This window comes from Desulfurispirillum indicum S5 (genome assembly GCF_000177635.2).
GTDB classification, from domain to species: Bacteria; Chrysiogenota; Chrysiogenetes; order Chrysiogenales; family Chrysiogenaceae; genus Desulfurispirillum; species Desulfurispirillum indicum.
The window spans coordinates 565,013-795,698 of the sequence record NC_014836.1; the positions used below are offsets into that span (position 1 = coordinate 565,013).

General features: G+C 56.3%; 226 protein-coding genes, 5 tRNA genes and 2 pseudogenes (2 of these 233 cut by a window edge). 133 read left to right on the forward strand and 100 right to left on the reverse strand.

Annotated features, from left to right (window positions below; translation table 11 throughout):
• From SELIN_RS02670 to gltA, 7 genes are all read left to right on the forward strand, one after another.
• Positions 1-99 carry the end of a GGDEF domain-containing protein gene (locus tag SELIN_RS02670; protein WP_013505163.1) on the forward strand. Its footprint begins 2,028 nt before the window's first position, so the window shows 99 of its 2,127 coding nt (coding positions 2,029-2,127); its start codon lies beyond the left edge, outside the window; it ends in the stop codon at positions 97-99.
• Between the two features lie 112 nt (positions 100-211).
• Positions 212-1,543: a trigger factor gene (gene tig, locus SELIN_RS02675; protein WP_013505164.1), complete on the forward strand. Its 1,332-nt coding sequence runs from the start codon at positions 212-214 to the stop codon at positions 1,541-1,543.
• 11 nt (positions 1,544-1,554) lie between these two features.
• A complete protein-coding gene (gene clpP, locus SELIN_RS02680; protein WP_013505165.1) occupies positions 1,555-2,145 on the forward strand; it encodes an ATP-dependent Clp endopeptidase proteolytic subunit ClpP in 591 nt (196 codons plus the stop codon).
• Positions 2,145-3,434 carry an ATP-dependent Clp protease ATP-binding subunit ClpX gene (gene clpX, locus SELIN_RS02685; protein ID WP_013505166.1) on the forward strand — a complete coding sequence of 430 codons (1,290 nt, stop codon included), beginning with the start codon at positions 2,145-2,147 and terminating at the stop codon, positions 3,432-3,434. The genes clpP and clpX overlap by 1 nt, the downstream gene beginning before the upstream one ends.
• A 261-nt stretch (positions 3,435-3,695) precedes the next feature.
• Entirely contained in the window at positions 3,696-4,025 is a 330-nt protein-coding gene (locus SELIN_RS02690; RefSeq protein ID WP_013505167.1) for a hypothetical protein, read from the forward strand.
• A gap of 24 nt (positions 4,026-4,049) precedes the next feature.
• Positions 4,050-4,886 carry a sulfide/dihydroorotate dehydrogenase-like FAD/NAD-binding protein gene (locus SELIN_RS02695; RefSeq protein WP_013505168.1) on the forward strand — a complete coding sequence of 279 codons (837 nt, stop codon included), beginning with the start codon at positions 4,050-4,052 and terminating at the stop codon, positions 4,884-4,886.
• On the forward strand, positions 4,887-6,323 hold the full coding sequence (gene gltA / locus SELIN_RS02700) for an NADPH-dependent glutamate synthase (RefSeq protein WP_013505169.1): 1,437 nt from the start codon (positions 4,887-4,889) through the stop codon (positions 6,321-6,323).
• 179 nt (positions 6,324-6,502) lie between these two features.
• Here gltA and SELIN_RS02705 read toward each other — a convergent pair whose 3' ends face one another.
• The 7 genes from SELIN_RS02705 to SELIN_RS02740 all read right to left on the reverse strand — a co-directional run bounded on the left by SELIN_RS02705 (position 6,503) and on the right by SELIN_RS02740 (position 13,855).
• The gene (locus SELIN_RS02705) at positions 6,503-7,378 is read right to left on the reverse strand and encodes a FapA family protein (RefSeq protein ID WP_013505170.1); all 876 of its coding nucleotides are present in this window, start codon (positions 7,376-7,378) and stop codon (positions 6,503-6,505) included.
• Entirely contained in the window at positions 7,365-8,771 is a 1,407-nt protein-coding gene (locus SELIN_RS02710) for a flagellar assembly protein A (protein WP_013505171.1), read from the reverse strand. Before SELIN_RS02710 ends, SELIN_RS02705 begins: the two co-directional genes overlap by 14 nt.
• Positions 8,772-8,876: 105 nt before the next feature.
• Positions 8,877-9,656 (reverse strand): DUF116 domain-containing protein, encoded by a 780-nt coding sequence (locus tag SELIN_RS02715; protein WP_013505172.1) that lies wholly within the window; start codon positions 9,654-9,656, stop codon positions 8,877-8,879.
• A gap of 757 nt (positions 9,657-10,413) precedes the next feature.
• Complete coding sequence (gene fmt / locus SELIN_RS02725) at positions 10,414-11,352, reverse strand: methionyl-tRNA formyltransferase (RefSeq protein WP_013505174.1); 939 nt, start codon at positions 11,350-11,352, stop codon at positions 10,414-10,416.
• Positions 11,349-11,864 carry a peptide deformylase gene (gene def, locus SELIN_RS02730; protein ID WP_013505175.1) on the reverse strand — a complete coding sequence of 172 codons (516 nt, stop codon included), beginning with the start codon at positions 11,862-11,864 and terminating at the stop codon, positions 11,349-11,351. The genes fmt and def overlap by 4 nt, the downstream gene beginning before the upstream one ends.
• 9 nt (positions 11,865-11,873) lie before the next feature.
• The gene (locus SELIN_RS02735; protein ID WP_013505176.1) at positions 11,874-12,848 is read right to left on the reverse strand and encodes a glycosyltransferase family 9 protein; all 975 of its coding nucleotides are present in this window, start codon (positions 12,846-12,848) and stop codon (positions 11,874-11,876) included.
• The gene (locus tag SELIN_RS02740) at positions 12,845-13,855 is read right to left on the reverse strand and encodes a glycosyltransferase family 9 protein (RefSeq protein ID WP_013505177.1); all 1,011 of its coding nucleotides are present in this window, start codon (positions 13,853-13,855) and stop codon (positions 12,845-12,847) included. Before SELIN_RS02740 ends, SELIN_RS02735 begins: the two co-directional genes overlap by 4 nt.
• 107 nt (positions 13,856-13,962) lie before the next feature.
• Between SELIN_RS02740 and SELIN_RS02745 the strand changes: the two genes are divergently transcribed.
• From SELIN_RS02745 to SELIN_RS13725, 9 genes are all read left to right on the forward strand, one after another.
• Entirely contained in the window at positions 13,963-14,973 is a 1,011-nt protein-coding gene (locus SELIN_RS02745; protein ID WP_156788009.1) for a hypothetical protein, read from the forward strand.
• 3 nt (positions 14,974-14,976) lie between these two features.
• Positions 14,977-15,996, forward strand: coding sequence for an ATP-binding cassette domain-containing protein (locus SELIN_RS02750; protein WP_013505179.1), 1,020 nt, complete (start codon positions 14,977-14,979; stop codon positions 15,994-15,996).
• Positions 15,993-16,775: a glutamate racemase gene (murI, locus tag SELIN_RS02755; protein WP_013505180.1), complete on the forward strand. Its 783-nt coding sequence runs from the start codon at positions 15,993-15,995 to the stop codon at positions 16,773-16,775. The genes SELIN_RS02750 and murI overlap by 4 nt, the downstream gene beginning before the upstream one ends.
• Positions 16,776-16,828: 53 nt before the next feature.
• Positions 16,829-17,563, forward strand: coding sequence for a ribonuclease PH (gene rph / locus SELIN_RS02760; RefSeq protein ID WP_013505181.1), 735 nt, complete (start codon positions 16,829-16,831; stop codon positions 17,561-17,563).
• 4 nt (positions 17,564-17,567) lie between these two features.
• Positions 17,568-18,161: an RdgB/HAM1 family non-canonical purine NTP pyrophosphatase gene (gene rdgB, locus SELIN_RS02765; RefSeq protein ID WP_013505182.1), complete on the forward strand. Its 594-nt coding sequence runs from the start codon at positions 17,568-17,570 to the stop codon at positions 18,159-18,161.
• Between the two features lie 9 nt (positions 18,162-18,170).
• Positions 18,171-18,644, forward strand: coding sequence for a DUF2628 domain-containing protein (locus SELIN_RS13720; protein ID WP_013505183.1), 474 nt, complete (start codon positions 18,171-18,173; stop codon positions 18,642-18,644).
• A gap of 188 nt (positions 18,645-18,832) precedes the next feature.
• On the forward strand, positions 18,833-19,855 hold the full coding sequence (gene mreB, locus SELIN_RS02775) for a rod shape-determining protein (RefSeq protein ID WP_013505184.1): 1,023 nt from the start codon (positions 18,833-18,835) through the stop codon (positions 19,853-19,855).
• 64 nt (positions 19,856-19,919) lie between these two features.
• Positions 19,920-20,363, forward strand: coding sequence for an RrF2 family transcriptional regulator (locus SELIN_RS02780; protein WP_013505185.1), 444 nt, complete (start codon positions 19,920-19,922; stop codon positions 20,361-20,363).
• Positions 20,360-21,613 (forward strand): RsmB/NOP family class I SAM-dependent RNA methyltransferase, encoded by a 1,254-nt coding sequence (locus tag SELIN_RS13725; protein WP_013505186.1) that lies wholly within the window; start codon positions 20,360-20,362, stop codon positions 21,611-21,613. Before SELIN_RS02780 ends, SELIN_RS13725 begins: the two co-directional genes overlap by 4 nt.
• Positions 21,614-21,659: 46 nt before the next feature.
• On the opposite strand, the gene SELIN_RS13730 is transcribed toward SELIN_RS13725, so the two are convergent.
• From SELIN_RS13730 to SELIN_RS02855, 14 genes are all read right to left on the reverse strand, one after another.
• On the reverse strand, positions 21,660-22,325 hold the full coding sequence (locus SELIN_RS13730) for a helix-turn-helix domain-containing protein (RefSeq protein ID WP_013505187.1): 666 nt from the start codon (positions 22,323-22,325) through the stop codon (positions 21,660-21,662).
• Positions 22,326-22,620: 295 nt separating this feature from the next.
• Positions 22,621-24,873, reverse strand: a complete 2,253-nt coding sequence (locus SELIN_RS02795; protein ID WP_013505188.1) for an LPS-assembly protein LptD — start codon at positions 24,871-24,873, stop codon at positions 22,621-22,623.
• Position 24,874: 1 nt separating this feature from the next.
• Positions 24,875-26,116 carry a bifunctional folylpolyglutamate synthase/dihydrofolate synthase gene (locus SELIN_RS13735; RefSeq protein WP_013505189.1) on the reverse strand — a complete coding sequence of 414 codons (1,242 nt, stop codon included), beginning with the start codon at positions 26,114-26,116 and terminating at the stop codon, positions 24,875-24,877.
• Positions 26,106-27,431, reverse strand: coding sequence for a tRNA (N6-isopentenyl adenosine(37)-C2)-methylthiotransferase MiaB (gene miaB / locus SELIN_RS02805; RefSeq protein ID WP_013505190.1), 1,326 nt, complete (start codon positions 27,429-27,431; stop codon positions 26,106-26,108). Before miaB ends, SELIN_RS13735 begins: the two co-directional genes overlap by 11 nt.
• A 263-nt stretch (positions 27,432-27,694) precedes the next feature.
• Positions 27,695-28,309 carry an L-threonylcarbamoyladenylate synthase gene (locus tag SELIN_RS02810; protein WP_013505191.1) on the reverse strand — a complete coding sequence of 205 codons (615 nt, stop codon included), beginning with the start codon at positions 28,307-28,309 and terminating at the stop codon, positions 27,695-27,697.
• Positions 28,306-28,809: a 5-(carboxyamino)imidazole ribonucleotide mutase gene (gene purE / locus SELIN_RS02815; protein ID WP_013505192.1), complete on the reverse strand. Its 504-nt coding sequence runs from the start codon at positions 28,807-28,809 to the stop codon at positions 28,306-28,308. Before purE ends, SELIN_RS02810 begins: the two co-directional genes overlap by 4 nt.
• A gap of 23 nt (positions 28,810-28,832) precedes the next feature.
• Complete coding sequence (locus SELIN_RS02820; protein WP_013505193.1) at positions 28,833-29,591, reverse strand: methylenetetrahydrofolate reductase; 759 nt, start codon at positions 29,589-29,591, stop codon at positions 28,833-28,835.
• 487 nt (positions 29,592-30,078) lie between these two features.
• Positions 30,079-30,870: a TatD family hydrolase gene (locus SELIN_RS02825; protein ID WP_013505194.1), complete on the reverse strand. Its 792-nt coding sequence runs from the start codon at positions 30,868-30,870 to the stop codon at positions 30,079-30,081.
• Positions 30,870-32,759, reverse strand: a complete 1,890-nt coding sequence (metG, locus tag SELIN_RS02830) for a methionine--tRNA ligase (RefSeq protein WP_013505195.1) — start codon at positions 32,757-32,759, stop codon at positions 30,870-30,872. Before metG ends, SELIN_RS02825 begins: the two co-directional genes overlap by 1 nt.
• Before the next feature lie 41 nt (positions 32,760-32,800).
• Positions 32,801-34,111, reverse strand: coding sequence for a PSP1 domain-containing protein (locus SELIN_RS14460; protein ID WP_264180148.1), 1,311 nt, complete (start codon positions 34,109-34,111; stop codon positions 32,801-32,803).
• Positions 34,063-34,989: a hypothetical protein gene (locus SELIN_RS15315; protein WP_013505197.1), complete on the reverse strand. Its 927-nt coding sequence runs from the start codon at positions 34,987-34,989 to the stop codon at positions 34,063-34,065. The genes SELIN_RS14460 and SELIN_RS15315 overlap by 49 nt, the downstream gene beginning before the upstream one ends.
• Positions 34,982-35,608, reverse strand: coding sequence for a dTMP kinase (gene tmk, locus SELIN_RS02845; RefSeq protein ID WP_013505198.1), 627 nt, complete (start codon positions 35,606-35,608; stop codon positions 34,982-34,984). The genes SELIN_RS15315 and tmk overlap by 8 nt, the downstream gene beginning before the upstream one ends.
• Positions 35,609-35,610: 2 nt before the next feature.
• The gene (locus SELIN_RS13740) at positions 35,611-36,534 is read right to left on the reverse strand and encodes a WbuC family cupin fold metalloprotein (RefSeq protein ID WP_013505199.1); all 924 of its coding nucleotides are present in this window, start codon (positions 36,532-36,534) and stop codon (positions 35,611-35,613) included.
• Between the two features lie 183 nt (positions 36,535-36,717).
• On the reverse strand, positions 36,718-37,062 hold the full coding sequence (locus SELIN_RS02855) for a hypothetical protein (protein WP_013505200.1): 345 nt from the start codon (positions 37,060-37,062) through the stop codon (positions 36,718-36,720).
• Positions 37,063-37,219: 157 nt separating this feature from the next.
• Here SELIN_RS02855 and SELIN_RS02860 point away from each other — a divergent pair, with 157 nt between their 5' ends.
• Complete coding sequence (locus SELIN_RS02860; RefSeq protein WP_013505201.1) at positions 37,220-37,792, forward strand: HD domain-containing protein; 573 nt, start codon at positions 37,220-37,222, stop codon at positions 37,790-37,792.
• 75 nt (positions 37,793-37,867) lie between these two features.
• Here SELIN_RS02860 and SELIN_RS13745 read toward each other — a convergent pair whose 3' ends face one another.
• The 19 genes from SELIN_RS13745 to rpmF all read right to left on the reverse strand — a co-directional run bounded on the left by SELIN_RS13745 (position 37,868) and on the right by rpmF (position 56,189).
• Complete coding sequence (locus SELIN_RS13745; RefSeq protein WP_013505202.1) at positions 37,868-38,251, reverse strand: cupredoxin domain-containing protein; 384 nt, start codon at positions 38,249-38,251, stop codon at positions 37,868-37,870.
• 18 nt (positions 38,252-38,269) lie between these two features.
• A complete protein-coding gene (locus tag SELIN_RS02870; protein WP_013505203.1) occupies positions 38,270-40,231 on the reverse strand; it encodes a cupredoxin domain-containing protein in 1,962 nt (653 codons plus the stop codon).
• A gap of 73 nt (positions 40,232-40,304) precedes the next feature.
• Positions 40,305-41,327, reverse strand: coding sequence for a cytochrome-c peroxidase (locus SELIN_RS02875; protein ID WP_013505204.1), 1,023 nt, complete (start codon positions 41,325-41,327; stop codon positions 40,305-40,307).
• A gap of 25 nt (positions 41,328-41,352) precedes the next feature.
• Complete coding sequence (locus tag SELIN_RS02880; protein ID WP_013505205.1) at positions 41,353-41,757, reverse strand: cupredoxin domain-containing protein; 405 nt, start codon at positions 41,755-41,757, stop codon at positions 41,353-41,355.
• A gap of 375 nt (positions 41,758-42,132) precedes the next feature.
• Positions 42,133-42,807 (reverse strand): ABC transporter ATP-binding protein, encoded by a 675-nt coding sequence (locus tag SELIN_RS02885; RefSeq protein ID WP_013505206.1) that lies wholly within the window; start codon positions 42,805-42,807, stop codon positions 42,133-42,135.
• A 15-nt stretch (positions 42,808-42,822) separates the two neighbouring features.
• Entirely contained in the window at positions 42,823-44,022 is a 1,200-nt protein-coding gene (locus tag SELIN_RS02890; RefSeq protein WP_013505207.1) for an ABC transporter permease, read from the reverse strand.
• A 1-nt stretch (position 44,023) separates the two neighbouring features.
• Positions 44,024-44,455: a DUF4418 family protein gene (locus SELIN_RS02895; protein WP_013505208.1), complete on the reverse strand. Its 432-nt coding sequence runs from the start codon at positions 44,453-44,455 to the stop codon at positions 44,024-44,026.
• 16 nt (positions 44,456-44,471) lie between these two features.
• Positions 44,472-45,527 (reverse strand): YncE family protein, encoded by a 1,056-nt coding sequence (locus SELIN_RS02900; RefSeq protein ID WP_013505209.1) that lies wholly within the window; start codon positions 45,525-45,527, stop codon positions 44,472-44,474.
• A gap of 4 nt (positions 45,528-45,531) precedes the next feature.
• Positions 45,532-45,942: a cupredoxin domain-containing protein gene (locus SELIN_RS02905; RefSeq protein ID WP_013505210.1), complete on the reverse strand. Its 411-nt coding sequence runs from the start codon at positions 45,940-45,942 to the stop codon at positions 45,532-45,534.
• A gap of 132 nt (positions 45,943-46,074) precedes the next feature.
• Positions 46,075-46,941 (reverse strand): glucosaminidase domain-containing protein, encoded by an 867-nt coding sequence (locus SELIN_RS02910; protein ID WP_013505211.1) that lies wholly within the window; start codon positions 46,939-46,941, stop codon positions 46,075-46,077.
• A 186-nt stretch (positions 46,942-47,127) separates the two neighbouring features.
• Positions 47,128-49,692 carry an alpha-glucan family phosphorylase gene (gene glgP / locus SELIN_RS02915; protein WP_013505212.1) on the reverse strand — a complete coding sequence of 855 codons (2,565 nt, stop codon included), beginning with the start codon at positions 49,690-49,692 and terminating at the stop codon, positions 47,128-47,130.
• Positions 49,689-50,432 carry a ribonuclease III gene (gene rnc, locus SELIN_RS02920; RefSeq protein ID WP_013505213.1) on the reverse strand — a complete coding sequence of 248 codons (744 nt, stop codon included), beginning with the start codon at positions 50,430-50,432 and terminating at the stop codon, positions 49,689-49,691. The genes glgP and rnc overlap by 4 nt, the downstream gene beginning before the upstream one ends.
• Positions 50,432-51,682: a beta-ketoacyl-ACP synthase II gene (fabF, locus tag SELIN_RS02925; RefSeq protein WP_013505214.1), complete on the reverse strand. Its 1,251-nt coding sequence runs from the start codon at positions 51,680-51,682 to the stop codon at positions 50,432-50,434. The genes rnc and fabF overlap by 1 nt, the downstream gene beginning before the upstream one ends.
• A 159-nt stretch (positions 51,683-51,841) precedes the next feature.
• Positions 51,842-52,072, reverse strand: a complete 231-nt coding sequence (gene acpP / locus SELIN_RS02930; protein ID WP_013505215.1) for an acyl carrier protein — start codon at positions 52,070-52,072, stop codon at positions 51,842-51,844.
• Between the two features lie 181 nt (positions 52,073-52,253).
• Positions 52,254-52,997 (reverse strand): 3-oxoacyl-[acyl-carrier-protein] reductase, encoded by a 744-nt coding sequence (fabG, locus tag SELIN_RS02935; RefSeq protein ID WP_013505216.1) that lies wholly within the window; start codon positions 52,995-52,997, stop codon positions 52,254-52,256.
• Positions 52,981-53,943, reverse strand: coding sequence for an ACP S-malonyltransferase (gene fabD, locus SELIN_RS02940; protein ID WP_013505217.1), 963 nt, complete (start codon positions 53,941-53,943; stop codon positions 52,981-52,983). Before fabD ends, fabG begins: the two co-directional genes overlap by 17 nt.
• Positions 53,944-53,954: 11 nt before the next feature.
• Positions 53,955-54,935, reverse strand: coding sequence for a beta-ketoacyl-ACP synthase III (locus SELIN_RS02945; protein WP_041725887.1), 981 nt, complete (start codon positions 54,933-54,935; stop codon positions 53,955-53,957).
• Position 54,936: 1 nt separating this feature from the next.
• Positions 54,937-55,977: a phosphate acyltransferase PlsX gene (plsX, locus tag SELIN_RS02950; protein ID WP_013505219.1), complete on the reverse strand. Its 1,041-nt coding sequence runs from the start codon at positions 55,975-55,977 to the stop codon at positions 54,937-54,939.
• A 32-nt stretch (positions 55,978-56,009) separates the two neighbouring features.
• Complete coding sequence (gene rpmF / locus SELIN_RS14465) at positions 56,010-56,189, reverse strand: 50S ribosomal protein L32 (protein WP_013505220.1); 180 nt, start codon at positions 56,187-56,189, stop codon at positions 56,010-56,012.
• Between the two features lie 285 nt (positions 56,190-56,474).
• Here rpmF and SELIN_RS02955 point away from each other — a divergent pair, with 285 nt between their 5' ends.
• The 40 genes from SELIN_RS02955 (at position 56,475) to SELIN_RS13755 (ending at position 94,930) form a co-directional block, all read left to right on the forward strand.
• A complete protein-coding gene (locus tag SELIN_RS02955; protein ID WP_013505221.1) occupies positions 56,475-57,755 on the forward strand; it encodes a histidine kinase dimerization/phospho-acceptor domain-containing protein in 1,281 nt (426 codons plus the stop codon).
• Positions 57,752-59,080: a sigma-54-dependent transcriptional regulator gene (locus tag SELIN_RS02960; RefSeq protein ID WP_013505222.1), complete on the forward strand. Its 1,329-nt coding sequence runs from the start codon at positions 57,752-57,754 to the stop codon at positions 59,078-59,080. Before SELIN_RS02955 ends, SELIN_RS02960 begins: the two co-directional genes overlap by 4 nt.
• Positions 59,077-60,336 (forward strand): MFS transporter, encoded by a 1,260-nt coding sequence (locus SELIN_RS02965; RefSeq protein WP_013505223.1) that lies wholly within the window; start codon positions 59,077-59,079, stop codon positions 60,334-60,336. Before SELIN_RS02960 ends, SELIN_RS02965 begins: the two co-directional genes overlap by 4 nt.
• Positions 60,337-60,382: 46 nt before the next feature.
• Positions 60,383-60,904 (forward strand): KdsC family phosphatase, encoded by a 522-nt coding sequence (locus SELIN_RS02970; RefSeq protein WP_013505224.1) that lies wholly within the window; start codon positions 60,383-60,385, stop codon positions 60,902-60,904.
• Complete coding sequence (lptC, locus tag SELIN_RS02975; protein WP_013505225.1) at positions 60,901-61,434, forward strand: LPS export ABC transporter periplasmic protein LptC; 534 nt, start codon at positions 60,901-60,903, stop codon at positions 61,432-61,434. The genes SELIN_RS02970 and lptC overlap by 4 nt, the downstream gene beginning before the upstream one ends.
• Positions 61,431-61,904: an LptA/OstA family protein gene (locus SELIN_RS02980; protein WP_013505226.1), complete on the forward strand. Its 474-nt coding sequence runs from the start codon at positions 61,431-61,433 to the stop codon at positions 61,902-61,904. Before lptC ends, SELIN_RS02980 begins: the two co-directional genes overlap by 4 nt.
• Positions 61,888-62,631 carry an LPS export ABC transporter ATP-binding protein gene (lptB, locus tag SELIN_RS02985; protein WP_013505227.1) on the forward strand — a complete coding sequence of 248 codons (744 nt, stop codon included), beginning with the start codon at positions 61,888-61,890 and terminating at the stop codon, positions 62,629-62,631. The genes SELIN_RS02980 and lptB overlap by 17 nt, the downstream gene beginning before the upstream one ends.
• A 4-nt stretch (positions 62,632-62,635) precedes the next feature.
• The gene (rpoN, locus tag SELIN_RS02990) at positions 62,636-64,039 is read left to right on the forward strand and encodes an RNA polymerase factor sigma-54 (protein WP_013505228.1); all 1,404 of its coding nucleotides are present in this window, start codon (positions 62,636-62,638) and stop codon (positions 64,037-64,039) included.
• A 57-nt stretch (positions 64,040-64,096) separates the two neighbouring features.
• A complete protein-coding gene (gene hpf, locus SELIN_RS02995; RefSeq protein WP_013505229.1) occupies positions 64,097-64,657 on the forward strand; it encodes a ribosome hibernation-promoting factor, HPF/YfiA family in 561 nt (186 codons plus the stop codon).
• Between the two features lie 2 nt (positions 64,658-64,659).
• Positions 64,660-65,124 (forward strand): PTS sugar transporter subunit IIA, encoded by a 465-nt coding sequence (locus tag SELIN_RS13750; protein WP_013505230.1) that lies wholly within the window; start codon positions 64,660-64,662, stop codon positions 65,122-65,124.
• A 151-nt stretch (positions 65,125-65,275) separates the two neighbouring features.
• Positions 65,276-65,530 (forward strand): hypothetical protein, encoded by a 255-nt coding sequence (locus SELIN_RS03005; protein WP_013505231.1) that lies wholly within the window; start codon positions 65,276-65,278, stop codon positions 65,528-65,530.
• Positions 65,527-68,820 (forward strand): SpoIIE family protein phosphatase, encoded by a 3,294-nt coding sequence (locus SELIN_RS03010; RefSeq protein WP_013505232.1) that lies wholly within the window; start codon positions 65,527-65,529, stop codon positions 68,818-68,820. The genes SELIN_RS03005 and SELIN_RS03010 overlap by 4 nt, the downstream gene beginning before the upstream one ends.
• A gap of 42 nt (positions 68,821-68,862) precedes the next feature.
• Positions 68,863-69,216 (forward strand): STAS domain-containing protein, encoded by a 354-nt coding sequence (locus tag SELIN_RS03015; protein ID WP_013505233.1) that lies wholly within the window; start codon positions 68,863-68,865, stop codon positions 69,214-69,216.
• Positions 69,213-69,635 (forward strand): ATP-binding protein, encoded by a 423-nt coding sequence (locus SELIN_RS03020; RefSeq protein ID WP_013505234.1) that lies wholly within the window; start codon positions 69,213-69,215, stop codon positions 69,633-69,635. Before SELIN_RS03015 ends, SELIN_RS03020 begins: the two co-directional genes overlap by 4 nt.
• 69 nt (positions 69,636-69,704) lie before the next feature.
• Positions 69,705-70,670, forward strand: coding sequence for a class II fructose-bisphosphate aldolase (locus SELIN_RS03025; protein WP_013505235.1), 966 nt, complete (start codon positions 69,705-69,707; stop codon positions 70,668-70,670).
• Positions 70,671-70,764: 94 nt separating this feature from the next.
• Positions 70,765-71,094 carry a thioredoxin gene (trxA, locus tag SELIN_RS03030; RefSeq protein ID WP_013505236.1) on the forward strand — a complete coding sequence of 110 codons (330 nt, stop codon included), beginning with the start codon at positions 70,765-70,767 and terminating at the stop codon, positions 71,092-71,094.
• A 6-nt stretch (positions 71,095-71,100) separates the two neighbouring features.
• On the forward strand, positions 71,101-71,625 hold the full coding sequence (locus SELIN_RS03035) for a hypothetical protein (protein ID WP_013505237.1): 525 nt from the start codon (positions 71,101-71,103) through the stop codon (positions 71,623-71,625).
• A complete protein-coding gene (locus SELIN_RS03040) occupies positions 71,622-72,389 on the forward strand; it encodes a prepilin peptidase (protein ID WP_013505238.1) in 768 nt (255 codons plus the stop codon). The genes SELIN_RS03035 and SELIN_RS03040 overlap by 4 nt, the downstream gene beginning before the upstream one ends.
• A 3-nt stretch (positions 72,390-72,392) precedes the next feature.
• A complete protein-coding gene (locus tag SELIN_RS03045; protein ID WP_013505239.1) occupies positions 72,393-73,187 on the forward strand; it encodes a hypothetical protein in 795 nt (264 codons plus the stop codon).
• Positions 73,184-73,723 (forward strand): hypothetical protein, encoded by a 540-nt coding sequence (locus SELIN_RS03050; protein ID WP_013505240.1) that lies wholly within the window; start codon positions 73,184-73,186, stop codon positions 73,721-73,723. Before SELIN_RS03045 ends, SELIN_RS03050 begins: the two co-directional genes overlap by 4 nt.
• Positions 73,724-73,761: 38 nt before the next feature.
• Positions 73,762-74,526: a hypothetical protein gene (locus tag SELIN_RS03055; RefSeq protein ID WP_156788010.1), complete on the forward strand. Its 765-nt coding sequence runs from the start codon at positions 73,762-73,764 to the stop codon at positions 74,524-74,526.
• Positions 74,527-74,762: 236 nt separating this feature from the next.
• Entirely contained in the window at positions 74,763-75,122 is a 360-nt protein-coding gene (locus SELIN_RS03060) for an NADH-quinone oxidoreductase subunit A (protein ID WP_013505242.1), read from the forward strand.
• The gene (locus SELIN_RS03065) at positions 75,113-75,739 is read left to right on the forward strand and encodes an NADH-quinone oxidoreductase subunit B (RefSeq protein WP_013505243.1); all 627 of its coding nucleotides are present in this window, start codon (positions 75,113-75,115) and stop codon (positions 75,737-75,739) included. Before SELIN_RS03060 ends, SELIN_RS03065 begins: the two co-directional genes overlap by 10 nt.
• A gap of 1 nt (position 75,740) precedes the next feature.
• On the forward strand, positions 75,741-76,352 hold the full coding sequence (locus SELIN_RS03070) for an NADH-quinone oxidoreductase subunit C (RefSeq protein WP_013505244.1): 612 nt from the start codon (positions 75,741-75,743) through the stop codon (positions 76,350-76,352).
• Entirely contained in the window at positions 76,349-77,503 is a 1,155-nt protein-coding gene (locus SELIN_RS03075; protein WP_013505245.1) for an NADH-quinone oxidoreductase subunit D, read from the forward strand. The genes SELIN_RS03070 and SELIN_RS03075 overlap by 4 nt, the downstream gene beginning before the upstream one ends.
• 10 nt (positions 77,504-77,513) lie before the next feature.
• Complete coding sequence (nuoH, locus tag SELIN_RS03080) at positions 77,514-78,551, forward strand: NADH-quinone oxidoreductase subunit NuoH (protein WP_013505246.1); 1,038 nt, start codon at positions 77,514-77,516, stop codon at positions 78,549-78,551.
• A 6-nt stretch (positions 78,552-78,557) separates the two neighbouring features.
• A complete protein-coding gene (locus SELIN_RS03085; protein WP_013505247.1) occupies positions 78,558-79,088 on the forward strand; it encodes an NADH-quinone oxidoreductase subunit I in 531 nt (176 codons plus the stop codon).
• A 4-nt stretch (positions 79,089-79,092) separates the two neighbouring features.
• Positions 79,093-79,611, forward strand: a complete 519-nt coding sequence (locus SELIN_RS03090; RefSeq protein ID WP_013505248.1) for an NADH-quinone oxidoreductase subunit J family protein — start codon at positions 79,093-79,095, stop codon at positions 79,609-79,611.
• On the forward strand, positions 79,608-79,919 hold the full coding sequence (gene nuoK / locus SELIN_RS03095; protein WP_041726422.1) for an NADH-quinone oxidoreductase subunit NuoK: 312 nt from the start codon (positions 79,608-79,610) through the stop codon (positions 79,917-79,919). The genes SELIN_RS03090 and nuoK overlap by 4 nt, the downstream gene beginning before the upstream one ends.
• A gap of 7 nt (positions 79,920-79,926) precedes the next feature.
• The gene (nuoL, locus tag SELIN_RS03100) at positions 79,927-81,810 is read left to right on the forward strand and encodes an NADH-quinone oxidoreductase subunit L (protein ID WP_013505250.1); all 1,884 of its coding nucleotides are present in this window, start codon (positions 79,927-79,929) and stop codon (positions 81,808-81,810) included.
• 14 nt (positions 81,811-81,824) lie between these two features.
• The gene (locus tag SELIN_RS03105) at positions 81,825-83,333 is read left to right on the forward strand and encodes a complex I subunit 4 family protein (RefSeq protein WP_013505251.1); all 1,509 of its coding nucleotides are present in this window, start codon (positions 81,825-81,827) and stop codon (positions 83,331-83,333) included.
• A 13-nt stretch (positions 83,334-83,346) separates the two neighbouring features.
• Complete coding sequence (locus SELIN_RS03110) at positions 83,347-84,843, forward strand: NADH-quinone oxidoreductase subunit N (protein ID WP_013505252.1); 1,497 nt, start codon at positions 83,347-83,349, stop codon at positions 84,841-84,843.
• Positions 84,844-85,171: 328 nt separating this feature from the next.
• A complete protein-coding gene (locus SELIN_RS15060) occupies positions 85,172-85,447 on the forward strand; it encodes a hypothetical protein (RefSeq protein WP_156788011.1) in 276 nt (91 codons plus the stop codon).
• 7 nt (positions 85,448-85,454) lie between these two features.
• Positions 85,455-86,810 carry a methyl-accepting chemotaxis protein gene (locus SELIN_RS03115; protein ID WP_013505254.1) on the forward strand — a complete coding sequence of 452 codons (1,356 nt, stop codon included), beginning with the start codon at positions 85,455-85,457 and terminating at the stop codon, positions 86,808-86,810.
• Complete coding sequence (locus tag SELIN_RS03120; protein WP_013505255.1) at positions 86,791-87,774, forward strand: chemotaxis protein CheV; 984 nt, start codon at positions 86,791-86,793, stop codon at positions 87,772-87,774. Before SELIN_RS03115 ends, SELIN_RS03120 begins: the two co-directional genes overlap by 20 nt.
• A gap of 26 nt (positions 87,775-87,800) precedes the next feature.
• Entirely contained in the window at positions 87,801-88,142 is a 342-nt protein-coding gene (locus tag SELIN_RS03125; protein WP_013505256.1) for a hypothetical protein, read from the forward strand.
• 2 nt (positions 88,143-88,144) lie between these two features.
• Complete coding sequence (locus SELIN_RS03130; protein WP_013505257.1) at positions 88,145-89,008, forward strand: HDOD domain-containing protein; 864 nt, start codon at positions 88,145-88,147, stop codon at positions 89,006-89,008.
• A 4-nt stretch (positions 89,009-89,012) separates the two neighbouring features.
• Positions 89,013-91,607 carry a response regulator gene (locus SELIN_RS03135; RefSeq protein ID WP_013505258.1) on the forward strand — a complete coding sequence of 865 codons (2,595 nt, stop codon included), beginning with the start codon at positions 89,013-89,015 and terminating at the stop codon, positions 91,605-91,607.
• Between the two features lie 92 nt (positions 91,608-91,699).
• Positions 91,700-92,413, forward strand: coding sequence for a response regulator transcription factor (locus SELIN_RS03140; protein WP_013505259.1), 714 nt, complete (start codon positions 91,700-91,702; stop codon positions 92,411-92,413).
• 78 nt (positions 92,414-92,491) lie between these two features.
• Positions 92,492-94,930 carry a PAS domain S-box protein gene (locus SELIN_RS13755; RefSeq protein WP_013505260.1) on the forward strand — a complete coding sequence of 813 codons (2,439 nt, stop codon included), beginning with the start codon at positions 92,492-92,494 and terminating at the stop codon, positions 94,928-94,930.
• 36 nt (positions 94,931-94,966) lie between these two features.
• Here the strand turns inward: SELIN_RS13755 and SELIN_RS03150 are convergent, their stop codons facing one another.
• Both SELIN_RS03150 and SELIN_RS03155 read right to left on the reverse strand, forming a co-directional pair.
• A complete protein-coding gene (locus SELIN_RS03150; RefSeq protein ID WP_013505261.1) occupies positions 94,967-96,091 on the reverse strand; it encodes a saccharopine dehydrogenase NADP-binding domain-containing protein in 1,125 nt (374 codons plus the stop codon).
• Positions 96,092-96,120: 29 nt separating this feature from the next.
• Positions 96,121-96,312: a DUF6485 family protein gene (locus tag SELIN_RS03155; protein ID WP_013505262.1), complete on the reverse strand. Its 192-nt coding sequence runs from the start codon at positions 96,310-96,312 to the stop codon at positions 96,121-96,123.
• A 226-nt stretch (positions 96,313-96,538) separates the two neighbouring features.
• On the opposite strand from SELIN_RS03155, the gene SELIN_RS03160 reads away from it, so the two are divergent.
• Positions 96,539-97,477 carry a tetratricopeptide repeat protein gene (locus SELIN_RS03160; RefSeq protein WP_041725893.1) on the forward strand — a complete coding sequence of 313 codons (939 nt, stop codon included), beginning with the start codon at positions 96,539-96,541 and terminating at the stop codon, positions 97,475-97,477.
• A gap of 37 nt (positions 97,478-97,514) precedes the next feature.
• Positions 97,515-98,111 carry a class I SAM-dependent methyltransferase gene (locus tag SELIN_RS03165; RefSeq protein WP_013505264.1) on the forward strand — a complete coding sequence of 199 codons (597 nt, stop codon included), beginning with the start codon at positions 97,515-97,517 and terminating at the stop codon, positions 98,109-98,111.
• Between the two features lie 44 nt (positions 98,112-98,155).
• Here the strand turns inward: SELIN_RS03165 and SELIN_RS03170 are convergent, their stop codons facing one another.
• Together SELIN_RS03170 and SELIN_RS03175 are read right to left on the reverse strand one after the other, a co-directional pair.
• A complete protein-coding gene (locus SELIN_RS03170) occupies positions 98,156-100,126 on the reverse strand; it encodes a methyl-accepting chemotaxis protein (protein WP_013505265.1) in 1,971 nt (656 codons plus the stop codon).
• A gap of 305 nt (positions 100,127-100,431) precedes the next feature.
• A complete protein-coding gene (locus tag SELIN_RS03175; protein WP_013505266.1) occupies positions 100,432-102,792 on the reverse strand; it encodes a response regulator in 2,361 nt (786 codons plus the stop codon).
• Between the two features lie 203 nt (positions 102,793-102,995).
• Between SELIN_RS03175 and SELIN_RS03180 the strand changes: the two genes are divergently transcribed.
• Positions 102,996-104,243: a lytic murein transglycosylase gene (locus SELIN_RS03180; protein WP_013505267.1), complete on the forward strand. Its 1,248-nt coding sequence runs from the start codon at positions 102,996-102,998 to the stop codon at positions 104,241-104,243.
• A gap of 92 nt (positions 104,244-104,335) precedes the next feature.
• On the opposite strand, the gene SELIN_RS03185 is transcribed toward SELIN_RS03180, so the two are convergent.
• Genes SELIN_RS03185 through SELIN_RS03210 form a run of 6 tightly spaced genes read right to left on the reverse strand, consistent with a single transcriptional unit; the run spans position 104,336 to position 108,556 of the window.
• Positions 104,336-105,544 (reverse strand): pyridoxal phosphate-dependent aminotransferase, encoded by a 1,209-nt coding sequence (locus SELIN_RS03185; protein WP_013505268.1) that lies wholly within the window; start codon positions 105,542-105,544, stop codon positions 104,336-104,338.
• 11 nt (positions 105,545-105,555) lie between these two features.
• Entirely contained in the window at positions 105,556-106,047 is a 492-nt protein-coding gene (gene coaD / locus SELIN_RS03190) for a pantetheine-phosphate adenylyltransferase (RefSeq protein WP_013505269.1), read from the reverse strand.
• 8 nt (positions 106,048-106,055) lie between these two features.
• Entirely contained in the window at positions 106,056-106,604 is a 549-nt protein-coding gene (gene rsmD / locus SELIN_RS03195; RefSeq protein WP_013505270.1) for a 16S rRNA (guanine(966)-N(2))-methyltransferase RsmD, read from the reverse strand.
• 1 nt (position 106,605) lies between these two features.
• The gene (locus tag SELIN_RS03200) at positions 106,606-107,184 is read right to left on the reverse strand and encodes a Maf family protein (RefSeq protein WP_013505271.1); all 579 of its coding nucleotides are present in this window, start codon (positions 107,182-107,184) and stop codon (positions 106,606-106,608) included.
• Entirely contained in the window at positions 107,181-107,543 is a 363-nt protein-coding gene (locus tag SELIN_RS13760) for an STAS domain-containing protein (RefSeq protein ID WP_013505272.1), read from the reverse strand. The genes SELIN_RS03200 and SELIN_RS13760 overlap by 4 nt, the downstream gene beginning before the upstream one ends.
• A gap of 32 nt (positions 107,544-107,575) precedes the next feature.
• Positions 107,576-108,556, reverse strand: a complete 981-nt coding sequence (locus SELIN_RS03210; RefSeq protein WP_013505273.1) for a polyprenyl synthetase family protein — start codon at positions 108,554-108,556, stop codon at positions 107,576-107,578.
• A gap of 215 nt (positions 108,557-108,771) precedes the next feature.
• Between SELIN_RS03210 and SELIN_RS03215 the strand changes: the two genes are divergently transcribed.
• Positions 108,772-108,975 (forward strand): DUF1858 domain-containing protein, encoded by a 204-nt coding sequence (locus tag SELIN_RS03215; RefSeq protein WP_013505274.1) that lies wholly within the window; start codon positions 108,772-108,774, stop codon positions 108,973-108,975.
• Between the two features lie 9 nt (positions 108,976-108,984).
• A tRNA-Arg gene (locus SELIN_RS03220) sits at positions 108,985-109,060 on the forward strand.
• A gap of 77 nt (positions 109,061-109,137) precedes the next feature.
• On the opposite strand, the gene zupT is transcribed toward SELIN_RS03220, so the two are convergent.
• The 6 genes from zupT to SELIN_RS03250 form a co-directional block, all read right to left on the reverse strand.
• On the reverse strand, positions 109,138-109,974 hold the full coding sequence (gene zupT, locus SELIN_RS03225; protein WP_013505275.1) for a zinc transporter ZupT: 837 nt from the start codon (positions 109,972-109,974) through the stop codon (positions 109,138-109,140).
• A gap of 24 nt (positions 109,975-109,998) precedes the next feature.
• The gene (locus tag SELIN_RS03230; protein WP_049871079.1) at positions 109,999-112,149 is read right to left on the reverse strand and encodes a Tex family protein; all 2,151 of its coding nucleotides are present in this window, start codon (positions 112,147-112,149) and stop codon (positions 109,999-110,001) included.
• Between the two features lie 46 nt (positions 112,150-112,195).
• Positions 112,196-112,378, reverse strand: coding sequence for a hypothetical protein (locus tag SELIN_RS03235; RefSeq protein WP_013505277.1), 183 nt, complete (start codon positions 112,376-112,378; stop codon positions 112,196-112,198).
• A gap of 9 nt (positions 112,379-112,387) precedes the next feature.
• Entirely contained in the window at positions 112,388-112,849 is a 462-nt protein-coding gene (gene bcp / locus SELIN_RS03240; protein WP_013505278.1) for a thioredoxin-dependent thiol peroxidase, read from the reverse strand.
• Positions 112,850-113,008: 159 nt separating this feature from the next.
• Positions 113,009-113,977: an AEC family transporter gene (locus tag SELIN_RS03245; RefSeq protein WP_013505279.1), complete on the reverse strand. Its 969-nt coding sequence runs from the start codon at positions 113,975-113,977 to the stop codon at positions 113,009-113,011.
• Complete coding sequence (locus SELIN_RS03250; RefSeq protein ID WP_041725896.1) at positions 113,977-115,149, reverse strand: hypothetical protein; 1,173 nt, start codon at positions 115,147-115,149, stop codon at positions 113,977-113,979. The genes SELIN_RS03245 and SELIN_RS03250 overlap by 1 nt, the downstream gene beginning before the upstream one ends.
• A 15-nt stretch (positions 115,150-115,164) precedes the next feature.
• Between SELIN_RS03250 and SELIN_RS03255 the strand changes: the two genes are divergently transcribed.
• The 10 genes from SELIN_RS03255 to ciaB all read left to right on the forward strand — a co-directional run bounded on the left by SELIN_RS03255 (position 115,165) and on the right by ciaB (position 125,468).
• Positions 115,165-115,911, forward strand: coding sequence for a TatD family hydrolase (locus SELIN_RS03255; RefSeq protein ID WP_198007114.1), 747 nt, complete (start codon positions 115,165-115,167; stop codon positions 115,909-115,911).
• 186 nt (positions 115,912-116,097) lie between these two features.
• Positions 116,098-116,865 carry a tRNA threonylcarbamoyladenosine dehydratase gene (locus SELIN_RS03260; protein WP_013505281.1) on the forward strand — a complete coding sequence of 256 codons (768 nt, stop codon included), beginning with the start codon at positions 116,098-116,100 and terminating at the stop codon, positions 116,863-116,865.
• A complete protein-coding gene (gene lnt, locus SELIN_RS03265; protein WP_013505282.1) occupies positions 116,865-118,379 on the forward strand; it encodes an apolipoprotein N-acyltransferase in 1,515 nt (504 codons plus the stop codon). The genes SELIN_RS03260 and lnt overlap by 1 nt, the downstream gene beginning before the upstream one ends.
• A 180-nt stretch (positions 118,380-118,559) precedes the next feature.
• Positions 118,560-119,906 (forward strand): MFS transporter, encoded by a 1,347-nt coding sequence (locus SELIN_RS03270; RefSeq protein WP_013505283.1) that lies wholly within the window; start codon positions 118,560-118,562, stop codon positions 119,904-119,906.
• 100 nt (positions 119,907-120,006) lie between these two features.
• The gene (gene rpsF, locus SELIN_RS13765) at positions 120,007-120,444 is read left to right on the forward strand and encodes a 30S ribosomal protein S6 (protein WP_013505284.1); all 438 of its coding nucleotides are present in this window, start codon (positions 120,007-120,009) and stop codon (positions 120,442-120,444) included.
• Between the two features lie 2 nt (positions 120,445-120,446).
• Positions 120,447-120,905 (forward strand): single-stranded DNA-binding protein, encoded by a 459-nt coding sequence (locus SELIN_RS03285; RefSeq protein ID WP_013505285.1) that lies wholly within the window; start codon positions 120,447-120,449, stop codon positions 120,903-120,905.
• Positions 120,906-120,930: 25 nt separating this feature from the next.
• Positions 120,931-121,302, forward strand: coding sequence for a 30S ribosomal protein S18 (rpsR, locus tag SELIN_RS15495; RefSeq protein WP_013505286.1), 372 nt, complete (start codon positions 120,931-120,933; stop codon positions 121,300-121,302).
• 69 nt (positions 121,303-121,371) lie between these two features.
• Entirely contained in the window at positions 121,372-122,733 is a 1,362-nt protein-coding gene (gene murC / locus SELIN_RS03295; protein ID WP_013505287.1) for a UDP-N-acetylmuramate--L-alanine ligase, read from the forward strand.
• 10 nt (positions 122,734-122,743) lie between these two features.
• Positions 122,744-123,622, forward strand: coding sequence for a UDP-N-acetylmuramate dehydrogenase (gene murB / locus SELIN_RS03300; protein ID WP_013505288.1), 879 nt, complete (start codon positions 122,744-122,746; stop codon positions 123,620-123,622).
• The gene (gene ciaB, locus SELIN_RS03305) at positions 123,603-125,468 is read left to right on the forward strand and encodes an invasion protein CiaB (RefSeq protein WP_013505289.1); all 1,866 of its coding nucleotides are present in this window, start codon (positions 123,603-123,605) and stop codon (positions 125,466-125,468) included. Before murB ends, ciaB begins: the two co-directional genes overlap by 20 nt.
• 25 nt (positions 125,469-125,493) lie before the next feature.
• Here the strand turns inward: ciaB and SELIN_RS03310 are convergent, their stop codons facing one another.
• Complete coding sequence (locus SELIN_RS03310; protein ID WP_013505290.1) at positions 125,494-126,366, reverse strand: LabA-like NYN domain-containing protein; 873 nt, start codon at positions 126,364-126,366, stop codon at positions 125,494-125,496.
• Between the two features lie 487 nt (positions 126,367-126,853).
• On the opposite strand from SELIN_RS03310, the gene SELIN_RS03315 reads away from it, so the two are divergent.
• The 8 genes from SELIN_RS03315 to SELIN_RS03350 all read left to right on the forward strand — a co-directional run bounded on the left by SELIN_RS03315 (position 126,854) and on the right by SELIN_RS03350 (position 133,993).
• Positions 126,854-126,929: transfer RNA gene (locus tag SELIN_RS03315), tRNA-Ala, on the forward strand.
• 727 nt (positions 126,930-127,656) lie between these two features.
• Positions 127,657-127,836: a helix-turn-helix domain-containing protein gene (locus tag SELIN_RS03320; protein WP_343122652.1), complete on the forward strand. Its 180-nt coding sequence runs from the start codon at positions 127,657-127,659 to the stop codon at positions 127,834-127,836.
• 657 nt (positions 127,837-128,493) lie between these two features.
• Complete coding sequence (locus SELIN_RS03330; protein ID WP_013505293.1) at positions 128,494-129,897, forward strand: AAA family ATPase; 1,404 nt, start codon at positions 128,494-128,496, stop codon at positions 129,895-129,897.
• Positions 129,894-130,424, forward strand: coding sequence for a hypothetical protein (locus SELIN_RS03335; RefSeq protein WP_013505294.1), 531 nt, complete (start codon positions 129,894-129,896; stop codon positions 130,422-130,424). Before SELIN_RS03330 ends, SELIN_RS03335 begins: the two co-directional genes overlap by 4 nt.
• Positions 130,421-131,107, forward strand: coding sequence for an RNA ligase family protein (locus SELIN_RS03340; protein ID WP_013505295.1), 687 nt, complete (start codon positions 130,421-130,423; stop codon positions 131,105-131,107). The genes SELIN_RS03335 and SELIN_RS03340 overlap by 4 nt, the downstream gene beginning before the upstream one ends.
• Positions 131,094-131,402, forward strand: coding sequence for a hypothetical protein (locus SELIN_RS15205; protein ID WP_198007115.1), 309 nt, complete (start codon positions 131,094-131,096; stop codon positions 131,400-131,402). Before SELIN_RS03340 ends, SELIN_RS15205 begins: the two co-directional genes overlap by 14 nt.
• On the forward strand, positions 131,395-131,595 hold the full coding sequence (locus SELIN_RS15065; protein ID WP_198007116.1) for a hypothetical protein: 201 nt from the start codon (positions 131,395-131,397) through the stop codon (positions 131,593-131,595). The genes SELIN_RS15205 and SELIN_RS15065 overlap by 8 nt, the downstream gene beginning before the upstream one ends.
• Positions 131,576-133,993: a TOTE conflict system archaeo-eukaryotic primase domain-containing protein gene (locus tag SELIN_RS03350; RefSeq protein WP_041725898.1), complete on the forward strand. Its 2,418-nt coding sequence runs from the start codon at positions 131,576-131,578 to the stop codon at positions 133,991-133,993. The genes SELIN_RS15065 and SELIN_RS03350 overlap by 20 nt, the downstream gene beginning before the upstream one ends.
• A gap of 429 nt (positions 133,994-134,422) precedes the next feature.
• On the opposite strand, the gene SELIN_RS03355 is transcribed toward SELIN_RS03350, so the two are convergent.
• Positions 134,423-135,337: a hypothetical protein gene (locus tag SELIN_RS03355; RefSeq protein ID WP_013505297.1), complete on the reverse strand. Its 915-nt coding sequence runs from the start codon at positions 135,335-135,337 to the stop codon at positions 134,423-134,425.
• A gap of 61 nt (positions 135,338-135,398) precedes the next feature.
• Between SELIN_RS03355 and SELIN_RS14470 the strand changes: the two genes are divergently transcribed.
• A protein-coding gene (locus tag SELIN_RS14470) for an IS5 family transposase (RefSeq protein ID WP_156788070.1) occupies positions 135,399-136,236 on the forward strand; the annotation gives its coding sequence in 2 pieces (ribosomal slippage) (positions 135,399-135,803 and positions 135,805-136,236; 837 coding nt in all).
• On the opposite strand, the gene SELIN_RS03370 is transcribed toward SELIN_RS14470, so the two are convergent.
• Positions 136,227-136,526, reverse strand: a complete 300-nt coding sequence (locus SELIN_RS03370; RefSeq protein ID WP_041725901.1) for a hypothetical protein — start codon at positions 136,524-136,526, stop codon at positions 136,227-136,229. The genes SELIN_RS14470 and SELIN_RS03370 overlap by 10 nt on opposite strands.
• Before the next feature lie 361 nt (positions 136,527-136,887).
• Here SELIN_RS03370 and SELIN_RS15070 point away from each other — a divergent pair, with 361 nt between their 5' ends.
• The 4 genes from SELIN_RS15070 to SELIN_RS03390 all read left to right on the forward strand — a co-directional run bounded on the left by SELIN_RS15070 (position 136,888) and on the right by SELIN_RS03390 (position 139,005).
• Positions 136,888-137,130: a hypothetical protein gene (locus tag SELIN_RS15070; RefSeq protein WP_156788013.1), complete on the forward strand. Its 243-nt coding sequence runs from the start codon at positions 136,888-136,890 to the stop codon at positions 137,128-137,130.
• 62 nt (positions 137,131-137,192) lie between these two features.
• Entirely contained in the window at positions 137,193-137,546 is a 354-nt protein-coding gene (locus tag SELIN_RS03380) for a DUF1801 domain-containing protein (protein WP_013505300.1), read from the forward strand.
• Between the two features lie 20 nt (positions 137,547-137,566).
• The gene (locus tag SELIN_RS03385) at positions 137,567-138,526 is read left to right on the forward strand and encodes an acyltransferase (protein ID WP_198007117.1); all 960 of its coding nucleotides are present in this window, start codon (positions 137,567-137,569) and stop codon (positions 138,524-138,526) included.
• Positions 138,527-138,528: 2 nt separating this feature from the next.
• The gene (locus SELIN_RS03390) at positions 138,529-139,005 is read left to right on the forward strand and encodes a pyridoxamine 5'-phosphate oxidase family protein (protein WP_013505302.1); all 477 of its coding nucleotides are present in this window, start codon (positions 138,529-138,531) and stop codon (positions 139,003-139,005) included.
• A gap of 821 nt (positions 139,006-139,826) precedes the next feature.
• Here SELIN_RS03390 and SELIN_RS03395 read toward each other — a convergent pair.
• The 3 genes from SELIN_RS03395 to SELIN_RS03405 are packed head-to-tail and all read right to left on the reverse strand — an operon-like array spanning position 139,827 to position 144,125.
• Positions 139,827-140,579 (reverse strand): 3'-5' exonuclease, encoded by a 753-nt coding sequence (locus SELIN_RS03395; protein WP_013505303.1) that lies wholly within the window; start codon positions 140,577-140,579, stop codon positions 139,827-139,829.
• Between the two features lie 10 nt (positions 140,580-140,589).
• A complete protein-coding gene (locus SELIN_RS03400; RefSeq protein ID WP_013505304.1) occupies positions 140,590-142,470 on the reverse strand; it encodes a DUF294 nucleotidyltransferase-like domain-containing protein in 1,881 nt (626 codons plus the stop codon).
• A 23-nt stretch (positions 142,471-142,493) separates the two neighbouring features.
• A complete protein-coding gene (locus tag SELIN_RS03405) occupies positions 142,494-144,125 on the reverse strand; it encodes a BCCT family transporter (RefSeq protein WP_013505305.1) in 1,632 nt (543 codons plus the stop codon).
• 192 nt (positions 144,126-144,317) lie between these two features.
• On the opposite strand from SELIN_RS03405, the gene SELIN_RS03415 reads away from it, so the two are divergent.
• Entirely contained in the window at positions 144,318-145,016 is a 699-nt protein-coding gene (locus tag SELIN_RS03415) for a hypothetical protein (protein ID WP_156788014.1), read from the forward strand.
• A gap of 346 nt (positions 145,017-145,362) precedes the next feature.
• Here SELIN_RS03415 and SELIN_RS03420 read toward each other — a convergent pair whose 3' ends face one another.
• From SELIN_RS03420 to SELIN_RS03435, 4 genes are all read right to left on the reverse strand, one after another.
• Positions 145,363-146,040, reverse strand: coding sequence for a hypothetical protein (locus SELIN_RS03420; RefSeq protein WP_013505307.1), 678 nt, complete (start codon positions 146,038-146,040; stop codon positions 145,363-145,365).
• Positions 146,041-146,303: 263 nt separating this feature from the next.
• Positions 146,304-146,897 carry a hypothetical protein gene (locus SELIN_RS03425; protein WP_013505308.1) on the reverse strand — a complete coding sequence of 198 codons (594 nt, stop codon included), beginning with the start codon at positions 146,895-146,897 and terminating at the stop codon, positions 146,304-146,306.
• 452 nt (positions 146,898-147,349) lie between these two features.
• Positions 147,350-148,081 (reverse strand): LuxR C-terminal-related transcriptional regulator, encoded by a 732-nt coding sequence (locus tag SELIN_RS13770; protein WP_013505309.1) that lies wholly within the window; start codon positions 148,079-148,081, stop codon positions 147,350-147,352.
• Between the two features lie 122 nt (positions 148,082-148,203).
• Positions 148,204-149,178, reverse strand: a complete 975-nt coding sequence (locus tag SELIN_RS03435) for a hypothetical protein (protein WP_013505310.1) — start codon at positions 149,176-149,178, stop codon at positions 148,204-148,206.
• On the opposite strand from SELIN_RS03435, the gene SELIN_RS03440 reads away from it, so the two are divergent.
• The gene (locus SELIN_RS03440; protein ID WP_156788015.1) at positions 149,168-149,818 is read left to right on the forward strand and encodes a hypothetical protein; all 651 of its coding nucleotides are present in this window, start codon (positions 149,168-149,170) and stop codon (positions 149,816-149,818) included. The genes SELIN_RS03435 and SELIN_RS03440 overlap by 11 nt on opposite strands.
• A gap of 499 nt (positions 149,819-150,317) precedes the next feature.
• Here SELIN_RS03440 and SELIN_RS03450 read toward each other — a convergent pair whose 3' ends face one another.
• Entirely contained in the window at positions 150,318-150,908 is a 591-nt protein-coding gene (locus SELIN_RS03450; RefSeq protein ID WP_013505311.1) for an indolepyruvate oxidoreductase subunit beta, read from the reverse strand.
• A gap of 7 nt (positions 150,909-150,915) precedes the next feature.
• Positions 150,916-152,691 (reverse strand): indolepyruvate ferredoxin oxidoreductase subunit alpha, encoded by a 1,776-nt coding sequence (iorA, locus tag SELIN_RS03455; protein WP_013505312.1) that lies wholly within the window; start codon positions 152,689-152,691, stop codon positions 150,916-150,918.
• Between the two features lie 264 nt (positions 152,692-152,955).
• Between iorA and SELIN_RS03460 the strand changes: the two genes are divergently transcribed.
• The 3 genes from SELIN_RS03460 (at position 152,956) to ung (ending at position 155,052) form a co-directional block, all read left to right on the forward strand.
• On the forward strand, positions 152,956-153,435 hold the full coding sequence (locus tag SELIN_RS03460; RefSeq protein ID WP_013505313.1) for a peroxiredoxin family protein: 480 nt from the start codon (positions 152,956-152,958) through the stop codon (positions 153,433-153,435).
• 71 nt (positions 153,436-153,506) lie between these two features.
• Positions 153,507-154,280 carry an alpha/beta fold hydrolase gene (locus tag SELIN_RS03465; RefSeq protein ID WP_013505314.1) on the forward strand — a complete coding sequence of 258 codons (774 nt, stop codon included), beginning with the start codon at positions 153,507-153,509 and terminating at the stop codon, positions 154,278-154,280.
• Between the two features lie 70 nt (positions 154,281-154,350).
• A complete protein-coding gene (ung, locus tag SELIN_RS03470; RefSeq protein ID WP_013505315.1) occupies positions 154,351-155,052 on the forward strand; it encodes a uracil-DNA glycosylase in 702 nt (233 codons plus the stop codon).
• Between the two features lie 64 nt (positions 155,053-155,116).
• Here ung and SELIN_RS03475 read toward each other — a convergent pair whose 3' ends face one another.
• A complete protein-coding gene (locus SELIN_RS03475; RefSeq protein WP_013505316.1) occupies positions 155,117-155,692 on the reverse strand; it encodes an IMPACT family protein in 576 nt (191 codons plus the stop codon).
• A gap of 203 nt (positions 155,693-155,895) precedes the next feature.
• Between SELIN_RS03475 and SELIN_RS03480 the strand changes: the two genes are divergently transcribed.
• Entirely contained in the window at positions 155,896-156,996 is a 1,101-nt protein-coding gene (locus SELIN_RS03480) for a Fic family protein (protein WP_013505317.1), read from the forward strand.
• Positions 156,997-157,165: 169 nt separating this feature from the next.
• Positions 157,166-157,438: pseudogene (locus SELIN_RS15210) on the forward strand (GxxExxY protein); the annotation flags it as partial.
• A 193-nt stretch (positions 157,439-157,631) separates the two neighbouring features.
• On the opposite strand, the gene SELIN_RS03490 reads toward SELIN_RS15210, so the two are convergent.
• The 4 genes from SELIN_RS03490 to SELIN_RS03505 all read right to left on the reverse strand — a co-directional run bounded on the left by SELIN_RS03490 (position 157,632) and on the right by SELIN_RS03505 (position 161,139).
• Positions 157,632-158,543 carry a VOC family protein gene (locus tag SELIN_RS03490; protein ID WP_041726458.1) on the reverse strand — a complete coding sequence of 304 codons (912 nt, stop codon included), beginning with the start codon at positions 158,541-158,543 and terminating at the stop codon, positions 157,632-157,634.
• Positions 158,544-158,588: 45 nt separating this feature from the next.
• A complete protein-coding gene (locus SELIN_RS03495; protein WP_013505320.1) occupies positions 158,589-159,032 on the reverse strand; it encodes an N-acetyltransferase in 444 nt (147 codons plus the stop codon).
• Between the two features lie 28 nt (positions 159,033-159,060).
• Complete coding sequence (yjjJ, locus tag SELIN_RS03500; RefSeq protein WP_013505321.1) at positions 159,061-160,443, reverse strand: type II toxin-antitoxin system HipA family toxin YjjJ; 1,383 nt, start codon at positions 160,441-160,443, stop codon at positions 159,061-159,063.
• Between the two features lie 390 nt (positions 160,444-160,833).
• Positions 160,834-161,139, reverse strand: coding sequence for a helix-turn-helix domain-containing protein (locus SELIN_RS03505; RefSeq protein WP_013505322.1), 306 nt, complete (start codon positions 161,137-161,139; stop codon positions 160,834-160,836).
• A gap of 256 nt (positions 161,140-161,395) precedes the next feature.
• On the opposite strand from SELIN_RS03505, the gene nifH reads away from it, so the two are divergent.
• Genes nifH through nifK form a run of 3 tightly spaced genes read left to right on the forward strand, consistent with a single transcriptional unit; the run spans position 161,396 to position 164,987 of the window.
• Positions 161,396-162,274 carry a nitrogenase iron protein gene (gene nifH, locus SELIN_RS03510; protein WP_013505323.1) on the forward strand — a complete coding sequence of 293 codons (879 nt, stop codon included), beginning with the start codon at positions 161,396-161,398 and terminating at the stop codon, positions 162,272-162,274.
• A 10-nt stretch (positions 162,275-162,284) separates the two neighbouring features.
• Entirely contained in the window at positions 162,285-163,730 is a 1,446-nt protein-coding gene (gene nifD / locus SELIN_RS03515; protein ID WP_013505324.1) for a nitrogenase molybdenum-iron protein alpha chain, read from the forward strand.
• Positions 163,731-163,790: 60 nt separating this feature from the next.
• Positions 163,791-164,987, forward strand: coding sequence for a nitrogenase molybdenum-iron protein subunit beta (nifK, locus tag SELIN_RS03520; RefSeq protein ID WP_041726462.1), 1,197 nt, complete (start codon positions 163,791-163,793; stop codon positions 164,985-164,987).
• Between the two features lie 56 nt (positions 164,988-165,043).
• Here nifK and SELIN_RS03525 read toward each other — a convergent pair whose 3' ends face one another.
• Together SELIN_RS03525 and SELIN_RS03530 are read right to left on the reverse strand one after the other, a co-directional pair.
• Complete coding sequence (locus tag SELIN_RS03525) at positions 165,044-165,889, reverse strand: IS3 family transposase (RefSeq protein WP_041725906.1); 846 nt, start codon at positions 165,887-165,889, stop codon at positions 165,044-165,046.
• Entirely contained in the window at positions 165,886-166,203 is a 318-nt protein-coding gene (locus SELIN_RS03530) for a transposase (RefSeq protein ID WP_198007093.1), read from the reverse strand. Before SELIN_RS03530 ends, SELIN_RS03525 begins: the two co-directional genes overlap by 4 nt.
• Positions 166,204-166,301: 98 nt before the next feature.
• On the opposite strand from SELIN_RS03530, the pseudogene SELIN_RS03535 reads away from it, so the two are divergent.
• Both SELIN_RS03535 and nifT read left to right on the forward strand, forming a co-directional pair.
• Positions 166,302-166,622: pseudogene (locus SELIN_RS03535) on the forward strand (nitrogenase component 1); the annotation flags it as partial.
• Between the two features lie 551 nt (positions 166,623-167,173).
• Positions 167,174-167,374, forward strand: coding sequence for a putative nitrogen fixation protein NifT (nifT, locus tag SELIN_RS03540; protein ID WP_013505326.1), 201 nt, complete (start codon positions 167,174-167,176; stop codon positions 167,372-167,374).
• A 67-nt stretch (positions 167,375-167,441) separates the two neighbouring features.
• Here the strand turns inward: nifT and ilvC are convergent, their stop codons facing one another.
• From ilvC to SELIN_RS15215, 7 genes are all read right to left on the reverse strand, one after another.
• Complete coding sequence (ilvC, locus tag SELIN_RS03545) at positions 167,442-168,464, reverse strand: ketol-acid reductoisomerase (protein WP_013505327.1); 1,023 nt, start codon at positions 168,462-168,464, stop codon at positions 167,442-167,444.
• 195 nt (positions 168,465-168,659) lie between these two features.
• Positions 168,660-168,747 (reverse strand) — tRNA-Leu (locus SELIN_RS03550).
• A gap of 41 nt (positions 168,748-168,788) precedes the next feature.
• Positions 168,789-168,862: transfer RNA gene (locus SELIN_RS03555), tRNA-Cys, on the reverse strand.
• A gap of 10 nt (positions 168,863-168,872) precedes the next feature.
• Positions 168,873-168,948 (reverse strand) — tRNA-Gly (locus SELIN_RS03560).
• Positions 168,949-169,027: 79 nt separating this feature from the next.
• Complete coding sequence (gene nadB, locus SELIN_RS03565) at positions 169,028-170,542, reverse strand: L-aspartate oxidase (protein ID WP_013505328.1); 1,515 nt, start codon at positions 170,540-170,542, stop codon at positions 169,028-169,030.
• Positions 170,543-170,709: 167 nt separating this feature from the next.
• Entirely contained in the window at positions 170,710-170,895 is a 186-nt protein-coding gene (locus SELIN_RS03570; protein WP_013505329.1) for a hypothetical protein, read from the reverse strand.
• A gap of 24 nt (positions 170,896-170,919) precedes the next feature.
• Positions 170,920-171,315, reverse strand: coding sequence for a desulfoferrodoxin family protein (locus SELIN_RS15215; protein WP_013505330.1), 396 nt, complete (start codon positions 171,313-171,315; stop codon positions 170,920-170,922).
• A 210-nt stretch (positions 171,316-171,525) separates the two neighbouring features.
• On the opposite strand from SELIN_RS15215, the gene alr reads away from it, so the two are divergent.
• The 4 genes from alr (at position 171,526) to SELIN_RS03595 (ending at position 175,763) form a co-directional block, all read left to right on the forward strand.
• The gene (gene alr / locus SELIN_RS15220) at positions 171,526-172,602 is read left to right on the forward strand and encodes an alanine racemase (protein ID WP_013505331.1); all 1,077 of its coding nucleotides are present in this window, start codon (positions 171,526-171,528) and stop codon (positions 172,600-172,602) included.
• Between the two features lie 3 nt (positions 172,603-172,605).
• Positions 172,606-173,376, forward strand: a complete 771-nt coding sequence (locus SELIN_RS03585) for an MlaE family ABC transporter permease (RefSeq protein WP_013505332.1) — start codon at positions 172,606-172,608, stop codon at positions 173,374-173,376.
• 81 nt (positions 173,377-173,457) lie between these two features.
• Positions 173,458-174,195 (forward strand): ABC transporter ATP-binding protein, encoded by a 738-nt coding sequence (locus SELIN_RS03590; protein ID WP_013505333.1) that lies wholly within the window; start codon positions 173,458-173,460, stop codon positions 174,193-174,195.
• A complete protein-coding gene (locus SELIN_RS03595) occupies positions 174,192-175,763 on the forward strand; it encodes an MlaD family protein (protein ID WP_013505334.1) in 1,572 nt (523 codons plus the stop codon). Before SELIN_RS03590 ends, SELIN_RS03595 begins: the two co-directional genes overlap by 4 nt.
• Before the next feature lie 971 nt (positions 175,764-176,734).
• On the opposite strand, the gene SELIN_RS03600 is transcribed toward SELIN_RS03595, so the two are convergent.
• Genes SELIN_RS03600 through SELIN_RS03610 form a run of 3 tightly spaced genes read right to left on the reverse strand, consistent with a single transcriptional unit; the run spans position 176,735 to position 181,024 of the window.
• Positions 176,735-177,931: an efflux RND transporter periplasmic adaptor subunit gene (locus SELIN_RS03600; RefSeq protein WP_013505335.1), complete on the reverse strand. Its 1,197-nt coding sequence runs from the start codon at positions 177,929-177,931 to the stop codon at positions 176,735-176,737.
• Between the two features lie 10 nt (positions 177,932-177,941).
• Positions 177,942-180,302 (reverse strand): ABC transporter permease, encoded by a 2,361-nt coding sequence (locus SELIN_RS03605; protein ID WP_013505336.1) that lies wholly within the window; start codon positions 180,300-180,302, stop codon positions 177,942-177,944.
• Positions 180,299-181,024, reverse strand: coding sequence for an ABC transporter ATP-binding protein (locus SELIN_RS03610; protein WP_013505337.1), 726 nt, complete (start codon positions 181,022-181,024; stop codon positions 180,299-180,301). The genes SELIN_RS03605 and SELIN_RS03610 overlap by 4 nt, the downstream gene beginning before the upstream one ends.
• A 319-nt stretch (positions 181,025-181,343) precedes the next feature.
• Between SELIN_RS03610 and SELIN_RS03615 the strand changes: the two genes are divergently transcribed.
• A complete protein-coding gene (locus SELIN_RS03615) occupies positions 181,344-181,652 on the forward strand; it encodes a hypothetical protein (RefSeq protein ID WP_013505338.1) in 309 nt (102 codons plus the stop codon).
• Here the strand turns inward: SELIN_RS03615 and SELIN_RS03620 are convergent.
• Positions 181,649-182,128 (reverse strand): methylated-DNA--[protein]-cysteine S-methyltransferase, encoded by a 480-nt coding sequence (locus SELIN_RS03620; protein ID WP_013505339.1) that lies wholly within the window; start codon positions 182,126-182,128, stop codon positions 181,649-181,651. The two genes, SELIN_RS03615 and SELIN_RS03620, sit on opposite strands and share 4 nt — an antisense overlap.
• On the reverse strand, positions 182,112-183,353 hold the full coding sequence (locus SELIN_RS03625; RefSeq protein WP_013505340.1) for an MFS transporter: 1,242 nt from the start codon (positions 183,351-183,353) through the stop codon (positions 182,112-182,114). Before SELIN_RS03625 ends, SELIN_RS03620 begins: the two co-directional genes overlap by 17 nt.
• 152 nt (positions 183,354-183,505) lie before the next feature.
• Between SELIN_RS03625 and SELIN_RS03630 the strand changes: the two genes are divergently transcribed.
• Positions 183,506-186,199 carry a PAS domain S-box protein gene (locus SELIN_RS03630; RefSeq protein WP_013505341.1) on the forward strand — a complete coding sequence of 898 codons (2,694 nt, stop codon included), beginning with the start codon at positions 183,506-183,508 and terminating at the stop codon, positions 186,197-186,199.
• On the opposite strand, the gene SELIN_RS03635 is transcribed toward SELIN_RS03630, so the two are convergent.
• From SELIN_RS03635 to SELIN_RS03665, 7 genes are all read right to left on the reverse strand, one after another.
• On the reverse strand, positions 186,152-187,144 hold the full coding sequence (locus SELIN_RS03635; protein ID WP_013505342.1) for a radical SAM protein: 993 nt from the start codon (positions 187,142-187,144) through the stop codon (positions 186,152-186,154). The genes SELIN_RS03630 and SELIN_RS03635 overlap by 48 nt on opposite strands.
• 21 nt (positions 187,145-187,165) lie before the next feature.
• Positions 187,166-187,906: a serine O-acetyltransferase gene (cysE, locus tag SELIN_RS03640; RefSeq protein WP_013505343.1), complete on the reverse strand. Its 741-nt coding sequence runs from the start codon at positions 187,904-187,906 to the stop codon at positions 187,166-187,168.
• 47 nt (positions 187,907-187,953) lie between these two features.
• Positions 187,954-188,919 (reverse strand): iron-sulfur cluster assembly scaffold protein NifU, encoded by a 966-nt coding sequence (locus SELIN_RS03645; protein WP_013505344.1) that lies wholly within the window; start codon positions 188,917-188,919, stop codon positions 187,954-187,956.
• Positions 188,920-188,956: 37 nt separating this feature from the next.
• On the reverse strand, positions 188,957-190,156 hold the full coding sequence (locus tag SELIN_RS03650; protein WP_013505345.1) for a NifS family cysteine desulfurase: 1,200 nt from the start codon (positions 190,154-190,156) through the stop codon (positions 188,957-188,959).
• A gap of 194 nt (positions 190,157-190,350) precedes the next feature.
• Entirely contained in the window at positions 190,351-191,259 is a 909-nt protein-coding gene (locus SELIN_RS03655; protein WP_013505346.1) for a Gfo/Idh/MocA family protein, read from the reverse strand.
• Positions 191,246-192,352 (reverse strand): DegT/DnrJ/EryC1/StrS family aminotransferase, encoded by a 1,107-nt coding sequence (locus SELIN_RS03660; RefSeq protein WP_013505347.1) that lies wholly within the window; start codon positions 192,350-192,352, stop codon positions 191,246-191,248. Before SELIN_RS03660 ends, SELIN_RS03655 begins: the two co-directional genes overlap by 14 nt.
• Before the next feature lie 79 nt (positions 192,353-192,431).
• Positions 192,432-193,781 carry a UDP-glucose dehydrogenase family protein gene (locus SELIN_RS03665; protein WP_013505348.1) on the reverse strand — a complete coding sequence of 450 codons (1,350 nt, stop codon included), beginning with the start codon at positions 193,779-193,781 and terminating at the stop codon, positions 192,432-192,434.
• 175 nt (positions 193,782-193,956) lie between these two features.
• Here SELIN_RS03665 and glmU point away from each other — a divergent pair, with 175 nt between their 5' ends.
• From glmU to argB, 25 genes are all read left to right on the forward strand, one after another.
• Positions 193,957-195,345 carry a bifunctional UDP-N-acetylglucosamine diphosphorylase/glucosamine-1-phosphate N-acetyltransferase GlmU gene (gene glmU / locus SELIN_RS03670; RefSeq protein WP_013505349.1) on the forward strand — a complete coding sequence of 463 codons (1,389 nt, stop codon included), beginning with the start codon at positions 193,957-193,959 and terminating at the stop codon, positions 195,343-195,345.
• Positions 195,346-195,373: 28 nt separating this feature from the next.
• The gene (locus tag SELIN_RS03675; protein WP_013505350.1) at positions 195,374-196,240 is read left to right on the forward strand and encodes a pilus assembly FimT family protein; all 867 of its coding nucleotides are present in this window, start codon (positions 195,374-195,376) and stop codon (positions 196,238-196,240) included.
• A complete protein-coding gene (locus SELIN_RS03680) occupies positions 196,241-196,489 on the forward strand; it encodes a hypothetical protein (RefSeq protein ID WP_013505351.1) in 249 nt (82 codons plus the stop codon).
• A gap of 60 nt (positions 196,490-196,549) precedes the next feature.
• Positions 196,550-199,201, forward strand: coding sequence for an alanine--tRNA ligase (gene alaS, locus SELIN_RS03685; RefSeq protein WP_041725910.1), 2,652 nt, complete (start codon positions 196,550-196,552; stop codon positions 199,199-199,201).
• A gap of 106 nt (positions 199,202-199,307) precedes the next feature.
• The gene (gene pheA / locus SELIN_RS03690; RefSeq protein WP_013505353.1) at positions 199,308-200,402 is read left to right on the forward strand and encodes a prephenate dehydratase; all 1,095 of its coding nucleotides are present in this window, start codon (positions 199,308-199,310) and stop codon (positions 200,400-200,402) included.
• Entirely contained in the window at positions 200,402-201,511 is a 1,110-nt protein-coding gene (hisC, locus tag SELIN_RS03695) for a histidinol-phosphate transaminase (protein WP_013505354.1), read from the forward strand. Before pheA ends, hisC begins: the two co-directional genes overlap by 1 nt.
• Positions 201,512-202,396 (forward strand): prephenate dehydrogenase, encoded by an 885-nt coding sequence (locus SELIN_RS03700; protein ID WP_013505355.1) that lies wholly within the window; start codon positions 201,512-201,514, stop codon positions 202,394-202,396.
• Entirely contained in the window at positions 202,389-203,663 is a 1,275-nt protein-coding gene (aroA, locus tag SELIN_RS03705; RefSeq protein ID WP_041725911.1) for a 3-phosphoshikimate 1-carboxyvinyltransferase, read from the forward strand. The genes SELIN_RS03700 and aroA overlap by 8 nt, the downstream gene beginning before the upstream one ends.
• Positions 203,660-204,361 (forward strand): (d)CMP kinase, encoded by a 702-nt coding sequence (gene cmk, locus SELIN_RS03710; protein ID WP_013505357.1) that lies wholly within the window; start codon positions 203,660-203,662, stop codon positions 204,359-204,361. The genes aroA and cmk overlap by 4 nt, the downstream gene beginning before the upstream one ends.
• A 2-nt stretch (positions 204,362-204,363) precedes the next feature.
• Positions 204,364-205,233 (forward strand): 4-hydroxy-3-methylbut-2-enyl diphosphate reductase, encoded by an 870-nt coding sequence (locus tag SELIN_RS03715; RefSeq protein WP_013505358.1) that lies wholly within the window; start codon positions 204,364-204,366, stop codon positions 205,231-205,233.
• 62 nt (positions 205,234-205,295) lie between these two features.
• Positions 205,296-206,930, forward strand: coding sequence for a 30S ribosomal protein S1 (locus SELIN_RS03720; protein ID WP_013505359.1), 1,635 nt, complete (start codon positions 205,296-205,298; stop codon positions 206,928-206,930).
• Positions 206,931-207,095: 165 nt separating this feature from the next.
• On the forward strand, positions 207,096-209,870 hold the full coding sequence (gene fliD / locus SELIN_RS03725) for a flagellar filament capping protein FliD (protein ID WP_013505360.1): 2,775 nt from the start codon (positions 207,096-207,098) through the stop codon (positions 209,868-209,870).
• A 78-nt stretch (positions 209,871-209,948) separates the two neighbouring features.
• On the forward strand, positions 209,949-210,419 hold the full coding sequence (fliS, locus tag SELIN_RS03730) for a flagellar export chaperone FliS (RefSeq protein WP_013505361.1): 471 nt from the start codon (positions 209,949-209,951) through the stop codon (positions 210,417-210,419).
• A gap of 28 nt (positions 210,420-210,447) precedes the next feature.
• Complete coding sequence (locus SELIN_RS03735; protein WP_013505362.1) at positions 210,448-210,744, forward strand: hypothetical protein; 297 nt, start codon at positions 210,448-210,450, stop codon at positions 210,742-210,744.
• A 25-nt stretch (positions 210,745-210,769) separates the two neighbouring features.
• Positions 210,770-210,955, forward strand: coding sequence for a YjfB family protein (locus SELIN_RS03740; protein ID WP_013505363.1), 186 nt, complete (start codon positions 210,770-210,772; stop codon positions 210,953-210,955).
• A gap of 172 nt (positions 210,956-211,127) precedes the next feature.
• Positions 211,128-212,771 (forward strand): SpoIIE family protein phosphatase, encoded by a 1,644-nt coding sequence (locus tag SELIN_RS03745; RefSeq protein ID WP_013505364.1) that lies wholly within the window; start codon positions 211,128-211,130, stop codon positions 212,769-212,771.
• 19 nt (positions 212,772-212,790) lie between these two features.
• Positions 212,791-213,117, forward strand: coding sequence for an STAS domain-containing protein (locus SELIN_RS03750; protein ID WP_013505365.1), 327 nt, complete (start codon positions 212,791-212,793; stop codon positions 213,115-213,117).
• 91 nt (positions 213,118-213,208) lie between these two features.
• A complete protein-coding gene (locus SELIN_RS03755) occupies positions 213,209-214,645 on the forward strand; it encodes a HEAT repeat domain-containing protein (protein WP_013505366.1) in 1,437 nt (478 codons plus the stop codon).
• Positions 214,642-215,484: a CheR family methyltransferase gene (locus SELIN_RS03760; protein ID WP_013505367.1), complete on the forward strand. Its 843-nt coding sequence runs from the start codon at positions 214,642-214,644 to the stop codon at positions 215,482-215,484. Before SELIN_RS03755 ends, SELIN_RS03760 begins: the two co-directional genes overlap by 4 nt.
• Before the next feature lie 43 nt (positions 215,485-215,527).
• Entirely contained in the window at positions 215,528-215,854 is a 327-nt protein-coding gene (locus tag SELIN_RS03765) for a hypothetical protein (RefSeq protein ID WP_013505368.1), read from the forward strand.
• 17 nt (positions 215,855-215,871) lie between these two features.
• Positions 215,872-216,654 (forward strand): PilZ domain-containing protein, encoded by a 783-nt coding sequence (locus tag SELIN_RS03770; RefSeq protein ID WP_013505369.1) that lies wholly within the window; start codon positions 215,872-215,874, stop codon positions 216,652-216,654.
• Positions 216,654-217,136: a nucleotide exchange factor GrpE gene (locus SELIN_RS03775; RefSeq protein ID WP_013505370.1), complete on the forward strand. Its 483-nt coding sequence runs from the start codon at positions 216,654-216,656 to the stop codon at positions 217,134-217,136. The genes SELIN_RS03770 and SELIN_RS03775 overlap by 1 nt, the downstream gene beginning before the upstream one ends.
• Positions 217,137-217,142: 6 nt before the next feature.
• The gene (locus SELIN_RS13780) at positions 217,143-218,237 is read left to right on the forward strand and encodes a hypothetical protein (RefSeq protein WP_013505371.1); all 1,095 of its coding nucleotides are present in this window, start codon (positions 217,143-217,145) and stop codon (positions 218,235-218,237) included.
• Between the two features lie 28 nt (positions 218,238-218,265).
• Positions 218,266-219,369 carry a redox-regulated ATPase YchF gene (gene ychF, locus SELIN_RS03785; RefSeq protein WP_013505372.1) on the forward strand — a complete coding sequence of 368 codons (1,104 nt, stop codon included), beginning with the start codon at positions 218,266-218,268 and terminating at the stop codon, positions 219,367-219,369.
• Positions 219,370-219,659: 290 nt separating this feature from the next.
• On the forward strand, positions 219,660-220,553 hold the full coding sequence (argB, locus tag SELIN_RS03790; protein WP_041726478.1) for an acetylglutamate kinase: 894 nt from the start codon (positions 219,660-219,662) through the stop codon (positions 220,551-220,553).
• Positions 220,554-220,717: 164 nt separating this feature from the next.
• Here the strand turns inward: argB and gyrB are convergent, their stop codons facing one another.
• A complete protein-coding gene (gene gyrB / locus SELIN_RS03795; RefSeq protein WP_013505374.1) occupies positions 220,718-223,117 on the reverse strand; it encodes a DNA topoisomerase (ATP-hydrolyzing) subunit B in 2,400 nt (799 codons plus the stop codon).
• Positions 223,118-223,350: 233 nt separating this feature from the next.
• On the opposite strand from gyrB, the gene groES reads away from it, so the two are divergent.
• The 5 genes from groES to SELIN_RS03820 all read left to right on the forward strand — a co-directional run bounded on the left by groES (position 223,351) and on the right by SELIN_RS03820 (position 227,615).
• Positions 223,351-223,641 (forward strand): co-chaperone GroES, encoded by a 291-nt coding sequence (groES, locus tag SELIN_RS03800; RefSeq protein WP_013505375.1) that lies wholly within the window; start codon positions 223,351-223,353, stop codon positions 223,639-223,641.
• A 50-nt stretch (positions 223,642-223,691) separates the two neighbouring features.
• Positions 223,692-225,341, forward strand: coding sequence for a chaperonin GroEL (gene groL / locus SELIN_RS03805; protein WP_013505376.1), 1,650 nt, complete (start codon positions 223,692-223,694; stop codon positions 225,339-225,341).
• A 152-nt stretch (positions 225,342-225,493) separates the two neighbouring features.
• Positions 225,494-226,186 (forward strand): DUF1538 domain-containing protein, encoded by a 693-nt coding sequence (locus SELIN_RS03810; protein WP_013505377.1) that lies wholly within the window; start codon positions 225,494-225,496, stop codon positions 226,184-226,186.
• Positions 226,183-226,917, forward strand: coding sequence for a DUF1538 domain-containing protein (locus SELIN_RS03815; protein WP_013505378.1), 735 nt, complete (start codon positions 226,183-226,185; stop codon positions 226,915-226,917). The genes SELIN_RS03810 and SELIN_RS03815 overlap by 4 nt, the downstream gene beginning before the upstream one ends.
• Positions 226,914-227,615: a P-II family nitrogen regulator gene (locus SELIN_RS03820; protein WP_013505379.1), complete on the forward strand. Its 702-nt coding sequence runs from the start codon at positions 226,914-226,916 to the stop codon at positions 227,613-227,615. Before SELIN_RS03815 ends, SELIN_RS03820 begins: the two co-directional genes overlap by 4 nt.
• A gap of 20 nt (positions 227,616-227,635) precedes the next feature.
• On the opposite strand, the gene SELIN_RS03825 is transcribed toward SELIN_RS03820, so the two are convergent.
• The 5 genes from SELIN_RS03825 to SELIN_RS03845 all read right to left on the reverse strand — a co-directional run.
• Entirely contained in the window at positions 227,636-227,971 is a 336-nt protein-coding gene (locus SELIN_RS03825; RefSeq protein ID WP_013505380.1) for an ArsR/SmtB family transcription factor, read from the reverse strand.
• 375 nt (positions 227,972-228,346) lie between these two features.
• Entirely contained in the window at positions 228,347-229,213 is an 867-nt protein-coding gene (locus tag SELIN_RS03830) for a 4Fe-4S binding protein (protein WP_013505381.1), read from the reverse strand.
• A gap of 3 nt (positions 229,214-229,216) precedes the next feature.
• On the reverse strand, positions 229,217-229,981 hold the full coding sequence (locus tag SELIN_RS03835) for a 4Fe-4S dicluster domain-containing protein (RefSeq protein WP_013505382.1): 765 nt from the start codon (positions 229,979-229,981) through the stop codon (positions 229,217-229,219).
• Positions 229,981-230,253, reverse strand: coding sequence for a chaperone NapD (locus SELIN_RS03840; protein WP_013505383.1), 273 nt, complete (start codon positions 230,251-230,253; stop codon positions 229,981-229,983). Before SELIN_RS03840 ends, SELIN_RS03835 begins: the two co-directional genes overlap by 1 nt.
• A 52-nt stretch (positions 230,254-230,305) precedes the next feature.
• Positions 230,306-230,686: the 3' end of a molybdopterin oxidoreductase family protein gene (locus SELIN_RS03845; RefSeq protein ID WP_013505384.1), read on the reverse strand. 2,001 nt of this gene lie beyond the right edge of the window; 381 of the gene's 2,382 nt are visible here — the last part of the coding sequence; its start codon lies off the right edge, out of view — the gene reads right to left on this strand; it ends in the stop codon at positions 230,306-230,308.

Consider the following 230,686-nt stretch of genomic DNA (forward strand, 5'->3'; position numbering starts at 1 on the left):
GATTTTGCGATGACCACGGTGAAGGGTCAGGGCGGCGCTGGTGTGCGCTACTATCGCGAGGTGGCCGGACAGCGCGAGCGCGAAAAGGGTGCGGGCTGATCCTGCCTGTGGCTGGAGAGCGTTTTTTGCTGGGAATTTTCGAAAAACTTCTGTAATATCAATCGTTTGTTGATAAAAATCGTCCAATAGAGGCTTGTCAAAAGAGGTGCAAATGAAAGTCGAACTGAAGAACCTGGAGAAATCTGCGAAGGAAGTGACGGTAACCATTCCCGGTAAGGTGATGGACGATGCCCTGGAGAGCGAAATCAAGAAAATAGCCAAAAAGGCCAAGATCAGGGGCTTTCGTCCTGGGAAAGCGCCTTTGGCGGTTGTTCGTCAGGAATATGGTGCCAATGCCTACAACCTGGCCTCTGAGCGCGTTATTCAGGATGCGGTGACTTCCTCGCTGCAGTCGGAGGACATCAGCTATGTCTCCCGGCCGGAGGTAACGGATCTGCAGCGCAACGAAGACAATGACCTGGTTCTGAAATACACCGTGGATACGTTCCCGGAAGTGACCCCCGAAATCTACAAGGGTTTTGAGCTTGAGCGCGAGCGCTACGAGGTGACCGACAAGGATGTGGAAGAGGCAATCGGCCGCATTCTGGAGCAAAGGGCTGAGTTCAGCGCGGTACAGCGCGAAGCCCGCACTGGTGACGAGGTGGTGATCGATTTCAAAGGCAAAATCGACGGTGAGTACTTTGAAGGTGGCACGGCGGAGCGATTCAAACTGGTGCTTGGCTCCGGACAGTTTATTCCCGGTTTCGAACCTCAGCTGGAAGGCATGACCATTGGCCAGGAGAAGGTTATCGATGTGAGCTTCCCCGACGACTACCACGCGGAAAGCCTTAAGGGCAAAGCAGCTCAGTTTGAGGTGACCCTCCACGAGGTCAACGAGAAGGTGACCCCGGTTCTGACTGATGAGCTCGCCAAGGAGGTCTCCCGTGATCGCGAGGTGGCTGGCGCCGACGAATTCCGCCAGCTGATCCGCAAGGATATCGAGGAGTACATGGATTCCGAAAGCAAGCGCAAGTTCCGTGAGCAGATTGCTCAGAAACTTATGGACAGCAACGCCTTCGATGTGCCCGAATCCATGATTCAGGATCAGGCCCGTCGCATTGCCGGCAATATTCTGATGCAGTATGTGCAGTCGATTCCTGACGAGCAGACCTTCCGTCAGCAGATGGAGCGTCTGGCCCCTGCCTATAGCGATATGGCGGAAAAGCAGGTGCGCACCAGTGTGCTGCTCCATGCCGTCGCCAAGCTGGAAAGCATTGATGCCTCTGAAGAGGACATGGAGAAGGCCATCGCCGAGGAGGCCACTCGCGCCCAGGCTTCGGTGGAGGATACCAGAAAGCGCCTCAATGCCCAGGCACTGGAGAGCATCAAGGCGAATATCATTGAAGACAAAGTGGTGGATTTTATCGGCGCCAACTCCAGTGTAACCGAGAAGACGGTTACCAAGGAGGACCTGGAGCGTCAACGTGAAGAAGTGAACGCATAAGAGGTTGAAATATGCCATTGGTACCTATAGTCGTCGAACAGACAGCTCGCGGAGAGCGATCCTATGATATCTACTCGCGGCTGCTCAAGGATCGCATCGTTTTCCTGGGTACCCAGATCGATGATCAGATATCCAATGTGATCATCGCCCAGCTGCTTTTTCTGGAAGCGGAAGACCCGGAAAAGGACATTTTCCTTTATATCAACAGCCCCGGCGGTGTGGTAACCGCCGGCATGGCTATCTATGACACCATGCAGTATATCCGGCCCAAGGTCTCCACCATCTGTGTGGGGCAGGCTGCCAGTATGGGCGCGGTGCTGCTGGCTGCCGGTGAGAAGGGCAAGCGCTTTGCGCTGCCCCACTCCCGCATCATGATTCACCAGCCTTTGGGTGGTGCCCAGGGGCAGGCCACCGATATCGAAATCCAGGCCCGCGAGATCCTGCGCATCAAGGAGATGCTCAACGATATCCTGGTTCGTCACACGGGAGCCGATCTGGAAAAAATCCAACGGGATACCGACCGGGATTTCTTCATGACCGGCGAGCAGGCCCGCGCCTATGGTATTATTGACGAGGTTATCCAGAGCAGGAGTGCAGAGTAATGGCAAGGAAGAAAACTTCCGACAGCAGTGGCCCCCAGTGCTCATTCTGCGGGAAGAACTATGACGAAGTGGATCGCCTCATCGAGGGCCGCTTCGGCGTGTATATCTGCAATGAGTGCGTGTATCTGTGCAATGATGCTATTGAAACCGAACATGCCCATGGTGCCGATGAGGCTCCACAGGATGTGGAAGAGTATATGGGCTCCCTGCCTCGCCCTTCGGAAATCAAGGAGTCCCTTGATGAGTATGTGATCGGGCAGGAGCGCAGTAAGAAAATTCTCAGCGTGGCGGTTTATAACCACTATAAGCGCATTTACTCCCTGCTGGACAGCCGCGGGGCGGAAGGCGAAGATGTGGAGATCAGCAAGTCCAATATACTGCTTATCGGGCCGACGGGCAGTGGAAAGACCCTGCTGGCCCAGACCCTGGCGCGGGTGCTCAATGTGCCCTTCGCCATCGCCGATGCCACCACGCTGACCGAGGCGGGCTATGTGGGCGAGGATGTGGAGAATATTCTGCTGAAACTGCTGCAGAGCTGTGACTTTGATGTGGAACGCGCCCAGCGCGGGATTATCTATATCGATGAAATCGACAAGATCTCCCGCAAGAGCGAGAACGTCTCCATTACCCGCGACGTCTCGGGTGAGGGTGTGCAGCAGGCACTGCTGAAAATCGTCGAGGGCACGGTGGCCAATGTTCCTCCCAAGGGTGGTCGCAAACACCCCAACCAGGAGTTCATTCAGATTGACACCACCAATATCCTCTTTATCTGTGGTGGAGCTTTTGAAGGGCTTGACGGTATTGTCGGACGGCGACTGGGCAAGAAGATGCTCGGCTTTGGACAGGAGCTCAGCGAGAACCGCAAACTCCAGAAGGATGAGCTGCTGGCCAAAGTTCACCCTGAGGACATTATCCGTTACGGGTTGATTCCTGAGCTGGTGGGACGTCTGCCGGTTATCGCTGCCCTGGAGGAGCTCAACGAGGCGGCCCTGATCCAGATTCTGCAGGAACCGAAGAATGCCCTTGTCAAGCAGTACGCCCATATGCTGGCCATGGACAGCACAGAGCTTGTCTTTACGCCGGAGGCCTGTACGGAAGTGGCTCGCGAGGCACTGAAACGCAAGACGGGTGCCAGAGGGCTGCGCAGCATCATGGAGCAGGTCATGCTGGACATCATGTACGATATTCCCGATCAGAAGGGCGATCGCAAACGCTGTATTATTGACGCGGAAGTCGTGCAGGGAACCAAGAAGCCCGTGGTGGAAGTGCTCAAGAAGAATTCCGCCTGAATATGATCAATGCTTTGCAGCGGCGAACCACTGGTTCGCCGCTTTTTTTTGGCCCATATGTCAAAAAAAACAGCTCAGCAGTCCGGATTTCCCCGCAGGCGGCAGGTGGGATTTTCCTGGCTCGGGTTTATTTATAACATTATTTGAAAACCGGATTGCATTGTATACAATTTCCTTGACCTTCCCGGCCCTTATCCCTTATAGTGGCTTGTGATAAGAGTTTTGTGAAACCAAACAAAAACGGAAAAGGGTGTTCGAATCATGAAAAAACAAAGTGTCCGAGTATTTGGAAACAACTACGTTCAGGTGGTTGAAGATAATCAGCCCGCCAAAGGCGAAGGCCGTTTTGTCGTGGAGGATCTGGTCAAGGGTGCTGTGCTGGCCCGTTTTGATGACTATAACAGCGCTCAGAAAATGTACATGACCAAGAGCCAGGAATACATCCAGTCCAGCCTTGATGACTCCTGTACCATCAAGGGCATGACAGTAGGTGATCTTATCCAGAGCCTGGAAGCTCTGCCCCGCGAGGCAACGGTCGAGTTCTCTGTCAGCTACGACCACAGCCAGAACAAGCTCACAGTCTGTAACTGAAGCAAATCATTTAAGGAGAATAGAATGCCAAAGCTCTACGAAATAGTGGAAAAGCAAGACCTTGTTCCCGGCATGGCCTTGTTCCACGTATACGCCCCCATGGCCGCGAAAAACATGAAGCCTGGCCAGTTCATCATCCTGCGGGTGAGCGCCAACGGTGAGCGCATTCCCATTTCCATTTCCGGATGGGATGCTGAAAAAGGCACGGTGCGCATTATTATCATGGCCGCCGGACGCACTTCCACCGAAGCTGTTGCCCTGAAGCAAGGTGACTGTTTCCAGGATGTGGTTGGCCCCCTGGGTGAAGAGACCCATGTGGAAAAACTCAAAGGTACTGCCGTGGTTATCGGTGGTGGTTACGGAACCGGAGCGGTTATGCCTCCCGCCCGCGCCATGAAGGCCATGGGCAACCGCGTGGTTGGTATTATCGGTGCGCGCAGCAAGGATCTGGTCCTGCTGGAAAAGGAAATGCGAGAAGTGTGCGACGAAGTGATTGTGTGCACCAATGACGGCTCCCAGGGCGTCAAAGGCTTTGTCACGGACGGCCTCGCCGGGCTGATGGAAAAAGAGGATGTGCAGTGGGTGCTGGCTGTTGGCCCTGTGCCCATGATGCAGGCGGTCGGAAACATGACCAAGCCCAAGAAGGTCAAAACCTTTGTCTCCCTGAATGCCATCATGGTTGACGGCACCGGTATGTGCGGTGCCTGCCGTGTGACCGTTGGCGGGAAAACCAAGTTTGCCTGTTTCCATGGTCCCGATTTCGATGCCCATGAGGTGAACTTCGAAGAGCTCATGCTGCGTCAGAAGATGTTTGTCACACAGGAAAAAATCGCAATGGAAAAACTCCAAGAGGTGAAATAGATGGCTGAACTGACCCCCAAAGAGCGCATGGCAATTGAACGTCACCCCATGCCCGAGCAGCGCCCAGAAGATCGTGTGAAAAACTTTGACGAAGTACCCCTTGGGTTTGCCCAGGAAGTGGCCATGCGCGAAGCGGCCCGCTGCCTCGACTGCAAGTCTCCCCAGTGCGTGGAAGGTTGCCCTGTCAGCATCGATATCCCCGGATTCCTCAAGCTCATCGAAAAAGGTGACTTCAAGGGATCGGTCAAGAAGATACGTGAAACCAACTTCCTGCCAGCTATCTGCGGTCGCGTCTGTCCGCAGGATCAGCAGTGTGAGCTGGTCTGTATTGTTGGAAAGCGTGGCAAACCCGTGGCTATCGGCTCCCTGGAGCGCTGGATTTCCGACTACGAACGTGAGAATAAAATCCGTGAAATTCCCGAAGTGGCCGCAGCCACCGGCAAGAAGATCGCCGTTGTTGGCAGCGGTCCCGCTGGTATGACTGCAGCCTACGAAATCCGTAAGCGTGGACATGATGTTACGGTATTCGAGGCTTTCCACCGCGGTGGTGGTGTTCTGGTCTATGGGATTCCCCGCTTCCGTCTGCCCCTCTCCGTTATCGATGAGGATCTGAACTTCCTCGAGAAGATGGGCGTGAAGTTCATTTACAACACCATTGTTGGCAAGTCCATGTCACTTGATGACCTGCTCGGTTCCGAGTGGGGCTTTGATGCCGTATTCGTGGGAACGGGCGCAGGTCTGCCAAAAATGACCGGCGTTCCCGGCGAGAACCTCAATGGCGTTTACTCTGCCAACGAATACCTGACCCGCGTCTACCTGATGGGCGCCGGTAACTTCCCCGATAACGTCACGCCCCTGTACCAGGGCAAAAAGGTTGGTATCATCGGTGCCGGGAACACGGCAATGGACGCGGCGCGAACTGCCAAGCGTCTGGGTGCTGATGTTACCCTGTACTACCGTCGTTCCGAGGAAGAGGCACCTGCCCGTACAGAGGAGCTGCACCACGCCAAGGAAGAGTTTATCAACTTTAAGTTCCTCTCCAACCCGGTGGAGTTCATTGGTGATGACAACTTCTTCATCAAGCAGATCAAGTGCGATGTAATGAAGCTGGGTGAGCCCGATGACTCTGGCCGTCGCAAGCCCGAGGCTACCGGCGAATCCTTTATTGATGACTGTGATACTGCTATCATGGCTCTTGGCTGTGATGTGAACCCCATCATTCCCACCAGCACTCCGGAAATCGAAGTGAACAAGTGGGGTGTCGTGGTTGCTGATCCCGAGACGGGAGCCACCTCCAAGAAGGCAGTATTTGCCGGCGGAGACCTGATTACCGGTGGATCTACGGTTATCAACGCCATGGGTCAGGCCAAGCGCGCTGCTGCGGCACTGCATGACTTCGTCATGGAACAGGGCAACGCATTCGGTTACTGGAAGTAATTCCCTGTAAATGACAAGAGCCCCCTCTCCTGTGGAGAGGGGGCTCTTTTTTTGTTCTCCGTTTGCATGTGCTTCACGGTTTCAATGCGTAGCGATAACGGGCGTGAGATATGGTCTTTCTGAATCTTTGTGGACGTTGTATAAGGCCAGGTTTTTCCGTTTTCAGCAGGATGTGAGATCTATTCGCGTATCTTCTTGAACTGGACCTTCTCATCTTCCAGGGTGAACTCGACACTGTGCAGGGGCTCCTCCACTCGCATGACTGAATCCTTGATGCGGATGGTCACGCCGGGGTGAACGGGGCCGCGTACCAGGATGCGCGGCCTGGTGGCGACTTCAGTGATCTTGTTTTCCAGTATCTGCAGCTGGGTTGCTATTTTCTTTTTCTCTTCGTTAAGCTCGATGTATTTCTTGTAGGCACCGAGCAGTTTCATCTTGGTTTCATCGGGCAGCATATTCACTTTTTTGCCGAGCTTGGCAACCTTGGTGACCGGTGGCACCAGCTTGGCCATCAGGGGCTGGATCTTGGCGGCTTTCATCTCGTTGAGTTCCTTGAGAAGTACCAGCTTCTCCAGGGAATATTCCTGCAGCGAGATCATGGTGCGCATGCCGTCGGGGCTGCCAAGGCTGGAAAATTCCATTTTTTCGCAGGCTACCAGGCAGCAGCCATAGACTTCTCCATAGATAATTGCCGGACCATGGCAGCTGACATGGCTGTAGGGCATGACTTCCTTCATGACCTTCAGTTCGCCAGCCACAAAGACCTGGGAGTGGACATCAATAAATCCATTCACCACCAGGGGAGCGTCCAGCCGGACACTTTTATGGTGGCGCTCCACGACGTCCACATTGTAGACCCCGCCCCGTTTTTCAAACTCGGAGATCTGACCATCGTCTATAAAGACCTTGACGTTGCGCAGCTCACGGTTGCGGATTGTCTCGATGATGGCATCGTCGATGATATATCCCTTTGAAAGCAGCAGCACGCGGTCTTTATAGATGTTCCGGGCGACCCGGGTGCCGGTTTTCAGTGATCTGATGTCAACTATCCGCACTGATACGTCCCTCCACTATGCTGTAGGTATCCATGTCAAAGCGAAACGAACAGCGGGCCATTTGTTCGTACAACTGTTTCTCAATGCCGTACATATCCAGGATGGTGTACTTGTCGACCTTGGAGAGAATATAGATGACACCATCTGTTTTGGATATGAGCTCCTGAAAGACGGATTTGAATCGGTTGATCACATTGAGATTATGGATAAGTTGCTTGGCTTTTTCCAGGTGTTCCGCGCTGAGTCCTTCAGGAATTTTTCGCTGCTCAAGGATTTCACTGACATTTACCCCGGCATTGGCCAGGTAGAGCTTACTCATCTCCACGGAAAATTTCAGGCTGGAATATTCGCTGCGCAGGTGGTTGATGACTTCCAGCGCGTTGGGGTCGTAGCCGATGGACAGATTGCAGGGTGTGGCCATGGAGGAGTTGACATCAACGATGGACAGCTCCTGATAGGCAAAGATACGGCTGGAGGCAACCTTGTCTATGATGACATGGGGCGCGACGACAACGGAGCGATTGACGGATTTGATGGCGATGTGCTTGGCGGAAAAGGCTGTGGCATTTTCCAGGAACTCCAGCTGAGCGGTTTTGCGGGCGTGAATTTTCCCGTAGCAGCCGCTCTGGACAATGATGGTTTCGCCCTTGACCAGAGCATCTTTTTCCACAAAACCTTCAATGACGACGTCGCCAGTGGCTTCCACCTCGAAGCCGGACTTGACGCTGCCCGAAATGGTCACCGAGCCATTGAAGCGAATATTCCCGGTGGAGTAGTCCACATCGGTTTTAATGATCAGGATTTCACTGACGTGCACTTCCTTGCCCTGCAGCAGGACAACGCCTTTCTTGGCGGCGCGGTAGACGACCTTGTCGCCCATGTCATCGACGATGACTCCTTCACCGGCGTTGACGGTGGTGACGTTCTCTCCGTCCTTGGCGGGCACGGGTTCACCGAAAATGTCGAATCCGGCTTCACCCCTGGAGGCCTTGATCAGCTCCAGGATTTCATCCCCTTCATCCACTTCCTTGACCAGATCACGCTCTTTGAAGTTGATCTTGCCCGTTTTTTCGTCAACGGTTCCGGGGTTTTCCTCGAAGTTGATAATGTAATTTATAAAGGAGTTCTTGCCGTGTTTGGGGGGGATGCCTTTGGCGAGCAGGAGTTCAGCAGGAAAAGCGTTGCTGTTGCCACTTTGTGCCTCGTCAAGCAGATCAACCAGGTCGTGGGTCAGGTCGATGACATAGGGCTCGGCGATTTCGGCAGCCATATAGGCATCTTCCCAGACGCTGATAGCAAGATCACGGGGAGCCCTGGCGATGAGGTAAGCTTCCAGCTTATCATCGGTGACTTCCACCGCTACGCTTTGATTGACCGCGACCCGTTTGAACATTGCGAACCTCGCAAGATTTCCGCTCTTTCACCCTTCCGTGCTGCTATGCACAGAATGGAGTAACTGGCGAGAGTATGACACTTACTTACCTTTTCGGCTACAACTTTACAAGTCTTGAACGAAACTTTTTGTCACATACTCGGGTTTTATGAGTTCACGTATGGTTTCTTCCACTTTTGCGGCATCCACGGAGGTGTCCACGCAGGGGCCGTGACGCAGCTCGTTGAAGATTCCCACCACCGGCAAGGGAAAGGTATCGGAGAGGCCACTGTAGAGATCGCGGCTGCAGGCTACGGCGATGATAACGCGGGGGCGCAGTTCCTGGATGATCCGGCGGGCCAGGGTTCCACCGGTGGCGGCCTGAACATGGACGCCGTATTTCCGGGAGAGTTCGACAAACTTGTGAATGCTGCAGCGGCCGCAGAGTGCGCAGCGGCTGATATCCGTGGTGACCCGGTAATCGCAGTCGCGCATTTGCAGACAGTGGGGCAACAGTACCAGCATCCGCTGTGGTTCGAAGCTCCCGGCGTGCTTGCGCAACACGTATTTGTTGTTGTACTGCACCAGCTCCTGGATAAGCAGATCCCGCTCAATGCGCAGCCGCTCGCCAAAGAAGAGGATCAGCGGGAAGAATACCCGGATGCAGTAGCGGTTGGCAATCTGGAAGAGGAATGTCCGAAAGCCGCTTTTGAGGCAGAGGTAAAAGACTATGGGCAAGGCGGCCATGGCTGCGGCCAGCAGGGAGGGCATGGCCCATACGGCGGCGGCTTTCATGCTGACCGGGGCAAAGCGCATGGCTGCGTAGCCGGTGGCGAAGGAAAAGAGCAGCAGGAGCGCTGTCAGCAGGAAGAAGAGTATCTTGAAGTAGGGTTTCTGAGAGCTCAACTTTCGCACCTCCGAAATGGCAGGTTTTTGGCGCCGACCCTGATGCCATGCAGTAATGGTGAAAATGGTTCTACACAGACGATATCTCTTGACATTGCCCTCACCCTGTTTATGAGTTTCTTTTGCCACTTTTGACTCGCCAAAAGTGGCTGGGAAGCGACTCCCAGTGCTGTTCTTATCAGCCGTTCGCTCGCCTGGAACTGGGGACCGCAAACAACCGCCGTCGTGGCGTCAAACCTGCGGGTCCATAGCGTTCCAGTCTTCGCGTTCTGGCTGGGCCAGCACACGGGGGAGAGGCAGAAACAGTCCGTTCCCCCCTGAGCCCGTCCGGTGAGTGCGACGCCTGGCTGGCAAGACCCGAACGGGACACCTGCAGGAAGCAGGTGGTCCGGCAGCACTGCAAGGAGGCAGGGGTCAGGCAACGCAAAGAGGCCCAGGTGCAAGGCGCGGGCAAAGCGAGGAGGGAGGCGTACTCCCTGTACGTCGCAGTGACGAGCGATGCCCGGCAACGCCGCAGATGGGGCTCTTTGAGCAGCCTGCTGCCGGATCTCCAGAACAGGCGAGCCAACGATCCGGAAAAACGGGCGTTCGGGGGGCGCGTTTTTGTGTCCTTTTTGAGCGGACAAAAAGGACAATATCCGTAAACGAAACGAGGAATACTCGATGAGTCAAGCAAACACAATTAATATGGTTTTTCGTGTGGTAAATATCTGGATAATAGTGCCTTAACCCAAGTCGACAAGGTGCGAAACTTCAGTTAGAGGAAAGTGTTGCCAACCTGTACTCCATAGCCATTGGCAAAGGCATGGGCGTCAATGACGCGTTTGCCCTGGGGCTGAACTTTTTTCAGCCGCAGGGCGCCCTGCCTGCAGGCAATTTCTATGCCCTGCAGATCAATGGACAGCACCTGGCCTGGAGCGCCACTGCCCTGGGTTGGTTCAGCCTCCAGTATCTTGACATCCTTGTCCCGCCAGCGGCAGCGACAGCCCGGCCATGGGGTAAAAGCGCGGATGCGTCGTTCAAGCGTGACAGCATCTTCATGCCAGGTGAGGATTCCCTCTTCTCTGCGCAGTTTCGGGGCGTAGGTGTGCTGGGAATGATCCTGGGGGGTGAACTGCGCTGTTCCCTGGAAAACTGCCGCGAGGGCTTCCAGGATGGCCTCAGCGCCCAGAGGGGCCAGGTGGTCATGGAGTTGGGCGGCGTTCATGGCGTCTATGGGGGTCGCTTTTTTCAGAACCATGTCACCGGTATCCAGCCCGGCGTCCATGCGGATGATGGTGATACCGGTTTCGGGGCAGCCTTCCAGGATGGCGCGTTGAATCGGCGCGGCTCCCCGGAAATGGGGCAGCAGGGAGGCGTGGATGTTGTAGCAGCCGAATGGTGGGATATCCAGGAATTCCTGGGGCAGGATCTGGCCGTAGGCGACGACCACAATGGCGTCCAGGTTTAAATCCGCTATTTGCGCAAGGAACTGGGGGTTTTTGCGAACCCTTGCCGGAGTCAGTACGGGAATGCCCAGCTGGAGTGCCTTTGTCTTTACCGCTGACGGGGTCAGTTGCAGTGTGCGCCCGGCGGGCCGATCTGGCTGAGTGATGACAATGGGTATTTCGTAGACGCTTGCCAAGGCTTCAAGTGCGGGGACACTGAATTCCGGGGTGCCCATGAAACCGACGCGCTTTGCCGATGGGGTATTCACTGGTACGAACCTTCCTTCATGGCTTTGCGGATTTTGCGCCTGATCAGATCGCGTTCTGAAGAACCCAGGTGTTCAATGAAGAGTTTGCCGTTGAGATGATCCATTTCGTGCTGGGCGATGATGGCGGTAAACCCGTCAAGGATCGCGGTCTGCTCCTGGCCCTGCAGGTCGTTGAACTGCACCTGTATGCGCTCGTAACGCTTTATTTCACCGTAATAGCCGGGAACGGAGAGGCAGCCTTCCTCGAAGGTGGTCAGGCCTTCGCCCGAGAGAATTTGCGGATTGATGAGCACCAGGGGCTGCGCTTCCTCCTCTTTGCCGCTGGCGGGATCCAGCACGCATATCCGGCGCAGGATGCCGATTTGTGGAGCGGCCAGGCCGACGCCGTTGGCATTGTACATGGTGTCAAACATGTCGCTGACCAGCTGCTGCAGGGCACTGTCAAATTGCGTGACTGGCTGGGATATCTTTTTCAGTAGGGGGTCTGGGTACGTGAGTATGGGATGGATCATGGTATTGCCTCACACGCCGAAGGCTTGCAGTTGCTCGATGATATCTTCGGGGTAAATATGGTTGGTACAGCTGTTATCGGCTGGGCAGTGGGCCAGGCTGCATGGAGCGCACCTGATGGTGCTTTCGATGCAGGTTGCGCGGTGGTGAACCGGGCCCTGCAGGGCGAGGGAGGTTGACCCGTAGAGGGCGCTGACGCGGGCTCCGACCATATCCGCCACATACATGGCATCGGACTGCACGCCGGTGTAGATCCCGGCCACCATGGTCATGCCCGCAAGGGACTCCAGGGAGGTGTTGCCACACAGGGATATGCCCATGCCGGATGTTTCAATGATGGTGGTGGCTTTGGCAGCGTCTTCAGCGCTGCCGACCAGCACTGGAGTTCTGCCGCGGCTGGTCAGCCACTGACACAGCTCAATGAAGAACTTTACGGGCCACTGCTGGGATGGCAGTGTTCCCTGCACCGAGAGAATGACCGGGTTTTGCAGCTGCCGGGCAAACATTTCGCCGCGGGTGACTTCGTCGGAGCCGGGAAGGATGCTCGGGGCGATGGAGAAGCTGTGGATGCCGGTGGCATTTTTCAGCAGATGGTGGTAGCGATACTCCTGGGAAGGGTTGCTGGCAGGGAAGGAGACCACATTGCTGTACTTTTTCTGGATGTTTTCGGGCAGGTCGCCGAAGCCCCAGTTGTCCTGTTTACGTACCCAGCGCCCAAGAGAGGCGCTTTCGCGGTTTCCCTGCAGATCAACGACGCGGTCGAAGTGATGGCGGCGCAACTTCCAGTAATTTTTCATTTTCTGAGAGGGTTTCAGGGGAATGACATCATCGGCAATGCCGAGAGAGCTGACAAAGCTGGCGTGATCTTCCCGCGCGGCCAGCGCGATGGTGCCATTCATGCGATCTGTATCCCGAACGCCTTTGAGGGCCAGGGACGACTTGGTAATGCCGGCAATGGTATCTGGCAGAATAAAAAGTGTTTTCATTGCATCACCCGCTCACAGGTCCAGTATACTTCGTCAGTGTCCACCAGATCCATGCAGTAGTGTCCTGGCTTGTCGCAGGTGTCGCTGTTGCACGGGGTGCAGAGAATTCCTTCCGCCTGCATCAGGGCCGCCTTGGGGGAGATAGGGCCCCAGAGCTGGGAGTCCGAGGGGCCGAACACGGTAACCAGGGGGATATGCATGCTGTCTGCCAGGTGAATCGGTGCCGCTTCTCCGCCCAGTACTATCTTTGCGCCGGCAACCAGGCCGATCAGGGTGGTTATATCGGTTTGGGCCACCAGGTTGGTGTGGGGAATATCTCCCAGGGCGCGGGTGATGCTTTGGCCGATGTACTCGTCCTTGGCTGCGCCTGTGAGCACGATGTGCAGCTGATGGTTTGCACGGAGCCCTTTGGCTACATCCGCCATTCGCTCGGCGGGCCAGCATTTCAGTGGTTCATCGGCAGGGCCGGTGCAGATCAGCGCGTAGTGACCGAAATGTTCCCGTAGTACGCGTGAGGCTGCCCGCAAAGAGCGCGCAGGGGGTTCCCAGGGTTCAGCGGTTCGAGCTGATGTCTTGATGAGTCCAAGATCCTGGAGCAGGCTTACGAAGTAGGAGCTGCGATGGTTGGTGGTGTTATGCAGGCACAGGGTCGACTTTTTGTGCAGGGCGGAGCGTTTCCAGTTTTTCCCCTCGGAGCCCATCAGGCAGGCGATGCGGGCATGGCGTGCGATGGACAGGTGATCGGGATTTTCCTCCAGGAGAAGTGCTGTGCTGTACTTCTGGGGTGCCAGGCGCAGGCCGAGTTCTTCGGCACTGCTGCTTGAGTCCTTGCGAAACGGCAGCAATTTATCTATATAAGGGGTGTCCATGTAGAGAGGTGCGGTGCTGGCGTCCGCAACCAGGTCAATGGGTATGTCTGGGTGATTTTCCCGCAGGGATCTGATCGCTTTGAATGCCATGATGGCGTAGTTTATCCGACTTGGAAGGAATACCAGTAGCTTTTCCATACATCCTGTTTCTTTCAGAGGAGTTCATGGCAAAAAAAGGCCTTGCCAAAATAAAACAGCCTTGGCAAACCATGGGGCTGTTCAGTTTACTTCTGTGTGCGGCCTTTATGCCGACAGCGGCAATGCTGCTGGCGCAAAAAACCCCGCACCTTGCGCCTGTTGGTATATCATGGGGCTGGGTGCTGCTGGTGCCCATGATCTGCCTGCCGATTTCCATTGGCCTTGGCGCCGCGATAGTTTACCTGAGTAAAAACCAGTCCGTTATACTGATATTTACCCTTTTATGCAATTTCTTTATTCCGGCGCACAGCATCATACTTTCGCTGTTGATGCTCTCTGTTGCCATTCAGGTGTATGTCGTCACCAAGGTTTTCCACGATCCGGCGGCGCGTATTCGGGAGTTGTTTTTGCTGGGAGTGTCGCCGCAGCGGCAGTTCGTGCACTCTGTGCTGCCTCGGGTTCTGAAGAACCTGCACTGGATGTACCTGTGTTCACTGGCTCTGTGTCTCTACTGTGCCATGAACTGGAACCTTGACCCGTCCATCAACGCAGGGAAAGTAGTCTTTGCGATGATTATCCCATTTGCCTTCTTCGTAATGGGTTCCTGGCAGGTTTCGCACCTGAGGGATCCCTACAGTTCCTCCGCGCCTGCCACGCTTTTTCTCCTGGTGCTGGTGCTTGGGACTCTGGCGAATCAGGGGTATGCGCTGGTGGACCAGTGGCCGCTGGCTGAAATTCAGTGGGTTTCGAGGGCAATGCTGTTGCTGTTTGCCCCACTGGCAGCTCTGGGAGCCTTGATGGCTGACGCGGGGACAACGGCGCGTAAAACCCTGCTGGCTCTGGGTGTTATGGTGGTGGGAGTAGGGGATTTCAGCCTTTACGGTTCTTCTTTGCTGGTGGTTTCCGATGTCCTGTCGGTTCGGCAGGTCTGTGTGGCGCTGGTGGCGGCGGTGACCATGTCCGCTTTCTGGTCGGGGTCGTGGAAGACGGCATTGGCTGCCATGATCCTCTACGGCGCCATTATTCTCTCCTTCGATCCGGTGGGGAAATATTTCGCCATACCCCTGCTTTTTCTGGTATCATGGCTGAAGCCTCAATTCAGTTTTGGTGGAATATAGGTCATGCTCCATCTTAAAGGAATCGTCATAGACGGTGCCCAGAATGAATGCGACTTTACCTTCAGGAAAGGTCTTTTCTACAGCCTTTTGGGTGATGATGACTCTGGTGCACCAGAGTTATTTCGAACCATTGCCGGTCTGCAGGCTCCTGCTTCCGGGAGAATAGTCTTTGGTGGCCGCGATATCACCGGATTCCACCCCTCAAAACGCGGGATGATCACCATTACTTCCGAGCCGATCTTTGATATGGAACAGACGGTTATGGAAAACATCATGCTCTTTCGTTCGGCAGAACGCCGGATTGCCCTGGAAGCCGCAGATCTGATGGGCCTTGGCAACTATGTTCATCGTTCCTGCAGGAAGCTCGATCTGGGAGTACTGCAACGGGTGAGCATGGCACGGGCACTGACCCGCAAACCCCAGGTTCTCTTGCTGGAAAACCCTGTGGATCGTCTGGGTTTTGCGGAGGGGCTGTACTGTCTGCAGGTTCTCAAGGAGGCCCTGACTCCACTGGGGAGTCTGATTCTTCACTTTACCGGCTGCTCCCGTGCGGCCATGGAAGGCAGCGACGAGCTGATTGTCGTCGACGATGCCGATTTTGTGGAGGCCGGAGCTCCCGAAGCGCTGTACTACCATCCCCGCACTCGCCTTGGTGCCGAGCGCACGGGCGAGGTGAACTATATCAGCGCTGTCGGTGTTGAGCAGAATCATCTGCAGCTGCCCTACGGCTATCCCATCAGCTATCCGCCAACTCGGTGTCGCGTTCAGGAGAAGCGCCCCTATACGATCATGTTCCGCCCTGAAGCCCCCACCCTCAGTACCCATAACGCGCCTGGCTGCCTGGCTATACCGGTTCAGGTGAAGCAGTGCTCCTTCCGGCGCACGGCCTTTCGGGTTGAGCTGATGGGGCAGCTGGGTGAAGAGTTTGTGGTCAACTCCTTTGAGCCCCTGGATATTCACCAGGAGCTCATGCTGAATATTCCCACAGCCCGCATGCACCTCATGGGGGCCATGGACTCGTGAAAACCATCGGCATATTTGATTCCGGTGTGGGTGGAATCACCGTACTCAAAGCCATCCGCCGCGCCCTCCCCACCTTTGATATTCTCTACCTGGGTGATACGGCACGGGTTCCCTATGGGACGAAGTCGCGGGAGACCGTTTTGCGCTACTCTCTGCAGGTAGGTGACTTCCTTTACCGTAAGGGAATCGATTTACTGGTGATTGCCTGTAATACGGCTACGGCCTATGGGCTCCATGAAATACGTGCACGCTACGACATTCCCGTGATTGGCGTGATTGAACCGGGTGCCCAGGCGACGGTTGCCCTGAGTCGCAGTGGTCGCATCGCAGTGATTGGTACCAGTGCTACGGTGCAGAGCGGTCAGTACCGCTCGACTATCCAGCACTATCTTCCCGATGCCGATGTCCGTGAGATCGCCTGCCCCATGCTGGTGCCCCTGGTGGAGGAAAACTGGTGTGGCACTGATGTGGCTCACCTGATTCTGCAGCGCTATCTTGGCCAGCTGCGTGGCCAGGTGGATACCCTGGTGCTGGGATGTACCCACTACCCCATGCTGAAGGAAGATATCGCCCGCGTGCTGCCGGGGGTTACCCAGGTGGACTCGGCGGAAGAGACCGCGCGGACCATTGTCGGCCTGACTGGAGTACCTGCCCCGGGAACGCTGGGAACGCTGGGGACGACAACCTACTATATGACCGATACTTCACAGCGTTTTGCGGAAATTGCCAGCAGTTTTCTGGGTGAGTCCGTGGGGAGCATTGAGCACATCGATCTCTGATGACCTGCTGAAATCTCGGCTGCACGGTGAAATGTTATTTTGAAAGGATATACATGCGAACTCAGAGGGCTCCCCACGAGCTGCGACCGATCACGATCACGAGAAATTACACCAAATACGCCGAAGGCAGCGTGCTGATTGCCATGGGCGAGACCATCGTGCTGTGCAACGCCACGGTTCAGAAGACGGTTCCCCGCTTTCTGATCGGCAAGGACAGCGGCTGGGTAACGGCTGAGTACTCCATGCTGCCCCGCGCCACCGATGTGCGTAATCGCCGGGAATCCCAGCAGGGGCGGCCCTCCGGGCGCACCATGGAAATTCAGCGCCTGATTGGGCGTTCGCTGCGCAGCATCATCGATCTGCACGCCATGAGCGGCTACACTATTACCATTGACTGTGACGTGCTGCAGGCTGACGGGGGAACCCGCTGCGCTTCCGTGAACGGAGCCTTTATTGCTCTGGCTGACGCCGTGGATTCGATGCTCGCGGCGGGCATGATCGGTGAGTCCCCTCTTCGCAGCACGGTGGCAGCTATCAGTGTCGGCATATTCAACAACTGGCCGCTTGCCGATCTGGATTATCTGGAAGACAGCCAGGCCATGGTGGATATGAACGTGGTGGCGACGGGAAAAGGGGAGTTTGTGGAGATTCAGGGGACCGGCGAGAGTCGTCCCTTCTCCCGCAAAGATCACGATATTCTGCTGGAACTGGCGCTGGATGGTATCGGACAGATCAGCGCCCTGCAGTTCGAACAGTTGAGTGCCCAAATCAGACAGCACCTGGAGTAGCACTATGAAGATCATCCTGGCATCAAAGAATCGCAAAAAACTGATAGAACTCCGTGAGATCCTGCGAGATATCGGGGTTGAGGTGTACTCTCCCGAAGAGCTTGAAATCAACATCCCCGATGTGGAGGAGGATGGCAGTACTTTTGTGGAAAACGCCCTGAAAAAAGCGCGCTCAGCGCACCTCTACTCCGGGCTTCCGGCCATTGCCGATGACAGCGGTATCTGCGTGGATGCTCTCGGTGGAGCTCCCGGCGTCTACTCGGCCCGTTATGCCGGCGATCACTGTGACGATGATGACAATAACCGTAAACTCCTGGACGCGCTGAGCGAGGTGGAGGATCGGCGTGGGCGCTTTGCATGCGCTATCGCCTATGTGGATGACCAGCAGAGCCACACTGTGGAAGGCTTCTGCGAGGGCGTTGTCTTGCGGGCACCCCGGGGCGAAGGTGGTTTCGGCTATGACCCCCTCTTCCAGCCCACGGGTTTTGAGGAGAGCTTCGGCAGCCTTCCCAAGGAAGTGAAGAATCGTATTTCCCATCGTTACAAAGCTATAGTGGCGTTGAAGCAATTTCTGCAGACTGTGCAGCAACCTGTCTGAGGAGGAGAAGTGTTACGGAACGCCAGTAAAACGGAACTTCAGGAGCTGATCGGGCAGCACTGCCAGAAGCCTGAGAAGGTGCCGCTCTTCATGGGAGCCCTTGAAAAGATGCTGGTCAATGGACAGTTGATTTTCAAACCGACCTGGAGCTGGTGGGCTTTCTTTTTCAGTTGGGCCTATTTCCTCTACCGCAAGCTGTACCTGTGGGCGGCGGTGTTTTTTCTTGTCAATGTGATTACCGGCATGGTCGGTCTGAATCTGCTGGTGATGGTTGCGGCGGGGATCAGCGCCAAGTACCTTTATTTAAAGAAATTCACCGATGATCTGCAGGTGGCCGGCTTTGGCAGCCAGACCTTTGTCGAGGTGAAGTCCAACATGCGCCAGCTTGGCGGCTACCATAACTGGGTGGTGGTGCTGATTCTCCTGCTTGCGGGCATTGCCCTGTTGAGCGCGCTGATGGCTTTGCTGGCAGGAGGAATGTAGTGAAACTGCCGCAGCGCGCTCTTCTGTAGAGGTTCTGTTCAGGTTTTCGCCGTCCACCAGTTTTGGGGAGACTGTGGCTTTTTTGCTCTGGAGCGGACTTCATGGCCGCTGCGAAGGTTCTTTCCTGTTGACGCATTGCCTCAAATGTGCAAAAAATCAGGAACACACTACTTCAAAAGGGTCTTGCCATGCTCAGGCTTTTCAAGAGGTTTTTCTCCAAAGACATTGCCATGGATCTCGGAACGGCCAATTCGCTCATTTTCTGCCGTGGAAAAGGTATTGTACTGAATGAGCCAAGTGTCGTTGCCATTGATCGTTACACGGGAGAAGTCATCGCCTGGGGCATGGAGGCCAAGCGCATGCTCGGCCGTACCAATAAGGAAATTGAAGTCATCCGGCCCTTGAAGGATGGGGTTATTGCCAACTTCGATGTCACCAACAAGATGATGCGCAAGATGCTGGAGGCAGCCTATAATCGCGCCCACCTGGTGCACCCGCGCATGATCATCTGTGTGCCTGCTGGCATTACTTCCGTCGAGAAACGGGCGGTTATTGATGCTGCCGAACAGTCTGGAGCCCGTGAGTGCTTTCTCATTGAAGAGCCTATGGCCGCGGCTATCGGTGCAGGACTTCCCATATCCGAACCCACGGGCAGCATGATTGTGGATATTGGTGGAGGCACCACCGAGGTGGCAGTGATCAGCCTTGGCGGCATTGCCTACTCTGAAAGCATGCGGGTGGCCGGCGATGAGATCAACGAGGCCATTATCCGGTATCTGCGCCTGGAGCATAACCTGCTGGTGGGTGAAAACCTTGCCGAGCAGGTGAAAATCGCCATCGGGAGTGCCTATCCCCTGGAGCAGGAGCTCACCTATACCGTCAAAGGACGCAGCGTGGAGACGGGCATACCCGCTTCCAAGGAGATCAGCAGTCAGGAAATTCGCGAAGCCATTCGCGAACCGGTGGATGTCATCATGAAGACCGTCTTCCGCGCTCTGGAGAAGACGAGCCCCGAACTTATCTCCGACGTGGCCGATTATGGGATCGTTATCACCGGTGGCGGCGCGCTGTTGCGTAACCTCAATGTCTATGTGGAAAAGGTTACCGGCGTCAATGTCATCATCGCCGATGATCCACTGACCAGCGTGGTGCGGGGCACCGGCTGGGCCCTTGAGGATATGGCGACCTATCGGGATGTCTTTGTGAACTGACTCCCGGCGCTCTCTGTCCTGTCTGTCCGAATTCCCACTTTCCGGCGCACGCCACGGAGGTTCTGTGTCTACTTTCATTCGCAAGGAAACCGACTACGCCCTGCGTATTGCCGTCTACCTGGCCAATAAGCAGGAACGTGTCAAGGTTTCGGAAATATGTCAGAAGCTGAATCTCACCAAGCCCGTCGTGATCAAAGTCATTCAGATGCTGAAGCGTCACGGCTTGGTCGCGTCAAAAACCGGGAAATATGGGGGACTGAGCCTTGCCCACCCACCGGAAGAGATCAGCGTGTACGATGTCCTGGTCTCCATGAGTGCTGACCACAGCATCAACACCTGCCTGGAGGACGCCTCGTTCTGTCAGCTGCAGCCCATCTGCCGCATATCGCGGTTTTTCTGTGATATTCAGCGGGATTTCAATGCGCGCCTGAAATCCGTGAAGCTGGCGGGGCTGACTTTCGATGATGAGCAGCTTGAGGCGTTGCAGCGGGTGAAGGCATTATCGTGAGTGCCGCTTCCGCCAAGGTCTATCTGCGAGAAACGGCCGGAATACTGACCGCCTTTTTCTCCGCTCAGCCTTTTTCCATCAAAGCCGTACTGGGAAAACTTCCGCCTGAACAGCGGGGAAACTTCAGGGAGATGGTGAGTGGCGCTTTTCGTCAGCTCCTTTTACTTGAATCCATCCTGAAGGCTTCCTGTGACCGTCCGTTGCGGGAGCTGGAGCCATTTGTCAAAGCTCTCCTGGTGCTTTCAGTGTACCGTATCTACTTTCTGCAGGACCCTGATTATACGGTGGTGGACGAAGCGAACGGGCTTTGTGCTCACGATGGGCAGAAAAGTTTTGTCAATGGCGTGCTGCGCAATGTGACGCGCTACCGCAAGCCCCTTGAGCATTTCATCTATCACGGTAAAGATACGGATCGTCACCTCAGCGAACGCTTCAGCGTGCCCCGGTGGATCGTTGAAGAGCTGCGCGTTTCCCGTGGGGACTATGCATCCATTCTGGAGGGCCTGAATCAACCCCAGAAAACCTTTGTGCGCAATGGCCGATATCTGCGACGCGCTGCCACTGTTCAGGATGATCTGCGTCAGGGAGCGGCGGTGATATCGCCGGGCGGTTTTCTGTCGGTGCTGCACCTGGGGGTGGGGTCCGGGCACGATGTCCTCGACATGGGGTGCGCGCCTGGGGCAAAGTTCTTTCTGTTGCAGGAGCTAGATCCTCGCTCACTGACCGGGTGCGATATTTCTGTGAAAAGACTTGGGACAATGTATGCCGAGGCGGAGCGCCTTGGTTTGCCGAGGCCCCATCTGATCTGCGGTGACGGTATGAGTCCGCCTTTTGCGGACGAGAGTTTTGATCGCCTCTATCTGGATGTTCCCTGCACCGCCAGTGGCACCTTCACCAAGCATCCGGAGGGAAAGTTTCTGCGGACACCCCAGGGACTGGAGGAGCTGCTGGTGACTCAGCGGGCGCTGCTGGCCCGGACTTTTCACCTGCTCAGACCCGGTGGGGTCCTGTGCTATGCCACCTGCTCCGTATTCGACCGGGAAAACGATGGTGTGGTTGCCTGGTTCTGTGCCCAGGAGTCACGGGCACGTGTTCTGCGCCCATCAGTCGGCCTCGAGGATGTTGACGCCAGTTGCCGTCACCTGCTGGCAGACTCCCTGGAGATCACCCCCCATGGCTTTTTTCTGAATCCCGCTGCCCATGGTCTGGATGGCTTTTATTTCAGCTTCATTGAGCGGCAGCAACCATAAAAAAAGCCGCTCCGGAGAGCGGCTTTTTGTGAAGTTGATGTCTCTGTCAGGAGAGCTTCTGCATTTTCCAGAGAATCTGGAACAGGCTCAGGCTCTGATCTTCTTCCAGATTATTGGGCAGCATGATGGATTGCCCGCTCAGATCCATGGATGCCAGCAGGACAATGCCTTTGTTGCTGTAGATCCTGCCCAGGAAAATATCTTCATTCATGACGGCCAGCAGCGGCGTGCCATCGGGAACCGGCAGTGAAGAGATGCGGTTGAGCAGTACCAGGTCGCCCCGGTTAAGCAGTGGCAGCATGCTTTCGTCGTTTACCTTGACCCAGACCGCCGTTTCCTTGGGGTTGGGTATGGAGGAGACAAGCACCTGGGATACGGGCAGGTAGTCAACGGCGGAGCGCTCCTCAAAGATGGAACCGCTGACCTGGTTGACGCCTTCGAACACAGGGAGATTGATAAGGTCAAGCCGCTCTTCCGCAGGGATATCCTTCTTTTCGACAGGCAGTTGTGGGTCAAAGAGCGCGGCGATGTTAACCTCAAGGGCACTGGCCAGTCGCTCCAGGATGATCAGATTGAGTTTGCGCTTTCCGGTCTCGATCTGGCGCACATAGGAGCCCTCGATTCCGACCGCTTCTCCGAGCTTCTCGGAAGACAAGCGTTTACTTTTGCGTATAATGCGTATTTTCCTGCCGATGATCTCAGAAATATTCATGGAAGTCCGCACCACTTTCTTCGTATTTTCTCCAGCGGCTACTGCTGGCGGTATGTTACAGAAAAATCTCTTGTTCCACTATTCGCTATGTATCACGAAGCGCTCGGGACTCTTCTGAGTGTCACACGCAATTGTTACTTCTATATCACAAAGCGGGGTAATACCCAAGGATAATTAGTTCTCTCAAAAAAAAATATTACGTAACATGACGCTGAGCCCCAATAAGGGATGGTGTTGCGGTATAGAGTGGCGGTCGTGGGTTGAAACAATATGGCGGCGGTGTGACAGGTTGCGCTCAGGTGCGCAGGCCGAAGCCGAAATAGATGCTGCTGTCCACCTCATCGCCACGGGTATAGTCTTCGCTGTAGCGTATGACCCAGTAGAAGCAGTCGTTTTCGTACAGGGCGCTCAGGCTTCCACGGGCCGGATCCAGTTTGCGGATGGAGTCCTGAAAGTGCTCTTCCTGGGCCGTGTACTCGTACTCTGCACTGAGCGTCCAACGGGGAATCGCTGTGAGGGTCAGGGCGAGGGTATTGTAATCAAATCCGGGCTCGTTTCTGGCAGCATTGCGATAGCGAGTATACTGGTGGTCCGTGGAGAGGGTCAGGGCATCCGCAATGGTGTAGCCAAGACGCAGCCGCTGACGCAGGGCCTCATCTTCATGGGGGTCGTAGAGAACCTGCCAGGTGGTATGGAATCCTCCGAAGCCCAGGCTGGTATCGCTGACCATGTCGCCGCTGCGCTTTTCCACAGAGTTGGTGGGTGCGAAGGCCTGGGAGAGGCTGTGGGTCATGGTGGCGCGCCCGTAACGCAGGGTGTTGACCAGGCGGGGTACAAAGAGCACGGTGGTCTGTGTGTCGTCATAGAGGCGATAGCCCAGGGGCTGGGCGCTGAAAAATGGGAGCAGGTCGCGATCGGAACCCGTTCGGCCAGATTCACCCACAGAGTCAAAGTCTGCTTCCAGGCGTATGGAGTGGCGCAGCTGTCCAAAGGTGGCGGCGGGCTCCACGGTGTTGAAGCGGGCCTGGGCAAAGGGCAGGAGGTAGGCGAACCCGTCTTCATCCTGGCGGTACCAGGGGGCATTGGTTTTCTGCTCATCCAGGGAGAAAAAGGCTGTGGGGAGTCCATCCTGCTCCATCTCCCGTATCGCATCGGCCCGGATGCCGATGCGGGCTTCCATGGCCCAGTACTGACTGTGAACGGGCTTGGCCACAAAGGCGCTGAGGTTGGCGTACTGCATGGAGCGTACGCGCTCCTGGCTGCCCGTATAGACGTAGCGGGAGCGATAGCGGTCGAAGTAATCGTAGCTGCGTACACCGGAGTCAGCGGCAATCAGGTCGTAGTCGCGGGTGATCTGATCCTTCTCCACCTGTCCCGTGCGCAGATTGCCACCCAGTTGCCACTGGTCGCCGATACGTCCCAGGACCAGCGAGATTTCGGGTTCCCTGGCGACGGAGACTTCGCCCATGCGATTTCCCGGCAAGCGGCGGTACTGCTGCTTCTGATCCACCAGGATGGTTGTGGCCAGCCGTGGCGTCTCGTGGGTCAGGGCAATATGGCTCCAGTAGCGGTGATTGTCGAAGAGATGAAACTCTCCGTCGATGGCCTGTTCGTCTTTCAGGTAATCCTTGACAAAGTCCATATCGGAAACGCGGTCGTACTGGAGGTTGAATTTCCAGTGGTCAGTCTGTATCCCGTAGGTGGCGTAGGTTCGGAAACGATCGGGATCGTCCACGGTGGTGTTGTTTTCGCTGATGCGCCGGTGGGAGAAGAAAGCATCGCCATGGGCAGAGTCGCGGTAACGGTATTCTCCCCCGTAGAGCAGTCCAGTGCGCGTATGCACGTTGGCAAAGACGGAGATATCGGACTGGTCATCCAGGGTGTGGTAGTAGGTGTTGTGAATGCCCAGCCCCGTGGTGTTGCCGCTGCTGAAGGATGGCACGAGAAAGCCGGACTGTCGCTGATTCTTGACGGGGTAAATCATATAGGGGACGTAGAGCAGAGGAACGCCCGAGAGGCTGAAGGTGACTCCCCGGGCCTGCAGATACTCCTCACTGGTAACGGTGGCGCTGCGCATGCGGAATGCCCATGAAATGGCATCACCACGGCAGGCGCTGTAGACACTGTCCTGCACCTCGTAAGTGGCAGGCCCGGTTTTCCGCAGCTCCCGGCTGGTCAGGGTATGTCGCTCGCTGAAGAAGAGCACTGAGCAGCTGGCACTGCCAGTGAACTCGCGGGTGTCCAGGGTTATCTCGTCGGCTTCGAGAACCTGTTCACCTGCGCCCTCCAGGAGTTCAGACACCTCTTTGCTTCGCACGACGACATTCCCCCGGAGCAGGGCCGTGTGGTTTGCCTGATTGAGGAAGATCTCATCCGCCTGGATATGGTAGAGCGGCGAAATCATTTCCACAGATCCCCAGGCGTGCATATCGCCAGTGGCCTCGTTGTAGTTCATGGAGTCGGCATGCAGGGTGATGGTCTGCTGCGTGGCCCAGAGCGGAGTACTCCAGAGAAGGACGACCACCAGGCAGAATTGCCAGTGTCGCACCTCAGCACTCCCAGGCCATATGAGGTTCAAGCAGGGGCAGGATTTCGCCCAGCAGGTAGATGGATCCGGTGATAACCAGGGAGTAATGTTTCCCTTCGGCCAGGATGTTGTCCACCATGGAGATACCCTTCATGGGGCCCTGGACAACCATGACGCGGCTGTGGTCCAGGTGGGACACCAGGGAGAAGAGCTCCTGGAAGGTCTTGCGGCCGCGATGGTGCTTCAGGGGGAAGAGCACGATGATGTCAAAGGACTCCCAGAAGGCTTTGGTGATGGGGTCCAGCTCGCGGTCTGCCAGCAGGGTGGTGATCAGCACGGTTTTGTGTCCGCCACGGCGGGCGTGTTCCAGAATATGGGAACCCATCTTTTCCAGGGCCGGGGGGTTGTGGGCGCTGTCCATGAGGGCCGGATTGCCCCGGTAGCAGAAGGGCTGCATGCGGCCGAAAACCCGGGTACGGGCCACTTCCTCCAGCAGGTTTGTATCGGTGATGTCCATGGCGGCCAGAAAGGCCGCAGCCAGGCGAAAGTTCTCCTCGAAATAGGGGTAGCTGAGGGCAGCACCCACAGTTTCGGGCAGCTGCCAGGCGGATGCATCCACCAGCTGTGATTTCGTATCAGTGGCCTTCTGCCTGGCCAGCTCTCCCCAGGCCGCGCTGGCATCGGTTACCAGTAGGGTCTTCTCCTTGAGAATGGCCAGCTTCTCTTTGGCAATAGTCTCGATGTCTTTTCCCAGAATGGCCACATGCTCCAGGGCGATGGTGGTGACGATGGAGGCGAAGTTGGGGTGCACGTTGGTGGAGTCCAGGCGACCGCCCAGTCCCACTTCAATGACGGCGATATCGCACTGGTGGCGGGCGTAGTAGCGGGCACCCACCACCGTCATCATCTCGAAGAAGGTCAGGTGAACCTGGTTGTTCTCGCAGGCCTCGAAGGTCTCCTCCAGCAGCTGGCGCAGCTCTTCGTCCTCGATGGGCCTGCCGCCAATGCTGATGCGTTCATTGAGGCGCACAACATGGGGCGAGCTGAAGAGGCCGGTTTTATAGCCTGCCAGCTGCAGGCCGCGATGGATGTAGGCAGACGTGGTTCCCTTGCCGTTGCTGCCCGCCACCAGGATGCTGCGGTACTGGTGGTGGGGATTGCCGAAGAGGGCCATGGCGCGGGTGGTGTTTTCCAGGCCCAGTTTCACGTGGCCTTCGGTGCGCTTGAGCAGCTGCTCCAGATAGTGATTCATGTCAGTGGGCATGGGCAAGCACCTCGCCGTACAGGGTAAACTCACGGGTTTCGTTGATATGGACATCCACCAGCCTGCCGATCAGCTCCGCACCACCAGCAAAGTGAACAATGGTATTGAAGTCGGTGCGCCCTGCCAGCATGGCGGGATTATTTTTTGAAGCGCCCTCCACCAGCACCCCCAGGGTGGTGCCCAGGTAGGTCTGCTGCAGGCGGTGGGAGATGGACTGCTGGGCGGCAAAGAGGCGGTTGAGGCGCTCGTTCATCACCTCAAAGGGCACCTGATCAGCCATGGTGGCGGCTTTGGTCTCGGGTCGCACCGAGTAGTTAAAGCCGAAAATCTGCTTGTACTCCACCTGCTCCAGGATATCCATGGTCTGCAGGAAATCCTCCTCGGTCTCGCCGGGAAAGCCCACCAGGAAGTCGGAAGACAGAGCCACGCCGGGAATCCGCTCCTTGAGCCGGGCGATCTTTGCCAGGTACTCCTCGCGGGTATAGCCCCGGTTCATCAGCTTCAGGATGCGGTTGGAGCCAGCCTGGATGGGCAGGTGGAGGTATTTGCACACCCGGGGCAGGGCCATGGCTTCCATCATGGCTTCGCTGAAATCCTTGGGGTGGGAGGTGACAAAACGGATGCGCTGCAATTCGGGGATATCGTGCACCAGGTGCAGGAGCTGTGGAAAGTCCACCAGCGCCCCTGCCTTGTCCTGCCAGCGATAAGAGTTCACATTCTGCCCCAGCAGGGTGACTTCCCGTACGCCATCGTCCACCAGCTGACGGATTTCCGCCAGGATGGAAGGCGCCGAGCGGGAGCGCTCCCGCCCTCGGGTATAGGGCACGATGCAGTAGGAACAGTAGTTATCGCAGCCGTTCATGATAGTCACGAAAGCCTTCATGGCATCTTCGCGCTGGCTGGGCATATCGTACTCGCTCTCGAAAAACTCATCTTCCACCCGGCAGGTGCGTTTGCCCTGCTGCGCCTCGGCGATAAAGTCCATGAGACCGGAGATATTGTTCACGCCGAAGACGATATCGATCAGGGGATTTTTGCGCAGAATACCCTCGCGCTGTACCTGGGGAATGCAGCCGCACAGGGCGATCCTGAAGCCGGGGTGGCGCTCCTTCTGACCGCGCAGGCGCCCGATGTCGGAGAAGACCTTCTGCTCCGCCTTCTCACGCACACTGCAAGTATTGAAAATTGCCAGATCGGCCTCTTTCACATCGCTGACCATCTCGTAGCCGTGGGCCACGAGAATGCCGCGAATGCGCTCGGAGTCGCCGGAGTTCATCTGGCAGCCGTAGGTTTTGATAAAAGCGCGCTGGGTCATGTATTCCTCGTCAGTGCATGTAAAGAAGAGAAGAGTCTCTCACGCCAAGTCCGCAAAGGCACCAAGAAAGGCATGCGGCAAAACAAAGACAATCTTCTCTCGCAAAGCCGCAGAGAACGCCAAGAAGATGGTCAGCCAAATCAAGTCTTCTTGTATTTCCCCTGCGTCCTTCTCTGTCGTTGTTCACCGTGAAGAGTTCCTTCTCCTCCTTGGCGAACTTTGCGTCTTGAGTAAGCGCAGCGAACGGGCGTGAGAAATGCCCTTTATTTTTTTATGAACACGGCACGCAACTGTGCCTCAGGTATTACCCCTTCCCGGTACACCCGCAGCTCCCCGTCGTCCCAGCCAATGACCGTGGAAGGCACACTGCTGGTGCTGGGGTCGTCCATGATGATGGCGTCGGGCTGCAGGTGCAGGCACGCTTCGGCGCTCATGGCCGGGGCTTCGCCGCTGCGGTTGGCGCTGGTGGCGATCATGGGGCCGGCGTAGTCAATGACGGTTTTCAGCAGACGGTGGGAGGTAATGCGTGCCGCCACCCGGCCTTTGCCGTCCAGTACACCGCTGGGGAAGGGAACTCTGGCAGTCAGGGCCACGGTCAGTGGTCCGGGCCAGAAATGCTCCAGCAGAACCTCCAGTTCCGCCGGAATCTCCAGGTAGCGCTCCACCTGCTGGCGGTGGGCAAACAAAACCGGTAAGGGAGCACCCTGGGGGCGCCCCTTGACCTGGAAGACTTCGTCGGCAACTTTCTGGCTGGTGGCCAGCCCACCAAGGCCATAGAGGGTTTCGGTGGGAAAGCACAGCAGGCTTTCGGCCTTGACGGTCTTGACGATGTGCAGCAGCTGGCTGAAAACCAGGAATTCCGTGTGGACGGTGCTCACACGTTCCACTCCTGCTCAATGCGCCTGGACTTCTCGATGACCTTGTCGGCCATGTCCTTTTTAAAGGCATCCAGCTTGGCAGCGACTTCAGGATCGAAGGTGCCGATAATCATGGCTACGTAAATGCCGGCATTTTTGGCGCCAGCCTTGCCGATGGCCATGGATGCCACGGGTACGCCACCGGGCATCTGCACGGTGGAGAGCAGGGCGTCCAGGCCGCCCAGGGAGGTGGCGTCAATGGGCACACCCACAACGGGCAGGGTGGTCTTGGCGCTGACGACTCCCGCCAGGTGGGCTGCGGCACCAGCACCCACGATGATAGCCTTCAGGCCGCGCTCGCGGGCGGTTCTGGCCCACTCAATGGTGCGCTCGGGGGTGCGGTGGGCAGAGCTGACAATAACTTCCGCCTTCAGGCCAAATTCCCGCAGCGTGGTAACCGCCTCTTTCATAATCTCCATGTCATTGTCGGAACCCATGATAACGCCGATCGTATGTTGCATCGCTTCTTCTCCTGGTTGTGATGTCAGCGGGGGAAAATCCCCTGCAGGTAGCTGTTCAGATTGGTTTTGATGGGCATGAAGTATATATGAAATCCGTCGGTGGCGTGAACAAAATCCAGCGCCTGCCGTGCGAATTCCAGGTTCCAGTTCATAGTGGGTTCAAAGCTGCGGGGGAAGACCGCCGCGTTGCGCGTCTCCCAGTAGTGCTGGGAGCGCTCCGCCAGCACCGGGCTCACCCCCCAGTAGACCTGCTCCCCCTCCAGCAGCTCGCCGTACAGCTCCATCAGGCGCATGTCGAAGAAGGGCTGGGTAAAGAACCCATCAGCCCCCACGTCCAGCTTGTGCTGCACATCCTCCATCTCTTCGCGAAAGCTCTGGCGGTAAGGGTCAATGGCCGCGTATACCCGGATATGGGGCGCTTCGCGCTTGAACTTGCGGATGATATCCACACTGGTGGAGGGGTAGATGGTGCGGGCGTGGTTCTGGGGAATATCCCCCGCGATAACCAGCACCTCCTCAATACGGTGCTCCACCAGGTACTCCACCATGGGCAGCGGCTTGCGGGGGTGGATATCGATGGCGCGGATATGGGCGATGGCGTCCAGCCCATGGCCGCGCACCAGGCGGCATCCCTGCCAGCTGCGCATGTCAAAGCGCAGGATATCGGGAATGTTGACCGCCGTGACGACGGGAAACTGCTCCAGAACAGCCAGCTCCTCCTGCAGGGATTCATCGCTGCGGGGAACCAGTTCGACGGCTATGCGGGTGGGGAGGGTGGTCATGTAATATCCTTTCACGGTATTCAGCGCAAAATAGCTGAGTTTCACACAAAGCCCACAAAGGCCCAAAGAAAGACAATGTCTCTCGCCCGTTCGCTGCGCTCACTCAAGCCGCGAAGGGCGCGAAGAAAGAGCAAAAGAGCGAAGCCATCGTGCCACCGCTTCCTGCAGGTGTCCCGTGTGGGTCTTGCCAGCCAGGCGTCGCACTCACCGGACGGGCTCAGGGGGGAACGGCCTGCTTCTGTCTCTCCCCCGTGTGCTGGCCCAGCCAGGACGCGCAGACTGGAACGCTATGGACCCGCAGGGTTGCCGCCACGAGGGCGGCAACCGCAAACCAAAAGCCACGGAGGGCGGTTGTTTGCGGTCCCCAGTTCCAGGCAAGCGAACGGCTGAAAAGGACAGCACTGGGGGTCGCTTTTGCGCCACTTTTGGCGAGTCAAAAGTGGCAGGAAGTGCAGGAGAGCAGAACCACTCAAGCAATTGGATACGGTTATTGAAAGTTACTTCGTTTTTCAAAACGAAACAATCCCTCCGCATTCCCCCATATCTGCTGCGCCAGCTCTTCCACTTCCACTCCCCGCAGGCGGGCCACGGCTTCGTAGACGTGCAGTACCAGAGCACTTTCATTCTCTTTGCCGCGCTGGGGAACGGGGGCCAGGTAGGGGGCGTCGGTTTCACACAGCAGACGATCGGCGGGCAGGAAGCGGGCCACTTCGTGCATGGCGGTGGCTTTGGGGAAGCTCACGATTCCGGGCAGGGAGATAAGGTATCCCATATCCAGGTAGGTGGCGGCTTCCTGGCAGGTGCCGGTGAAGCAGTGGATGACGCCGCGGCAGGAGTACTGGCGCAGGATGGCGGCGGTATCTTCGAAGGCGTCGCGGCTGTGGACCATGACGGGCAGGTCGTGCTGCTGTGCCAGCTGCAGGTGGTGGTGGAAGGATTCCTGCTGGTCCTTGATAAAGTCACGGGTCCAGTAGTAGTCGAGTCCGGTTTCGCCGATGGCAACGGTTCTGGGGTACCGTACCAGTTCGCTGAAGCTTTGCAGGCTTCGCTCAACGGCCTTGGCGTCCTGGCTTTCCGAGGGGTGGATGCCTACGCTCATGAAGACTTCAGGATAGGTTTCGCAGAGGTTGCGGTTGGTGAAGTTATCTTCGTCGTCGGTGCCCACGGTAATGATGCGGCCCACTCCATTGGAGCGGGCGCGCTTGATTCGTTCATCCACACTGGCTCCGTAGGCGTAGTCCTTGAGGGCCAGGTGGGTATGGATGTCCACCAGTTGCATCAGCGGATTTCCGTGCCGGGGGCCACCTCGTCGCTGAGGAAGGGGATTTCGTGGCGGTTGGCGCGGTTCTTGGCGGCCAGAATCATGCCATCGGATTCAATACCCATGATTTTGGCGGGCTTGAGATTGGCTACCACGGGTACGGTTCTGCCCGGCAGATCTTCGGGTTTATAGGACTGGGCGATGCCGCTGACGATGGTGCGGGGGGTGCCTTCACCCAGGTCCACGGAAAGCAGCAGCAGTTTGCTGGACTTGGGCACCTTTTCGCAGGTGAGCACTTTGCCGGCCCGTATGGAGACGCTGAGGAACTGGTCGAACTCGATGCGCTCCGACTCGGCTGGAGTCTGGGAGGCGGGGGACTCTTCCTGTACCACGGGCACTTCTTCCACCCGGCTGAACAGGGCGGGCATCTGCTCCATATGGCAGCCGCTGGCGGCAAAGCTGAAGCTGAAGTCGCCGTCCAGGGTACAGCCCAGCGCCTGCAGAATTTTACGGGACGAGGAGGGCATAAAGGGATAGACGGCGTTGGCGATGACGCGCAGGCCTTCGGCGGTGGTGGCCAGGGAGGTCTGCAGCTCGGTGGTTTTGCCGGCCTTGTGCAGGGCCCAGGGCTCGGTTTCCACTATGTACTTGTTGAGGCTGCCTACGATTTCCCAGATTTTCATGAGAGCGCGGTTGAAGGCCATGACCTCCATATCGGCACGGTAGCCCTCCATGCGCTCGCCTGTGGCCTGAATCAGCGCCTGTTCGCGTTCCTGCAGGGGGCCGGAGGCGGGGGTCAGGCCATCGAAGTAGCGGAACATCATGCCGGAGGTGCGGCTGAGCAGGTTGCCCAGGTCGTTGGCCAGGTCGCTGTTGATGCGTCCCACCAGGGCCTGCATGCTGAAGTCACCGTCCAGGCCAAAGGGCACTTCCCGCAGCAGGAAGTAGCGGATGGGATCCACGCCGAATTTCTCCACGAGGATGTTGGGATCCACGGCGTTCATGAGGGACTTGCTCATCTTCTTGCCTTCCACGGTCCACCAGCCATGGGCGAAGACCTGCCTTGGCAGCTCAATGCCGGCGGCCATGAGAAAGGTGGGCCAATAGACCGTGTGGAAACGCAGGATATCCTTGCCGACGACGTGGGCGGAAGCGGGCCAGTAGCGTTGCCACTTTTCCTCATCACTGCCGTAGCCGATGGCGGTCATATAGTTGGAGAGGGCGTCGAACCAGACGTAGATCACGTGCTCGGGATCATCGGGGACTTTGATGCCCCAGTCGAAGGTGGTGCGGGAGATGGACAGGTCGCGCAGGCCGCTTTCGATAAAGCGGATGATCTCGTTGCGTCGGCTTTCGGGCTGGATAAAGCCGGGGTTGGTTTTTATGTGTTCCAGCAAGGGTTCAGCGTATTTGCTCATGCGGAAGAAGTAGGATTTCTCCTTGAGCTTGTCCACACTGCGCCCGCAGTCGGGGCAGTTGATGGCTTCTCCCACCTGGGTCTCGGTCCAGAAGGATTCACAGGGAGTGCAGTACCAGCCTTCGTATTCGCCCAGGTAAATGTCACCCTGCTCCCGCAGCTGGCGGAAGAGCTTGTGTACTCCCATTTCGTGGCGCTTCTCCGTGGTGCGGATAAAGTCGTCGTGGGAGATATCCAGGGTGGTCCACAGTTCCTGGAAACGCTTCACCACGCGATTGGCCAGCTCAATGGGGGTCTCGCCGTTCTTGCGGGCGGCCTGCTCTATCTTCATGCCGTGTTCGTCAGTGCCGGTAAGGAACATAACGTCGCGTCCCATGAGGCGCTGAAACCGGGCTGCCACGTCGCAGGCCACGGTGGTATAGGCATGGCCTATGTGGGGGACGTCATTAACATAATAGATTGGCGTGGTGACATAGTAGGTCTGGGACATGCTGAACCTCATTGTAATAGTAGTCGTCTCAGTTCGCGAGTCTACTTCTGGTCGGAGTTTCCGCCTTTACTGTGATCGTGAACTGTCCCACTGCGACGCTCTTTCCACTGGGGAGCGGCGCGGGAGATGGAGAAGTTCTGGTTCCTGCCGGAGTCGGCTCCACCGGTAGCCGCAGTGGGGGACTTTTTCTCCCGCTGCTCGGTGCGTTCGCCACCTTTATTCTCACGGCGATCCTTGCTGCGGCGGCTGCTTTTGCCAGAACGCCTTTTGCGACTGCGCGGAGCAGAGGGCTCCTGCCCGGGCTGCTGCTCCTGGGGCTGCGAGCGGGCGATTTTTGGCGAGGCCTGATCTTCGGTTATACCCAGGCTGGCCATCTTTTCGCGGTGCAGCGAAGCCAGTTCAGCCAGAGAGTCCCCTTCATCGGCGGGAGGTGCTTTTTCAATGGCCGGTGCCTTCTTGTGTTCACACATGCAGGCACTCTTGCCGTCATGGCAGCGGGAACAGCCTGCGCCGGACTTGGGGATTTTCCCGGTCAGGTCGATCTCCTCGTACTTACCATCATGGGTGTAGACGAGGATGGTACGCTTGAGGGGGTTGAGCTTTTTGACGGTTCCCCGGATGCGACCATCATCGTATTCGGAGTCGATGGTGGGCATGCCTTCCAGGGCCTGTTCGTACTGGGAGTGCTCATAAACCAGACAGCACATGAGGCGGCCGCACAGGCCGGATATCTTGGAAGGACTGAGGTTGAGGTTTTGCTCTTTGGCCATGCGGATGGAAACAGGGGCAAAGTCGCGCAGGAAGGTGCTGCAGCAGCAGGTGCGTCCACAGGGGGCAAAGCCGCCCAGCAATTTGGTTTCATCGCGTACGCCGATCTGACGCATTTCAATGCGGGTCTTGAATTCCTGGGCCAGATCCTTGACCAGTTCACGGAAATCCACTCGTCCGTCGGAGGTGAAGTAGAAAGTGATCTTGGTGGCGTCGAAGAGGTATTCCACCCGCACCAGCTTCATGGGAAGTTTGTGTTTTTTGATGCGGTGAAGGGCGGTTTCAAAGGCGTACTTCTCCATCTCCAGGTTGGCCTTGTGCATGGCCACATCCTCTTCGGTGGCCCGTCGCACGACCCGGCGGTAGACGCGACCCTTGTCGCGGTCCGTGATGTAGGGAGGATGGACAACCGTGGCGATACCAACGCCTTTTTCCAGGGAGACGATAATGTAGTCGTTGGCCGCCAGCTCCAGTGATTCATTGTGAAGGAATTCATAGAGTTTTCCGGCGGTGCGGAATTTGACGCTGACGACCTTTATGCGATCCGGCAGCGCCGCTTGCTCAGCAAGCTCAGCATCTGAAATTTCGGGCTTGAGTGCGTCGTCGAAAGGATCCGGCGAATCTTCGCGATATCCTGAAGAGTTTCTATTATACGGTAAGGGCTGCATGGGAGTATTTTATACACCTTGTCATATTTTCCGGTTTCCACAAAAACCAGGGCGTCGCGAAAGTACACGTGAAACACACGCAGAATTCGCTGCCACTGGTCGGCATTGTCCATGAGATACTGCATACTGCTTTCATCAAGGGTTCCCGCGAGGATGCCCCGTGCCAGAGCCACTGCCTGAACGATGAACTGCAGGTCGTCGCGGCTGGTACAGCTGGTGTCCGCAACTTTAAGGAGCAACTGTATTTCATTTTCCGAAAATTGTAAATCCATTAGATGACGCCGGTACTCTTCCAGAATCAGTGGCTGGAAGTGGATATACGCCAACCGGGAACGCACCGTGGGCAGGAAGAAGGAGGGGACATCGGAAAGCAGGAAGAGGATGCTGCCTTCCGGGGGCTCTTCAAGGGTTTTGAGCAGGGCGTTCTCCTGTACCCGGTTGACGGCGTCGCTGGAGGTCATTTTCTCCGCCTGCTCGATAATCAGCGCCTTGTAGCGGAAATTGCCATCCACGGAGGTGGACTCCAGAAAGTCGCTGCCTTCGCGAATATCATCAATGGTAATCTGCCCCTTTTCCGGCTCAATGTGTCGGATTGCCATGTACTCACGCAAACAACAGTAGCACTGGCCGCACGGCTGCACGCCCCGGGGATCAAGGCAGTTGAGGCCCTTGACAAAATAGGTGGCGAAATCCAGTGCCAGGGGGGCGCCGCTGCCCACCAGGTAGCCGTGGTGGGGTCGCTGGCGGCCCATTTCACGCTGATAGAGGTCCAGATAGGGCGGTGTATCAGCCATCCAGCAATCCGCCTTCGTGCAGTGCTGCTACTATGGATCCATGGACCTGCTCAGGATTGCGGGAGCCATCAATCAGCCGACAGTGCGCATCGTGGGAGGCCACTTCCCGGAAGCCGGCAACTACCCGACGGTGAAAGTCCTCCGAAAGGGCATCGAAGCTGTTGTTATTCTCCAGGCGCTGCTGAACACGATTTTGCCCAGCCTCCGCCTCCACGTCCAGTACCAGCTGCATATGGGGAGCCAGGCCACAGGTGGCAATGGCATTGAGCTGGCCAATCAGCTCCCGGTCCAGACCCCGCCCGTACCCCTGATATACCAGGGTGGAAAGAGTGAAGCGATCGCAGAGCACCCAGATGCCCTTCTCCAGTAAAGGCATAATGCGCTCCTCAACATGCTGGGCGCGGGCTGCGGCAAACAACAGCAGCTCTGCCCGGGGAACCAGGTTATGGCGGGAATCGAAAATCAGATTGCGGATAGCCTCGGCACCAGGTGTGCCACCGGGCTCGCGGGTGCAGTGGTGCAGAATATCGCGGTCATCCAGATAGCGGGAGAGCAGGGAGAGCTGGGTGGTTTTCCCGGCTCCGTCCGGCCCTTCAAAGCTGATAAAGCGTCCGTTCATGGTTATGCGCCCTGTGTGTCCCTGGCAAAGTCGCATTTGCGCAGGCCAAGGAGAGTTGTCAGTTCGTGAAAGCTGGTGCGGAATCCATTATTGATTCCACCGGCAGCGGGGAATATTTCCGGGTGGCTCTTCAGGGAGATGTCGGCGTATATCGGAAGTGCTCCCAGGAGAGCAAAGGGGCTGACAGAACCGGCCAGAAATCCGGTGGCTGCCAGCGTGCGCTCCGGCGAGGCCATGGTGAAGCGATGTCCGAAGTGCTGGCGAACTTTGCCCATGTCGATTCTGCGGTCACCGGGGAGTACGACGATAATGCACTGTGCTGTGTCGTCGCTGAGGACAATACTCTTGGCGATCTGGCTCACGTTGACATTCAGAGCGGCGGCTGCCTCTTCAGCGGTTCTGGTGGGTGTCTTGTGGTCGTAGTAGCGCTCCATCATTCCGTGGTTCAGCAGGTGTGAGAGCACCTGTTCCCGGGAATTGGCCAGGATGATTCGCTGCAGAAAGGCTTTTGCCCCTTCCCTGTCGGAGTGTTCGGGGGCCCAGGGGGCTTCAGTGAAGCGCTGAGGTTTGCCGTAGTGGGACTCATAGAGGATACTGGATGGCTCCAGAGCCAGGACGCTGTGGAAAGTGCCAGAGGGAATTTCCGCGCCCCGGCAGTGCAGATCGCTTCCCAGAATACTGATATCATCAATGGTATTATCTGGCGTGAAGGTTGCCACCAGGAATTTTCCCTGCACGCACAACAGCATCTTGTCGGTGCCGTGGCTGGCAAAGGGGCGAATATAGCCATCGGGTTCGAGGGCATGCAGAAGGCGACGGATGGTTCCATCGGTGGAGCTGTGGAACTCATCAATATGCTGTTTGCGGGGGTTTTCCCTGGCGCGTTGGGCCAGGGAGTGAAAGAGGCTGCAATCCAAACGCTTCATGATATATTTCCTTTGACCTGTCAGAAACAGGATATTCAGCGGCACAATACTGCAAAAGTACTTTTTACCATAAAACGTGACATGAAAAAAGCAGCAGCTGTTTCCTGTTCTGCAGGAAACAGCTGCTGCTTTACCGCCGGGGCGGATCAAAAGTCACAAGCGGTGAAGTTTTTGGGGCAATTCCTAGAGGGAGAAGATCTCCTCCAGTTTCAGTCGCTTCCATTGGGATTTGGAGAGATTCGGTATAATTATCTCCATGGCTTCCACGGGTTCGGCATCTGTCCACTGGTCAAGTTGCGCGGGGTACCCCATGTAGCCGGCAAGGTGCATGAGTATTTCGTCGAGAAAATGGTAGGTGTCTCCCAGGAGTTTGATCATCTTGGCGTGCTGCTCCCTGAGGTGGGTTTCGCCCCGGGTGATCTGAAAGAGGTATTCTTCGTCGCAGACACCGGAAAGGTAGTGTATGACATCTTCGGCGCAGGCCTGACGCAGCAGGTATACCGCCCTGGATTTGTCTACAATGGTCATCGCTTTCCTCCAGCCAGAGTAGTCGGCAGTCTTTCCTGACTGCCGTCAGGGCTGGATGCAAGGGTCGGGCCAAGAGAGCGTCTTTCTGATTACAGGCGCTTATGCTAGAGTGCTGTGGCATCGACAGGAAAAATCTTCACCCCAGGCAGGGAAAAACATGCATTCAGATATACGTCCTCAGCTCAGAAAACACTACCAAAATGAGCCTTTAAAGCTTCGTCAGCATGTGGAGCGGGTGGTGGCGCTTGCCCTGGAACTGGCGTGTGTTCACAGTGTTGATCTGGTAGATGTGGAGACAGCTGCCCTGGGGCACGACCTCTTCCGCTCCCGCTCCGCAGAATTCTACCGGCAAAAGGCGCGGGAGTACGGCTTGAGCCGCCCGGACTATGAAGAGTTCCCATTGATGTACCACGGACCTCTTGCTGCAGCCTATATGCGCGAAACCTTTGAGTATCACCACTGGCCTGTTCTACAGGCTGTTGCCGAGCACACCAATCTCAGTGGTCAGTCTGCCCTGAACCCCATTGCTCAGATTCTTTTTCTGGCAGACAAGCTGGAACCAGGCAAGGGTAAACCCTATCAGGATGAACTTACGGCTCTGGCGCGGCAGAGTCTTCCCGTGGCCGTTTACCAGCTGTGCGGCCTGATGGCCGACTATATGGCAGGTCAGGGGAGCTTCGCAGTGCCTCACGACTTGCTGGAGGCGCGCCAGGTGCTGGCTGCTCCATAAAAAAAGCCCCTGAACCAGGGCTTTCGCACAGATTCAGGGGAAACAGGAGATCGCTATAATGGCTTGTGGCTTGGGCTATTCTACGACCAGTGTCCCTCGCAGTCTCGTATGGAGAGGGCTGCAGATGACACTGCACACAAAACCGAATTCCCCCTTGCGCTCAGGGGTGAATTCAATGGTCTTCATTTTGCCTGGCTGAATAACGCCCGCGTCAATACCCAGCTCTCCGATGATGAGTCCGTGGGTGACGTCTTCGCTGATCAGGCGCAGGCGAACCGGCTCTCCCTGCTTGACGACGATGCGGCTTGGGGAGTAGCCACCGTTTTCCACGGTGCGAATAATCAGGTCGATGGTGTGGGGTGGCTGGCCGATATTTTTGGCCAGGGTTACGCCGATGGGGATGCCGATAACCATCAGGGCTATGGCCGCTGCTGCCAGAATCTCTCGGTACGATTTCATGATTCCTCCCTTTGATGCTTACAGGAACAGCCAGAGAAACAGGCCGGTCACGATGGTCAAAAAAGCGGTTACCGGCAGCAGGAGGCGTATTTTCTGTCCGGCTTCCAGGGGATACTTGGCCAGCAGCCTGGCGCCGGTGTTATTGGAGAAATACAGACCGACCAGCAGGATCAGGGCCTGGATATAGGGGTAGAAGCTGGTGCCAACGGGCTTCCACTCCAGGTCACGTGTGCCGAAGAGATTCCAGCCCCAGCCAAAGGGGTCAGAAATCACGTGCAGGATATAAATCCCGTTGATAAAGAGGAAAGAGACGCTGAAGGCCATCCAGCATGCCAGGCCCAGGGGTACCAGCACGTAGGAGAGGGTGATAAACAGATCGGAGAAGGCAATGCCGCCCGCCTCGTCTTTGACTTCAGCCTTTTTGCTCTCTTCTTTGGGCCCCACAATCAGACCTTTGGTGATGATTGCCAGCTGTCGCACGGGATAGAAGATATTGGTGAACGAGGACAGGCGCTTCTGGGCCATCCCGTGACCTATCCAGACGCTCAGGGCAAAGAGCACCGGGACGATTACCAGGTTGAGGGCCAGGAATCCGCTGGCAAAATAGGCAAAGCCGGGCATGCTCAGGTTGGCCCAGGACTTGACCGCGCCCCAGGAGCTCTGGAAAATCACCGAATAGGCCAGGGCGCAGGAGAGCATGATAAAGGCCTTGTAGGCTTCATCGATGCTTTTGCCCTTGCTGACCAGCAGGTCCTGACCGAACTTCTGCCATACCAGACGCACGTTGTTCTGGGAACAGGTCTTGAAGCATTCGGTACATATGCCGCAATAGGCATTGCGATCCATGTTCCAGGGCACTTCCAGCCAGGGGCAGCCGTAGCCCTTTTCTGTGCCCACGATGCACTCCTTCTGCTTGTGGTTGCGGCATACGTCCTTGTCGGCTACCCGCACGCCCAGAGGGGCAACCAGGGAGTAGAGGCCGATAAATCCGCTGACGGGGCAAAGGTAGCGACAGAAAATGCGCTTGCCATACATCAGCGAGAAGACGATGGCCAGGCCGATAAACAGGGAGAGCACCACGGCGGTGACAAAGGGCCGGGTGAGAATAATGCCGCTGAACATGGCCACCAGCAGGAACGACCAGTTCTGCAGCCAGATATTCTTGAAGCGCTTGGGCCACTTGTTGGCCAGGGTCAGGGGACGCTCTTTCCCCTTATCCACAAAGGCGCGGTGGTCCATCCACTCGCCGGGAGCTGGCAGGGGGCACATGGTGCACCACAGGCGGCCTCCCAGGGGTAGCAGCAGGAGAATCAGAGCAGCCCACCACACGATCCACACGAAGATCAGGGAGAAGTTGGCGTTGCCCACCTTGGTTCCCGCAAATCCCGCGTAGAGAATGATGGTGAAGAAGAAGACATTGACGGCCATCAGTACGTACTGCAGCCAGCGCTGTTTCAGCAGGGTGGCTACCCAGCGGTAGCGGCTGGAAAGGTCGATATACGTGGCAGACTCATCCTGTCCACCGAGAATGCGATCGCGTTTGCGGTACACATAGAAGAGGCTGCCCAGGGCCACCAGGACGCCCAGGATCAGGAAAAAAGGCGTTTTGGCGTTGGGCTCAACGATGAGGGTACCCACCATGAAGGGATGCATGGGCCCGCAGACCACATTACAGCGGAAGGTGAAGTTCCCGGCCTTGTCGGCCACAAATTCCAGGGTGTTTACCTGGCGATCCTGGGGCATATCCTGGACGCTGATATCATATCCGTCTATATAGAGCCCGTGGGTGACATCTTCCGAGATGAGGGTGATGCGAACCCGGTCTCCCTGTTGTACCCGGAGAATACTGGGCTTGTATTCAAACTGACTGGCATGGACATCTATTTCCACCAGTCTTTCAGCCTGTGCCATGGTTGGAGTGGCAACCCAAAAGCCCAGAAGAAAAAGAGCCGCAAGCAGGCAGGTTGTGAAGTACTTCATGTTTTTCCCTTCATGTGTGCAGATAGGAAAAGCCGCCCCCGTGAGGGGGCGACTTCCCGGGAGAGTGGGAGATCTATGGCAGTTGTGGCTTGGCAACCAGGGGCAGCTCGCCGGTCAGAGCTTCCAGGAAGGCAACCAGCTGTGCTTTTTCCTTATCGCTGAGGTTCAGAGGACGAACCAGGGGGCTGGTGTTGGGGTGCCCATCGCCGCCGCGGTTCTTGAATTCCACGACATCACGCAGGGTGCGCAGACTGCCGTTGTGCATAAAGGGAGCCGTGTGGCCGATACCACGCAGATGGGTGGTCTTGTACTTGCCGTCATCTTCAGGGTTTCCGGTGAAGCCGGCGCGGCCGGGGTTGTCATTGAGGACGCCCACATTGTGGAAGTTATTATCGGAGAGGCTGGGGCCGTTATGGCAGCTGATGCAGCTGGCTTTGCCGGCAAAGAGCTTCATGCCTTCCTGGGCATCCTTTGACATGGCGTTGCTGTTGCCCTTGAGGTACTGGTCAAAGGGCGTGTTGTCGATGACAATGGTACGTTCAAAGGTGGCGATGGCCTTGCCAATATTTGTCGGGTTGATGCTGTCAGGGCCGAAAATTTCTTCGAATTTCTGCACATAAGCTGGAACTGCATTGAGTTTCTGTACAAGCTCATCCAGGGAGAGGTTCATTTCGCCGGGATCCTGAATGGGGCCAAGGGCCTGATCTTCCAGGGTCTTCATGCGGCCATCCAGGAACTGCAGGCTGTGGTAGCCACTGTTGATGATAGTGGGAGAGTTGCGGTGTCCCTGATGCCCCTGGAAGCCCAGGAAGGTGCGGCGTCCGTCGCTCCAGCCCTTTTCCGGTTCGTGACAGCTGGCGCAGCTGAGCGTGTTGTCTCCGGACAGGCGTGTGTCAAAGTAGAGCATCTTGCCCAGTTCGATTTTCTCGGGAGTCATGGGGTTGTCAGCCGGAACGGGCATGGGGCCCAGGTTGGAAAAGACTTCCTTGGGATCAAGGGCCTGCTGGGATGAGCCACTGCAGGCGGCGATGATGAGCGATGTGCCCACGATTGCCAGTGTGCCGAAAATAATACCTTTGCTCTTCTTCTCTTTCACGTTCTCCTCCTTCATGTAACGAGAGTTATTCAACAATCATGGTCATTTTGATCCATGGATGCAGCGTGCACAGGGGCTCGTAGGTACCTGGTTTGTCGGTGACGGTCCAGAGACGTCGTACGGTCTGGCCACCATAGACAAGAATTTCTGAAAGTTCCGCTTCAGAGGAGAGGAAGTTGTGCTCTCCGTCTTCGTCCGTGTTTCGAATGACGAAGAGGGCTTTCTCGCCGGCGTTGAGGGTGATGGTGTTGGGGAGAATTGTCTCCGGTGTGAATTCCAGCTCCACAACGCGGGCGCCTTCAGCTCCGGGAGGAACGGGTTCATCTTTAATGTAGTCTGGAGTAGCGTATTCTGAACTTTTGTCGCTGCCGCAGGCCATGATTGTGAACGCGAGTGCAACCCCCGCCGCCAATAGCAAAAACCGTTTCATTTTTCCACCGCCTTAACTAAATGATAATAGGAATCGTTATCTTGTGCTTTTTTTGCCAAGCTATCGCCGCGAGGGCAAACCTTTTTTTACAAGAACATAATTTAATCATGTGGGGATATTGCCATATTTATTGGATAAGAAAATGATGTGGGAAGGAATATGATGCTGTTTGATTTATGCAATCGGGCTGCTCCTGAGGTGCAGGAGCAGCCCGATTGCCTGGAGGGTCTCGCAGGCTGCAGACCTTTGCCGGTGGCCTTGCCCGCTGGATGTTTGCGCAGGATTGTGCAGGGAGTGCGCCTCACTTCAGGTTTTGCGCGCGCCTTGCACGCGTTTCGTGGTTGCCAGCCCGATTCGAGATGTTCCAGCAAGCTGTCAGCGTGCGCGCAATTGGCCGTTATCCAGATAATAACGATGTCTGGCCCAGCTGGCCCACACATCGTGGTGAGTGACCATCACCACCGCTTTACCCTGCTGGGATTGTTCCTGCAGAAGTTCCATGACCCTTTGGGCCCAGTGGGGGTCAAGGTCGTTGGTGGGTTCATCGGCGATCAGCAGTGCCGAGTCGGTAATAAGAGCTCTGGCTATGGCAATGCGACGGCGCTGGCCGACGCTGAGCTGGTAGGGCAGAAAGTGCATCCGCTCTCCGAGTCCAAGGGTGTCGAGCATGGCCATGGACCTGCGGCGCTCCTCGCCAGTGGGTGATGCGCCACGGCGCAGTCTCAGGGCAAAGAGCAGATTTTCCAGTGCACTGAGCGCTGGCAGGAGGTTTGCCTCCTGAAAGATGAAGCCGATACAGCGGGATCGCAGTGTGGTCAATTGCGCATCATCAAGGGAGGTCATATCCTGCCCTGACAGGTGTATTTCACCACTGGTGGGCCGCAGCAGCCCACCCATCATGTAGAGCAGGGTGCTCTTGCCTGTGCCCGATGGGCCCTCAATGGTCAGAAAGTCCCCTGGCTGAACTTCCATGGTGACGCCATCCACCGGGCGCACATGCTCTTCACCCTGATACTCTTTCACCACATTGTGTAATTTGCAAAGTGACATAGGGTCTCCTCGTGTTCAGCGCAGGTCACTGCGGGCGATAGCTTCCTGGGGGTCGAGGCGGGCGCTGCTCCAGGCGGGATAGAGGGCACAGGCAACACCGAGCGCTGTGGCAATGGCCAGGCCAGCGGCGCCACTGGTGAGAATCACGTGCCAGGTCAGATTCCAGGGAGGAACGATCAGTGTAGTTTTCAGCCATTCCAGTGCCCTGATGGCCACCAGTACACCCGAGACAGCTCCAATTGCCCAACCGGCCACCACTACCAGCAGTACCTCCCAGAGAACCATGGCAAAGGTATCCAGGCGCTGGCCACCCAGGGCGCGCATGACGCCGATTTCGCGCTTGCGTTCACGGGCCAGGGCCAGGAAGCGCCCCAGGAGCGCCAGGCCAGCCATAAGCACCAGGGCAACCCACAGCCACAGGAATATCTGTCCCATGGCCCGAGCCTGATTGCGCATCTCCGAGACCAGTTCACCGGAGGTCACTGCCCGAATGTTGAGCCCGAGTTCGCTGATAGTTTCGACGACCATGGATGGCGGGAGTCCGGGATCTGCCTGAATAAGTACTACGGATATGAGCTCATCGGGCTGCTGCTCATGCCACAGGCTTGTGAAGGCTGGGCTTTCAGCAGCCAGCCGGCGAGCGGTGGCGATGTTCATGAAAACGGTCTCATCCATGCCGGTACCCGTGGGCTCCAGCTGCCCGGCCACCTCGAATATGCCATCAAGAATGATGGCCCGGTTGCCGAAAAAAGGGCGCACGACGCCACCGATGACGATTTCGTGGTCAGCCAGCTCGGCCAGTTCCCTGCCCTGCAACCATGGCGCGATGACGAAATCCGTCTCTGGATCATAGCCAATGAGGCGACGTGCCTCGCGCAGATCACAGCAGCTTTCGTCCAGCGACTGGGTGAAAAACTGGGGGGTCGCCTGACGCACTCCCGGCAGACTGGCGAGAGTGTCCAGGATGTCCCTGTCCATGTACATATTGACGGGCTCAGCCGTAAAAAGTGCCTGGTGTGGATTGACCCCGACAGCTCGGGGCAGCACGATAATATCGGCGCCCATGCGCTGTGAAGAGAGATCCACGCTCTGTTGCAGCAGGCTGAAGACCATGTGGGCGACGGTAAAGGTGGCAATGGCCACACCGACGATGATGATGGTTATCAGCGACTGGGAAAATCGCCGCGTCACATTTCGCCAGGCCAGGAGCAGCATATCAGATGCTCCGACGGCAGCGATACCACAGCAGCAGACCCGTGGCGATGGTCAGCGCGCCCTCTGCTACCAACCACTTCTGAGTGTCACGGCAGGGCATGCTGTGGTGCATGCAGACGCCGATAATGGACGATTGGGGAACCAGGATGATGGCAATGCCGATGGCGCTGACGATAAGGCCCAGCGCGGCCACCAGTTTTGTCGTTTTACGGTACAGGATAATCAACAGACCGGTTACCATCAGCAGAGCGCCCAGCAGCATCTCTGCTTTGGCGGCATAAGCACAGCGCATGGGGCGCAGGGCTCCGCTCTTCATCTCCACCAGATCTGTGCAGACGGGTATCAGGACTTCTGGAGTGAGAATAACCAACAGGCCCAGAATCAGTGGAACGAAAACAAGGATGCGCGTCAAAATGCTGCCTTGTGGTTGCATGGAGTTTCCTCTCTTTTTACGGGGTATGGTACGCAAGTCCTACGGGTCCGCCCTGAACCTCTATGGTATGGCGAACGGCGCGCAGCTCTATGTCGAAAACCTGCACGTTTTCGGAGTCCATGTTGGATACGGCTACCAGGGTGGATGAGCCGACGGGAACCACCGCAAAGGGGTACTTGCCGGTAGGCATGCGGATCACTTCCTGGTAGGTTTCCAGGTCAAAGGAAATCAGCTCCTCCTTGTCGTGCAGGACAACGTGGAGGTATGGATCGGCGACACTCATATAGGCCGCCATTTCCCCTGTCGGGATGGTACCGGTGTTGGTTCCCTGGTTGAGGTCGTGGATATAGATTTCGTCGGCATTATCCTCACTGCCGTGTCCGCCGCTGAAGAGCAGGTTGCGGGACGGGTGCAGGGCCATGCCAGCGGATTTTGGCACGGCAGCGAAACGCTGGACGATTTCGCCATCAGCGGGATTAATCACAACCAGCAGCGCGTCGTCGTGGTTGAGCACGGCCAGGTGTCCGTTCTGCAGAAGCTCAATATTATAGGGTGCTTTTCCGGTTACCAGGTGACCGACGGCCTGGTGGGTCTGGGTGTCCACAACGGTGATGCCGTCGCCGCGGGTATTGGAAACATAAGCTTTTCCGGAGCTCTCATCCACGGTTACCATGGCCGGCACTCGACCGACGGGCAGGGTTGCGAGAATTTCCAGGGTGTCCAGGTCCAGAAACCACAGTTCATGGGCCAGAGCGCAGACGACCAGCAGCTGATTGTGTGTGCGGTCAATGGCCAGACCATAGGGTTTGCTGCCCACCCGTTGCTCTGAAACAACTTTCGCTGTGGTGAGGTCGATGACGGAGACCTTGTCCTCGTGCATGGCGGTGACATACAGGCGTTGCTCGGCTACCACCTGTCTGGTCTCAAGGGGAGGCCATGAAATTTCCTCACCGGAAGACGGTGACGGTTTCTGTTCACAGCCACTGATGAGCAGGGTGGCTGCCAGAAGCATCAGTATGAGCAGGAGAGCCGTGAAGCGTCTGTCCTGCATTTGTGCTTTGGACTGAAACATCGGGTTATTCGACCGTGAACTTCATCTTGATCCAGGGGTGGATCGTGCACATGGCATCATAGACGCCGGGTGTTTCAGGGGCGGTCCACAGTCGTCGTACCGTCTGTCCACCGTACACCATGATTTCTGGAATGGCGGCACCAGCTGAGAGGAAATTGTGCTCGCCCTCTTCGTCAATATTGGTGATGACGAAGAGGATCTTTTCCCCACTTTGCACTGTGACATGGTCAGGCTCAATATCCTGGGGGGTGAAGATCAGTTCGACAACGCGGGCATCCTCGGCTCCCGGTGGTACGGGTTCATCTTTGATAAAAGCGGGTTCCTGGGTCTGTGTTGAAGAGGTGTTGCTGTCGCTGCATGCGACGAGAGTGAAAAGTAAGGCTGCGCTCAGCAGTACGGTAATGATCCTTCCCATGTGATCCTCCTAGTGAGTGATAATGATAGTTATTGTCACTAGCTCCTCGAGGTTGCAAGGGAAAAATTTCACTTTCAGAGGTTATCCTGCTGGATGCCTGCGTAAAAACAATGGTATCAAGCCGTGGGGAGCTTAGTCGCCATTTTCCATGGCGAGCACGACGTCTTCATCTAGCAAAAGAGTGCAGTCATCATAGGGAAGAAGGTCATTGAAGCGGATGATGCTGTTCAGGCGCTTGCCGTATTCCGCGCCCAGCTGGGAATAGCGGTGCAGGTAGCGGGTCAGCTCCAGAGGGTCCTTGGTTGTGGTTCGCGCTTCGCGGAATTCGCGGTAGGCGCGATTGGTATTCAGGTTGTGGTAGTAGGCGCGCACGGAATCCTTGAGGGTTTCGAAGATGCGCACTTCGTAGGTGGCCCCTGCGGGTCGATCTGCGGGAACAATGCCGGTGCCGGGAACATAGGTCCAGTGGCCAAAAATGTTATTGGCTTCCAGGGCGAAGCGACTGGTTCCCCAGGCCGATTCAATGGCAGCCTGGGCAAAGACGAGGCTGGGAGGGATGATATCGGCTCGCTTGAGCAGACGTTCAATGCCATCTTCCGGGCTGAGTTGGAACTGTTCATAAAGCTCGTCGTCGACATTCCCCGCCAGGATTTCCTCCCGCAGCTCGAGGATATCGTAGTTGACCTTGAGGATGATGGGGAAGAGCATCTTGAAGAACGCGTCCTTTTTCTCCTGGATGACGTCCATGTCCTGCAGCTCTGGAGGAACGTCTCTGATGGCTACGGGGGGAACGATGCACTGATTCAGGTCGACCACTGCCAGCAGTGTTGAAAAGTCGACGATTTCCAGGGCCAGCGGGAGAGTTTCCTCTTCCAGAAGGCTCTCTTCCTGAAGGCGTTCACATGGTTGATGCGTGATGATGAAACCTGCGAGCAGGGTAACAAAGAGTATGGTGATGGCGGCTACGCTGAGCCAGGTAGCGCGTGATTCCGGTTTCATTCGCGGGGGCTCCTGTGGGGATGTAAGCTGGGCATGACAATGTCATGGCATTTTGCATTCTGTGTGCTCGTGCTTCAATATAGACGCTCTTCCGTCGAAAGACAAGGGCGGGGAGGGGCGTCATGGCAGAAGATCGGGCGGGAGCCGGATGGCCCATCAGCGCCTGGATCCAGGCGCTGATGGGTATTACCACCAGATCAGGGGTGTGATATCCAGGCGTCGGATATCCAGCGGCGAGTTATTGATGACGCGCAGTGTGCAGGCGAAGCGTCCGCTGTTGGGGCAGGGCAGCATGCCATGGAAGCGATAGAGGTTGCCATCTATGTGTTCGACACTGTTGAGCACCTGCGTCTGCCCCTGCTGGATGCTGCGACCGGTGTGCTCCATCCTGCCGTAGTAGGCTTCGACAATGACATCCTGGGGAGTCAGATTGCCCAGGTTGACTTCGGCCACCACCGGTGCCAGTTCTCCAACTCCCAGTTCAGTGCCCTGGCCGATGGTGACGCTGCGCACAGAGACGCTGCTCCAGTGAGCTCTGACACGGCTGTTCCATGTGGCCACGTGGCGGGCGTGGGCAAAATTTTCAAACTCAAACTGATTCCAGTTAATACTGGCGTTCAGGTAATATCTGGTGGTGTAGTTTTCCACCATGTTATTGGTGTTGAATACCGGCAACAGATTGACCATGGCCTCTTTGACCATCTGGAGCCACTTGCGCGGGATACCATCGGCGGAGCGGGTGTAGAAGGCTGGCAGCACTTCGTTTTCCAGCAGTGAATAGATGGAATTGCTTTCCACCTCGTCCTGAAAACTCAGGTCGTCGTAGGTTTCGCGTCCGCCGATACTCCAGCCCAGCTCCGGGTCGTACCCCTCTTCCCACCATCCATCGAGAATACTCATGTTGAGTCCGGCGTTGGGTGTCACCTTCATGCCCGAGGTGCCACAGGCTTCAAGGGGGCGACGGGGATTATTGAGCCACAGGTCAACACCCTGAACCAGCTTGCGGCCAAGGCTGATATCATAGTCTTCCAGAAAGACGATTTTATGGCGGAATTCCGGCAGTCCGACGGTGTGGATTATCTCCTTGATGATGCGCTTGCCGCCCTCGTCGCGGGGGTGGGCCTTGCCGGCAAAGATAAACTGCACTGGCCGGCTTTCGTCAGCCAGTATGCTGCGCAGCCGATCCAGGTCATTGAAGAGCAGGTTGCCACGCTTGTAGGTGGCGAAGCGGCGGGCAAAACCGATAGTCAGGGCTTTAGGGTCGAGCACCTCATCGGCCAGGGCCATTTCGCTTTTTGAGGCACCGCGGCGCTGCAGGGATTCCTTGAGTCGCTTGCGCACAAAGGTTATCAGGCGACGGCGCAGCCCCTCCCTGGCGTGCCACAGTTCAGGATCCGGAATGCTGCGGACTTTTTTCCAGATTTCCTTGTCATAGGGGTCATCCACCCAGCGTTCGCCCAAGTAGCGCTCCAGCAGGTCTTTCATATCGCGGGAGAGCCAGGAGAGCACGTGTACACCGTTGGTGATGTGTTCTATGGGGGTTTCCTGTTCGGGCACGGTGGGCCAGATGTTTTTCCACATCTGGCGTGAGACGCTGCCGTGCAGCTGACTGACGCCGTTTTTGAAGCCGGCCATGCGGATGGCTATCACAGTCATGCAGAACAGTTCGCTCTTGTTGTCGGGGTTCTCCCGTCCAAGCCCCAGGAAGCTTTCTGCGTCTATGCCGAGCTCCTTGATGTATTTCCCAAGATACTTCATGACCTGCTCGGCAGTGAAGCGATCATTGCCGGCTGGAACCGGTGTGTGGGTGGTGAAGATATTGGTGGCATATACGGCTTCAAAAGCGGCGTCAAAGCCAAGGCTCTGTTCGTGCATCAGGTAGCGGATGCGTTCCAGGGGCATGAAGCCGCTGTGGCCTTCGTTCATATGGCAGACGGTGGGATTGATGCCTATGGATTTCAGGGCACGAATACCCCCGATGCCCAGCAGGACTTCCTGCTTAAGACGCATCTCTTCGTCGCCACCATAGAGCTGTTTGGTGATCTCACGCCCTTCCGGGGCGTTTTCATCCAGGCAGGCATCCAGGAGGTAGAGGGTGATGCGGCCGACGGCGACCTGCCAGATCTGAAAAAAGACGCGTCCAAAGGGATAGTCGATGTAGGGTTTGATGGGGGACCCGCTTTTGTCGCGTACCAGGCTGATGGGCATGTTGTGAAAGTCATTTTCCGGATAGCGCTCGTGCTGCCATCCGTCGGCGTTGAGGGATTGCCGGAAATAGCCGTGGCGATAGAGCAGCCCCACTCCCACCAGGGGGATCCCCAGTTCACTGGCTGACTTCAGGTGGTCGCCGGAGAGGATGCCCAGGCCGCCAGAGTAAATGGGCAGGGATTCATGGATGCCATACTCCAGGGAGAAGTAGGCGATGGTAAAATTCTGCCAGTCCCGCGACAGGCGTGAGTACCAGGTCTCCAGGGTCATATAGTGCTGGAATTCGCGGTAGACGCTGTTCATGTGGTTGAGGAAACCCTCATCCTCGGCCAGTTCTTCCAGCCGCTCCCAGCTCAGGGCGCCAATGAGGCGGATGGGGTTGTGCTCAATGGAGGGGTTGTTCCAGAGATCCTGATCTATGCGGTAGAAGAGCTCTATGGCATCGGTCTGCCAGCTCCACCACATGTTCTGGGATATTTCCTGCAAGGGTTTGAGGGGTTCAGGCAGTTTTGGCACAACGGTGTAATAAGAAAAGTTTTTCATCCCGTAACCTCATCCCGCTTTTTTTCGAGTTCTGCCCGCAGCTTTTCCATGGCAGCTCGGGCTGCCTTCTGCTCGGCACTTTTTTTTGAAGTTCCTTCACCATGGCCGTAAACCTGGTCGTGCAAATAGAGGCTGACCGCAAAGTGTTTCTGGTGGTCGGGGCCCCACTCCCGTTCTACCCGGTATTCCGGTGCCAGTGACAGCGAGCCCTGGCTGAGTTCCTGCAACTCGGTTTTGTAGTCGCGGTGGCGATTACTGAAGACGGTTGACTCAATCTCCTCTGACATGAGTTCCAGTATGATGTTGCGAGCGGCATTAAGACCGCCGTCCAGGTAAATCGCCGCAACAACAGCCTCCATGGCATCAGCGAGAATGCTGGCCTTGTTCCGTCCGCCGGTGTTCTCTTCTCCTTTGCCGATGAAGAGATAGCGCCCCAGCTGAATCTTTTCACGGGCAACGCGGGAGAGGGTCTTTTCGTTGACGATAAAGGAGCGGATCTTGCTGAGCTTTCCTTCGCTTTGGGCGGGGAAGCTCTCAAGCAGATAGTGGCTGATAATAAGGCCGAGAACCGAGTCGCCCAGGAATTCCAGGCGCTCGTTGTTCTCGGCCGATTTTCGATTGCTATGAAAGAAGGAGCGGTGGGTGAGGGCGGTATGCAGCAATTCCTTGCGCATAAAAACATAACCCAGCCGTTCCTCCAGGGGGGCGATACGTTCCTGGCTGCAGCAGTGGTCGTTCATCAGCCTGTGTATTTGGCAAAGAGCAGTGAGGCGTTGGTACCACCAAAACCAAAGGAGTTGCTGATGGTGCAGTTTACTTCACCCCGCACCGCCTGGTGAGGGATGTAGTCGAGGTCGCACTCGTCGCCGGGATTATCACAGTTGATAGTAGGAGGCATGATGCCGGTTTCCAGAACCTTGCAGCATACGACGGCTTCAAAGCCCCCGGCTGCTCCAAGCATGTGCCCCACCATGGATTTGGTTGAGCTGACTTTCAGCTTTGAGGCGTAGGTGCCAAAGGTGCTCTTGATGGCCTTGGTTTCGTTGAGGTCATTGTAAAAGGTGCTGGTGCCGTGGGCGTTGATGTAATCGACCTGCTCGGGCTTCATGCCGGCATCGTCGAGTACCATCTGCATGCAGCGTGCTGCGCCTTCGCCTTCTGGGGCCGGGCTGGTCATATGGTAGGCGTCACAGGTCATGCCATAGCCGAGCACTTCAGCGTAAATCCGTGCTCCACGTGCCTTGGCGCGCTCCAGTTCCTCGAGTACGAGGACACCGGCCCCTTCGGCCATGACAAAGCCGTCGCGATCGCGGTCAAAGGGGCGGGAGGCTTTCTGGGGCTCATCGTTGCGGGTTGACAGCGCTGTCATGGAAGCAAAGCCGCCAATGCCCAGGGAGGTGATTGCGGCTTCTGTGCCACCGGCAAACATCAGGTCAGCGTCACCACGCTGAATGATTTTAAAGGCGTCGCCGATGGAATGAGTTCCGGTGGCGCATGCCGTCACGTTACAGGCGTTGGGGCCTTTGGCGTTCAGGAGAATGGCCGCCTGTCCCGATGCCAGGTTGACGATGACCATGGGGATAAAAAAGGGCGTCAGGCGTTTGTAGCCCTTCTCCAGGGCGGTCGTGTGCCATTTCTCAATGGCGGGAAGACCTCCCATGCCTGAGCCGATGATGACGCCGCAGCGTACGGCGTCGGCCTCGGCAAGAGGATAGGTGATGCCGGCGTCTTTGGCTGCTTCAGCCGCTGAGGTCATGGCAAAATGAATAAAACGATCCATTTTCTTCTGGTCTTTTTTAGAGACAATGGCCTCGTCGATCTCGTAGTCTTTCACTTCACCGGCAATGCGTGCGGGAAATTCGCTGGCATCGAAGTGAGTGATGGGAGCGATACCGGATTTTCCGGCGATCAGCGACTCCCAGGACTGTGCAACGGTGTTCCCTACAGGGCTGACAGCTCCAAGTCCGGTGACAACAACTCTTCTTTTCATGTGCCTCTTCCTGTTCATTCTCTTGCGAGAGTCGGTTTTTCAGAGACTGCCCGTACAGAGTACCTGGAAGTTACGCAGAGAACGGGATCAGCTCCGTCAATTCCGCGTACTCCGCTTCAGCAGTGAAAAATGCTCACCGCAGGCGGTGAGCATTCAAGATCAGCCGTTGTTTTCGATGTAGCTGATGGCGTCCTGTACGGTGACAATTTTTTCGGCTTCGTCATCGGGAATCTCAAGGCCGAACTCTTCTTCCAGGGCCATGATCAGTTCCACGGTATCCAGGCTGTCGGCGCCCAGGTCATCAATGAAAGAGCTCTCGTTGTTTACCGTGTCGATTCCTACACCAAGTTGCTCTGCTACAATTTCTTTCACTTTTTGCTCAATGGACATAAAGACTCCTTTTGCATTGAAAACTCAATATCTGTCTGGTTTATTGTTCATCACCCAACTTCTCCCCTGCTTTAGGGGAAAGTTGATAGTGGTGTCAAGTAAAAAACCGCGAGTGGTTTGTCACCGGTGCAGGGGGGCTTCCGGGGGGAGTTGCGTCCCGATCTGCCTCGCTGACGGGGTGTTACATGTACATGCCGCCGTTGACGGCAATCACCTGTCCCGTGACATAGTCAGCCAGACCGGAGGCCAGGAAGACGACGGCTCCTGCGACATCCTCGGGTTTTCCAAAACTTCCCAGCGGGATGTGGCTGAGCATGGTCTGGCGGATGTCATCCTTGAGCTCGGCAGTCATATCCGATTCGATAAACCCGGGAGTGACGGCATTGACCAGGATATTCTTCCCGGAAAGTTCCTTGGCGATGGACTTGGTCATGCCGATGATGCCGGCCTTGCTGGCGACATAGTTGGCCTGGCCCGCATTGCCCATTTGCCCGACCACGCTGGAAATATTGATAATGCGGCCGCTGCTTTTTTTCATCATGGGGCGGGTAACCGCCTTGCACATCAGGAAGGTACTCTTGAGGTTGGTGTTGATGACGGCGTCAAAGTCCTCTTCCTTCATGCGCATGAGCAGACCGTCTTTGGTGATGCCAGCGTTGTTGACGAGGATGTCGATGGTGCCGAGCTCACGGATGGTTCTTTCCACCAGGGCGGCACACTCCTGAGCATCGGAGACATTGGCGCGGATCGCGATGGCACGACGTCCCAAGGCTTCGATTTCAGAGACGACTTCACGGGCCGGGCCCTCGCTGGAAGCGTAGTTCACTGCGATGTCAGCGCCATTTTTCGCCAGTTCCAGGGCAATGGCGCGGCCGATACCACGGGATGCTCCGGTGACAAGCGCCACTTTATTGTGCAGCAGCATAGAAGGCCTCCTCGATTTTCTTCAGATCCTCACAGGACTCCAGGTTGAGGATACGCGCTTCTTTGTTGATCTTGCGCATGATGCCCGAGAGCACCTTGCCGGAGCCCAGCTCCACAAAGGAGTGAATGCCGTCTCCCAGCAGAATTTCCATGCTCTCGTACCAGCGTACGGTGCCGGTCACCTGACGGGTAAGAGAGGTGGGGATATCCTCGGCGCGGTACATGTAGGCAGCATCCACGTTATTGATGATGGTGTACTGCAGGTCGTTGAAGGTAATGGACTCCATGTCCTTTTGCAGGCGGTCCTGGGCGGGCTGCATCAGGGAGCAGTGGAACGGAGCGCTGACGGGCAGCATGACCGCTTTCTTTGCTCCCATTTCCTTGCAGTAGGTGCACGCCAGCTCAACGGCCGAGGTATCGCCGGCGATGACGATCTGGCTTGGGAGGTTGTAATTCGCCACCATAACCACTTCCTGCTCCTTCTGGGCCGCGCGGCGACAGGCTTCGCGGATGGAGTCGATGTCCAGGTTCATAATGGCTGCCATGGCGCCCTTGCCCACGGGAACCGCTTCCTGCATGTATTTGCCGCGCAGGTGAACCAGCTTTACCGCGTCGGCAAAGTCGATACCTCCAGCGCAGCACAGGGCAGAGTATTCGCCCAGGGAGTGTCCGGCAGCGGTTTTCGGGGTCATTCCCAGTTCCCGGGTCAGGACCTGGTGCGCGATGACGCTGGTCACCAGCAGCGCGGGCTGGGTGATGCTGGTCAGGCGCAGCTCTTCTTCGGGACCGTTAAAGCAGATATTCATGAGGTCGAAGCCCAGTACATCGCCGGCCTGCTCGAAAAGGTGGCGGGCATAGTGGTACTGCTGGCAAAGATCCTTGCCCATTCCGACCACCTGTGAGCCCTGGCCGGGATAGAGAAAGGCAATATTTTTTTCCTGTAGCATGAGTGCTCCTCTTAAATGGTGACGATGGCGCTGCCCCATGTGAGCCCACCGCCGAAGGCAGTCAGGGCAATGGTGTCACCGGTTTGAATTTTTCCCTGCTCAAGGGCTTCAGCCCAGGCAATGGGAATGGTTGCCGCAGAATTGTTGCCGTAACGATCCACCGTCACCATCACGCGGTCCATGGAGAGTCCGAAGCGTTTGGCAACAGCTTCGATAATACGTATATTGGCCTGGTGCGGAATGACCAGGGAGATGTCCTTTTCATTGACGCCACTTGCTTCCAGCGCTTCCTGCAGGACGTCCGACATGTTTTTGACGGCGACTTTGAAGAGTTCGTTGCCGCGCATCTGAATAAAGCCGACGTCTCCGCCGCGGGAGCGCTCGGCGAAGGGGGTGTCCGAGTTGACGCGGGGCGTCATGAGCATGTCGCCGTAATTGCCATCGGAGTGAAGGATACAGCTTTGTACGCCGGGCTCCTGCGAGGGAACCAGTACGGCTGCGCCGGCACCATCACTGAAGAGTATGCAGGTGCCGCGGTCGGTCCAGTCTGTTATGGAGGAGAGGGTTTCGGCTCCAATCACCAGTACGCGCTGGTAGCCAGCGGCACGTATCATGGAGTCGGCAACTTTCATGGCGTAGATGAAACCGGTGCAGGCGGCCTGCAGGTCAAAGGCGGCAGCCCTGGTGGCCCCAAGCTTCCGCTGGACTTCGCAGGCGGTACTGGGCATGCAGAAGTGGTCGGGGGTAATGGTGGCCAGGATGATCAGATCGATATCTTCCGGTCTCAGCCCCGCATTATTCAGTGCTTTCCTGGCAGCTTCGCAAGCCAGATCGGAGGTCTTTTCGCCGGGTTCGGCCACATGGCGCTGGTGAATCCCGGTGCGCGTCCGTATCCATTCGTCATTGGTGTCCACCATGGCTTCCAGGTCCTGGTTACTCAGCACCCTGGACGGGACATGGTAGGCAATGGAGGCAACTTTACTGTAGAGCACCTTACACCTGTCCATTGTTCTCGATATGGTTGAGTTGAGCGAATGTTTTGGTGATGTCGTCGTATATGTGCTGGTTGACTCCGCGCTCAACGTAGATTCTGGCGGCGCGGAAGGCGTTTTTCAGTGCCTGGGGGCTGGAGCTGCCGTGACTGATGAAGACGGCTCCGTTAACGCCCAGAAGTGGTGCTCCACCGTACTCGGTGTAGTCGAGGCGTTTTTTCAGGCGCTTGAGGGCTTTGACGGAGAGCACCGCTCCCAGCTTGTTGAACCAGCCACGCCCCAATTCTTCCTTGAGCATGGTGGAGATCATGTAGGCGAGGCTTTCGCTGACCTTGAGGGCGATATTTCCGGTGAAACCATCGCAGGCGATGACATCCACAACGCCCTTGTAGACTTCCTTGCCCTCCACATTGCCCCTGAAGTCAATCAGGCTGCACTCGTTGAGCAGGCGGAAAGTCTGGCGGGTGATATCATTGCCCTTGCTGTCTTCTTCGCCGATGCTGAGAATACCCACCGTAGGGGCGGGTTTGTTGAGGACGTAGCGGGCATAGGAGTTGCCCATGAGGGCAAACTGCAGAATGTGTTCCGGACGGCAATCCACATTGGCGCCCACGTCAAGCATGATACTGGTACCGGAAAGGGTCGGCAGAAAGGTGGCGATGGCGGCTTTGGCGACACCGGGCATGGTTTTGAGGTAGAGCAGGGAACCACCCATCACGGCGCCGGTATTGCCGGCACTGATGAAGGCGTCCGCCTCTCCCTTTTTAACCAGTTCCAGTCCCACGCGGATGCTGGAGTCCTTTTTGCGCCGCAGGGCGATCCCCGGCGCTTCCTCCATGGTGATGTACTCACTGGCATGCACGATGCGCAGCCGCTCGCGGGGACAGTCAGGGTATCGCTGCAGCTCCTGCGCAATCACCTGTTCCGGTCCGACCAGACAGATTTCGATGTCCTGATACTCTTCCAGGGCCAGAACGGCGCCTTCAATGGGGTTCTGGGGGGCAAAGTCACCCCCCATGACGTCAATGACTATCCTATGCAACGACGACTCCAAGTGGAAAGGATGGATTGATCCTAGAGATCAACTTCAACCACTTGCTTTTCGTTGTAACTGCCGCAGGAAAGGCAGACCCGGTGGGGGCGCTTGGGTTCGCTGCAGTTAGAGCAAGTTACAGTCTGTACGGGGCTCAGAGCCTGGTGAGCGCGACGGCTCCCTCTTCTGGAACGGCTCGTTTTCTTCTTGGGCACTGCCATGGCAATACTTCTCCTTTGATGTACACGTATTTCGGTGTAAATGGTTGACAAGGTTACGCGTGTTTCCCTTCTTGTCAGGGAAAAACCGAGCGAATATATAGATACCCGCAATGCTTGTCAAGGGTTCGCTTTTCGTCCGCGCTCTTCTCGCAGGAAAAGAAGTGGAGTCGACGGCCCCCTGCATTGCTTTCTTGTGGGAAAACGGTGTATAAGGTGCCCTGTTTGTAATGGGCACAAATTCGTATACTACGTTAATATGAACGAAAATAAAACCGGTTTTTATTTATGTCATTCTTCATGAAGCATATTCCCCAGAAACTCAAAGCACTCCTGCTGGTTGCGGTCTGTCTGAACGCGGTCATTATTGTGCTGAGTCTTTATTCGGCCCACCGCACCATGGAAGCCTACCGGGCCAACCTCATGGAGTTCGGGCGGGCGGTTATCCACGCCTTTGAGAGTGGAAACCGTGTCCTGATGATGTTTTCTCCCATGCATGCCGGACAGGTGGAGGTCCTTCTGCAGGAGATCTCTCAGCAGGAGGCGGTTGCGAATGTGGTCATCTACGCTGGTGACGGTTCGCCACTGGTCTCCCTGAAGCCCGTTGATCACCAGTGGCTGGTGACGGACTTTGAGGGTGAGTTCGTGGTGGAGGCGGCAGACTTTTACTTTATCTACCGGAAGCTGCGTCTGACCGATGGTGGCCGCATTATGGGTGTCTGGAACCGCTTCCATCGCGAAGAAATGTTCCGCAAAGGCCTCTACATCATGCTGAGCATCGACAAAACCCCTATCAATGCCTTGCGCAACAAACACTACTTCGATGTTTCCCTGGTGATTTTTGTGCAGGTGTTGCTGGTGGTTATCTATGGCTTCCTGGTAAAGCTGATCAATATCCACGTGCAGCGGGAGGCGAAGCTCAAGCGCATGGAGCAGGAGGCGGAACTGGGGCGCTTCTCCAGCGTGCTGGCCCATGAGATCAAGAACCCCCTCAGCTCCATGGCCGGGCTGATCGGCTTTGCCCTGAAAAAGGAAAATGATCCCCATATCCGCGATATTCTGCAGCGCTCTCTGGACGAAACCAATCGCCTGAACACCATTGCCAATGATTTTCTGGCTTACGGTAAGGATATTCCCCTGGAAAAAGCTCCGGTGCAGTTGGGTGAACTGTGGCAGAAGGCGGCGGATCTGCTGGAGCATGAGATTACCCACAAGGAGATCGACCTGCGCATTACGGGGAGTGATTTTTCCATCCTGGCCGATCGTGAAAAACTGCTGCAGGCTTTTGTGAACTTCCTGCTGAACGCGGTGGAAGCCTCTCCCCATGGGCAGCCGGTGGAAATTCTCCTGGACAGCGCTGTTCGCAGTGTTCAGGTGAAAAATGCCGTTGAATCGTCGCTGCAGTGCCATGCCGATGACCTCTTCCGCCCCTTTTTCACCACCAAAACCAAGGGTTCCGGGCTGGGGCTGTCCATCAGCCGCAAGATTCTGGAGCTGCATGGTTTTCAGTGCCGCATTTTCGCCACGAACCCCTTTACAGTACATATCGACTTCCAGGTGAGCCCGTGAAAAAACAAAAGCGTATTCTGATTGTCGACGACGAAGCGAATCATCGTTTCATGCTGAAGGTCAATCTTTCGGACCATGGTTATGAGGATATCCTGGAGGCTGGCCATGGCCAGGAGGCCCTTGATCTGCTGCAGGAGTACAGCGCGGATCTGATCCTGCTGGATATGAAGATGGCGGTCATGGATGGTCTGACCTTTCTGGCGCAGCTGCGCAAGCGCGGCCTGCAGACACCAGTGATTGTCATCACCGCTTTTTCCACCGTCAAAGGCGCTGTAGAGGCCATGAAGCTGGGCGCCACAGACTTTCTGTCCAAGCCGGTGGATGTGGACGAGCTGAAGAAGCATATCGACGCGGCTCTGCAGCGTGATCCCAGCATGGTGGCTGCTCCAGTGAAGAAGAGCACCTATCACTTCCCCGGGGTCTACAGTGACAAGGGCCTGGGTGCGGTGATTGATCTGCTGGAAATGGTGGCTCCCACGGACGCGTCGGTGCTGATTCTGGGGGAGTCGGGCACCGGCAAGGAACTGGTGGCCCGCTCCATACACGACAATTCACCCCGTGCCGGGGCGCCTTTCATGGCGGTGAACTGTGCTGCCCTCAGTGAGAATCTGGTGGAGAGTGAGCTCTTCGGCCATGAGAAGGGTTCTTTTACCGGTGCCACTGGCCAGCAGAAGGGACGCTTTGAGGCGGCCCACGGCGGAACCCTCTTCCTCGACGAGGTTGGCGAACTGACGCCCGGGGCGCAGTCAAAACTGCTGCGGGCTATTCAGGAAAAAGTTATAGAGCGGGTCGGCTCCACCAGACCCATTCCCGTGGATGTGCGCATCCTGGCCGCCACCAACCGCAATCTGCAGGATATGGTGCACAGCGGGGATTTCCGGGAAGATCTCTACTTCCGCCTCAATGTCTTTCCGGTGGAGCTGCCTCCTCTGCGGGAGCGGCGCGAGGAGATTCCTCTGCTGGTCAAACACTTCCTGGCAAGTCACGCCAAACGTTTCAACAAGCTTATCAGTGGCTGTTCGGAAGGCTTCCTGAAGAAGATGCAGGCCTATGATTTTCCCGGCAATGTGCGTGAGCTGGAGAATCTGGTGGAACGGGCCATTATCCTGTGTCGTGGAGCGGTTCTGGAGGCAGAGCACCTTCCACCCATGACGGCCAGGCCAGGTGCTGCCACCGGCAACGGCAGCAGTATGAAAGACCAGCAGAAGCGCATGATCCAGGAAGCACTGGAAAAAGCTGACGGCAATAAGTCGGAAGCGGCGCGCGCCCTGGGCATTGCCCGCCGCACCCTGCACTACAAGATCAAAGAGTACGGGCTGGAGTGAGCACCCCGGCATCAGCTCACCTTTCCCGCACATCCGCCCATGGGGTTGATCATCCATCAAGCCACAGGAAGAACCTCGTGCATGGGTTCTGTATTTCCCTTGCCACCACCATTGCCGAGCCTTCCACCGTCCTGCCCCTGATCGTTCACCACTTCAGCTCAAGCCATATCCTGGTGGGACTCTTCGCTTCCCTTCTGCGGGGAGGCGCCGTTGTGGTGCAGATGTTCGCCGCGTTCTATTCCCAGAGTCTGCCGCGGGTGATGCCCTATCAGCGCATCGTTTATCTGGTTCGCTTTCTGAGCTGGTTCGGTATCGGTCTGGCCTTGTATATCTTCGGGGACGACTGGCCAGTGGCCAGTTTATGGGCGCTTGGCATCGGGCTTTTTCTCTTTTCCTTCTCCGCAGGGTTTGGCTCCATCTACTACCGCGAAATTCTCGGCAAGATCTTCAGCCACCGCTTTCTGGGGAAGACCATGGCCCAGCGCCAGTTTCTGGCCGCCTTTGGCGCGGTGCTCAGCGGTGCGGTGGCGGGCTGGGTGCTGCAGCACTTTGAGCCTCCGGCCAGCTATGCCTGGCTCTTCATGGTCAGCTCCGGTTTTCTGGTGGTGGCCTACCTCGTCTTCCTCACGGTTGATGAGCCGGTAAAGCGGAACGTGGCAGCCAGGGAAGACTCCTTTGGGCTCTTCCTGCGCCACTGCGCCGAGATATTGCGCGATGATCGCGCCCTGCGTCAGCAGATTGTGGTCATCACCCTTTCCTACTCCTACCTCCTGGCCATGCCCTTTATCATCCTGCAGGCCAACCAGACCATAGCGCTGAGTGGCTGGCTGATCGGCGGTTATGTTTCGGTGCAGATGATGGGAGCCATGGCGGGAAATGTGGTGTGGGGGCAACTGGCCTCCCGGGGACGCAACCGGGCGGTGGTGACCCTGTCCTTCAGCGTGATGATCGCCGCATTTTTGCTGGTGTGGAAGAGTCAGAGCGCCCTCAGTTACGGTTTCGTCTTTTTTCTGCTGGGAGCCGGAATGGATGGCATGCGGTTGGTGGCGAACAATCTGATTATTATCATTGCTCCGGAAGCCAAACGTCCGGTATATATCGCGCTGCAGTTCAATATCACGTCCCTTGGGCTGTTTTTTGCCATCCCCGGTGGACTGATCCTGAGCAATTTTGGCTATGACGTGCTATATTTATGCACGCTTGGAGCGCTTCTGACAGGGCTGCTGTGCGCGCGGCGCCTGCAGGATCACCGCTGACGCGGATGTCGGCGCTCATGCGAAACACAGTTACCTGGAGAAATATATGCGACTGCAGGAAAAAGTTCAGCGGATCAAGGTCGTGATTTTTGACGTGGATGGCGTGCTGTCCGACGGCAAAATTACCTATGATGTCCATGGGGTTGAGTACAAGAGCTTCAACGTCCGCGATGGCCATCGTATCAAGCTCCTGCAGCGGGCGGGCTACCGCACCGGTATTATCACCGGTCGCCAGAGTCCCATTGTCGGGCATCGCGCCCGGGAGCTGGAGATGACCATGGTGTACCAGGGCGCCATCGATAAGCTGGTGGTGTACGAGGAGCTGAAGAGCACCCACGGGCTGTGCGATGAGCAGATTGCCTACATGGGCGATGATATTATTGATATTCCCGTGCTGCGGCGGGTGGGCCTGTCGGCCTGTGTTCCCGAGGCGCCGGACGAAGTGCGCCGCGAGGTGGACATGATTACCAGGAATCGCGGTGGGGATGGCGCTGCTGCCGAATTTATCGAATTCATCCTGCGGGAGGCGGGCCACTGGCCGGGGCTGATGGAGCGCTATCAGCGATGAGGAAAGTCGCCTATGCCGTGAGCCTGCTCCTGTTTGCCTACCTGGCCTACACCTTTTATCAGTATGGTCGGGCGGTGCCGCAGATGGCCGAGGTGACTGGCAGGGCCGGTCTGGTCAGTACCAATGTGACCATCGACCGTCTGGATCCCGAGTCAGGAAAGCTTCTCTACTCCCTGAAGGCACAGCGCGCTGTCCACGGGCTGCAGGAAATTGCGCTGGAGGAGCTTGAGATGGCTTTTTTTGACTCCCAGCTCCAGGAGGTGCGAGCCCTCCAGGGCATCTACCGGCAGGGCGAAGAACTGGTACTGCTGCCCCGTGATTTTACGGCGACCACCGTTGATGGTTTTGTATTGCGGGGAAAAGATGCTATATATACGGTGCAGGAGCAAAGGCTTGTCTCCGAGAACCCTTTTGTCCTGACGGGCCAGGAGGGTTTCGAGCTTTCGGGAGATCGCATTGAGGTCTGGCGGGAGCCGGCCAGGATGCGTGCTGATGGCAATATCCGCGGAAAATGGAGTTTCGACCCATGAAATACACGATTTTGGCAGTTGTGGTAGCGCTTTGCTGGAATTTTGCCATGGCACAGTCCAACGGGGTCGTTTACACCATCGAGAGTAACCATCTGGAGATCAATGCCCATATCGGTGAGAGTCGCTTCTGGGGGAGTGTCGTCTTTGAGTCCCCCAGTTATGTTCTGCACGCCGATTCCCTGGTTGTGAGCGCCGTGCAAAACGCCGCTGGTCGACAGGAACTCCAGCGCCTGCACGCCTGGGATAACGTGGAGCTGTACTATGGGGACAAGCGGGGGTTTTCCGATACCCTCTACTACTACCACGATCGACAAACCATTGTGCTGGAAGGCAACGCGCGCCTGATTGACAGTCGCAGCTCCCTTGCCGCTCCCCGTATAACCATACACGAGCCGACTGGCGAGGCCTTTGTGGAAGGCGATGAAAGCGAGCGGGTGAAAGTGATATTTGAAGATGACCGTGCAGACTGATACCCGAGTTCTGGAAGCCCGCGGCCTGGTAAAACGCTACGGTAAACGTACCGTGGTGGACCAGGTGGATTTCCACGTCAACCAGGCTGAGGTGGTTGCCTTGCTGGGCCCCAATGGTGCCGGCAAGACGACCACCTTCTATATGACCGTTGGCCTGGTTCCGGCCGACGCCGGGTCGATATTCTTTGAAGGTCAGGATATTTCACCCCTGCCGGTGTACCGGCGCGGCCATCTGGGGCTGGCCTACCTGCCCCAGGAGCCCAGTGTCTTTCGCAAGCTCTCGGTGGAGGATAATATCTGGGCCCTGCTGGAGCTGCGTCGCGATATCAGCCTCTCCCGCAAACGCGAGATTCTGGAAGACCTGCTGCAGGAATTTCACATTACCCACATCCGCAAATCCATGGGTTACGTCCTCAGTGGCGGAGAGCGCCGCCGGGTGGAAATTGCCCGCGCTCTGGCCCAGAATCCGAAAATGGTCCTGCTGGATGAACCCTTTGCCGGCATTGATCCCATCGCGGTGGAGGAAATCCGTACCATTATCCGGCAGCTGCAGCAACGTGGAATTGCCACTCTGATCACTGACCACAATGTGCGCGAAACCCTGGGCACCTGTGATCGCGCCTATATTCTCTCCGACGGCAGGATTCTTGCGCAGGGCGATCCCACCACGATCACCAGTTCTCCCGCTGTGCGCCAGGCCTACCTGGGCGAAAACTACCGGGGCTGATGGTATGCGCACAGGGATGAGCCTGGGGCAGACCCAGACACTTCAGCAATCACTGGTGATGACACCGGCCCTGCAGCAGGCCATCAAACTGCTGCAGCTCTCACGCCTGGAGCTGGAGGAGCAGATTGAAACCGAGCTGCTGGAAAACCCGGTGCTGGAAGCCGAGCCCGCTGGCAGCACTGATGAATGGGACGAGGTGCCGGCCCAGGTCTCCGAAGGGGAAAAGGAGATCAATGATTTTGAGAACTACCTGAACAGTTACGGAGAGAATTTCTCTGAAGGGGCCTCCTATGAGATCCCCGATGATGAGTATGAAACACCCATAAAAAATCGCGAGTCATTCACGGCCATGCTGCTGGGGCAGCTGGGGCTGATGAAGATCGGTGAAGAGCAGCGTGGCGCCGCGTATATTCTGGTCAACAACCTGGATGAGGATGGCTATCTGCGGGTGCCCCTTGAAGAACTGGCCAGTGAACACTATCCCGTTGCACTCCTGGAGGAGGTGCTCGTCGAGGTGGTGCAGAATCTTGAACCCCTGGGAGTTGGCAGTCGTTCCATCAAGGAGTTTCTGCTGGTGCAGCTGGAGAACATGAGCCACCGGGAGCTGACCGCCCCCTACGATGTTGTACGGGGTATTATCGAGAAGTTCCTTGAGGAGATGGATAAAAAGGGCCTGAAGAAGATTACCCGCGTCCTGAAGTGCACGGAAGAAGAGGCCCTGGAGGCCATTGCCCTGATTCGTGACATGGAGCCGGTGCCAGCCCAGGGCTACGTGGATGACGAGAACAGTACGGTGATTCCCGATGTCTATTATGTCAAGGACAAGGATGGGCAGTTTCTGGTGCTCACCAATGACGACGGGCTGCCCCGCCTCAACGTGAACCACAGCTACATTCAGCTGGCAAAGTCAGCTCCCGACAAGGAGAGCTATGCTTATATAGAACGCAAGTATCAGGCGGCAAAGTGGTTTATCAAGAGCATTGAGCAGCGTCAGAAGACCATACTGCGGGTTGCCCAGAGTATTCTCAAATTCCAGGGCGAATTTTTTCACCGCGGGCCCATGTATCTCAAGGGCCTGAATCTGCGTGAAGTGGCCGATGATATCGGCGTGCACGAGTCCACCGTCAGTCGGGTCACTACCAGTAAATATGCCCATACCCCCTATGGAATTTATGAGTTGAAGTTCTTCTTCGGCAGCGGTATAAAGGGTGGTTCTCTCTCTGTCGATGTGTTGAAACACCGGCTGAGGGAGATTATCGAAGGGGAAAATCCGCAAAAGCCCTTGAGTGATGAAAAGCTTGTGAGTATGCTGGCGGCTGAGGGCTTTGATGTGGCCCGGCGTACCGTTGCCAAGTATCGGGCCGACCTGGGGATTCCCACGGCGTCCGCCCGCAAGAACAAGCTCTAGTCTGCGGTCTTGACCTGTTCCAGAAATTTACTATCCCGCATAGAATCGGAGGATCCCATGAACATTCAGATTACCGGCAAACAAATCGACCTGACAGAGCCCCTGAAGCAATACGCTGAGGAAAAAATCGGCAAACTCAGCCGTTATTTCGACACGGTTATGGATGCCCACATTGTCTTTTCGGTGAACAAGCACCGCCAGAAGGTGGAAGTGAATCTGCTGGTTAACGGTATCAATATCAGCGCCGAGAGCACCACCCAGGATATGTACGCTTCCATTGACACGGTAACCGACAAGATCGAACGCCAGGTCAAGCGCTACAAGAACAAGATTAAAAGCCATAAGCCACGCCAGCAGGCCAAGGACATGGTTGTCAATATGAATGTCTTCGCCGCCGAGAGCTTTGAGGAGCGTGAAGAGCAGGCTGGCGGCAGCGAGCCGAAAGTCATCAAGAGCAGCAGCTTCAAGGTCAAGCCCATGAGCGTTGACGAGGCAGTTATGCAGATGAACCTTATCAGCAATGAGTTTCTGGTATTCCGTAATGCCGACAGCGACCAGATCAACGTGATCTACCAGCGCAAGGACGGCAACTACGGTCTGGTTCAGCCTGAAGCCTGACGGTGAGCCACATCCCTTTTCTGCAGCAGGAGCACATCTGCACTGCTGTTGATGCGACCACCAGGGATGAGCTGCTGCGTGTGGCAGCTCAGAAGATAAACAGCGTCTGTGCCGATCTTTCCGCCCAGACGCTTTTCCAGGCCCTCTGGGAGCGCGAGGAGCTGGGCAGCACTGCCCTTGGCTCCCAGGTGGCCATTCCTCACTGCAAGATTGAGGGGCTTGACCAGATCCGTCTCTTCGTTTTCACCAGTGCCCGGGGAATCGACTTTGGCTCTCCCGATGGGCAACCCACGTCCCTTTTTTTTGTCATCCTCAGTCCTCCCCAGCGTGTCAGCGAGCACCTGCAGGTGCTCGCCCGTATTGCTCGTCTGACCAGAAGCGATGGCTTTGTCTCCGACGCCCTGGCTGCCTCAGATCCCGTCAGAATTCTGCAGTGCATCGAACAGTATTGGGAGCGTCTGGGCTGAACGACTCGCCTGGTTTTGTGGTCTGCCTGGAACGAAGGTGTTGACCACAGCTCCAATGTAAACTATTCTAAACTGCGTTTTATTCTGAAGGTTTCGTACACAAGCCCTGTCTTGTCACCTCTCTGTGTCACCTGACTGACGGAGAAAAATCATGAAGCATCAGCGTTTCAGTCCCCTGGCAGAGGCCTGGATTCTCTTTTTCCTGCTGGGCGTGCTGATGATCAACTATCCCTTTACCCATATTTTCAACAAGCTCACTCTGGTGCTGGGCGTTCCCATGATGGTGCTGTACTTTCTGCTGGGATGGCCGCTGTCCATCGCGGTGATTTATTTTTTCACCCGCAGCCTCAACCATGGAGACGCAGAGTCAGCTGACCATGAAGACCGCGATCAGGGGGAGTCATGATCTCTGTGTACCTGGTCGGCCTGATCTCCCTGCTCTACTTCCTCTTCCTCTTCGCGGTGGCTTACTATGCCGATAAAATGCGTGACGCCTCCCGCAGCATTATTTCCAATGCCTATATCTACTCACTCTCCCTCGCCGTCTACCTGACATCCTGGACTTTTTACGGCAGCGTCGGGCGTGCGGCCACCACGGGGCTGGATTTTCTGCCCATCTACCTGGGGCCGACCCTGATCGCATTCAGCTGGTGGTTTCTGCTGCGTAAGATGGTGCGCATCAGCAAGGAGCAGAATATTGTCAGCATTGCGGACTTCATCTCCAGCCGCTATGGCAAGTCGGCCACCCTGGGGGCGGTGGTCACGATCTTTGCGGTGATAGGCGTCATGCCCTACATTGCCCTGCAGCTGAAAGCCGTGGCCAATACCTTTGAATTCCTGACCTTGTCTGCCAGCGCCGTCGAACAGGGGGTGCGTCGTCCCATCCAGGGCCTGCCGACCTACATGGATTCGGCATTGGTGGCGGCCCTGCTGCTGGCCGTGTTCAGCATGCTCTTCGGAGCCAGACGCCTGGATGCCACCGAGCGCCACGAAGGTTTGGTGGCCGCCATTGCCGTGGAGTCCATCGTCAAGCTGGTGTCCTTCCTGGTTATCGGTATCTTTGTGACCTACGGGATGTTCGGCGGCTTTGGTGATATTTTCAGCCGCTTTCTGGAAACCTTTCCGGAACGCAGCCACCTGCTTCTGCTCAATACGGAGCAGACGCCGTACGTAACGTGGTTTACCCTCACCTTTGTCTCCATGATGGCGGTGATGTTCCTGCCCCGCCAGTTCCACGCCATGGTTATCGAAAACTCCGACGAAAAACATATCAGAACGGCCATGTGGTGCTTTCCTGCCTACATGTTCCTCATCAACATCTTTGTCATCCCCATTGCCCTGGGTGGCCTGCTTCTGCAAGGGGGGGACACGGCCAATGCGGACTTTTTCGTCCTGCTGATACCCCTGCAGGAGGGCCACCCCTGGCTGGCCATGCTGGTGTTCATCGGTGGCTTTTCAGCCGCGGCCGGTATGGTCATGGTGGCGTCAGTTGCCCTTGCCACCATGATCCTGAACCATCTGCTCATGCCCCTGATCCTGCGTTTCAGAATAGACACCGCGGACATGTCCGGTCTCCTGCTGCACATGAAGCGCCTGGGAATCGCGGTGGTGGTTCTGCTGGGCTACTTCTACTACAAGGTAATCGGTGAGACCTATGCCCTGGTGAATATCGGTCTGATCTCTTTTCTTGCGGTCACCCAGTTCGCGCCGGCAGTGATCGGAGGGCTTTTCTGGAAGCGGGGGAACCATCTGGGCGCGATGGTGGGCCTGGTTCTCGGGTTTGTTGTTTGGGCCTATACCCTGCTTATTCCCTCTTTTATCCGCTCGGGCTGGATGACGAGCACGCTGCTGGAAGAGGGCCCCTGGGGTCTCTCCTTTTTGCGTCCGCTGGAGCTCTTTGGGCTGAGTGGCTTTGATATGTGGTCGCACGCGCTTTTCTGGACCATGTTCTTCAATCTCGGAGCCTATCTGGCCCTCTCCCTGCTGACCAGCGCGTCGTCAGATGAAGAAGAACAGGCAGAGCGCTTTGTGGATGTCTTTGAGGGCAATGATCCTGCGCTGGTGACCCGTGAGCGCATCAGTCAGGCTCCCAGTGTCCATGAGTTTCGCGATCTGATGGCCAAGTTTATCGGCGAACGTCAGGCCCATGTGGCCCTGAACCAGTATATGAAAGAGAAGAGCCTCGCCTTGGACGAGAAACACCTGCCGGAATACGAGGTCATTGGCCTGAAGCAGTTTACGGAAAAGACCCTGGCCGGCTCTGTCGGAGCAGCGCCGGCCCGCATTATTCTGGAAAATTACCTGAGTGCCAAGGGGAGCCGTATGGAGCGGGTTTTTGATCTGTTCGGTTCGGTGACTATCAGCCGCACCACCAGTCGCGAGCAGCTCAGTGTCCTCTATGAGGTGGCGCGGGAGGTATCCAGCGGCGATGACCTCTCCAGTATACTGGATAATGTCCTTGAGCTGCTGCAGGGGCAGTTCCGCTTTGACCTGTGCGTTATCCGTATGCTGGATGAAGACAAGCAGGCGCTGGTGGTGCAGAGTCAGGTAGGGATGAGCTCGGAACACCTGGGAAAATCCGAGCGCAATCTTAGCCTGGAAACCTATATTGGCACGGCTTTCATCACTAATGCGCCAGTGGTGGTCAACGACGCCGATACGGCAGACAAGGCCATCGCCGCTCAGCTGGCCCGCGATGAAGGCATACAGTCCTTCGCCCATGTGCCCGTGACCATGGAGGGCGAACCAGTGGGGGTTCTCTCGGCCTTTTCCCGGACATCAAAGGGGATTTTCACCAAGGAGTTCATGGAGCTCTTCCAGAATATCGCCGGCCAGATCGGGGTGGCATGGCGCAATGCCCGCCAGACGCGCAAACTTATTGAAGTCAGTGAGCAGCAGCGCGAGCTGCAGATTGCCCGGGCAATTCAGGTGGGTCTGCTGCCCGCCGAAGTGCCCGATCTCCCAGGCGTATCCCTGGCGGGAATCTGCATTCCGGCCCACCAGGTGGGGGGAGACTACTATGACTTTCTCCTGCGCGAAGAGCTGCTGGATCTTGTGGTGGCCGATGTTTCCGGTCACAACATTGGTGCCGCCCTGGTGATGACACAGGCGCGCACCTTCATCCAGTCCCGCGCCAGGGATAACCGCCATCCGTCGGAACTACTGGCTGAGCTCAATCGCTTTCTCTACGGCGATCTGCTGAAGGCGGAGCTCTTTATCACCATGTTCTATGTGCAGTATGATTCGGCCTCGCACCGCGTCACCTATGCCAGTGCCGGTCACAATCCACCCCTGCTGTGGCGTGCAGAGACCGGGCAGTGTGAACGCCTGGATGCCGATGGCCTCATTCTGGGTATCGAGCCGGAAGTTTCTTTTGAAGAAGAAGAGACCTTCCTGCATCCGGGGGATGTGCTGCTGCTGTACACCGACGGCATTACCGAAGCGGAGAATCGTCAGCGGAGCTTCTTTGGCGAGGAGCGGCTGCAGGTGCTTCTGCAGGAGTACCACCATCTGAGCGCACAGCAGATCATCGATGCCCTGCTGGATCAGGTCAGGCTTTTCACCGGGAGTTTTCACTTCCGGGATGATATTTCCATGGTAGTTCTGAAGCGGGAGGCAGTATCGGGACGGGTGAAAGAAAAGCGTCCCGTGTTGGTGGCGGGTAATGGGAAGCAGGGCTCAGGAGCTGGTGCGTGAAGAACCGATAAGGTACCGATGCGAGAAGATAGAGGAGGGTCAATGGGATTCACGGTGGAAGAACAGGATGGCATTATCGTGGTTTGTGTTGAGGGTGAACGCCTGGATGCCCATAACAGCGTAGAGCTCAAGGAGTACCTGCAGAAGTTGCAGGAAAAAGGGCCACAGCGGGTCGTCGTCGATCTTGGCCGTGTGCAGTTTATGGATTCGTCGGGCATTGGCGCTCTGGTTGCCGGATTCAAGGGATTGCGCGCTGCCGGTGGAGACCTGCGACTGTGCTGCATTGCCTCACCGGTGGAGGCAATTTTTCAGCTCACCAGATTATATCGCGTTTTCCCGATTTATGGCGGTCGCCGTGAAGCCCTGGAGAGTTTTCGTGACAAGGAAACCACATGAAGGAAAAAATTGAACTGGATATCAGTGTCCCCAATCAGACCCGCTATCTGAGCCTGATTGGCAGGATCGGCGAGGAGATCGCCCGCACCCTGGAACACTATGAGGGCGATCGGGATGAGCTGGCCTACCATATCAACCTGGTGCTGACCGAAGCCACGACGAACGCTATCCGCCATGGCAATGAGGGGAATCCTGACAAGGATGTGCATATCACCATTACTATTGCGGAAGATCTTCTGTATATCAGGGTCTATGACCATGGCCAGGGTTTTGATATCAGCACGTTGCCCGAACCGGATTTTGATTTTCTGGAAGACCATGGGCGCGGAATTTTTGTGATCCGTTCGCTGATGGATCGGGTCAGCTATCTGCCCAGCAATGGTGGTTATGTACTGGAGATGACCAAGCGGCTCCTGTGATCGTCTCTTGTCTTTTCGGGCGCTTTTGAGTACATCTATAGCTATATCTCTGTGGCGAGGAGGCCCTTTATGGCTGTTTCTTTTAAAGATCTCGGACTCTGTAACACCCGCGACATGTTTGCGGGGGCGATGGCGGGAAAGTACGCTATTCCGGCTTATAACTTTAATAATATGGAGCAGTTGCAGGCGATAATCAGTGGTTGCGCCCAGTCGCGCTCACCCGTGATCCTGCAGGTGTCCAAGGGAGCGCGCAATTACGCCAATGGAACTTTGCTGCGGTATATGGCCATGGGAGCCGTTGAGCTGGCTCACCAGACCGCACCGATACCCATTGCCCTGCACCTGGATCATGGAGATTCCTTTGAGCTGTGCAAGGACTGCGTGGACAGCGGATTTTCCAGTGTCATGATTGATGGCTCCCACCTGAGCTTTCAGGAGAACATGGCGCTGACAAAAAAAGTGGTGGAGTATGCCCATCAGTTCGACGTGAGTGTTGAAGGGGAGCTTGGGGTGCTGGCAGGCATAGAAGACGAGGTTTCCTCGGAGGTGAGCCATTACACTGATCCCGAAGAGGTTGAAGAGTTTGTGCGATTTACCGGAGTCGACTCCCTGGCCATATCCATCGGAACCAGCCATGGAGCTTTCAAGTTTGCCCCCGGTAAGCCGGTGCCCCCCTTGCGTTTTGATATTCTGGAGGAGATAGAGCGGCGTCTGCCCGGCTTTCCCATTGTGCTGCACGGTGCCAGCTCGGTGGTTCCCGAGTATGTGGATATGATCAACGCCTATGGTGGTGATATCAAAGGTGCCCTGGGTGTGCCCGAAGAGCAGCTGCGCCGTGCGGCATCCTCCGCGGTGTGCAAGATCAATATTGACTCTGATGGTCGACTGGCCTTCACCGCGGCCATTCGCAAGGCACTGGCGGAAAATCCCGCCGAGTTTGACCCCAGGAAGTACCTGAGCCCTGCCCGTGACCTGCTGGTGGAGCTGATCAAGCATAAAAACCGCGAAGTTCTGGGCTCGGCTGAGCGTATATAGAATCTTGACAACAGTACCCTTTTCTGGGAGCATGCTCCCAGAACATGACTAATCCGTCATAAATCCTGAAAATACTCATAAAAGGCGGTGTACTATGGCAGCAGAAAGCGTTCTGAATTTTACTGACGCAAGTTTCGATAGTGATGTTTTGCAATCCTCCACTCCGGTTCTGGTAGACTACTGGGCCAGCTGGTGCGCACCCTGTCGCATGCTTTCCCCCACCATTGATGCTCTGGCAGAAGAGTTTGTGGGCAAGGCCAAGGTGGGCAAGGTGAATGTGGATGAAAATCCCCAGACCAGCCAGAAGTTCGGCGTGCGCAGCATCCCCACCATCATGATCTTCAAGGGTGGCCAGGTGGTTGATCAGGCTGTGGGTGTACAGTCCAAAGAGGCCCTTAAAGCGCTCCTGACAAAACACCTGTAAGATGAAATGAAACAGCCGGAAGCCAGTCAGGCTTCCGGCTTTCTTTTTACCATGAAGTCACCTCCTCCCCCACCGGTTATACCTCGCTGGTCCCTGAAGAATCTCTTCGTCATGGGTTGTGTCGCCCTGTCATTTTATATCCTCTATTCCGCGGCTTTTCGCTCCCTTGGGCAAACGCACAGCGTACCCCCGGATCTGACGCTTCATACCCCCGATGGGCAGCCCATCGAACTGATTCACAATCTGGGAGAACCCTTTTTCCTCTATATCGGCCCAGTGGACCGACAGACATACCTGAAGTGCCTGGAAAGCACATCGCCCTACAGAACCTACCTCATCCCCGTCAATATCCACCAGCTTCCCCGGGTACTGGGCTCTCTGGAGGGCCTGGAAAGCAGTCCCCGTTGCGTGCTCGCGCTGGTGAGCGCTGAGCAGCTGCGCAGCCATAGTCGCCGGCTCGGGATTTCACGCTATCCCGCCGTGCTGGAAGTGGGCGGAGATTTTTCCATTCTGAGCAGGATAGAGCCATGATGTCGGTGCTCCTGCCAGCGGCGCTGGCATTTGTGCTGGGCGCCTGTCTGGGGAGCTTTGTGGCAGCCTGCTCCTATCGCATGCCGCGGGATATCAGTATCGTGTTTCCCGCTTCCCACTGCCCTCGCTGCCAGGAGCACATTGCCTGGTTTGCCAATGTGCCGGTGCTGGGCTATGTGTTCTGTCGGGGGCGCTGCCTGCACTGCCATGGCTCCATCAGCCCTCTCTATCCTCTACTGGAAGCCTCCCTGGGGTTGCTGTTTGCCGCAGTCACGTTTCACTTCCTGCCGGACATTCCCCAGGTGATCTGGTACCTGAGCCTGGTATTCTTTCTCTTCGCCTGTGGTGTCATTGATGCGGTCAGTGCCAGCCAGTTTGGTGGGGGTGAAGGTATTATTCCCGACTTTTTCAGCGTTGGCGGGCTGGTGGCAGGGCTGGCACTGGCCATATGGTTTGGGCACTTTGCCGCCTCACTGGCCGGGGCGCTGGCGGGCGGCGGCATCCTGCTGGCAGTGTACCTGTACTACCGGTACGTGCGCCAGATAGAGGCGCTGGGCCTTGGTGATGTGAAAATGCTGGCCATGATCGGCGCCTTTGTCGGGGTGACCGGTGTCCTCTATACCCTGTTTCTGGCGTCGCTGACCGGTTTGGCGGCTGCAGTGTTCTTTATGATCTATCACCGGAGTTTCAGCCTGCAGATGAAAATACCCTTCGGGCCTTTTCTGGCCCTGGGAGCGCTGCTGGTTGTTTTTGTGCGGGGGTGAAACATGTGGTTTTCCAGGGATGCCAACGCGGTGGGTTTTCTGGATCAGCGTCAACTGACACTGTCCGCGAGATCTTTGCCGCAGCGGGGTTTTCGCTATTCCACGGCGCTGCAGGATGACTCAGAAAAGCAGCCTGAGCGTGGCTTTATGGGGCCTGCCCGCCGCTGTCGCCTCTTTCTCTCCCCGGATGAGGTTGAGGTGGTGCTGCTGGATCTTCCGCAACTACCAAAGGACAAGGCCCGCCTGGCGATCGGGTCGATGCTGGAGCAGAAGACAAGGCGCAGCCGGGATGAACTGGTCTGGGATTGCACCTGTCTCACTCCGGGACGCCAGTCACAGACCATGAGCTACAGTGTCTGTTATGGCAACCGGGCCCGGGTGTTCGAAAGGTGCCAGGGAGTGACGGCCACTTCTGGCTGGCAGGTGGCGGAAGTTTCCACCTTCCTCCATGTGGCGCTCAAGGCGACAGAGCGCGAGACTGCTCCAGTCGGGCACCGTGTTGGATATGTCCTGTGCGGGCCGTCAACCTGCACTATCGCTCTGGGTGTGGGAAGTCACCTGCTGTGCAAGCGGACCATACCCCGCCACCAGTATGAGCACCCGGAACTCTGGCGAACCTTCCACGCTTTTGCCGCTCAGCATCCACTTGCGACCATGCCACGGAGTGTGTATGGCTGGGATAGTGAGCAGGTGCTGGACTTGTGGGGGGACCGTGAAGAGCCGATATTGGTGCAGCCCTTTGCCGTGCGCCGCGGGGTACCGGGTGATGGCCCGTTTCCGTGGGCGGTGAAGCCATGAAGAAGCCGCAATGGGCCTACGGTGTGAACCTGGTGGCGGCTCGTTCGCGGAAAGCGCGCTCCCGTCCCTGGGCCCTGGTGTCAGGCGCTCTGGTGCTGCTGGGTTTGCTGCTGGGTGATCCCCTTTGGGAGAGGTGGCACTTGCAGCGGCAGCTGAATGCTATTGATGCTTCACCGTTGCCGGTATCTGCCATGGCCCGTGAAGAACTTCCAGCCGTCTTCTCCGGCGATGCAACACTGGTGGAAGGCCAGGAGTTGTTTGCGACGGGGATGGTCATGGGTGTCGCCGGGCTGCAGTGGCTGCTGGAAACCTTTGTGGGGCAGATGGAGGGCGTGGCAGTGCGTGAAATTGTTCAGTCGGAGCCATCGCTCCTGCGGGTGCAGGTGCAGGCGGAGGATATGCGGAGCCTGACGGAGTACCTCTCTGTTCTGGGAGAGCGGCGTGGAGTTCTGGGAGTTGACATGGTTTCGGTGCAGCAAAGGGGAGGTGTCACCCTGGCGTCCGTGCATGTGGAGCTTGGGGGGGAAGTGCGGTGAAGGGGGTGTTTTCCGGGTCACGCCGTGAGAGATTCCTGGTGGTGGTGACCCTGTTCATGGTGTTGATGACATTGCTTTGGAGCGTGCGCCAGGCGATCCTTGCCGAGAATCGGCGTCTGGCGGATGAGATCGCACGCGTCCGTGCGGCGCTTGAGCATGCGTCCGAGTTGTCTGCATCGACGTCTCCCTCTGCTGTGGCCGCATCGGAGGTTTTTGGGGGGAGTTTTGTGCGCGATCTCCTGCCCTGGTACCTGGAAAATCATCATATTCAGGTGCTGCAGTTGCACGGTAGCCCTGCCGTATCGGGATCTGGCGGCGCAGCGCGGGTAAGTGGCTATGGTCTGACCTTGCGGGGCAAATCCCACAGCCTCAGCGACTTTTTTGAGTTTCTGCAGGAGTTGCCGGGAATCCTGGCGCTGGATCAGGTGCGCTTGCTGGGTACTGATGGTGGGGAGTTTGAACTCTCTTTACGGCTGTACGTGGCGGAAGATGTGTACCGCCGCTGGCAGTCTCCTGCTCTGGTGTCAGGGTCAAAAGCTCATCCTGTGGAGGAGAGTGCGGGAGCAGGGTCGGTGACTTTGGCTGAAGCTGAGGCGGTGACGACAGCTGTTTCCCTTGAGGGGGCGCTCCTGCGTGGGGGGCGGTGGTGCGTAATTCTGCAGGATAAGTGTTTTGAAGTTGGTGAAGCGCTTCCAGGGCGACACTGGTCTGTGGAGGAAATTTCTCCAAACGGTGTTACGCTGACTGCTCTTCACGGAAATGTGCGTGAACGTCAACTTCGTATACTTTTTAACCAGGAGTAATGGCGCCAAAGCGTGTGTCGGGACATGTGAAGAAAGTCTCAAATCCTCTGTGTGCCTTTCAGTGCGCCATTTTTGCTCTTTGTCGCCCAGAATTTCCTTTGGTGGATTATTGACAAAAAAGCACTTCTGCGGTGGAAATTGTATACGATTATATGCTATAAAAGGCTGTTTGAGTTCTATGTTGCCCCGAAGTACAGATTAAACACGTGTGAAGCGTGTATTCGGAAGGAGTTGCCATGGTTATTGACGGGTACGGTCCCTTGCTGGGCATCATCGCCATCGGTGTGATCTTGCCAACGGCTCTTGTGACGCTGGCGTGGCTGCTGGGTCCCAAATTCGGGACGCGGTTGAAGTACACGACCTATGAGTGCGGCATGGAGCCCACCAGTGAGGCAAAAAGCCGTTATCACATCGGCTACTATCTCTATGCCTTGCTCTTTTTTGTCTTCGAGATCGAAATGATCTACATCTTTCCCTGGGCTGTCGCATTCCACGACCTGGGACTGCTGGCGTTGATTGAGATGTTCATCTTCGTCGCCATCCTGGTTATTGCGCTGGCCTATGCCTGGAGAAAAGGAGGATTGCAGTGGACGTAGTCAGCCCAGTGCGTAAACCCTATGAAATCGACATGCTGGACAAGTACGCTGACGACGGCAGCCAGGGGGTGATCATCACCACGCTGGAAAAGGTCTACAACTGGGGGCGCTCAAACTCCCTGTGGCCCCTCTCCTACGCGACGGCCTGCTGTGGTATTGAAATGATATCGTCTTCCTGTCCCCAGCACGATATCGCCCGCTTCGGTTCCGAGGTCTTCCGGGCCAGCCCCCGCCAGGCTGACCTGATGATTCTGGCCGGTACCATTACCAAGAAGATGATGCCCCAGGTTGTGACCCTGTGGGAGCAGATCGCTGAGCCCAAGTACGCCATTGCCATGGGCAACTGTGTGATTACCGGGGGGATATTCAAGTACTCCCCGTCCGTTGTTGCCAATGTTCCCGATTACATTCCCATCGACGTCTTTATTCCCGGCTGCGCACCGCGCCCCGAAGCCCTCTTCAACGGCATTATCACGTTGCAGCACCAGATCCGTCGCCAGAAGATGCTCAAACGCAAGGAGTATCTTGGCAAGCAGCCCAAGCGGCTTAAGGACGGTTCGCTGAATCCCAACTACGTTGAGGGGAAACACTACCCCATTATCCTGGGAGAGAGTTGATATGGCTGAAGAAACACCCAAACCGAAATTTACTCCCGAGCAGATTGAAGAGATGAAAAAAGCTGCCGCTGCCAAGAAAGCCGCTGCTGCCGCCAAGGCTGCCGAAGGCGCTGAAGGCGCAGCCGAAGAAGTCGCCGCGCCCGCTGCTCCCCCTGAGCCGCCCGCCTGGCTGGCAGAAATCATCAAGGATGTCAGCGGCGTGACCTATAAAGGTACCGACTCTAACCAGTGGGACATCGTTGCCGTGGAGAGCGCCCAGGTGGTTGCCCTGTGTCGCAGGCTCAAGGAAGCTGGTCTTGACTACCTCACCTGCCTCAGCGGCGTGGAGTACTCCGATCGTTTCGGCACGGTGCTGCACATGTACAGCACTACCGATAAGCGGCAGCTTTGCGTTCAGTACGCTACCGCCGACAAGAGCGAGCCTGTTACTCTGCCTTCCGTCTCGGCCATCTGGTCCACCGCTGAGTGGCACGAGCGTGAATCCTTTGACCTGCTGGGGATCCGCTACGAGGGACACCCCGATCTGCGGCGCATTCTCCTGCCCTCCGACACCCAGGGTTACCCCCTGCGCAAGGATTTTGTACCCTCAAACGACGGGAGTTTGAAGATATGACAACAACACCCCAAAGCACCCTGGCACCCGCCCTGTTCAAACACGATTACGAAAGTGATCTGATGACCCTGGCCATGGGACCGCACCACCCATCCACCCACGGCGTACTGCAGATTATGCTGAAGCTTGATGGTGAGGTCGTGGTGGAAGCAGAGCCGGTTATCGGCTTCCTGCACCGCTCCATGGAGCGCATGGGCCAGGAACGTCCCTGGATCCAATATACGGCTGCCCTCAACCGGGTAGACTATCTGGCCACGATCCACAGCGAGGTTCCCTACTGCGTGGCCGCCGAGCGTATCGCCGGACTCGAAGTCCCCGAGCGCGCCCAGTGGCTGCGTGTTCTGATGATGGAGCTCAACCGCATCCACTCCCACCTGCTGTGGGTGGGAACCTTCCTGCTGGATATGGGCGCCACTACCATCGTCATGTACTCCCTGCGTGAACGTGAACTCATTCTGGATATCATGGAAGAGGTCACGGGCATGCGCATGATGAACAACTACACCCGCATCGGTGGTGTTCGTTACGACATGACCCCCAACTCCATTGAAAAGACCCGGGAATTCATCAAGAGCTTCCCTCAGGCCCTCAGCGATATGGAAGCCATTATTACCGGCAACCCCATTGTGCGGGGCCGTCTGATCGGCAAAGGCCTTCTCACAAAACAGCAGGCCATCGACTTTGGCGCCATGGGCCCCATATCCCGTGCCTCCGGCGTGGATTTTGACCTGCGCCGTGATCGCCCCGATTTCGTCTACGACAAGCTGGACTTCAAGGTTCCCGTCTTCCAGGAGGGCGACAACTTTGCCCGTTACATGGTGCGCATGGAGGAGATGAAAGAGTCCCTCAGGATGGTTGAGCAGTGCCTGGATATGATGCCCGAGGGCCCGGTCAAGGTGGAAAAACCGAAAATCGGCCCCATGTGGAAAGCCCCCGCCGGCGAGGCCTATGCGGAAGTGGAGTCTGCCCGCGGCATCCTGGGAACCTACGTGGTTTCCGATGGCAGCGGCAACCCCATGCGTACCAAGTTGCGCGGAGCTTCCTTCAGCAACCTGCACGCCTTTGCCCAGACCCTGGTGGGCATCAACATTTCCGAAGTGGTAATTTTGCTTGGAACCTACGACGTAGTCCTCCCAGAGATCGACAGATAGAGGTGCCCTGATGTTCTTTTCCTTTACACAGGCCTGGCCACTGTGGGCTCAGCAGATTTTTTACGCCGTTGTGCCTGCTGTGCTGGTGGTGGCGGTGGCTCTGACTTCCGTTATCCTGCTTGTCTGGTATGAGCGCCGCTGGCTTGGCTTTCTCCAGCACCGCTATGGTCCCAACCGCGTTGGACCCTTCGGCCTGCTGCAGCTCATCGCCGATTCCATAAAGATGCTGACCAAAGAAGACATCATGAATCGTGGTGTCCACAAGGCTCTGTTTACCATTGCTCCCATTATTGCCATGAGTGCTGCCATCATTGCCTGGGCGGTTATTCCTTTCGGGGAGAACCAGGTGATCAGCAATATGGACATGGGGATTTTCTTCCTCTTCGCCGTTGCTGGCCTGGGAACCTTTGCCACCATTATTGCCGGCTATGCCAGCGACAACAAGTGGAGTACCCTGGGCGCCATGCGCGGTGTGGGGCAGGCGATCAGCTATGAAATTCCCCTACTCTTCTCCATCGTGCCCATCTTCCTCATGGCAGGTTCCTTCAACCTGCAGGAAATTGTGCTGCAGCAGCAGGGTGGCTGGTACTTCTGGCATCAGCCTCTGGCCTTTATCCTCTTTTACATATGCATGACCGCTGAGGTGAACCGCACGCCCTTTGACCTGCCCGAGTCGGAAAGTGAGCTGGTCTCCGGCTTTAACACCGAGTACTCCGGCTTCAAGTTCGGCGGCTTCTTCATGGCGGAGTACATCGCATCCCTGACCATGTGCGCCCTGCTGACCCTGCTGTTCTTCGGCGGCTGGTACCTGCCCTTCGCCAACATCCCCGCCATTGCGTCACTGCATACGGGCATGAGCGGCTACTTCATCAACCCCATTGTCTTCCTGGCCAAAACCTACTTCTTCTTCGGTGTCACCGTCTGGGTACGGGCTACCCTGCCCCGGGTCACCATCGGCATGCTGCTGAGCCTGGCCTGGAAGGGTCTGATTCCCCTGACCATCCTGAACATCTTTGTGACAGGCATTGTCCTGTACCTTGTGAGGTAATGCGCTATGGCTCATGATGAACACTCCACTGCCACTCCAGCCAGCGAACCAAGCGTGGCTGTGAAGACAATTGAAGCGGTTGCAGCCGGGGCAAAGGCCATCAGCATCGGCATGAAGACCGTTCTCAAATATGCTGGCGGTCCCCGCCCCACCCGGGAATATCCCGAAGTGGTGCGACCACTGCCCGAGCGCTCCCGCGGCCGCCTGTACTTCATTGAAGAAAAGTGCATCGCCTGCAATATGTGCGTCAAGGCGTGCCCTATCGATGTCATTCAACTGGAATTCCATCGCGAGGACCGCGAAGTGGATGGCAAGGTCAAGAAGGTACCCGTCATCGACAAGTACACCGTGGATATCGGCGAGTGCATCTCCTGCGGCCTGTGCGCCGAGCACTGCCCCACCGATGCGGTATTCCAGTCTCAGGAGTACGAGACGGCGTACTACTATAAGGAACTCTTTGTCATGAACAAAGATGAACTGGCCATGACGTTTCCTGAGTACATCGAGAAAAAATCACGGGAACTGAAAGGAAAGTAGGATTATGGCAGAATTTGTATACCATCTCGTGTTCTACATGCTGGTTGTGACGATCCTGGCCAGTGGTCTTGCCATGATTTTCACCCGCAATATCGTCGCCAGCGTTACCTGTCTGGTGGGCACCTTCCTGGGTGTGGCCGGCATCTTCTTCCTGCTCAATGCCGAGTTTATCGGCGTTGTCCAGATCATGGTCTATGCGGGCGGTCTTTCCCTGCTGATCATCTTCGCCATCATGCTGACCGACCCCCGCGACCATGAGGTTGACCGTCCCAAATCCGGCAATGTGATGCTGGCGGCGGCGGTAAGCGGTATTCTCTTCATCATGATGGTCATTGCCATCAGCACGGCCCAGTGGAGCTTCTCCGACGCCGAGCCTCTGACGACGCAGCCAGCGGTCTACATCGGCATCCAGTACTTCACCAACTACATAGTACCCTTCTACCTGGCGGCCATTCTCCTCTCCATGGCCCTGACCGGTGCCATTGTTCTGGCGAAGAAGGAAGGGGAGGATGAAAAATGCTGAGTATAACCCTGAACCACTTTCTCTTTCTGGCATCGGCAGTCTTCTGCCTGGGGATTTTCGGCATTATTGCCAGCCGCAATGCCATTAAAGTGCTCCTGAGTATTGAAGTCATGCTGGCAGGCGTTACCATGGCCTTTATCGCCATATCCAAGTACGTCACTCCCGATACCCTTGAGGGTCAGATCATCACCATCTTCATCCTGACGGTGGCTGCGGCGGAAGCGGCAGTGGGTCTGGCTATCCTTCTGGTCGTGTACCGCAACTACAAGACGGTTGACATGTCCAAATTCAACGTGCTGAAGTGGTGAGGTAACTATGATTGAATTTGCCATATCAAACGCGTGGCTTATCGGTATCATGCCCATCCTGGCGGGCTGTGTGGCCCTGCTGGTGGTCAAGCCGTGGCCGAAGCTGGCCCACACTGTGGTGATTGTGCCTTCGGCCATTGGCTGGTATCTGGCGACGCTGATTCTCATCGGGGCCTTCATGGGCTACGATCTGTCATCCTCCCAGTGGAGCTACCGACTGCTCACCACCGGGGACTTTGACCTGAATTTCGGCATCCGGGTGGATAACCTGACGGCCCTGATGCTCTTTATCGTCATGACCGTCAGCACCCTGGTGCAGCTGTTTTCCACCAAGTATGTGGAAGGCGATGGCGGCTACTCCCGTTTCTTCGCCTTCCTGGGCCTGTTCACTTCGTCCATGCTGGGGCTGATCCTGGTGGACAACCTGCTTGGCCTGTTCATCTTCTGGGAGCTGGTGGGTGTCTCTTCCTTCCTGCTGATCGGACACTGGTATCAGAAGCCTTCGGCGGCGGCAGCGGCCAAGAAGGCCTTCATCACCAACCGGGTGGGCGACTTCGGTTTCCTCATCGGTATCATGATTATCTTCGCCACTACCGGAACCCTGGAGTTCTCAGGGCTGCGTGAAGCCATTGTGGCCGGTGATCTCTCCGGCTGGATTCTGACCGCTGCCGGTATCGGTATCTTCTTTGGTGCCATTGGCAAATCTGCCCAGTGGCCCCTGCATGTGTGGTTGCCCGATGCCATGGAAGGCCCCACTCCCGTTTCGGCCCTGATCCACGCCGCCACCATGGTTGCCGCTGGTGTCTACATGGTGGGCAAGATCTACTTCCTCTTTGAAGCTTCTGCCACGACCCTGCAGTTCATTGCCTGGATCGGTGCGGTAACCGCCTTCCTGGCGGCCTGCATTGCGGTGGTACAGTATGACATCAAAAAGGCCCTGGCCTACTCCACTGTATCCCAGCTGGGCTTCATGATGTTCGCCCTGGGCATGGGCCCTATCGGCTACGCGGCCGGTCTGTTCCACCTCATGACCCACGCCTTCTTCAAGGGCATGATGTTCCTGGACAGTGGTTCCGTCATTCACGGCTGTCACCACGAACAGGATATGCGCCGCATGGGCGGCCTGCGCAAGAGCATGCCCTTCACGGCAGGCATCATGCTGCTGGGCTGTCTGGCCATTGCGGGCGTTCCTCCCTTCAGCGGCTTCTTCAGTAAGGATGAAGTGCTGGCGGCTGCAGCGGCCATGAACCCGATGATCTTTATCCTGGGTGCTGTGACGGCTGGTCTGACCGCCTTCTACATGTTCCGCATGTACTTTATGACTTTCCACGGCGAGTACCGCGGCCATGCTCACCCCCACGAGTCTCCCTGGCAGATGACCGTGCCCCTGGGTATTCTTGGCTTCTTCACCGTCACTGCTGGCTGGCTGGCCCTACCCCACTTCTGGGGAGGACCCAATTATATTGCCGAATTCCTCGTCTACACGCCGGTGACCGATGCCAGCACCTACCTGAAGCTCAACGTGGGCGTCATGGTACTGGCCACCCTCATCAGCCTTGGCAGCATCACCCTGGCCTACCTCATGTACTCCAAGGGAACCATCTGCCCCGAGAAGATGAAGCAGCGCTTCAGCTACCTGCACAAACTGCTGACCTACAAGTTCTTCTACGATGAAGTATATAACGCCATGTGCAAGCACGTGGTGGTAGGCGCGGCGAACGTGAGCTGGTGGTTTGACCGCGTGGTTATCGATGGAATCGTCAACAGCATCGGTTCTGGCACCTACAGCGGTGGCAACACCCTGCGTCGCCTGCAGTGGGGCAGTGCCCAGTCCTACCTGTCTGTCCTGGTCATCGCTGTCGCCATTATCGCAGCGCTGCTGTTTATTTAGGGGAGGAGTAATATATGTTTGTGAATCCAACCGAACTCAATACCCTGTCAATCACGGCATTGATGCTCATTCCTCTGATTGGTGTGCTCATCATTGCCCTGCAGGGCAAGTCGGAGAACACGAAGGCTCCCCACTTTATTGCGGCAGCAACCACCTTTACGGTATTCGTGCTCTCCCTCGTTATGGCTTTTGCCTACTGGCCCCATGCCGGTGGTGAAAACCAGTACCTGTTCCGCGATACCTGGAACTGGATCCCTTTCCTGAACACCAGCTATGACGTGGCGGTGGATGGGCTGTCCATGCCCATGGTGGTTCTGACCACGTTCCTGCTGTTCATCTGTGCTCTGGCATCGTGGAATATCGGTGACAAGCGGCCCAAGCTCTACTTCGCCCTCTTCCTGTTCCTGGAGACGGCTCTCATCGGGGTATTCACCTCCGTTGACATGCTGCTGTTCTTCATTTTCTGGGAGCTGGAGCTGATCCCCATGTACTTCCTGATCGGAATCTGGGGTGGCGCGCGCCGTGAGTATGCCTCCACCAAATTCATTCTCTACACCGTACTGGCTTCCGCGGGCATGTTTATCTCCCTGCTGGCCATCTACTTCTTTGTTGGAGCCTACAGCTTCGACTACGTGACTGTTTCCCAGAGTGGAATCCTGCGTGAACTGAGCATGTTTGTACAGGTACTCCTGTTTGCCGGTTTCTTCCTGTGCTTCGCCGTCAAGCTGCCGGTGGTGCCCCTGCACACCTGGTTGCCCGACGCTCACGTGGAAGCGCCCACTCCCGTTTCGGTTCTGCTGGCGGGTGTGCTGCTGAAGATGGGTGCCTACGGCCTGTTCCGCTTTAACTTCGGCCTCTTCCCCGAGGCAACCCAGTACCTGGCCACCACTCTGGCGGTGCTTGGTGTCATCAATATTGTGTATGGCGCCATGCTGGCCCTGGCCCAGACGGATATGAAGAAGGTTATCGCCTACAGTTCCGTTTCCCACATGGGCTTTATCCTCCTCGGTCTGGCCAGTCTCAACCACATGGCCTTTAACGGCGGTATTCTGCAGATGTTTGCCCACGGCACCATCACAGCCATGATGTTCCTCATGGTGGGCGTGGTTTACGACCGCACCCACACCCGAGACATCGCCAAACTGGGCGGCCTGGCGCAGCAGATGCCCATGGCTTCGGCCCTGTTCCTGATCACCTCTTTTGCCGCCGTGGGTGTGCCAGGCTTCAATGGCTTTATCGCTGAAGTTCTCACCTATGTGGGCGCCTTCCAGGCCTTCCCCGTGCTGACCATCATCGCCTGTCTGGGTGTGGTTCTGTCAGCAGCCTATATGCTGTGGCTGCAGGAGCGGGTCTTCTTTGGACCCCGCAAGGCAGTGTGGAATGGGCTCAGGGATATGAACGGTCTGGAGAAATTCAATATGTTCGCCTGTCTGTTTGTCGTCATGCTTACCGGTATCCTGCCATTCCTTATACTGGATATTATCAACCCGGCGACAGTTCAGCTCCTCGGGCTGTTAGGTTAGGAAGGGGGAAAACATGACGCACCAAGCGGATCTCATTATGATATTTCCCGAACTGCTGGTCATAGCAGCCATATTCATCGCCACGGTCGCTGACCTGTTCATCCGCAAGGAGAACAAACATGCGGTCGGCTACATGTGCATACTGGGCCTGATAGCGGCCCTGGCAGTTCTGATCGGCATCAAGGATTACGCAACCACGTTTACCTACTCGGGCATGTTTGAGCACACGGGCTACTCCTGGTGGTTCCGGGTCATGATGCTCTGTGGCGGTATTCTGACTCTCATGATGTCCTTTGTCTATGCGCGCGAGCGGCAGACCAAAGAGGGCGAATTCTACTACCTGATTGCCATTGCCACCCTGGGTGGCATGGTGCTGGCGGGTGCCGGAAACATGGTGACCGTGTTCCTGGGCCTGGAACTGCTGAGCATTACCTCTTACGTGCTGGTAGGCATGCAGCGGGAGAAGGCTTTCGCCGCCGAGGCTTCCTTTAAATACATGCTCTATGGAGCAGTCTCCTCAGCGGTCATGCTCTTCGGCTTTGCCATCATCTTCGGCCTGACCGGAACGCTCAATCTGGCGGAAGCTGGCGCGGTGCTTGGACAGGTGCTGCAGGGTGAGTCGAGCCCCGCTGCCACCATGGCCATGATCATGGTTCTGGGTGGTCTGGGCTACAAGCTGGCCGTAGTGCCTTTCCACCAGTGGTGTCCCGATGTGTACCAGGGCGCCTCATATCCCGTAACCGCATTTTTGTCCGTGGTTTCCAAGATTGCGGGCTTTGCCATCATCATCCGTCTCATTGACTATGTATTCATGGGCAATGGCCTGGATGCCCTGGCAGGACAATGGGCGGTGGCTTTTGCGGTCATCGCGGCTGCCAGTATGATTCTCGGGAACATGGCGGCGCTGGCGCAGACCAATGTCAAGCGCCTGCTGGCCTATTCCAGTATCTCCCACGCCGGTTATGTGCTGGTGGGCATCGTGGCCTTCATGGCCGTCAATGACACACCAGCCAATATCGCCTTCCTGGATGGCGCCACCTCTGCGGTGTTTTACCTCTTTGGCTATCTGTTCATGAATATTGGCGCTTTCGCTGGTCTGATGCACTTCAGCCGCATGGCGGGCAGTGCCGAGATCAGCGATATTGCCGGCCTGGCCAAACGCAGCCCGGCTGTGGCCTTTGTCACCGCCTCCTGCTTTGTAAGTCTGGCGGGCCTGCCGCCCTTCATTGGCTTCCTGGGGAAATTCTACCTCTTTGGGGCGGCGGTGCAGAGCGGGTATATCTGGCTGGCCCTGCTGGGTCTGCTCATGAGCATTGTCTCCCTGTTCTATTACGCCAAGGTTATCAAGGCACTGTACTTTGACGAGCAGACCGTGGAACTGAAGGAGACATCTCCTTCCGGTGCTGGCGTTACCAGTGCGCTGGGCTTCAGCTTTGCCGGTATCCTGTTGACCATGTTCCTGGCAGAGCCCATTATCAATGTCATCCGTTGGTCAATGGAGCGCCTCTAGGCATCTGTTCCCCTGATATTCCATGCTTCACAGCTCCCGGATACCCATGAGGGTTTCCGGGAGTTTTCTTTTTCCCGACAGTGAAATTCCCTTTGTGGTATTATTCACAAGAGTGAGCTGCGAAGGAGTGCGTCTGTCAGGGGATTTCTTCCTTGTGTGCTGCAATTGATGCAATTCAGAACAGGATCAGGAAACATCCTTTGCAATGTTTCATATGGAGTGTTATAGATGATATGTGACAAATGCTACGGAAATGGGAGGATATATGGGCTGGTTGCGGGGAATATCAATATCAAAACGACTGTACCTTGGATTCGGAGGGCTGTTTGTGTTTCTGATGCTGGCAGTGCTGCTCACCGCCCGCATCCAGACGCTGCAGATGAGCCATGCGGCTGAACAGCGCGAGCTGAATTCCCACTTCCAGGGCATCATGAACCAGATTGAAGCGCAGCGACAACTCTCGATTGTTCTCAGCGAAGCCGTGGCGGCAATGCCCCTGGCCCAGGAGATGTTTGTGCGGGAGGATCGTGAGGGCCTGGCAGAGCTTTTTTCAGTCGGTGAAGGAGCGTTCTGGTGTAGATGTCGCTCTGTATACCGTACGTGACGCAAAGGTGGAAACCTTTGCGTCCACTTTCCGCGATGCCGGTTCATTCTTCAGTGAGGAACAGGCCCGTCAGATTGCACGCAACGACCAGCAGGTGATGCTGCAAGGTGAGCTTGACGGGGTGCCGGTAAGCGTGCTGGGCCGGGCGGTTACCGATTTCTCCGGCAATCCCCTGGGTGTGCTGGAAATCGCGATGGATCGCAGTATCTATGAATCCTATATCGCCGGGTTTCGTGCGGCGCTTATCTCTATCAGCGTGATTGCGGTTATCGTTGGCACACTGGTAGCCTATGTCATCTCCCAGTCGGTGCTTACGGCGCTCAATCAAGTGCGCAGCGTGACGGAGAACCTGGCAGTGGGCGATGGAGACCTGACGGTGCGGCTGCCTGAACAGGGCTCCGATGAGCTGGCCTGCCTGAGCAATAATATCAATGTGTTCCTGGCGAAAACAGAAGGGATCATCACCAATGTCAGGGCTTCCACGGAAGGCGTTGCTTCATCCAGCGAGCAGCTCAGCAGTTCATCCAACGAGATGTCTGTGGGCATGAACATGCAGGCCCAGGCGATCACACAGATATCCACAGCGGTCAGCGAAATGGCTGAGACCGTCAATGTGGTTGCCCGCAATATGTCAGAGGTGCTGGGGAGCTCGCAGAATGCGCTGCAGGTTGCCCGGGCTGGTGGCGATACGGTAGGTCAGTCGGTGCAGGAGATGACTACCATTGCCAGCGAAGTGGATCGCACGGCACACTCTGCCCGCGAACTGGAAGAGAAGAGTCGCCGGGTGGAAGAGGTCATTCAGGTGATCAATGATATCGCCGATCAGACCAACCTGCTGGCTCTCAACGCCGCCATTGAGGCGGCCCGTGCCGGCGATGCCGGCAGAGGATTTGCCGTGGTGGCTGACGAGGTGCGCAAGCTGGCCGAGCGCAGCACCCAGTCGACAGGTGAAATCATCGGTATCGTCAAGACAATTCAGACCGGGGTGAACACGGTGACAAACGCCCTGGCCAAGGTGAACGAGAAGGTTCAGAACGGCGCACAGCTCTCGGAACAGACCAGTGGGGCTTTCGCCAGTATTCTGCGGGAGATGGACGCCCTGATGCACCTGATTGAAGATAATGTGGCCGCTATTGAGGAGATGTCCAAGACCACCGACCATATCAATGATGATATTCAGTCCATTTCGTCGGCTTCGGAAGAGACCGCCAAAGCTTCGGAGGAGGTTTCCTTTGCAGCAGGTGACCTGGCGCGGCTGGCAGCTGAGGTGCGGCAGCATATCAGCGCCTTCAGGACAGGCTCTTCTTCCGAGGAGGCAAACGATATCAAAAGGATAGCGCTCTATGACAACTCACGCAAGTAAACAGGAAATTCTGCTGGAGAGCGGAACGAACGAGCTTGAAATCATAGAGTTTCAGCTGCGGCGGCAGTTGCCCGATGGCAGTGAAAAGATAAGTTACTTTGGCATCAATGTCGCCAAGGTGCGGGAGATCATCAAGGTTCCCGAGACCACTGACTATCCCAATGCCCACCCCAGCGTCGTTGGTATTTTCAACCTGCGTGAGCGACTGATCCCCCTGCTGGATATCGCCCACTGGCTGAAGATTCCCGTCGCGTCTGATCTCAGTGAGAAACGGGTCATCGTGACCGAGTTCAACAAACAGTTCAGCAGCTTTCTGGTGGATGGAGTGACGCGGATATACCGGATTTCCTGGGGAAACGTAGAGTCGCCAAGCCAGTTCCTGGAGAGCCGCGACACCGATTGTGTGGTTGCTGTTATCCGTATGGAGGAGCGACTCATCATGATTCTGGATTTTGAAAAGATCTTTGCTGACATCAATCCGGCGCAGAGTATGGAGAGTTATGATATCTCCCTGGATCAGAAGGTGCTCCAGAGTGAGCAGATGGTCCAGCGTCGTGGTGACAAAACCGTACTGGCGGTGGATGACTCCGCCTTTATCCGAAAGCTGATCGAAAAAACCCTGATCACTGCAGGTTACCGGGTTATCAGCGCCAACGATGGCGCCGAAGCCTATGACATGCTGATGGAGTTTGAACAGATCGCCCACTCGGAAGGTGGGAACATTGGGGATCATGTCAGTCTGATTATCAGCGATGTGGAGATGCCGCGCATGGACGGTATGCATCTGGTAAAACGATTGCGTGAAAGAGAAATATATGTAAAACTACCAGTCATCATGTTCTCGTCAATTATGAGCGAGGAAAACCGTCGCAAGGCTCTGCTGGTAGGGGCCGATGACACGGTGACCAAACCGGAAATCGGTACACTGGTAGAGATGGTCGACAGGTATATTTTTGGCCCGTAAACCGCGGGCGAAAAGGAACACAGACGGTGCCGGTAATACGAACCAAGTATCTTGAAGTGGGAATGGTGGTCTCCGCCGATGTCTTTGATCAGAGCGGGCGGTTGCTGTTTTCGGCTGATACAGAGATTACCGAAAAGCATATCAAGGTTCTGAAGACCTGGGGGGTAACAGAAGTTGCCGTGTACGGCAGTGATCCCGACTCCGCCGATGAGCTCCTGGAGCATATAGACCCCGCCCGAATCGAGGCTGCGCGCAAACGTGTCGCGCAGCTTTTCCGCTATGCATCTTCCAGCGATGACCCCTGCACCGCTGAGCTGAAGCGCCTGGCGCAGCAGCGCATCCTCATGCGCGCTTCAGCGGGGGTGTGATCATGCAGATACAAAGCGCGGACGAACTTATCAGCGCCATGGGGCAGCTGCCATCGCTGCCCGAAATTGTCCACCGCCTGAATCGCTCCCTACAGGATCCGCGCTCCAACTTCAACGACTTCGCGAATATTATTGCTGAGGACAGCGCCCTTTCAGCCCACTTGCTGAAAGTGGCCAACAGTGCTCTCTACCAGTTTCCTGAGAAGATTGATACCATTTCGCGGGCGGTAACCCTCATCGGCACCAAACAGTTGCGTGAGCTGGTTATCGCCTCCAGCGTTACGCACCTCTTCAACGGGCTTCCCAATGACCTGGTGGATATGGAGCAGTTCTGGCGCCACAGTATTGGCTGTGGCATCGCGGCCAAAGTCATTGCGGGCTACTGTCGCCTCGGCAACACCGAGCGCTACTATCTGCTGGGCCTGCTGCACGATATTGGACGTCTGGTGCTCTACGGAGGCTACTCTGCGCTGGCGATCGAGGCTTTCCGGATAGGTGCAGAGGAGTCTCTGCCCCTCTACCAGGCGGAAGCGCGGGTGCTCGGCTTTGACCATTCCGCTATCAGTGCCGCCTTGCTGAAAAGCTGGAAACTGCCTGTCTCCATGCGTGATCCCGTCGCCCATCATCATGATCCCTCCCAGGCCCGCTACCACATGGAGGACGCCTATATCGTGCATCTTGCGGATGCCATTGCCCACGCCATGGAGCTCGGGCGAACCGGTGAGGCCTGTGTTCCGCCCCTTGACGCCAGCCTGTCGCAGAATCTGAATCTTGGTGTGGCCAAGCTGGAGCCAATTCTGCAGCAGGTTGATCGTGAATACGAGGATGCGGTGAGCATCTTCCTCCTCTCCTCAGCTGGCGGGTGAGCCTATGGCTACGAACATGCAGGCGCTGCAGGAACGGGTTGAGCTGCTGGAAGAGAATCTTCGCTGGTACGCCCACTCCCTGGGCATTCTCGCTTCCATGGGCGATATTCACACCAACACACGCGACCAGGCGAATCTCGATCAGATTCTGCGGCGGAGTCTCGAATACCTCAATCAGGTTTTTCACTTTACCCAGATGGGTTTCCTGCTGGTCAATGAAGATGACTCAAGCTTTGATCTGGTGCTCAGTCATCCGGCTTCGCGGAGCGCGGAGATTCAGCGGGCACTGGATATTATAATCGAAAATGGTGAATTTGCCTGGGCCATCAACCAGAATCGTCCCGTGGTCGTTGGGGAGAGTGACACTGCTGACAGCGCGCAGATTCTGCACGTGCTCACCACCCGCAATCGCGTTCGAGGTATGTTTTATGGCTTGCGACAGGGCTCCATGCATCGCACTTCGGTGGCTACCATGGAGCTGCTCTCCATAATTCTGACGAGTACCGCTTACGCCCTGGAGAGCGCTGAGCTGTACCGGCTGCTCTCCCAGGATAACGAAAGGCTTCAGAAACTGGTGGAAAAGCGCACGGCTGAGCTTGAACGTGCCAGGGATCAGGCCGAGGGAGCCAACCGTGCCAAAAGCCAGTTTCTGGCGAACATGAGCCATGAACTACGCACTCCTCTCAGCGGTATTATCGGCATGGTTGATCTCCTGCTGGATACCCGCCTTGACAACGAGCAGCAGGAGTACGCCAGGCTTGCTTCTGACTCGGCCCATGCCCTGCTGGCTCTTATCAACGATATCCTCGACTTTTCCAAAATAGAAGCCGGCAAACTGGAAATCGAAGAGGCCGAATTCTCCCTGGGCTCACTCACTGAAGGCGTGACCGAACTCTTTGCCCTGGCAGCCCAGAAAAAGGGCATTGTCCTGACTTCTTATGTGGATCCACAGCTTCCCGCCTATGTGCGAGGCGATGCTCTGCGCCTGCGTCAGGTGCTGGCCAATCTGCTCTCAAATGCGCTGAAATTTACGGAAAAGGGCAGTGTGCAGCTGCAGGTGAAGATTCTCGGTGATGGTGGCCAGGCGCCCCTGATTCGTTTCGAGGTCTGTGATACGGGTATTGGGGTTGATGCTGAGGTTGCCGAGCGACTTTTTCAGTCGTTTACGCAGGCCGATTCTTCCACCACACGCAAATATGGTGGCACCGGACTGGGGCTTGCCATCTGCCGCAACCTCGTTGAGTTGATGGGGGGGGAAATTGGTATTGAAAGTCGCCTTGGACAGGGGTCAACCTTCTGGTTTACGCTGCCTCTGCTGCCTGCCCTCAATCATGCTGAGCCGCAGTGGGCGTTGCCGGAGCGGCCTTTCCGCGTCCTGGTGATTGAGAAGAATGCCCAGTATCAGAACGTGCTGGGCGAGTACCTCAGGGCCTGGAAGATGGAATGCACCATCACTGCCACCCGCCAGCAGGCGCTGCAATCCCTTATCACCACGGGAAAGAGTCAACGGCCTTTTCACGTCGTTATTCTGAGCGCGCAGCTTGCCGGTGATGGTGCATGGATCTCGCAGATGCTCGCTTTGCACCGCCAGTGCCGTCTGGTGCTCCTGACGCCCTTTGGTGGCAGCAATGGCCTGCCTATGGGCCTTGACCCGAATATGGACACCTGCATCCTCTCCCATCCGATATCCTCCATAAAGCTGTGGCGTGCGTTGACCAGCAGTGTTCAGTCTGAGCCTGTGAGCGCCGTTTGCCCTGTGGTTCCTGAGGGGAAAGCTGTTACACAAGGTGACAGAGAACCTGGGGTCCGGGATGTTCTGCCGGTGCTCCTGGTGGAGGACAACCGGGTGAATCAGCTGGCAGTCCGAATGCAGCTGGAGAAGATGGGCTTTGAGGTGCACCTGGCGGCCCATGGCCGCGAGGCCCTGGAGAAACTCGAAAAAAACACCTATGCCCTTGTTCTTATGGACTGCCAGATGCCAGTGATGGATGGCTATGAGGCTACGCGGGCTATTCGGGCCAAAGAGTGCGGTACGGACAACCACCTGCCCATCATCGCTCTCACTGCCAATGCCATGGAGCAGGATCGGGAGAAATGCCTTGCTGCCGGCATGGATGGTCATCTTACCAAGCCGGTGCGCCCTGAGCTGCTGCAACCGGTCCTTGAACAGTTCGCCATAGCAGCGCGCCTGACTCCCCAGTATCAGCAGAATATCATGGATATGGATATGGTGATGAAGCGCCTTGGCGGTGATCGCGAAATGTTCGCGATCATTGCCCAGACCTTTATTGAAGAGTATCCTTACGTGCTGCAGGCTATTGCTCAGGCTGTCGCCGACAAGGAGAGCTTTGCGCTGCAGCAGCAGGCGCACCTCATGAAGGGGATGTTGGCAAACTTCTCTGCGCCGGTGGCCATTGAACTGTGTAATACCCTGGAGCGGGCCGCCCAGGGGCAGGCAGGGTGGCAGGATATCGAGCTGCTTTATATTCGCCTGGAAAGGGAGCTGACTCAGCTGTCAAAAGTCCTTGAGGCTACCGGAAAATGGGATCGCGCTGCCGGAGGGATCCCTGCGAAGTCGCAAGAGCCGGGCAGACAGTGAAAAAGCCGCACTGTCCCATGGAAAATGATGGCAACATATTGCGACAACATGTTATAAAATAAAAACCTTTGATGCAGGGGAGTGGCGCCGATATGGACGAAAAACTCAAAGAACTTGTGGTCCTTTATGTGGAGGACGAAGTTATTATAAAGAAGATCCTTGAGCGCTCACTGGCCCACAAGGTCAAGCAACTGTATATGGCTGGTGACGGACGTGAGGGACTGGAGTTATTCCGTCGGCATCGTCCGGATATTGTCGTGACGGATATCAATATGCCAGTGATGAACGGCCTGGAAATGATACGGCAGATCCGGGCCATTGACCCTGATGTTCCGATTATTGCCGCCACGGCTTTCAGCGAGGAGGACTACTTCTCTGAAGTGGTGGACATGGATGTGAATGCCTTTCTCATCAAGCCGGTGAATGTCTCTGATCTCCTGGAGAAGATCAGCGAGGTGCTGGCAGCTCCCGGGACTGAGGCGGAATCTGACCAGATGCTCGTCATCGGCCCCGATGACGAAGAGGAGTATGTCTTTCCGCTGATCTATCAGTTTCTGCGCAAGAAAGGTCATCTGGCCAAAAATATAACCAGCAGAAAACTGCTGCACTCCGAGGAACTCCTGGAGGAAGCGTTTCGCATTGTGCGTCAGCTGCAGGATGACGGGGAGATCCTTTTTCTGAACAGCGACCATTTGCCGGTGCTGGACACTCAGACCACCATAGCCCCGTGTAATCGCTCCATTGAAGGCACAGAGGCGTACCTGCGGGCTCAGTGTCAAAGCAAGACATCCGATTCTCCCTTGTGAAACTCCTCCTGCCGGAGGCAGGAGGCCGAATCCGTGATTGCGGAAGCGCCATAATCCACCCCCAAGGAACTGGTATTCATGAGCAAGATGATCATACTCGCCGTCGATGACTCAAAAACCATCCTGGCCCTGATGAAGCAGATGACCAAGAATATGGAGAACTGCCAGCTTGAAGGGTTCGTCAATTCCCGTGATGCCCTTGAATGGTGCCAGGACCAGCACATCGACCTGCTCATCGTCGACTACATGATGCCGGATCTTGATGGCATTACCTTCCTGCGTGAGTTTAAAAGCAACTCCCGTCATCGTCATGTTCCGGTACTCATGATCACCGCCAGCGAGGATCTGGACATTCGACACCGCTCCCTGGAGCATGGCGCCAATGATTTTCTCACGAAACCTCTGGATATGCTTGAGTTTACCACCAGGGTTCGCAATATGCTTTCGCTGCGTCGTTACCAGAAGGCCCTTGAGGAGAATATCAAACTCCTGCGACAAAGCGAGGAAAGGTGGCAGTTTGCCCTGGAGGGCAGTGGGGATGGCGTTTGGGACTGGGACACCCAAACGGACGCCATGTTCCTCTCAAAAAACCTGAAGGCCATGCTGGGCTACGCGGATCACGAACTCTCCAGCAACTACACTAGTTTTATGGATTTGCTGCATCCCGATGACCTGCCGTTGATCCAGTGGGAGGTACAGCTCCACCTCCAGGGCAAGACCCCGACCTTTGTCGTGGAAAAACGCATGCGCTGCAAGGATGGTAGTTACAAGTGGGTGCTGACCCGGGGGAAGATCATCGAATGGGCCACTGACGGCAAACCCTTGCGCGCGGTGGGAACCATGAGTGACATCAGCGAACGCAAGGATATGGAGAACTACCTGAAGGACTCCTCCGATCGCATGCGCAAGATTCTTGATGCGGTGGATGCGCTTATCGTCGTCACCCAGATGGAAGGTGATGAACAGATTCTCTTTGTCAATCACCACGCCCGAAAACTGTACGGTGACATTGAGGGACAGCCCTGGAGCTGTTTCAATCGGGATACAGCCCCGGCTCAACAGGCGCTGGTTGACCGACATGGGAACCCCAGTGGTGAAGTGGTCGCCTGGGAAGAATACGATGCGTCACTGGGGCGCTGGTTCCTGCGCCATGACCAGGGAATCCGCTGGGTTGATGGCAGTGTCGTGCGCATGCAGGTAGCCACCGATATCACGGAGCGTCACCAGATCATGGAAACGCTCCAGAAGAATGAAAAAAAGTACCGCGAACTTTTTGATAACATGAAAAGCGGCGTGGCCATCTACGATGTAGAAAGTGGCGGTGATGTCTTTGTCTTCAAAGATGTGAACAAGTCGGCAGAGAGCATTCTGTGTGCCCGCAAAGAGGATCTGATCGGTCGTAATCTGACCAAAGCACTGCCCGGTGTGGAGGATTTCGGTTTACTGACAGTGTTGCAGGACGTGTACCGCTCAGGCTCCCCACAGTACTTTCCCCCCGCGCACTATCATGATGACTCGCGGCAGGGGTACTTTGAGAACTTTGTCTATCGCCTGCCTTCCGGAGAAGTGGTCGCCATATTCGACGATGTCACCGAGGAAAAGCTGGCGGAGCAGGAGCTGCGCCTGGCTGCCAAGGTTTTTGAGAGCAGCATGGACGCCATTGTCATTACCGATCGCAATAACGCCATTGTCTCCGTGAACCAGGCTTTTACCACGATCACCGGCTACAGTCGTGAAGAAGTGATTGGCCACAACCCCAACCTTCTGAGCTCCGGCCGTCAGGATGAGGAATTTTACCACCAGATGTGGCAGTCACTGCTGCATCTGGGTCAGTGGAAGGGTGAGATATGGAACCGTCGGAAAAACGGTGAAATCTATCCCCAGTGGGTGAGTATAAGCACCGCCACGGATGCGGACAACGCCATTACCCATTATATTGCCATCTTCTCCGACATCAGCGAGCGTAAAGCCGCTGAAGAACGCATTCAGTACCTGGCCTGGCACGATCCGCTCACCGGTCTGCCCAATCGGGCCCTGCTGCAGGATCGTCTGGAGAGAGCCCTGGTGCTGGCTTGCCGTAATGAACACCAGCTGGCCGTACTTTTTGTGGATCTCGACCGTTTTAAAATCATCAATGATACCCTCGGGCACCATATGGGTGATCTGCTGCTGCAGGAGGTGGCAAAGCGTCTGTGTGCCTGCGTGCGACAGAGTGATACTGTCAGCCGCCAGGGGGGAGACGAGTTTGTGATACTCCTGCTGGATATCACGGGAGCCGATGCCGCTGCGATGGTGGCCAGCAAGATCGTGGAGGCCATCGCACGCCCCTTTACCATTGACGGGCACTGCCTGCACACGAGCCCCAGTGTCGGTATCAGCCTCTACCCCCATCATGGCAGGGACAAGGCATCTCTGTTGAAAAAAGCCGATGGTGCCATGTACAAGGCCAAGGACATGGGGCGCAATAATTTCCAGTTCGCCGATGATGACGAGAGTGAAGGCGAACAGCAGGAGTAACTGCAGTCCGCTGGATCTCGCCACCAGAGCCCGCCGCTAGAGTCGGTGTGCGGGTTCCTCGCCATGCCACTGCAGGCCGGGAATACTTCGCCAGATATCACTGCCTGTCACACCCGCTCCGGTGGTGAATCCTCCGGGAATCTCCTTTTCCAGCATATGCTTCACCACCGCCAGGCTGCCGTACACCGTCAGATCATAGCCTGCCAGCGCGGAAGACGGGGTATGGGTCATCCGTCCCTGTACCCCTTTGCCGGTGGTGTTTTCCAGCCGTATCCAAAAGGTGCTGCGTGCGCCTTCGTGGAAATGCACTGCGTATTGATGGCGGGCAGCCCTTTGCAGTAACCACTCGAGAATTTTCGGACGCAGCAGTGGCTGTACCAGGTTCAGGCACTTCATAGCCATGAGCTCCCAGCGGTGGACGGCCAGGTATGCCTCAACGTTTGGGATGCCGTGGCTGTGCGCTGCGCAGATGACGTCGCCCCAGGGAAAGATGACGCCCAGGGCTGGCCCATGGCGGAAGATGGGGCGTTGCAGGAGGCGCGAGGCCCAGGGTACCTGGCAAAGGTGTGAATCCTGGCGCAGGACAGGTCGGTTGCGCAGGCTTTCCAGGGCGGTAGCCACCGAGCCTGGCCCGACCATGATACCGTGCTTCATTCCCAGCAGCGCCCGCAGGATGCTCCCCAGCAGGGAGGCTTCGGGGTGGTCGCTGTACTGGATGGCGACGGTGAGTCTGCTGGCATCGGGAAGTCCGGGCAGCAGCATCCGGGTCATGCAGTCTGTGGGAAGAACAGCCAGCCCTGCTGCGCCCACCAGGGCCACTTGGGAGCTCTGTGCCTGCTGATGAAGTGCCTGAAGTGCTTCCAGCCCCTGAAGTTCTCCGCCAATATCCACATAGTGCGTTTTGCTGCGCACGCAGAGTTGGCCAAGGTGGGGAGCCGTATGGCTGAATGGGCCGGCGCAGTTCAGCACCAGGTCAATATCGGCCAGGGAGTGCGGCGCTTTTTCATCACCAAGGTCAAAGGCGCGCCAGGGAAGTTCCAGGTTGCGGGAGAGTGTCTGCACTGCCTTGGGGTTGCGGCCAGCCAGAATCGGCCGCAACCCGGCTGTGACTGCCTGGGCGGCGATGAGTCTGCCGGTAAAGCCGGTGGCGCCATAGATCATCCAGGTTCTTGCGGCGCCATGATTCTGGCTCAGAGCAGGCCCTTGTCTCTGGCGAGATTGGCAATGGAGCGATCATAGGTTCGCTCTGCAGCCGGGGAGAAAAAGCAGGCGGTCACCTGATTCTTTCCACGGTGGTAGGCGACGCACTCACAGCACCGACCGTGGCGTGGGCAGCCGGGATACGAGCAGGCACAATCCTTCGTGTTGGGTTTGCAGTCCATTTTTCACCTCCAGAGAAAAACTGTACCAATTTTTTTCGCGAAAGGCAGTAGATCATTTCGCCGCAGGGGAAGTATGGTAAGGTAACTGCGTTGTGGGGAGAATTACCCGCTGCTGGTGCGAAGGCGTGGGTTTGTGGTAGCATAGTGATCTTCATTTGCGTAAAGGGGATGGCCAGTGAGCAGGTTCGCGTCGTTTGCCTTGATTGCCAGTTTACTGTTGTGTTGCGTGCTTCCGGCTTCCGGGCAGCAGCCCGGGGAGCAGGTACTCCTGCTGGAGGAGCTTCCGCAGCTGCCGGATGTGGGCATATCAGTGCCGGAAAATGACTTTCTGGTAGCTCTGAAGTGGTATAGTCGTGGTGACTATGAGGCCGCCTGGCGCACCCTTGAACCCCTGGCCCAGGAAGGCGATGCCCGCAGTCAGTGGCTGCTGGCCACTCTGTATCAGCATGGCCTTGGGCTGGCTCCCAGTGCTCAGGATGCTGCCATATGGTATGAGCGGGCAGCTCAGCAGGGCGTTGCTGAAGCCCAGGAAGCCCTTGCCTTCCTCTATGCCACCGGATCCGGGTTGTCCCGCAATATTCCCCGGGCGTTTGAATGGTATGAGAAGGCGGCTCGCCAGGGAAACCCTCAGGCGCAGTTCGCCCTGGCTTTCCTGCTTGCCGCAACCCTGGAGAGCGACGATGTCAGCGAGGAGGTACACAGCTGGTATCGCCAAGCGGCTGAGCAGGGCCACCTCCTGGCCCAGTACAATCTGGCTACTTTGTATATCAATGAACCGCAGTGGCGTAATGAAACTGAGGCAGCCCGCTGGTATGAATCGGCTGCCCGCCAGGGCTACTGCCGTGCCCAGTATAACCTGGCACTGCTCTACAGTCAGGGGCTGGGGATCGAGCGGAGCGAAGAACGGGCCCTGTACTGGTATGAGCGGGCAGCTCAGCAGGGAGAGCCCGCCGCGATGAATAATCTTGGTGCCATATATGCCAATGGATTCTATGGTGTGGAGAAAGATCTGGTGAAGGCCTATGTCTACTTCCACCGCGCAGCCGCAGCAGCCCATGAGCGGGCAAGGATAAATCGCAATGCCCTGCTGGAACAGCTGGAGAGTGAGGCCCTGCTGGATGCGCAGAGAATTCTGCAGCAGCACGACCATGTCAGCTGCCGTTAATCCGTGCCCTTTATGTGGTGATGGTGCAGGGAAAGCGATGGTCTTTCAGACCCGCAAGGGACGAGCCTACTGGCGCTGCTTCCGCTGTGCGCTTATCTTCATGGACTCCGAACATCTGCCGGATCGCCAGACCGAACGCGGTGTCTATGAGAAGCATCAGAACCATCTGGGGCACGCCGGATATGTGAATTTTCTGCGCCGCATTCTCGATCCAGCCCTGGTGTACCTGCATCCCGGTATGCGCGGACTGGATTATGGCTGCGGTCCGGGTCCGACCCTTTCGCAGCTCCTGGAGTTCCACGGTATCAGCTGTGAGAATTATGACCCGCTCTTTTTCCCCAGCTGTCCTGCCGGCCCCTTCGACTTTATCTTTGCCACGGAGTGCTTTGAGCACTTTCACCGGCCCATGGAACAGTTGCAGCATCTGAGTTTATTGCTCAAGCCGGGAGGCTGGCTGTTTGTCATGACGCAGCTGTGGGATGAGTCCATCAATTTCACCGACTGGTACTACAAGTGTGACCCTACCCACGTCAGTTTCTATCATCGTCAGACCATAACCTACCTGTGTCGCGAGTATGGCCTGAGGCTGATCGAAGAACAGCAGCAGCGGGTGCTGCTGCTGCGCAAAAGGTAGCGAAGCAAAAAAGCCCCCTGAGCAGCTCAGGGGGCTTGGTGTCTTCAGGTGTAAGGGGTCAGCGCCCGTGATTGCGAAGCGTTGTCATCGGAAACGCGGAAGGCGGAGATGGTCTGTTGCACGTCGGACGCCAGGCGTGCCAGATCGGAAGAAGCCCGTGAAACTTCATCGGAAGCCCGCGCCGTTTGCTCCGACGCCACGGAAACACTCTGGATATCGTCGCTGATATGTTCCGAAGTGCGGGACATCTCTTCCATGGCGGTAACATTCTGGCTGATGTACTCCTGCAGCCCTTCGATGCCCTGCAGGATTTTGCTGAAGGCGTCCGAGGTGCGGCTGGAAAGCTCAGAGCCGTGCTGCACTCTGCGGTTGACTCCTTCCATGGCTTTGGTGACACCCTGGACGCCTTCCTGAATGCTGCCGACGATCTGGATAATTTCCCGGGTGGAGTCTGTGCTGCGTTCGGCCAGTTTGCGGACTTCGTCGGCCACGACGGCGAACCCTCTTCCGGCGTCACCGGCTCTGGCTGCCTCAATGGCGGCGTTGAGAGCCAGCAGGTTGGTCTGGTCGGCGATATCGTTGATGGCCTGAATGATTTCCTCGACGCGGCGGCTCTTCTCTTCCAGAGATTGGGCCATTTCCGTGGCCTGCTCGACCTCACCGGCAATGCTTTCCATCTCCCGCCGCGATTCAGATACCACCGCTCCGCCCTGTTGAGCAGCTTCATGGGAATTCTGAGAATACTGCTGCACTTCATTGATGGCCTGGGTAACGCTGCGGGCTGTCTCGTTCATCTCCCGGATAGCTGAGGCAATCTGGGAAACGCTCTCAGACTGGTTGACCATGCTGTGGGACATTTGTGTCGAAGCGCTGCTGAGTTCTTCGCTGGCGGAAGCAACCCCTTCAGAAGAGGCCCGTACATTGGCAATCGTATCGTGGAGCTTGGCGACAAATATATTGAACCAGTGGGCAACCTGACCGATTTCATCGCGTCCGCGCACTTCCAGGCGCGCGGTGAGGTCGCCATCTCCCTGGGCGATGTCCTGCAGGGCTTCCGCCGCGCGGACCAGTGGACGACTGATGGAGTGGGCGATGACGTAGATGACGATGGCGATGAACAGGAGCATGATAACCACTACGGCGATGATGGTGTTGAGTATGGCGTAGGAGGTTTCCATGAAATGACTGGAGGGGATGGAGACCGCAAAGCTCCAGCCAGGTGATGATGGCACCGGGGAGTAGATCAGGGTGCGCTCTATGCCATCGGGCTCCTGGTATGTCCCTCTGCCGGGATTCTGTCGCAGCATTCCGGCGGCAGCCTGCTCCAGGTTGCGAAAGCCCTTTTCTCCGGCGCTGTTTACCTTCAGGGCCAGGCGATATTCCGCATTCGGGTGGGCAAAGACCTGGCCGGTACCATCCACCAGCCACCCCTGGTTATGGGGAGCGATGGTGATATTGTCGGCAATGCGCGAAAGGGTCTGGGTATTGATGGAGGCAAAGATCAGCCCGGTCACATCACCTTCATAGTTGGTGACAGCGTGGGCTACGGCCACGATGACGTTGCCGGTGCTGCGGGCCAGAAAAGGGTTGGTCAGCAGGCGATCCTCAATGCGATCTCTGATGATGCGGGTGTAGTAGAAGCGGTCAGAGAGGTCGGTGACCGTTCCATTGTGATAGTAGCCCATGCCGTCTTTGTCCGTATAGAGCAGAACTTCGTATTCACTGCTCAGGGAGCGTCCGTAGTACTGCAGAAAGCTGGCGATTTCATCGGTGTTCCCTTCACGGAAGACTGGCATGCGCGCCAGGCTGCCAATCAGATTATGGTGCCCGTCAAGCCATTTGCCGATCTCCTGGGCTTTTGAGCTCACTACCTCGTGGGTCAGCTCCTGTTCAAGGGGCACAACCCTGCTGGTAACCTGGTAGACAACGACGACGGCCATGAGAATACACAGCGCAGCAATAGCAACACCAAACTGAATCATCATTTTGGCGGTCAGCTTCATTGACCGGAACATAACAACCTCGCACTATTTGTATCAATATTCTTGTGGTTCGGGAGAGGAAACCGCAATGGGCATGCTACCCATTTGACCTGGAAAAAAATCACCTTTTTGGTGGATGGTGCAAAGTGGGAGTTGTACAACAAAAAACCTGAAGTGGAATGCAGATTCAAGGGAGAAAGTATCGTTAAGTAGTTGTGTGAATGTGCGTTACATCACTTGAGACATTCATGTGACATGGGCGTCAGGTTGATAGTAGTTCCTTGTTGTACAGAAAGTGGCTTGAGGGGAAATGTTACAAGATGCCGCAGCGGGCGGCTTTACTCGGGGAGCGTTCTGGCGATAAGGACGACACTGATGTCGTCGGGAATGATCCCGTTATCAAATCTTGCCAATGCTCTGGAAAAGTCGGCCATGATGTCTTCCAGATGGTGATGCCTGGCGAAGGAATCGTGGAGATTCTCTGTGGTGTAGCCGGTGCTTTCACAGAGGGCATCGGAGTAGAGCAGGATGCTGTATTCCGAGGGCAGCTTCAGGGAGCTGCTGCGCAGTGGCAGACTGTGCCTGGTGAATGGGGGGTTGTTCCCACGGGCCGTCGTAATGGTCTGGCTGGCGCTGTCCTTGACCAGGATGGGGTACATGCCGCAACTGATGTACTCCAGGGTGTTTTCAGCCTGATCCAGGCAGGCGAAGGTAAAGGAGATAAGCTCTTCTTTGACCATGTACTGGCAGATATGACGGGTGTAGGCGTGGGCAACCTCAGTGAAGTGAAAGGTGTTAGTGGCGAGGGCACTCTGCAGCAGGGTATGCAGATGGGAAGCTGAGAGAAGCGAGGTGACCGAAGCGCTCAGTCCTTTGCCCATGCTGTCTATGATATAGAAGAAAGTGCGCTGGTCGTTGATGCGGTAGATGCCGTAGATATCGCCGCTGAGTATCTCCTGTGGCTGATAGTGAACCTGGCAGTGGATGCCGCTGAGCAGGGCGGAATCATTATGAATGATGAGCTGTTCCTTGGCAAAGGCATCGCGCTGTTGCTGCTCATCGTGATCACGTTTGGCCTTCAGGGCAAAAAACTCCTTTTCGCGCTGACGCTGCTCCTGCTCAATCTTGTGCTGGAGCTCGTGGCGGGTGCGAATGTGCTGGGCGTAATATTCCAGGTGTCTGCGCAGTTGCTGAACCTCCAGGGGCTTTTTGACAAAACGGTTGATGCCGGCGTCAATGGCCTCAAGGATAAGGTCGCGATCAGAGTAGGCGGTGAGCAGGATGATGGGAGTGTTGGTGTCTTCCCTTCGGATCTGGTGAGCCATCTCCAGGCCAGTCATGCGGGGCATCTGGATGTCGCTGATAATGATGTCGGGCTTGTGCTGATGGTAGGTGTTGAGCCCTTCAAGGCCATTCGTGGCCACAAAGACGGTTCTGGTCATGGGCAGGCGGTTCAGAATGCGGCGGTACAGCTCCAGGGAGCCTTCATCATCGTCCACCAGCAGCAGGCGGATATCGCCCTTATGGGTATCTTCGTGGCTGAGGGGCCTGAGATCATCAAGACTCAGGTTGCTGACGGGTGCCATGCCTGTGAGCAGAGTGGCCTTGCGCCCGCTGTGTGAATAGTAGATGCCGTCACAGTAATCCTTGACGCAGTAGATGCCTCGACCGCGGTAAGTGTGGCTGCTCAGGCTGCGGGCCCGGCCCGTATAGGGTTGGTAGTCAAAGCCGCTGCCCGAATCCTCCACCTGGATCATCAGGAGATTCTGGGTGGCAAAGACCTCTACCGAGACGCTGATGGTGCCCGTGGCCTGCAGGCCCTGGGTGTGCAGGAAAGATTCGTAATCCTCCTGGCGGATCAGCTCCTCTTTGCGATCGCTGCCGATGCCGAGAATGCCATGCTCAAAGGCATTGAACAATACCTCATGGAATGCAAAGGCGGCCTGATCAATTTTTTCCCGGGGCAGCTGGAGTTCCTCCAGGGTTTGCTGCAGCTGATCTTCCATTGTGCTCAGGTCTTCAAGGGTGAACTGTTTTTGGGTGAGGTGCAGGCAGTGTTGCGCTGCTTCATGGCTCAGGAAGTTCATGGCAATGCAGGAGAGCTTACTGGTATCGCCTGGCAGCTCCGGTGAGCTCAGCAGTTCAAAGACGTGGCGGGGGAGGTGGATGCGGTGGAAGTTCCGGGCAACAATCTCCAGCGCGTCATCGGCATTGCACAGGATAATGCTTTCCACCTCCTGGAGGGGGCAGACCTGGACTCGGAAGAGCGCCTCCGGGTTGGTAAAGTCCTCCTGCTGGTCCATGGACCAGAAAATCTGCTGGGAGCGGTTGCTCAGGAGTATGCGGTGGCTGCTGAAGTTGGCCAGGACAATATTGCTGTCCTTTTCGTTGATGAGGAAAAAAATGCCCTGATGACCGCTGTGCAATTCATCCATGCAGCGATAGCGCAGCGAAGTGAGGAAACCGGTCAGGGTGAAACGCCTGTCGGTGGAATGCCACTGCTCAAAAGAATTGCTGACCATGTGCATGAGCCCGGGGTCGCTGAGCAGGCAGCCGAAGGTGAAGGAGTCTCCTTTGGCGATAAAGATGTCCTCAGTGCCTTCGCGGGAATAGCTGTCCACGATATAGGTGCCGTGGAAAGCGCAGAGGCTCTCCTGTTGGGGCGGGATATCTGAAAGCACAGAGGTGAAAGAATACATGGCGGCCCCGGAAATGTTTCCTGGTTGATGATTTTCAGGGCGAATCATGCCATGTATTGTTTTTTTTCGCAATGATTCTTGATTTTTTCTCATTTTCAGTGATATCACCATCAGTATGCTATTATGCGGGTTTAGCGCGAAAAGCGGAGCCCGTGTTCCCGGATTTCGTCAACGCCATGTACCCGTGAAAGAGGTTCGGTGCCATGACTCTGCAAAGGTCTTTTTCGTTGTTGCTTGCAGGCATTCTGCTTCTGGTTCATCAGCCCGTTCAGGCCAGCACGGCCCAGGACTTTGATGCCTGTCTCTCCCATCTGCGTACCAAGGCACTGGACGCTGGTCATGCCCATGACACCCTGAATCAGGTGCTCTCTTCCGTCACGTTCAACCAGCGCATCGTGGAGCTGGATCGCTCCCAGGCCGAATTTACCGAAACCTTTCTGCAGTATCTGGACCGCCGGGTGAGCGTGGATCGGGTGGAGAAGGGGAGACAGCTTCTGAGAGAGCACCGGGTACTCCTGCAGCGTATTGCCGATGAGTATGGAGTGCGTCCCGAGTATATCATAGCCTTCTGGGGTATGGAGACCAACTTCGGTACCTATTTCGGCAAAACGCCGGTCTTTGATGCCGTGGTTACTCTGGCCTGTGATGGGCGGCGTGGTGAATTCTTCACCAATCAGTTTTTCAGCGCCCTGCGTATCCTGGAAGAAGGGCATATCGACATGGAACAGATGAAGGGCTCCTGGGCAGGTGCCATGGGGCACACCCAGTTTATGCCCTCCACCTTTCTCTCCTACGCGGTGGACTATGATGGCAATGGCAGGAAAGACCTCTGGAACAGTCTGCCCGACGCCTTTGCCTCGGCGGCCAATTATCTCAGTGCCATGGGGTGGCAGGATGGACGTCGTTGGGGTCGCGAGGTGATTCTGCCCCGTGGTTTTGATTATTCACAGGCCGATATCGAACGCTCACAGCCCCTGTTGCACTGGCGCAAGCTGGGAGTGCGCCAGGTGGATGGCCGCCTGGTGCCCGATCTGGATTTTTCCGCTACCATAGTTCTGCCCCAGGGGCATCGCGGACCGGCCTTTATCGTGTACGATAACTTTCATCTTATCATGCGCTGGAATCGCTCGCTTCACTATGCCCTGGCTGTGGGGTACATGGCAGACCGCGTGGCCGGCATGGGGCAATTGCACGCCAAACGACCGGCAGACAGCAATGAAGGTCGCCTCAGTCGGGGCGAAGTGCTGGAACTGCAGCAACGCCTGGCAGCCCTCGGACTCTATGACGCAGAGGCCACTGGACGCATTGGAGCTCAGACTCGCAATGCCGTTCGCCAGTTTCAGCAGATGGTGAAGGTGCCCGCCGATGCCTATCCGACTCATGCTCTGCTGGAGCAGCTGCGTCAGCGCCAGCAGGACGTGACGGTGGAGCTGAGCAGGGTTGATCCCTGACAGGCTGCTGAAAAAACCTTTCTGCGCCCAATAAAAAAAGTCCCGCCCATTCGGGCGGGACTTTTTTATTTCTTTCTGAAGGAGGCGGGATCTTACTGCAGGTCGCGCACAGCCTTTTCGATGCGATCCAGACCTTCCATGATGGCAGGCATGCCCATGGCATAGCTCAGGCGCATAAAGCCCTCTGCGCCAAAGGCGATACCAGGGACAACGGCCACCAGGGCTTCGCTGATCAGATACTCGGCAAAATCAGAGGAGTCCTTGATGAGCATTCCCTGCTTGGACGTCTTGCCAAAGAGGGCGCTGATGTTGGGGAAGCAGTAGAAGGCCCCCTGGGGACGCAGACAGCTGATGCCGGGGATAGCGTTGAAGCGGTCAACGATATACTTGCGGCGCTCGTCGAAGGCGCTTACCAGAGGCTTGATCAGCTCCTGTGGTCCCATGAGGGCGGCAATGGCGCCATCCTGGGCAAAGCTGGTGGGGTTGGTGGTGGACTGGGACTGAATATTGGCAATGGCCTTGATCAGTGTTTCGTTGGCGGCAGCATAGCCTATGCGCCAGCCAGTCATGGCCCACTCTTTGGACAGTCCGTTAACGACAATGGTGCGCTGACGGATCTCATCGCCCAGGCTGGCAATGGAGTAGGACTCAAAGCCATCATAGACGAGTTTTTCGTATATTTCGTCGCTGATGCACAGGATATCGTGCTTCACAATGACATCTGCCAGCGCCTTGAGGGCGTCCTTGCTGTAGCCGGAGCCGGTGGGGTTGCTGGGTGAGTTGATGACAACGGCTTTGGTTTTTGGCGTAATAGCCTTTTCCAGCTGGGCTGGGGTCATGCAGAAGTTATCGGCTTCCTCGGTTTCCACGATAACGGGAGTCGCTCCGCAGATCAGGGCCATGTCCGGGTAGCTGACCCAGTAGGGAGCCGGGATAATAATCTCATCACCAGGGTTGAGCAGCGCCATGTAAATGTTGAACAGGGTGTGTTTGGCGCCGACGTTGACGGTGATATTGCTGCGGGTGTAGGTCAGGTTATTGTCACGCTTGAACTTGTGGATGATGGCGTCTTTGAGCTCCACCATGCCGTCAGCGGGGGTGTACTTGGTGTTTCCGGATACCAGCGCCTTGATGGCGGCGTACTTGATGTGGTCAGGGGTGTCGAAATCGGGTTCCCCTGCGCCGAAGCCGATAACGTTGTGTCCGTCGGCCTTCATCTGCTTCGCCTTGGTGCTGATGGCGATGGTTGGAGATTCCTTGATGGCCTTGACGCGTTCGGAAAGTCGGGACTGGATGTCCATGGTGAAGCCTCCTATACGGGTGGTCTTGTGAAAAAAGTATCTATATCGTCGAATACAGCTTCGGGGACGAACTTTCTGTAGTCGCCCCGCATTTGTCCGATTTCCCGGACGATGTTTGATGAGAGGAATATATACTCCTGTCTGGGCATAAGGAAAAGGGTTTCTACTTCCGGCGAGAGCTGTCGATTCATAAGCGCAAGCTGAAGCTCGTATTCAAAATCACTTATGGCTCGCAGTCCTCTGATAACATGCTTTATTTCTTTTTTCGCCAGATAATCGATGAGAAGGTTGGAAAAGCCTTCCACCTTCACATTGGGAAGGTGTGAAGTGCTTTTTTCGATCATGGCAATACGCTCCTCAAAGGGGATGAGGGGGCGTTTGCGGTCGTTACGGGCCACGGCCACCGTGAGGGTTTTGAATATATCGGCCCCACGCTCAATGATGTCCAGATGTCCGTTGGTGATGGGATCAAAGGTTCCCGGATATACTGCTGCCTGACGCATGATAGTCCTTATGTGTGCTGAAGTCGGATAAAGAAGCTCAGGGCATTCTTTCCATAGGCGCGTTGGTCGTGAAGTTCAAAGCCGCTGGCCGCGGCCACAGGTTCTCTGCTGCGATGTTCAAGTACCAGAAGTCCATCGGTTGCCAGGACGCTGCTGTTGGCCACTTTTTCCATGACCTCGCCATAATAGTGTGTCTGGTCAAAGGGTGGGTCGACAAAAATCACATCAAAGCTTTGGGGTGATCGTGCCAGGTATGCCAGAGCGTCACCACGCTGCACGGTTACCTGCTCCTGCAGGCGACAGTGCTGGATGTTCTGCTCGACACAGCGCAGGGCCAGGGGGGATTTTTCCACAATCACGACACTGGCGCCCCGGCTGGCGGCTTCCAGCCCAACGGCCCCGCTGCCGCCGAAGAGGTCAAGAAAACGTTTTCCCTGGAGGTTCTGCCCCAGCAGGTTGAAGAGGTTCTCCCGTACCGCGTCGGCCGTCGGCCGTACGGCGTCGCCCTTTGGCGCGCTCAGGCGCATTCCCCTGCGCGTTCCACTGATAATACGCACGTTACGCTTCTGCCTTTCCCTCAAAAAAACCCTGGGCTGCCATCATCTGATAAAGATGTGACCGGCTCAAACCAACCACATTATCATAACACCCATCAATGCTTTCCACAAGAACAGCGCCGCTGCCCTGGATGCCATAGCCGCCAGCCTTGTCCAGGCCATCGGCAGAGGCGACATAGTTATCCACCATCGCGGTGGTGAGCTTGCGAAAGCGCACGCTGGTGCAGACGGCGTGGAGAAATATCTGGTTCAGGGGAGCGTTGAGCAGGGCAATGCCTCCGTAGACCCTGTGCGCCCGCCCAGAGAGCATCTGCAGCATCTGGCGGTTTTCTTCGCGGTCGCGGGGCTTGCCCAGGATAATGTCGTCAATGGTGACGATCGTATCAGCAGCGATAATCCACTGATCTGCCGGAAGCACAACCGCCCGGGCTTTCATTTCGCCGAGGCGGGTGACCAGCTGCATGGGATCAGATTCATCCAGGCATTCATCCACATGGGGTGGTCTGATGACAAAGGGAATTCCGAAGGTGCGCAGCAGCTCCGAACGACGCGGCGAGGCTGATGCGAGAACCAGACTCAAGGCATCTCCCGCAGAGCTTCGAGGGCCTCACCCCTTGAGGGGAAAATCTTGAAGACCTTGTCAAGGCGCACCATTTTAAAGAGATCCAGCAAGGCCGTGCTGAGCTGGGCACAGGCAAGCTGCCCCTTGACATTCTGCTGGTGGCGGTGGGCCAGGATGATCTCCTTGATGCCGGAGCTGTCGATGAACACGACCTTTTCAAAGGAGAGCAAGAGCTTCCTGGGGTTGTGTTCGCGGTACACTTCTTTAAGGAAATCATTAAAGGCCATGTTGGATCGCGGGTTGTTGAGATCTTCGCCGATGGTGACGACGACCACGTCGTCAATGGTCTCAACACTGTGCTGGTTTGGGCTGCTCACGGGCCACTCTCCTGTATGAAAAAGGTTAACGTTTATAATTGACGGTTGATGACGTAGTCGGCAACCACATGGAGGCAGTCGCGATAGATTCCTGCCGGGAGAACTTCCGCAGCTTTGCGGGCCTTGTCGAGGAACGAGTAGGCCACATCCATGGAGTGGCGTCGTATGTCGTACGTGTCCATCAGGCCGATCACAAAGGAGAGATCCTCCGCAGTGGGAATCATCTGTTGCTCAATCAGCTTCTCCAGGCGGTCCTTCTCCTCTTCTGATGCCAGGTCGCGCAACTTGATGACGGGAATGGTCATCTTGCCTTCCTTGAGGTCGGTGCCTATGGTCTTGCCAAGCGTACTCGCATCTCCCATATAGTCAAGGATGTCATCGATGAGCTGAAAGGCCATGCCGATATTGTAGCCGAAGTCCCACAGGGCGTCGGCCATCTCTTCGCTGAGATCGGGAGCCGTATAACCTCCGCACTTGGCGCAGGCGGCGATCAGGATCGCCGTCTTGTGTTCGATGATCTGGAAGTAATCCTCCAGGGTGACGGAAAAGTCAAAGGACTTGACCAGCTGGAAAACTTCCCCTTCACTCATGAGAGTGGTGACGTCGGAAAGGGTCTTCTGCACACGGGGATCGCCATCAGCGACCAGCACCTGGAATGCCTTGGAGTAGAGGTAGTCCCCCACCAGGATAACCATTTCGTTGCCGAACTTGAAGTTGGCAGAGTCCCGCCCTCTGCGCACGCAGGCTTCATCAATGACGTCGTCGTGCAGCAGGGTGGCCGTATGGATATACTCAATGATGCCGCCGATTTTGATGGCGCGCCTTTCATCTCCGCCACAGAGCTTGGAGGTCAGGAGAACCAGCAGCGGACGTATGCGCTTGCCTCCGCTTTGGAAGATATATTCCCCCACTTCTTGGACCCGGCGTACCCGGCTGGTGAGATTGGACTGAATTTCCTGTTCGATCTCTGCAACCTGAGGTTTCAGCAGGGCGTACACATCGGCAATGTTCATGGAAGTGTTCTCCTGTAGAATAAAAAAAATCACAGTATAGTACAGGATTTCAAAAACTTGTGTCAATTATTCCCTGATTTGGCCCGTAAGTTACAAAAGCCGCACAAGGAAAGCCACGGAAAAAACCCGTTGACACCAAACAAGGCGCGCACTATCATGGGCTCCGTTTTGCGACCTTACTCAACGTTATCCGAAACTTCATGGGAGATACCCTTATGAGCGAAGCCAAAATCAGCAAGGAAATGAGTATTATAGATATCGTACAGCAGTACCCCCAGACCGTTGAGGTCTTCGCCAGCTTTGGCCTTGGGTGCCTGGGCTGCGCCGCTGCCCGTTTCGAAACCCTGGCTCAGGGTGCCGGAGCACATGGCATTGATGTGGACGAGTTGCTGGAAGCGCTGAACAACGCCGTAGACTAAGTCACCTACGCCCCTGTAGCTCAATGGATAGAGTAGCTGGCTTCGAACCAGTTGGTTGCGTGTTCGAATCGCGCCGGGGGCGCCATAATGAAAGACATAAAACGCCGGTGATCATTGATCGCCGGCGTTTTTTCGTTGAGATTCCATTCGCCGCAAAGGCTCTCACCAGGTTTCAAACATGACCAGACTCAGGGCCATGACGAACATGCCCCCCATCAGGCCGATGATGGCCGAATGGGCGGTGCCGTACAGACGCGCGGTGGGCAGGAGCTCGTCGAAGGAAATGTAGATCATGATGCCCGCCACCATGGCGAAGACAATTCCCAGGGTCGCCTCGGACAGAAAGGGCGCCAGCAGGGCGAAGCCGATAATGGCGCCCACAGGCTCGGCCAGCCCTGAGCCCGTAGCGTACCAGAAGGCTTTCTTGCGGCTTCCCGTGCTGTGGTAGATGGGGAGCGCCACGGCAACCCCTTCGGGGATATTGTGGATAGCGATGGCAATGGCAATGGGGATGGCGATGGATGGGTCCACCATGGCGACCGTGAAGGTGGCAAAACCCTCGGGGAAGTTGTGGATGGCCACGGCCAGGGCCGTGAAAACGCCGGTACGTTTCAGGGCACGGGCTTTCTGGGCTCGCACCTCCTCTTCGCCGCCGATGAATTCCGACTCCTTCTTGAGCTCATGGGGGTTGACATCCTTGGGGATGAAGCTGTCGATGGCGGCGCTGAGAGCTATGCCGGCAAACAGGGCCGCCGTGGCCAGGGCGTAGCCGTAGTCGGCGCTGTAGTGCTCGGTAAAAGCTTCTATGGCTTCAGGAAAGATCTCCACAAAGGAGACGTAGATCATGACGCCGGCGGAAAAGCCCAGCCCCAGGGAGAGTCCGACGGTGCTCGTCGTACGTACGAACAGGGCAATCACCCCGCCGACGGAGGTGGCGAGACCGGCCAGCAGGGTCAGGGAAAAGGCGAAGATGAAATGGGGATGGGTGAGGAATTCCATCTTGTGCTCCAGAGTACCAGGAAATCAGGGGCGCGTCTTCATGCTCAGGCTCAGGCGTCCCCGGCTTTTGTCAATACTGAGCACGCGTACACGCACGCGGTTTCCTACAGATACCACTTCGTGGGGGTTCTTGACAAATGTATCAGCCAGTTCGCTGATGTGAACCAGGCCATCGTTCTTCAGTCCGATATCCACAAAGGCGCCGAAATCCACCACATTGCGCACGACTCCCTCAAAGACCTGCCCCGCTTCAATCTCCTCCAGATTGAGTTTGGAGCTGCGCAGGATGGGTTTTTCCATCTCGCTGCGCGGGTCGCGCCCCGGTTTGGTGATGTCACCGACAATATCCCTGAGGGTGGGAATGCCGCACTCCAGCTCGCGGGCAACCTTTTCCAGGGAGCCCCCCACCACGCTGCCCAGTTTGAGCTGGGCCGTCTGAAAGGTCAGGTTGAACCGCTCCAGCAGCTTGCTGGCAATGGGGTAGGATTCGGGGTGCACTCCGGTGTTGTCCAGGAAGTTCTCCGATTCGGGAATGCGGATAAAACCGGCGCACTGCACAAAGGTCTGGGGGCCAAGGCGCGGCACATCCAGCAGCTGCTGACGGCTGCGGAACTGACCGATCTGACGGCGGTACTCCACGATGTTCCTGGCGACGGTGGCATTGACGCCGGAAACAAAGCGCAGCAGTGAAGCGCTGGCGGTATTGAGGTTGACGCCCACATAGTTCACGGCGCTTTCCACCACCTCCTGCAGCTTGGTCGCCAGGAAGCCCTGGTTCAGGTCGTGCTGGTACTGGCCGACGCCGATGCTCTGGGGGTCGATCTTTACCAGCTCCGCCAGAGGGTCCAGCACGCGGCGGGCGATGGAGACAGCTCCGCGTACTGTGGCGTCGTAATCGGGGAATTCCTCCTGGGCGACCGCGCTGACGCTGTACACGCTGGCGCCGGCTTCGTTGACAATCAGGTATTTGACAGCGGGAAACAGTTCGCTGATGAAATCGCTGATGAACTCTTCGGTCTCGGCAGAAGCCGTGCCGTTGCCGATGGCGATAAGCTCCACGTTATGCTTCTGCACCATGGCTGCCAGGGTTTTGCGGGCGCCGCTGACATCGCTTCTGGGGGGAACGGGGTAGACCGTGTCGTGGCACAGCAGGTCGCCGTTGCCGTTGAGGACGACCACTTTGCAGCCAGTGCGAAATGCCGGATCGATGCCCATGATGGCACCCACCTTGACCGGTGGAGAGAGCAGCAGATTCTTCAGGTTCTCACCAAAGACCTTGATGGCGTGCTCATGGGCCTGCTGGGTCTTTTCTGAGCGCAGTTCGGTTTCCAGGGAGGGGATGATCAGCCGCTTCAGGGCGTCGTGCAGCGCCAGGTCTGTCATGGTGGTGCTGGCTTCGGGATAGCGGCGCTGCCACATGGCCAGTATGGATTTGCCCAGGGCGTCCAGGTCGCAGCTGAGCTTGATGCGGATGCAGTCTTCGGCTTCGGCGCGATTCATGGCCAGGATGCGGTGGGGGGGGATGTCCCGCAGGCGTTCCGAGTATTCGTAGTACATGGTGTAGGCCGAGTTTTCGTCGGCGAGACGGCGCTTCTTGCACTCCAGCGTGCCGCTGTTCCACAGCTCCCGCCGCACGAACTTGCGAACGGCGGCCTCCTCGGCGATCATCTCGGCGATGATATCCAGGGCGCCGGCCAGCACGGATTCGGTGTCGGGAACTTCCAGTTCTGCATTGACAAAGCCCTGCAGGAAAGTCTGGTCGGTGTTCTGGCCGTTGAGGATAGCCATGGCGACGGGCTCAAGTCCGCGTTCACGGGCAGCCATGGCCCGTGTGCGGCGTTTGGGGCGATAGGGCAGATAGATGTCTTCCAGGTCAACCAGACGCTGGCAGCCTTCAATGGAAGCTCGCAGCTCCGGGGTCAGCTTTCCCTGGGAGTCAATGGATTCGAGAACCTCCTGGCGGCGTTGCCTGAGGTTTTCGGCGTAGGTGTACTGTTCGATGACCTGCCGCACGCCATCCTCTTCCAGCTCCCCGGTCATTTCCTTGCGGTAGCGGGTGATAAAGGGGACCGTGCTGCCCTCCTGGTGCAGCTTGATGCAGTTTTCCACCTGGAAAGGCTTGATGTTCAGTGCCTGGGCGATCGTCTGGATGGTACTGGTGTCGAGAGTAGCCAAGATTGTTTCTCCGGAAAGGGGTTGGGGGAAAGCGGACACAAGGAGATTACCTCTGCTTGCGGTCTTTTTCTTTTATGGCGTCAAGAGCCTTGTTGGCCGGATGGTTGGGATCGGCGAAGCGGATCTTCCCGAAGAGTACGCAGCCCGGATATCCTGGCTGACAGGGCTTTGCCGGCCGGATGGCGCACTGATCATTCTGGTTGTGGGGGCAGGACCAGCCGGCGGACATGGCAGCTCCTCAATGGCCCAGAGCCCGCAGCAGCTCAGCCGCGTGCTCTTTGGGTTTTACCTTGGGGAAGACGTGCTCTATGGTGCCCTGTTCGTCGAGAATGAAGGTCATGCGGAATATTCCCATATACGTGCGGCCGTACATGGACTTTTCGCCCCAGGCACCGAAGGCTTCGGCCAGCCTGTGTTCCGTGTCGGCCAGGAGGGGGAATGGCAGGGACTGTTTTTCGCGAAAATTGCGGTGGCTTCTGGTCGAGTCGGGGCTGACTCCAAAGAGCAGCGCTCCCGTTGCCGAGATGGCGGACCAGTTGTCGCGGATACCGCAGGCCTGGGTGGTGCAGCCGGGGGTGCTGTCCTTGGGGTAGAAATAGAGAACCACCTTCTGACCCAGCAGGTCACCCAGGCAGATTTCACGGTCATCCTGATCCTTGACACATATATCCAGTGGAGCTTTGTCGCCGACGTTGAGCATGGGGCCTCCTGGTCTGAGCAGGGTATTGGCAGGCGCGCTGGCGTCTGCCGATGCGCATTCTTACCACTGCGGTCAGGGTTTTGCAATCGGTGAAGCACAGGAGGCAGCGGGGATGGGCGCCGGCAGATCGTCGCGGCGAGTTCCCCTTTCAGCAGGCTGTCAGCTCAGGCCAGTCAGGCTGAGCCCGAAAACCCCCAGGCTGATGGTCAGAGTGCCAAGAACAGTGGTCAGGGCAATGATGTTGGCTGCCAGGGACGCATTGCCCCCCATGGAGCGGGCCATGACGTAACTGGCGGCTGCGGTGGGGCAGGCAAAGATAAGAAAGAGCACCCCCAGGGTCATGCCACTGTAGCCCAGCAGCCAGGCACCAAAAAGCATGGGGGCGGGCAGGATGATCAGCTTGTAGGCGGTGGCCATCAGGGCGGTGCCCGAGGTGGCGCGCAGTACCTTCAGGTCGAGGGCGGCTCCAACGCAGAGCAGTGCCAGGGGCAGGGTCATGGAGGCCAGGGAATCGGCGGTTTTCATGACCACGCCGGGCAGGGAGAGTTGCCACAGGGACGCGGGTATGGCCAGCGTGACGGCAATGATCAGGGGGTTGCGCAGCATGTCCCGAAGCATGAAGAGCCAGCGTGTTCCCGTGGTTTCACGCCACATGTTCAGGGCGATGACCGAGAGCATATTATACTGCACCACCAGGGCGGCCATCAGAATGGAAGTCAGGGCCATGCCCGGTTCTCCGTATTGATTGCCAGCCAGGGCCAGGGCCAGAATTCCCAGGTTGCCGCGAAAGGCTCCCTGGACGAAGACACCGCGATCGGCGGCAGACGGGAGCCTTCTGGCATGCCACAGCAGCCAGAGAAAACCCAGGAGGGTCACCAGGATCGCGTATGCCAGCAGGCCCGGCACAAAGACCATGGTCAGGTCGGTGCGCAGCAGGCTCAGGAAGACCAGCAGGGGCAGGGTGACTTTGAATACCAGCCCCGAGGCAGTCTGGTTGAATTCATCGGTTATCAGGTTTGTGCGGCGCAGGAGGAGGCCCAGGAAGACCAGCAGGAAAACCGGTGCGGTTATCTGCTGCGTGAAAAGGAGGGTTTCAAGCAGTCCTGCGGAAGGCGATGGTGCCGCCATCAGAATTTCTTGTCATAGCGGGCCAGGATGCCGATTCCGTCGTGATCCGTGTCGGGGGAGTAGTCCACCTGGAGGGTCAGGCGTCCTGCCAGCAGCGATGGGATGGAGAGACCGGCAGAAGCGCCGAGAATGGTGCCGCTGCCATTGGTGGTGCCATCGCCGGAGCTGTTGCTGATGGAAGCGGCAGTTACCTCCCAGAAACCCACGATAAAAGAGTTGTCGAAGCGCATCAGGTTCTGGGAGTAGAAGAGACTGCCCAGATAGTAGCTCTTGGCGGCGATTTCATCGTGAAACCAGCCGGGAATGCGGGGGTAGTGTTCCTGGTGGGAGATGTCGCCGCCCAGACGGAATTTGTTGTCGCGGTCGAGCCCGCTGCTCAGGCCCATCATGAAGCGGTAGCCCAGAGTATAGCGGGGGTAGTTATTGTATCCGCGCATCAGGAGCGTATACTTGCCGAAACTTTTCCCCGGTGCTCCGTAGCCTCCGGCTGCTCCCCAGGTCTTGTTTTCGGAGCGTTGCCCCTGCTCGATCTCGAGGAGAGCCACATGGGAAGTTTTGGGCTGGTAGTGCATGTTCTCGGTCAGTCTCCCTGCAATCAGGCGGCCGCGCAGGTGGTAGGTACTGCCATCAGCTGGTGCCAGGAAACCATCGCCAACGGCGTCTTCGTCTTCGGGGTCGGGTGCTTCCCCGGTGGTGCCGCCATAGCTGGCTGAGGTCAGGCCGAAGGCCAGCTCGCCACGGATGTGGGGGGCGAAGTGCATCCCGCGTCCCAGCTCCACATGGCTGAGCTGGCGGGTATACTGCTCTTCGCGGACTTTATTGCCATCGCTGTACTCCACCATGTCCTGTTTGGTAAGATGGGATGAGAGCGTCAGGATGGTGTAGGGGGAGTAGGGGACGTATCCCCGATCAGTGAGGCGGATGATGAGCTCGTCGGGGTTGAGGTGCAGGGAGAAGCCATCCCCTGATCCCAGAACATCATCATTGTCGTAGCTGATGTGTCCAGTGAACTGTGAGTCGCCGTCCCCCTGGGGGATATAGCCGCCGAGGGAGCCGTGGAAGCCGATATTGGGGTTGTCAGGATCGTAGGTTGACACCGAGGCGCTGTGGGCGGGAATGCTCAGGGCGCAGGTGATGAGAGATCCGGTAAAAAGCAGAACGATTCTGTGCATAGGAGCATACTCCCTGTGAATGCGAATGTCCGTTATCATAACCACATAGCCAGTGAGTTGCAATGCTATTTTGTGGACTCCCACGTGCATCTTCCGCGCTGTCACGGGGTAGATGCAGCCTACCGTGATCACCCCTGTCTGGTGCCGGCGGTGGAGGGGGAAGACAATCGCTTCCTGATTCAGCGCTATGGGCGCGCGTCCATAGCCCTTGGCTATCATCCCCGCATGGCCTGTCATGCCATTGACTGGGAATCCATGGCTGATCTGCTTGGGAGTGGCGGATTTGCCGCCATTGGCGAATGTGGACTGGATAAGCGTCTTGGCAATCTGCCCCGCCAGATGGAAGTCTTTGAGCGTCAGATTTGCCTTGCCCGTGACTTTGATCTGCCTCTGATTATTCACTGCGTCGGCCACCAGGATGTGCTGCTGGCGCTCCATCGTCACTACCGTTTCCGGGGGGTGCTGCATGCCTTTCACTGGCGTCACCTGCCGCCCCCTCTGTTGACGGGCGATCTGTTTTTTGGCTATTGTTGCAGGCTGCCACTGACCGCCAGGGCACAGACGCTCTTTGCCTCCCTGCCTCTGGATCGCATCCTGGTGGAAACCGATGGCGACGAACACACGGGGGCGCGCTGGTCGGACCTGATCGAAGCCTATGGGCGCCTGGCCAGGATGAAAGGCCTGCCCCTGCCTGAAGCTGCGCGCCAGATCAGCGACAACTACCACAGGCTGCTTGCCGCAGAAGCAGGTTTTCTGCGATGAACGCTGTAGCAGGCTGCTGAAAAACCCTCATCTGCGGCGTTGCTCGCCGTCGCTCGTCACTGCAACGTACGGGGAGTACGCTTCATTCGGCGCTCCGCGAGCGCCTTGCATCTGAGCATTTTTCCATTGCCGGCGTATTTTGAGGTACTTCAGCAAGCTGTTAGAATATTTCCGGAGGAGTTTTCCGTGTCCGTATCCCCGACGAATGACCGTGCCAGTGCCCTTTTTTCCCGCAGTCAGATACTGATCGGCAGTGATTGTCAGAAGCGTTTGCAGCAAAGCTCCATGGTGGTATTCGGCCTGGGTGGAGTGGGGTCATTTGTAACGGAAGCCCTGGCTCGTTCCGGAGTGGGGCGATTGACCATTGTGGATTTTGACGATGTGGCCGAGAGCAACATTAACCGCCAAATTTACGCCCTGCGCTCCACCCTGGGGCAGCCCAAGGCGGTGGTGGCGCAGCAACGCATTGGCGACATTAACCCTGATTGTGAAGTACGAGCGGTGACAGCCTTCCACCGTGGGGATATTCTTTCTGTAGATGGAGTTGCCGATGCAGATGTCGTTCTCGACTGCATTGATTCCTTTTCGCCAAAACTGTACCTGATACGCTCTTTGCTGGAGCAGCAAAAAACCTTTCTCAGCAGCATGGGCGCCGCTGGAAAGCTTGACCCTGCAATGGTGAGACTGGGGACCATGGCGCAGACCAGCATTTGCCCCATGGCCCGGCGTCTGCGGAAGTTTCTGCGAAAAAATCAGTGCTCTCTCCATTTTCCAGTGGTATACTCCGTCGAGAATCCCTGTTACGCTATGCCCCTGGTGGCAGCACCCACCGGCATTGGCCGTGAACGGGTGCAGCAGGGCAGTATGGTCTTTGTCCCTGCGGTATTTGGAATGCATATGGCCAGTTGGGCCTGCCGGCAGATTATTCACAACCAAAATCAGCAGAGTGTGTAATGTCTTACGTATTCGCCATTCTCTCGGCTCTTCTCACCATAGCAGCCTTTGAACCCCTGGGATATCACTGGCTCGCCTGGATCGCCCTGATCCCCCTTCTGGTAGCCATTCAGATTGCCAAACGCCCGTTTGTGACAGGCTTTTTGTGGGGAGTGGTTTTCTTTACCGCCTCCCTGCACTGGATACCCCATATATTCAATACCTACGCGCTTTCCAATCACCTGTTCGGCGTTCCTGCCATGTTGCTGCTCAGTGCCTACCTGGCGATCTTTCCGGCAATCTTTGCCTGGGGAATACGACAGATTGTGACATCAAATCACCACTCCCTGTGGACGGCTGTGCAGGTGGCCAGTCTCTTTGTGGCGCTGGAATTTCTGCGTGGCACTCTGTTCACGGGTTTTCCCTGGAATCTCCTGGGTTACTCGGTGCTGAATTTTGACTACATTTCCCAGGTGCTGCGAGTGGTGGGGGTCTATGGCCTTGGTTTTATCGTGGTCTTCATAAACTATACCCTCTATGTGCTTCTGGTGAAGTCGTTTCGTCCCAATATGACCTACCTTTTCCTCGGTTGCGGCGCGCTTCTCGGTGTGACGGTTTTTTACAGCGCCTGGGTTATTGGTGTGGAGGAGACCTTTGAATATGACAGTATCCCGGTGCGCGTGGTTCAGGGGAATATCGACCAGTTTCAGAAGTGGGATGATGAGTATGCAGAAGCCAATCTTGAGCGCCATATCAGCCTCTCGCGTCACGAGGATTTTTCATCAGGCCTGCTTGTCTGGCCGGAGTCTGCGCTTCCCTTTTTCTTTAACTCTGACCATCCGGGCAAGCAGCGGGTTACGCGACTGGTGCGTGAACTGCAGAGCACGCTCATCACCGGCGCCCTCTTCTACGAAAGCAAAGAAGATGGAACCATGAGCTACTATAACAGTGCTGCTGTGCTGGACGCGGAAGGACAGTTGGTCGATCGTTATGATAAGATTCACCTGGTCCCTTTTGGCGAGTACACGCCCTTCAAGGAGACGCTGCTGCCCTTTGTGGAGAAGTTCGTCATGGGTGAAGATTACTCGTCGGGAACCCAGTGGCGCGCCCTGCAGACCCCCCATGGTCGGGCGGGAACGTTTATCTGCTTTGAGTCCATTTTTCCCGAGCTGGTGGCGCGAGTCACCCGTGAAGCCGATTTTCTGGTGAATATCACCAATGATGCCTGGTTTGGCGAAACCTGGGCTCCTTATCAGCACCTGGCTATGGCCAGGGCCCGAGCTATCGAGAATGGAAAGTTCCTCATCCGCAACTCCAATTCCGGTATTACGGCGGTCTATGATCAGTTCGGGCGGGTTGTGGAGCACATTCCTCTGCAGAGTTCAGGAGCGTTCAGTGTGGATGTGGATATCATTCCCCGCATAACCCTTTTTAACCGTTATCCCTATCTCTTTCCTGTTTTCGCCCTGTTGGTGACGGTTTTTGGTGCCATGGATTCCTGGCGCGGACGGCGGCGCAAGAAGCTGAGCCTCTGACAGGCTGTTGAAAGCCCCTCTCTGAGGTGCTGGGGGAGTATGTTTCACTCCTGTGCAGACGCCTTGTTCCGGGGTTTTCACTGAGCCCTTTCTTTCTTGTGGGTGCCACGCCTTGTCGCGTCTCACTTCAATTTCTGGTGTTTTCAGTCGCCGTCAGTCTGCCTGGAGAGTATATACATCATGATCCTTGATGAACAGCTGGTGCGCCAGCGCATAATGCCTTTGATGAGTGTGGTGATTTTTTTCGCCGTTCTGAACGGGGTGACCTTTAACATAGCAATCCCCGACATTGCCGCCGAATTCTCCGTTTCTCCCTCCACGGTCAGCTGGGTTATCACTGCCTATGTGGTGATCTTTGCCTTCGGCTCGGTGGTCTACGCCCGGCTGGTTGATCAATTTTCCCTGCGATCCATTATCACGTTCGGCCTGATTGTTTTCTGTGCGGGCTCCTTGCTGGGTTTTTTTGCTTCATCCTTTCCGCTGCTGATACTTGCGCGTATTATTCAGGCAGTCGGAGCCTCGGGGATACCAGCCCTTGGCATGCTGCTGGCGACCCTCTATTTCCCCTCCCACCTTCGAGGTGCCATGCTGGGGGTCATCGCTTCGACCGTTGCCTTTGCTTCCGGCGTTGGTCCGGTTCTGGGTGGCTTTGTGGCAGGGCAGTTCCACTGGCACTTCCTCTTCCTGATACCATTGGTGCTGCTGCCGGTGATTCCCCTGCTTTACGTGTCCTTGCCCCTGGATGAATCCCATGTGCGAAAACCCTTTGATTTCATGGGTGCGTTGCTGCTGGGCGCTTTTGTGGGGGCATTGCTGGTGGCGCTGACCCAGGCGTCATGGCCCGCCCTGCTGCTTGCCGCGCCTTTGCTGGCAGCAGCGGTGTGGCATATGCGCCGCGTCGAGTATCCCTTCATCGCTCCACAGCTTTTTACCATTGCCAGGTACAGAGGCGGTGTGATCGCGGCCTTGCTGGTGATGGCGACGGTTTTTGGCATGCTCTTCGCCGTTCCTATTATGGTGCGACAGGTATATGACCTCTCTACCATGGCCATAGGCGTGTTCATGTTTCCTGCGGCCATGAGCGCGGCCGTGGCGGGATGGCTGTCTGGCAGGGCGGCCGGTCGCATCGGCTCAAACCGGGTGGTGCGGGTGGGATACCTGTTCCTGATCGTGGGGTACCTGTGCCTGGGTGCTTCTGCCGGCCTGGGTGTGGTGTTGAGCGCCCTGTGTCTCATTGCGGGCCACTGCGGTTTTTCCATCGTGCACTCCTCCCTGGCGGGCAGTATCTCCGGCGTGCTGCCACGGGAGCTCACCGCAGTGGGAATGGGTTTCTTTAATCTGATCTTTTTTATTTCCGGTGCCTTTGGCACGGCGGCAACCGGTATCATGCTCAATATTCTGCATCCTGAGCGTGCCAGCGCCTACATGATAACTTTTGGCGGATTTTTCCTGCTGGCGCTGCTCTCCCTGGTGCTCTTTGCCCGCACCTTTCCCTTCTCCGAAGGGGCGACGGCAAAAAGCAGTTGACAGCAGGGGTCGAAGCGTATAAGTATGTTGGGTTTTGAAGAAATGACCTCGCTGGCTACGCAAAAATAGCCGGCAATTCCATGAGGAGGAATGTGCATTCATGAAGAAGTACGAACTTATGTTCATCCTGAAGCCCGAGCTTGATGAACAGCAGCTTGCCGATTACATCGCCCGTGTTGACGGCATTATCGCCCGTTACGAAGGAACCATCGACAAGTTTGAAAACTGGGGCAAGAAGAAGCTTGCCTATGAAATCGACAACAAATCATTTGGTTTCTACTACCTCTACCACCTCAGCTGCGCTTCTGCTCTGATTGACGAGCTGGAGCGGAACTTCAAGATAAGCGACGAAATGATGCGCTTTATCTCTCTGCGTCTGGACAAGAAGGCTCTCGAAGCGCTGAGCAAAGCCGAGCAGTCCAAGGCCGCCGCCGCCCAGGCCCAGACAGCCCAGTATGCGGCTTCCGTAAGTGCCGAGGAACCAGAATCAGAAGATGCAGAAGCGCCCGCTGCTGCCCAGGAAGAAAGTGAGGCCTAGTCATGTCCTCATTTAATAAGGTCATTCTGGTTGGCAATCTGACCCGGGATCCCGAACTGCGATTCATCCCCTCCGGCGCTGCTGTGGCAACGCTCGGACTGGCCGTGAACAATCCGCGGGCGGATAACGAGACCTTATTTGTCGATGTGACGGTATGGAATAAAGTAGCAGAAAACTGCTCCAAGTTTTTGTCCAAAGGTTCGCCAGTCCTGGTGGAAGGTCGTCTGATCTACCGCACCTGGGATGACAAGAACACCGGACAGAAGCGTGGAAAACATGAAATTGTGGCTGAAACCGTGCAGTTTCTGCGTGGTGGAAGCGGCGGTGGCCGTGGTGAGGGTGGAAGCTCTCAGCAGGATGGCTACAGCGATTTTGACCAGAGCTATGAGCCCCCATCCCAGGGCAAGGGCCGCCAGGCCATGCCACCTGTGGATATGCCCGATGACGATATTCCCTTTTGATTATCTGTAGCAAGGAGATACGACTATGACTGAAAATACCACTGCCACTGAAAATACCAATGCTTCCCAGGAGCAGCAACCCCGTTCACGTGCCCAGTACAGCAACCGCCCCGGTGGTGGAACCGGCCGACCTGCTGGCGGTGCCGGTGGACCCCGCCGCTCTTTCCAGGGTGGTCGCCGTCGCTTTGGCCGCAAGAAGGTCTGTGCTTTCTGTGCCGAGAAGGTCGACTACATCGACTACAAAGATGTCAAGCGCCTGCGCACCTTCATTACCGAGCGCAGCAAAATCAAACCCCGCCGCATGACCGGCACCTGTGCCAAGCACCAGCGTTCGCTGGCCACAGCTATCAAACGTTCCAGAATGATGGCGCTGCTGCCGTTCACTGCCCTGCGTTAAGCGTTGCGGGAATAGCATTTTCAGGCGGGTAGTTTCTACTCGCCTTTTTCTATTTACGGGGAGTGTTTTGTGTTTCGGAAAAAAAACAAAATCCATTTTGTCGGTATTGGTGGCATAGGAATGAGTGGCATCGCCGAGGTGCTCCTGAACCTGGACTACCACGTCAGTGGTTCCGATATCCGGCAAAGTGCCACCACGGCCCGCCTGGAGTCTCTGGGCGCCAGAATATACTATGGACACGCCCACTCCAATATCACCGACGCCCATGTGGTGGTGACGTCCAGCGCGGTGAGCAAGGAAAATCCGGAAGTTGCAGAAGCCCGTCGCAAGCGCATACCAGTTATCAGCCGTGCCGAGATGCTGGCAGAGCTGATGCGCATGAAGCATGGCGTCCTGATAGCCGGTGCCCATGGAAAAACCACCACCACCAGCCTGGTGGCGACGGTTCTCACCGATGCGGGACTCGACCCCACAGTGGTCATTGGTGGTCGTCTCAATAAAATCAAAAGTAACGCCAAGCTGGGCCAGGGTGACCTGATTGTCGCGGAAGCCGACGAGAGCGATGGCTCATTCATGCACTTGCCTCCTGTGCTTTCGGTGGTAACCAATATCGACAAGGAGCACATGGATCACTATGGTTCCATGGAAAACCTGAAAAACACCTTTCTGAAGTTCATCAACAAGACCCCATTTTTTGGTGTCAGCTTTGTCTGCCTGGACGATGAGCACATCCAGGACATTCTGCCGCGCATCGAACGCAGCCACGTCACCTATGGCCTGAACACCAATGCCGATATTTTTGCCCACCATATCCGTCGCACGAACGGGTGCCAGCGCTTCGATGTCAACTATAACGGTCGAGAGCTGGGCGAATTCCGCCTGTGCCTGCCGGGCGTTCACAATGTGGTCAACAGTCTGCCGGTCATTGGCATTGCCCTGGAATTCGAGGTTCCCGTCGATACCATCCGCCATTCCCTGGAGCACTTTGCCGGAGTACACCGCCGTTTTGAAATTACCGGTCATATGAATGGTTTTGCCGTGGTCGATGATTATGGTCATCACCCCACGGAGATCATGGCCGTGCTCAAAGCCGCCCGTGAGTGGTACAGTGGCAAGGTGATCGCCATTTTCCAGCCCCACCGTTACAGCCGGGTGCGGGAGCTCTATGAGGACTTCACGAAGTCCTTCTATGACGCTGATGAAGTGATTGTGGCCGATATCTATCCGGCTGGTGAAGCCCCCATTCCCGGCCTGAACTCCCAGAAGATCGCCCAGGAGATCAAGGCCCGTGGTCACAAGCAGGTCACCCATATGGCCGGCTTTGACGAAATTGTCGCCTACCTGAAGGCGCAGCACTGCGAAGACGGCGCCATCATCACCCTGGGTGCCGGCAACGTCAATACCATCTGCTCCTTGCTTGTCACGCCCTGAGGAACCGGTCGTGCGGGTATTGCGCAACAGCTCCAGTGCTCCCTGCAGCTCGCTGCGGGCCGGGGGCGTGGTGCCGCTGCTCTACCTTCCCCAGACCATGGAGGAGTGTGTGCAGATCCTGCAGCGGCATCCCTCCATCCCCGTGCTTGGGCGGGGCAGCAATACCGTCCTTTCCGCGCGCAATCCGGTGCCAGCGCTCCTGGTGGCCAGCCAGCTTGACCACATCAGCATCAGCGATGAAACCCTTGTAGCCAAGACCGGTACCATGCTGGCACGCCTTGCGACCCTGGCCGTACGTCAGGGCTATGGCGGGTTTGCACCACTGGCCGGTATTCCCGGCACCATCGGCGGTGCACTGGTGATGAATGCGGGCTGCTATGGCGTGCATATCAGCGATCGCCTGCTGTGGGTGGAAATCTGGCGGGACGGCGAGATCGTCTGCCTGCAGCGTCATCAGATGGAGTTCGGCTACCGCTGCAGCTCCTTTGATCCGGCCAGGGAAGTGATTCTGCGCGCCGCCTTCGACATCTCCCTGCGCGTCGATGAGAGCCAGCAGCTTCGCCAGTGTCTGGAGCGCAAGAAAGCCTCACAACCCACCAGCCTCCCCTCCCTTGGCTCCGTATTTCGCAACCCCTCTGCTTCGGTGTCCAGCTGGCAGCTCCTGGAAAAGTGCGAGTTGAAGGGCATGCGGCTCGGCAGTATGCAGATCAGTGAAAAACACGCCAACTTTATCGTCAACCTCGAGCGCGGCAGCGCCTGGCCCGATGACTATGTCGTCCTGGCCCGTATGGCGGCCAACCGCGTATATCAGCGCACCGGGATACTTCTTGAGCCCGAATTCCGCTACCTCAGCAAGGAAGGGTACTTCTATGGAAAAGAAATTCTTTGACGACCTGCAGAAGCTCTACGACCTCTCCCACCAGCAGTACGTGAAACGGGCCAGCTGGTACCGGGTGCTGGACGGCGAGTTTCCGGCCCGTCGACAGCAGATAGACGCTTTTCTCACCTCCATTGACCTGGAACCAACCCGTGAGCACCGTCTGGCAATCCTCACCCGCCTGATCCACCTGCGCACCGATGCACTGGTGCAGGCCCTGAAGCAGGCCGGACACGATCAGCCCCACATCAACCGGGCGAAGGCCGAAGCCTATGCCTGGAGCGCCCGCCTTCACCAGGACGACCACCGGGCTCTGCTGGAACATGTGGACGAGCAGAAGCTGCTGACGCCCTACTACCGGGCTTTTCTGCACGGTGTGCATCGCACCGGCCTGGAGTTCAGCCACTGGCATCCCCAGTGGACGCGCCATATCATCGAAACCGTCAACCCCAGCCTTGAAGAGGAACACGGCTCGGAGGCCGTCCTGTGGCTGCGGGAGCAGGGACTGCTGGACCCGGGACATGACGGGGAAGAGGCCGACCGCTGCTACTCTGCGCTGGTGAAACAGGGACAGCGGTGGCACAGCCTCGCCTATGCCGAAGTGTTTCCCACCCAGATACAGCGCATTGTGGCCAGTCTGCACCAGTTTATGGATGAACTGGCCCGCAACACTGATGGGGTTTTCGGCCTGGAGCTTGTGCACCGGCATTATCTTCAGGCGCTGGTGGATGCTTTCAGCGAGCGGGATACCGCACAGCTGGTCCGCCGCTGGGCCCATGTGGATCGCTGCTGGATGGCCGACAGCGGCCCGCTGCAGATCGGTCATCCCCTGGAATACTACGAGGATCACTACCGCAAGGCCGTGGCGCCGGAGTGGGATCTGCGTATGATCAATCCCGCCCTGCAGGAAGAAAATCATCGCCAGCAACAGGTGCAGGCGATGTTTGACCAGCTGAGCCAGCAACTGCAGGCCCATGGGCACCCAGCCATCAGGGCCAGCCAGGAAAACCTGCGCCGCACCCGGCTCTTTCTCGGCCGCCCCCTGCTCTACTATGGCTCCGACCTGGAAGGGCTCTTTTCGGCCCAGGTGGTTCCCAACGACGAGGTAATCAGTGCCAGCTGCGGAAAAAAAATATTCGCCTTTGCCGATATGGTGCTGGAGGCCCAGCGCAGCCGACCCTTTATGAAGATCCACCGCCTGGTTTACGGTGATGATTTTGAACAGCGCTTCCGCCACTACCTCTTCTGTCAGCCCGGTCAGTGGCACCAGGTGTACGACGCCCTGACTGTCGGCCACGAGTATGGCCATGTGCTCTGGATGGATGCCGAGACGGAAACCGCCATGAACCGCACGGGCAACTTCAAGAATATTGAGGAGTTCAAGGCCACCGCAGGGGGGCTGGTGACCCTCTTCGAGCAACAGGCTGACGATACGCAGCTGATCGCCCGCGCCGTCGATGACACCATCCGGCGCAGTGTCGGGCTGATTGCCTGGATGGAAAGCGATGAAGTACTGCCCTACTACGTGGAGGGCCTGCTGCACCTGCACGGCCTCTTTGCGAGCGGAATCCTGAGCTTTCAGGGCCAGCAGCTGCGCATCTGCACCGAGAGTGCCACCATTGGCACCCTTGTCAGCTGGTATCAGGACATCTACCGGCGCCTGGCACGGCACTACCTCGCAAAGCAGGACGCCATGGAGTTCCTGCAGGAATACGTCTGCCGGGAAGAAAAACGCCTGCTTCCCAGGCAGGAGCAGGCGCGCCGTTTCGTGGAATATTACTGGAAGCTGTACCAGGAATCAGGCTGCGTCGTGGACGATGAGGATCACCCCGATCGCTGGCGCGCACTGAGCCAGTAGCGAAGGAGGCACGCGTCGGCAGGCCCTATGAGCGACCCACCAGGGTGATGTTGCGCGCCTCGGGATTATCGCCGTTGGCTGCTTTGACCAGTTCAAATTCGAAAATCAGATTACGATCAGGCAGGTGACGCGGATTGATGTCGGAAGCCAGGTTCGAATCGCGGAAGTAGGCCGTGCGGTAGGGCGAGTCCTCGCGGCGGGAGTCGGTGATCCACAACCCGGAGCTGACCTTCTGCAGAAATCGCATGAAACCGAAGTTCTGGCTGTCATCGTGGTGGTAGCAGAAGCCTCGCACCCGCGAGCCAAGTTCTCCCCACTGATTGCTGCGGCGATCCACCGAGTCGATGGGCAGCAGGTTCGGAATCAGGTAGCCGGACATGAACATGTCGGACTCTTTTTTCAGATCCGATGAAATATTCTGGAACGCCATGGTCTCGACACGGCAGCCCTTGTTCTGCAGCGCCCGCACCACCTGCACAAAGTCGCCATCACCCGTGACCAACAGGACGCGGTCGAGGTTTTCCGACTGCAGCAGCGCGTCCACCGCCATGTCCAGATCGGCGTTGGCCTTGCCAAAACGGTTGCCGCTCTCATCCACATACCACTTCACCGGTTTTTCAATAACCTTGTAGCCGAAATCCCGCAAAATAGCGTAGAAGTTGGTCATTTTGTATTTGTAGGGGGCATCCTTGGAGGCGCGATCCACATCAAAACTGACATAGGCGTTCAGGCGTACCAGCTCAGCGCCATCGCGGCAGGCAAACTCCCGCAGCACTTCGTAGCGCATGCCGTAACCGCCATTGCGCACCAGGTTGGCCACATCAACATAGACACCCACCTTCGCGTTGGACTTGGAGAGCCCCGGGGGAATGTCGGAAGAAAAGCTCATCATTGCCATTATCTGTCCTTTCGGTGAAGTACATCTGAAGTTTCACTTCTTGTTATATTGACTTAAGACATTGTTGTCCTGATGTTTACCGCGCGGAAACTGTATTGCATTTTGCATGTTTGATTCATCTGGTATTCCACCACTTCCTGTGAGTGTCCCGTTCGGGTCTTGCCAGCCAGGCGTCGCACTCACCGGACGGCTGAGAAGGACAGCACTGGGGGCCGCTTCCCAGCCATTTTTTGCGGGAAAAAAGTGGCAAAGAAAAAACGAGAAAAAGGGCTTTGTGCTTCAAACAACGCAGTTTATGCAGAACCAAATGTCCCCTTCCTGCATGGCATCGGAATCCATACCGACACTCAGCTGTTTCGGGGGTACGAAACTTGAGTACATGAGTTATAGAAGCAGCCGTGCAGGAAAAGCAAGCAAAGAAAAACAGAAAAGCGCCGCATAATTCCTTGACAATCCCCTGTGCAGCCTGTATAGATACAAACCGTTTGGGGCTATGGCGCAGCTGGGAGCGCGCTTGAATGGCATTCAAGAGGTCGGGGGTTCGATCCCCCCTAGCTCCACCATTAAAAAGATAAATCCCGTGCACTAACAGTATCTGGCTAGCGCACGGGTTTTCTTTTTCTGCGTGTTGTTGTCGATTTACGCCGCTTCCAGGGCATCGACTCTGCCCTGATCACCTCACCTTTTCAGGGAACACTCGCACCCCGCTTCTCTTTCGCCTGTATACCAAGACGCACGATGCGCCGACTGAACGCATATAGTGCGGGCCGAAAGACAGAGAAGTCATAGATAGCAAAGCGTAAAATTCTCCGTATCCTTACCCCATTCCCGGGACCTTGTCCAGACTCCTGCATTTTTCCTGCAACCACTGTTTGGCGATCTCATCGGTAAACGGGTTGATGCTCTTTATGATTCCATCAAACAGCTCATTGATGTCCATGGTCGGCTCGACTGTTTGTCCGATTTTCGTTGATAATTCTGATAGCCTCCCTGATTACTTATCGGGTGGTTTCAAGATGTGTTGGTTCAGGTCGCATTACAAATTGGGTATTCTTTGCAGATTATTCGGCCAAAATGGCACATGGCCTTTAGTGTCGATTGAATAGGGTAAATTCAGCCAAAATCGTCAAAGAGCGTTTGACTTCGCACGACTAACTTATATAGTAAGGAGGTTTTGCAGTTTTGGGGTGCGTCCAGCACTCTCCCGTTTCGCCTCTGGTAGACGTGACGGCAAACCAAAACGCCCGTGGAGTTTTAAGCATAGACGAGATGGAAGATCGCTGGTAGTCGATAACTGAGATCTGCAAGTATCTTAGGGTAAGTAATGTCAATGTGTACAAGTGGATCGACACGCATGGCATTCCTGCGCACCGCATGGGACGCTTCTGGAAGTTCAAGAAAAGCCATGTGGATGCCTGGGTCGAATCTGGTGGCGCGGCGGAACCTGGACTGGGAACGGAAAAACCATGAGCTACAACGAACAGGAGGCCTGTTTCTATCTGATTGAGCCTGTATTGCGGGAAAAGGATACAACAGCCACCAGTGGCTCAAGATGGAGACCCCCGCTCCGGTGGAGCCGACTGGTCTGAAAGGCCGCCGACGTAAGGGGGCAGACCGCACCGACTATCTACTCTGCGTGCAGGCGGGCGATATGCCGAAAGCTTTGCCAATGGGCGTGCTCGAAGCAAAAAAGGAGACGGAATATCTCCTTATGGGCATGCAGCAGGCCAAGGGTATGCCGATTGCCAGCGCTTCGGGGTGAATATGTGTCCACCATATCAACAGCTTGCTGAAATACCTCAAAAGACGCAGGCAATTGAAAAATGCTCAGGTGCAAGGCGCTCGCGGAGCAAGGAATGAAGCGTACTCCCCGTACGTTGCAGTGACGCGCGACGGCGAGCAACACCGCAGATGAGGGTTTTTCAGCAGCCTGCTAAACTCCGCAGCAGATTATCGGCAGCATCGAACAGCAGGGACGGGTCGTCACGGAATCGCTGGCTAGGCTGGCAAAGCTGTTGGCTGCAGAGTGAGCTGGAGACGAAAGTACTTTGGGTTAATAACGTTTGCGGTAACCGCATATGCCGGACACTGTGGACGGCACGGCAATAAAGACAGGAGAGAGGAAATATGTTGAAAGAATTACGAATTCAAAACTTCAAAGGCTGGAAGGATACCGGCACCATTCGTATGGCTCCCATCTCCCTGTTTTTTGGTGCTAACAGCTCTGGCAAATCCAGTATTGGCCAGTTCCTGATGATGCTGAAGCAGACCGTGGAGTCACCGGACAGAAAGGCGGTTTTCTATCCGGGTGGCAAAAACTCGGCAGTTCAGCTTGGATCTTATCAGGAGATGGTTTTTCGCCGCGATCCGGAAAATAAGATCATCTTTGACTATCGGTGGTCGTTGCCGGATATACTGAAGTTCAAAGACCCGGTGACCGGTCAAACCTTTTCTGGCGATAATCTCGCTTTTCATGGCAAAGTTGGTTTAGGGGATAAGGACCAGCACACCCTTGTGCTTGATCAACTGAAATACGAGTTGCTTGAGGAAGAGGAATCCCGACTGTCCATCGGCATGGAGCGAAAATCGGACACCAAGTCCGAGTATAAAGTCGATGCGACCAATTACCCGTTGAAACGCAAGCAGGGGCGTGCATGGTCACCCGGCGCACCGGTCCGGTTTTACGGTTTTCCTGATGAGGTGGTTGCCTATCACCAGAATGCGGATTTCGTTCAGGCTTTGAATTTGCGCCATGAAAAATTCTACCGTTCACTCTGTTATCTTGGGCCGCTGCGCACCAAGGCGGAACGTCTGTATTCATGGACCGGTATGGAGCCTGAAAGTGTCGGCTATGCTGGGGAAAATACCGTCGCGGCGATTCTTGCGGCACGAAACCGGAAAATCAGTCTGGGCTACAAAAGGCCAGCCAAACCATTTGAGGAGATCATTGCCCTCAAGCTCAAGGAAATGGGACTGATCGAGGAATTCAAGGTCAACCCGATATCGGAGCAGCGGCAGGAGTACGAGGTAAAGGTCCGCACCAAGGGGTCGAGAGACTGGGTCGATCTTCCGGACGTCGGTTTTGGCATATCCCAGGTGCTGCCGGTTCTGGTGCAGTGTTTCTATGCTCCGGCCGGGTCGATCATCCTTATGGAACAGCCGGAGATCCACCTGCATCCGAATGCGCAATCGGCGCTGGCCGATGTGATGATCGATGTCATCAACTCTAGAGAAAACGGGTCGGACAGGGATATTCAGTTGGTTATCGAGACCCACTCGGAGCATTTCCTGCGTCGCCTGCAGCGCCGTATCGCCGAAGATGCCGTCCCACAGGAAAAGGTATCGGCCTATTTCGCCAATATCGCCAGGACGCCCGCGACCCTGGAGCCGTTGCAAATCGATATCTTCGGCAACATCCAGAATTGGCCGGAGAACTTCTTCGGCGATGAAATGGGCGACATCACCGAGCAGGCAAAGGCCGCCATGAAGAAGCGGATGCAGAAAACCGAAAAGCCGGAGGCCTCCGCATGAGCCTGCCCAAGAAATGCCTGGTGGATACCAATGTGCCCAAGACGGCCAATCTCGCCACCCAGCCGGACGCGGACTCCGACGTATCCGATGCCTGCGTGCTGGCCTGCGTCGAGGCGGTTGAATATGTCATTAAAAAGCGTGGCCTGATCATCGATGCGGGAGACGAAATTTTCAATGAGTACCGGCAGCAGCTCTCCATGAAGGGACAACCCGGCATGGGCGATGCCTTTATGAAATGGGTGAACGACCACCGGTATAACCCTGAATATTGCGACAGAGTGGCCATCACCAGCAATGGCGACTCATACGAAGAGTTTCCCACGCATGACGATCTGAACGATTTCGACAGATCGGACCGCAAGTTTGTCGCCGCAGCCAACGCCCACGTGGAGAAGCCGCCCATATTGCAGGCCACAGACAGTAAATGGTGGGGATGGAAGGATGCCCTGGCTGAGGTTGGGATTACCGTTCAGTTCCTTTGCCCGGAATACATCGAAGCCAAATATACCGAGAAGATGGGGACGTGAAAGAGGACTTTTTCAAATTTCCCTCAACGCCTCATCTGGCGACCATGCCGGGAGTTGACATCAGGGGTGATAAGGTTCTGACAGAATCAGAACGCGATGCATTCCTGACGCATGAGGTGACGGTAGAAGAAAAAGTAGACGGCGCAAACATGGGGCTCTCGTTTGATGCGCATGGAAATATCCGTGCCCAGAACAGGGGGGCTTATTTGCATTTGCCCTGCTCGGGACAGTGGAAAAAACTCGGCGAATGGTTGGCGATCCACACCGATACGCTTTTCGAGCACCTCTCTGACCGGTACATCCTGTTTGGCGAGTGGTGTTATGCCCAGCATTCGATTTTCTATGATCGCTTGCCCGACTGGTTTCTTGCTTTCGATATTTATGACCGAGAGGCAGGTCGGTTTCTGGCCACGGCGCGCCGGGATCGGCTATTATATGAGATGCATATCCCCAAAGTGCCAGGCATTGCACGCGGGCGGTTCACCTATCCCGAAATTCAGAAACTCTTATCGCAATCAAAGCTGACCGATCAGCCTGCTGAAGGGATTTATCTGCGAATTGATCACGGTGACTGGCTTGAACAACGGGCCAAACTTGTTCGCCCCACATTTATCCAGGCGGTCGAGCAGCACTGGTCGCGCTCCGCCATCAGGCCGAATCGGCTAACGCATGATATCCTATGAAAAAATCGAGCAAGAAAAACCGACCTGGACCGATCTCAAGTGCCAGCTTGCCGATCTCGACCGTCCAGCGCTGCTGGGCCTGATTCAGGACCTGTGCGCCGCCAGCAAGAACAATCAGGCTTTTCTCCATGCCCGCTTCGCCCTGGGCGAGGATGTGCTCGAACCGTACAAGTTCACCATTGACCGCTGGGTTTACCCGGATGTCATGCGCAATCAGGATATCTCGGTTGCCAAGGCCAAGAAGGCAATCTCTGATTACAGGAAAGCCATAGCTCGGCTACTGCGGCATGGATGACGAGGGTTATTTCAATGCACTGGTGCGCATGTTCGAGCAGGCGCTGAAGGCGATTACGGCGCTTGAGCCAGGCCAGAAGGAAGACTTTGTCGAGCGGCTTGAACGTGTCCGGCACAAAGGCCACAACTGGGGCTGGGGCGTTGGCGATGATATGGACAATCTGATGGTGGAGTATGGATTTGCCGAAGAGTGACAAGAGCCTGAATGAACAAGATGAACTTCGGCGTCTGCGCGAGGAGAACGCCCGCCTCAAAAATCTGCTGACCCAGCACGGTATCGCTTGGGAAGAACCTGCCATCCCTGAACCTGTCCCCGACCCACCTGAATTCATATCAGTCCCAACCCAGTTCACCACCGACGACAAGATCGCCCTGTTCCGCCGGCTTTTTCGGGGGCGGGAGGATGTCTATCCGCAGCGCTGGGACTCGGCCAAGGGCACGTCAGGCTATTCACCAGCCTGTGGTAACGAGTGGAAGCCCGGCATCTGCCACAAGCCTCGGGTGAAATGCGGCGACTGCAACCAGCGCCAATTGCTGCCGGTGACCGATCAGGTGATCTATGACCATTTGGCAGGGAAACAGACCATCGGCGTCTATCCACTCCTGAGCGACGACAGCTGCTGTTTTTTGGCGGTTGACTTCGATGAGGCCGACTGGCGGGAGGATGCCAAAGCTTTCATGCAATCCTGTCGCGAACTCGGCATTCCGGCGTCGCTGGAGATTTCCCGCTCCGGAAATGGCGCTCACGCCTGGATCTTTTTTGCCGAGCCGGTTCCGGCCCGCGAGGCCCGGCAGCTCGGGACCGCACTGATCAGCCACACCTGCGACCGCACCCGGCAATTATCCCTGGCCAGCTACGATCGGCTGTTTCCCAACCAGGACACCATGCCCAAGGGTGGCTTCGGCAATCTGATCGCGCTGCCCCTGCAGAAACAGCCGAGGGAATCAGGGCGCAGCGTCTTCGTTAATGAACAATTGCAACCCCATTCGGACCAGTGGGCTTTTCTGTCATCCATCCGCCCCATGTCCCGGCGGGACCTGGAAGACGCCATCCTGCGGGCCAGCGGCAGCCGCCATCCCCTGGATGTGGCCTTTGCCGCCGAGGAAGAAGACAGCAAGCCATGGCAGCGTCCTTCACCTGTGCCCGCCCGGATTGCTGGCCCATTGCCGGAATCGCTGACCCTGGTGCTGGCCAACCAGATTTTTATCGCCAAAGCCGATCTGCCACAACCGCTGGCCAACCGCCTGATCCGCCTCGCCGCCTTCCAAAATCCCGAGTTTTACAAGGCCCAGGCCATGCGCCTGCCGGTATGGAACAAGCCGCGCATCATCGGCTGCGCCGAGAATTTCCCCCAGCATATCGGCCTGCCCCGTGGCTGCCTCGATGCGGCACTCGACCTGTTGCAGGAGAATGACATCCATCCGGAGCTGCAGGACGAGCGCTTGGCCGGACGGAAAGTGACGGCCAAGTTCACCGGGACCTTGCGCAAGGACCAGAAGGCAGCGGTACGGGAGATGCTCAAACACGATGTCGGCGTGCTCTGCGCCCCGACAGCCTTCGGCAAGACCGTCACTGCAGCAGCCCTGATCGCCCGGCGCAAGGTCAGTACACTGGTGCTGGTCCATCGCACTGAACTGCTGCGCCAATGGCAGGAACGGTTGACCGGATTTCTTGAATTTCCGAAAGGAAGTTTGGGTGTCATCGGCGGCGGCAAGAAAAAACCGTCCGGCAAGATCGACATCGCCGTCATGCAGTCACTGTCACGGCGCGAAGACCTGGGCGAACTGCTCGACCCGTACGGCCAGATCATCATCGATGAATGCCACCACCTGTCGGCGTTTTCCTTCGAGGCGATCCTCAAACAAGCCAAGGCGAAATTCGTGGTGGGCCTGACCGCCACGCCCATACGCCGCGACGGGCATCAGCCAATCATCTTCATGCAGTGCGGGCCGATCCGTCACAGCGCCGCCAGACCGGAAACCGTCCCGACGCAACTGGAAGTCTGGCCGAAAATGATACCTGCGCCTGAAATCCCGCCGGACTCGCCAATTCAGGATGTGTTCCGCATCCTCGCGGGCGATGCGAGCCGCAACCAGTGTATTGTCGGGGATGTGCTGGCCGCCTACCGCTCAGGGCGAAAGGTGTTGGTGCTTACCGAGCGAACGGATCATCTGCCGCTGTTGCAGGAGGCGCTGGGGAATGAGGTCGAACACTGCTTTGTCCTGCATGGCCGATTGTCGAAGAAACAGCGAACGGAAGTGTTTGCCGAGCTGGAGGCATTGGATGAGTCAGCCCCGAGGGTACTACTCGCCACCGGCCGCCTGATCGGCGAGGGCTTCGACCATCCGCCGCTCGACACTCTTGTGCTGGCTATGCCGATCTCCTGGAAGGGAACCTTGCAGCAATACGCAGGGCGTTTGCACCGTGAGCATGTCGACAAACAGGATGTGCGCATCTATGATTACGCCGAGACCGATCAGCCGCAACTCGCCCGAATGTGGGACAAACGCCAACGCGGTTACCGGGCCATGGGATACGAAATTAAACCGATGGAGGGCGTTATTTTAGGAAACGGTAACATATCAGAATAGAAGCGATTGCTATTGGGTTTGCTTGCAGAGAAGAGGAATAACTTAACTTTCGCACCCCCGAAACGGCAGGTTGCCTGCACCAACCCTGATGCCATGCTGTAATGGCGGCAATGGTTCTCCACAGACTGTGTCGCTTGACATTCCGGTTCCATTACTGAGGAGTTTTCCTTCGTTCGCTTGCCTGAAACTGGGACTGCAACCAACCGCCCTCCCTGGCTTTGAGTTTACGGTTGCCGCCGTCATGGCGGCAACCCTGTGGGTCCATAGCGTTATGCAGGCAATTGAAAAGCTCTCAGGTGCAAGGCGCAAGCAAGGTGAGGAGTGAGGCGTACTTCCTGTACGTCGCAGCGACGAGCACTGGCGAGCAATGCCGCAGATCAGGCTTTTCAGCAGCCTGTTAAGGAGTAACCTATCTTATGACCCTTGCATTTATCGCTGTTGTATTTGGTCTCGCGCTGCTTGTCTGGAGCTTTGGGCTGCAGGGTTTATGTCAGGAAATACCTCCTGAAGCAGTCGCAGAATCTCCTGATCTCCCGTGATATACATCAGACCGAAGTACACCTGGAGGTCATCCTGGCGCTCCAGCTTCCTCACATCGGAGTAGGGGGCATCGGGGTGGGCCATGAAGAGGTCAGCCTCCGCCATTTCTTTCAGCAGTTCCTGCAGGTTTTCGTGTAACTCGGCATCGGTGCGGCCCCACAGCAGAACAGGCACCAGTATGCTCTCTTCTTTGGGGGTGATCGCCAGCTGCAGCTCGCGGGCCAGCGCCATCAGCTCATCGGCCTCAAGCCAGGCTTCCTGAGGGGCAATACTGCTCTCATCCTCGGTTATGGGTGCAGGCTCCCGATGCACCTGCTCGGGTGTGCGGCCGGAAACCCCGCCACCCTGCCCTGACGGGCCGACGCGGGTATCGTAAAATTCGATACTGATATGCTGGGGCGGGTTGCGCATGCTGGCGATGAAAGCCGCGTCAAGCAGATCCGACAGGGTCTGGGCTTCCATGGGCAGATTGCCCGTGAACGACTGTGCCATCATGAGAAGTTCACGGGCACCGTCCTGGCGGAGAGCTCCCATCAGCTCACGTATCTCCGTGGCGTCGAGCTGGCCACCGGTTCGCGTATCGTAAAAGGCTACGCCGATATAGCGGGGGGGAATCTGCATGTTCGCCGTCACCCCGGCGTCAAAAATCCGGCCGATGGTTTCGCCGTCAAGCTGCCCCTGGCTTTCCATCAGAATGCGCGCCGCGTCAAAGGGGCTTGGCGCGTTCTCGTCCGACAGGCTGAGTGGCGCACCGGCAAGGAGCGTAAGGACGAGGGTGCTTAGAGCTTGTCCATAAATAATCATTGACCATCATGATAGTTTGCTATAGAATGATTCAGTGAGAGATCATTCATGGCGGTGATTTATGTCTAAAGTGCAATCATGGGAAGTCTCAGATGCTTTCTGGCAAAGAGTTGAGCCTTTGCTGCCAATCCAGCAAAGAGATCTTGACAAGGTCTACAAGCGCAAGCCTGGTGGTGGGCGCAAGCGACTTAACCCCAGGAAGGCGTTTTCCGGCATTGTCTATGTTCTGCGCACCGGTTGTCAGTGGAAAGCGATACCCAAGGAGCAGTTTGGTTGCGCCAGTGCCGTGCACAAGTACTTCATTGAGTGGAGTAAGGCCGGTGTATTCGAAGCTATTTGGCGTCAAGGGCTGGCTGAGTACGACGAGATGGAGGGAATTGCCTGGGAGTGGCAAAGCATAGATGGCGGAATGTACAAAGCACCAATGGCTCTTGAAACCGTAGGGAAGAACCCGACGGATCGGGGAAAAAAACGGGAGCAAGCGTCATGTCCTGGTGGACGGTCGTGGCGTCCCGTTGTCCATCGTCGTAACCGGAGCGAACCGGCATGATGTGAGCCAGCTTGAAGCTGTTCTTGATGGCGTAGTCTTCGAGAAGCCTGCAGAGCAGGAGCAGCATCTTTGCGCAGATTGTGGCTACAAGGGAAAGCAGGCGCTCAGCAGCATTCTTCAGCGCGGATACATACCCCATGTAAAGCAGCGAAAAGAAGAGATCGAGGACAAGAAGCGTGACCCATCAAAGAAGGCGAGGCGCTGGATAGTGGAAGCATCTATTTCCTGGTTCAACCGTTTCAGGAAGATTCATGTGCGCTTTGAGAAGCTTGAGGTCACTCACTACGGGTTGACGTGTCTTGCGGCAGCCATAATCACATACAGGAAAATCGGCGTAATTTATGGATAAGTTCTAAATACTCCGAACAGGCGGTCAAGGATCTTCACGGATTCAACAGCGTCGATCGCCAGCTCATTGTCAAAAAAATCCATTATTTGCGGGATAACTTCAATTCTCTGAAGCAGACCAGGAAAGTCACTGAACTGAAGGGAAGCCGCTTCTCCGGGCAATATCGCTTTATCGTAGCCCGCAAGATTCGGGTGCTTTTTCGCGTTGATGGCGATGTGTTGACGCTCCTGGTGTTGCGGGTTGGCCTGCGCAAGTCCATTTACACGTGACAGGCTGCTGAAAAGCCTCACGCACGCCTTGCACCTGAGAACTTCTCAATTGCCTGTGTGTTTTGAGGTATTGAAAGACACTTTCTTTAAAATTATCTTTTCAGAAAAGACAATCTCCTCTCGCAAAGCCGCTGAGAACGCAAAGAAGATGGGCAGCCAAATCAGTTAAACTTGTATTTTTCTCTGCGTCTTCGCGACTTGAGTGAGCGCAGCGAACGGGCGTGAGATCCTGCCTTTCCATTCGCGTTCATTCGCGTCTATTCGCGGTAACTTCCGTGTCTTCCGTGATTTCCGTGGTTAAGCTCTTCCGGTTTCCCCTCCCCACAGTCTTTGCGTGAAATTTCCCCCATTTGTGCATGTTCGCGTTCATTCGTGGTTCATAATGTCTCTTGAAGCCTTGACGGCCTTTTCCCCATTCGTGGTTCCATTCGAAGACGAGGTGGTCCACCTGGCCGGTGGGGCTGATGATGAGTTCAGCGGCGGTGGCGTGGAACTCTTCTTCAGCGTCCATGGTGTCGCCAGATGCTGGAAAGCGGCTCTTTCTGGCCGGGTGCAATGCTTCCGGCTTTCATGGCTGCAGCGTGTGCCGCTATGGGTGTTGCCGATAGTGCTGTGGGGCTGGTAAGATGGCGCAACTGGCGGCGTATTGAAGACGGGCTGGTCTGAATTTCTTTTCCGGGAGTGCCCATGAGCACTATGCATGTCGAAACCTTTCTCAATGATCTGCAAAACCACAGCGAATCGCAGTACGCGCTTGTGAGGGCGTTGCGAGAAACGGTGCTGGCGGTTTGCCAGGGGAGTGGCGAAGAGATGAAGTACGGGGGCATCCTTTTCAGCGGGGCTGAACCGTTCTGCGGTATTTTTGCCTATACGGGTCATGTTTCGCTGGAGTTCAGTCGGGGGGCGATGCTGCCCGATCCCCACGGCGTTCTGGAGGGTGGCGGCAAACTGCGTCGTCATATCAAACTGCGCGCGCTTCAGGATATTGCGGATCGGCATGTTGCTGAATATGTGCAGGCTGCCTTTGGGTTGCAGGGGTAAGCGCGATGGACCGGAGTACTTTGCCAACCACTGCTGGGTCGAATGCTGCCTGGGAAGCTCCTGCTGCGGGAGGGTCTTTCCTGCTGGGTGTTCTGAGTTCCCTTGCGCTGCTGTTGTATACGCTGTTTCTGGGAGCGTTCCTCTATGTCTTTATCCTGTTGCGCCTGATTCTGCCGCAAGGTCTGGCCAGGGGTGTGGCCAATCCCATGGTCGAGGCCACTGCGGGTTTGTGGGTGCGGGGTATTCTGTGGTGGCTGAACCATGTGTACCGGGTTCAGTGGGATATTCAGGGGTTGAGTCGCATTGGTCGGCGGGAGTGGTTTCTGATTAATGCCAATCACCAGAGCTGGGTGGATATTTTTGTGCTCTACGCCCTCTATCTGGGCAAGGTGCCGCTTTTGAAGTTTTTTATCAAACGGGAGCTCGCCTATCTGCCGATTGTGGGGCAGGCGTGGTGGGCGCTGGACTTTCCCTTTATGCGCCGTTACTCCCGTGAGTATCTGGCCCGGTATCCGGAAAAGGCCGGGAAGGATCTGGAGCAGACGCGCAGGGCCTGCGAGAAGTTTTCCCAGGTGCCCACCAGTGTGATGAACTTCCTGGAGGGTACCCGCTTCACCGAGCAGAAGCGCAGGCGCACACAGTCGCCTTTCCAGTACCTGCTGAAGCCTAAGGCCGGTGGTCTGGCCTTTGCGATTCAGTCCCTGGGGGATCGGTTCAGTGCTTTGACCAATGTGACCATTTACTATCCTGACGGGATTCCCACTTTCTGGGCGATGATGTGCGGTGCGTTTCGCCGCTGTGTGGTGCGCATTGATGAGAAGCCGATTCCGGCGCACTTCAGTCAGGGCGACTACGGGAGCGATCCTCTGTTGCGTCAGGAGATTCAGCAGTGGGTAACGGATATCTGGCAGGAGAAGGATGAGCAGCTGCGACAGCTGCATGAAGAGCATAGCCGGCGTCTACCGGCTGCAGGGGGGTGAACATGCGTCGCACAGATCGGCAGATTCACGATGGTGAAATGGTGGAGAGTATTCTGCGTCAGGCGCAGGTGTGTCACCTGGCCCTGGTGGATCGGGGGGCGCCCTATCTGGTCGCTCTGAACTATGGGTTCCACTTTCAAGAAAACCAGTTGACGCTGTATTTTCACTGTGCGCGGGATGGGCGCAAGCTTGATATTCTGCGGAGTAACGATTCAGGGTACTTTTTCATCGACACCGATCACCGTCTGGTGGAAGGGCAGAGCGCCTGTCAGTGGAGCATGAAATACCGCAGTGTTGCCGGTTCCGGGCGCGTTGAGACGGTTGATGACGAAGTCCTCAAGGTGGAGGGGTTGCTGCGCATTATGGAGCACCACTCTGGACGGACGGACTTCGAGTTTGACAGCCGGGTGCTGGAGCACGTGCTGGTGCTGCGTATGCGTGTGGATGCCTTCACGGCCAAGAGCAACCATCCGGCGTGAGGTCTGTTGCGCGGGTGGCTTTTCGCGCATCGTGTCTGCGCAGAATCTGCTCACCTGGGCAAAATTCAACCATTCAGTTGTTTTTTGCCGCCAGGTAACCTGTTGTCAATGAAGGGTTTTTGTTTTGGCATCCCATATGCAATACTCTCTGGCAACTCTCCTTCCTTCCATAGATCCCCCTTTCCTTCCCCTCTGCCCATTTGGCAGAGGGTTTTTTCTGTTATCTCTCAACGTTCGCATCTCCGACGGCACCGACCCTGATGCCATGCTGAAATGGCGGAAATGGTTCTGCGCTGACGGCGTCGCTTGAGTACGTTGCAGCAACGAGCGACTGCTCAAAAACGAAGAGATTTTCACACAAAGCCCACAAAGGCGCAAAGAAAGGCAAAGGGAAAAGCAGTTTCCACCGCGAATGAACGCGAATATACACGAATGGGGGGAAATTTCACGCAAAGACTGTGGGGAGGGGAAACCGGAAGAGCTTAACCACGGAAATCACGGAAGACACGGAAGTTACCGCGAATAAACGCGAATGGAGAGGCAGAAACAGGCCGTTCCCCCCTGAGCCCGTCCGGTGAGTGCGACGCCTGGCTGGCAAGACCCGAAGGGACACTCACAGGAAGTGAGTGGTTCGGCAGCACTGCAGGGAGGCAGTGTCTGCCGGATCTCCAGAACAGGCGAGCCAACGATCCGGAAGTACGGGTGTTCGGGGGGCGCGTTTTTCGTTCTTTTTGCGCGGTCAAAAAGGACAGTATCCGTACGCGTGGTAAACATCAGATCAATGACGCCTGAAACCAGGATGGCAAGATGCAAAACTCCAGTTATTTCCACAGCTCCTGTATGGGGGTTTCAGGTGAAAAGTGGTGGGCGATCTGGGCCTGCAGCAGCTCTGCTGTGGCCAGGGCATCGGTCAGGGCGTGGTGGGGGCGGTAGTGGGGCAGGTTGCAGCGAGCGCGACTGGCGGCCAGCCGTATGGAGACGGGTTTTCTGCCCAGCAGGCGGGCCAGCAGCCCCGGAGGTTTCTGGCGGTGCAGCCGCGCTTCCAGCTCCATGGTGTCGATGACGGGGAACTGGATGCCCTCGCCGATACGGGCTTTCAGGGCTGCGTCCAGGAAGCTGCGTTCAATTCCCCGGTGGTGGACGACCATGACATGGCCGGCCATGGCTTCCAGAAGTTCATCAAGGATTCGCGCCAGATCAGGAGCCGTGGCGACGTCGGAATGGGTGATGCCGTGCACGACGATGGACTGGCTTTCCAGCTGTACCCGTGGCTTGACAATCCAGTGACGCGCCTCGGCACAGCGGATGCGCTGCAGGCTCATGGGCACGAGGCCGATGCTGACAATGCCGTGGCGCTTCGGGTCAAAGCCTGTGGTTTCAAAGTCCAGGGCCAGCAGGGGCACCTGGGAGATGGGGGTGTCGCCATCCACCACCCCGGCGCCATAAAAGGCCTGAAGGCGCTGATCGCGAGCTTTCGCCGCCAGGGCGCGCAAACGGGTGGGCCAGTCGGGCGCGGTGGTCTCCACCTGATTGAGTTGTGGTTCCTCTTTGCGTGGCGAAGGCAGGTAGAACATGGGGTGCCCTTCAGTTGACGCGACCGGGCTGGTAGCGGAATTTCAGGAATTTCTGGGCGTTGCTGAGAATCTGAAAGGCATCCTTGAGGTTCTTGCGCTCAAAGTCGGAGAGCTGTTCAGGAACAACACTGTTGTCGGGCTCCTCTGCTTCCTGAAGAGACAGTGCCTGGTGGCGGATGCGCACCATGGCGATGAATTCCAGGGCGTCACGCAGGTCGGGCCCGCGCCCGCTGGGCAGGATGCCGGCGTCTATGATGTCGCTGAGGCGCTCAAAGGAGTTGCGGGCCTGGGAACCGATTGCCAGGCTGTGCACCCGGATCAGGTCTGTCAGGGGAGCGGTACCACGCCGCTTGATATTGATGGAGTTGCTGTGCTTGCCATCCTGCTCCATGACAAAATCTTTAAAAAAGCCGAGGGGTGGGGTGCGTCCCAGGGCATTGCGGGCCATGCAGGCCAGGAAGCGGGAGCTGCGCCTGGCGCGGTGGGCGATCAGGTCGTTGAGCTGGTCGGCCCACTGGGTTTTCCCCCATACTCCCTCCAGGTCAAAGAATATGGAGCTGTTGAGCAGGAACTGGGGGGTGGGCTTGTCGATCCAGTCACGAAAACAGGCTTCCCACACCTGCAGGGGCTGACGCCACTGCCTGTTGGTGGCCATGATGCCGCCGGTGCAGTAGGTGTAGCCACAGGCAGCCAGCCCATCGCTGACAAAGGCGGCCAGCTTCTGGAAGTACTCGTCGTGCTGCTGCGGGTCGAAATGGTTGTCGAGGATCAGGGCGTTGTCCTGGTCGGTGACAATGGTCTGTTCGTCGCGGGCCATGGAGCCCAGCGCCAGGAAGCAGTAGGGCACTGGTGGTGGTCCCAGCTGTTCTTCGGCCAATTCCAGCAGCCGTTGCTTGAAGCTGCGGCCAATAACCGCCATGGCGCTGCCGATCATGCGGGAGTTGGCATCTTCGTTCACCATGCGCAGGAAGCAGGAGCGCACATCGGCACGCAAGGACTGCAGGCCTTCCACGTCGTTCTGGCGGAAGATGCTGCTGACCACAAAGAGGCTGTTCTGTGACTCATAGCGAATGATGTCGGATATGGCCACGACGCCGATGGGTCTGTGGTTTTTCAGCACCGGCAGGTGGTGGACGTTGTGGCGCAGCATCAGCAGCATCGCCTCAAAGACCAGTTGATTGTGTTCAACGGTGACCAGCTCTGTGGACATGATCTGCGCTACGGGTGTGCTGTAGTCCAGACCGGGCGTGACCAGGCGGTTGCGGATATCGCGATCGGTGATGATGCCCGCCATGGGGGAAGTGTTCTCGCGGTTTTCTGCCGTGTCATTCACGATCAGCAGCGAAGAGACCGACTCTTCGGACATCTTCTGACAGGCCTGCTGCGCGGTGGCCTGGACGCCGATAACCACCGGATCGCGCTGCACCAGGGTCAGTACCTTGGCCGTCATCAGCTCGTTGGCATCCTCCCGGCGCGAAACAGCCTGACGCAGGCGCGTGCGATCCTCAATTTCCACAAAGTCGGCAAAGAGTTCAAATTGTTCGAAGAGTTCGCTGAAAACCGGTTCCGGGATCAGGTAGATCAGGGAATCCTCAAGGGCAGTGGCGGGAAAGCGCACCCGGCGGTTGCGCAGCAGCCCGAACTCTCCAAAAATGCCCCCTTCACTGAGGCGGTTATAGAGTTCGCCATTGCGACGGAAAATTTCCACCGCGCCGCTGCGCACCACGTGCAGGGCATCAATCTCCTGGCCAAATTCCAGGATGGGTGTTCCCGCCTTGAAGTAGCTGATTTCCACCCTGCTGGCCACTCCAGCCAGAACCTCTTCGGGCAGATCCCGAAAGGGCTGGTGGGAACGCAGAAAATCCAGAATCTCCAGGTGTTCAACTTCCACGGTGTCCCCCACAAAAACGTCTGTTACGTACCGCGTGGCTCCGATGCCAGCCCTTTGACCAGAGAGACGCAGGCGATCAGCAGCAGAATCGTAAAGGGAAAGCCGGTGGACACCGCCATGGCCTGCAGAGCCACCAGACCACCACCTACCAGCAGCGCGATGGCTACCAGCCCTTCGAACGTGCACCAGAAAACGCGCTGGGGCGTGGGCGCGTCAATTTTTCCGCCTGCGGAAATCACATCAATGACCAGGGAACCGGAGTCTGAAGAGGTGATAAAGAAGACCACCACCAGGATAATTGCCACAAATGAAGTGATCTGGGCCAGAGGCAGCACATCCAGCATGGTGAAGAGCTGCAGGGGCAGGCCCGCCGATGCCACCGCTTCGTAACCCTGTTGTGCATACTGATGAATGGCTGTGCCTCCGAAAACACTCATCCAGAGTATGCAGGCTGTGGAAGGGATGATCAGCACGGAAATGAGAAATTCGCGCACCGTGCGCCCACGGGAGACCCTGGCAATGAACATTCCCACAAAGGGCGACCAGGAAATCCACCACGCCCAGTAGAAGGCCGTCCAGCCCTGGGAGAAGTTTGCGTCCTCGCGCCCGATGGGATTTGCCAGGGCCGGCAGATACTGGAAGTAGGCAACGATATTGGCGAAGAAGCCGCTCAGGATGAGCATGGTCGGGCCCACGATGATCACAAAGAGCAGCAGCAGAGTCGCCAGGGTCATATTAATCTGGGAGAGGCGCTTGACCCCGGCATCCAGCCCGGCCACAACCGAGACCAGCGCGATAGCCGTAATGCCGATAACCAGGAGCACCTGGGTTGTTACCCCTTCGGGGAGTCCAAACAGATAGTGCAGACCGGCACTGGCCTGGGAGGCTCCGAGGCCAAGGGATGTGGCCAGACCAAAAAGCGTGGCCAGAATTGCCAGAATATCAATCACATGGCCCGGCCAGCCCCACACCCGCTCGCCCAGCAGCGGGTAGAAAACCGAGCGCATGGTCAGGGGCAACCCCTTGTTGAAGGCGAACAGGGCCAGCCCCAGCGCCAGAACAGAATAAATTGCCCAGGGATGCAGCGCCCAGTGGTAAATAGTGGCCGCCATGCCCAGGCGCTGAGCCTCTGCCGCATCTCCGGCAGCCCCACCCAGGGGAGACCAGTCAGTGCGCACACCATTTTCCACCGAAGTGCCCCCAAAGGCTGTGGTGAAGTGGGAAATGGGTTCCGAAACCCCATAAAACATCAGGCCGATACCCATGCCCGCCGCGAAAAGCATCGAGAACCAGCCCAGATAAGAGTAATCAGGCTTGGCCTCAGTGCCGCCCAGGCGAACTTTTCCCAGGGGTGAGACGATGAGGAACAGGCAGAGCAGTACGAAAATATTGCCCGCGCTGATAAAAAACCAGTCGAGGTGAGCTGTCAGCCATCCGCGCAGACCGCTGAAAAGGGGCTCCACATGATTCTGAAATGCCAGAGTCAGCACCACGAAAGCGATAACCCCCAGACCGGAAATGGCAAAAACCCGGTTGTGAATATCCAGGCCGAATGGCCCCAGGTTGATGACCACATTGTCCTGGCCGACCTGGTAGTCCGTGTCGATGGGATTGACTTCGCCATCGGGCGCCATGGGATCTCGTTCATCTTGCATGCAGCGTACCTCCTGTGAAAAGTATGATATCTGCCCGCAGATGGGCAGTCAGAGCAGTGGAAGAAAGGAAAGTGTTTCTGCAAAAGAGGTTACGCGCAAATGGTCAAGGGGTCAAGCGTTTTTCCGCCAGCTGCAGGAAAAGAAAAGGGATAGGGTGAAGAAGATGACGCATGCGCAGGAGTCGGTTGGACATTGATGACGGCAGATTCGCCAGATACGTCGCAGCGGCGAGCGACTGCTCAAAAACGAAGAGATTTTCACACAAAGCCCACAAAGGCGCAAAGAAAGGCAAAGGGAAAAGCAGTTTCCACCGCGAATGAACACGAATATGCACGAATGGGGAAATTTCACGCAAAGACTGTGGGGAGGGGAAACCGGAAGAGCTTAACCACGGAAATCACGGAAGACACGGAAGTTACCGCGAATAGACGCGAATGGAAAGGCAGGATCTCACGCCCGTTCGCTGCGCTCACTCAAGTCGCGAAGACGCCAAGGAAAAGCAGCAACGAGCGACTGCTCAAAAACGAAGAGATTTTCACACAAAGCCCGCAAAGGCGCAAAGAAAGGCAAAGGGAAAAGCAGTTTCCACCGCGAATGAACACGAATAAACGCGAATGGGGGAGAAAACCATCAAGACAGGTTTCTCGCCAAGCCGCGAAGTCGCCAAGGAAAAGCAGCGACGAGCGACTGCTCAAAAACGAAGAGATTTTCACACAAAGCCCACAAAGGCGCAAAGAAAGGCAAAGGGAAAAGCAGTTTCCACCGCGAATGAACACGAATATGCACGAATGGGGAAATTTCACGCAAAGACTGTGGGGAGGGGAAACCGGAAGAGCTTTAACCACGGAAATCACGGAAGAAACAGAAGTTACCGCGAATAAACGCGAATAAACGCGAATGGAAAGGCAGGATCTCACGCCCGTTCGCTGCGCTCACTCAAGTCGTGAAGACGCAAAGAAAAATACAAGGTTAACTGATTTGGCTGCCCATCTTCTTTGCGTTCTCAGCGGCTTTGCGAGAGGAGATTGTCTTTTCTGAAAAGATAATTTTAAAGAAAGTGTCTTTCAGTACCTTAAAACACGCAGGCAATTGAAAAGTTCTCAGGTGCAAGGCGAGCAACGAGCCGGAAAAACGGGCGCTCGGGGGGCGCGTAACTTCAGTCGCAAGTTGAGTATTTTGTTGCAGATGCTATTTCCTGGCCGTAGCGCACGGGCTGATGCGCTGCCAGGTACAGCATCTATGCCAGTGAACCGCCGTTTGCAAGCGTCTCCCGTTCCTCGCGGTCCAGCAGATCAAGACTCAGACGGTTGCCGGAAAACTTCAGGGCCATGTCCGCAAATTCGGGATCGGGGTTATTTTCCGGGTCAGGGAAGCCCATGGATTTCAGGAAGTCGAAAATAGCTGTTATTGACCTCTCTTCCTGGGCAGGGTCAGGGTGCTCGTAATTGTGTGCGACAAATAAGAGGAATTTTGTGTATTGTAACGTTTCACTGACAAGGCTGCGAATGGTCTGATCACGGAAGACTGGTTCATCACTGTCGAGCATATCAAAGAGATTCACGGCTGCTTTTTCATCTCCCAATACTCGGGCAGTGTCACCGCTCATCACCAGGTAGAACGGATCGCGCTCACCATCTCCAAGGATTTCCTGTATTCTTTCGGCAATCAATTCCAGGTTCTGTTCAATCGTGCCAGCGATGTTTATGATCTGATTGCCACAAGGCATATCAATGCGCGCAGGCATTTTCTTTGCCGCGATTTCCGCGTCATAGCGTTCCAATGCTTCCAGACTCAGTTGAACATCGTCCTGACACTGCGCCCGCTGGGCCTGGATTTCCGGCGGAGAGTATGCCTGTCTTGCTGACGAGTAGCCGTGAAGGGGGGAGTAGATATTGATGCCGCTGATGATTGACATGGTGCGTCCTCCGAATGCAGGGTTGGTTTGCAGGCTTCACTTTTCGCACTGATGCAAACCTTGCAATTCACCTGCCATATTGATCGATGGAGTACATGTTGATGGTTGGGGCTGATGTGTGAATGATTGCTCGTTTTGCTGTAATGTTATTTGAGTGAGCAACTTAGCCTGCAGTGATTTTTCTCTTATTTTTGATTTTACATAGTCGAGCCTGCCGTTTGTTTCCGGCAGGCTCGACGAATGAAGCGCGAAAATTATTCTGCTCAGTTAATGTTTTCCGGCCAGAAGGTGTAGTAAACAGTGACGGAATTATTATTTACCACCGGCGGATTGTACAGCGGTGCGCCTTCCACGAGGGCATTAACCATATACACAAAAAGTGCGCCATTGCCCGCCATGAAATCATAGACACTCAGGTTTTGAAGTGTCCCCTGATGTGCTGGCAATGGTATCATGTACCATAGCCCATCCCAATAGTGTTGGAATGCCAGGTAAGCCTCAAAGTACCAATCCCAGTCGTTCAGGGTAGAGCTATAATGATAGTCGGCATGGCTTACCATAGCTTGAGGAGGCACATAGGTCAGGGGCATAAGGGGGCCAACAAAATACTGCTGTTTGGCTGTATAGACGGTAGTTCCTGACGAAGATCTGCTCCAATATCCTTGGACAGATGAGATGGACGCATCGCCGTCATTCTGTCTCAGGTTTTCCTGCTGCGCTCGCTCCAATGCCTCGATCAGGGCGGGATCCTCGATTCTGATGGGCTCGATGGGTGGTGGCTTCATCTCGCCGCCATGGGCGGTTGCGGCAAGGAACATGATGGTCAACAGGGTGAGAATCCAGGGAAACTTTTGCATAACTCTTCCTCCAGTGGTTTATGGTGAATAGATTTCGGCCTACCGGAAAGAATTTCTTTCCCTCCTCCTTTCTTTTCATTTTTCTGTGGTTAGTCAGTATTGATATAGTTTAGCTGAAATTATTTTAACTTCAACTACCCGAACGGGTACATTTGTCGGGTTAAGTTTAAAGGGCTGCTTTAGGGAGGTGTGTCCTTTGGACGTGACCAGTCAGGGTCCGCGGGCCAAATGGAAGCGGGAAAGGTATTTATCTCTTGTGAGGGCGCAAGGGAAGTAATGGGAAAGAATGCAAGAAGAGTCTTCCGCTCCGCGTGCTTCGCGTCTCAAGTGAGCGTAGCGAACGGGCGAGATATTGCCTTTTTCTGTGGCTGATTCTGTTGCCTTGGTGGCCTGTGTGAGACGGGCTTTTCCTCGTGCCTGCACCATGAGTGGTCAGGAACCGTAAAGAGTTGCTACTGGATGAGCCCGGCGCGGAGGGCCTTGGCTATGGCGTGGTGGCGATTCACGGCATCGAGTTTCTGATAGATGCGCTTCAGGTGGTATTTGACGGTGTCGCGAGAGATGGCGAGGATCATGGAGATTTCTTCTGTGGATTTTCCCTCGGCTGTCCAGAACAGGAGTTCGCGTTCGCGCTCACTGAGGTTTGTGTCTGGTATGTCCTGGCGGTGGGCAATGCGGACACTGGCGCTGTGGATCAGCGGGGCCAGCAGGGGGAGCACCCGGCATGCCAGGGAGGAAATTGCGTGGATCTGTTGTCTGGAGCCAGCCAGGCTGATGAGTGTGCGATTGCCTGCTCCGTAGCCGATACTGATGCCGTCGGTCAGTCCGTGGCGGCTGGCTTCCAGGAGTGCGGGATTCGGTGAGTGCCGGTTTTGTGTCTGGCTCCAGCGCAGAGGCTCAGGAGAGCGTCTGACCTGCTGAAAGACGGGGTCGGTACGCCAGAGTTTCCTGACGACATAGGTTTCCAGCCATGGCTCAGGGCACTGATGCTGAACCAGCGTCTGAAACAGGGGTTGCTCTTCCTGGAATTCCACCAGGCAGATGATGGCGCAGGTAAAATCCAGGCAGTTTCCCAGAGTACTCAGCAGTGAGTGCATGCTGTCCTGGTCTTCTATGTTCAGGGCCTGTTGGATGGCCGTGCAGGCCAGCAGCAGGTCACTTCTGGAAAGTTCGCGGAGGCTCATGGGGATTGTCTCCGGAGCGTTCAGCTCTCAGGAGGCTATTGCCCTCCTCTGGCTGTAAATTGCGCTCAATTTCTGCTTTCCTGCTGGCTGCGCGGTATTTGAGTGCAGCAAGCAGAATTTTGTCAGATCGGCTGATACTCCCGCTCGTACAGCTCGAAGTAGCGCATCTCGTCATAGAGCAATTCGATATTATCTGCCAGAAAGTGCTCATCGCTGAAAACTTTCCACTTGTGTTCATTTCCGCCAAAAAAACCAATCTGTGACATTTTGGCAATCATGGCCTCCCGCACATCGTGGTAGTCGCTGGGGTCGAAGAACTCCCAGGGGGCGGATTTGACAGCCATCCAGAAAGCATTGCCTATCTGCTGGCTGTCGCCGGACTCCAGGGCGTTGTTCATACGGTGCAGGATGGCCGGGTTCACCTGGTCCATGGTCTTGTGCTCCTGGGAGCCCAATCTGAACTCACCCTCCAATAAGTTCTCCACTGCATAGGGAGACAGGGACTGCTTGTCGAGCACGTAGCTTCCGCTGCTGTCACGGACAAAGTTTCCCTCACCGTCGGTCAGGAACTTATAGTCCCAGAATTCCTGGGGGGTGGCGAAGTGCTTTTCCGGGGTGGTGCTGAATGCCCGCACGCCCCCTTGAATGCTTTTAAAGAGGCGTTGCCGGTCGCTGTCGGGATCGGGTTCATAGAGAAAGTGGTCGTAGTATTCCATCAGGTCTTCGGGGGTGAGGGCCGCCAGCATCTTCTCATCAATATCCAGGTTACGCGCCAGACGCTTCAATTCCACCTGCTGCAGGGATTCCATGCGCTCCCTGGCTTCCGCCAGGATTTCCGGGTCGATGTTCAGGGGGTTGTTCTGCCCTTTGGCATGGGCGTGGGCCTGTATCATGCTCTGTTCCATGAGGTTCATGCGCTTTGCCTGGCGCAGGGCCTGCTGGCTGAAGGAGGCACTATCTGCGCCGATGCGTTCCACGGCGTTGCCCGTGCGCAGGCTGGCGTTCAGGCTCATGGTGGCAGGGGTTTTGGGAGTGGAAAAGAGGTTGGGCAGAATTGCCGACAGGATACCGGCGGAAGCTTTCTGTATGCCGTCCATGGCGTTACTCCTTGCTGTTCCTGGTTACCGGGAGGAGATATTTACTGCAACATTCATAACTCTAATTATTTTCCCTGAAAAATCAACTACCTGTTTGGGTAACGCGCTCGTAACTTTGCCCTGCTGGCCATGTGTGCGCTTTGGGAGATATTCTGAGCTTGCTCTTTTCAAGGGCGATGTTGAGGGGGTGGAGGATTGCAGGGCAGATTTCGGAAGACTACCTGGAAGGGCAGCTAAGGTCTCCGGTGGGGAAAAGAGGTTGGCCGGAACTGCCGGCAGGATACCGGCGAAGGCTTTTCAGCAGCCTGTCAAGGCAGGTTTCTCGCCAAGCCGCGAAGTCGCCAAGGAAAAGCAGCAACACACGACTGCTCAAAAACGAAGAGATTTTCACACAAAGCCCACAAAGGCGCAAAGAAAGGCAAAGGGAAAAGCAGTTTCCACCGCGAATGAACACGAATATGCACGAATGGGGATATTTCACGCAAAGACTGTGGGGAGGGGAAACCGGAAGAGCTTAACCACGGAAATCACGGAAGACGCGGAAGTTACCGCGAATAGACGCGAATGGAAAGGCAGGATCTCACGCCCGTTCGCTGCGCTCACTCAAGTCGCGAAGACGCAGAGAAAAATACAAGTTTAACTGATTTGGCTGCCCATCTTCTTTGCGTTCTCAGCGGCTTTGCGAGAGGAGATTGTCTTTTCTGAAAAGATAATTTTAAAGAAAGTGTCTTTCAATACCTCAAAACACACAGGCAATTGAAAAGTTCTCAGGTGCAAGGCGCAGGCAAGGTGAGGTACGGGCTGAAACAGACCCTCGAAAATATCCAGGATCGGACAAGATGCCATAAAAAACTTGACTGGAATAAACCAGGAGTGAGGCGTACTTCCTGTACGTCGCAGTGACGAGCGATGCCCTGCAACGCAGCAGATTGGCCTCTTTGAGCAGCCTGCTGCCGGATCTCCAGAACAGGTGAGCAAACGATCCGGATAAACGGGCGTTCGGGGGGCGCGTTTTTGCGACCTTTTTGCGCGGTCAAAAAGTGCGTAATTTGAATCATGGCATGATTTTGACGCTAACTGATATGAAAAGTATAAAAATAAAAAGCCGGGGTGCAATCTGCACCCCGGCTTTGTGTCTGTTACAGCACCATGGCCTGATAGCCAAGTTCGAAGGCTTCGGTGTTGATGCCGATGGTTGCCTTGGGTACTTTTTCCTTGATGACTTCAATCCACAGGGATTTGTCGTAGTCGGGCAGCATGCGTGCCAGGGCTCCCACCAGCACGATATTAGCGGCTTTGGCGGTTCCGGCTTTCACGGCCAGTCCTGAGGCGTCCAGGCGGAAGCAGGCGTTGAAGTTTTCATCCAGAAAAGCGTCCAGCCCCTGGGGGTATTTGTCCAGGCCCACGTTGACGTTGGTGGGGAAGATTTCGGTGTCGTTGACGACGCAGACGGTCTTCTTCGATACCAGGCTCTGCCAGCGCAGGGTTTCCATCTTCTCGAAGGAGAGCAGGAAGTCGGCTTCGCCTTCGCGGATCAAAGGAGAGTGCACTTCCTTGCCGATGCGCACGTGGCTGACTACGGAGCCGCCGCGCTGGGCCATGCCGTGGACTTCGCTTTTTTTGACGTCCAGTCCCTTGCGCAGGGCCACTTCGCTGAGAATCTCACTGGTGAGCAGGATGCCTTGTCCGCCCACACCGGCCAGCAGTATATTTACGACTTTTTCTGACATGGGTTCCTCACTTGTTTTCGGGTTTTTTGATGGCGTCGGTCGGGCATTCGTACATGCAGATTTCACAGCCGGTGCACATGGTGGTGTCGATGGTGACGACTTTCAGGCTGGCGTTCCATACCAGGGCAGGGCAGCCTACGTTCAGGCAGGCGCCGCAGCCGATGCACTCTTTTATATCCACATGCAGGGCGGGCTTGATGATGTCCTTGAAGGCCAGGACGCACTCGCGCTCCACGATGATGACGCTGAGCTCGTCGCGGTTGACTTCGCGGTTGGCCAGGGTGAAGAGGGCGGGGGTGTCGAAGGCGTCGGCTTTGTAGACGTGTTTGATGCCGATGGCACGACAGAGGCCTTCCATGTCCACGTTGCTGGTGGGTTCGCCCATGAGGGTGTTGCCGTAGCCGGGGTTGCCCTGCTGGCCGGTCATGGCGGTGATGCGGTTATCCAGGATAAAGACGGTGGATGTGGAGCGGTTGTAGACCATGTTGATCAGGCCGTTGATGCCGGTGTGCAGGAAGGTGGAGTCGCCAATGACGGCTACGACTTTGCGTCGCTCTTCCTCTGGCAGCACGCGGTCCATGCCGTGGGCTACGCCGATGCTGGCTCCCATGCAGACGCAGGTGTGGATGGAGTCCAGGGGTTTGTTCACGCCCAGGGTGTAGCAGCCGATGTCGCCACTGACAAAGAGGCCCAGGCGCTTCATGACGGTGAAGCTGCCACGGTGGGGGCAGCCGGGGCAGAGTACGGGGGGGCGGGGTGGCAGTTTATGGGCGGGGACGTCGGAGGTGCCAGTGGCCAGTCCGAGTCCACGGGCGACGCGGTCGGGGTTCAGTTCTCCGGTAATGCCGAAGAGTTCCTTGCCCTTGCAGGCGAAGCCCAGGCGCTTGACGGTGTGCTCCAGGTAGGGTTCCAGTTCTTCGACTACGATGACTTCGTCTACACTGCGGCAGAAGTCCTCGATGAGTTTTTCGGGCAGCGGGTGGGTCATGCCCAGCTTCAGGATGCTCCACTCGGCGGGTACCACTTCCTGTACGTAGGAGTGGCTGACGCCGGAGGTGATGATGCCGATTTTTTTTTCGCCCCGCTTCCACTGGTTCAGCTCGCTGGTGTTGCCGTGCTCGGCCATGCGCAGCAGGGAGGCTTCCAGCACTTCGTGGCGCATGCGGGCGTAGGCGGGGATCATGACATATTTCAGGGGATTGTATTCTGTGGAGTAGGTGCGTTCACCCAGATCGGCGGGGGAGCTGAGCTTCACCACGCCCTTGCCGTGGTTGATGCGGGTGGTGGTGCGTACCAGCACGGGAATGTCGAACTGTTCACTCAGTTCAAAGGCCGCGCGGGTGTAGTGGTAGGCTTCGTTGGGATCGGAGGGCTCCAGCATGAGGATCTTGGCCGCACGGGCGTAGTGGCGGCTGTCCTGTTCGTTCTGGCTGGAGTGCATGCCGGGGTCGTCGGCGCAGATGATCACCAGTCCACCGCGCACGCCGGTGTAGGCGGCGGTGAAGAGGGGGTCGGCGGCCACGTTCAGGCCCACGTGCTTGGTGGTACACAGGGTGCGGGCTCCGGCGAAGGAGGCGCCGATGCACACTTCCAGGGCGACCTTTTCGTTGGGGGCCCATTCGCAGTAGAGGCCGCCATTTTTGGCGATATTTTCGATGATTTCGGTACTTGGAGTACCCGGGTAGCCAGCAGCCAGCGCAACACCGGCATCACGGGCTGCCAGGGCAATGGCTTCATTGCCGGAAAGCAGCATGGTCTTGGATTGGGTCGGTTGTGAAGTCATTGACGGTATGTCTCCTTGTATTAATGTCTTGGAGCAAAATTGCGCAATCATAATGGAAAATCTGCCACAGGGCAACTCAAACAGGTCGGTTGCATCGGAAAGATATGACGGGTATGATGCGGGGTATTCTGAGAGGTGACGGAACACCCACATCTGTGCGTTGCTTGTCACGCCCAAGCCCGGGGAGCGGATTTTCCCTCTCTTGCACCGGGGTGTTTCAATGACCTGCTCTTTCAGCGGAATGCAAATTATACGGGGGAACCTATGGCTCGACTTGTGCTGATATGTATACTGTTTTTCTTTCTGGCAACGCCAGCCATGGCGCTGGTTGGTCAGGAAGCTTATGAAATACGGACTCGCGACCTTATCAGCGCAGAGGAGATCAGCCTGGGGAAGTACCGAGGCACGCCGGTTTATCTGGTGTTCTTCTATACCCTCTGTCAACCCTGCCAGCGGGAGATGCAGCGCATCGTGGACAATCGCTATGCCTTTGAACAGAGCGGAATCCAGGTCATCGGCATTGCCATGGATCGCTGGGAGGAGGATGTGAAGGCATATATCAAGGACAAGGGGATATTTTTCCCCGTTGGCCTTGCCAATCCTTCCATAGCCATGCTCTATGAGGATGTGCGCATTGTTCCCTTCACCTACCTGATCGGCGGGGATGGCGTTGTCAAAGCCCAGTACATGGGCAGAATCCCCGATGACAAGTTTTCCCAGATGCTGGAGCAGGTCGCTCCCTGACCGAAATACTTCCTCGCGATATGCTGCCATGTCGCTCCCTGTGACACCGAACCTGAACCCAGGAGGTAAGAATGGAATTCGTCAGCTCCCTTGGCACCATGCACTATGACTTTCACGGTGAGAGCTCCCAGACCATTGTCCTGATCCACGGTTTTCCCCTGCAGAGTGCCATGTGGAAACCCCAGATTCAACCCCTGATCAAGGCAGGTTTTTCTGTGCTGATTCCCGATCTTCCCGGTTTTGGCCTCTCCCGTTACCAACGAGCCCTTTCCATTGATCAGATGGCCGATGAAATCTACTCACTGACCCAGACCATGGGCATTGAACCCTTGTGCGTTGGCGGAATGTCCATGGGGGGCTATGTGGCTCTCTCTCTGGCGGAACGGTATCCCCAGTGCGCCTCCAGGCTGGCCCTGATCGTCACCCGCGCTGAAGGCGACAGTGAGGAAGGGCGTAAGGGTCGTTACGACCTTGCCGACAAGGCCCGTGAAGAAGGCATTGCCGCAGTGGCTGACGTCTTCATTGAAAAGGTCATGGGGGACGGAAGCCGAAAGCTGCGCGATGATGTCTACGCCATGATGTGTGGAGCCTCGGTGGAAGGCGCTGCCAATGCCCTGGCTGCCATGGCCGAGCGTGCCGACCGCGTGAAGTCGCTGTCAAAAATTACGGTGCCAAGCCTGGTTATGTGGGCTGAAAAGGATAAGGCCATGCCAGCGGAAGCTGCCGCAACCATGCTGGCCAAATTGCCAAACGCCAGTGAAGCCAGGCTGCCCGGAGGGCATATGGTGAATATGGAGCATCCCGATGAGTTCAACCGGGCGCTGGTGGAGTTCCTGCGCGCCTGATCGACCCACTTCCCACAAGCCCCTTCTCCCTGCAGTGGCGAAGGGGCTTTTCCGCGAAAATGGAGTGCCCATGTCCTTTGATTTCACCCTCCCTGACAGCTGGAAGGCGCATCTCGCCCCTTTGCTTCAGGAACCGCAATGCCAGCGATTGTCCCAGTATCTGGCCCAGCGCTGTCAGCAGAATATTCCCATGTATCCCCCACGGGAAGACATCTTCCGCGCCTTCAGGCTGACTCCCTGGGATCAGGTGAAAGTCGTCATCGTCGGCCAGGATCCGTACCATGGTCCCGGTCAGGCAAATGGACTCGCCTTCTCCGTCAGTTCCGGTGTGGCGCTGCCGCCATCCCTGCGCAATATCTACAAGGAAATTCAGGCCGATACCGGGTCCGAACCCCCCGTTGACGGCGATCTGCAGTGGTGGGCGCGGCAGGGGGTGCTGCTGCTGAACCGGGTTCTGACCGTGGAAGCCGGCAAGGCCAACTCCCATCGCAATAAAGGTTGGGAGCGTTTTAGTGAAGGCGTGCTGCGCGCCCTGAGCACGCAGAAGCAGGGAGTGATCTTTGTGCTGTGGGGACAGCCAGCCCAGCAGCTTCAGGCCAGCATCGACCAGGACAGGCATCACATACTCACAGCGCCTCATCCATCGCCCCTCTCGGCCTATCGCGGCTTTCTGGGATGTGGCCACTTCAGCCGCATCAACGCGATTCTGCAGCAACAGGGGCAGCAGCCCATTGACTGGGGCGGGAGTGCTGATTCAGCGCAAAAACCGTAAGCCGGGTGTGCTGGAAATGCTCATGCGGACCCGGCACGCGAGCCGCCAGCGGAGGCAGGCCATCCTATTTGACCGTAACCGCCCCGCAGGTGTGTTCCTGCAGCGCCGCCAGAAAATGCTCCAGCTCCTGCTGCTCCCCCTCAAGGCGCACTGTCACCCTCTGGCCATAGGAAAACTGCATTTGAATGCCCTGGGCCTCCCCCATGCGCCGCGTCAGGGACTCGTGGGCAAAATCCAGCTCAATGGTAGCAGACGCCAGAACCCTTACCCGCTCCAGCACCGCACCCTTCAGAGCATCGCTTACCGCCTGGGTGTACGCACGCACCAGCCCGCCAGCGCCCAGCTTGACCCCGCCGAAATAGCGCACCACCGTTGCCAGCACAGAGTCCAGCTCCTTGTGCTGCAGCACATTCAGCATGGGGCTGGCCGCCGTTCCCCCCGGCTCACCATCATCGGACATGCGCACCTGGCCACCAACCAGCAGGCAGTGGCACACATGGGCCGCCCCCGGATGCTGTTGCCGAAGCGCGGCCAGACGCTGCAGCCCGTCCTCCAGGCTCAGCACCGGCTCGACCCGACCCAGGAAACGGGAGTTTTTAATATTCAGCTCGCAGGTAACCGGCTGCTGCAGGGTGTGCAATGCAAAACTCCAGACAGGGGATTTTGTCAGAGGGTAGCATGTTCAGCGTTATAATGAAGTATTTTCAGGAGTAGCCTGTGCAGTGCGGAGAATAGGCTTGCATTCTCCGCATTTTTTGCGGAGAATATGGTCGATGATCTGTTGAAAAAGCCACAAATCAGGCAATGGATGCAATGCCGCTCATCTCCACATTACGGTGAATCATGTATATCTGGCAAAGGGAAGACTGGCCCACGTGGCACTATAATCTGGATACGCTGACAGAAACCCTTTCGCGGGTGCGCTACCAGCAGGGGATTCTGCTGGGGAAAATGGCGCATATCGGGTTTGACCTGCGGGAAAGCGCCTGGATGGAAACGCTTACCCAGGACGTAGTCCATACCAGCGAAATTGAAGGGGAAATCCTCAACCCTCAACAGGTTCGCTCCTCCGTTGCCAGGCGGTTGGGAATCGACCATGGAGGACTCGTCCCCTCCAGCCACCACGTGGATGGCGTGGTGGAAATGATGCTGGATGCCACCCAAAATTACCATCTGCCCCTGACAAATGGGCGACTTCACGCGTGGCACGGGGCTCTTTTCCCCACTGGCCGCAGCGGGCTTGTAACCATTCCGACAGGTGCCTGGCGCACCGATGAAAATGGCCCCATGCAGGTGGTTTCGGGATACTATGGGCGAGAGAAGGTTCATTACGAAGCGCCACCGGCTTCGGTGGTTCCCGGTGAAATGGAGCGATTCCTGGCGTGGCACGCCTCCCATGGCGATCAGGAACCCCTCATACGGGCGGCCATCGCCCACCTGTGGTTTGTGACCATCCACCCCTACGCCGATGGCAATGGCCGCATTGCCCGCGCCATAGGCGACATGGCCCTCGCCCACTGCGAAAACACACCTCAGCGCTTTTACAGCCTTTCCAGCCAGATACTCATTCAGCGCAAGGAATACTATGACATCCTGGAAGCTACCCAGAAAGGCTCCATGGACATTACCCCCTGGATTCGCTGGTTTCTGGATTGCCTGGAAGCTGCCATCATCGCCGCAGAGCACACCCTGCAACATATCCTGCAGCGCCAGAAATTCTGGGCCAATAACGCCCACATCCCCCTCAATCAACGCCAGCAAGCCATGCTGCAGCGGCTGCTTGAACCCGGATTTGAAGGCAAACTCACCACCAGCAAGTGGGCAAAAATGGCAAAGTGTTCCCAGGATACGGCGCATCGGGATATTCTTGATTTAATGGACAAGGGGCTATTGCGGAAGAGTGGTAGCGGAGGGCGGAGTACAAGCTACCTGTGCAGCTTTTGACTCGCCAATAGCTGAGTGAGCGGGATTGCTCCCTGGGAAGGAGATAATGAAACCACGAATGAACACAAATAAACACGAATTGATATGCAAAGATGAGGTATATCAAATTGTTGGCTGTGCGCTGGAAGTGCTCAACACACTCGGTCATGGTCTATAGGAAAAGCCCTATGAAAACGCCCTCGTCGTCGAATTTCGGCGACAGGATATTCCCTATGCGCAACAACCCAGATTCCCGGTTATCTACAAATCAGTGAATGTGGGAGAGTATATACCCGACCTGATCGTCTTTGACAAAATCATTGTCGACACCAAAACCATTGAGAAAATCGGCAATGTCGAAAAAGCCCAGATGATCAATTATCTCAAGATTAGTGGCCTGCGTGTCGGACTGATCCTTAATTTCAAACATGCCAAGCTCGAATGGCAGCGACTTGTCCTGTGAAAAATATTCGTAAACATTCGTGCCTATTCGTGGTTGCAAAATTAAATCCGTATTCCAAGCCCCTCGAATTCCAGAGGTTGTAAAAGCTGGCCGGTCTTTGTTTGCAAGCTGCTGGTGGCAAAATCAAACAGGATCAAAAAGCACTAATCAGCAACAGGTTTCTGCGCTGCCTGAGAAGACCTTCATTCATATTTCAACCCTCCCCATACAACCTTCTTAATTCATCCACATCCAATTTTTTCATGGCAAGGAATGCCTGGGTAATCTGATCCTGCTTTGCGGGGTCTTGCAGCATGGCATCCAGCGCGCGGGGCACGATCTGCCATGACAGGCCGTAGCGGTCTTTGAGCCAGCCGCACTGTTCGACTTCGGGTACGGCGGAGAGTTTTTCCCAGTGGGCGTCGATCTGCTGCTGGGTGTCGCAGTACACCAGAAGCGATATGGCTTCGTTGAAGGTAAAGGAGTGTTCGTGGGCGCTGTCCATTGCGCTGAACCACTGGTTTTCCAGCATGAAGTCGGTAAACATGATGGTCCCTGCCTGGTCGGGTTCTGCGCCTGCGGGGTGGCGGGCAACGATTCCCCGTCTGGTGTGGTGAAAGATGGAGAGGTAGAAGTCACTGGCTTCTTCGGCTTTGCCGCACATATCGCCGGTAAAGAGCAGCATGGGAGTGATGAAGGGGCGCTCTTCTCCTTCCGGGTCGGTCAGCATCAGCTGCCAGGAGAGGCCGTATCTGTCCTGTATCCAGCCGTAGCGCTGACTGAAGGGGTACGAGCCGAGGGGCATGAGCGCGGTTCCCCCATCCGAGAGGGCGTTCCACAGGGTGTCCAGCTGCTGGCTCGCCTGGGGATTCTGCGATGGGTCGAAGTTCAGGAGGAAGGAGATGGACGGGTTGAAGCGGAAGTGGGGTCCGGCACTGATGGCGGCGAAGGCGTAGCCGGAAATCTCGAAGGAGACGGTTTCCACATCGCCCGATGGAGTGCCGTGCAAGGTGGTGGAACTGATGATGCTGGCATCGGGAAAGATGGAGCAGTAAAATTCCGCTGCCTCTTTGGCTTCCTTGTCGAACCACAGCTGGGGGACTATTTTCTGCTGGGTCGTGGTTATCACGGGCCTCCTTTGGGGGTTGTTGTCTGTCTCTTCAGCGATTGTTCAGCTCTGAGCCACCTGCTGCGAAGTGTAGCGCATGGTGTATTCAGGGTGGCCGGTATGCTCATCCTTTTGCTCGCTGATCACCTGGAAGCCTTGGGCCAGATAGAATCGGCAGCTGGCTTTATTCTCCTTGTAGACGTTCAGTACCAGCTCTGTTCGCTGGCTTTTGGCGTGGGCCAATAATGCTTTGCCGATTCCCTGGCCCTGCAGCTCCGGTTGCACAAAGATGGCAGCCAGGGTGTTGCCATGCAAGGCGTAGAATCCGACCACCAGGGAGTTTCGCTCATAGACGGCCACTTCCGAGGCGGGCAGGTAGGTGTGGCGCATGCTTTCCACCTGGGATTGCCAGAATGCAGGGTCAACGAAATTGTGGGCCTTGATGGAGGCTGCAAGCCAGATATCCAGTACGGCGTCCATGTCCTTGTGGATGCAGGTTCGTATCATTGCAATGCTCCGAAAAACAAGTTGCGAGTCAGATTTTCTCTCTCAATTCCATCAACCGTTGGCCGTTTTCCCTGGCTGTCTGGCGGAAGTTGTCGGTTATGCGTGAGTCCTCCGCTGCCTCCAGCCAGAACCCTATGGCGGCATGGCAGGCGGTCAACCAGGTTTGCTGCTGGCGTGGCAGGGGCAGTGGGGGTTCAAACTGGCGCGGGGGAACTTCGCCGCCTGCCAGGGGTGCGTAGAGCATGGGGAGCATGTCGTAGCTTGGGGCCAGCTGCAGCGTTCCCTGTTGTGGGCGGAAGCTCAGGTTGCCCAGGTGCATGTCGCTGTTGGCAATCAGCTTGCCGTACCACCACTGGAGGTGGATGGAATCCCTCTGTGCGTTGCTTATCAGCCCTGCCCGGCACAGCTCGTCGGCCTGCTGTGTCCAGTCGGCGGGAGCTTTGCCAAGCAGGGCAGCATTGACAATTTCCAGGCTGATCAGGGGGCTGCGGCCAAACGGTCCATGGCGGTCGAAGCGTTCCACTTCAAGAAACGTCCGATTGTTATGGCGCAGGATGCGACTTGGGGCGGCGATCTGACCGGGTAATTCCTGGATATGCTGCAGGGCCAGATGCTCGCATACCAGCAGGTCGCGCCAGCGCGTAACGGCTGCCGAATTCTCGGCGCCGGAAAACTTCACAATAACATGGGGAGTGGCGCTGCCCGTCAGCTCGCGCATGGCGGTGAATTTTGGGAATTCACCGGCGATGCTGGAGTCAGTATCGCCAGAACTGAGGGCCTGTTCAGCCAGGCTGACGTACTGCTCTTCCAGCTCTGCTGGCTTGATGGGCGAAACCGGATTCAGCTTGCCCTGCTGCCAGCGTTCGCAGGCGGGATCACCCACGATGAGGTTGCCGCTGAGGTCACTGCCCTTTTGCATGAGCACATGTAAAAGCTGATCATCGGTCCACAGGAGGGGGTTATCCGGCACTTCCAGAGCCTGGTGAACGGCGCGGGCAAAGCTGCGCCCCATGAACCCCTGGGGTTGGAGGTGATAGAGCGGATAGGGGAGGCCATCCCACCAGCCTTGGCGCTGTTCATCGTCCACTGGCCAGTGACTGCCCTCCAGGGGCATCCAGCAACCGCCTGGATAAACAGGGATCAGCGTAGACAAAGGGCTTATCCGGCCCTGTTCGTCAATCTGATACACGGGGATATCGGTCAGGGTTCCCCGCAGGGGACGACGCAGGGCGTAGCGCGTACGCCTGGCCTTGCCGGTTATCAGGATGGATGATTGCCGTTCATTGAGGAGGCGATGGAGAGTGGCCAGGCTGATGTTCAGCGTGCTGGCAAGCTCAGCGGCGCTGATACCTGCCTCCCTGGACAGTACGTGATTCAGTCGCTCCCTTGCCTGTTGATTCCGGGTAGGCATGCTGACCTCGTTGAGAAGATTCTTGAGAAGATTTATGGTTCTTTATGTGTTTTATGTCAATGCTTTATTTGAAATTCAAATGTATTTATGATGCGATTTGTGAGGTGATATCTCTCGCCCGTTCGCTGCGCTCACCGGGGACGCCGGGAGCGCCAAGGAAATACAAGGGAATTGATTTGGCCAGCCATCGTCTCTGCGTTCTCTGCGGCTTGGCGAGAGGAAATTATCTTTTATGCATTCAAAAACCCTGAATGATTCGAGGCAGACAAACTCTGGGAAACTTGCCACAGAGGCCACTGAGAGCAGCTGTCTTTCTTCGTGAATTTCGTGCGAGGGAAATTTCCCTCCAGCGGAGGGGAACTGGGTGTTCGGCTGAGTTGCAGCCTTTTTTCAAAATCTGCGTCCATCTGCGAAAATCTGCGGAGAGAAAGTTTCCGCGCTATTCCCCTGCCACTCTTCCTTTGCGCGTGCCTGGTCCTGCCGTGGCCGTAGATTCAGATAGAGATCCAGTGCTGCCAGCAGGGAGTAGAGGGTTTCAATGCGCATGCCGCGAGTATTGTTCTCTGCATGGGAGACTGTGGACTGCTTGACGCCTGCCAGTTTGGCAAGCTCCTCCTGGGTGAGTCCTTTGGCTTTGCGCAGGGCCTGAAGCGTTTTGCCCAGGTATTCGGGCGTTGGGGCGAAGAACTGTGTCATAGATACCTCCTATCCTCCGCAAGGGATAAAGCAAGTTTATCCCCTTCAGGGGATACGCGTCAACAATGAACAACACGCAGCACACAACCTGACAATCTGTTGTGTCAGGTTTGTGACATGTCAGCTTTGCGCTTTTGCGTTATCTATTTTTGCATAAGAGTTTGCAGTGTTGGCATCGCCTTTGCTTTAGAGGCTGCAGGTGACTTTCCCCGATGCAAAGCCACCGCAACAAATACCCAGTAAAGAGGAGGCTGTTATGGCTCGCTTACGACAAATCGCATTTTACGGTAAAGGTGGCATTGGCAAATCTACGACTTCTCAGAACACCATCGCGGCCATGGCGGAGATGGGGCAGAAGGTAATGATTGTTGGCTGTGACCCTAAGGCCGACTCCACCCGTCTGATTCTGCATGCCAAGGCACAGTCAACCGTTATGGAAATGGCGGCTGAGGCTGGTTCGGTTGAGGATCTGGAGCTGGATGATGTGCTCAAGACGGGCTACCTTGGCATCCGCTGTGTTGAGGCGGGTGGTCCTGAGCCTGGTGTTGGCTGCGCTGGTCGCGGTGTTATCACGGCCATCAACTTCCTGGAAGAGGAAGGCGCCTACGAAGAAGACCTGGATTTCGTTTCCTACGACGTTCTGGGTGACGTAGTGTGTGGTGGTTTCGCCATGCCCATCCGCGAAGGCAAAGCTCAGGAGATCTACATTGTCGCTTCCGGCGAGATGATGGCCATGTACGCGGCCAACAACATCTCCCGCGGTATTCTGAAGTACGCCAACTCCGGCGGGGTTCGCCTGGCGGGTCTGATCTGTAACGAGCGCAAGACTGACCGCGAAGCTGAGTTGCTGAGTGCTCTGGCCCAGCGTCTGTCCACGACGATGATTCACTTCGTACCCCGCGACAACGTGGTCCAGCACGCGGAACTGCGCCGCATGACCGTTGTGGAATACGATCCTGCCTGCAAGCAGGCCGACGAGTACCGTACCCTGGCCAAAAAGATTGTTGACAACACGAACTTCGTCATCCCCACTCCCGTCAGCATGGAAGAGCTGGAAGAGCTGCTGATGGAATTCGGTATCATGCAACCTGACGATGCGCAAATTGTGGGAAAAGCGAAAACAGCTACTGCCTGAGGAGGACGAAATGTCAGTTGTAGATAAAGAACAATCCCAGGCGCTGATCGAGGAGATTCTGCAGGAATATCCGGAAAAGGCCCTGAAAAGTCGCAAGAAGCATATGACGGTGGTGGAGCCGGGCGCAGATGAAAAGTGCGGCGTCAGCTCCAACCGTAAGAGTATTCCCGGTGTCATGACCATTCGCGGCTGCGCCTACGCTGGCTCCAAGGGCGTGGTGTGGGGGCCGGTGAAGGACATGCTGACCATCAGTCACGGCCCGGTGGGTTGTGGCCAGTACTCCTGGGCCACCCGCCGCAACTACTATACCGGCATCACGGGCGTTGACTCCTTCGGTGCCATGCAGATCACCTCGGATTTCCAGGAGCGCGATATCGTCTTCGGCGGCGACAAGAAGCTGGAGAAGCTCGTGGATGAGCTGGAAGAGATGTTCCCCCTCAGCCGTGGCATCAGCATTCAGTCCGAGTGCCCCATTGGCCTGATCGGTGATGACATTGAGGCGGTCTCCCGCAAAAAGGCTGAGGAAATCGGCAAGCCCGTTGTTCCCGTGCGCTGCGAAGGTTTCCGTGGCGTGAGTCAGTCCCTTGGCCACCACATTGCCAACGATGCTCTGCGCGACTGGATCTACGAAAAAGATGTTCCCGCCAGTGTGCAGGAGGCCGGTCCCTACGATGTGGCCCTGATGGCGGATTACAACATCGGTGGTGATGCCTGGAGCTCTCGCCGCATTCTGGAGGAGATGGGCCTGAACGTGATCTCCCAGAGCACCGGCGACAGCACGGTGGCGGAACTGGCCAACACGGCCAAGGCCAAGCTGGTGCTGCTGCACTGCTACCGCTCCATGAACTACATCGCCCGTTATCTGGAAGAGAAGCACAGTGTGCCCTGGACCGAGTTCAACTTCTTCGGTCCCACCCAGATTTTCAAGAGCATGCGCAAGATCGCGTCCTACTTTGACGAGAGCATCCAGAAGCGCACCGAAGAGCTGATCGAAAACAAGTACAAGCCCCTGCTGCAGAGCGTGGTGGACAAGTACAAGTCCCGCCTGGAAGGCAAAAAAGTGATGCTCTATGTGGGTGGCCTGCGCCCCCGCCACACCATCCCCTGCTTCAAGGATCTGGGAGTGGAAGTGATGCTGACTGGCTATGAATTCGGCCATGGCGACGACTACCAGCGCACCATGGAGTATCTGGATGACACGACCATCGTGGTGGACGACATGAGTGAGTTCGAGATGGAAAAATTCCTCTCCAAACTCAAGCCCGACCTCTTCGGCTCCGGGGTCAAGGAAAAATACCAGTGCCAGAAGGCCGGAGTTCCCTTCCGCCAGATGCACTCCTGGGATTATTCCGGCCCCTACCATGGCATCGAAGGCTTTGCCATCTTCGCCCGCGACATGGACATGGCCATCAATGGGCAGGTGTGGAAGCATATCAAGGCACCCTGGAAGAGCTGATTCTGCCAGATGAGTGCCGCAGTTTCACCATGACAACGAACCCCCTGAAAGGATAACACCATGAGCCCCCAGAAATCCGCCTGCATGGACCATGTGGACCTGTTCCAGAGCGAGCAGTACCAGGACATGTTCGCCCGCAAGAAGGCCTATGAAAACGCTCATTCGCCTGAAGAAGTGAACCGGGTACTGGAATACACCAAGACCAAGGAATACCAGGAAAAGAACTTCGCTCGCGAAGCCCTCGCCATCAACCCCCTCAAGGCCTGCCAGCCGCTGGGTGCGCTCTACGCCGGGATCGGCTTTGCCAATACCCTGCCCTATGTGCACGGTTCCCAGGGCTGTGCCGCCTACTTCCGCTCCCACTTCTCCCGTCACTTCAAGGAGCCCTTTCCAGCGGTATCCGACTCCATGACGGAAGACGCGGCGGTATTTGGCGGTCACAACAACATGTACCAGGGCCTGAAAAACGCCTATGCCCTCTACAAGCCGGAGATGGTCGCCCTGTGCACCACCTGCATGGCCGAAGTCATTGGTGACGACCTCAGCTCCTTCACCAAAAACGCCAAGGATCAGGGCGACATTCCCCAGGAGCTGCCCGTACCTGCTGCCCATACGCCATCCTTTGTGGGTTCCCACATCACTGGCTACGACGCCATGATGCTGGCCATTCTCTCCTCCATGGGTGAGAAGCGTGAGACCAAGAGCGAAGCCATCAACGTGATCCTGGGCTTTGACACCTACCTGGGCAATTACAGCGAAATCAAGCGCATCTTCAAGCTCTTCGGAGCCGAGTGCGTGATCCTCAGCGATCCCACCGAAGTGCTGGATTCTCCCACCGATGGCGAGTACCACATGTACCGCGGCGGCACCAGCATAGAGGACCTGAAAAACGCTCCCAATGCCCGTGGTACGCTTATTCTGCAGAAGTACGCCCTGCCAAAAACCACCCAGCTCATCAAGGGTGAGTGGGAGCAGGAAGTGCGGGTGGTTAGCCCCATCGGCATCAAGGGCTCCGACGAACTGATCATGGCCATTGCCGAACTGACCGGCAAGGAAATACCCGAAGAGCTGAGCCTGGAGCGCGGGCGCTTCATCGACGCCATTGCCGACTCCTACTACTGGATCTTTGGCAAAACCTTCGCCATCAATGCCGACCCCGACCTGGCCTATGGCCTGACCCGCTTCGTGCTGGAGCTGGGCGGCGAAGCCAAGCACGTGCTCGTCACCAACTCGGTCAAGAAGTGGGAGAAGGACTAAAGTGGGCCCAGTTGTCCAGACATATTTCGAGGAAGTTTAAGTTTTCTTATTGCAGCCTATGCCGCAAGCTTTTCCTCCTTTATTCTAAATACTGACATGTACATTTTGTCTGGTGTTCTGTAGTCAAGAGACTGATGAAACCTTCTGCTATTGTAGAAGGTGAAGTATCGCTTTACTCCTTCCTTGAGTTCGGTCATGTTCTCATAGCATTTGATATAGATGTTTTCGTATTTCACACTGCGCCAAAGGCGCTCTACGTAGACATTGTCAAGGGCTCTGCCTTTGCCGTCCATGCTGATTCTGATGCCGTGACTCTTGAGTCTTTGCGTAAATGCCTCTGAGCTATATTGGCTTCCCTGGTCGGTGTTGAATATCCCAGGGACTCCATAGCGTCTGATGGCTTCATCCAGTGCTTCGAGGCAAAAGCAGGTATCCATGGTGTTGGAGATGCGCCAGCTCAGTACTTTGCGGCTGAACAGATCTATGATAGCTGTCAGGTACACCGTCTTGGCGCCAAGCTTCAAGTACGTGATATCAGTGGCCCAAACCTGGTTGGGAAGCCAGATATTCAATCCTCGCAGCAAGTACGGATACTTCTTGTGCTGCTTGTTGGCCCGTGAAAGATTGGGTTTGGGGTAAATCGCACGCAGCCCATGCTTGTGCATAATGCGCCGCACCTGTTTGGAACTCACGGCCATATCATGTTCCTCATTGAGCTGTATGGCTATCTTGCGATAACCGAAGGTGGGAATGTCTTGCAGCACCCTGAGAACAACCTTCAGTATTTCAAGATCAGATTCCTCCAGCGCCGACGAACGTGACTGGTAATAGTAGGTCGAGTGGCTGATGCCAAGCAACTTGCACTGCATCCGTATGCTCAGGTTTTTATGGCCTGGCTCTATGGCATTTTTGGCTCGTGACCGTAGAGTTGCACATACTTTTTTTTTAGGAAGTCCTTCTCAACCTGAAGCATGCCAATTTGCTTGTAAAGGGCGTCAACATTGCGATCCTCTTTGTCCTTGCCCTTCTTCTTGTTGGGACGATCGAATATATCAGGCATGGCTTCCAGAGCACGCTTCTTCCACTCCTTGATCTGCTGGGGATGAACCTCATACTCCTGAGCCAGCTCCTGAACAGTCTTTTCTTCACGCAGCGCCTCAAGGGCTACCTTGGCTTTGAACTCATTGGTAAATGTCTTACGTTGCACTATAGTCACTCTCCAGGTGATGTTTGGATCAGGTCAATCTACGCCACTTCCGATGACTTTGCCAAACTTAAACCCCTGTCCGATTTACTGGGCCCATTATAGACAGCGAAGCCCTCTTCAAAGAGTTCCCCCAGGGCGAAGCCTGTACCATCTACCCGAAAAAGGACATGTGGCACCTGCGCTCCCTGATGTTCACCGAGCCCGTGGATTACCTCATTGGCAGCTCCTACGGCAAGTTCTTGTGGCGCGACACCAAAACCCCATTAATACGAGTTGGTTTCCCCCTGTTTGACCGGCACCACCTCCACCGATACAGTATTCTTGGTTATCAGGGGGGAATCAACCTTCTCACCTGGATCGTCAACACCATCCTGGACGAAACGGACCGGGCCACCATCGATACCCCCAGTTTCGACCTGGTACGCTGACCCCGACCCCTGCTTTCCAACGCACAAAGCCCGCACCCCCAAAGGCGCGGGCTTTGTTGCAATGAGAGCCGAAGCTCAATTCCCCTCCACTGGAGGGGTGGCGCGAAGCGACGGGGTGGTGGGTTTATAAACAGGCGGCAGAAGAGTCTTTCGCCACAGACAAAGGCAGGACAGGAACACCAGACGAAAGGCAGAGCCTCACACGAAGCCACGAAGTACACGAAGGAAGACAGCTGCTCTCTGTGGTCTCTGTGGCAAGTTTCTGGAGTTTGACTGCCTTGAATCATTCAGGTATTTGAATGCATGAAAGGCAATTTCCTCTCGCCCAGCCGCAAAGGACGCAGAGAAGATGGGTAGCTAAATCAATTCTTTTGTATTTCCTTGGCGCTCTTAGCGTCTTAAGTGAGCGCAGCGAACGGGCGAGAGATATTGTCTTTTCTCTGACTGCCTTTTTCGTCGGCTGTTTCGTCAAGCGAAGCGGGTGGCAGGAATTCTTCGGCTGCCGAAAGCAATTTCCAACACACGTAAAGTAACCGGTAAAGGAATGTGACATGAAAATTATCCTCAGCAAATCCAACGACACCTACTCCGTCTACGTTCCCAAAAAGGATCTGGAAGAAAGCGTGGTGGATATCGCCCCCGAAGGTGGTTTCGGTGGAACTTTCACCCTGGCTAACGGCTGGCAGCTCTATATCGAGCCCATGGACGAAGAGCCACGGCTGCCCAAGACGCTGGATGCAAAAAAACTGTAACTCACAGCAAAAAAGCCCCCGCAGAAGTTTTCTGCGGGGGCTTTGGCGTTTCAGCAGCCTGCAAGGACTAGTTCTTGTCCTTGTCGATGATCTTGTTCTTCTGAATCCAGGGCATCATGGAACGCAGACGGGTTCCGGTCTCCTCGATCTGGGAATCAGCCAGGATGCGTCGCTCGGCGTGCATGCGGGGGTAGCCAGCCTGACGCTCCAGGATGAAGTCCTTGGCAAAGCGACCTTCCTGAATGTCCTTGAGGACTTCCTTCATGGCTTTTTTGGTTTCGTCGGTGATGATGCGTCTGCCGGTAACCATGTCGCCGTACTCAGCGGTGTTGGAAACGGAGTAGCGCATATCGGCGATGCCACCCTGGTAGAGCAGGTCGACGATGAGCTTCAGCTCGTGCAGGCACTCGAAGTAGGCCATCTCTTCGGGGTAACCGGCTTCCACCAGCGTCTCGAAACCAGCCTGAACCAGGGCCACTGTGCCGCCGCACAGAACTGCCTGCTCGCCGAAGAGGTCTGTTTCTGTTTCGTCTTTGAAGGTGGTTTCAATAATACCACTGCGGCCACCGCCAACAGCGCTGGCGTAGGAAAGGGAAAGCTCCTTGGCCTTGCCTGTGGCATCGCGGTCGATGGCGATCAGGCAGGGCACGCCGCCGCCAGCAGCAAATTCGCTGCGCACGGTGTGGCCGGGGCCTTTGGGGGCGATCATGATCACGTCCACACCTTCAGGGGCGTCGATCTGGCCGAAGTGCACGTTGAAGCCGTGGGCAAAAGCCAGGGCAGAACCGGGCTTGAGGTTCGGGGCGATTTCATTGGCGAAGACACCAGCCTGCAGCTCATCGGGGATAAGCACCATTACCAGGTCAGCCTTCTTGGTGGCATCGGCAACCAGCGCCACTTCAAAACCCTTGGCTTCGGCTTTCTTCCAGGAGGGGCCCTTGCGGCCCAGGCCGATGGTTACGCTGACACCGGAGTCGCGCAGGTTTTCCGCGTGAGCGTGGCCCTGGGAGCCAAAACCTATGATGGCTACCTGCTTGCCCTTGATGATATTCAGGTCACAGTCTTTGTCGTAGTACACCGTCATTGCCATAATCTATTCCTCCGTTACTTAAATGGTTCACCTGCGCGCCGGAAAAAGCCTGCTCCCAGCGGCCAATCAAAGAGTTATACGGATTCGGGGCTGAAAATACAAGGGGGAAAATCGTGTGCGGGGTTTCGGGCTGATGGTGTCCGTTCCATGTAAAAAACCCTGCAATGGGCTTGCAGGGTTGCTATGCGTTATATCTGGTGCCCAGGGCCGGAATCGAACCGGCACGAACATAAAGTTCCCAAGATTTTAAGTCTTGTGCGTCTACCAGTTTCGCCACCCGGGCAGGTGCATGGAGTATTACGTGGGTGTGAAACGGAAAAAGAGTGGAGGCGGCACCCAGATTCGAACTGGGGGTAAAGGATTTGCAGTCCTCTGCCTTACCACTTGGCCATGCCGCCAAAATAAAAATGGAGCGGGAAACGGGACTCGAACCCGCGACCCCGACCTTGGCAAGGTCGTGCTCTACCAGCTGAGCTATTCCCGCTCGAACGGATGGTGTTATACCAGAATTAAAACAGGTGTCAACACTATTTTTCCCGCGGTGCCAAATCCGGTGCAGGTTTTCAGCGATAACGGTCCATAAAGCGTTTCAGCGTCTTCAGGTCCGCCTGATACTGCATGCTGTCGGAGGCGCTCTCCAGGGAGTCAATGCGATAGTGGGCGCCGATGTTCTTGCGCCGGCGCAGGGCCCCATTCATGATGGCTGCGCCGAGCATTGCGTAGGGGGTGTCCATGGCGGCGATGGTTCGCATGCCCTCTTCCAGCAGTTCACGGGAGCGGATGATACCCGCTTTCTTCCACATGGTCTTCTGCAGGTCTGCGGGGATACTGCCGAAGGTGTCGCTGATGGGGCTGTGGTCTTCCTGGAAATCCCGGAGGGGGTTTTGGAGGCTGTAACTGTCTTCAAGGGCGCTGATGGCGGCGCGCTGGCCGAAGACGAGCCCTTCGAGGATGGAGTTGGAGGCCAGGCGGTTGGCGCCGTGAACGCCAGCGCAGGCAACTTCGCCTGCGGCGTAGAGGCCGGATACGTGGGTGCGGGCGGTGATGTCGGTCAGTACCCCTCCCATGGCGTAGTGGGCGGCAGGGGAGACGGGGACGGGCTCGCGGGAGATGTCCACGCCATACTGCAGGCAGGTTTCGTATATGGTGGGAAAGCGTTTCTGGACAAATTCCTCACCCAGGTGGCTCACCTGGAGGGAGATTTTCTGCCCGGTCTTTTCCATTTCGAAATGGATGGAGCGGCTTACCACATCGCGGGGTGCCAGCTCCAGCATGGGGTTGTAGCGTTCCATGAAGCGTTCTCCCGCGTGGTTGAGCAGGATGCCGCCTTCGCCACGCATGGATTCCGAGAGCAGGAAGGGTGGGCAGCCGTCGATATTGAGGGCGGTGGGGTGGAACTGCACGAACTCCATATCGGCCACATGGGCACCGGCCTGCAGGGCCAGGATGATGCCGTCGCCCGCTGCCACGTCAGGATTGGTGGTCAGTCCGTAAATTCTGCCCAGTCCACCTGTGGCCAGGATGACGCCCTTGGCCGTGGCCTGATAGCCTTTGCCATCCTTGATGAATCGCACCCCGTAGACGTGATTGTCGTGGTGCAGCAACTCCATGGCACGGGCGTTTTCCCAGAGGGTTATTTCATCCATGGCGGCCGCGCGGGCGGTCATGGCGCGCTGGATTTCATGGCCGGTGGCGTCACCGTTGGCATGGATGATGCGGTTCAGGCTGTGGGCCGCCTCGCGGGTCAGCAGCAGGCCCCCGGTGGCTTCGTCGCGATCAAAACAGGCGCCCCAGTCGATGAGTTTCTGGATGAGGCCAGGTCCGGAGCGTACCAGGTACTCAACGGCTGAGCGGTTGTTGAGGTGGGCTCCTGCGTTGAGGGTGTCCTCCAGGTGAAGTTTGAAACTGTCGCTGGGGTCCAGCACTACGGCGACGCCACCCTGGGCGTAGTTGGTATTTGTCTCTTTGTGGAATGATTTATTGAGAACCAGTACCCGGCAGCCTTCCTCGGCCAGGGTCAGGGCCGCAGTCAGGCCGGCGCCACCGCCGCCAAGGACGATAAAATCGAAAGGTTCCATGGTGTTGTGCCTCTTTCCCCGCAGGAAATGGGTAGAATTGAAAACGGGGCATTATAGGGCAAGTTGTGCTACGCCTCAAGCACAAGCGCAGTTTTTGATGCTGCGCCCAGGGGAAATGGATGCGCAGGCGCGGGGCAGCGTCACCAGGGGTGCGTTTGCGCAGCTGGTTACAGGTTCGCCATGATTGCCAGGAAACCGTGGATCATTGCCAGCGCCATGATAACGAAGCCAACCTGGCGGTGAAGTCCGAAGGGAACCTTGATGCGGCGCGTTCCACTGAGCAGTTGAAAGGCCAGCAGCGCCAAGATGAGAATTCCCAGCAGCAGAATAATGGAAATACCGGCTATGGTCATGCAGATCTCCTCAGGAAGAGTCGTTCAGGAGTCGGTAACGGTAATGGTGTGAAAGGCTTTGCCGTCGCTGCCGTGGAGGTTGCAGTTGCCTTCTGCCACGAGCTGTACGGTCTGCTGCACTTCCAGGGTCGTTTCCAGGGTGAAGTTTTCACTGGGAGGCCGGTTAAAGGCCGAGAATTCCCAGCGGGCGATTTCCTGGTCATCGGCTTTCAGGAGTACCCAGTTGGTGAAGTGGATAAAGTTGTTGCCCCGGTGGGTGACGTGCAGTGTGATGGTGATGGCAGCGCCCCGGAGGGCACGGTCGGGGGCGCTCAGGCTGACGGAGGTGCGGTTTGCCAGCGCCAGGGCAGGGGGGTGGGCAATGGTGGCCAGGGCAGAGGCCGCCAGGGTTTTCATGAAATCGCGACGTCTGAGGTTCATGGATGTTTCCTCCAGTGGTTCAGGGGGAACGGCAGGATTGCGACGACGTATTTCAGGAAAAAATATCAGAATTCTCGCTCCGATGCACGGACAGCGTGCGGAAAATTTCGGGAACTGCCAGCAGGGACAGCGCGTAAAATCCTTTTGAAAAATATTGTCCATGCTGCTAATCTGCCCATTTGCCATTCATTTCTCCGAACGGAAGAGACTGTGAAAACCATATTCTGCGAAATTCATCTGCCCCATATCCGTCATAATTTTCGCCTGCTGCAGCAGCGGGCTGGACATACCCGAATTGTCGGAGTGGTCAAAGCCGACGCCTATGGCCACGGCGATGTTCCCGTGGCACTGTGCCTGCAAAGCGAGGGCTGCACCCATTTCGCGGTGGCGAGGGTCCACGAGGGCATAAAACTGCGCAAGGCGGGTATCCATGGGGATATCCTGATCATGAGCGGCTCATTCCCCAACGAGTTTGCGGCCCTGCGCGAGTTCAATCTGACCACGGTGGTGTACTGTGAAGAGAACATTGAAGAGATGGTGCGCGAGGGCATCAGCGTTCCCGTGCACATCAAAATAAATACCGGCATGAATCGCCTGGGCTTTCGTCCCGATCGGCTGCCCTGGGTCTATCGCACCCTGACCGAGGCGGGTTTTGCCGTGCGCGGCATCATGACCCACATGGCCTGTGCCGACGAACCGGGTTCACCCACTATCGGCGCCCAGGAAAATCTCTTCTACCGCAGTCTGGAACCATATTTTCAGGAGGGAATGCTGGGACACCTTTCCAACAGCGCGGGGATTTTCACCCTGGATAATCTCGGTTCCCTGGCTCGTCCGGGCATTATGCTCTACGGGGGAAACCCCTTTGCCGACAAGACGGTTGACTTGCGGCCAGCCATGACCTTCAAAACGAAGATCCTCCAGGTGAAGCGGGTTTTCCCCGGTGAGGGCATCTCCTACGGCCACAGTTTTGTCGCCGACCGGGAAATGCTTGTGGCGACAGTGGCTGCCGGGTATGCTGATGGCTATTCCCGCCTGCTCAGCAACAAGGCCCGCGTCCTGGTAAATGGACAGTATGCCCCCCAGGTGGGGCGGGTGTGCATGGATATGAGTATGGTGGATGTGACCCACATTCAGCCCGCCCGCGGGGATGAGGTGGTGCTCTTCGGTGAACAGCGTGGGCAGTGCATATACGCCTCCGAGCTGGCCGAACTCATGGGAACCATCGACTATGAGGTTTTCTGCGGGATTTCTCCGAGGGTGAAGCGGATTTATACGGGAGCCTAGGTCATGACGCGTATTCTCAACTCCCTGGGACAGGGAATGTACCATGCTATGCAGGTTTCGGGGATGATCTTCTTCACCTTCCTGCATTCGGCGCTGTGGCTCTTCCGTCCTCCCCTGCGTCTGCGCGTTATCTTCAAACAGTTTGAATCCATCGGTGTCAACTCCATTTTCGTGGTGCTGCTGACGGGAACCTTTACCGGCATGGTTCTGGCCCTGCAGCTCTATATCGGCTTCAGTCAGTTTCACGCTGAATATCTGGTGGGAGCGGTCTCCGCCCTGGCGATTTTCCGTGAGCTGGGGCCGGTGCTGACGGCCCTGATGGTGACGGCCCGCGCGGGCAGTGCCATGGCGGCAGAGCTTGGCACCATGAAGGTGACGGAACAGATCGATGCCCTGCGCACGATGGCGGTGGACCCGCACCAGTATCTGGCCACACCCCGTATTCTGGCGAGCTTTGTCATGCTGCCGGTGCTGACCATGGTGGCCAACGCCGTCGCTATCGGCGGCTGCTACTTCGTGGGGGTAAAACTGCTGGGGATCAACCCGGTGGTCTTTGTGGATCAGATCATCATCTTTGTGGATATGGGCGACATCATCAACGGCCTGATCAAGTCGGCGGCCTTTGGCCTGGTCATGGGCTCTGTGTGCTGCGGTATCGGCATGAACGCCAGTAAGGGTGCTGCCGGGGTGGGCCAGGCCACCACCACTTCGGTGGTGCTGACTTCCACGCTGATTCTGGCCGTGGACTATATTCTGACGGCGCTGATGTTCTGACGGGATGCTGAAAAAGTCTCACGCCCGCAAAGCGCTGTGCTATACTGGGGCGACAGGAGAAAGACAGGAGTTGCAGCTCAGGTGATACGTATCCGCGATCTCCATAAAAGTTTTGGCAAGAACCATGTTCTGCGAGGCCTGAATCTTGACATCGAAAAGGGCAGGATCACGGTCATCATCGGCGGTTCCGGTTCCGGCAAGTCGGTGCTGCTGAAACACCTGATCAAGCTCATGGAGCCCGATAGCGGCACCATTGAGTTTGACGGCCAGGTACTTGGTCGCATGAACAGCCGTGAGTTGCTGAACTTCCGGCGGCAGTTCGGCATGCTTTTTCAGGAGTCGGCCCTCTTTGACTCCATGACTGTGGAGGAGAACATCGCCTTTCCCATGCGCGAGCACACCCGCTGGAGCAAGGCGGAAATCCGCGCCCGCGTGCGGGAAAAACTGGACATGGTCGGCCTGGGGGAGGTTGAGGATCGCCTGCCTTCCGAGCTTTCGGGAGGGATGCGCAAACGGGTGGGCCTGGCCCGCGCCATTGCCATTGATCCCCAGTATATCCTCTACGATGAGCCCACGACGGGCCTTGACCCCATTATGACCCGTTCCATCAACCGACTGATTCTGGATACCAACGCCAAACTGGGGACGACGTCCATTGTCATCTCCCATGATATCAAGGGTGCTCTGAAAATGGCTGACCGGATCATCATGCTCCACTATGGCGATATCCTGGCCGCAGGAACTCCCCAGGAGATTCTGGAATCTGACAACGAGACGATACAGTCCTTCATTGCCTATGACGTCAAGGGAGAGCTATGAATATTACTGCCGAAGCCAAGGTGGGGCTGCTGGTCATTGTGGCCTTTGCCCTGCTGACATACGCCAGCGTACAGCTTGGAGATCTGCGCCTTGACGGCGACAACTACTACGCCGTTGAGTTTGCCTTTGAGGATGTGGCAGGCCTGAATCGCGGAGCCCGGGTCAAGATGTCGGGGGTCTCCATCGGTTCCGTGGAAAGCATCCTGCTGGAAAATGGAAAGGTTATCGTCAGCGCTTCCGTGGAGCGAAAGTATCCGGTGGCCGAGAACGCGCCAGCCCGTATTCTCACCGAGGGGGTTCTGGGGGAAAAGTACCTGAGTATTGACCATGTGCCCGGTGCCAGGGCTTTTCTGGGCGATGGGCAGCGCAGCCAGCACTTCAACAGTCGCGAGGGCACCGAGGATCTCATGGCCACCCTGGGCAAGGTGGCGGCTGATGTCTCGCAGATCACCGAAAACCTGCGAACCTCCATCGGCAGCCCTCAGACCAATGAAAACATCAACGAGATGATCTTCTACCTGCGTGAGCTGAGCTTCAACCTGAGCCAGATTGTGGCGGCCAATCAGGAGAACCTGAACCGCACATTGGACAATGTGGCCCATATCACCGAAACCCTGCGGGAGATCACCACCCGCAACGAGCACAATATCAACGCGCTGATCGAGAACATGGAAGTGCTGACCCGCAGCCTGCGTCAGCAGACACCTGAAGTGATGAGCAGTGCCCGCAGTGCCTTTGACAGTGCCGATGGGGCCTTTGGCGAACTGCACGGTATCCTGGCGGAAAATCGCGCCGATATCCGCACCACCACTCACAATTTCGGGCAGCTCAGCGGCGACCTGAGCACCACGTCGCGCCACCTCAGCGAAATTACGGAAAAGATCAACACTGGCGATGGAACCCTGGGCAAGCTGGTGAATACCGATGAGCTCCACGAAAGCCTGCTGGCAGCCAGCCGTGGCATAGAGGAGATGACGGGGATGATCGGCGGCCTGCGTACTGATATCACCGTGCGTTCGGAGTTCCTGACCGAGCAGTCGGAAAATCGCGGCATCTTCAACGTGCGGTTGACCCCCGAGGGCACGAACCGCTTCTACGATATCGGCCTGGTGGCTACGCCCTTCGGGCGCGATTCCCGCACCATCAAACGCACGGTCGTGACCGACAATACCACGGGAACCGTGACCAGCGATACCACCACGCTGGAGGACAAGAACGACTACTCCTTCGAGTTCAATGCGATGTTCGGCTTTGTGCCTCGGGAGAACCTGGAGTTCCGCCTGGGCCTGATGGAGACTACTTTTGGCGCCGGTGTTTCCTATGTGCCCCCCTGGTTTGATCGTCGCCTGCGGGTTTCGGCTGAAGCGTTTGACTTCTCGCCCCGCCAGGACGACATGGAGACACACCTGAAGTTTTACGGCGATCTCTACCTGTCAGAGAACTTCTTCTTCACTGCCGGCTATGATGATCCCCTGAACGACCACCGCAAGAGTCCTTTTGTGGGCGTCGCCTTTACCTTCACCGACGAGTACATCAAGTACCTGTTGGGTGGCATGTCACTGCCCTGAGCAGGCTTCTGAAAAAAACCATCTGCTGCGTTGCCCGCATTCGCTCGTCATTGCAGCGTACGGGGAGTACGCTGCATTCCTCGCTTCGCGAGCGCCTTGCATCTGAACATTTTCAATTGCCTGCGGGTTTTGAGGTATTTCAGTAACTCAAGTTTCGCATCTTGTTGTCTTAGGTTAAGGTGTTATTATTCTGACATTTATCGCGCTGAAACTGTATTGATTTTGAATGCTTGACTTATCTTGTATTTCACTTTTTGTTTCCGGATATTGTCCTTTTTGACCGCGCAAAAAGGACCCAAAAACGCCCCCCCGAACGCCCGTTTTTCCGGATCGTTAGCTCGCCTGTTCTGGAGATCCGACAGACACTGCCTCCCTGCAGTGCTGCCGGACCACTCACTTCCTGTGAGTGTCCCGTGCGGGTCTTGCCAGTCAGGCTTCGCACTCACCGGACGGGCTCAGGGGGGAACGGCCTGCTTCTGTCTCTCCCCCGTGGGCTGGCCCAGCCAGGACGCGCCGACTGTCAGGCTGCTGAAAAGCCATCATCTGCTGCGTTGCTCGCCAGTGCTCGTCACTGCGACGTACAGGGAGTACGCCTCGCTCCTCGCTTTGCCCGCGCCTTGCACCTGAGAGCTTTTCAATTGCCTGTATAACGCGATGGACCCGCAGGGTTGCCGCCACGAGGGCGGCAACCGCAAACCAAAAGCCACGGAGGGCGGTTGTTTGCGGTCCCCAGTTCCAGGCGAGCGGACGGCTGATAAGGGCAGCACTGGGGGCCGCTTCCCAGCCACTTTTGGCGACCCAAAAGTGGCAAAAGAAACTCATAAACAGGGAGAGGGCAATGTCAAGCGACGCAGTCTGTGCAGAACCATTTCCTCCATTTCAGCATGGCATGTGGGTCGGCGCCGACAACCTGCCGTTTCGGGGGTGCGAAACTTCAGTCAGTAAGCTCTCAGGGGTGTTCTTGTTGGCGGCTAATCCTGGGCATTTACCCGCACCCCGTCGGCTACCTGGTCGCCAGGGTGCGTGATAACCAGCTCGCCGGCAGCCAGACCGGAGAGTATCTGCGTGCTCAGGCCGCTGCGACGGCCGATATCCACTGCGCGCAGTCGCGCCCGCCTGTTTTCCACCGTAAAGACCTTCCAGCCATCGGCCTGACGAAAGAGGGCGCTGGTGGGAATCTGAAGGACTTCCTCCTCTTCCCACAACACAAAGCGCGCTTCAATGCGGAAGCCATCTCCAAGATTCTGCCACTGGAGGCGGGGTGAGATGATTTCCACCTGCACCGGCACGCGCTGTTCGTCTACTCCCAGGGCTGAAACGCGCTTGAATCCCGCCGGTTCAACACGGCGCACTCGCCCCTCCAGGTCTTCGCCGCCTCCCCAGCGCTCCAGGAGAACCCGCATACCCTTCGCAATGCGCACCGCATCCATGGAGAGTACATCCACCTGAACTTCCAGCTGGTCCAGGTTGCCGATTTCCAGCACCGGCTCACCGGCCTGAATCACTCCTTCGCAGCAGCGGTCGCGGCGCAGCACAACGCCACTGACCGGCGCCTGGATGCTCAGAAGGGTATCTTCTGCGCTGACCCGGGTGCCTTCGGTGACCTCCAGCACGGCGCGGGCATTCTCCATTTCATAACGGGCCACCTCAACGGCGGCGGCTGCTGCCTGTTCAGCAGCGCGGCTGCGCTGCTGGTCGCTGAGGGCTTTCTCCAGAACATTATCGGCGATGATGTCGCGCTGGAATAGCTGCTGCTGCCGCAGGTACTCACTTTCGGCAAAACGGGCTTCCACATCACGGCTGTGGTGTTCGGCCCGGGCCATTTCCAGGCGGGCACGGGCGGCCAGAAGGTTTTCGCGGGCCTGATCGCGGGTGCGCACATCCAGCGCCGGTGCCGGGGCGGGCTCAATGGTGAACACGGCGTCACCGGCGGTGACCTGGTCGCCCGGTTCCAGCTCTAAGCGGCGCAGCAGGCCGCTGATGGGCGCGGAAATGGTATAGGTGTCGCGCAGACGGGTATAGCCCTCATCTTCCACATATTCCGCAAAATAGCCGTGGCGGGCGGCACTGGTCGAGACTGAAACCGGCGAAGGCATGAGGGCCAGGAAGAGCAGCCCACCGAGGGCCAGGAGAAAGATGGCAGTGGTTATTTTCTTTTTTCGATTCATGGTGGTTTCCTTATTCGGTTTTCAGGGCGGCAGCCATGTCCAGATCCTTCAGGCGACGCAGGATCAGCAGGATGGATAAGGACGACGCCAGCAGGACGCCGAGGGCGGCAAAGGCATAGACCTGGTGGCTGACCACCAGGGGCAGTCGGAACAGTTCACTGCTGAAGGCCTCGTTGACCATGAGGGCGAAGCCGGTGCCGATCAGCCAGCCCAGCGGAATAGCCAGAAACGTCAGCAGAGCTGCTTCGCCGATCAGAACCCAGGCGACTTCTGCCTGGGTAAAGCCCAGCACCCGCAGGGTTGCCAACTCCCGGTACCGCTCGGCAAAGGCGATGCGGGCATTATTATACACAACGGCAAAGGCAATGGAACCAGCCATGACCAGCAGAATGCCCATGAAGACCAGCATGGTGTCCTCCATGTAGGTGCGGATAACGCGCTCGGCATTGGATATCTGCCCGATGCTGGCTACGGCGGGGATTTGCCACAGGCGTGGGAAAAGCTCCTCTTCGAGGCTGCGATCTGTCATGAGCCAGGCGCCGGAGATCACAGGCCCCTCCCGCAGCAGGCGGTTGAGGGCGCGCCGTTCCATATAGGCCCCCACGCCGATCAGGTCGTCCACGGTGCCCGCCAGGGCGACGCTGATGGTTCGCCGGTGGCCTTCCATGATTTCCAGTTCCACCATGTCACCTTCCCGCACGTCCAGATAGCCGGCAATATAGCTGCTGAGCAGCAGGCCTTCAGGGGGGAGGGTTATGGGCTGGTAGCGCGCGTCCAGCAGGCGATGCATCTGGGGCTGCGCCTCCATGCCCTGGATGGCGGTGCGATAGTCCTTGCGTCCATGAATCAGGCGCACGGGCACATTGCGATAGGTTTCCACAAAAGAGACGCCCGGCAGAGCGCGCAGCTCGGCGGCTGCTCTCTGGGGCATCTGTTCCGAGAATCCCAGGTTCAGATCCATATGAAGAACCTTGCGGTACTGCAGGTCGAGCAGAAAACTGACGGAGCCGAACTGGTAGCTGCCCATGAGCAGGAGCGCACCGGAAAAACTGATGCCGGTCACGGTGAGAAAGGCTTTGACCCGATGGCGTGAGAGGGTGCGCACGATGATGCGGCTGGTCTGCCCCAGAAAACGTCCCAGCGCCAGCTGTTCAAGCCAGCCTCGCTGGAAGCGTTCCGGCGCAGGCGGGCGCATGGCTTCGGCCGGTGCCTGGGAGACGGCGCTCTGCACCGCCCGCGAAGCTCCCAGGATCGCTGCTCCGCAGGCAACAGCCAATCCCAGTGCCAGGGTGGAAGGCTGCAGTCGAAAGCTCATGACGGGGAAGCGGTAGTATTCGGCGTAGATACCCGCCATACCCTGGCCCGCCCATATTCCGAGGGCGATGCCCAGCAGGCTGCCCAGCACGGCGATCAGGCTGGTGAGCAGAATGTAGTGCAGAGCGATCTCCCGGTTGCGGTAGCCAAATGCCTTGAGGACGGCAATCTGCTGGCGCTGGGTGTGGACAATGCGGCCCATGAGCACGTGCAGCAGGAAGGCTGCCACGCCCAGGAAGATGGCCGGCAGTACCATGGCCATGCCTCGCAGCTGGTTCAGCTCTTCATGCAGAAAACGGTGGGAAATCTGATCATGGCGGCCATAGGCGCCAATGCTGCCGTAGGGCGCCAGGATGAGGTCGACGGCGTCGATCACCGTGTCCATATCAGCGCCGGACTGCAGGCTGAGCAGGACACTGTTGAAGGCGCCATCCATGTCGAGGGCGTTGGCCAGAGCGCGACGATTCATCCACAGCACGCCATAGCGGTAGTAGTCGGGCATGAGGTCATTGGGCCCCAGGAGATAGATGAACTCTGGCGAGAGGCCCACGCCGCTGATGGTCAGGGTTTCCAGACGCCCATTGATGATGGCTCTGATCTGGTCTCCCGTGTGGAGCTGATGGGCCTGGGAAAAGGTTTCGGTGATCAGTACCTGGTCGGCATAGCCTGGCTGGGGGAGGCTCCCTTCCCGGAGATAGACGCGGTTGAGATCCGGCTGATGGCCATCGGGCAACGCGAGGATCAATCCGCGCACCGGATCGGAAAATCCATCCACTTCCAGACGTACCGGTGCCAGCACACGGGTCTGCACCTGACTGACCCCGGGGATCAGGCGCAGTCGCTCGGCCACACCCTCTGGCGCGCGCTTGACTTCGCTGAATATGTGGGCAAAATGCTGCTCCTGATAAAAGCGGTCACGGGAGAGGGTGATGGCGTCAAGGGTCATCACCGAGAGGATGAGCACCATGACGCCGGCGGCAATCACCACGGCGATGGCGGCAACCTGACCTTTCATGGTCAGCAGATCGCGCAGCAGCTTGCGGTGCAGGGCGCTCACCAGTGCAGCTCCCGGGGAGGAAGGCGGTGCGTGTTCTCCTGGGTATCGGCAATCTGTCCGTCACTGAGGCGAATGACGCGATCAGCCATGTGGCCGATGACTTCGTTGTGGGTGATGATGACGGTGGTGGTGCCCAGTTCGCGGTTGATATGCTCTATGGCTTCCAGCACCAGCACGCCGGTGCGGGAATCCAGGGCACCGGTTGGCTCGTCGCACAGCAGAACGGCAGGCCTCTTGGCAATGGCCCGGGCAATGGCCACCCGCTGCTGCTCCCCTCCTGAAAGCTGGGCGGGGAAGTGATCCATGCGATCCCCCAGTTCCACCAGCTGCAGGGCCTCTTCGGGGGTCATGGGGCTGGGACTGATCTCCGTGGCGATGGCGACATTTTCACGGGCGGTGAGGCTGGGAATAAGGTTGTAAAACTGAAAGACAAAACCGACATGCTCCCGGCGAAAGCGGGTCAGCACCTGGTCGCTGGCACTGCTGAGCAGTTGGTCACGGTAGCGCACTTCGCCGTCGCTGGCGCTGTCCAGCCCGCCAAGGATATTGAGCAGGGTGGATTTGCCCGACCCCGAAGCACCCAGCAGAACCACCAGCTCGCCGGCATAGAGCTGTAAGTCCACTCCCCGCAGAGCGTGGATGGTGACCTCGCCCATGGGGTAGGTTTTCACCAGGTTGCGGGTTTCAAAGATAGCGGATTTGTCGTTGGAAACGGCTTGCATGGAAACCACTCCAGGGAGTTGTGGGTGTTGAGTGAATGGCGTGGCTGTTTCAGATACATAGTAAAACCATTATCATGACCGGTCAAGAAAGTTACAAAACCGCCATGGAGGGAAGGGTCTCGCCGGGTAAAATAAATGTGTCAATATGGTTCAAAATAAGGTGTTGCGGGATTTTTGGGTTGATTTTCCCGGCCCATTTTTCCATAATACTCTTACCTGATTTTATCGCCATTTCAGGTGGTTTTTACTCCTCACTCATCGTCCGGGATCTGCACAATCCCGGACCTTTTTTTCCTGCGAATGCAGGAGGAGGTTACCAATGAGAAAGAAAATCGTCATCCCGATGGTTGTCACGGTGGCACTGGTGGCGCTGGCGTTTCTGGCTCCCATGAAGCGTTCTGAGCCAGTGGGCCAGTACGTGGTGGTTTTTGCCGATTCGCGCACCTGGAATGTGGTTGTCAAGGATGACGGCGAACTCTTCAGACTGTATAAGACGGAACTGATTGGTTCCACCTACCTGGATCTGGTCAGCAGCCCCCATAATCATATGGAAATCGCGCAGATCGTTGGTGCCCATGCCAATAAGCCCATCACGCAACTTGTCCGCTCATCGGAAAGCAGGGGTTAGAGCCCCTGCTTTTTTTCGTGGTTCAGCAGCCACACTTTTCGCTCGATACCCCAGCCGAAGCCACCCAGTCCTCCATGTGCCGCAACCACCCGATGGCAGGGAATGATAATGCCAATGGGGTTTGCTCCCACAACCCGTCCTGTTGCTCTGGCACTGCCGGGGCGGCCTGCCCGCCGGGCCAGTTCCCCATAGGTAATCTGCTGGCCCCAGAGGATCTCTGCCCGCAGGAGTTGCCATACTGTACGGCTGTATGCGCTGCCATGGGGGGCGAGGGGAAGATCAAAAAACCTGCGCCGGCTGTCGAAGTACTCCTGCAGCTGGATGCTGCAGGCGCGGGTCAGGTGGTTACTTGTACCTTCCTGTGCTGAGGTGTTGTCATCAAAGCTGACGCTGAAAATGGCGTCTGTGGTCGCTCTGATATACAGGGTTCCCAGAGGGGTCGGCAGGGACTGCTGGTACTCAGTACAGCTTTTCACGGTTATCCTCCCTTCGCTTGAGGTGTATGGCCCCGGTGGTGGCCAGCCCTGTGCACACCAGAATATAAAGAGTAATGGCCAGGGCGATGGTTTGCAGTGATATGTTCGCGTCGATGGCAAGCCCCATGAGTACAGGGGCTATGGCGGTGGAGACAACCATGATGCCCTGGTTCAGTGCCCGGATGGAGCCGAGAAAACGTGTCCCGTAAGCTTCAGCCCACAGTGAATTGATGACCGGATGGGCGCTGCCCAGAGTGATGGCAACCAGGGCCATATAGAGGAAGAGAATAAAGGGGTGGCAGAGGAACGCCAGCAAGGTGACCCCCAGCGCCATGGGGAGAAGAATACAAGGCAGAAGGGTACGGGCGCCAAGGCGGTCCACAAGAGGTCCCATGAAAAAAATGCTGAGAATGTGGATTATGGCAAACAGGCTGAAGCCGCTGGCGATAAGACTCAGGGACCATGCTTTCTGCTCGGCGATAAATAGCTGATGAAAGAAGATGCCGGTGACAATGGCTGGAGTCGCGGTTGCGGCCGGGATTATCAGGAAGAAAAGGGGGTCGCGTATCACTTGGCGGGTGCTCCAGGAAGGGGTGCCGTCACGGCTTGTGCCGTCAGGAAGTGCTTCCTGGATGAGTGCGCAGGAGGAACCGCGAAGGAGCCAGAGCAGCCAGGGCAAAGCGACGAAGACGAGGATCGCGGCGAAAATGCCCCAGCCGGTGCGCCAGCCGGTAATGGCGACGACCATTACTGCCACGGCAGGGAAAATACCTTCTGCTGCAGCAAATCCCATGGCGGCAATACTCAGGGCTTTGCCGCGAGCAGTGTGAAAGCAGCGAGCCATGGTAGTGATGGCGGCGTGGGAGATCAACCCCTGGCCGTGGAGGCGCAGCAGAAATATGGACAGAAGCAGAATGATCCACGTGGAGGCGCTTGCCAGCAGAGCGCACGCGAAAGCCAGACCGAGGCAGACGGCGATGACAAAGGTTTGCAGTCTGATGCGGTCGACAAGTTGGCCAAGCCAGATCAAACTGACGCCGCTGGCCAGGGTTGCCAGTGAATATATCATGCTGAATTCACCGTGGCTCAGGGAGAAAGCATCGCGGATATCGGTGTTGAAAAGTGAAATAAAATAGGTCTGACCGAATCCGGAAAAAAAGGTGCCAAAGAAACCAAACGCCAGGAGTCCAGGGTGTTTTCGTATCAGATCCAGGTAGCTTCGCATATGTCCTCGTTGCGGATTGTGCAGCTGTACACAGTAAGGTGGCCAGGGTGCGTGAGTGGTTCTCAGTTTGTCTTGTCAAGAGTGTGGCGTGAGTGTACATTTCAGGTGCATATTTTTAATTGTGACCGTATCTTTGGGTGGAGGGAACGTTGATGGCTTCGGATCTGTCGGTAATCAGATACAGTTCGCCTTTTTCCCGTATACGCACACTGCTGCTGCTGATCTTGCTGGTGTTTCTGACGACGGTCGGGCTGGCACTGTTTTCCCACTCCTTTATGAAGGAGCATATGCTGCGGCAGCAGTTGAATGCGACTGACGATCTTTTGTCAACGGTGGTCTCCTCATCCATCACCCCCTGGGTTGCCACGCGCCTGCACTATCTGGATACCCTTTCCAATGATAGCGCACTTCACGGGGCGATACACAGCGGAAATTTTCCCCCGGAGCTTCTGAATCGCTGGCAGGCCCTGCTTGATTTTACCGACGATGTGTTCTTTGTCTACTTTGGCAATACCACTACAGGCGAGGTAACACTCCTGCCCGACGATACCCCATTGCCGCCCGATTTTAACATGTATGAGCGTCCCTGGTATAAAAAGGCCATGGAGAATCCCGGCGAAGTTGGCTGGACAGATCTCTATCCGGAAATTATCACCGGTATCTCCCAGATTTCAGCGGTGGTGGCGGTCAGTGACCTTGAGAACAGCAGCCACCTTGGTGTTATGGCCATAGATGTTTCCCTCGGGCAATTGCAGCGCATTTTGAGTACGGTGGAACTGCCGGAGGGAGCGGAGCTGGTGCTCTATGACCGTCATCAACAGCCAATTACTGCCTCACGCCTTCAGCCACGCTATGAACACCTGTGGAGATCGGAGTATCTCCCACTCAGGGAAAACGGTTATCTGACGGCTCCCGGTGGGACGGTGGTCTTCCTCTCTTCCATGGATATTCCGGAAACAGGCTGGCGGCTGGTGCTCTTTACGCCCCACCACAGCTTCTACGAGCCAATTTACCCGCTGCGTAACGCGGGCATTGCCGTCGGGCTGCTGGTGCTTGTGCTGTCACTTATTGTGCTGCTGCGCTTTTTGCGCGCCCTTTCCCGCAGAACCAGCAATCTGGCGCGCTACTTCCAGGAGGCTACCTGCGACGCCTTTGTGCCCCGCCGCATTATCACCGGCGACGATGAGTTCGCCATTCTCAACGACCAGTTCAATAGTGTTATCTGCGAACGCAAAAGGGCAGAAGAGGCGCTGGCCGAAAGTCGTCGACAGCTCAGCTCGCTGATGTCGAACCTGCCGGGGATCGCCTATCGCTGTCGTAACGATGAGCACTGGACCATGGAGTTTGTCAGTGAAGGGTGCCAGGAGCTGACGGGGTATGCCGCAGGCGACCTGGTGCTGAACAGGGTGATTTCCTTTAACGATATAATTCACCCCGGGGAGCGTGATGCCATCAGTCGCAAGTGGAGTGATGTCCTGAAGGAACGTGGAGTTTTCCGTCACGAGTACCGCATCACCACTGCCGATAAGCAGGAAAGGTGGGTCTGGGAGCAGGGGCGTGGTGTCTACGATTCCCAGGGGAATCTCGTCGCCCTTGAGGGCTTTATCACGGATGTCTCGGCGCGCAAAGAAGCGGAGAAAATTCTGCTGGAGTTTAATCAGCAGCTGAGTAAGCGTGTCGAAGCGGAAGTGCGCAGCCGCACGCAAAGCGAGACGAACTTTCAGGTGCTCTTTGAGAAGAGCCCTGAGGGTATTCTTATTCTCAGCGAGCAGGGGATCTTTGTGGAATGCAATCCCATGGGGGCGCATATCCTTGGCTATACACCGGAGGAAATTATCGGCCGTTCGCCGGCTGAGATCTCGCCAGATCAGCAGCCTTTGCTGAGTGAGTCCAGTGGGCAGAAGATGTTCGGGATTCTGCAGCAGGCTTTCTGCCAGGAGATGACGCGTTTTGAATGGGTGCACCTGCACAAACTGGGCGCAGAAGTTATTCTGGAGGTTGTTCTGACGCCGATCACCAGGGGTGAGTGCCGTGAGCTGCTGGTGGTCTGGCGGGACATGACGGAGGTCTACCGCCTGCAGCAGGAGCGCGAGCAGCAGTGTGCCATTGTCATACAGCAGGCCAAGATGGCGGAGCTGGGAAGCATGATTGGCGCCATCGCTCACCAGTGGAATCAGCCTCTCAGCACGATATCGGTTATAGCCCAGGGTGTTGTGGACATGTACGAACACGATGAGCTCAGTCACGGAGAGCTCAGCGACTCCATCGCAACCATATTGCAGCAGATTGCCTTCATGGGGCAGACCATCGAGGATTTCCGCACGTTTTTCATCCCTTCGCGCCAGGCTGTCGCTTTTGATGTGGTGGCTTCGGTTGTCCAGGTCCAGAATCTGCTCAAGCTGCGTCTGATGAATCAGAATATCACTGTGCGCGTGGAGAACAGCGCTTCACAGTTGGCCATAGGTTACCCAGGTGAGTTCAAGCAGGTGGTGCTCAATCTGATTAACAATGCCTGCGACGCCTTTGATGAGCGTCATGTGGCGCAGCCGGAGATTCTGGTGAGGGTTTCACTGGACGGACCTCGGGTCGCGGTTGCCGTATGTGATAATGGAGGAGGAATTCCTGAAGAGCTTTTGCCGGAGAAGCTTTTTGAAGCATTTATCTCTTCCAAAGGTGAGAAGGGCTCCGGAATCGGCCTGTGGATGAGTCGACTGATCGTGGAGAAGATGCACGGCAGCATACGGGCCTTCAATGAAGGCGATGGCGCCTGTTTTGAGATAAGACTGCCAGGCCAGCTCTCACCAGTTCAGGGGCAGGCTGATCCACTGTCCGCTGTCGAGGAGTAAGCTTACTTCTTTTATCCCAAGCTGTTCATCCATCTCAAATGGGAGTGCCTGCCACTGCAGTGCAGTGAGGTTCTGCCGCTTGTGCCCGGCAATTTTGCTGCGCAGGCGCGGGTGCGCGCGCAGCGCGACCGCTGATTCCCTGTAGGGAAGGAGCGCCTGCAGGCAGAGCCGCGATTCCACCAGCTCTCCAAAGGCCGGGTGCCAGGGCCCTGCCACAATGGTCTCGCGCAGGGAGTCTCCGTCCTGCAGCCCCATGCGAACGATATGAATACCGCGTTCCCGGAAGCGGGACACGGCCCGGGAGCACATCTGGATGGCCTGTTCCAGGTCAAGGGGCGTGTAGTGGCCACTTTCATACATCGTGTGCAGGGTGGTGCCGCGAAGCACCAGGGTGGGATAGAGGCGTACCCCATGGGGGGAGAGTGCGATGGTGTCAGTGATGGTCCGCAGAAAGCTGGCCTGATCCTCCCCCGGCAAGCCGGGCATAAGCTGAATGACGCTCTGCCAGCTGCGCTGGTGGAGTGCTGCAACAACTCTGTGCAGCTGATCCATGTCGGTGGGGATACGGCCGGACTGCTGCTGTACCCGGATATCCGTTGACTGTACTCCCAGCTCAATGGCTTCACAGCCGCCCTGCTGCAGGATATCCAGCACTTCGTGATGTATGGCGTCGGGGCGGGTGGAGCAGCGAAATCCCGTGATAAGCCCTTCAGAGCGCAGGCGCCTGGCAGTATCGACATACTCCTTGAGGCGCATCCGGGGCAGGGCGGTAAAAGAGCCGCCGTAGAAGGCGAGCTGGGCCGGTTGGCCGTCAGGGTTGCGGCTTTTCACCAGTGTTTCCACGTCGATGGGGCTCGGAGCTGGTGTCGCGGTTATCGCATGCTGATCACAGAAGACGCAGCTGCTGGAACATCCCTGCATGGGAAGAAAGACGGGAATGATCACAGACGTGCTCCCATAGGCGAATCAGCCGGCAGTATAGTCTTTATCTTCCTGCTTGCGGGTGGTCTTGCGCAGTTCTTTGATTTCCGCTTCCAGGGTGTTGATGCGGTCAATCAGGCAGTTGAAGACCTTGGCGACGGGATCTGGCATATCGTCATGCTGCAGGGATATTCGCACCTGCTTCTGGAAGGTTTCGCTGTCGCGGCTCGAATCGCCGCGTGGCTCATCTTTTGCTTTCTGGCCAGGGATTTCCTTGCCGGGAATGCCCACGACGGTGCTGCCCGGGCTGACCGCGCGAACCACAACGCTGTTTGAGCCGATTTTTGCTCCCGCTCCCACGGTGAAGGGTCCCAGGATTTTTGCGCCAGAACCGATAACCACCCCATCCTCCAGGGTCGGGTGTCGCTTTTCTTTCGCCCAGCTGGTGCCCCCCAGGGTGACCTGATGATAGAGAGTGACGTCATCGCCGATTTCCGCTGTTTCGCCAATGACCACTCCCATACCGTGGTCGATAAAGAACCGGCGTCCGATGCGGGCACCGGGGTGAATTTCAATGCCGGTGAGAAAGCGTGCCAGGTGGGAGTGCAGGCGGGCGGTCAGGAAGAGCCGGCGCTGCCAGAACCAGTGCGAAACCCGGTGCATCCAGATGGCATGCAGCCCGGGGTAGCACAGAATGACCTCAATGCTGTTGCGGGCAGCAGGGTCCCGACTGAAAACCGAGTCGATATCCTCTTTCATATGCCGCAATGCTCTGATCAGTCCCATATTGATTCTATCCTCGTGCTCTGTACGTTGGTCTGTGTCCTTTTTGCCTAAACGGGAACTACCATGATGCGCTCATCCAGTTTTTCACGCAGTATCCCCAGAATTGCCTGCAAGGTACCGGTGTTGCTGCTGGCACAGCCAGCGCAGGCACCTGAATACTGAATGAAAACGAGGATCTCGTTATCACCTTCCTTGATGTCCACCAGTTCGACGCTGCCGCCATCCCGTGCCAGCATAGGCTTGACATGGGCGGTCAGTGCTTCGTCGATGGCCTTGATTTTGCCGACCAGCGACATGGCCTTGAAGTCAGTGGCTGAGGCCTGCTCTTTGATCTGCTCGGCGTCCATTTCCGCGCGTACCCGCTTGAGTATATCCACCAGGTAGTGCTCGCGCTTCTCATGACCACCCGGCTGGATGCAGGATTTGCAGAAGGCTCCGGCTTTGGTGTAGTCGGTGATCGCCTCTACGGTTTTGAGGTTATTGATGCGGATGACTTCTTCAATGGTGCCCAGGGAGACGCGGGCGCACTCGCAGACGATGACTTCCTCTTCCAGGCTGGCTTCATCCACCTGTTTGTAGATAGCGGCTGCGCGCTTGATGACGTCGTAGGCCATGACGCTGCAGTGCATTTTCTGGGGAGGAACTGCCGGAATTTCAGGGTCGTCGCGCAGGGCCATTTCCACATCAATGTTGGTAATTTTAATGGCTTCGTCAACGGTCTTGCCGATACACAGTTCCGCCATGACATCACTGGAGGCGATGGCCGTTCCGCAGCCAAAGCTTTTAAAACGGCAGTCGAGGATGCGGTGAGTGGTCGGGTCAATGACCCAGTAGAGGCGTACGGCATCACCACAGGATTCAGCGCCATAGTCGGCGACGATGAGCTTGCCGCCCATTTTCAGTGCCTGAACCTCTGTGATATCGCCACGATGCTTTGGATCTGCCATGCGGCGGTTGACTTCCTGGGAGTATTCACTCCACAGGGATCCACCGAGTAAGTCTTTTTTGGCCATGTCTGTTCCACCTTTTATTCTGTAGGAAGTCTTTTTGCTATTGCGGCTCCGGCATCTGGCAGGCCGGGCCGGGGGTTGCGTAGGTTGACGAGATGTCGCGCAGGCGTCCGATGACCTTGGGCAGGAGGGCGATGACCTTGTCTATCTCCTGCTCCGTGGTAAAGCGGCTGAGGCTGAAGCGGACACCCGTGTGAGCCAGATCCTTGTCGGCGCCAATGGCGGAGATGATGGGATTGGCTTCCAGGGACTCTGAAGCACAGGCGCTGCCCGTGGAAACCGCGATGCCGTGGCGGTTGAGATCCCAGATCAGGGCTTCACCTTCTACTCCGCGTATACTGGCCAGGATGGTGTTGGGGGTGCGCTGAGAGCGGCTGCCCACGACGATGATATCGGGCAGGGCCAGCAGGGCGTCTTCCAGTTTGTCCCGCAGGCGGCGGACTTCGCGGATTTCGTATCCGAGGTTTTCCACGGCCAGTTCCATGGCCATGCCCATGCCGACCATGCCTGCCACATTGACGGTTCCTGAGCGCAGTCCGCCCATGTGCTCACCGCCATGGAGCAGGGGAACCATGGGTACGCCTTCACGGATGTAGAGGCCACCTACCCCTTTGGGGCCGTGGAACTTGTGGGCGCTGAAGGTCAGGTAGTCGACGGGGACGTCCTGTACATTGACCTGCAGCTTGCCGATGGCCTGAACCGCGTCGGTGTGAAAGAGCACGCCGCGGTTTCTGCAGGCGTAGGCGATCTCCTTGATGGGGAAGATCATTCCCGTTTCGTTATTGGCCCACATGATGGATGCCAGAGCAGTGCGCGGAGTGATAGCGGCCTTGACGTCTTCAACGCTGACGATTCCCTCCTGATTGACCGGCAGGTAGGTGACCTCCACGCCGAGGCTCTCCAGAAAGCGGCAGGTTTCACCCACGGCGGGGTGTTCCACTGATGAGGTGATGATATGGTTTTTGTCGCCATTGCGAATGAGGTCGTAGTACGCGCTCATGATGACGGTGTTGTTGCCTTCGGTGGCGCAGCTGTTGACGATAATGTCGTCTTCGTCAGAGGCATTGATGCCGGCATACAGCTGTTCCATTGCCTGGGCCAGAGCAGGTTTTACTTCCGAGCCAAAGGAGTGCAGGGAGTTCGGGTTGCCATACATCTGCACAAAGTAGGGTTCCATTACCTGAAAGACTTTCGGATCGACTATGGTGGTTGCGTTGTTGTCCAGATAAATGCGTTCCATGCTGTTACCTTTCTCTCTCTACCGTCAAAGCCTACAATGCTGGACTGGATTGTCGACAATCGAGACGAAACAATCTGGCATGTTTTGGGGCTTTTTTCAACCGCTTTCTGTTGATTGTTTACCAAGGGCAAAAAGAAACGGGTGAGATGCAGGATCTCACCCGAAAGGACTCGAGAGGTGTATTTTTCTGGTTTTTAGCGGGCGACCAGCTCCAGGGTCCTGATGCTGTCGCTGACTGTTGCCAGGTGTGGCGACCAGCGGTCGTGGAGGCAGTAGTCGCAGAAGTCCTGCAGCTCATGGCGCAGGGGTTCACCCTTGAAGACGATGCAGTCGCGCACCAGATAGGAGTGGTTGGTGCGATAGGAGGAAAATTCCTTCATCTGCTGGTGGATAAGGTCAGCTTCAAAGTAGCCTTCGGAGGTGGCGACTTCAATTTTGCGCTTTTTGTAGGGGGTCAGCCAGTTGGTGATGATACTGGCAACCATGTCGCCCTCCAGCTCGAAGGAGAGTATGGCGTTGTCCTCGTGGTGGTCGTGGATTTTCTTGGAGGAGAAGATATGTCGCTTGCGGATCTCCCGCTGCGTAATAAAGCGAATGAGGTCAACATCGTGAACGGCCAGGTCGGTGAGGATGCCCACATCGGCGATGCGCGGTGGAAAGGGACCAACGCGGGTGATGGCGATACTGTAGATTTCCTTGCCCTCCAGCTCTTTCTTCAGCGCTTTGACGACGGGGTTGGAACGCTCCACATGGCCGACGACGGCCTTAATATGGGGCGGGATGGCTTTCTCCAGGGCGCGGGCATCTTCGACGGTGGAGGCCACCGGTTTTTCGATGAACAGGTGCAGCCCCCTGTCAATGCACTTGAGGGCCACTTCATGGTGCAGGTAGGTGGGAACGGCGATGATGGCGGCGTCCAGTTCGACATTGGCCAGCATCTGGTCGAGATCTTTATAGACGGGCTGACCTTCGTGCTCCTGCAGGGCCGTGTCGCACAGTCCGCATACGTCCACCTGGGGCAGGTCGCTCAGCACGCGCAGGTGGTTTTTCCCCATGACACCGAGTCCGATGATGGCAACGCGCAGTTTCTTACTGTTTGGCATAGGTTTTCACCGCCTCGATAATTACGTCCTGTTCGTCCTCCTGCAGGAAGGCGCTGAAGGGCAGGCTCATGATCTGCTGTCCGGTGGCTTCGCTGACCGGGAAGTCTCCCTGGCGATAGCCCAGGTAGGCGTAGGCTTCCTGTAGATGCAGGGGGATGGGGTAGTGCACGGCGGTGGGGATTTTGCGGCTCGTCAGATGGTCGATGAGCTTCTGGCGATTGTCGCAGCGGATGGAGTACTGCGCGCAGGCAGTTGTGCGATCGGCCTTCACCCGGGGCACCACGATGTCATTGAGTCCTGAGAGGCCGTTGTCATAGCGTTGGCGCAGGGTTTCGCGGCGCTGCATTTCCTGGTCAAGGTAACGCAGCTTCACGCTGAGTACCGCTGCTTGCAGGGCATCCAGGCGACTGTTGATGCCGATGTATTTATAAGCGTAGCGCTCCCCCTGTCCGTGGTTGCGCAGGGAGAGGAGCTTCTCCTGCAGTTCGTCGTCGTCGCAGAACAGAGCTCCCCCGTCGCCGAAGCATCCCAGGGGTTTGGAGGGGAAAAAGCTGGTGACGCCGATATGGCTGAGGTGCCCACTCTTTTTCCCCTTATAGCTGGCGCCGAAGCTCTGGGCGGCATCTTCAATGACCTGCAGACCGTGCTTTTCGGCGATGGCGTTGATTTCGTCCATGTCTGCAGGCTGCCCGTAGAGGCTGACCGGGAGGATCGCTTTCGTACGAGGAGTTATCTTCGCTTCAATGGCTGCCGGGTCAATGTTGTAGGTGACGGAGTCGATATCGACAAAGACGGGCCTGGCGCCAAGGAATGCTACGGTTTCCACGGTGGCCACAAACGTGAAGGGGGTCGTGATTACCTCATCGCCGGGGCCAACGCCAATGGCCATCAGGGCCAGCAGTATGGCATCGGTGCCGCTGGCGCAGGTGGCGCAGTGGCGGGCGCCGGTATAGGTGGCCATGTCCTTTTCCAGCTGACTGATCACCGGGCCGAAGATGAACTGGCCTGAGGAGGTGACGGCTGCCATGGCGGCGTCAATCTCCTGTTGATACGCCTGATACTGTGCTTTGACATTAATGAATTCAATCTGCATATGACCTCGCCAGACGGTTTGATGTTTTCTGTTTCAAATTCAGCTTCATGCTTTCGCGATTGTTTGTCAATGGAAAGTGTTACTTTCCGGACGGCGTGCGATCGCGGCCAATGCAGCGATAGGTGAAGCCCATCTGCTGCATCTTTTCCGGCGAATACAGGTTGCGTCCGTCGGCGATAAAGGGTTCTTTAAGGGATTGCTTTATGCGTTCAAAGTCGGGACGGCGGAACTCGTTCCACTCGGTGATGATCAGCAGTCCGTCAGCATTTTCCAGAGTTTCATACTGGCCTGCGGCGTAGTGAATGGCATCGCCGAAGATTTTACGGGCCTCGTCCATGGCTTCCGGATCATAGGCGCAGATGGTTGCACCAAGGCGCAGCAGTTCGCGGATGATAACGATGCTGCTGGATTCACGCATATCATCGGTATTGGCCTTGAAGGAGAGGCCCCATACGGCAAAGTGCCTGCCCTTCAGTGCTCCGGCCACCGCGCTGGTGTTGTAGTGGTTCAGGACTTTATCCACCAGCACTTCCTTTTGTCTCTTGTTCACCTCTTCCACGGCGTCGAGCACCTGCAGTTTCATGCCGTGTTCGCGGGCGGTGCGCATGATGGCCTTGACGTCCTTGGGGAAGCAGCTGCCGCCGTATCCGACGCCCGGATAGAGAAAGCTGTGCCCGATGCGGCTGTCGGAGCCGATGCCTTCGCGTACCGACGACACGTCGGCACCCACCAGGTCGCACAGGTTGGCGATTTCATTCATAAAGGAGATGCGGGTGGCCAGCATGGCGTTGGCGGCGTACTTGGTCATCTCCGCCGAGCGCACGTCCATGGTGATGATGCGGGACTGGCGCATCATGAAAGGGGAGTAGAGTTCCTTCATGATCTCCAGGGTGCGCACGTTCTCCGCGCCGATGACGACCCGGTCGGGTTTCATGAAGTCGTCGATGGCGGCCCCTTCCTTGAGGAATTCGGGGTTGGAGACGACATCAAACTCAATATCGACTCCGCGCTCCTGCAGGGCCTGGGCTATGGCGGCCTGAACTTTTTCTGCGGTGCCAACGGGAACCGTGGATTTGTCCACGATGATTTTATAGCTGTCCATGCACAGGCCGATGGAGCGGGCGACAGCCAGGACATACTGCAGGTCGGCGCTGCCGTCTTCGCCTGAGGGAGTTCCCACGGCGATAAAGAGTACCAGGGATTCGGCAACCGCTTCGGGGAGGTTGGTGGTGAAGAACAGACGCCTGTCTTCGACATTTTTCTGGATCATGGGCTCAAGGCCCGGCTCGTATATGGGGATGATGCCTTTTTTCAGGTTTTCAATCTTCTGTTCGTCAATATCAACGCAGATGACGTGATTTCCGGTTTCGGCAAAGCAGGTGGCTGCCACCAGGCCGACGTAACCGCTTCCAATGACCGCAATTTTCATGCGCTTCCCTTCTGTGGTGAAAGTCTCTCCCATTGCCGATGCTGTTCATTGCAATGAGGCCTCAAATTATATATAAGTACCTGCAAATGTCCACTGTTTCCGCGATTTTTTTCACAAGGTGCGCGGCGGTCTGGACAGGCGAAATCGGTATGAATTTTCTTTTCAGGAGGACCATGTGTTGTCTGCCATTATCCTGGCTGCCGGCAAGGGCACCCGTATGAAATCCGAGCTTCCCAAGGTGCTGCATCCGGTTGCAGGAAAGGCCATGGTGGCCCATGTCATCGACGCGGCCAGGGGTGCCGGAGCCGCGCAGATTGTCGTGGTGTATGGCCATGGCGGTGAGCTGCTGCCAGAGCGCCTGGGGGCGGATGGTACTGACCTTACCTTTGCGCGGCAGGAGGTGCTCAACGGAACCGCCAAGGCGGTGGAAGCGGCACTGCCCGCTTTGCGTGGGGAGTGCCGTGATGTCCTTATCCTGTGCGGCGATACTCCGCTGGTGGATCAGGAGTTGTTGCGGGAGTTCTTTGAGCAGCATCGCCAGCAGGGCAGCGTGGTTTCCATCCTTTCGGCACAGATAGATCAGCCCGGCAGTTACGGGCGCATTGTGCGCGATGGCCAGGGGCGCGTAATCGCCATTGTCGAGGCCAGGGATGCCACTGTCGGGCAAAGGGCCATCAATGAGGTCAACAGTGGTATTTACGCGGTTCAGCGCTCTTTCCTGGCGGAGGCCTTGCCTGCTGTGGGCAGTGATAATGCCCAGGGAGAGTACTATCTGCCCGATATCGTTTCCATCGCGGTGGCCCGTGGGCTTCCGGTGGAAGCGCTGGTGACCGGAGATTTCACCAAAACCCTGGGGGTCAACTCTCGCGCAGAGCTGGCCCAGGCGGGACAGTTGCTGTATGAACGCACCTGCCGTCGCCTCATGGACGAGGGAGTCAGTATTCTCGATCCGCGCAGTACCTATATTGAAACCGATGTGCAGGTGGGTGTCGATACGGTTATTTACCCCAATGTCTACCTGGAAAAGGGCACACGTGTTGGCAGGAATTGTCTGATTCGTCAGGGGTGCACCCTGATTGCCTCTTCCCTTGGGGATGGCTGCACCCTGAAAGATGGCTGCTACCTGGAAGAGGCTTCGGTGGGCGCTCACTCATCGCTCGGTCCCTATGCTCACCTGCGTCCCCAGTCGGTTCTGGCCGAAGAGGTGAAGATCGGGAATTTTGTTGAGATCAAGAAGGCTACTGTGGGAGCCAGGTCAAAGGCCTCGCACCTTACCTATATCGGAGACGCAACCGTCGGCTGTGATGTGAATATTGGCTGCGGAACCATTACCTGTAATTACGATGGTTTTGACAAGCACGTGACGGTTCTTGAGGATGGCGTCTTTGTGGGCAGTGATACGCAGCTGGTGGCACCGGTTCGGGTCGGGCGCAATGCCATGGTGGCAGCTGGCACAACGGTGACGCGGGATGTGCCGGCGGAAAGCCTTGTGATCAGCCGCAACGAACAGAAAGTCGTTGAGGGCTGGGCGACCCGCTTTCGTCGGCAGAAACAGAAGAAATGACGTATTTCTGATCGGGGTCGGGAGCGTTATGGGAAAACTATCAGAAGGTGAAGGGACGACCCGGGAGAACGATGTGCTGGATGATGCCGGTGCCATTCTGATGTTCAGGCATCAGATGCAGCAGCAGGAGCAGCAGGCAGACCGGGATGCGGTGGAGGGGTCGTTCACGCCGCAGCAGGCGATAGAGTCCCTGGTTCCGGTGCTGCTGATTTTTGTGGCCATTATTATTATGCTGATCACTGGTCATCGCATGCGACGCAAACTTCAGCAGGCTCAGGAGGAGGATGCCGCTTCCCCCAGGAAGCGCCGCAACCGCTGGCATGGTTTTAGCCTGCTGGAGGTTCTGCTGGTAATGCTGATCCTTGGCATGTTGGGGGCGATTGCTGTGCCGCGGCTGATGGATAATTCTTCCGTGGAGCTTCACCTGGCGGCTGAGCAGGTTGCCGAAGGACTGCGGCAGACCAGGCACATGGCCATGACTCGCAGTCTCTATGATGGCCAGAGCGGAACCAACGCGCTTCGCGATAGGCGCTACTATTTCAGTCCCTGTGGCGATGGACAGGGGTGTTTCCGCTTCCGCCACCATGGTGGTGTTGAGCACCATGTAGCGGGCTACCATGGTTATGGGCAGCCCCTGGCCTATTTCCTTGACAAGCCGGACTCCCCTGTGGTCTTTGTGCAGGAGAGTGGGGTTTCGGTCACTGATGGCGTACGCTTCGACTCCCAGGGACGACCCTGGACCGGAAAGGGTTTCAATAATATGCTTCACAACCAGCGCTACTATACATCACTGCGCTATCAGCTGCGCCATACTCGCAGCGATGAGCGACTCTTTATCCATGTGAATGCCTTTACCGGCCATGTGGAGATATCCGCTCAGGTCATGGAGGGCTGAATGGATACCCTGGATCAGTTGATCGCCCTTGCCCGCAACGCGTCCATAGAGGTGCGCACGGAAAAGTTGCGCGGCAATACCTCGGGAGGCTTCTGCCGCATTGGCGGCGAGCCGGTGATTTTCCTGAATCGTTCCCACAAGCGGGTCATGCGCGCCCAGGTGTTGCGCCGTGCCCTTGATGACGCCGCTGATCATGGGATCGCGGTGCAGCAGGCAGTTGATGTCCAAGGTGCCGGTTCCGGGAAATAACGCTATTTTTTCTGGTTTTACGTATACAGAATGCTCACAAGCAAGGAGAACACCAATTCCATGAATGCACAGCAGGTTCGCCAACAGTTTCTGTCCTATTTTGAGTCGAAAGGGCATAAGGTCGTTGCATCCAGCGGTCTGATCCCCTTTGATGACCCGACACTCCTTTTCACCAACGCGGGGATGAATCAGTTCAAGAATATTTTCCTCGGCAATGAGAAGCGTGACTACAACCGTGCGGCGACGGCGCAGAAGTGTGTGCGGGCCGGAGGAAAACACAATGATCTTGAGAATGTCGGCGTCACGGCACGTCACCATACGTTTTTTGAGATGCTGGGGAACTTCAGCTTTGGCGACTATTTCAAACGCGAGGCCATAGAGTATGCCTGGGAGTTTATCACCGAGGTCATGAAGCTCGACCGGAGTCGTCTGTGGGTCAGCGTCTTCCGCGAAGATGATGAGGCTCTCGCCATCTGGCGCGACCACATTGGAGTGCCCGCCGAGCGGATTCTGCGCTGTGGCGAAAAGGATAATTTCTGGCAGATGGGGGAGACGGGTCCCTGCGGCCCCTGCTCGGAAATTCACTACGACCAGGGGCCCGATGTGCCCTGCACCGAAGGTGGCCCCTGCGGGGTGGAGTGTGAGTGCGATCGCTATCTGGAGATCTGGAACCTCGTGTTCATGCAGTATGATCGCCAGCCCGACGGCACCCTGGTTCCGCTGCCCAAACCCTCCATTGACACGGGCATGGGTCTTGAGCGCCTGGCGGCGGTCGTGCAGGGTGAGACATCCAATTACCATACTGACCTGTTTCTGCCACTGCTGAACCGGATTGCGGCGGACTGCGGCATGACCTATACGCGATCGGCCAGCCATCAGGATGTGTCCATGCGTGTCATCGCCGACCACCTGCGGGCCAGCACGTTCCTGATCAGCGATGGTGCCATTCCCTCCAATGAGGGGCGCGGTTATGTTCTGCGACGTATCATGCGCCGGGCCATGCGCCACGCCAATCAGCTGGGAAAAAAAGAACCCTACATGTACTCCCTGGTCTGTCTGATGGAGGAACACTATGGCGAAGCCTTTCCCGAGATTGTCAAGAATCGCGCCATGGTGGAGGAGATCATCTATCAGGAAGAGCGGCGCTTTGCCAACACCCTTGATCATGGTCTGGCAATCCTGGAGGAGATGGTCGCCGGGCTGCAGAAGTCCGCTCAGGTTGCCCTTGACGGCCAGAGTGCCTTCAAGCTCTATGATACCTATGGTTTTCCCCTCGATCTGACAGTGGATATCCTGGAGGACCGGGGCATCACTGTTGATGAGGCGGGATTCTATGCCGCCATGGAGGAGCAGAAGGTTCGCGCCAGGGCTTCGTGGAAAGCGGTGGCCTCGGTGACCTCAAGCGAAGATCTTCGTCTGATCGAATCCCGCCATCAGCAAGAGTTCAGCGGTTACGATTTCCTGAGCGCCAAGGCGAGTGTGATTGGTCTCCTTGATCTGCAGGAGAACTCGCTTTCCCAGGTGCGTGCCGGTGAGGAGGCCTGGCTCCTTCTCGATAAGACACCCTTCTACGCGGAAAGCGGAGGCCAGGTGGCTGATACCGGGGTGGTTGCCACCGATGGTGGGGATATCTTCGAGGTTCGCTCTGTGCGTAAATCCATTGGTGGTCTGCACCTGCATCGCGGTGTGGTCAGCCAGGGCAGATTCAGCGCCGGGGATGCTGTGACGGCGACGGTGAATTCCCGCCGTCGCCGCAATATCACCCTGAACCACTCTGCTACCCACCTGCTCCATGCGGCTCTTAAAAGCACCGTGGGGGAGCATGTGCGTCAGGCGGGCTCCCTGGTGGAAGATGGCAAGCTGCGCTTTGACTTCACCCACTGGAAGGGACTGACACCCGAGGAATTGCAGGGGGTTGAAGATCAGGTCAATGCTCAGGTTATGGCCAACCATGCGGTGCGCAAGGAGCTTATGACTCTCGATGACGCGGTGGCCCGTGGGGCGACGGCGCTCTTTGATGAGAAGTACGGTGACGATGTGCGGGTGATCACCATGGGTGACTACAGCATGGAACTGTGCGGGGGGACCCATGTGGATGCCACGGGGCAGATTGGTCTGTTCAAGATTCTCTCCGAGTCGGCCATTGCCGCCGGTGTGCGCCGGATTGAGGCCACTACCGGGCCGGGCGCGCTGCAGGTGGTTCGCGACCTGCAGAAGACGGTCGGCGATGCGGCCCGCATGCTCAAGACCCGTCCGGAAGAGCTGTGTGCCAAAATAGAGAAGCTGCTTGAAGGCAATCGGCAGTTGGAGAAACAGCAGCGCGAGCTGCAGGAAAAAATGTCGGCCCGCGAAACTTCAACCCTGCAAGAGCAGGTGGAGGAGGTCTCCGGAGTCAAGGTGCTTCTGCAAAGCTTTGAGGGCAAAAGTGTCGAGGAGCTGAAGCAGATCGTGGACAGCGCCAAGCATCAGCTGGGTGAGGTGGTTGTCGCCCTGGCCAGCGTGGTGGACGGTAAGGTACTTTTCGTGGTGGGTGTCAGTGAGGCACTGAGCCAGAGGGTCAGAGCCGGTGATCTGGTCAAGATTCTTGCGACAACCTGCGGTGGTGGCGGTGGCGGCAAGCCGACTTTTGCCCAGGCCGGTGGCCGAGAGCCAGGCAAAATTGCTGAAGCCCTGCAGAAGGCGCGGGAGCACCTGGTGGCAGGATTATCCTGACGCTTCGATGGGGCAAGGGGAGTAGCGGAGTTTCCTGGGAAATTCCGTTGCTTTTTCCTTTGTTTCACGTTAGCTTATCTTTGAATTTTTGTCGGTCAGGTGCCCTGTGACGAATGGTAATAGATTAGAGGAGTTGCGTGACTCCATAGATGCGATTGACGATAAGCTGTTAGAGCTGCTTAACAGTCGGGCTGAGCTTGCCGTGCAGGTGGGCAAGTACAAGTCGGGCAATCCTTCAGAATTCTACGTTCCCTCCCGTGAAAAGCAGATTTATACCCGCCTGTTGCGGGAAAACCCCGGTCCCATTCCCGATGAGGCTGTGCGGGCAATTTTCCGCGAGATCATCTCAGCGTGTCTCAACCTTGAGCAGCCGCTTACCATCGCCTTTCTTGGTCCTGAAGCGACTTTTACCCATATTGCCAGCATGGAACACTTTGGTCAGAGCGCCCGTTACCTGGCCTCTCCCAGTATCCGGGATGTCTTCTCTGAGGTTGATCGCGGGCGGGCGCACTATGGCGTGGCGCCCATTGAGAACTCGACTGAAGGGGTCGTGAACTATACCCTTGACTGCCTGGTGGAGACCGACCTGTCTATCTGTGCCGAGATCGAGCTGGGGATCACCCATCACCTGATGAGCACCAGTGGCAAAATGGAAAACGTCAAGCGGGTCTATTCGCACCCCCATGCCATTGCCCAGTGTCGGCAGTGGCTGGAACTCAATCTTCCCGACGTGGAGCTGGTGGATATTACCAGCACGGCGCGGGCGGCAGAGATTGCCAGTGATAATGATGACGCGGCAGCGATCTGCTCTGAGCTGGCCGGTAAGCTTTATTCTCTGGTGCCGGTAATGCGGAAAATTGAAGACAAGACCAATAATTTCACGCGCTTTATCGTGGTGGGGAAAACGCGCACCAAGCGAAGTGGCAACGATAAGACCAGTGTGGTGTTTGGGTTGAGCCATGCCGTGGGCTCCCTGTACCACGCCCTGGAGATCATCTCGAAATTCCGCATCAATATGACCAAGATTGAGTCCCGCCCCTCCAAAATCAAAGCCTGGGAGTACCTTTTTCACGTGGACCTTGAAGGGCACCGCGAGGATGAAAATGTGGCAGCCGCGCTGAAAATGCTGGAAGAGCGCAGTCTTTTCATGAAAATTCTGGGATCCTATCCCAAAAGTATACAGTCTGCAAAAGGTGAATAATGCTGGTTTCACAAAATGTTGAAGAACTGACCCCCTATCAGCCAGGCAAACCCGTCAAGGAAGTTGAACGGGAGCTGGGCATTCGCGACACGATCAAGCTGGCCTCCAACGAAAATCCTCTGGGGGCTTCGCCGAAGGCCACGGCGGCGGTGCTTGCCATGGCCCATGAAGCCAACCGCTACCCTGAGGGCGGCTGTTACTATCTGCGCAAGAAACTGGCGGCGCTTCTGCAGCTGCAGGAAGAGAATCTGGTGTTCGGAAACGGCTCCAATGAGATCATTGAGCTGGTGATCCGCACCTTTGTGCTGCCCGGAGAAGAGATACTGTTCTTTGATCCCTCCTTTGCGGTTTATCCTATTATTGCCAAGGCGGCGGATCGGGATTTTCGCGCGGTGCCCCTGCGTCAGGACAGCTTTGAAATGAATGTGGACGATATGCTGGCGGCCATTGGTCCCAGAACCAAAGCGCTCTTTATTACCACACCCAACAACCCTGTCGGCAATTACATTCCCCATGGGGAGCTGGTGCGGCTGATCAGTGCCACGCCTGCCAATGTGCTGGTCTGCGTTGATGAGGCCTATGTTGAGTATGCCACGGAAGGTGACTGTCGCACAGTTATCGACCTTGTTCTTCAATACGAAAATCTGCTGATTATGCGCACTTTCTCCAAGGCGTATGGATTAAGTGGTTATCGCATTGGCTATGGTGTGGGTTCACCGAAAATTATCAATTACCTCAATAAGACGCGTCAACCCTTTAACGTAAACCTTCTGGCGCAGACAGCGGCTGAAGCGGCTCTGGATGATCGAGAATTTCTGGATGCCAGTGTCGGGAACAACAGCCGGGAGATGCAGCGCATTGTGGACTGCATCAGTCTGCTGGGGCTGACCCATGTGCCTTCCCAGGCCAACTTTATCCTGATTGATACCCTGGGGCCGGGGCGTCCGGTTTTCGAGGGCCTTCTGCGCGAAGGCGTGATTGTGCGCCACATTCCTCATCCGATGATCGCCAACTTTGTTCGGGTCACCGTTGGAACCCCCGCTGAGAACAGCATATTCCTGGAGAAGTTTGCCAAAGTCCTGAGGCAGGAAGGACGTCTGGCGAACTAAATGGAAGTCATTGAGCGCTGTGCCATCATCGGTTTGGGATTGATCGGAGGCTCTTTCGGGGCCGCTCTGAAGGAGCACGGTCTGGCACGCCACATTACCGGTATCGACCGCTGCGAGCAGACGCTTCGCCAGGCCATGGGGTCCGGTATCATTGATGGTTCGAGCACGGTGGTGGCAGGAGCACTGGCAGGCTGTACCCATATCTTTGTGGCGACACCTGTTGGCAGTTTTGATGTGGTTTTTGAGCAGCTGTCCCAGCATGCTGAGGCCTCCGCGCTGGTTGTGGATTTTGGCAGTGTAAAGGGAGAATTGAGTATGCGGATGCATCGACGTTTTCCCCAGCTTAACTATATCCCTGCACACCCCATTGCCGGCAGTGAGAGAAGCGGTGTCGGTGCTGCCAGCGCGAGTCTGTTCCGTAACCGTAAATGGATTATCACGCCACTGCCCCAGACCCCGTCAGTGCAGTTGTCGGAATTGCGTCAGCTCCTGCTGGCTGTGGGGGCAGTGCCGGTGGATATGGATCCCATGGAGCACGACCGGGTGTTTGCCGCGGTCAGTCATCTGCCCCATATGGTCGCCTATGGGCTGGTGGGGTCTATTGCCGCCATGGAAGATGCCTGGAACCTGCCCCTGAGTCGCTATCCCGGTGCGGGGTTTCGTGATTTTACCCGAATCGCGTCCAGCGACGAGACCATGTGGGCCGATATCGCTCTGGCGAACAAGGCAGAGATTCTGGAAAGCATGGAGCTCTTCCGGGAGTCTCTGGAGAAGATCAGACAAGCCATCGCCTGTGAAGACCGCTCAGCTTTACTGGAGAGTTTTCGCGGCGCCAGGGAGTACCGTGACGCCATTGTCAGACATATGGAGGAAGCCAATGCTTAAGGGAACCATCGCCGTTGCTTCGGACAAATCCATCACCCATCGCGCCATCATGTTTTCTTCCCTGGCGCAGGGGCAGTCCATTATTTCCAACCCCCTGATGGGTGATGACAATATCAGTACCTGCAAGGCATTTCAGGCTATGGGCGTGGATGTGCAGCTGGTGCATAATGCCATTATTATCAACTCTCCCGGCGTGGATGGTCTGCGGGAAGCTGAGGATGTGCTGGACTTCGGCAACAGCGGCACGACGACCAGGCTGATGCTCGGCATTCTTTCAGGGCTCCCCCTCTTCAGCGTTATTACCGGTGACCAGTACCTGCGGAAGCGTCCGATGATGCGTGTCATCGACCCGTTACGGCAGATGGGGGCCCGCATCGATGGCCGTGATGGTGGGCGTTTGCTGCCGGCCAGCGTGCGTGGTGGTGACCTGCAGGGCATCACCTATCATTCGCCAGTGGCTTCAGCCCAGGTGAAAAGCGCTCTTGTGCTGGCGGGAATTTTTGCCAGGGGTACCACGGTTGTCAGCGAGCCGGAGATCTCCCGCGATCACACCGAACGTATGCTTCCGTTCTACGGTGTTGGCGTGAAGGTAGAAGGCAAAACCGTTTCTGTTACAGGTGGGCAGCGCTTTGAACCGCGGAATATGGAAGTTCCCGGCGATATCAGCTCGGCGGCGTTTTTCCTGGTGGCCGCGTCTGTTGTGCCGGGCAGCCAGGTGACCCTGTCCAACGTGGGCATTAATCCGACGCGCACCGGAGTGCTGGACATATTGCAGCAGATGGGGGCTGACATCAGGCTGGAGAATCAGCGTCTGGTGTGTGGGGAGCCGGTATGTGATATCGTCATTACCCATGCGCCCCTTGAGGCGGCCCATATTTTCGGGGAGATGGTTCCCCGGCTTATCGATGAAATTCCGGCGCTGGCTGTGGCCATGTGCTTTGCCAGAGGCAAAAGTATCGTCAAGGATGCCAAGGAGCTGCGGGTCAAGGAGACGGATCGCATTGTCACGACCCTGGCGAATCTGAAGGCCCTGGGGGTTGAGGTTGAAGAGTACGAGGATGGTTTTGCGGTTACCGGGAACCCTGATTTTCAGCTGCCCTCTGGGGTGACTCTCGACTCCTACGGAGATCATCGCATCGGTATGAGCGCGTATTTATTCAGCCTCCTGCAGAGAAATATCATCGTGGATGGCATGGAGTGTGTTTCAGTCTCATTCCCCAACTTCCAGAAGTTTCTGGCTCAGCTGCAGCGGGGAGGGGATCAGTGAAGATTCGCATTGCCCTTGATGGTCCAGGTGGCTCGGGCAAGAGCACCATGGGCAAGCGGCTGGCAAAGCAGTACGGCTTTACCTATGTGGATACTGGAGCCATGTACCGGGCCACGGCTCTGTATTTCGACCGCAATGACATTGTTCCGGAATCCATTGATGATGATCAGTGTGCACGTGTAATGGACGATATTCACGTCTCCTTCGCCTGGGCCGATGATGACCAGAGGGTGTTTCTGAACGGAAGTGATGTGTCCGCTGCCATTCGCACTTCCCGTAACTCCCTGCTGACCTCACGGGTGGCAAAGCTGCCCGTGGTGCGTCGGGCGCTGGTGGCCCAGCAGCAGGCAATGGCCAGGCAGCAGAGCGTTGTGATGGATGGCAGAGATATCGCGTCTGTGGTCATTCCCGATGCGGAGCTGAAAATCTATCTTGAGGCTTCACCAGGAGTGCGGGCGCAGCGACGCATGGAGGAACTGGAGGCCAAAGGAGAGTCCCTGCCCTTCGAAAAGGTTCTGCAGGAGATTCATCAGCGCGACCACGAAGATATGAACCGTGAGCATTCCCCGCTGGTAAAAGTTGCCGAGGCCATTGAGGTGGATACGTCGTCTATGGATGCCGACATGGTGTTCAGAACACTCTGCGATTACGTGGATGCTCTCTTGCGGGAGCAGTCTGCGGTGGAGACAGGGGGGTAACCATGGAAATCGTACTGGGGAAATACGGAGGTTTCTGTTTCGGCGTCAAGCGCGCGATCCAGCTGGCGTTTGAAAAGGGTGAGCGGCATGATGGCTCCATATACACGCTTGGCCCGATTATTCACAATCCTCAGGTTGTTGAAAAACTGGATTCCCTGGGGGTCAGGGAAGTCAGCGATCTCGACGAGGTTGCCAACCCTTCAGAGAGTGCTGTTATCATCCGCTCCCATGGAGTTGGCCCCCAGGTATACGACCGGGCTCTTGCCATGGGGGTTGCCGTGGAGGACGCCACCTGCCCTTACGTGAAGAGAATCCACAGCATAGTTACCGATCTCGTGGCCCAGGAGTACCAGGTTCTCATTGTGGGTGAACCTGATCACCCCGAGGTGGTGGCCATCAAGGCGTATGCCGGTGAGCATGGAGTGGTGGTGGAACACCCATCAGATCTGGAGAGTATCAAACTGGCACGGAAAACGGGTGTTGTCGCGCAGACGACCCAGTCTCAGGAAAAGTTGCAGCAGGTTGTCAGCGCTTTGCTGGCAAAGCGCAACAGCGAGGTGCGCATCTTTAACACCATCTGCGATGCGACAGATGTCCGCCAGAAGGAAGCGGTGGAAATTGCCAGCGGTTCCGATGTCGTGCTGGTCATTGGTGGGCGCAAGTCCGGAAATACAAACAGGCTGGCGGAAATCTGCATCGGGATTCAGCCGGATACCTATCATATTGAAACGGCGGCTGAGCTGCAAACTGAGTGGTTCCGGGGCAAACAGCGGGTTGGTATCACGGCCGGTGCCAGTACGCCGGACTATCTGATCAGTGAAGTCATAGAAGTCCTGCAAAGAATTTCCAGGGAAAATAGCGGGAAGACCTAAAAGGTATTCCCTTTTGCATAGATTTTTTGTATGTATGCAGTAAGAAACAAGGAGTAGAGGGTATGATGGAAAACGATTACAGGCTGCCGGATGAATCTTCAGAAGACTTTGCTGCCATGCTTGAAGAAGATATGCGTCAACGGGAAGAGTCAGGACGCATTGTTCAGGCCACGGTTGTGCAGAAAAATGATTCAGAGATTCTGCTGGATATCAATGAAAAAGTCGAGGGCGTTGTCCAGCGCTCCGAGTTCACTGATGAAGAGTTCGAGCGCCTGAAAACGGGTGATACCTTTGAGGTTTTTAATACGGGTCGACGTGAGGACAGTGGTTTTATCCGCGCCAGTAAACAGAAAGCTGACCAGCGTCGTGGCTGGGACGACATTGTTGCCGGTTTTGAAGAGGGCAGACTCTTTGAGGGAACTATAGTTGATGTCGTGAATCGCGGCTTTACCGTGAATATTAATGGTGTGCGTGCCTTTTTGCCGCTCTCCCAGGTGGATCTGCGCCAGGTTCGCGACAATCCCGAGGAGATGAGAACCTATGTTGGGCTGACAGGCCAGTTCAAGGTGATTAATGTCTCTCCGAAGCGTCACAATGTGGTGGTTTCACGCCGAGCCCCTCTGGAAGAAGAGAAAAACAAGGCCAAGCAGCAGCTTATCGAAAAGCTGGTGCCTGGAAGCCTGCTGACTGGGCGGGTCAAGAATATTACGGAATACGGGGTCTTCATTGATCTGGGTGGTTTTGACGGGCTTCTGCATATCACGGATATCTCCTGGGGCCGTGTCTCTCACCCGTCTGCGGTATTCAGCGAGGGCGATGAGGTGGAAGTGGTTGTGCTGGACTTCAATCCTCAGAATGAGCGGGTATCCCTCGGGTATAAGCAGAAATCCGATGACCCCTGGAATAACATTGCCGAGCGCTGTGAATGCGGAACGGTCGTCAAGGGCAAAGTGGTCAGCTTTGTGGATTACGGAGCCTTCGTGGAGATTGAGCCAGGGATCGAGGGCCTGATCCATATCAGCGAGATGAGCTGGACGAGTCGCGTTCGCTCACCTTCCCAGGTATTGAAGATCGGTGATGAAGTAGAGGTCCGCATACTGGATATTGATTCCGAGAATCGTCGCCTCTCCCTGAGCCTCAGGGCGGTACGTCCCAATCCATGGGATGTCGTGGGTGAAAGATATCCGGTGGGTACCGTGGTAAAGGGCAAGATCAAGAACATCACGGAGTTCGGTGCTTTCCTCGGCCTTGATGAAGGTGTTGATGGTCTGATCCACATCTCCGATATGTCCTGGTCCCGCAGCAACCATCCCAGCGAAATCGTCAAAGTCGGCGATGAAGTGGAAGCCAAGGTGCTGGCCTTTGACCGTGAGAAAGAGCGGCTGAGCCTTGGTCTGAAGCAATTGGAAGAGAATCCCTGGGATGTTGTTGAAAAGCAGTTTCCCATTGGGAGCAGGGTCAGTGGTACCGTGGTGAACCTGACCGATTTTGGCGCTTTCGTGAAGCTGGAAGATGGCGTCGAAGGGTTGCTGCATGTGTCTGAGATTTCCCATGATCGCATTGAGCGGCCCTCCGATGTGCTTTCTGTCGGTCAGCAGATTGAAGCTGCCGTGATCAAGATGAGCAAGGAAGATCGCCGCATCGGACTGAGCATGAAGGAAGTCGGCGAAGGTGGAGCGGAATCGGCATCTGAATAGAAACGATGTAAAGCAGAAGGCAGGACGCATGCGTCCTGCCTTTTTTTATTCTGCGCGCAAAAATTTTTCGCCAGGGAAAATTTTTAGTAAACTCCTCTGGGATTCTGCCGATAAGAACAAGGAAGAGGATATTCATACGTTCATCTGAACACACAGGAGGCTGTCATGGGAGGCGTTAATTTTCAGGGCTTGTCAGGGCTCCCCATGGGCGAGTTGATGGATAAAATGCTGGAAGTTCGCGGGCAGACCATGAATCGGCTGCTGGATAACCGTGAGTTGGTCCAGATCAAGAAAAACGCCTTCATGGATGTCAATAATGACATGATGACCCTGCGCAACCAGCTGCTGGATATGAATCTGCGCAGTACTTATTATAACCGTGAAGTTTCTTCTAGCAACGAGGCGCTGGTGAGCGGCACTGCTGAATGGAATGCCGCCAAGACTTCCCATACCGTGGAGGTGATCCAAGCGGCCAAGGGTGCATCGGCCAGCAGCTACTACACGCGCTCGGCGATTTCCGAAGCGGTGGTCAAGAATACAACGAATATCAGTGCGATCTCCTCCTACTATGAAGGGATGCTCAGCGGCAAGCATGATATTCTCATTGAACGCACCGGGACCGATGAAGGCTATGTTATTGCCACCAATCGCATTGCCCTCGACAATAAGCCCACCATGCAGGCTATTATGGGCACGGGCATTTCTGCGACAGCAGCGGGAACCCATGGCACCATAGCCAACGAAATCACAGCCGGCAGCACCCTGGAGCTGAATGTCAATGGAACCACGGTGACCGTGACCATGGAAGATGGTTTCAGTGCCGGAACCACCCTGGCGACGGTATCCAATGTGCTTGACACCAAGATCAACGACGCGCTCAATGTGGCCAACGGCACTATTGATCAGCGCTATGTTGCCGTGGGTGACTCCGGTTACTGGGGGCGCAGCGGGGATGCGCGCAGTGGCCTGGTGATCTACAATACGGCACTCTCCACCAGTGAGTCCCTGGATATTGTCGGTGGTTCGGCGTTGAGCGCTCTGGGTCTTGATACAACACAGAAGAATACGATGAATCATATAACCAAGAGCACAGCGGTGGCCTATGCCGACGCGGCGGATGTGGATGCTGCCTTTGCCACCCTGCGGACCCAGATGGGAGAATCCTACACTGAGGGCCCACCCCCTTCCTTTAACAGCATCATGGATGGTGCCATGAACTTCCAGCTTGCGAGCGGTACCACGCTGCAGGAAGGTTCCATGCGCATTATCACCGGTACTGAGTTGCGTCTGGGCGAGGACTCCCATTCACGGGTGACGGGGAGCGCCGTTGGCGCCATCGATACGGCACAAAAGCTTTCCGAAGCTGGCCTGAGCGGCTTTGGCAGCGATGCTGCCGAAGGGTACTTCACCATTAACGGGGTGAAGATCAATATCCTCCTCAACACCACGAAAAAAGATGCCGAGGGCAACGTCAACCCCAACCCTGACCCCAACCCCGATCCCACCGTAAACGAGATGCTGGCAGCCATCAACAGCTCGGGGGCCGGCGTTACGGCCTCCTTTGACGGGCAGCGTTTCTACCTTACCGCCAACGAGCCTGGCCAGGGGACGATCAAGGTCGGGGATACCGGGGATACATCCACGTTCCTCAGCATGGCGGGCCTGACAGTTCCCGCCGGGGCCACCCAGAAGGCGGGCGCCATGAATCCGGCAGCTGATCCGACCCTTGTGCCCACTGGCCTGGGGATTCGCACCGGTATTTTCACCGTCAACGGTGTCAGTATCTATGTGGACTCGGCCAAGGATAGTCTGAATTCCATTATTGATAAAATCAATAATTCCGGAGCTAATGTCATAGCCTCCTATGACACGGCTTCCGACAGCTTCCACATTACGAGCAAGCTGCGCGACGGGCATTCCAACCAGAACTATATTGTCTTTGGCTCTGAGAATGACACCAGCAACTTTTTGCGTCAGATGAACGTGATAGAGCATGATCCTGCAGTATCCCTGGCTAATGGCTATCCCATGGTTACCTATCAGGGAGAGAGGGGGCAGGACGCCCTTATTCGTTATGATGGGGTGCTCTACACGAAAACCGTGAACGATATCAAGGGCATGCCTGGCGGGGTGAATCTCAATATTAAAGGCCCGACCCAGGGTGCCGTGACGCTGAACGTTACCGGGGAAACGGACACCGCCCTTGACCGCATTGCGACCTTTATCGCGAATTACAATACGCTCATGGAGCGGATAACTCCATCCCGCTTGACCGATGAGCAGAAATCCTACCTGCAGCCCCTTTCCAACGAGAAAATGCAGAGCATGACATTTGCCGAGCAAGATCGCTATATGGAGAATTTCGAGCTCTACAATAAGCAGGAATACATTCGCAAGAGCAGTGAGTCGCGCTCAATTTCGGCCACATTGCGGCGTATTATGACGGATTTTTATGGTGAGGCGGGTTCTTCCATCCGCAGCCTGGGTGATATCGGTATTGAAATTGCAGGGAAGGATGACTACGCGCTACTGCAGAAGGGCATGTTGTTGATGGATTCCACTGACAAAGATGAAATCAAGGCTGCTCTCAAGGAGAATACCAGATTTATGAGTGCGCTCGAAAACGACGAGGAGGCTGTGTACAATCTCTTTGCCCAGGAGGACAGTGAAGGCAATCCCATTGGTATCGCGCGGCGTCTCAATGAGGTCGTTTCGGAGTACGTATTTGCAGGCGGCATGATTCACAACAAAACCCGCACGGGGGGCTTTATCGACAACGAGCTGGATCGAATTAATCGCTCCATTGCCAGTGAACAGCGCAGCCTGCAGGCCTATGAGAATGCGTTGAAGCGGCAGTTTGCCTCACTGGAGAGCCGTATCTCCGATATGCAGTCACAGAGCGCTGCCATAGCAAGCATTGTGTCACCTGGTCAGTCATAATTTTTTTGTTTTTGCTGACGGAGTGAAGGAACCCCTTGAATAATCAGAAAAAAGATGTAATATGGAATGAGGTATGTCATGTCTGCACGAGATCCTTACAGCGCCTATAAGCAGAACGAAATCCAGGGAGCTTCCCAGGGAAAGCTGATCATCCTCATGTATGATGGCGCCATTCGTTTCCTGAAGCAGGCATGTGTGTATATTGAGAAGAAAGACATCAATGGCGCACATGAAAACATCATGCGGGCAGAGAATATTCTGGCCGAATTGATGAACACCCTGAATATGGATGCCGGAGAGGTTGCCGATAACCTGCTGAGGCTCTATGAGTTTATGTTGTGGCACCTGATTCAGGCCAACAAGGACAAGGATCAGCAAAAGGTCGAGGAAGTCATCTCGATGCTTGCTGATTTGCGGGGGGCCTGGAATCAGATTGTTCACGGCCAGGCTGGCGAGCTCTCGAAGCCCGAAAAAAGCGACAAGACCACCAGGGCCGACGCCCCTGACGCAGGGGAGGGCGGTCATAAAAAACTGAATATCTCACTGTGACCAGTGAAACATTTCAAGGAGGAATGCCATGAACGTCGAAGGACTTGGTGGCGGCGGTCTGCGGAAGTCAGTTGTCAGGCTTCCTGATGATGACCGGGCTACCGCAAAGAAAACTGACGATTCTGCGGCAGGAAGCAGGCAGGGAGCAGCCATTAAAGACGAAATTGCTGTTGAAAACCGCTTGGCGGGAATGTCTACTATTCGTGATGTGGATATCGCCAAAAGCCTGCTGGAAAATACCATTAAGGATATCGTATCCAATGGCAGGCAGGCCCTTGACGCCTACAGGGATGCCTCCGGCAGCAGCCTGAGTAAACTTCTGTAGGTGTTCGGATAGCAAGGAGGCTATTATGATAGAAGGTTTTGCAGCTGCGGCATCGCAATATCAGCAGGGCCGCATTCAATATGACTATCAGATGCGAGTTGCCAAGCTCTCCCTTGACACCATGAAAGATTCCGGTCAGGCAATGGTGAAGATGCTGGATGAGCTTCCGGTAGCCCGGGTGAGTTCCACAAGTGTTGATGTCTACGCCTGATAGACAGACTTATATTGTAATATCTTTAAAGAGCAGGATCTGCTCTTTTTTTTTGTCCGGTGATCGGGAATTTGATTTTGTCTTATGTCGTTTCTCTGTTATATTTTATAATTGTATCAACGTGTTCATGAAACCTTTTCTGAGGCAATGAATTTTTCACAGGGTGTGTGGTATGGATGGGCAAAGCTGGCTTGACCTCTTTCAACAAACATTTGATATGATTGATGAAGGAATCTTTATTGTACAGAAGGCTGGCTATAAAATTGTCTATGCCAATCGCAAGGCGATCAGGATTTTTGACCTGAAATCCAAGGACTATATTGGAAAAAACTGTCACTATATCCTCTTTAACAAGCTTACCGCCTGCGCGGACTGCCCCATCGACAGCATGTATCAGACCATGACGCCGCAGATCCGGCATATCGACTACACGGATCACCGTTCATTTCAACGTAACCTGCTTTGCAAATACAGTCCTCTTGACCAGAACTACTTCCTTTTGAGCGTGCTGGATCAGACCCAGGAAAAGAGTCTTATTTCCACAATTACTTCGCAGGCCAAGGAAATGAAGGCCAAGAATGTGGTCCTGAAGCTTCGTCGGCAGGAGCTGGAAAAGAAAAAAACCTTCCTCTCCAGTATTCTCAATGGGGTCAAGGATGGCATCATGGTGGTTGATCGCTCGTACAATGTGGAGATGCACAACCAGACGCTGCTTGATGTCACTCAGATGGAATCCGGATTTGATGGCGTTCCCTGCTACCGGGTGTATCAGCGCAACTCGCCCTGTGATGACTGCCCGATGTTTGACAGCTTTTCCGGGAAAATGGTTTCTGCCCGCCAGGTCATCGATCGCGAAAGTGGCGACGAGAAGAACCTGACTGTCTATTTTTCCACTGCCGATAATTTTCTCATTGAAACGGTCAGGGATACCACCCGTGAAAAGCGCCTGCTGACGATGATTAAGGGGCAGCAGGAGCAGCTGTTTATTGCGAATCGTCACCTTGAAGATGCCAATAATGAAATCACCCAGATGTTCACCAAGCTCAAGGAAACCTATGAGCAGCTGGAGGTTGCCCAGGCCCATATTGATGAAGAGATGCGCCAGGTTGAGGAGCTCCAGCAGAGTCTGCTGCCAAAGGCGTTGCCCAGTAACTCCCTGTACGATATAGCCTCGTTCTATACTCCTGCCGACAAGGTAGGCGGTGATTACTATGATTTCATTGAGCTCAGTAATGGTGAGCTGGGCGTTCTGGTTGCCGATGTCAGTGGTCATGGTTTGCCTGCCGCGGTTATCATGGCAATGACGAGGGTGGTTCAGCGAGCGCTTTCCTATGGTGAGTCGAGCCCGGCAGCCACTCTTGATAAAGTGAACAGCATGCTCTGCGAGAATATCTACACCAATGACTTTGTTACGATGTTTTATATGATTCTGTCGGCGGACGTTGCTCCGGCGCGTTACTCCTCAGCTGGGCACAACCCGCTGTTGCAGTATTGTGCTTCCACTGGAGATATTATCCGTTATACCAGTAAGGGCTTTTTTCTGGGGGCTTTTGATATCGGTGGGTACGAAGAGGATACGATTTCATTTGCTCCTGGCGATATTCTGCTGCTCTACACCGATGGACTTGTGGAGGCCATGAATATTCGCAAGGAGCAGTACGGCTATGACCCGGTTGAGAGAATTCTGCAGGAAAATCACGGCAGCAGTGCTGCACAAATCGTTGAAATTTTGCGGCAATCTGTTATGGAGTTCGTGGATGGTGTCCCTCTCGGGGATGATATGACTCTGGTTGTCGTCAAAATAAATGAAACATGAGTATCCCAAGGAGTAGGTAATGAACAAAACAGTGAAAAACGGCGTTCTCGTCTATCAACTCGCCGGTGAAATTGAGGCCAAGGCCGGAAAAGCCTTGAGCAGCCAGATCAAGACAGACCTGGGGTCAGTAGCACCCAGCGCTTTGCTGAACTTTCAGGATGTCACCTACATGAACAGTGCTGGGCTCCGTGAGCTGATTGATATTGTCAAGTACTGTAACAAGTCGGGGCATAAGCTGAAAATCAGCAACCTTCCCGAGGACATACGGGAGATGTTTGAGTTTACGAATCTCACCAGAGTTTTCGCGATTTTTGACACGGAATCCCAGGCCCTGGCTTCTTACTGAAAAGCTCGCGATTATTGGTGACATATCCGGCTCAGCGCTTTGTCGGCGCCACGCATGATCAGTTGCGATACAACGATACGAGGGGGGTGTTATGGAGTTTTCCATTGAGCGTTCGGGCAATACGGCCACTGTTCTTATCAAGGACGCTTTTCTAGGTGAAAACGCCAAGGGTCTGCTGGCGGCGATAGAGGAGCTGGGGACAATTGATTTGCTCATCATGGATTTTTCCCAGTCAAACTATATTAACAGTTCGGGTATTTCGGCACTGATTGAAATCTACAAGCAGACCAGAGCCCGTAAATACATGGTGCGACTGACGGGTCTTTCCCGGGAAATCCGCGATTTTTTCTTTCACGCACGGCTTGATGAGTTTTTTGCCATCGAAGATGAACTCGAAGGCCTTGGTATTGAGCAGTACGTTGAGCTTTTGCAGGATGATGAGAAGCGCGACCTGGCAATCGACAAACTGGTGGAGATGGATGACGCAGCGGTACTGCCAATGCGCAATGCGATTCATTCGGAAAACGAGCTGATTCGCTCTGGTGCCATTACCGTGTTGGGGAAGCTGGATGATTCCTACATGGCAAGTCGTTTCAGTGACATTTTGCTTCACGATGAGTCTTCTTTCGTGCGTCAGGCAGCTGCCTATGCACTTGGGTTTTTGCTGGATGATCAAACGGTGCCAGCGTTGATCAGCGCCTTGGAAGATAACTTTTCCGAAGTTGCTGAAGCTGCCGCTGCCAGCCTGAGTATATTCGGCTCCGATGAAGTTCGCGAGCAGCTTACCGGAAAACTTTTCCATGAAAATCCGCGGGTGCGTGGAGTCGCCGCCCAGGCTTTGGGAATGATTTCCGATAAACGTGTTCACAAGTCTCTGGAGAGTCTTGTGGGTGATGCTGACCCCTGGGTTCGCGTGTGCGCTGTCCAGGCTCTGGGCTGGATGCGCAGCCACCCCTCGGTAACGGTGCTCATAGAAGCCTTGGGTGACAACGACATGCGTGTGCGGGAAGCGGCAGCCTCAAGCCTTGGCCGCATTAAGTCGCCAGATTCCATTGAGCCACTTGGGAAAAGTCTTTTCGACGAAAACATGTGGGTCGCCTACTTCGCGGCCAAAGCACTGGGTCAGATCGGTGATAAGCACGCCATTGCTCCGCTTATGCATGCCTACAAGACCACTTCCCACGAAAACATTAAAATCGCTGTTCTGTACGCTCTGCGCGAGTTGACCGCAGTTGAAGCCAGTGAAGTGTATCTGGATGCATTCCGTTCACGCAATGAAGATCTTCGCAAAGAAGCACTCATGTGTCTTGGGAAGGTTTTTCATCAGGATCTGCCTGCTATTTTGCGCAAGGCGCTCAAGGATATCAACTGGACTGTCCGTTATGCGGCGCTGGAAATCATCACGCTCCACCAGTTGCGCGACATGGAGGAGGATCTGAAGCTCTGCCTGGCCAATGAGTCTGAAGACATTGTGCGTAATCAGATTGCGAAAGCACTGACTCATCTTGCGCGCAGGAGTCAGCCATGAGCATACTGACGGCACAGGTCATCAAACTCACCGATGAAGAATACAAGCTGATTCGGGATATGGTCTACGAGTACTGTGGCATCTACTTCCAGGAGCACAAAAAGTACATCATAGAAAATCGCCTTTCGCGTAGACTCAAGCAACTGAATTTTACGTCATTTAAGGACTACTACTACTTCCTCAAGTATGATCGGAAAAAAGACGAAGAATTAGTTGAGATCATGAATCTGCTGACCATTAACGAGACCTATTTTTTCCGTGAGCTTGGTCAGCTCAAGCATATGATCAGTGTGGCGATTCCTGAGCTTGTGAAGTCCAAAAGTGATCGTGTGCTGCGTATCTGGTCGGCGGCCTGCTCTACGGGCGAAGAACCCTACAGCATCAGCATCCTGCTTAAAGACAGTGGAGTGCTGCCCGCGGGGTACCGCGTGGAGATCTATGGCACGGATCTCAGTCAGGATGCTGTTGCCAAGGCAAAGGCTGCGAAATACCGCAAGATTTCCTTCCGCAGTACCGAACCTCAGTACATGAAATATTTTCGCGAGCAGGATGCGGAGTTTACCGTGAACGCGGATGTGCGCCTGCCAGTGAAAATTGACCGGGGCAATCTGCTGTTGCCGGCGGATACCGGTCGTTACCGGAATATGGATATTGTGTTTTGTCGTAATGTCCTGATCTATTTTGACAAGGAGTCTAAACGCAAGGTGATTGAGAACCTGGCAAATGCCTTGCAGCCACAAGGGTATCTCTATATTGGCCATTCTGAGACACTTTTTGGCATCAGTGACGCCTTTCGCATGAATAATTTCGGTGAAGGGATCGTCTATATGAAGAAGTAGCAGAGCCATCACTCAGGTGGAGGCGCGCTGGCGGAGGTGAACGATGTCCCTCAATATCGGCCCCATAAATCACATGCAGATACTTGCCAAAATCAATGTAGCTGAGCGTCTGCATGACCAGATGGAGAACCGCCAGCGCTTCGTGATAGAAAAAATCATTGCCGAAAAGGTTCAGGAGAACGAGAAAGAGCGGATGCAGACGGTCAAGGAGCTGGAGGAAACGGAAAAAGCCGGTCCCGGTGATCGCGATGCCCGTGAAAAAGATGAACGCAATCCCAGGCAGAAGAATAAAGGGCAAAATCAGCCTGACAGTGGTACTATATCCGAAGAAAATCGAGGCCGCGATGGACATATTGATTTCCTGGCCTGAAAATGAGGGAGTGAGTTATGCTGTCACCCGGAACGCAAATTGAGCTGGCACTGCGCACGGTTCAGGGTCTTGAACTCTGGTGCTCTGCCACGGTAGATAAGGTCAGCGAATCCGTGGTTCTGGTGCGCCTGAATACACAGATTGCCATGGACTACGGGAATATCTCCAGCAGTGAAGACTATCCGGTGACGGTGAATGTCATAGACGGTGAGGTTCTCGTGACCCAGGAGGGGCGGATCGCCGGCAAGCTGCGTGACGAAGTCTATGGAATACGACTCGTGGGCGAAGCGACCCGCCATGAATATACTTCCATAGAAGATCGCATCAAGGTTCACTACAAGCCACTTTCTGAGCAGGAGTACTATGCCACCCGCCCGGAAATGCGCAGCTATCGGACACCTCAGCCCAACATGCCAAAATACCTTGATGCCAATGATGATATTCCCCAGTCGCTGATGAAATTCATTGGCGATATAAATTATAAGCTCGACCGTATCCTGAACCTTTTGGAGTCCCATTCTTCGGAAAAACTGGTGATCAAGGATTTTTTTCACACCAGCCGTGTGGGTGGAGGGTTTCTGATTGGCGAAAAAGGTGAAGTTGGCAGCGCCTATCTTCTTCAGATCAAAATTCCCATCTACCCCTACCACGAGTTCTACGCCATTGGCAAAGGCGTTCCCTTCTCCGGGGGAGCGACGGGAATCCTCTTTACCTATATCAGTGAGGATGACCGCGAAGAGCTTATCAAGTATGTCTTTGAGCGCCAGCGGGAAATTCTGAAGTCCAAAAGGAAGCAGTAATGTTTCACAGCCCTGTATTCCTGTCTGTGATGATTCTGGCGCTGTGCTTTTTCTTTGTGGTGGTGCTTTACCTGCTCTGGGCCTTCGGGAAAATGCGCCAGTCCATGGGGCACTATTCGCTCTATGAGCTTGAAAGCCTTCATGACTCCCTGGAGGCGCTTCTGATCAAAGCCGATGAATCTACTCTCAACCTCACCGATGAAATCAAAAAACAGGAATTTATACTGAAACAGCTTCTGGATCTTGTGGACAAGCGCAAGGCTGAGCTGGAAGCCCTTATTCAGCAATCCGATGATGTGCAGCAGGCGGCAAGAACGCCCAAAACCGAAGATATCAAAGAAGATGTGGCCTTCTATATGCAACGGGGCTTTACGCCACAGGAGATCGCCAAGAAACTCGGCAAAACCGTCAGCGAAGTCACCCTGCTGTGCCGGGTGCTCGAATCGCAGCAGGCCACAGGGAATTCTGGTAAAGAAGGCTGATCAGCGGTGGATATTCTCCCCTCCCTTGTTCGCCAGCTGGAGACACTGCAGCAGACCCACAATGTCCGGCTGAGTCCGGGTGAGAAGCTGGATATCCTGGTGCGGGGGATGCGCAGCTCCCATGAGGTGTCACTTTTCCTGCGCGGACAGGAGGTTACCGCGCGAACTGAGACACCGTTGCAGCCGGGCCGATATCAGGTGCTGGTGCAGTCTCTGCAGCCAGCTCTGACACTGAAAATCCTTCCTCAGCTGCCCACGGCGGTGCCGCCCTCCCTCAGTGCGCTGCCAACTCCCAGTCTGCTTTCCAGCCATCCTCTGGCAACACTCCTGCAGCTTCCGGCAGTCTCTCCCTCACTTCCCCTTCAGCTGCCCGGAGGGCAACTGATTCCCGAAGAAGCCAGCCTGCTTCGTGGGAGCCGGCTCTCACTGGAAGGCTTGATTCGGGACCTGCAGGCGCCTGGTATGACGGCGAAACCCGCAGTTGCCAGAAGTACCGCCGAGCAGCTTCAGCATCTGAGCGTTCACAGCGGCATGCTGATGGAAAATCACCTGCTGACCGGGAGTCGTCCGGTTGTGCAGGATCTGAAGTTTCAACTGCTTTTACTGGCCGGGCGCTATGCCAACAGTGAGCGACTCGTTGACACTATCCGCCAGCGTCTGCAGTTTCTGACGCGGGAGCAGGTGGCGAATCTCATCCTGAACCAGGACGGGATATTTTTGGTGGAGATTCCCCTGGATACCGCCGATCAGCTCAGGCGCCTGCGTATGCGCCTGCAGAAACGCAAAAAAGAGGCGCGGGGGATTGACTCGGATATCCTTTCCCTGTACATGGAGTTTTCCCGTTTGGGGGAAATCAAGGTAAACTGTTTTCAGCGCGATATGGGAATTGATATTGTGGTCTTTTCCAATGAGCGCAAAACCGTACAGTCCCTGGAGCAATCCCTTGAGGAGCTCAGGGGAGCCATCGAAATGGTTGTGCGTCGACCGGTGCGCTGTGCCGTGCACTATCGCGAGGAGAACCTCTTTCAGGATTTTGACGAAAACCTCGTGTTGATCCGTGCCATCAAATCCTGGCCGTCCGATGATGAAGAGCACCAGTAATATCGAGAAAGAATATGGAGTACAACGTATGGGTTTCACCTGTGGAATAGTGGGCCTGCCCAATGTAGGCAAATCTACCATCTTTAACGCACTCACCAAGGCGGGAGCCGCCAGTGCCAATTACCCCTTCTGCACCATCGATCCCAATGTGGGCGTGGTGAGTGTACCCGATCCTCGCCTGAACACCATTGCGGCTATGATCAATCCCCAGCGCATTGTGCCCACCACCATGGAGTTTGTGGATATCGCCGGACTCGTTAAGGGCGCTTCCCAGGGTGAAGGCCTGGGGAACCAGTTTCTCTCCCATATCCGCGCCGTGGATGCCATTGCCCACGTGGTACGTTGTTTTGAGGATGAAAATATCACCCATGTCAGTGGCGGCATTGATCCGGCCAGGGACATGGAGATCATCAATACCGAGCTGATTCTCTCTGACATGCAGTCGCTGGAACGCCGCATGGAGCGTTTGACCAAAATGCTCAAAGGCCCACAGGCCAAGGAGGTCACCCGTGAACTTGCGCTGGTGAAGCGCCTGCACGAGCACCTTAATGAAGGGAAAATGGGCTTTGAATTTGAGGTCGCAGATGACGAGCAGCCCATGCTGGCAGGTTTTCAGCTGATGACCACAAAGCCTCTGCTCTACGTCTGCAATGTATCCGAGGATGATATCCTCGACCCCGACAAGAACCCCTTTGTGCAGATGGTCAGAAAACGCGCCGCCCAGGAAAATGCCGGCGTGGTGATTCTCTCCGGGAAAATTGAAGCGGAAATTTCTGAACTGGGCGAAGAGGAGGCCAGGGAGTTTCTGCAGGATATCGGCCTGAGTGAAAGTGGTCTCAATGCCCTTATACGCGAAGGCTACCAGCTGCTTGGCCTGATCACCTACTTCACCGCCGGAGAGAAGGAAGTGCGCGCCTGGACCGTTCCCCGTAACACCAAGGCGCCCCAGGCCGCCGCCGTGATTCACACCGACATCGAGCGGGGCTTTATCCGTGCCGAGGTTACCAGCTTTGCCGACGCGGTCACCTGCGGCAATGTGAAGAAAGCTGCCGAGCAGGGGAAGATGCGCCTGGAAGGCAAGGACTACGAAGTGCTGGATGGAGATATAATTTACTTTCGGTTTAACGTTTAGCCATCTTCCTGAAAATACCCCAAGACAAGCAGTCAATTGGAAAACCTGCCGGTGCAAGGTGCCCGCAAGTGGTTTTTTATTAGCCTGTTTGTAGCCATTCACGGGTACTTTGCGTTTTTTTTCAGCAGGAGCGCCAGTATTCCGAGAGCGAGCCCGGATGGCGAGCGGCAGAGACGGAGGTCCTCGGACGAAAGTGAGTGTCTCTGGGAGGAATGCTGGGGCGAGTACCAACACACCGTAAATAGTTACGCCGAACGTAGCAATAACTTTTCTCGGGAGCACCTATGCACATGGAAAAACTGATTGAAAAAGCCTCTGTCCTGATGGAGTCCCTGCCCTATATCAAAAACTTCTATGGCAAGACCATCGTCATCAAGTACGGCGGCCATGCCATGGTGGACGATGAGCTGAAAAAGAATTTTGCCCTTGATGTGATTCTCATGAAATACATTGGCATCAATCCGGTGATTGTCCACGGAGGGGGGCCCCAGATCGGCGAAACCCTCAAGCGCATGGGCAAGGTATCGGAGTTTGTCAACGGCATGCGTGTGACGGACAAAGACACCATGAGCATTGTCGAGATGGTGCTGGTGGGCAAGGTGAACAAGGAGATCGTGGGTCTGATTCACCAGAACGGCGGCAAAGCCGTTGGGCTTTCCGGCCGCGATGGGCAGTTGATACGCGCGAAAAAACACTATGTGAGCAAGCCGGGGCCCGCTGATCAGCGGCCGGAAATCATCGATATCGGTATGGTGGGAACGGTGGAGGCCGTCAATGTGGAGGTGCTCAACCACGTGGGCAACGGGGGCTTTATTCCTGTGATTGCCCCGGTTGGTGAAGGCGCTGACGGCAAAGCCTACAATATCAACGCCGATTTTGTGGCCGGCGCCATCGCCGCCAAACTGCAGGCCGCGAAAATGGTTCTGCTGACCGATATTCAGGGGGTACAGGGGGCGGATGGTAACCTGATCACCTCTCTGACGCTGCCGCGCATTGACGAGATGATTGCGGAAGGCGTGATTCACGGTGGCATGATTCCCAAGGTGGAAGCGTGCCGTATCGCCCTTGACGGCGGGGTGAACAAGGTTCACATTATTGATGGGCGCGTTCTCCACTCCGTGCTGCTGGAGATTTTCACCGATCACGGCATCGGGACGCAGATCGTGCGCGAAGCGCGCAGCTGAACCGAGGCGCGTTTCTCGGGGAGGTCGCAGATGGATCAGGCTGCCTGTTGGTCGGTCTGTTTTCAAGCGAAAAAGTCGGTAAACCTGTGATATGGGTATCCAAAAAAGCCTTCACCAGAAAATGGTGAAGGCTTTCGTTTTCGAGGACTTTTGCCGTTGCTTTGTCAGATATCCAGGTTGCGCACATTCAGAGCGTTATCGTAGATAAACTCGCGGCGGGGCTCAACATTGTCACCCATGAGGATCGTGAAGGCACCGTCAGCTTCCACCAGGTCATCGATGCTGACCTGCAGGAGTGAACGGTTATCGGGACACATGGTCGTGTCCCACAGCTGGTCGGCGTTCATTTCACCGAGACCTTTGTAACGTTGAATACCAACGCCCTTCTTGCCGCGTTCCACCACATAGTTCTTGAACTTGAGGTAGGAACCGAGTTCAACGGAGCGATCGCCATCCTTGACCAGAAAGGGGCTGCGTCCCATGGACTGGCGCAGGTACTGGTAGATGTCACGCAGTTTGCGCAATTCCACGCTGGAGGCTATTTTGTTGTTGATGGTCATGGTGGTGCGGTAGCTGTACTCTTCCCGGGTAAAGGTGATGTCGTAGGACGAGGTATCCTCGTTGAAATCCACGCTGAACTGTTCAGGACGATGGCCGTAGCGGCTGACGCAGCGCTCCACGATATCGCGGGCCGACTGCTCGTTGCGCAGCTCTGTCTCCACGGCTACCGCGTTTTTGGCCAGCTCTTTAATAAAGAAGATGTCAAATCCTTTTTTCTGGTAAAGGTGCAGCAGGCGCTCCGCTTCCACGATCCGGCGGATATATTCCTTGCACTGTTCGGCGGTGATCGTCTTGCCTTCTTCGTCTTTGAGTTCGACGTTGTCGAGCCCAAGGTCGATCAGGTAGTCCTGCAGCTGCTTTTCGGTTTTGACATACATTTCCTTCTTGCCCTTCTGAATCTTAAAGAGGGGTGGCTGCGCGATGTAGAGGTAGCCCCGTTCGATGATTTCACGCATCTGGCGGAAGAAGAAGGTCAGCAGCAGGGTCATGATGTGGGCACCGTCGACGTCGGCGTCCGTCATGATGATGATCTTGTGGTAGCGGATTTTGTTGATGTCAAAGTCATTCTGGCCAATGCCCGTTCCCAGTGCGGTGATCAGAATCTTGATCTCCTCGGAAGTCAGCATTTTATCGAAGCGGGCCTTTTCCACGTTCAGGATTTTTCCCTTCAGGGGGAGGATGGCCTGGTTGCGGCGATCGCGTCCCTGTTTGGCGGAACCGCCCGCCGAGTCACCTTCCACTATGTAGAGCTCACTTTTGGCAGGGTCTTTTTCCGAGCAGTCCGCCAGCTTGCCTGGCAGAGAGTTTCCTTCCAGTACGCCTTTGCGGCGGGTCAGTTCGCGAGCCTTGCGGGCTGCTTCGCGGGCGCGGGCTGCGTTGATGGCCTTGTTGAGAATCTGTTTGGCCACATCGGGGTTTTCCTCAAGATAGGCGGCAAATTTTTCCCCGAAAATGGACTCCACCACGCTCTTGGCCTCGGTGGTTCCCAGTTTACCCTTGGTCTGCCCTTCAAATTGAGGGTCGGGGATCTTGACGCTGATAACGGCTGTGAGCCCTTCGCGGATGTCGTCGCCAGAGAGGGTGATCTTTTCGCTGCCCTTTATCTTGGCGGTGCTGATATAGGTGTTGATGCAGCGGGTCAGTGCCGACTTGAACCCCACCAGGTGCGTTCCACCGTCTACCGTGTTGATGTTGTTGGCGTAAGTGAAGAGGGTTTCCGCGTAGGTATCGTTGTATTGCAGGGCGATTTCCACAATGATGTCGTTCTTCTCGCCGGCCACGTGCACCGGTTCGGGGTGCAGCGTCTGCTTGTTCTTGTTGAGGAAGGTGACGAACGAACGCAGTCCGCCTTCATACAGGAACGTGTTGGTCTTCTCCACGCGCTCATCGGTGATGATGATGGTCACGCCGGCGTTGAGGAAGGCCTGCTCCCGTAATCGGTTGGAAAGTATTTCATAGCTGAATTCGGTGGTTTCGAAAATCTGAGAATCGGGAAGGAAGCGAATCTTTGTGCCTGTACTGCGCGTTTCGCCGACCACTTCAAGGGGCTGCTGGGGGAAACCGCGACGGTAGGATTGGCGGTGAATTTTTCCATCACGCTTGATTTCCAGCTCCAGTTCTTCGGAGAGGGCGTTGACGACGGAGATACCAACGCCGTGCAGGCCACCGGAAACCTTATAGGAGGAGCTGTCGAACTTTCCGCCGGCATGCAGAACCGTGAGGACCACCTCTGCTGCTGAGCGGTTCTGCTCCTTGTGGAACTCAGTGGGAATGCCCCGCCCGTTATCCGTTACCGTTATGCTGTTATCGGTGTGGATTACCACTTCGACGGTATCGCAGTGTCCTGCCAGAGCTTCATCAATGGAGTTGTCAACGACTTCGTAGACCAGGTGGTGCAAGCCCGTTATTCCCGTTGAGCCGATGTACATCCCGGGACGCTTGCGAACGGCCTCCAGACCTTCGAGAACTTTGATGCTGTCGGCGCCGTATGCCTGCTGGGTCATCCAGATACCTCTTCTGTGTAAATCTTTTTTGTGAACACTCTATCATATAGCAGTCCTGTGTTTTTTGCCAGCGAAGATGTCTCTCCCCTGTTAAAGGGAGTTGCGGTGCGTGGGGTCGGCAATTTTTCCCTTGCATTTGCCCCTGGATTTTATTATATCAGTGCTGGCACTCGCCGTGGTTGAGTGCCGATAATCGGAACTCATTATCATATCTTCATTCAGGAGGCATACGAATGAATATTCGTCCATTGCAAGACCGAATCATCGTCAAGCGCATCGAAGCAGAAGAGAAGACTGCCAGCGGAATCATCATTCCCGATACGGCCAAAGAGAAGCCCATGGAAGGCAATGTCATGGCAGTTGGCCCCGGCAAGGCACTTGATAATGGCAATACCATTGTTCCTACGGTAAAAGCTGGTGACAAGGTGCTCTTCAGCAAGTACGCCGGCACCGAAGTGAAAATCGACGGCCAGGAGTACATCATCATGCGTGAAGACGATATCCTGGGCGTTATTGAAGGCTGATCAGCCATCACATTCTTCGTACACTCCATTCTATTTTGAGGTGATTATTTATGGCTAAGCAGATTATTTTTGGCGAAAAAGCCCGTAAGACCATACTTCAGGGTGTTGATGCCCTGGCGGATACCGTAAAGGTAACCCTCGGCCCCAAAGGTCGCAATGTTGTTATCGAGAAGAAGTTCGGCGCCCCTCTGATCACCAAGGATGGCGTGACCGTTGCCAAGGAGATTGAACTTCAGGACCCTTTTGAAAACATGGGTGCTCAGATGGTCAAGGAAGTTTCCTCGAAAACTTCCGATATCGCTGGTGACGGAACGACCACTGCCACCATCCTGGCCCAGGCCATCTACCGCGAAGGCATCAAGAACGTCATCGCCGGTGCCAACCCCATGGAGCTGAAAAAGGGTATAGATGCCGCCGTTGACGTGGTGGTGAAGAACCTGAAGGACATCAGCAAGGAAATCAACAGCAAAAAAGAGATTGCCCAGGTGGGAACCATCTCTGCCAACAGTGATGAAACCATTGGGGAAATCCTGGCCGAGGCCATGGAGAAAGTCGGCAAGGATGGTGTCATTACCATCGAGGAAGCCAAGTCCATGGAAACTACCCTGGAGACGGTTGAAGGCATGCAGTTTGACCGCGGCTACCTCTCCCCCTACTTTGTCACGGACTCCGAAAAGATGGTGGCACAACTGGAAAATCCCTTTATCCTCCTCTACGACAAAAAAATCTCCAGCATGCGCGATCTTCTGCCCGTGCTTGAGCAGATTGCCAAAACCGGCAAGCCCCTGCTGATCATCGCCGAAGATATTGACGGTGAAGCATTGGCCACCCTGGTGGTCAACCGCCTGCGCGGCGTGCTCAACGTGTGCGCTGTCAAGGCTCCTGGCTTTGGTGATCGCCGTAAGGCCATGCTGGAAGATATCGCGATCCTGACCGGTGGCGAAGTGGTCTCCGAAGAGCTTGGCCACAAGCTGGAGAATGTTACTCTTGATACGCTTGGTCAGGCCAAGTCCGCCAAGGTTGACAAAGAAAATACCACTATCGTTGATGGCGTTGGCAAAGCTGATGATATCAAAGGCCGCATTGCCACGATCAAAAGGCAGATCGAGGAGACGACCTCCGAGTACGATAAGGAGAAACTGCAGGAACGTCTTGCCAAGCTGGCAGGAGGCGTAGCGGTTATCCAGGTGGGCGCTGCCACGGAAACTGAGATGAAAGAGAAAAAGGCCCGCGTTGAGGATGCCCTGAACGCAACACGCGCGGCCGTTGAAGAAGGAATCGTGCCTGGCGGCGGCGTTGCCCTGCTGCGCAGCGTTCCCGCTGTTGAAAAGGTTCTTGATGGCCTGGAGGGCGACGAAAAAGTTGGCGCCAGAATTATCGTGCGCGCCCTGGAAGAGCCCATCCGTCAGATCTGCAGCAATGCTGGTCTTGAAGGCTCCATCATCATCAACAAGATTCTTGAGCAAGGCAACCTGAACTACGGTTTCGATGCCCGCAAAGAGATCTACGTGGATATGATTGAAGCTGGTATTATCGACCCCACGAAGGTTGGACGCACCGCCATCCAGAACGCGGCCTCCATCGCTGCTCTGATGCTGACCACTGAAGCCTGCATCTCCGACATCCCCGAGAAGAAGGAAGCCGGTATGCCTGGCGGAATGGGCGGAATGGGCGGTATGGACGGCATGGGGATGATGTAATCCCCTTTGTCTGCCCCTGACTCATAATTGGTAAAGGCCAGCCGGAGTGCTCCGGCTGGCCTTTTTGCGTCCCTGCCATTGTACAGCAGGGGCAAGTCTGCTAAGCTGGGAGCCATTTCTGAAACAGGCATTTTCACGGGAAGGGTCGCCCCATGCATGATATTAAGGAAACCATACACGAAGTTATTTTTGCGGTGCTGCCCATTGCCTGCGTGGTTATCCTGATGCAGTTCACCATCATCTGGCTTCCCATGGAAACCTTCCTGCAGTTTCTGGCGGGGCTGGTCATGGTGACCCTGGGGCTCATGTTCTTTCTGGTAGGTGTCCAGGTGGGTCTGCTGCCTGTCGGGGAGATGATTGGCTCGGCCCTGCCCCGCACCGGTAAGGCCAGTCTGGTGATAATCTTCGGCTTTATTCTGGGGTTTGTGGTGACGGTGGCGGAGCCTGATGTACGCGTGCTGGCTATCCAGGTGGACATAGTCTCGGACGGTCAGATTGGCAAGAATCTGCTGATCTATACCGTGGCCCTTGGGGTAGCCTTTTTTGTCGGCCTGGCCATGTTGCGCATTATCCTGAATATTCCCATAACCTATCTGCTCGTCGGAGGCTACGGAGCAGTATTTCTGATGGCATCATTTACTCCGGCCCACTTTATCCCCATTTCCTTTGATGCCGGGGGAGTTACCACCGGCCCCATGACGGTGCCCTTTATTCTGGCTCTGGGCGTTGGTGTGGCATCGGTACTGCGGGGGAAAACCGCCTCCAGCGATGGATTTGGCCTGGTGGCCCTGGCATCCATTGGCCCCATCCTGGCGGTGATGCTGCTGGGGGTATTCTTCACATGAATATTCAGATCTTCGCCGGATTTTCTCACGTACTGACCGAAGTCGCCTTTGCCCTTATTCCCCTGCTGGTTCTGTTCATGATCTTTCAGTTTTTTTTCCTGAAATTGCCCATGCGTCGGCTGGTGGATATCTTCAAGGGCATGATACTGACCTTTATCGGCCTTGCCCTGTTCCTCCAGGGGGTACACATCGGCTTTCTGCCTACCGGAGAGTATATGGGCGCCATCATGGGGGCCTTCAGGCATAACTGGGTGCTGATTCCCATCGGGTTTGTGCTGGGGTTTGTGGCCACTTTTGCCGAGCCGGCCGTGCGCATTCTCAACATTGAGGTGGAAAAGGTCTCCAGTGGCTACATTCCCCGCAAGGTCATGCTCTATACCCTCTCCATTGGCGTTGCGCTTTCCATCGCCCTCTCCATGGCCCGCATGCTGTTGGGAATTCCCCTGTGGTACATCATTATTCCCGGCTACCTGCTGGCCCTGCTGATGATTCGCTATTCCACCAAGACATTTACGGCGGTGGCTTTCGACTCTGGCGGCGTAGCCACGGGCCCCATGACCGTTACCTTTATTATGGCCATGTCCGTGGGAGCGGCCACGGTGATGGAGGGGCGCGATCCCCTGCTGGATGGCTTTGGCATGATTACCCTGGTGGCCCTGGCCCCCATTCTTTCCGTTCTCACACTGGGACTGCTGTATCGTCGCAGTGAAAGGCAAGGAGACAAGGCATGATTAACCATAAACTCCTGGTGACTATTGTCAAGAAGGGCCTGTCGCAGAAGGTCATCAAAGCCTCTAAACAGGCGGGTGCCGAAGGTGGGACCACCATCCCCGGCAAGGGCACGGGTCTGGCCCAGAAGAATTTTTTGGGTTTTTGTATTGAGCCGGAAAAGGAGATTATCCTGACCCTGATTTCAAAAGAAGTGATGAACGGGGCCCTGGAGGCCATTGCCCGGTCGGCTGAGCTGGATAAGACCGGAAATGGGATTGCCTTTGTGATTGATGTGTGTCAGGTGATCGGCATTGCCCACCTGACGGAAGCGTGTGAGCTGAGCTGCAGTGCGGGAGGATGTATGAGTAATACCGGATATGAGCTTATTGTGACGGTGGTCAACAAGGGCAATGCGGAAATCGTCGTGGATGCCACCAAGCGGGCAGGAGCTCAGGGTGGGACAATCATTTATGGACGTGGAACGGGAATTCACGAGCAGGCGAAGCTCTTCTCCATTGCCATAGAACCGGAAAAGGAGCTGGTGTTGACCCTGATTGAACGGGCCAGGGTGCAGGATGTGCTGAGTGCCATTCAGGAAGATGTGGCCATCAACGAACCTGGCAGGGGAATCTCCTTTGTGTTGCCTGTGGAGCAGACCATGGGCATCAAAAGCCATGCTGCCGCCCAGGTTGTTTCGGAGTGCAATGGCTCCGAGTGATGCGCCCTGGCCGTAGTCACCTATGCTGACTTGCTCTGACGGCGAAGCTGGGTGAGCTTTTCAGCGTGCTCTTCATCAAGGAAGACCCGCGCGCAGGTGAAAAAATTCATGATGCAAGGATGCTTTACGCGATAGTAAATTCTGTGACCACACCTCTGAGCGGTGACAATGCCAGTAGAAGCCAGGATGCCGAGGTGGCGGGAAATGGTTGACTGGTCATAGGACGTCATATCCACTATATCCTGTACGCACACCCTTTTTCTGGCAATGAGCTCCAGGATAAACAGTCGTGTTGGGTGTGCAAGTGCCTTTGCCACTTCACCAATTAAAGTATACTGTCCTCGATACTCCTCCATATTTCTCCTCCTTACTCAACTTTCGCACCTTGTTGTCTTGGGTTAAGGTGTTGTTATCCCGGCGTTTATCGCGCGGAAACCGTATTGATTCTGAATGCTTGACTTATCTGGTATTCCATTTTTCGTCTCCGGATATTGTCTTTTCTGACCGCGCAAAAAGGACACAAAAACGCGCCCCCGAACGCCCGTTTTTCCGGATCGCCTGCTCGCCTGTCCTGGAGATCCGGCAGCAGGCTGCTCAAAGAGGCCCATCTGCTGCGTTGCCGGGCATCGCTCGTCACTGCGACGTACAGGAAGTACGCCTTCTGCCATTCCAATATGGTATCAGTGTCGACGCCGACAACCTGCCGTTTCGGGGGTGCGAAACTTCAGTCCTTAGTTTCCAGAACTTGTGCGTCTGCCCTGGGTTCCCATGGAAAAGAACAGGGCGCAGCTTTTGCCAGAGCTTTGTCTGCACACATCAATGCACTCACCACAGTTATGACACAAGGGATCGTGGCCCTGGCGACGGGGGTCCAGCCCCATGGGGCAGGCACTCTGGCACTGTCCACATTGCGTGCACTGGGTCGGATCCAGAGTAATGTGTATTCCGCGCTGGGTTTTAAAGGCACTCAGGCAGGTTCCCGTGGGGCAGAAAAGGCGGCACCAGAAGCGTGGCCGCAGCAGTTCAATCATGATCAGGGCGAAAATCAGCGCCATTTCAAAGGTTATATAGCCGAACTTCACCAGCACCAGTGCCTGGGAGGAAAGAATCCCCGGAGGGAGAATCAGATTCAGCACCGGTACCCCGGCGACTCCTACTAAGACCATTCCCGCCAGCAGGAAGCCAAAACGAAATGCATTGGCGCGCCGGGATGGGCACATGGTTGAAGCGTTGTGCTCTGGAAGGCCCAGTTTTCTTCTCAGGGCAGCAATGCCATCGCTGATGAGGTAGTAGGGGCAGGCCCAGCTGCACCAGACCCTGCCGAGGATTACCATGAGCAGCAGAGGAATGGCCAGGGAGGCCAGCATGGCAGCTGAAATGCTGGTGGATGCCAGCATGACCTGGAAGATGGCAATGGGATCAGCCATAGCCAGCTCCCCGATATCCAGTGAGTAGAAGGTGCCCTTGGCAAAGTGGATTTTGAGGGTGTTCAGAAAGGGGATCAAAAAGATGAAGAAGACCACGGAAAACTGCACCAGCCTTCTCCAGGTGGTAATATTGGACCAGTCGGGCAGTGCTGGCCGATAGTGAAATCTCATGTCTTATTCCCACCCCTCGACGGATTCCTGAACCTGAAAGTCATATTCAAAGGTGGGCTTCTGCCCTTGAGGTGAGAGCTCCTGTTTGCGTTGCAGCAACTCTTCCCGATGGTAGATGCCGTCCGCTGGACCATGGGATGTGTCCGGGCTGGTACGGCGGCTGCGCAGGTGGTACATGCCGCTGCGCAGATCGTCCACCATGCCCTCTGTGATGATCTGCATGGATTTTGGCCTGGTGGGGCATTTCTCCACGCAGGCCCCGCAGCCAACGCATTCATCGGTAATGACAGGCAGGAGGCCATTCTTAAGGATAATGGCTGTGTCGCGCAGGGGACAGACGTTGAAGCAGACGTTGCAGATCATGGCGCTGCCATCGCGGGAAACGCCCTGCAGCTCATCCTGCTCATAGATATAGTTCAGGCAGGTCTTTTCGTTGATGCGGGCAATTCCCATGCGCACCTGCAGGGGCCTGATGACGTGGGGGTCCAGCGCCCCCGTTGGGCAGACTGGTGGGCAGAGCATGCACAGGTAGCAGCCACGCTGCTGGGCGTACACATAGGGAGTGCCGATCTGCAGGCGATCATAGTAGCTGGAGCGCTGGATGGAGGAGTAGGGGCAGACCTCGATACAGCGGGCACAGCGAATACACAGCTCCATGAAACGCTCCTCTTCCACGGCACCCGGCGGGCGCATGCGATCGGCAGCGAAGTCATCCTTAAAGGGGTTTTCGTTGAGCGCAGAGCGCAGCCACTGAACCAGTCCACTCATTAGATGGCCTGTTGATTCGCGCTGCAGAGTGCTTCCACGTCATCTTCAAAGTGAAAGGCGTGGTGGGCCACGTCGAGAACGCCTTCTTGTTTACTGATCTCTTCGTGCAGGCGCTCGATGTCCTTGCTGTCCTGGGCCTCGAATATGGCTACCAGCTGGAGCCTGTCGTCGGACACACCGTGGATCTCCACGCGTCCCGACTGGCAGAGGGCGCGTGCAATCTGTTCATTAAAGGGATTTTTCAGGCTGATAATGCATGCGGAAAGTACCATTGCGTCCTCCGGGGATAATCCCGCCCCCCCCAGCCGGGGGGCGGGAAAAGGGTTACATGAACCGGCTGTTCACGTCGCGGATGATGTAGCCGTCAGCCACATCCTGGGGGCCGCTGACGCGCTGAATTTTTACGGCAGCGATTTTGTACTCGGGTTCAGCTGATCCGGGGTCCACGGCGTCGTTGCACACAAAGTTGCACATACGGCTGATTGCCTGGTCGTGCATATGGGTAAAAAGCACGCCGGGCATGGTTCCGTCGGTAATCCTGGCGGGCAGGGTCACCTCGCCGCGACGGCTGACCACCTTTACCATGTCGCCCATGGCAATGCGGTTGCGACGCGCATCGTCGGGGTGGATTTCCAGATAGTCGTTGGGATGGGAGCGGGCAATTTCCGGAATACGCATGGTCATGGTTCCGGTGTGCCACTGCTC

Coding starts and splice junctions, on each gene's coding strand:
- SELIN_RS03425 (WP_013505308.1), bottom strand. CDS start 146,897: ATGCAAAAGTTTCCCTGGATTCTCACCCTGTTGACCATCATGTTCCTT.
- SELIN_RS03380 (WP_013505300.1), top strand. CDS start 137,193: ATGAGCACTATGCATGTCGAAACCTTTCTCAATGATCTGCAAAACCAC.
- aroA (WP_041725911.1), top strand. CDS start 202,389: ATGCTTAAGGGAACCATCGCCGTTGCTTCGGACAAATCCATCACCCAT.
- SELIN_RS02895 (WP_013505208.1), bottom strand. CDS start 44,455: ATGCAACCACAAGGCAGCATTTTGACGCGCATCCTTGTTTTCGTTCCA.
- SELIN_RS03180 (WP_013505267.1), top strand. CDS start 102,996: ATGACTCTGCAAAGGTCTTTTTCGTTGTTGCTTGCAGGCATTCTGCTT.
- SELIN_RS03770 (WP_013505369.1), top strand. CDS start 215,872: ATGCTGTCACCCGGAACGCAAATTGAGCTGGCACTGCGCACGGTTCAG.
- SELIN_RS02970 (WP_013505224.1), top strand. CDS start 60,383: ATGCGACTGCAGGAAAAAGTTCAGCGGATCAAGGTCGTGATTTTTGAC.
- SELIN_RS02905 (WP_013505210.1), bottom strand. CDS start 45,942: ATGGGAAGGATCATTACCGTACTGCTGAGCGCAGCCTTACTTTTCACT.
- SELIN_RS13730 (WP_013505187.1), bottom strand. CDS start 22,325: ATGAATATTTCTGAGATCATCGGCAGGAAAATACGCATTATACGCAAA.
- rpmF (WP_013505220.1), bottom strand. CDS start 56,189: ATGGCAGTGCCCAAGAAGAAAACGAGCCGTTCCAGAAGAGGGAGCCGT.
- SELIN_RS03005 (WP_013505231.1), top strand. CDS start 65,276: ATGAAGCATCAGCGTTTCAGTCCCCTGGCAGAGGCCTGGATTCTCTTT.
- SELIN_RS03735 (WP_013505362.1), top strand. CDS start 210,448: ATGAACGTCGAAGGACTTGGTGGCGGCGGTCTGCGGAAGTCAGTTGTC.
- nadB (WP_013505328.1), bottom strand. CDS start 170,542: ATGGAACCTTTCGATTTTATCGTCCTTGGCGGCGGTGGCGCCGGCCTG.
- SELIN_RS03020 (WP_013505234.1), top strand. CDS start 69,213: ATGAAGGAAAAAATTGAACTGGATATCAGTGTCCCCAATCAGACCCGC.
- SELIN_RS13735 (WP_013505189.1), bottom strand. CDS start 26,116: ATGCCCACTGACATGAATCACTATCTGGAGCAGCTGCTCAAGCGCACC.
- nifK (WP_041726462.1), top strand. CDS start 163,791: ATGAGCCCCCAGAAATCCGCCTGCATGGACCATGTGGACCTGTTCCAG.
- SELIN_RS03615 (WP_013505338.1), top strand. CDS start 181,344: ATGAGAAAGAAAATCGTCATCCCGATGGTTGTCACGGTGGCACTGGTG.
- SELIN_RS03185 (WP_013505268.1), bottom strand. CDS start 105,544: ATGGACATCCAGTCCCGACTTTCCGAACGCGTCAAGGCCATCAAGGAA.
- SELIN_RS02745 (WP_156788009.1), top strand. CDS start 13,963: ATGCCGACAGCGGCAATGCTGCTGGCGCAAAAAACCCCGCACCTTGCG.
- lptB (WP_013505227.1), top strand. CDS start 61,888: ATGACCGTGCAGACTGATACCCGAGTTCTGGAAGCCCGCGGCCTGGTA.
- SELIN_RS03010 (WP_013505232.1), top strand. CDS start 65,527: ATGATCTCTGTGTACCTGGTCGGCCTGATCTCCCTGCTCTACTTCCTC.
- bcp (WP_013505278.1), bottom strand. CDS start 112,849: ATGCTCAACGTCGGCGACAAAGCTCCACTGGATATATGTGTCAAGGAT.
- SELIN_RS03450 (WP_013505311.1), bottom strand. CDS start 150,908: ATGTCAGAAAAAGTCGTAAATATACTGCTGGCCGGTGTGGGCGGACAA.
- SELIN_RS03680 (WP_013505351.1), top strand. CDS start 196,241: ATGGATACCCTGGATCAGTTGATCGCCCTTGCCCGCAACGCGTCCATA.
- metG (WP_013505195.1), bottom strand. CDS start 32,759: ATGTCCCAGACCTACTATGTCACCACGCCAATCTATTATGTTAATGAC.
- rph (WP_013505181.1), top strand. CDS start 16,829: ATGCGAACTCAGAGGGCTCCCCACGAGCTGCGACCGATCACGATCACG.
- SELIN_RS03405 (WP_013505305.1), bottom strand. CDS start 144,125: ATGCAAGATGAACGAGATCCCATGGCGCCCGATGGCGAAGTCAATCCC.
- SELIN_RS03035 (WP_013505237.1), top strand. CDS start 71,101: ATGAAACAGCCGGAAGCCAGTCAGGCTTCCGGCTTTCTTTTTACCATG.
- SELIN_RS02695 (WP_013505168.1), top strand. CDS start 4,050: ATGCCAAAGCTCTACGAAATAGTGGAAAAGCAAGACCTTGTTCCCGGC.
- SELIN_RS03085 (WP_013505247.1), top strand. CDS start 78,558: ATGGCTCATGATGAACACTCCACTGCCACTCCAGCCAGCGAACCAAGC.
- SELIN_RS15315 (WP_013505197.1), bottom strand. CDS start 34,989: ATGGCTGATACACCGCCCTATCTGGACCTCTATCAGCGTGAAATGGGC.
- nuoL (WP_013505250.1), top strand. CDS start 79,927: ATGATTGAATTTGCCATATCAAACGCGTGGCTTATCGGTATCATGCCC.
- SELIN_RS03665 (WP_013505348.1), bottom strand. CDS start 193,781: ATGAAAATTGCGGTCATTGGAAGCGGTTACGTCGGCCTGGTGGCAGCC.
- SELIN_RS02890 (WP_013505207.1), bottom strand. CDS start 44,022: ATGCTGCTCCTGGCCTGGCGAAATGTGACGCGGCGATTTTCCCAGTCG.
- alaS (WP_041725910.1), top strand. CDS start 196,550: ATGAATGCACAGCAGGTTCGCCAACAGTTTCTGTCCTATTTTGAGTCG.
- SELIN_RS03390 (WP_013505302.1), top strand. CDS start 138,529: ATGCGTCGCACAGATCGGCAGATTCACGATGGTGAAATGGTGGAGAGT.
- SELIN_RS02820 (WP_013505193.1), bottom strand. CDS start 29,591: ATGACCACCCTCCCCACCCGCATAGCCGTCGAACTGGTTCCCCGCAGC.
- SELIN_RS03270 (WP_013505283.1), top strand. CDS start 118,560: ATGATCCTTGATGAACAGCTGGTGCGCCAGCGCATAATGCCTTTGATG.
- SELIN_RS03570 (WP_013505329.1), bottom strand. CDS start 170,895: ATGACCATAGCCGGTATTTCCATTATTCTGCTGCTGGGAATTCTCATC.
- SELIN_RS03235 (WP_013505277.1), bottom strand. CDS start 112,378: ATGTCCGCCGGCTGGTCCTGCCCCCACAACCAGAATGATCAGTGCGCC.
- SELIN_RS03070 (WP_013505244.1), top strand. CDS start 75,741: ATGGCTGAAGAAACACCCAAACCGAAATTTACTCCCGAGCAGATTGAA.
- SELIN_RS03610 (WP_013505337.1), bottom strand. CDS start 181,024: ATGCAAGCCGTTTCCAACGACAAATCCGCTATCTTTGAAACCCGCAAC.
- SELIN_RS03120 (WP_013505255.1), top strand. CDS start 86,791: ATGACAACTCACGCAAGTAAACAGGAAATTCTGCTGGAGAGCGGAACG.
- hpf (WP_013505229.1), top strand. CDS start 64,097: ATGAACATTCAGATTACCGGCAAACAAATCGACCTGACAGAGCCCCTG.
- SELIN_RS03355 (WP_013505297.1), bottom strand. CDS start 135,337: ATGATTATTTATGGACAAGCTCTAAGCACCCTCGTCCTTACGCTCCTT.
- SELIN_RS03155 (WP_013505262.1), bottom strand. CDS start 96,312: ATGGACTGCAAACCCAACACGAAGGATTGTGCCTGCTCGTATCCCGGC.
- SELIN_RS03645 (WP_013505344.1), bottom strand. CDS start 188,919: ATGGCCAAAAAAGACTTACTCGGTGGATCCCTGTGGAGTGAATACTCC.
- yjjJ (WP_013505321.1), bottom strand. CDS start 160,443: ATGCCTACCCGGAATCAACAGGCAAGGGAGCGACTGAATCACGTACTG.
- lptC (WP_013505225.1), top strand. CDS start 60,901: ATGAGGAAAGTCGCCTATGCCGTGAGCCTGCTCCTGTTTGCCTACCTG.
- SELIN_RS03420 (WP_013505307.1), bottom strand. CDS start 146,040: ATGTCAATCATCAGCGGCATCAATATCTACTCCCCCCTTCACGGCTAC.
- rdgB (WP_013505182.1), top strand. CDS start 17,568: ATGAAGATCATCCTGGCATCAAAGAATCGCAAAAAACTGATAGAACTC.
- SELIN_RS03625 (WP_013505340.1), bottom strand. CDS start 183,353: ATGCGAAGCTACCTGGATCTGATACGAAAACACCCTGGACTCCTGGCG.
- SELIN_RS03015 (WP_013505233.1), top strand. CDS start 68,863: ATGGGATTCACGGTGGAAGAACAGGATGGCATTATCGTGGTTTGTGTT.
- SELIN_RS03110 (WP_013505252.1), top strand. CDS start 83,347: ATGACGCACCAAGCGGATCTCATTATGATATTTCCCGAACTGCTGGTC.
- fabF (WP_013505214.1), bottom strand. CDS start 51,682: ATGAAAAGAAGAGTTGTTGTCACCGGACTTGGAGCTGTCAGCCCTGTA.
- fliD (WP_013505360.1), top strand. CDS start 207,096: ATGGGAGGCGTTAATTTTCAGGGCTTGTCAGGGCTCCCCATGGGCGAG.
- SELIN_RS13770 (WP_013505309.1), bottom strand. CDS start 148,081: ATGAGCCTCCGCGAACTTTCCAGAAGTGACCTGCTGCTGGCCTGCACG.
- SELIN_RS02735 (WP_013505176.1), bottom strand. CDS start 12,848: ATGAAAACACTTTTTATTCTGCCAGATACCATTGCCGGCATTACCAAG.
- hisC (WP_013505354.1), top strand. CDS start 200,402: ATGCTGGTTTCACAAAATGTTGAAGAACTGACCCCCTATCAGCCAGGC.
- SELIN_RS03210 (WP_013505273.1), bottom strand. CDS start 108,556: ATGAACATTGCCGATGTGTACGCCCTGCTGAAACCTCAGGTTGCAGAG.
- SELIN_RS03460 (WP_013505313.1), top strand. CDS start 152,956: ATGGCTCGACTTGTGCTGATATGTATACTGTTTTTCTTTCTGGCAACG.
- SELIN_RS02980 (WP_013505226.1), top strand. CDS start 61,431: ATGAAATACACGATTTTGGCAGTTGTGGTAGCGCTTTGCTGGAATTTT.
- cysE (WP_013505343.1), bottom strand. CDS start 187,906: ATGGGACTGATCAGAGCATTGCGGCATATGAAAGAGGATATCGACTCG.
- SELIN_RS02885 (WP_013505206.1), bottom strand. CDS start 42,807: ATGTCACTTTGCAAATTACACAATGTGGTGAAAGAGTATCAGGGTGAA.
- SELIN_RS03810 (WP_013505377.1), top strand. CDS start 225,494: ATGCATGATATTAAGGAAACCATACACGAAGTTATTTTTGCGGTGCTG.
- SELIN_RS02870 (WP_013505203.1), bottom strand. CDS start 40,231: ATGAAGTACTTCACAACCTGCCTGCTTGCGGCTCTTTTTCTTCTGGGC.
- SELIN_RS03595 (WP_013505334.1), top strand. CDS start 174,192: ATGAATATTACTGCCGAAGCCAAGGTGGGGCTGCTGGTCATTGTGGCC.
- SELIN_RS03350 (WP_041725898.1), top strand. CDS start 131,576: ATGGATTTGCCGAAGAGTGACAAGAGCCTGAATGAACAAGATGAACTT.
- fliS (WP_013505361.1), top strand. CDS start 209,949: ATGTCTGCACGAGATCCTTACAGCGCCTATAAGCAGAACGAAATCCAG.
- nifH (WP_013505323.1), top strand. CDS start 161,396: ATGGCTCGCTTACGACAAATCGCATTTTACGGTAAAGGTGGCATTGGC.
- SELIN_RS03250 (WP_041725896.1), bottom strand. CDS start 115,149: ATGCACAGAATCGTTCTGCTTTTTACCGGATCTCTCATCACCTGCGCC.
- rpoN (WP_013505228.1), top strand. CDS start 62,636: ATGCGCACAGGGATGAGCCTGGGGCAGACCCAGACACTTCAGCAATCA.
- SELIN_RS03760 (WP_013505367.1), top strand. CDS start 214,642: ATGAGCATACTGACGGCACAGGTCATCAAACTCACCGATGAAGAATAC.
- SELIN_RS03505 (WP_013505322.1), bottom strand. CDS start 161,139: ATGACACAGTTCTTCGCCCCAACGCCCGAATACCTGGGCAAAACGCTT.
- SELIN_RS03650 (WP_013505345.1), bottom strand. CDS start 190,156: ATGGAACGCATTTATCTGGACAACAACGCAACCACCATAGTCGATCCG.
- SELIN_RS02910 (WP_013505211.1), bottom strand. CDS start 46,941: ATGAAACCGGAATCACGCGCTACCTGGCTCAGCGTAGCCGCCATCACC.
- SELIN_RS03150 (WP_013505261.1), bottom strand. CDS start 96,091: ATGATCTATGGCGCCACCGGCTTTACCGGCAGACTCATCGCCGCCCAG.
- SELIN_RS02740 (WP_013505177.1), bottom strand. CDS start 13,855: ATGGAAAAGCTACTGGTATTCCTTCCAAGTCGGATAAACTACGCCATC.
- SELIN_RS03585 (WP_013505332.1), top strand. CDS start 172,606: ATGACGCGTATTCTCAACTCCCTGGGACAGGGAATGTACCATGCTATG.
- SELIN_RS03435 (WP_013505310.1), bottom strand. CDS start 149,178: ATGGACGGCATACAGAAAGCTTCCGCCGGTATCCTGTCGGCAATTCTG.
- SELIN_RS03750 (WP_013505365.1), top strand. CDS start 212,791: ATGAACAAAACAGTGAAAAACGGCGTTCTCGTCTATCAACTCGCCGGT.
- SELIN_RS13745 (WP_013505202.1), bottom strand. CDS start 38,251: ATGAAATCGTACCGAGAGATTCTGGCAGCAGCGGCCATAGCCCTGATG.
- fabD (WP_013505217.1), bottom strand. CDS start 53,943: ATGCTACAGGAAAAAAATATTGCCTTTCTCTATCCCGGCCAGGGCTCA.
- SELIN_RS03105 (WP_013505251.1), top strand. CDS start 81,825: ATGTTTGTGAATCCAACCGAACTCAATACCCTGTCAATCACGGCATTG.
- SELIN_RS03045 (WP_013505239.1), top strand. CDS start 72,393: ATGTGGTTTTCCAGGGATGCCAACGCGGTGGGTTTTCTGGATCAGCGT.
- SELIN_RS03755 (WP_013505366.1), top strand. CDS start 213,209: ATGGAGTTTTCCATTGAGCGTTCGGGCAATACGGCCACTGTTCTTATC.
- SELIN_RS03745 (WP_013505364.1), top strand. CDS start 211,128: ATGGATGGGCAAAGCTGGCTTGACCTCTTTCAACAAACATTTGATATG.
- ung (WP_013505315.1), top strand. CDS start 154,351: ATGTCCTTTGATTTCACCCTCCCTGACAGCTGGAAGGCGCATCTCGCC.
- SELIN_RS03675 (WP_013505350.1), top strand. CDS start 195,374: ATGGGAAAACTATCAGAAGGTGAAGGGACGACCCGGGAGAACGATGTG.
- SELIN_RS03465 (WP_013505314.1), top strand. CDS start 153,507: ATGGAATTCGTCAGCTCCCTTGGCACCATGCACTATGACTTTCACGGT.
- SELIN_RS02710 (WP_013505171.1), bottom strand. CDS start 8,771: ATGTTCAAACGGGTCGCGGTCAATCAAAGCGTAGCGGTGGAAGTCACC.
- SELIN_RS03170 (WP_013505265.1), bottom strand. CDS start 100,126: ATGTTCCGGTCAATGAAGCTGACCGCCAAAATGATGATTCAGTTTGGT.
- rnc (WP_013505213.1), bottom strand. CDS start 50,432: ATGAACGACCACTGCTGCAGCCAGGAACGTATCGCCCCCCTGGAGGAA.
- SELIN_RS02825 (WP_013505194.1), bottom strand. CDS start 30,870: ATGCAACTGGTGGACATCCATACCCACCTGGCCCTCAAGGACTACGCC.
- SELIN_RS03090 (WP_013505248.1), top strand. CDS start 79,093: ATGGCAGAATTTGTATACCATCTCGTGTTCTACATGCTGGTTGTGACG.
- SELIN_RS03765 (WP_013505368.1), top strand. CDS start 215,528: ATGTCCCTCAATATCGGCCCCATAAATCACATGCAGATACTTGCCAAA.
- SELIN_RS03330 (WP_013505293.1), top strand. CDS start 128,494: ATGTTGAAAGAATTACGAATTCAAAACTTCAAAGGCTGGAAGGATACC.
- lnt (WP_013505282.1), top strand. CDS start 116,865: ATGTCTTACGTATTCGCCATTCTCTCGGCTCTTCTCACCATAGCAGCC.
- SELIN_RS03655 (WP_013505346.1), bottom strand. CDS start 191,259: ATGCCAAACAGTAAGAAACTGCGCGTTGCCATCATCGGACTCGGTGTC.
- groES (WP_013505375.1), top strand. CDS start 223,351: ATGAATATTCGTCCATTGCAAGACCGAATCATCGTCAAGCGCATCGAA.
- SELIN_RS03060 (WP_013505242.1), top strand. CDS start 74,763: ATGGTTATTGACGGGTACGGTCCCTTGCTGGGCATCATCGCCATCGGT.
- trxA (WP_013505236.1), top strand. CDS start 70,765: ATGGCAGCAGAAAGCGTTCTGAATTTTACTGACGCAAGTTTCGATAGT.
- SELIN_RS03335 (WP_013505294.1), top strand. CDS start 129,894: ATGAGCCTGCCCAAGAAATGCCTGGTGGATACCAATGTGCCCAAGACG.
- SELIN_RS03700 (WP_013505355.1), top strand. CDS start 201,512: ATGGAAGTCATTGAGCGCTGTGCCATCATCGGTTTGGGATTGATCGGA.
- SELIN_RS02900 (WP_013505209.1), bottom strand. CDS start 45,527: ATGTTTCAGTCCAAAGCACAAATGCAGGACAGACGCTTCACGGCTCTC.
- nuoH (WP_013505246.1), top strand. CDS start 77,514: ATGTTCTTTTCCTTTACACAGGCCTGGCCACTGTGGGCTCAGCAGATT.
- SELIN_RS03740 (WP_013505363.1), top strand. CDS start 210,770: ATGATAGAAGGTTTTGCAGCTGCGGCATCGCAATATCAGCAGGGCCGC.
- SELIN_RS03835 (WP_013505382.1), bottom strand. CDS start 229,981: ATGAGTGGACTGGTTCAGTGGCTGCGCTCTGCGCTCAACGAAAACCCC.
- clpX (WP_013505166.1), top strand. CDS start 2,145: ATGGCAAGGAAGAAAACTTCCGACAGCAGTGGCCCCCAGTGCTCATTC.
- iorA (WP_013505312.1), bottom strand. CDS start 152,691: ATGACTTCACAACCGACCCAATCCAAGACCATGCTGCTTTCCGGCAAT.
- SELIN_RS03310 (WP_013505290.1), bottom strand. CDS start 126,366: ATGGCAATGATGAGCTTTTCTTCCGACATTCCCCCGGGGCTCTCCAAG.
- SELIN_RS03050 (WP_013505240.1), top strand. CDS start 73,184: ATGAAGAAGCCGCAATGGGCCTACGGTGTGAACCTGGTGGCGGCTCGT.
- SELIN_RS03820 (WP_013505379.1), top strand. CDS start 226,914: ATGATTAACCATAAACTCCTGGTGACTATTGTCAAGAAGGGCCTGTCG.
- clpP (WP_013505165.1), top strand. CDS start 1,555: ATGCCATTGGTACCTATAGTCGTCGAACAGACAGCTCGCGGAGAGCGA.
- SELIN_RS13755 (WP_013505260.1), top strand. CDS start 92,492: ATGAGCAAGATGATCATACTCGCCGTCGATGACTCAAAAACCATCCTG.
- gltA (WP_013505169.1), top strand. CDS start 4,887: ATGGCTGAACTGACCCCCAAAGAGCGCATGGCAATTGAACGTCACCCC.
- SELIN_RS03245 (WP_013505279.1), bottom strand. CDS start 113,977: ATGGCGGCACCATCGCCTTCCGCAGGACTGCTTGAAACCCTCCTTTTC.
- groL (WP_013505376.1), top strand. CDS start 223,692: ATGGCTAAGCAGATTATTTTTGGCGAAAAAGCCCGTAAGACCATACTT.
- nifD (WP_013505324.1), top strand. CDS start 162,285: ATGTCAGTTGTAGATAAAGAACAATCCCAGGCGCTGATCGAGGAGATT.
- rpsF (WP_013505284.1), top strand. CDS start 120,007: ATGAAGAAGTACGAACTTATGTTCATCCTGAAGCCCGAGCTTGATGAA.
- SELIN_RS03495 (WP_013505320.1), bottom strand. CDS start 159,032: ATGATACGAACCTGCATCCACAAGGACATGGACGCCGTACTGGATATC.
- ciaB (WP_013505289.1), top strand. CDS start 123,603: ATGGAAAAGAAATTCTTTGACGACCTGCAGAAGCTCTACGACCTCTCC.
- gyrB (WP_013505374.1), bottom strand. CDS start 223,117: ATGACCCAGCAGGCATACGGCGCCGACAGCATCAAAGTTCTCGAAGGT.
- SELIN_RS15205 (WP_198007115.1), top strand. CDS start 131,094: ATGATATCCTATGAAAAAATCGAGCAAGAAAAACCGACCTGGACCGAT.
- SELIN_RS03040 (WP_013505238.1), top strand. CDS start 71,622: ATGATGTCGGTGCTCCTGCCAGCGGCGCTGGCATTTGTGCTGGGCGCC.
- SELIN_RS13740 (WP_013505199.1), bottom strand. CDS start 36,534: ATGAAGCGTTTGGATTGCAGCCTCTTTCACTCCCTGGCCCAACGCGCC.
- SELIN_RS02750 (WP_013505179.1), top strand. CDS start 14,977: ATGCTCCATCTTAAAGGAATCGTCATAGACGGTGCCCAGAATGAATGC.
- nifT (WP_013505326.1), top strand. CDS start 167,174: ATGAAAATTATCCTCAGCAAATCCAACGACACCTACTCCGTCTACGTT.
- SELIN_RS15215 (WP_013505330.1), bottom strand. CDS start 171,315: ATGAACCTCAGACGTCGCGATTTCATGAAAACCCTGGCGGCCTCTGCC.
- tig (WP_013505164.1), top strand. CDS start 212: ATGAAAGTCGAACTGAAGAACCTGGAGAAATCTGCGAAGGAAGTGACG.
- SELIN_RS03660 (WP_013505347.1), bottom strand. CDS start 192,352: ATGCAGATTGAATTCATTAATGTCAAAGCACAGTATCAGGCGTATCAA.
- SELIN_RS03165 (WP_013505264.1), top strand. CDS start 97,515: ATGGTCTTTCAGACCCGCAAGGGACGAGCCTACTGGCGCTGCTTCCGC.
- SELIN_RS03215 (WP_013505274.1), top strand. CDS start 108,772: ATGAGCGAAGCCAAAATCAGCAAGGAAATGAGTATTATAGATATCGTA.
- rpsR (WP_013505286.1), top strand. CDS start 120,931: ATGACTGAAAATACCACTGCCACTGAAAATACCAATGCTTCCCAGGAG.
- SELIN_RS03715 (WP_013505358.1), top strand. CDS start 204,364: ATGGAAATCGTACTGGGGAAATACGGAGGTTTCTGTTTCGGCGTCAAG.
- acpP (WP_013505215.1), bottom strand. CDS start 52,072: ATGTCCATTGAGCAAAAAGTGAAAGAAATTGTAGCAGAGCAACTTGGT.
- SELIN_RS15065 (WP_198007116.1), top strand. CDS start 131,395: ATGGATGACGAGGGTTATTTCAATGCACTGGTGCGCATGTTCGAGCAG.
- miaB (WP_013505190.1), bottom strand. CDS start 27,431: ATGACCCAGCGCGCTTTTATCAAAACCTACGGCTGCCAGATGAACTCC.
- SELIN_RS02955 (WP_013505221.1), top strand. CDS start 56,475: ATGTCATTCTTCATGAAGCATATTCCCCAGAAACTCAAAGCACTCCTG.
- SELIN_RS02880 (WP_013505205.1), bottom strand. CDS start 41,757: ATGAAACGGTTTTTGCTATTGGCGGCGGGGGTTGCACTCGCGTTCACA.
- SELIN_RS03025 (WP_013505235.1), top strand. CDS start 69,705: ATGGCTGTTTCTTTTAAAGATCTCGGACTCTGTAACACCCGCGACATG.
- glgP (WP_013505212.1), bottom strand. CDS start 49,692: ATGAAAAACTTTTCTTATTACACCGTTGTGCCAAAACTGCCTGAACCC.
- SELIN_RS03440 (WP_156788015.1), top strand. CDS start 149,168: ATGCCGTCCATGGCGTTACTCCTTGCTGTTCCTGGTTACCGGGAGGAG.
- SELIN_RS03600 (WP_013505335.1), bottom strand. CDS start 177,931: ATGAATCGAAAAAAGAAAATAACCACTGCCATCTTTCTCCTGGCCCTC.
- SELIN_RS03630 (WP_013505341.1), top strand. CDS start 183,506: ATGGCTTCGGATCTGTCGGTAATCAGATACAGTTCGCCTTTTTCCCGT.
- zupT (WP_013505275.1), bottom strand. CDS start 109,974: ATGGAATTCCTCACCCATCCCCATTTCATCTTCGCCTTTTCCCTGACC.
- ychF (WP_013505372.1), top strand. CDS start 218,266: ATGGGTTTCACCTGTGGAATAGTGGGCCTGCCCAATGTAGGCAAATCT.
- SELIN_RS03830 (WP_013505381.1), bottom strand. CDS start 229,213: ATGAGATTTCACTATCGGCCAGCACTGCCCGACTGGTCCAATATTACC.
- SELIN_RS03130 (WP_013505257.1), top strand. CDS start 88,145: ATGCAGATACAAAGCGCGGACGAACTTATCAGCGCCATGGGGCAGCTG.
- SELIN_RS03815 (WP_013505378.1), top strand. CDS start 226,183: ATGAATATTCAGATCTTCGCCGGATTTTCTCACGTACTGACCGAAGTC.
- SELIN_RS03285 (WP_013505285.1), top strand. CDS start 120,447: ATGTCCTCATTTAATAAGGTCATTCTGGTTGGCAATCTGACCCGGGAT.
- SELIN_RS02690 (WP_013505167.1), top strand. CDS start 3,696: ATGAAAAAACAAAGTGTCCGAGTATTTGGAAACAACTACGTTCAGGTG.
- SELIN_RS03720 (WP_013505359.1), top strand. CDS start 205,296: ATGATGGAAAACGATTACAGGCTGCCGGATGAATCTTCAGAAGACTTT.
- SELIN_RS03840 (WP_013505383.1), bottom strand. CDS start 230,253: ATGGTACTTTCCGCATGCATTATCAGCCTGAAAAATCCCTTTAATGAA.
- SELIN_RS15070 (WP_156788013.1), top strand. CDS start 136,888: ATGTCTCTTGAAGCCTTGACGGCCTTTTCCCCATTCGTGGTTCCATTC.
- tmk (WP_013505198.1), bottom strand. CDS start 35,608: ATGAACGGACGCTTTATCAGCTTTGAAGGGCCGGACGGAGCCGGGAAA.
- argB (WP_041726478.1), top strand. CDS start 219,660: ATGGAAAAACTGATTGAAAAAGCCTCTGTCCTGATGGAGTCCCTGCCC.
- SELIN_RS03135 (WP_013505258.1), top strand. CDS start 89,013: ATGGCTACGAACATGCAGGCGCTGCAGGAACGGGTTGAGCTGCTGGAA.
- fabG (WP_013505216.1), bottom strand. CDS start 52,997: ATGCTGCTGCACAATAAAGTGGCGCTTGTCACCGGAGCATCCCGTGGT.
- SELIN_RS03140 (WP_013505259.1), top strand. CDS start 91,700: ATGGACGAAAAACTCAAAGAACTTGTGGTCCTTTATGTGGAGGACGAA.
- def (WP_013505175.1), bottom strand. CDS start 11,864: ATGATCCATCCCATACTCACGTACCCAGACCCCCTACTGAAAAAGATA.
- coaD (WP_013505269.1), bottom strand. CDS start 106,047: ATGCGTCAGGCAGCAGTATATCCGGGAACCTTTGATCCCATCACCAAC.
- SELIN_RS03395 (WP_013505303.1), bottom strand. CDS start 140,579: ATGTTCTACCTGCCTTCGCCACGCAAAGAGGAACCACAACTCAATCAG.
- SELIN_RS03825 (WP_013505380.1), bottom strand. CDS start 227,971: ATGGAGGAGTATCGAGGACAGTATACTTTAATTGGTGAAGTGGCAAAG.
- SELIN_RS02855 (WP_013505200.1), bottom strand. CDS start 37,062: ATGACCATTGTAGACAAATCCAGGGCGGTATACCTGCTGCGTCAGGCC.
- purE (WP_013505192.1), bottom strand. CDS start 28,809: ATGCAACATACGATCGGCGTTATCATGGGTTCCGACAATGACATGGAG.
- ilvC (WP_013505327.1), bottom strand. CDS start 168,464: ATGGCAATGACGGTGTACTACGACAAAGACTGTGACCTGAATATCATC.
- SELIN_RS03075 (WP_013505245.1), top strand. CDS start 76,349: ATGACAACAACACCCCAAAGCACCCTGGCACCCGCCCTGTTCAAACAC.
- SELIN_RS02860 (WP_013505201.1), top strand. CDS start 37,220: ATGCATTCAGATATACGTCCTCAGCTCAGAAAACACTACCAAAATGAG.
- SELIN_RS03175 (WP_013505266.1), bottom strand. CDS start 102,792: ATGTATTCTTTCACCTCTGTGCTTTCAGATATCCCGCCCCAACAGGAG.
- SELIN_RS03480 (WP_013505317.1), top strand. CDS start 155,896: ATGTATATCTGGCAAAGGGAAGACTGGCCCACGTGGCACTATAATCTG.
- mreB (WP_013505184.1), top strand. CDS start 18,833: ATGCTCAGGCTTTTCAAGAGGTTTTTCTCCAAAGACATTGCCATGGAT.
- SELIN_RS03775 (WP_013505370.1), top strand. CDS start 216,654: ATGTTTCACAGCCCTGTATTCCTGTCTGTGATGATTCTGGCGCTGTGC.